Source organism: Vibrio sp. JCM 18905 (genome assembly GCF_055393305.1).
Genome location: NZ_AP043880.1, coordinates 922743 through 1151722 on the forward strand (window position 1 = coordinate 922743; position 228980 = coordinate 1151722).

Here is a 228980-nt window from a genome sequence, read left to right on the forward strand (position 1 = left end):
TCAAAATGAGATCCGCTTGATTTCCGGAGGAAATATCTTGATTACTGAATACGATTGCGGGTGTGTCATCCAACTGAAGTGATTGTTGGTTCTCTGAACTTCTTCCCCACAATGAAACATTGTGCCCGGCAAGCTGAAATTTTGTTGCCCAGAGTGAGCCCACCGCACCTGGACCGAGGATAAGGATATTCACCAAACGCTCTCATTAAAAAGGTTTGCTGCAAGGATAATGAGGGAAAAAAGGAAAGCAAATAAAAATGGCGCCGAAAGGCGCCATTTTTGATGAAACTTAGTGGTTCAATTAGAACTTGTAAGTTACAGCTACATAGTGACCTACACCAGAAGACTCTGGCTTATGACCCCATGGTAGAGCTTCGCCATCTTTAAAGCCGTATACGTCTTTGTATAGCTTCAGACCGTAGCCAACAGCAAAGCGGTCAGAGTGCCAGTAGATGCCGTTGAACATAGCACCGCCGTTAGATGCTGTAGTGTTGAACTTATTGCCTTTGTCGTCATCCATACCGAATTGGTAATCAATGTAACCTTGGTAAGAAATGAATGAGCCGTTCTCGAAGAAGTAGAATGGTTTGAACCAGTTAGTAGAAACTTGGAAACCGTTCCAGTCTTTTTTGTTGCCATCGTATGTACCGTAAAGGTTTAGGCCAACTTTGCCGAACCAAGGTACCATTACGTCAGAACCTAGACCGATTTTTTGAGAGTTAACATCAGAGTTACCACCCCACTCGATTAGAGTTGCAACGTATAGCTCTTGAACTGGACCGAAAGATAGGTCTTTACCAGTTACCGCATCTAGAGACATACGTGGAGCAAATTTCATGAAGATTTTCTCGCCACCAGCTTTGTCGCTGCCTGGATCAGAAGCTAGGTTGAATACGTCAACGTAGCCGTATAGATCGAAAATACCAGAGCGACCGCCAAATTCCATCTCTAGGTAATCATGAGAAGATTCAGCATAACCTTTCTCATTGAATGCACCCATTAGGTTAAATTGCATCCACTTGTAATCGTTTTTGTGGATATCGCCGTCAGAGTAATCTGCAGCCAATACTGGAGCTGAAGTAGCCGCTAGAAGGCTAAGAGCTAAAAGTGATTTACGCATAAGGGGACTCTCTATGTTTGTAATGATTCAGAACACGCAATCTGTGCTGCGCTTTCCAATTGGCGGGAATAATAGCGATAAAAATCCCAAATGAAAGTGATAAAGGGTGCAAAATTGAACGTTTTTGGTGAGTTGTGTCACGAAATTATCTTTATTTACGGAACTTTTTGTTTGTTGCATTTGATTGCAATAAATGTGTGATTTGGATCGTTTGCGTAAGCGATTTTATTACTTTTTAAGCCAGTCGATTAACCAACATAAATCGTTAGTGATCGGAGTGATAAGGGATTCGTATGTATCGGTGAATCAAAGAGGACGTTTGAATGAAAGAAGTCATGTTATTCCCACTCACTTCAGTTGTACTCCCTGAAGGTAAAATGAACCTGCGCATTTTTGAGCCACGATATAAGCGAATGGTAAAGGAATGCAGCCTACAAAATGTGGGTTTTGGAGTTTGCCTAGTAGGTAGTGAAGGTGACCCTAAAGACGTGGGAAATGTTTCATCTATCGGAACTTTGGTCAGGATCGTTGATTTTGAATCACTCAGTGATGGTCTTCTTGGTATTACAGTCGCTGGTGAGAAACGCTTTGTTGTCAAACGAGTTCGTGCAGATGCGGACGGCTTACGCCATGCAGAGGTCGAATGGTTAGACAATTGGCAACATCCAGACAACTCACCAGATTTCTTCTATTTAAGCCAGCAGTTATCCCATGTTTATGAAGAGTTTCCTCAACTCGGAAACCTCTACCAGCATCGTTTTTACGATGACTCTGCTTGGGTGACCCAGCGCTGGCTTGAATTACTTCCTTTAGACTGCAATCTGTTCGAACAGCTCGTTGGCGCAGAGAACTGCATTCCTGCGTTGCAATTTCTGACAGAAGCCATAGAAGCCCCGACTAACAAAGAGGCAAGGATATGAAAGGATTTAGCAGAGCTGCGCTAACTATGGTGGCGGCATTAGGACTGGCGGCGTGTGGCTCCGACAGCGACACCATCGAGTATTCCAATTTGCAAGCAGTACATGCGTCTTCTGATGCGCCGCTTGCAAATGTGTGGATAAACGATAAATCATCATTGACAGGTGTTGATTATGGTATGGGTTCTGGTTACATGAAGTTACGTGAGGGCATAAACTCAATTCAAGTTGATGTTCAACTTCCAGGCGATGAAACCGCGACCGTAATACCTAAAACAGAACTAGACCTTGATTCAGACCTCAATTACAACGTGTTCGTTGTTGGTGATGCCGATGGTTCGCCAAACCCAGTAGAACCTTTAGTTGTGACTCGCAGCGCCGATTCAATGGCTGATGCCAATAGTTTAGATGTTCAAGTTGTTCATGCAGCGTCTGGCGTTCCTGCCGTTGATCTCTACGTCACTGAGCCCGGGGCTGATCTTGCTAGCGCGACACCGCTTATGAATCTTGCATATAAAGCATCTACAGACGTATTGAACATCCCCGCTGGTGAGTACCAAGTTCGACTTGCTGTTGGGGATAGCGTTGCTTTTGACTCGGGCGCAATATCTCTTGCTGCTAATTCAAACTTGACGATTGCCGCTATTAGTACCGGAGATTCAAATAGCACGTCACCAGTTAAGTTGTTGGTATTGGATGGTTCAGGATCTTCTATAATCGAGGATATGGGCAGCCAAGCTGAAGTAAGAGTTGGACATCTTGTTGATGGAGCGCCAATCGTCGATGTCAACGTTAACGGGGCGGCCTTCGGTCCTCTTGCCGACTTAGCGTTCAAAGAGATTCGTGGTTATTTGGATCTCGATGCTGGCGCTTACGATATTGACGTTTACGTGGATGGCACAACAACCAATCCTATTATCGATGTTGACGGATTAATGGTTGCGGGCGGAATGGATTACAGTGTTTACGCAGTCGGTGTTGTTAGCCCAGCGATTGATATCGAACCTCTAGTTGTTGAAGACATGAGACGTGCAGTGGCAACTAGCGCGACGCTGAATGTGACACACGCGGCGGCGAATCCCGTAGCGGAAATGGTGGATATTTATCTCACTACAAGCGCTGGAATAGATGGAAGTGATCCAACTATTGCTAATTTTGCGTACAAAGATAGCGTTCAGGGATTATATGTCGCTGAAGGTACCTATTATGTAACCGTGACAGTGGCAGGCGATCCAAGTACGGTTGCTGTTGATTCAACACCAGTCAATGTGATGAATGGTGTTGTGTATCAGGTGGTTGCCATTGATGATGGGAACAACGGTGGCTTCAACTTGTTGGTTGATGACGTTACCGATTAGGACGAATGGGAGGAGATGACTCCTCCCTAAAATTAAGGCCGATTATGATGAGTGATAGCCCAAAAAAACTGGGGCGCAGTGATTGGAACGATTACATGGACAAAGTGAAGGCTCGAGATAAAGACGCGTTCGCTTTTGTATTCCGTTTTTACGCACCCAAGCTGAAGCAATTCGCTTACAAACATGTTGGTAATGAGCAAGTTGCTATGGAGATGGTGCAAGAGACCATGGCGACAGTTTGGCAGAAAGCGCACCTCTATGATGGGGAAAAGAGCGCGTTATCGACTTGGATATACACCATAATCCGAAACCTATGCTTTGATCTGTTGAGAAAGCAGAAAGGTAAGGAGTTACACATTCATTCTGATGACATTTGGCCGTCAGAATATTATCCACCAGATCTTGTTGATCACTATTCACCAGAGCAAGACATGTTGAAAGAGCAGGTGGTTAAATTTTTAGATATTTTACCGAAAAATCAGAGAGACGTTTTACAAGCGGTGTATCTTGAGGAGCTACCTCATCAGCAGGTCGCTGAATTATTTGATATACCCCTCGGTACCGTAAAATCCAGGCTGAGGCTTGCAGTAGAAAAGCTAAGGCATTCAATGCATACGGAGCAACTATGAACAAACACCCAGATAACAGCTTGTTAGAAGCATACGCTTCGGTAAGCATTGATGCAGTTTCTGGTCTTGTGGTCGCAACCCATTTAGAAACATGCACCAAGTGCCGAGCTTATGTGAATCAAGTCGAAGCCAGCCAAGCGAATATCGTGAGCGACATCCCCTCTGAATATGTCCCTGAATTCGACGATATGTTCAATGATATTATCAATGCGGAGCCAGCGACAGATAACATCGTTATCCGAGATCCTGCCGCAGTGAATGTTGCAGGAAAGAGCTTTGAGCTTCCCAAAACCTTAGCGCGTTTCTCTGACCTCGTAGGGTCATGGAGAAGTTACGGAGGCAAGGTTTTCAGTGCTCAGATTGATCTAGGGGAAGATGCTCGTGTTAGCTTAATGTACATCGGAGAAGATGTGCAAATCCCTCAACATACGCACAAAGGCTTAGAATCTACATTGATCCTACATGGTGGGTTTAGTGATGAGGATGGCCAATATGAAGAGGGCGATTTGATGATTCGAGACGCGTCAGTGAAGCACAGCCCTTACACTAAAGTCGGAGAAGATTGCTTGTGTTTAACCGTATTGACCGAGCCGATGATCTTTACTCAAGGTGTGGCACGTATATTTAATATGTTTGGCAAAGGGCTATACCCATAGACCTCTTATCTCATATCTCGCAAAACAAAAACCACCGAATTCGGTGGTTTTTTGATGCGCTTCTTAGTGCTTGTGACGTGCTTTTTCCAATAGAGCATCAAAGTAATGTCGTAGCGAGTACAACATAATCAAGCTTGGCACGACCATAACAGCGGTAAGCACAAAGAACGTGCTCCAGTCATTGAGGTAGTCCACCAGTTCTCCACTGAAAGAAGCAAGAGTCGTTCGTCCGAAGTTGCCCAAAGAGGCAAGCAACGCATACTGAGTTGCCGAGAATGCTTGTCCGGTTAGAATCGTCAAAAATGAAACAAAAGCGACAGTTGAGAAAGCAGTCGTAAAGTTATCGACAATAATGGTTGCTAAATACAGGTGCTCATTTGGGCCTACCGATGCAATCCAAGCAAACATCAAGTTGCTGGCAGACATAGCAATACCGCCGATCATTAATCCACGTACAATACCAAACCTGACGTTGAACATGCTTCCGACAAAGGTAAAGAAGATAGTGGCTCCCCATCCGATCAGTTTGGAGTAATAACCAATTTGTTCGTTACTAAAACCAATATCTTTATAGAACGCGATCGACATCCTGCCCAAAAACGCTTCGCCAATTTTGAATAGGAAAACGAACAGTAAAAGAGTAATCGCGACACGGACGCCATTGCGATTAAAGAAGTCAAGGAAAGGTTCTACAACAGTCACAGTAAACCAAGCCACGACTTTTGAACCAACCACTTCTTTGTGGCGTTGTTCAGCGGCAGACTGAAGTTGTTCGCGTTGAGTCTTCGGTTCACCGACTAAAATCGTAAAGACCATTAGAATGCCGACTATCACCGCCATCCCGTAATACACGCCATTCCAACCGACGCTATCAGCATTAACAAACGCTAAATAACCCGGTAGTGAATAACCTGTCCACCAGCCAATGACCGCCATTGCAGAAGCTTGTGGCAGCTTAGATTCTTCTGATTTTGGGAAAGTATCAATACGAAAAGCATCTATCGCGATGTCTTGTGTGGCTGATGCGGTTGCAATACACAAGGCGAGTAGAGACGCAAACACCAAGTTCTCTGCTGGATTCACGCCCGCAATAAATACCGTCGCGACGAGTACAATACTTTGACAGAAGAAAATCCAGCTACGCCTTTGTCCAAGTAGTCGATAGAGCACTGGTAGCTTCACCCGGTCTACGAGTGGCGCCCAGAGAAAGTTAATTGCATAAACCGCAAAGACACTACCAAAGTAGCCTATTGCGGATAGGGTCAAACCAGCGTCTTTTAGCCAGCCAGACATATTTGAACCGATAAGTACCCACGGAAAGCCGCTAGAGCAGCCCAACATGAAAACCCACATGAGTCGTTTATCGAGGTAACTTTTTACCGTTTCCAACCAAGTGATGGAAGGTAATGAAGACATAAATCAATCCAATAAAATGAAGCCGTTGAAAGAGAAAGCCCTTCGATTATTCAAAGGGCTTATCGTTTTGGCTATTTAAGTAGTGTTGCTTTAGTGATGACGATTTGAGTCTCGGGAACATCACGCATACCGCGAGTCGTCGTAGTTGGCTGTTTTGCCATTTTTTGGATAATGTCGAATCCTTCCGTGACCTCGCCAAATACCGCATAACCCGGTGGACGAGCGCCGTAGTTTAGAAAATCATTGTCGACTAAATTGATAAAAAACTGACGAGTAGCAGAGTCAGGCGCGTTGGTGCGTGCCATTGCAATCGTCGCACGGTCGTTATTTAAACCGTTATTACCCTCGTTTTTGATTGGAGCGTAAGTCTTCACCATTTGCATATCTTGGTTAAAGCCACCACCTTGCGCCATAAAGCCTGGAATAACGCGGTGAAAAATAGTGCCTTCATAGCTACCGTCTTCTACATATTTCAGGAAGTTCGCTACCGTAATCGGCGCTTTATCTTCATTCAGTTCGACAGTAAATGAACCTAACGTTGTTTCAAACGCCACTTTTGGTCCAGCCCAAACGCTGCAGCTGAGTAGCGCGAGAGAAAGAATTGCCTTGCGTAACATTAGAAACGCTCCTGCATGTACTGACGAAGCTCAGGATCATTGGCAATTTCTTTAAGTGTTAATGTCACTACATCATTCAGTGTTTGCTCAATGTCGGCATCAGACGCACTCAATGTGCCAGAACGCTTCGCAGTGCCTGTGTAAGTTTTGACCAGCTTGCCTTCTGGTGTTTCTGCGGTGATTTCAAGCACGACTTTCGCATCCATCTCATTTTCCATCACCGAATGTTTTACGTTAACTAATGCTTCTTGAACGTTTAATTCAATTGCATTGTTGCTGTTTAGATCGGCATGGAAGCCCTGAGATGAAAACTGCTTCTCTAATGCTTCTTCTAACGCAATACGTAAATTCTGTTTAGCATGAAGAGGAAGAATGTTCGAACGGCCGTTATCCACCAACGCCACGTACTGCGCTGCACGTACATCTTTGCTGGTCAAGCTGTAAGTCTTGCCTTGAACAATTGGATTGGTGCTCAGTGTGCTGTCTGGCATCAAATTCAGCTGAGGCTGTTGAGGAGCTGAACACGCAGCAAGCAACGCAACCGAAGCCGCAAGTACCAATTTTCTCATTTTATTATTCCTTTTAACTATTTTGCTAAAGCTTATTTTGCGCTTAATTTAGCAGGATTTTTTGTGGCCTGTAAAATCACAAACTTATTGTTGGAAGCGATAAGTTTCACATTCTTATCGCCAAACAGCCGTTTTAGTTTTGCGTCGTAACCAAGATGACGATTTCCAATCACCAGTAACTTACCACCTTCACTCAATACTTGCTTTGCATCACAGAACATTTGCCAAGCAATATGATCGGTGATGGCCTGCTGTTGGTGAAAGGGTGGGTTACACATAATCATAGAGCAGCTGTTGTGTTTAAAACCGTCCAAACAATTGTTTGCAACACACTTTATGTCTCTATCTTCACCAAGGTTATCTAGCAGGTTCTGCTTCGCGGACTCAAGCGCCATAAAGCTTTCATCAACACATGTTAATCGAGCATTCGGATTCAGCTGACCAAACTTCACAGACAGAACACCATTACCGCAACCGAGATCGATAACATTATCTACCAATGGATCTTGAGGTAGGTGCTGAAGCATAAAACGCGCACCTAAATCTAAGCTTTCTCCTGAATAGACATTTGGCATGTTCTTGAGTTCGATATCTTCGCCATCAACGCGCCAAGTCGTGAAAGGGCTTACTTCAATTGTTGGGTCAACCGTTGCTTGAGCAAATACCAATCGGTGCTTTTTCCAGGCCAGAGAGGTTTTTGTCTCACCCAAATATTTTTCAAACAGTTTTAGCGTTGAAGTATGAATGTCTTTCGCTTTATTAACTGCAATGACGGGGCAGGATGCAGGCAGTGCTTTTCTTAACTGACTGAGTATCCAAACGAGGTGACGGTTACTTTTTGGCAGTTGCAGCAATACGAGATCAGTATTGGAAGGTACGGGATCCATCGTGGTTGCAAACACTACCTTATTGCACTGGTTTTGCTCAAGGTTCTGCTGCACACCTTTATGAGAAATGAAAGAATCACTCATTAGCGTCACATGGTGCTTTTCTGAAAACCAGCAGGAGAGGGCACCAAAGCTGTCATTAATCACGAGGATGTTTTGATTGTCTGGCAAAGCAAGTTCTTCAACATGATTAATAAGATACTCATCACCAGCATCCCACGCTTGTAGAGTTTCATTACTGCGTTTTGGGAAACGATGAAGTGTTAAGCTTCGCTCGTGAATATTCAGTTCGGTTTTCATAGCTAAATGTAAGTTGATTTAGAAATTAAGTGTTATTGTCGCAAATGATGACGTGTCGAGATACAAAAAGCTGTCAAATTTTACGTGTTCAGTGGTGGTCGCTCTCTAGGCATGTTCATAGCGTCAAGCGCTTTGAAATCAGTTGAACGTAAAATGCATCAATAATGAGAGTGATGTTTGAGTGATACACGTCTGCTTTACTTAGGTATATACTTATGGAATTCGCATCAATGAGGAACGAATATGATCCAAGAAATCATAGAGAAGAAACTACACAGTGAGCTGCAACCAAGCTATCTCAAAGTGATTAATGAGAGCTACATGCATAATGTGCCACCAGGCTCGGAGAGTCACTTCAAAGTGATTGTTGTGAGTGATTCGTTCGCGGGACAGCGTTTGATTGGACGCCATCGCCAAGTTCATCAAATTTTGGCAGATGAGCTAGATAACCACATTCATGCACTAGCTATTCATACATACACTGATGAAGAGTGGAAGCGTGAACAAGATGGCGCTCCTGATAGCCCTATGTGTATGGGTGGCGGTCACTAAAGACGCAAAATATAAAGGTGCAGAGAAAAGGTGGCCAAGGCCATCTTTTTTCGTTTTACATTCTTTAGGGGCATTGATGTGGCACAAATTCTGGTTAAAAAATGTGTTAACAGTGTTTCAACAAATGAATGGAAATTGCAGGATATTTCAGGCGATGAATATGACTTTTCCATAAGATATGTATGGAATATGGCATTTGTGCGATCGGTCAAAGTTATGACTATTCTTTGACCTTTTAGACCTGATTCTACCGAAATAACCCCTCTATTCTAATGATTGGTCATGGCATCAAGTTCCTAAAAAATGCTAGACTACGGCACCTGATAAATCTCGCGTATTCCTTGTGACGAGATTTTTAATAGGATGTTGCGATTTTGATGTTTAAAACAACATCAAAACCGGACACTGATGTCGTGTCTAAAAGTTACGCAATCAAAAGAATCTTTTTCCCGATAAAAGTAGTGCAAGTGCGTATGATTACAATAAAGAAGGGCTTGGATCTTCCTATCGCAGGAACTCCATCCCAGGTGATTAATGATGGTAAGACCATCAAAAAAGTCGCCTTGCTTGGCGAAGAGTACGTTGGCATGCGTCCTACCATGCATGTCCGCGTTGGTGATGAAGTGAAAAAAGCGCAAGTTCTTTTTGAAGATAAAAAGAACCCTGGCGTGAAATTTACTGCACCAGCAGCCGGTAAAGTGATCGAAGTTAACCGTGGCGCTAAACGTGTCCTTCAATCTGTAGTGATTGAAGTGGCAGGTGAAGAGCAGGTGACATTTGATAAGTTCGAAGCCGCTCAACTTTCAGGTCTAGATCGTGAAGTGATCAAGACTCAGTTGGTTGACTCTGGCCTATGGACCGCTTTACGTACTCGTCCGTTTAGCAAGGTTCCTGCAATCGAGTCTTCTACTAAGGCTATTTTCGTAACTGCAATGGATACTAATCCACTAGCAGCTAAGCCTGAGTTGATCATTAATGAGCAACAAGAAGCATTCATTGCTGGTCTAGACATTCTTTCAGCCCTGACAGAAGGCAAGGTTTACGTATGTAAATCTGGCACTAGTTTGCCACGCTCTTCACAGTCTAACGTAGAAGAACACGTCTTCGATGGCCCTCACCCAGCAGGTCTTGCTGGCACCCACATGCATTTCCTATACCCAGTGAATGCAGAAAATGTGGCATGGAGCATCAACTACCAAGACGTTATCGCGTTCGGTAAGCTGTTCCTAACTGGTGAGCTATACACAGATCGTGTTGTGTCTCTAGCTGGTCCAGTTGTGAATAACCCTCGTCTAGTTCGTACCGTAATCGGTGCAAGCTTGGATGACCTAACAGATAATGAGCTGATGCCTGGCGAAGTTCGTGTGATTTCTGGTTCTGTACTGACAGGTACACATGCAACTGGTCCACACGCATATCTTGGCCGTTACCATCAACAGGTTTCTGTATTACGTGAAGGCCGTGAGAAAGAACTATTTGGCTGGGCAATGCCTGGTAAGAATAAGTTCTCGGTAACTCGCTCTTTCCTTGGTCACGTATTCAAAGGTCAGTTGTTCAATATGACAACGACGACCAATGGTAGTGATCGTTCAATGGTTCCAATTGGCAACTACGAACGCGTAATGCCTCTAGATATGGAGCCTACTCTGCTGCTTCGTGATCTATGTGCAGGTGATACAGACAGTGCTCAAGCACTGGGTGCGCTTGAACTGGATGAAGAAGATCTAGCATTGTGTACCTTTGTATGTCCAGGTAAGTACGAGTACGGTACGTTACTTCGTGAATGCCTAGATACTATCGAGAAGGAAGGGTAATTTTCATGGCTCTTAAAAAGTTTCTTGAAGACATCGAGCATCATTTTGAGCCTGGTGGTAAACACGAAAAATGGTTTGCCCTGTACGAAGCTGTAGCAACAGTTTTTTACACTCCAGGTATCGTAACAAGTAAAAGCTCGCACGTTCGTGATAGCGTTGACCTAAAACGTATCATGATCATGGTTTGGTTTGCGGTATTCCCAGCAATGTTCTGGGGTATGTACAACGCAGGTGGCCAAGCTATTGCAGCGCTTAACCACATGTACGCTGGTGATCAACTAGCGACAGTTATCTCTGGTAACTGGCACTACTGGCTAACTGAAATGCTGGGCGGAACGATTGCCGCTGATGCAGGGGTTGGCAGTAAGATGCTACTAGGTGCGACCTACTTCCTACCTATCTACGCAACAGTATTCCTTGTTGGTGGTTTCTGGGAAGTGCTTTTCTGTATGGTGCGTAAGCACGAAGTAAACGAAGGCTTCTTTGTTACTTCTATCTTGTTCGCACTTATCGTTCCACCAACGCTACCTCTATGGCAAGCGGCACTAGGTATCACATTTGGTGTTGTTGTTGCGAAAGAGATCTTCGGTGGTACAGGTCGTAACTTCCTTAACCCTGCACTTGCAGGTCGTGCATTCCTATTCTTCGCTTACCCAGCGCAAATCTCGGGTGACGTAGTATGGACTGCAGCTGACGGCTTCTCTGGTGCAACTGCTCTTAGCCAATGGGCTCAAGGTGGTAACGGTGCTCTAGTTAACACAGTAACTGGTTCTCCTATCACTTGGATGGACGCTTTCATCGGTAACATCCCTGGCTCTATTGGTGAAGTATCGACTCTAGCTCTAATGATCGGTGCAGCGATGATCGTTTACATGCGAATCGCTTCATGGCGCATCATTGCGGGCGTAATGATCGGTATGATTGCAGTATCGACTCTGTTTAACGTGATCGGTTCTGACACTAACCCAATGTTCAACATGCCATGGCACTGGCACCTAGTTCTAGGTGGTTTTGCATTCGGTATGTTCTTCATGGCAACGGACCCAGTATCAGCGTCATTTACTAACAAAGGTAAATGGTGGTACGGCATCCTGATTGGTGCAATGTGTGTGATGATCCGTGTAGTTAACCCGGCGTACCCAGAAGGTATGATGCTGGCGATTCTATTCGCGAACCTATTCGCACCTCTGTTCGACCATGTAGTGATTGAGAAGAACATCAAGCGGAGACTAGCACGCTATGGCAAGTAATAACGACAGCATTAAAAAGACGCTGGGTGTTGTTATCGGGTTGAGCCTTGTTTGTTCAATCATCGTATCAACAGCAGCAGTAGGTCTGCGTGATAAGCAAAAAGCTAACGCTGTCCTAGATAAGCAATCAAAGATCGTTGAAGTTGCAGGCATTGACGCGAACGGTAAGAAAGTACCAGAGCTATTTGCTGAGTACATCGAACCTCGTCTGGTAGACCTTGAAACAGGTAACTTTACTGAGGGTAATGCATCTACGTACGATCAGCGTGAAGCATCAAAAGATGCAGAACGTTCAATCGCATTGACACCAGAAGAAGACGTCGCTGATATCCGTCGTCGTGCGAATACAGCAGTGGTGTACTTAGTAAAAGACCAAGATGAAGTCCAAAAAGTTATCTTGCCTATGCACGGTAAAGGACTATGGTCGATGATGTATGCCTTTGTAGCCGTTGAAACTGATGGTAACACTGTGTCTGCTATTACTTACTACGAGCAAGGTGAAACTCCTGGACTTGGTGGTGAAGTAGAGAACCCTTCATGGCGCGATCAATTCATTGGCAAGAAATTGTACAATGAAGATCATCAGCCAGCGATTAAGGTCGTGAAAGGCGGCGCACCGCAAGGTTCTGAGCACGGTGTTGATGGCCTATCAGGAGCAACGCTCACTAGTAATGGTGTTCAACACACATTTGACTTCTGGTTAGGTGACAAGGGCTTTGGTCCTTTCCTAGCAAAAGTTCGTGACGGAGAACTTAACTAATGTCTAGTGCACAAAACGTTAAAAAGAGCATTCTAGCGCCAGTATTGGATAACAACCCAATCGCGCTACAAGTTCTTGGTGTATGTTCTGCTCTTGCAGTAACAACTAAACTAGAAACAGCTTTTGTAATGACGCTAGCGGTAACATTTGTAACTGCGTTGTCTAACTTCTCTGTTTCATTGATCCGTAACCACATTCCTAACAGTGTGCGTATCATCGTTCAGATGGCAATTATCGCATCGCTAGTAATCGTGGTAGACCAGGTGCTAAAAGCTTACCTATACGATATCTCTAAACAGCTATCTGTATTCGTTGGTCTGATTATCACTAACTGTATAGTAATGGGTCGTGCTGAAGCATTCGCAATGAAGTCTGCGCCAGTACCATCTCTTATTGACGGTATTGGTAACGGTCTAGGTTACGGTTTCGTTCTTATCACTGTAGGTTTCTTCCGTGAGCTATTTGGCTCAGGCAAACTATTTGGCCTAGAAGTTCTACCTCTAGTGAGCAACGGTGGTTGGTACCAGCCTAACGGCCTAATGCTACTAGCACCATCAGCATTCTTCCTAATCGGCTTCCTTATCTGGGTAATCCGTATTCTGAAACCAGAACAAGTAGAAGCGAAGGAGTAAGGACGTCATGGAACATTACATTAGTCTGTTAGTTAAATCGATTTTCATCGAAAACATGGCTCTGTCTTTCTTCCTGGGTATGTGTACTTTCCTTGCCGTATCTAAGAAGGTTAAGACCTCTTTCGGCCTAGGTGTTGCAGTTGTGGTAGTACTGACTATCGCTGTTCCTGTGAACAACCTAGTATACAACCTAGTTCTGAGAGAGAACGCGTTAGTTGAGGGCGTGGACCTTAGCTTCCTAAACTTCATCACCTTTATCGGTGTAATTGCAGCACTTGTACAGATTCTAGAGATGGTTCTAGACCGTTTCTTCCCACCTTTGTACAACGCGCTAGGCATCTTCCTACCGCTGATCACAGTAAACTGTGCAATCTTCGGTGGTGTATCTTTCATGGTACAACGTGACTACAACTTTGCTGAATCTATCGTTTACGGTTTCGGCTCTGGTGTGGGCTGGATGCTAGCAATCGTTGCTCTTGCAGGTATCCGTGAGAAGATGAAGTACTCTGACGTACCTCCAGGTCTACGTGGTCTTGGTATCACATTTATCACTGTAGGTCTTATGGCGTTAGGCTTTATGTCTTTCTCTGGTGTTCAACTGTAAGTCGGGTAAACCGCAACAATTAAGGAATAGTCAATGGACATTATTCTTGGTGTAGTGATGTTTACTCTGATCGTACTTGCACTAGTACTAGTGATTCTTTTCGCTAAGTCTAAGCTTGTACCAACAGGTGACATTACAATTTCTGTGAACGATGACCCTTCTCTGGCGATCGTTACACAACCAGGTGGTAAGCTACTGAGTGCTCTAGCCGGTGCTGGCGTATTCGTATCTTCTGCTTGTGGTGGCGGTGGCTCATGTGGTCAGTGTCGCGTAAAAGTTAAATCAGGTGGCGGCGACATCCTACCAACCGAGCTTGACCATATTACTAAAGGTGAAGCGCGTGAAGGTGAGCGTCTAGCGTGTCAGGTTGCTATGAAAACTGACATGGACATCGAGCTTCCTGAAGAAATCTTCGGCGTTAAGAAGTGGGAATGTACCGTTATCTCTAACGATAACAAAGCGACATTCATCAAAGAGCTTAAGCTACAAATTCCAGATGGCGAATCAGTACCTTTCCGTGCTGGTGGTTACATCCAGATTGAAGCACCTGCTCACCACGTGAAATACGCAGACTACGATATTCCTGAGGAATACCGTGAAGACTGGGAGAAGTTCAACCTTTTCCGTTACGAGTCTAAAGTTAACGAAGAGACAATCCGTGCATACTCAATGGCTAACTACCCAGAAGAGCACGGTATCATCATGCTTAACGTTCGTATCGCGACTCCGCCGCCGAACAACCCAGACGTACCACCAGGCATCATGTCTTCGTACATCTGGTCTCTAAAAGAAGGCGACAAGTGTACTATTTCTGGTCCATTTGGTGAGTTCTTTGCGAAAGATACAGATGCAGAAATGGTATTCGTTGGTGGTGGTGCTGGTATGGCTCCAATGCGCTCACACATCTTCGACCAACTTAAGCGTCTGCACTCTAAGCGTAAGATGTCTTTCTGGTACGGCGCACGTTCTAAGCGTGAAATGTTCTACGTAGAAGACTTCGATATGCTACAAGCTGAGAATGACAACTTCGTATGGCACTGTGCACTGTCTGATCCACTTCCAGAAGATAACTGGGATGGTTACACTGGCTTTATTCACAACGTTCTTTACGAGAACTACCTACGTGATCACGAAGCGCCAGAAGACTGTGAATACTACATGTGTGGTCCACCTATGATGAACGCTGCTGTTATCGGCATGCTAAAAGATCTAGGTGTAGAGGATGAAAACATCCTACTAGATGACTTCGGTGGTTAATCCCTCCAAGTGATTGAATCTATGGCTAGCTCTCTAAGAGCTAGCCATTATTTTTTGTAGAAGTAAAAATAATATTCAACAGTTGATATAGGTAATTGGATTTAAGTAATCGGTCCCATTCCCCATATCAATTCAACAACATTGGGAGTTAACAAGTGAAAACGTGGCTTGTTGCATTCGCTTCTCTATTGATTTTGGCTGGCTGTGAGCAGCCAGCAGATCAAATTCATCTAAGTGGCCCTACCATGGGGACTTCTTATAACATCAAATATATCGAGCAAGATGGTATTCCAACGCCAAAAGCGATGCAGACGGAAATTGATCGCTTATTGGAAGAGGTTAATGACCAAATGTCGACCTACCGTGATGATTCAGAGTTAAGTCGTTTTAACCAGCATCAAACGAGCGAGCCATTTACTGTATCGACACAAACAGCAACTGTAGTCAAAGAAGCAATTCGCCTTAACGGTCTTACTTTAGGTGCGTTGGATGTGACAGTCGGTCCTTTAGTTAACCTGTGGGGCTTTGGCCCAGAAGCTCGCCCTGATGTCGTTCCTACAGATGAAGAGCTAGCGGCACGCAAAGCCAATACTGGCATTCATCATCTATCTGTTGATGGCAATAAATTGTCCAAAGATATTCCTAACTTGTATGTCGATTTATCAACTATTGCTAAAGGTTGGGGGGTTGACGTGGTTGCTGACTACCTTCAATCTGAAGGGGTTCATAACTTCATGGTAGAAGTGGGCGGCGAAATGCGCCTCAAAGGCGTGAATCGTGAAGGCGTGCCGTGGCGCATTGCGATTGAAAAGCCGACTATTGATGAGCGCTCAATTCAAGAAATTATTGAGCCAGGGGACATGGCAATTGCAACAAGTGGTGACTATCGTAATTACTTTGAGAGTAATGGTGTGAGATACTCTCATATTATTAATCCAAGAACAGGCAAACCTATTCATCATAAAGTGGTGTCTGTAACGGTATTAGATAAATCGTCGATGACTGCTGATGGTCTTGCAACTGGTCTTATGGTGCTAGGTGAAGACAAAGGCATGGCAATTGCGAACGAAAATAATATTCCTGTTTTCATGATTGTGAAGACGGAAAATGGTTTTAAAGAGCTGGCTTCGGAAGCATACAAGCCGTTCATGAAGAAATAACAACAGAAGTGAGCATGTTCTTATGAGTACATTTCTAATTACGTTTGCAGTTTTTGTTGCGGTAATCGCAGCGATGGCTGTTGGCTACATCTTCCAGAAGAAAGTAGTGAAGGGTAGTTGTGGCGGTCTTGGTGCAGTAGGTATTGAGAAAGTATGTAACTGTCCAGAACCATGTGACGCGCGTAAGAAACGTGAAGCACGTGAAGCGGCGCGAGCTGAGAAATTGGCTGCATGGGAAAAAGATCGAATTGCTTAAGTATCGGTCATCCAAAGAGTAATACAAAATAACCCAGCTAAAGCTGGGTTTTTTTATATTTCTCGCTCTACTTCTCTGAGAGTTTATACTTTGCTTGCTACGTTTAATCTAGGATGACCGGAAGCTTAAGTCGGTGCAGACTTCACAGCCAAGTCATTTCCCTTTAATCACCGTACTTAACTGTTATTTGGTTATATACTCAAACTAAAGCGCGTCAACTTAGGAGGAAATATGGAAATGCATCAACACGGTATGGCTGAATTGTTTCAACAACTAGGCCTCGGCAGCTCTCCTCAAGAGATAAAGGACTTTATTAACGAACATCGGCACAAAAGAGCTTCAGCCCCTCTGCATGAAGCCAGCTTTTGGACAAGTTCGCAAGCCACATTTCTCAAACAAGCCATTGAAGAAGACGCAGACTGGGCAGAGTTGGTCGATCAGCTTGATGTGATGTTACGAGATTAAAGCACGTTTACAAACTCTCATTTCTATCAAGGCAGATTTAATTTATACTGTTTTTTTGAACAGTATTTGATGGCTATGTCAGACCGAATTAGAAAAATCATTCACGTCGATATGGATTGTTTTTATGCTGCCGTTGAGATGAGAGATAATCCTAGTTACCGTGGCATTGCACTCGCCGTTGGCGGTCATGAAAAACAGCGTGGCGTGATTAGCACCTGTAATTATGAGGCGCGCAAATATGGCGTTCGTAGTGCAATGTCAACGGCGCGAGCATTGCAACTCTGCCCCCATTTACTAGTCGTTCCCGGTCGAATGCACGTGTACAAACAAGTCTCTCTGCAGATTCGTGCTATTTTTGAGCGTTATACGCCTATCATTGAACCTCTATCATTAGATGAAGCATACCTCGATGTTACGGACTCGACAGCTTGTCGTGGCTCCGCAACGTTGATCGCAGAGTCTATTCGACGCGACATTTGGAATGAGCTTGGGCTGACGGCATCGGCGGGCATTGCACCGATTAAGTTTCTTGCCAAAGTCGCCTCTGATATGAATAAACCCAACGGTCAGTTTGTTATCCCGCCAGATAAGGTCCAGGAAGTTATCGATACACTTCCGCTGGAAAACATTCCTGGTGTTGGGAAGGTGAGTCTTGAGAAGCTACATCAAGCGGGCTTTTATCGATGTGAGGATATTAAAAACAGCGACTATCGTGAATTGCTGAGACAGTTTGGTCGTCAGGGGGCCTCTTTATGGCAGCGTAGCCATGGAATTGATAATCGAGAGGTCGTCGTTGAGCGAGAGAGAAAATCCGTCGGTGTGGAACGAACATTCAGCCAGAATATCTCGAGCTATGATGAATGTTGGCAAGTGATCGAGGATAAACTTTATCCTGAACTCGAGAAACGCTTAGAGCGTGCAAGCCCAGATAAATCGATTATTAAACAAGGTATTAAAGTTAAATTTGCCGACTTTCAACTGACAACAATTGAGCATATCCATCCGCAATTAGAGCTTGAGGACTTCAAGATCTTGCTAAGAGATATTCTTAAGCGCCAAAACGGACGGGAAATACGCCTTTTAGGCTTGAACGTGATGCTCAAGCCCGAGAACCAAGCGCGTCAATTGAGCTTTTTCTAGGCTCTTACTGCTTCTACCTGATCTAATACTTGCTCAAAGCTTGTGTTGGCCATCGCACCATAACCTGACAGTTTTGAAGCTTTTAGCTGGCTAATTAAAGGGGTACTAATGCCACACAAGAAGCGGGCGACAGCATCATTGCTGATAGCTGAAGGGGAGAGCTGAATAAATTCCTGCACCCACATTGCTACTTGAGGTGGCTCAATATCCTCACTTTGTGGTGTTGGGAACGAAGCGACTTGACCACGACACACGGAGCAGTGACCACATTGCTTTGGTGCATTGTGATCAGCAAAGTAGTTCGCCAATTGTGAGCTCAAACAGTGCTCTGACTGGAACAAGCGCAGCATGGTGTGAATTCTTTCGATATCTTTGCTTTCTTTGGATTGGAACAGTTCATACAGTTGTTGGATTAAAACATCAGAACTCTGTGTGGTTGGCAAAACAGAGTACACGTCGGTCAGTTGTTTGCTCTCTAGCTCTATCCAACCATTCTGGTGAAAATAGTCGAGGGCTGCGACAACTCGGTTGCGTTCCGATTGATAGTTCATCCATAACGCTTCTAGGTCAACTTGGCACCACACTTTTGCTTTTTGCGAACAGGAGAAAATAGCCTCCACGAATTGACGTCGCTCGCCTTGAAATTGATTCACAATAAATTGCTGATCGTGCAAAAACTTAAAGCGATATTCCGCAAAGTAACTGTATTTTGCTTCAATGAGTTGATGTAGCTCCAAATAAACCAACAAGGTTTTGAGTGGCAATTGGCGGATATTACTTTCACGCGATAAACGCAGTGGCACTACCTCCCATTGTGGAGCATGTTCTTTCGCTTGCTCGACTACATAGTTAATCGAGGTTAGTTCAGGTGTGTCACCATAGACAAAGTTCTCCAACACCGTTAAGCCGGACGTATTGCCCAGCAGAATGCACTCAGAATGTTGCCCGTCCCTGCCTGCACGTCCAATCTCTTGTGCGTAGTTCTCGATCGATTTGGGTAAGTCGAAGTGAATGACGCGGCGGATATCAGATTTATCGACCCCCATACCAAATGCAATCGTGGCAACAATACAGTCAATTTGGCTATCCATAAACTGCTGTTGGATTTGTTCACGGATGTCGCTTTTCATACCTGCATGGTACGCGTGAGCATTAATGCCAATATGGATTAGTGATTTTGCTACTTGCTCTGCTGTCTGCTGTTGTGTCACGTATACGATAGTTGGAAGCTTAGGAGAAGAGGCGATGAGCTCACTTAGCTTTTCTTGTTTCGTTGCTTCCTCGCACGGGATCACCGAGATATCCAGATTGGGGCGGTAGAAGCCTGTAACGGTAATATGTTCACTGGCAATATCGAACTTTTGTTTCATGTCTTCAATAACTGCGGGCGTTGCTGTTGCAGTGAGAAGCAAAGATTGTGGAATGTTCAGTTCACGTTGATATTGCGGTAGCTTGAGATAATCAGGGCGGAAGTTATGTCCCCATTCGGAAATACAGTGCGCTTCATCAACCACCATCAAAGAGATCGGCACTTGGCGAATGAACTCACGAAAACGCTCGTTCTTTAGGCGCTCAACAGAAATCATCAATATTTTGATCTGTCCATTTTTTACCCCTGCCATGACGCGTTGTGACTCTTCTCTGCTTTGACTGCTATCGATAGAAGCGGCTGGGATCCCTTTACTTTGCAAAAAGTTCAGCTGATCTTTCATTAGCGCCAACAACGGCGAGATCACCAACGTAAGATTGGGCAATACGGTTGCTGGCAATTGGTAACAGAGAGACTTACCCGAACCCGTAGGAAAGATGGCCGCAGCAGAGTAACCATTCATAACCGCTTCAATAACAGGTTGTTGACCTTGGCGTAATGAGTCAAAACCAAATACGGATTGAAGTGTTTGATGCAGCGAGTCACTTTGCATAATAGGGAAACCTTTCTTTGATGGTAAACTTAGGTACATTAACACACCCTGAGTGCCAAACGCGCGTCCTAAAAGTATGAACAAAGCTGACTTAGTCCAAATTATCATCCAACATCTGGAAGAAAAACTTCAAGTGGCCCATGCATCTGCTCAGCGAGCCATTGATGCCGCGACAGATGAAGAAACTGTTCCCGAGCATAAGTACGATACGTTAGCACTTGAAGCTGCGTATCTTGCTCATGGACAAGCTATGCGAATCCAAGAGAGTGAAGACGAGCTGCGTCAATATCGCGCTCTAGTGACTCGCGACTTTAAAGGCGCACCTGTTGGTGTAGGTGCTTACGTCGTTCTCGCAGATGAGAATTTGCTTGAAAAGCACTTCTTTGTAGGCCCTTGCTCTGGTGGTCTGACTGTTAAATATCAGGCTCAAGAAGTCTTTGTCTTAACAGCAAAATCTCCTCTTGGTCGAGCGTTATTCGGGAAAGAAGAAGGCGATGAGATTGATGTGAAAATAGGAGATAAAACAACTTGTTACGAAGTCGTGACGGTTTGCTGACATCTCATGTATCACTCAGTGTTATGTTTAATACGAGTAATGTTAAATAAAAGAGAATGACATGAAAAAGCTTTTTACACTCTCATTGCTGATGGTCAGTGCTACTGGTTATGCAGCGCAGTGTCGTGTGGACATCAATAATGAAGTCCGTATGGATGGGCAAAGCTTGGAAATTCGCCAAACGACAGGTGATAAAGCTGTCGTGGATGAGGATAACAACCTCTTCATCAAAGGTGAGCTAATTGAACTCAATGCCGACCAAAAAGCGGCAGTTGAAGACTATCGCGAAAAAATGAACGCGTATATTCCACAAGCAAAGCAGTTGGCGAGTGATGGTTTAGCGCTTGCAAATGACATCATCGATGATGTCGCGGAAAGCCTAGACGCACCTGGCGCGTTTGATAACGTCAAAGTCGCAGTACAGGACTTTTTCGCTGATGTTGAATCACGTTACTACAAAGATGGTGATTTCATTCTACCAGCGGAAAGCTTTGAGTCCATGACACAAGGGTGGACTGAAGACTTTGCAAAAGCACAAGAGATCTTCAATAAAGAGTTTTTAACGAGTTCGTTGGATGCTTTATCGAAAAAAATGAAGGAAGAGGGGGGAATAAACCTCACTGCATTATCGGAGAGTATGGCTGAACTCAGCGCGAAAGTAGAAGAGCGTTTAGCTGAGCATTCGAAAGAGGTAGAGCAACAAGCAGAAGACTTGTGCGACTCGTTGGATGACATGGCAGGGCAAGAAGACGATTTGTTGAAGAAAATCCCTGAGCTAAAAGATTACCGAGTATTTACGATTTAATTACCCTTCAAAAAGTAGAACTCAATGGTATAAAGAGAGAGCACAATTGTGCTCTCTTTTCGTTTTTACATACTTGAACAAGTAATGAAAGCAAGACGATGTTATTCGTTTGCTCATTAACAACTTACTGCGCGTTCATCTGAGTGAGTTTATCGCCGACAGGTTTTGAGAAGTTAAAACCATCGTGCTGATCCCAGTTGATAGACCACGTCATTACCCCTGCATAATTCGGGTAATTGAACGCTGGCTTAACGGTGCCACATGAAGTGCCTTTGGTTAAACAATCTAGTGCGCTGATAATATTCTGTGTCGGAGCCTGACCTGAATTTGCCGAGCTAGGACCTGAAGGTAAGCCGATTGCGACTTGATCATCACGTAGTGGTGCAAACTGAGTGCCGTCGGCCAATTCAAAGCCTTCGATCAGCATTTTAGATTGCGCTACCATCATATCCACAGAGCCTTCTGGTGCACTGCCTGGCAGATATGGGTTTGGCAAACCACCGTTGTTATATAGCTGGACGTGAAGTAGGTCGAGCGTGCTGCGTGTCTCGTTAATCACAGGAATGTAAGCTCCCCAAATACCGCTGTAAGCCACATAGCCGCCTTGAACATAAGGATGCTCAGGTGCCATGGTTAGGTACATATCGCCACCCATGTTTTGCTCTATTTGAAGCAAAGCACGACCAAGGCGAGCTTGAATTTGCGAGCCATGAACCAAGTTAGATCCACTCTCTAAATCCACATCAAGACCATCAAAGCCCCACTCAGCGATAAGACCTGTTAGGCTAGAGACAAAGTTGGCTTCGTCTTGATCGGTATTCAGCGTAATCGTGCCTTCTGCGCCGCCAAGAGAGAGAACAAACTTCTTACCTTTAGCTTGAAGCGCTGCCATGTCTTGTTTGAACTGTGCTGGGTCGAGCGCTGGACAATCGCTGTAAATATCGCCTGAATATAGATTAAAGTGCACGGTACCATCACTGTTGCGGTCATTTTCGGCAAAGGCAATATCAATCACATCCCACGCATCAGCCATATCTGCTAGACGAATTGGACAGCCAGCCCCATTTACAAAATTGTGCCAGTAACCGATGAGTTTGTGACGTTTCTCTGCTTGCTCAACCACCGTTATTGCTGCTGCGTCAGACAATGCATTGCTTCCTGACAAATCCACAGCTTGGGCGCTAACTGTAAAGTTACCAAGTGCAGTTGGTGTCCAGTTGGCTGTGTAAGGTGCCGTGGTATCGGTTGCAACAATAGAGCCGTTGATCATGAAATCAACGTGCTTAATGCCTGAAGTTAAAGACGTTGCATCTGCACTTAATGCGAGGTTTTTGCCTAAGCCGACGGTTTGACCGCTGCTTGGTGAAGTCAGTGAGACGACCAAATCTTTATCGCTGACTTCCACACCAACCAAGGACTCTGACGTGTTGTTATCATTATCGGTTGCGACGGCTTTAAGCTGGTTAGCGCCAATAAGTGTGGCGTTCCAAGTAACGGAATATGGTGCTTGAGTGGTGACCCCTAAGCTGGTGTTGTTCGCAAAAAACTCAACTTGCGTGACTGTGCCATCAGCATCGCTTGCGTTAGCCGTGATTTCGTTATTGCTGCCAGCGAGCACGACTTGTCCATCCGTTGGTGCCGTAATGGTAACTTGCGGTGGCGTCGAACAAGCACCTAGGCCACTCCAGGCATCTTGCCAGTATAGCCCTTCACCTGGTTCGTAAGCCCATGTCGCATCCGAGGAACACCAACCCGCAACGTCACAACGATATTTTTGGTTGAGGTGAGAAACTAGGTCGCCAACTTGATAACTCGTGCCCGCCGCGTAAGGCACTGCATCTGCACATCCGCCCGTCCCTGTTTCTGAATTACTAACAACAAGCGTTACTTCTTGGCTCATGGTTGCGAGGTTTGTGTCATCAGTCGCTTGTGCTTTAAACGAATGTGTACCAGCACTCGCGGTCCATTGATATTCGTAAGGTACGCTGGTATCAATCGCGACGGATTGATTGTTCACGAAGAACTCAACTTGTGTGACCACACCATCAATATCATCAGCTTGAGCGGCCACCGTGAGGTTCCCACCCACGTTAAGCGCTTCCGTTCCCGATGGGCTTGTCAGTGAAATGCTAGGTGGTGGCAACTCGACTTGTGGTTGAACTTGGATAGAAATCGTCGTGGTGGTAACGGCTCCCTCATTATCGGTCGCAATCGCGGTCAATTGCGAGACACCTTCAATAGCGGTCCAAGATGCTTCGAATGGTGCTTGAGTTACCACAGCAACCGTTTGGTTGCCTGCAACAAACTCAACTTGTGCGATTTGGCCATCTTCGTCGGCTGCGTTGGCTAGCAAGGTGATCGCACTGCCTTCGGGAATTTGTGCGTTGTTTGTTGGAGAGGAGAATGACACTGTTGGCTCTAGGTTGTTGCTTCCACCATCACATTGCCCTAACGCTTTCCATGCCTCCCAAGCCCCTGAATTGGTAACAGGGTCATTGCCTTGCGTCCAATACGCGGCCTCGTAAGCGGCTCCTTGCGTTTTTACTAAAGTGCCCGATGTATAAGTCGCAGTGCTGTCCCAGTCGGGTAGGCTTTGGCAGTTATAGGCTTGAGCTTGATAGCTGATGCTGAGTGCTGCAACCATCGCTCCGTGAAGTAGAGTGACCTTCATTTTCCTCTCCTTGAGTCATGGATATAAATGAGAACAGAGTAATAACTAGCTGATAAATAGACATAAGGGGGAAAAAGCGAAGCACAATATTCTGCTTTTCGACACAGTATCACGAGGAACTATTCGTTCCTTACACCAAAGCTCATTATTTTTCGGCTCACTTCACGATGGGAGAATCACAAATTCTAGGCGTGTGAAAAAGACAAAAGTCGCCAGGTCTTAGAATGATGAATGTGAGATGTACGTTAAAATTTACAAGCTGAATGACTGTGAATTGTTTCAACTGTCGAGTATTTAACCGGAGTGCTCTTGTTGAATAGTGAATATTGCTATAGTGTACTAGTTAGCTAGTTCAATGATATTTTGTGTGAGTAGTATGACACAGCAAACCTCTTCTCAGCCTCGTGAGCATTTTGGCTCTCGTCTCGGATTCATCTTAGCGGCTGCAGGTGCCGCAGTTGGCCTTGGCAATATTTGGGGCTTTCCAACCCAAGCTGCCAGTAATGGCGGCGGTGCTTTCCTGTTGGTTTATTTGGTGATGATTCTTATCGTCGCATTTCCTATGCTGGTGGTTGAAATGGCGATTGGTCGTCATGGTCAAGCCAACCCGGTAGATAGTATGCGTTCGCTTACCAATCATCCGGTAGGTAAAAAGCTCGGCGGTATTGTGGGCTGGATAGGTTTAAGCGTACCAAGCGCTGTTTTAGCGTTTTACTCTATTGTCGGTGGTTGGTTGATCTGCTTTTTACTGGGTGCAATCACAGATCTAATGGGGTTAGAAGCCGCAACTCAATGGCTAAAGGGCTTTAGCGTTGAACGTAACTTGTTCGGAACCATTACTTTTTATGTGCTAACGATTCTCATCGTACAAGGTGGCGTAAAACAAGGTATTGAGAAGTGGTCCACACGTTTGATGCCAGCATTGTTTGTTTTGTTTGCTCTACTGTTTGTTTACATCATGACGCAAAGCGGTGCGATGGAAGGGCTAAAGCATTACTTGGTACCGGATTTCGAAAAGGTATGGGACCGCAAGTTGATTCTTGCTGCAATGGGGCAGGGCTTCTTCTCGCTTACGATCGGTGGCTGTTCAATGCTGATTTATGGCTCTTACTTGAGTAAGAAAGAGAACCTACCAAAGATGGCGATGAACGTGACCATGGTAGATACTGCCGTTGCTTTCATTGCAGGGTTAGTGGTGATGCCAGCGATGTTTGTTGCGATGCAAAAAGGCGTTCAAATCTATGCTGAAGATGGCTCTCTATTAAGCTCTGATACGTTGGTATTTACCGTTTTGCCATTGATGTTTGATAGCTTAGGTTTGCTTGGTCAATTGTTCTCTATTGTGTTCTTCTTATTACTGACGATTGCGGCGCTAACGTCTTCCATTTCAATGTTAGAGTGTCCAGTGGCGTTAGTGAGTGAGCGTTTCAACACCAAGCGTAGCGCAACGAGCTGGGTTTTAGGTGGTCTCATTGCCTTGTTCAGTGTGGTGATTGTTTATAATTTTGGTGCTCTGTTTGGTATGGTCGCGACGGTTGCTACTCAGTATCTACAACCAACCGCTGCGCTCTTATTCTGCTTATTTGGTGGTTGGGTATGGAATCGCAACTCAAAAATCAAAGAGCTTGAGCAAGGTTGCCCGGAGTTTACGCAAGGTTGGTTTGGTAAGTTATGGCCTGCGTATGTGAAGTTTGTATGTCCAATTCTTGTGGCTACGGTCATCTGGGCTTCATTCGGCTAATCGAAACGTCTATTGGACAAAAGAGAAGGGCTTGATGAGTGCTCATCAAGCCCTTTTTCATGTTGGTTATTCCCAGTTTCAGTTACCCGCGGTGATTGCAGCGGGTTAACGGAATTGTCCTGCTTCTGGAAGAAAGTCAAAACCAGCAGAAGCCAGTTTTGCTTCTAGTGCTGTGCGATCGATATCGAAGAAAGCTACCAGTTTATCTAAGTCACCACCGAAGTCGTCGCGTAGCTTCATATTTACAATGCTCATGAGCATGACAGGATCCATGGATTCAAAGTTAGCTAGATTCATTACTTATCCTCAAAATCTGAAATCAGTAGGTTTGCCGCAGCAAATGCCGCTTTTTCACGCACTTCTTTAGGCAGAGACTCATCCGCCGCAACATCGTTCAGCGCTTTAACAGCACATGAAATTGCTTGGGGAATGTAAGCTTGATCGCCACTACCAATTTGAGCATAAAGCTCACGAACCAGTTCACAACAGCCGTATACTTGCATGTTTTCTTTCCACTAAATGATAACTTATCTCAATATACACACAGCAGATTTGAAACTCAAAGTGCAGAGTTGTTTTGGCTCAAGTTGAGGAGTTGCTTGAGCGAGATTTAATCACTGCACTTGTACTTCTAACTGCTGAGTGACTTCTGGTGAAAGCTGAAGCTGTTTTGCCAGTTCTTGCAAATACGCTTTTTCCATGAAGTTTTGCTCATCAGCAACAATCAAAGACGCGAGATAAATTTCTGACGCTTGTTGAGGAGAGGTCGCCTGATTAGCAATTTCAGCAGGATCGAGCGGTTTGTTTAGTTCTTGCTGAACGAGTTGACGTACGTGCTCATCTGCGCCCATATCCGCGAGGGCTTGCTCGATGCGGGCCATTTCCTCTTCATCGACATGGCCATCGGCTTTTGCGGCTCCAATCATTGCTTTTAAAATTAGTACACTGTGTTTGCTGTCATCGGGGTCAAAGGTCTCATGAACACCTTGACCGGACTGTTTGGCTTGCCAGTCGTTATAAACTTTGTAGGCTAATGCTCCAAGCGCAGCAGCGCCACCGACTTTTAATGCGCCCGAGCCTATTTTCTTGGTCATTTTTTTACTTTTCTTCGAGCCCATCAGCATACCGATAAGGCCTCCGCCAACGGCACCTGCTCCTAGCGTTTTCAGGCTACTTGAGTTTGATGAGGATTTGATGTTGTTAGTTTGTTTACCTAACGCATCAGCCCCTTGCTTGAGTAAGTCTGATTTGAGTGCTTGGTTTAGAAGACTTTTTAAATCCATAACTGACCTCCTTTAGATGATGAAATCAGTTTAATAGCAAGAAGCTGAACCAAAGATTAACAAAGTGAATAGATCTAAAGGGGAGTAGTAAGGTTGCCCAGTAATAAAAAAGGGTTGACCGAAGTCAACCCTTTCTAATTATTTGAAATTACTTCAAATGCGAACTCGTCGAGCGCTTACTTTAGTTGAGCTTTTACGTGCTCGATAATATCAGTCATTGCGACTGGCGTTTTCTCACCAGTAGCACGGTTCTTGTATTCGAAGTTGCCTTCTTTCATCGAGCGGTCACCGATAATAATGGTATGCGGTACACCAATAAGCTCCATATCAGAGAACATTACACCTGGGCGTTCTTTACGATCATCAAATAGTACTTCGATGCCCATTGCCGTTAGCTCAGCGTACAACTTCTCAGCGGCTTCTTTTACTTCTTCTGACTTGTGCATGTTCATTGGAACGATCGCAACCTGGAATGGTGCGATTGCATCTGGCCAGATGATGCCGTATTTGTCATGGTTTTGCTCAATAGCAGCCGCTACGACGCGAGTGATACCGATGCCGTAACAGCCCATTTCTAGGATGACGTTCTTACCATCAGGACCAAGTACACCACAGTTCATCGCTGCGGAGTAAGCGTTGCCAAGTTGGAAGATATGGCCAACTTCGATACCACGCTTAAGCTGGATAATGCCTTTACCACATGGGCTTGGATCGCCTTCAACCACGTTGCGTAGGTCTTCAACTTGACCAAGCTCTGCGTCACGACCCCAGTTAATGCCGAAGTAGTGTTTGCCATCGATGTTCGCACCCGCACCGAAATCACTCATTACCGCTACGCTGCGGTCAACGATGAACGGCAGTTTAAGACCAACAGGGCCTAGAGAACCAGGACCAGCACCGATAAGCTCACGAATTTCTTCTTCAGATGCCATTTCCAGTGGAGCTGCTACTTGAGGAAGGTTCTCTGCTTTCACTTCGTTCAGTTCATGATCGCCACGAATGATAAGCGCGATGATTGGTGCATCAACTTCGTCAGACGCTTTCACAAACAAAGTTTTCACTGTTTTTTCAATTGGCAGCTCGAACTGTTCAACCAATTCAGCGATTGTTTTTGCGTTTGGCGTATCTACCAACGTCATTTCTTGCGTTGGTGCCGCTGCTTCAGAGGCTGGAGCTAGTGCTTCTGCTTTTTCGATGTTTGCCGCGTAATCTGACTCGGTAGAGAATGCGATGATGTCTTCGCCACTTTCAGCCAATACGTGGAACTCTTGAGAGCCGCTACCACCGATAGCACCGCTATCTGCTAGTACAGGACGGTAATCCAGACCCATGCGATCGAATGCTTTGCAGTAAGCATCGTGCATTGCGTCGTATGACTTTTGTAGGCCGTCTTTATCAATGTCAAAGCTGTACGCATCCATCATTGAGAATTCACGTGAACGCATTACACCGAAGCGTGGACGACGTTCGTCACGGAATTTGGTTTGGATTTGGTACAGGTTTAGCGGAAGCTGTTTGTAAGAGCTCACTTCATTGCGAACAAGGCTAGTGATCACTTCTTCAGCGGTTGGGCTAAGTACAAACGGACGAACATGACGGTCAGTAAAGCGAAGTAGCTCAGGGCCCATCTTTTCGCTGCGGCCTGTCTCTTCCCATAGTTCAAACGGCTGAACAACGGGCATCAAAGTTTCGACTGCGCCTGCATTGTCGATTTCTTGACGAACGATGTTTTCGACTTTACGCAGTACACGTAGACCAGTAGGTAGCCAGGTGTATAAACCTGAAGCCAGCTTACGGATCATACCTGCACGTAGCATGAGCTGGTGGCTCACTACTTCTGCGTCGTTTGGAGTCTCCTTCAGAGTAGAAAGAAGATAATTACTGGTACGCATTAAATTTATCCGTTTATTTAAGTTAGATACTCAAGCTTGAATAAGCAGGAGTATGGGAGTTCCCTAAAGGGAAATTTGTTAGCCGTCTATAATATCAGCCAATTGCGTTTGTCAAAAGCTTTCAATAGCGGTAACCGTTATTAAGTTGCTTGTTGCTGTGAACTTTACGTTCAAGTCGAACAAATTTACCGCATATTCTTTGTCGTCCGGCTTGTTTTTCTTGTATGCAGGACGAGGATCTTGAGCCAGAACTTGTTCAATGACTGATCTTACATAGTCAGTATCGGATCGATTTTCTATCGTTGCTAATGCTTGAGCAGAAAAGTTGACTTGTGACTTTTCTGGTTCTTGGTCTGCGTATCCGCCTTGTGCTTCTGGAATAGAATCTGAATAGGGTATATAGGGCTTAATGTCCACAATCGGTGTGCCATCTACGAGATCTACACTGCCTAAATCAAGATAGATTTGATCGCCTTGCTTAGTGACTCCTTTTACTTCAACGGCTGACATTCCGATTCCGTTTGGGCGGAAAGTCGAGCGTGAGGCAAAGACACCTATTCGTTCATTGCCGCCTAGTCGTGGCGGACGGACGGTTGGCTTCCAACCTGCTCCCAAATTCTGATCAAACAAAAATAACAGCCAAACGTGAGAGAACTGTTCTAGCCCGCGTACTGCTTCGGGGCTATTCGCTGCACCTAACAGTTTTACGCGTGCTTTCGCAGTTGGAACTAAGCGAGGCTGGCGCGGTACTGCAAACTTTTCTTTGTACGGTGTCTCAATGACACCGATGGGTTCAATGGAATACATGGTGGACGTCTTTAAGAATTCATTGAGATGAAAAGTATCACAAATTTCTCTTGCTTTTCTTGTTGATAATGATTATTAATTATAACGTTATAACATAACATTTCGGTTAAGAGGAAAAGTATTATGAAACCAGGAATCCACCCTGAATATCGTCCAGTGGTGTTCCACGACACCAGCGTAGATGAATACTTCGTTGTTGGTTCTACGTTGAAAACAGAGAGAACCATCGAATGGAAAGATGGCAAAACCTACCCTTACTTTACGTTAGATGTGTCGTCAGCCTCCCATCCGTACTACACCGGTAAACAGCGAGTGGTTCAAACAGAAGGTCGTATTGCGAACTTCAACCGTCGTTTTGGTCAATTTAAGAGCGAAAAGGAATAAATCATGAAGGTAGTGAAATCATTAAAAAGTGCAAAAAGTCGTCATCCGGATTGCCAGATCGTAAAACGAAGAGGGCGTCTATATGTCATTTGTAAGGCGAATCCGAGGTTTAAAGCAGTGCAGAAGTAATCGTTCTGCATATTTCTGGTTTATGGTTTTGTTTAATTGATAATTTTGACTTAACTGTTTTGCATGGATGAAATATCTACGTTTTTGTTTGTTATTGGTTATAAAACTCTCTAATGGTCACAGTTTGTAACATTTAGGGCTTTTCTTTAACCTTCTACTCAAGTACCCTTCGCTCGCTTTTTTGACATTTTTGTCACATTTGCACAGGAATAAAAACAAGGAGGGAACAGATGAGTTCATCTGATTCAATTAAACAAAACTCGCCTAAGAAGCCGCTGTTTACGCGCTTTTTGGATACTGTCGAATATTTGGGGAACTTATTACCTCACCCGATCACACTATTTGCCATTTTCTGTTTAGCCATTCTGGTGATGTCGGGCATTGCAGGATACTTCGAAGTTTCCGTTGTAGACCCTCGTCCTGAGGGCGCAAAAGGTCGTGCCGCAGATGGCATGATTCATGTCGTCAGCTTACTTAACGCTGATGGACTCGAACTTATCGTTACTAACTTAGTGAAAAACTTTGTTGGCTTTGCACCTTTAGGCACGGTTTTGGTTGCGATGTTGGGTGTTGCTATTGCTGAGTACTCTGGTTTGCTATCTGCAGCCATGCGTGGCTTGGTCATGGGCGCATCTCAACGCATGGTAACAGTGACTGTTGTTTTCGCTGGTATCATTTCAAATACGGCATCAGAGCTGGGGTATGTGGTACTTATTCCACTGGCAGCAATGCTGTTCCATTCTCTAGGTCGTCACCCACTTGCAGGCCTCGCTGCGGCATTCGCTGGTGTATCTGGTGGTTATTCAGCAAACCTACTTATCGGCACGGTTGACCCGCTACTGTCAGGTATTACTGAAACAGCAGCGCAAATGATTGACCCAACTTACACTGTTGGTCCAGAAGTTAACTGGTACTTCATGTTTGTTTCGACGTTCTTCATTGCAATCACTGGTGCGTTTGTTACTGAAAAAATTGTTGAGCCAAAGCTTGGCAAATACAGTGAAGAAGAAGCCTCAGAAGATTTGTCGAACGACAAAATGGGCGGCTTAACAGACATTGAGAAGAAAGGTCTAAAACTAGCAGGTGTTGCTGTACTGGTTGTTTCCGCGTTGCTTGCTTGGACGGTTGTTCCAGCTGACGGCATTTTACGTTCTGATGCAGGTACAATTGCAGGTTCTCCATTCCTGAAAAGTATCGTGGCATTCATCTTTGTGTTCTTTGCTATCCCAGGCTTTGTGTTTGGTAAAGTTGTTGGCACGATGAAGACGGATCGTGATGTGATTGATGCAATGGCGAAATCTATGTCTTCTATGGGCATGTACATTGTATTGGTTTTCTTTGCTGCTCAGTTCGTTGCTTTCTTTAAATGGACTAACTTCGGTCAGGTATTCGCAGTTGCTGGCGCTAGCTTCTTGCAAGAAATTGGCTTAACTGGCCCAATGTTGTTCTTTGCCTTTATCCTTATGTGTGGCTTTATCAACCTAATGATTGGTTCGGCATCGGCACAGTGGGCAGTAACGGCTCCGATTTTTGTTCCTATGTTGATGCTTGTTGGTTATGCACCGGAAACGATTCAGGCTGCTTACCGAATTGGTGACTCGACGACAAACATCATTACTCCAATGATGAGCTACTTTGGTTTGATCCTAGCGGTAGCAACTCGTTACATGAAGAACTTGGGTATCGGTACGCTGATCGCGACCATGCTACCTTACTCAATCTGCTTCATTGTCGGTTGGAGTGTGTTGTTCTATCTATGGGTATTCGTATTTGGTTTACCAGTAGGCCCTGGCGCAGCAACATACTATACACCGTAAAAAACGGTTACCTCACACAGCTCCATTACAAAAGCCTGCGAACATCGCAGGCTTTTTTATCGATCCAGATTGTGTGCACGCAGGTTTGCTTGGTTATCGATGTCGTTTTATAGCTGAAAACGCATCAACAAAGGGCGATAAAAGTGCTGAGTGAGCCAGCACAAGCTTTGCCAAATTACGCGTTTGTACCAAGGTAAGTGCGCAATATAAACATAGCTAAATTCAATTTCTGGCTGGGCTTTTCGGTTGCGTTTAAAAGCTGGTGCCCCTGAGCTCATATTAAAGCGACGCTGGCATATCATTGCGTGGCGGATGGTATAAGCAGATATTCTTCTATACAGCGCAAAACTCTGCGGCTTATTGGTATCGTAGCCAAAAATTGGGCAAGTCATGTCGTTATCAATTTCTACTATGCCTAACGTAGCCAGCATCTCGTCTTGATAAAACAGTCCCACTAAATGCACTAAGTTATTCTGGCTAGCCTGCTTTAAATATTGGGTTGAAAACTGGATGTTATTCCGGCTGTATTTATCAAGGTAAAGCATGTCATACAACACTTTGGCGCGCTGAAACTCTTCATCAGTAGCCAGTGGCTTAAACTGCCAATCTTTATCATTAAACAGCTTGAAATCTTTTGTTAAATCTCGGTTGAAGCTGAATGCTTGCCAATCCTCAAGTAAATACACTTGTCGTGTTACCAAGCTTTGCCATTGTTGCTGCTTCAATCGCTGAATTAAGTGTGAATGCTGACGTTGGTTGAGGGAGCGAAGCACCAAGGGAAAGGTGGGGTATTGATCGAGTGCCACGCGGCGCAGCTCATCTAGATTTAAGGATTCCCATTGTTCGCTATACATATTGGTGGACAAGCACTGATTGTTGAGCGTTTGGACTTGATCCAATCCAGCCAATGATAAGATTGGTTTAGTCATATTAATAAGTAGCTTACATACCCATCGAACAGCCACATTTTTGACTTTGTGAAGCTCTTCTTCGGCGTAGCCACTAAGCAGTGTCATAGGGGACACGGCATAACAGTTGTTTGGTATTTTTGGTGTTACGGAGTAGGGAATGGCAACATCATCGATATAGTAGCAACCAAAGCTTGCTGTGTATTCATTAATAGGATTCGATTGCATAAGAGTGATAAAGGTTTTATGCCATTCTTGAGAGGAAAGCGTCATGATCTCAACTCCTCTCCATTCCACTCAATATCAACGGTAGAAGCGGCGCTCCATTTTGCCTTGTTTTGCCTAGCTAACCGGAGTAATTCAAACACACTCCGGATTTGGCTCCCGACCGGCAAGTTATGCTGTTGCATTACATTCACTCCAGACCACCAATCTTGCCAAGTTCGAGCCTTAAACAGGGATAATCCACCTTTAGCGATGAGTGTTATTGGCCCTAAATGATGTAATCGCTGCTTGGAAGGACTGGTAAACTCCATATAAGGAAGCAGTTGATTGCATCGAGACGAGAGTAGGTGCAAACCACTGGTGGCTCTTGGGTTACATTCAATCACGTAGAGTTCATCTTGTGATTGGATGAAGTCAAACGACACTTGCCCATGATAAGTATGACGTTTACCAAAAGCTGCGATAAATGTATCTAGTCGTTCGCATGAGAGCGGCTGAAAAGCACTGGCGGCCGATCCGTTTACACAGTATTTCGGCACATAAGCTTGGTGTGCTTTAAGGTCACCATGTTCAAAAATCGCATAGTTACACACCGGAGTCCCATGGATTTTTTGTTGCTGAACCCAAGGATAAAGTGGCGATATCGTGACGGCAGAAATAGACTGAGTTGTCACATCTCTTATTACTTGCCCGCCAAACCGAGAGTAAACTGGCTTTAGAACGGTTCTCTTATTAATTTCAATCTCACTTTTATCAGCGACCAAACGAGTTTTTGGAAGTGTAATTTCTGGCAAGCCTTGAAGCTGTTCAAAGACGGTCAACTTGTTGTGTAGGGCATTGAGTAGTCCCACATTGGGCAGAAAAAAATCTACTTCTGTGCATTGCTTGGCAACATGAGCCAAGTAATACACTTCTTCACAAGTGGGTATCACCATATCAATACGCATCTGAGTAATGATTTTTAGGATCTGCTGTTGGTAGGTGGGAAACGCAAATCGAGGTGAAGCGGTGGGGATATAAGACTCGATGCCTCGCAAAAATGATCCCAGAGGCTTTTTTAGCGAATCGGTGAGAATTACTTCATGCCCATGATGCATACACATGGTTGCCCACTCTAGTGCAACTGGTGCTCGGGCTCCGGTGATTAAGACCCGCATATGTTCACCACACGTCGTTGTTTATTCATTGGCGTCCAAATAGGCGCAGGGCGGTAACTAAATCTGACAGGGTCAAGCCGTAATTGGTCAAACAACTTTATCAAGGCTTGATGTATAACCCTATGGTGGTGAACATCCGCTTCAATTTGAATGGTTTGTGCCCCTGTTTGGGTGATTCGGTAATCCACGCGACCTTGGGCTGATAGTGTTATAGCGCGGTAGATGAGATCTGGTAACACCGTCACTGGGACGTGGTTTGCGTTTAGTGTGAGGCGATCACCACATCGTCCGGCAATCGCCCCAATAGGTTCAAATACGCCATTATCCTGTTTATTCTCAATAATATCGTCGAGCTGATAACGAATAATTGGCTGAGTTTTACGACGAAAATCGGTGATGATTGGGCTGTAGTGAGTACGTTCGGTATTCAGCCAGTGTTTTTCGATATAAACAACATCTTGATTCCAGCGCATTTGTCCATGCTGATCAGTACATGCAAGAAAACCTTCAGTACATTGATAGACTTCATGGAGTTCGCTGTCGAACCGTTGAGAAATATAGTGACGGTCACTCTCGGTTAGAACCTCTGCCCCAGAAATGATCCGTTGTGGTTGAATTGCGGGTTGACCAAATTGACCGCTGAACTGGGCGCAGAGCTGAAGAGCTTGCGCACTACCAACCAAAAGCGTGGGTTGGAACTCATCCAGCTCTTTTATCCATTCTTGGTAAGGTTTGGTTAAATCGGCATAAAAGAATGTGACAGGCCCTTTCGCGACGGATTTATACAGTGGGCTGTTGGCTCGCAAGGCTAGTGCAATTCGGTGCTTTTGCCATAGGTTGGGCAAAAGGCGAGCCAATATATTGCCGGCCCACAGTTGTGTTTCCTGCTTGTCAGCAAGAAACAGCCCGCGCATGCCTGATGTGCCCGAAGAAAGCCCAACCGTAACATCACCAACTTTCGAAGCGGCAAAGTTGCGTGACTGCTCTGCTTTGAGTGCCTGCTGCATTAACTGTTCAGCATCTAAGCCCTTCGTATTTAACTCTGAAAGGTTCTCCATCATGGTTTGCTTATTCATGATAGGGAAATCACTGAGTGGTGCACCTTGAAAAGAGCGGTAATACGGTGAATGACGGCATACCCAACCCAAGTGTTGCGTTAAGTGTTGTTGCTGCCATGTTTCGACTTGTTCCCTTGAGCCGAAAGGGCGGTAGCGGGTTCGCCAGAATTCTGAGATAAGCGTTCTCACTTAATCCATCCTTCTTTGATTAGCTGCTGGATAGTTTCCTGACAATGTGAAGGTACGAAGCGAACAACGTGGTGGGTTTGTTGGTAGCAACTTCTCAATTCGGAGAGGGTGTTTTTATAGGCCTTTGTGTCATCGCAAAGCATGTTCGCCAGCCAATGCTGATCGATATTTTCACTCAAGCTCTCAATTAACCAACATGCATCGGCGAGTAAGAACAGCCAACCTCGTTCTCTTTTAACTAATAGGCCCACTTGGCCAGCTGCATGGCCTGGCAAGCTAACCATATAAATAAGTCCATCGTCGAACATGTCTTTACAGAGCAAGTTAACCCCTTGGCACTGAGGAAGAATTTGGCTGATTGGCACAGAAAAATCACCATGAATGATGAAGTTAGATTCTAGTTGTGGAGGGAGCAGAGCTTTTAGGTAGCCTTTTCTTACGCCTCCAATTCGACCACTTTTAGTAATCGCATCTACCCCTTTTTGTTGGCAATGCAATTGAGAGTGAGAAAACTCAGACACGGCGGCAATGTGATCAGCGTGAAAATGGGAGAGCACTAAATGCTCAATATTATGAGGTTTGAGATTTTCTTTTGCTAACTGCGCAACAATCCCATGTTCTTGTTGATAGCGGCAAGGTGTTGTCCAAGCATAAAAACGTTCAGGGAAGGGACGAGTCGCGCTAAAAAAGTGCTCGTGATATCCCGTATCAAACAGGATGTTGCCTTGTGTCGGGTGCTGAATTAACGCAACGGCTGCAGGAAATGCTCTAGGCTTGATACCAGAACCTGGTTTGACAACAAAGCCTGGGTGTACGCAGTGTCCAGCCTCAAAGATTTTTATTTTTAGACCAGTTTGCATACTGCTGTATTCCTTCTTGAATTGAAAAAAGCGGTTGGTAATTCAGTGTTTGTTTCGCCTTGCTGATATCCAGAGTTTGATGATAGTTAAACAATCCTGCGCTGTATGAGGTGAGCCTTGGCTCTGGCTGATGTGGTAAGCGCCTTCGTATTTGCTCACTGAGCTTTAATAATGGTGATACCACACCGTATGGTAATGATTGTAACGTTACTTTTAGGTTCAACCCCACACATAAAGCTTGTAGAACAGTCTCAATTGGCATTGGTTCGTTGTTGGAAATATTGAAGACATCACCATGCTGAAGCCGGTCTGCCTGAGTGCAAGCGAGCATCGCCGCATGGGCAACGTTGTCGACATAAGTTAGATCAACCACTGGGTTTCTACCCGATGGCAGAAGCAGAGTGTTGTTTTTTATCGCCTTAAGCACTCTTGGGATAATCGCGCGATCGTTGGGACCAAAAATGCCACGCGGTCTTAAAATGATCGCTTTGCTTTGGCCTTTTATGGCTTCAAGTTCAGATAGGTATTTGGTGTGTGCGTAATCATTACACCAGTGTGAAGCAATGGCGTCGGTTTCTCGAATATTCCAACGGTCTTGATGGTCAAAGTAGACGCTGGTGGAGGAAATATGGATAAAACGCGAGATTTGATGCGTATTAGCCGCATTGACGAGGTTTTTGGTGGCATCTACATTGGCTTGATAAAACGCTTCCCACTTGCCCCATGGGCTTGAGAGAGCGGCACAATGGATGATTGCATCCATGCCGTGGCATACCGCATGAACAGCAGAGTGGTCTCTCAAATCGACTAAATGTGGGATAACATCGAATTGCTCAGCGAGTTGTTTGGCGATGATTGTATTTCGCGCTGTAAAATGCAGTTCATGTTGCTGGTGAAACATTCTTAGAATTGCGCTACCCAACATCCCACTGCCACCCGTGACTAATATCTTCATAGTTTTAGCACTCCCATCCCTAGTGACAACCCTGCGGCGGTGCCAGCTAATAACACATGTTTTCCTGCTGTTTCTGGCTGATTACGCAGCCAGTGTAAGTTAATCGGGAGTGAGGCGGCGACTTGGTTTCCCAAAGTCGAAAAGTGATTAACTGTTTTCTCGGTTGGTAACCCGGTGAGTGATGGCAGTTTTTTTAATCCGTGCGCACTGGCTTGATGCGGAAGAAAATAATCAATATCGCTGAGTGTTACCGGAGAGGCGTCAAAGCCTTTTTTTAGAAACGCCGGTAAGGTTTTACGCACATGTTTAAACAGTGCTTTGCCCTCCATCTCAAACTGGCAGCTTTTTAAATAGGCTTGATGCTCAGAGGTGTGAGGGTTGACATGACTACCTCCGCCCTTAATTTGACAAAATGAATACCCGGTATGATGCGTTTCAAAGTGACTGGTGAGCAATCCATCACCGTTGTGTTCTTCGAGCAAAAATGCGGCGGCACCGTCTGCGAATAGGGTTGCAACTTCTGGTTTGAGCGTAAAATTTCGATTCAGTGTGATGCCAGTAGCGAGTTCGCTGGTGACAATGAGAGTCCGACGGTACCGTTTTGCTAAGAATAGACTCTGAGCAAGGTCAAGCGCAGAAAGAAATGATAAACAGGTGCTGTTCAAATCAAAACTTTCTAGCCATGTTGGAGCGTCTAACGCGGCGAGAACCGCTGAGGCGTCGTAGGGCAGAGACTGGTGGTGAGTGCCGCTGGCGTAGATAAGGAGATCAACGGAGCTCAGGGTATGTATGTTTCCTAAACACTGCTCTATCGCCTGCACCGCCATGTAAATAGCGGTCTCTTTTGTATTGGCTACATGACGATATTCAACGTCGAATTTATTTCGGCAGGTCCCTGGCGCCAATTTTAGGAAGCGATCCATCTCTCGATCTGACCATTGATTCGTTGGCAGGTAGCTTCCACTAGAAACGATGTTAAAGCCCATTATTCTCTATACATTTATTAAAAACGTCGTTCAAAATAAACCACGTTGCATATTGAAGCTATGGCGAGCGAGATGAAAAATAAACAGAACAAAACAAATGGGAGTAAGAGCACGCTTTGGGTGCAATGCTGAAAATGAATTTTCAGGAATGAGCCAGGCTTTGATTTGCTGGCTCAATATGAATAGAGTGAGGATTACTTCCTAAATTTAGCCAAAATACGATCTAAATGGTTCGCAAATTCGCGGCGATCGGTTTGGGAAAGCGCAGCGGGACCACCAGTCTGAATTCCGCTTGAACGCATGGTTTCCATGAAGTCGCGGATATTTAGACGTGCTTTGATGGTGTCTTTCGTATAAAGCTCGCCACGTGAACTGAGGGCTTGAGCACCTTTAGAGATGACCTCATCTGCAAGCGGAATGTCTGATGTGATCACCAAATCGTTGGCCTCCACACGCTTAACGATTTCGTTGTCAGCGATGTCAAATCCAGCTGGAACTTGCAGCGAGTGGATGTTGTCTCTTTTGGGCACCGGGACAACGTGGTTGGCGACAAACGTACATTCAATCCCCGTGCGTTCGGCGGCACGCACAATGGTTTCGCGGATGACTTTCGGACACGCGTCTGCATCTACCCATAACTTCATGATGACTTCTCACTTAGCTTGGCTTCTAGCTCTTCAATGCGAGCGACTAGTTTTTTCACCGTGCTTTCTAGCGCTGCAAGACGATCATTATCGGTATGCGCTTGCGCTGCGACTTCAACCTTGGGAACATGCTGAGCACTTTTCCAACTTTTTATTGCAGTGATTAATGCAGGCATTGGGACGGGCGTTTTCAAGCGTGCTTTCACTAACGCTACGGTTGGTTCTTTTCCTTGTTGTTGCAGTTGTTCCATTACCGCTTCTAATTCTTTAGTAACGTCTTGAGTTAACATTTTTAATCCTTAACAACGATATATCTATCATCATACGTTGAGTCCCCTAATTTGGCGAATAGCAATTTGGAATGTGTGGTGTGAGAGATCTCTCACATGGGTTGTGAGAGAAAACGATTTCGTGAGCGGAAAAATAGAAATTACAAACATCAAGTTATTGATAAATAATGATTTAACAACTATTTAACCAATGTGGCGTATAAATATTTATCTAGTATAGATTGTCAATTTTTAGGAAAGGCGTAAATTGAGAGTTGTCAGCAGGAAGCAGACACGGAACAGGAAAGCACCAAGGATTTGGTTATCGTCAGGAAGATGATTTGGTTGGTCAGGATGATTAATCAAGCATGGAGCGTAGGACATTGTAAGGACACTATCATCAATAGGATGTTGATGACTAAGGATAGACAATGGACCCCTCTAGGATAGAGGTTATGGACAGCGTCAGGAAGATGCAAGGGACACCGCTCAAGGAACAAGTGATGTGTGCTAACGGGGAATGTTAGCTATCAGGATGATAAGGACACCGCTAGGACGGCGACGTAAGGAATAAGCTGACGGAATCAGCCACTATTATGGATGATGCATGGAGCACTTTTAGTAGCCGGACTGCTGCGAGTAAGACCATGACCCCGATACTTATGTGTCGGGGTCTTTCTTATATAAAAAAGATACTTAGTCGTTCTCGTTGAATTAAGCACCTCGAGGTGGCTTGGGTATATCAATATCACAAAATTTATAAATTCCTAATAACACTTAATAAAAAACAATCCAGATCAATATCCTTTCCAATCAGTTGGTTTAACTTTCGGCTTCTCTACAAGGTGTTATGCCCCGCAGCTATTGAGCATATTCAAGCTCATCGAGTTTGTGATCTGCGGATAAATAAAGTTTGTTGTAATCAAGGAACAGATGTGGCCATAGTAACCAGAAGAATGCTTCTTCTACCCTACAATGAGTCGTTGCAACTAGAGTTCGTCATGCTGAATTGCTGTGCGAAAAACCGTGCTGAAATGAACGGTCCGTATACTGTCGCGTCTGCAAAACAGATGTTTGAGAAAATACTGGATGATGAAAATATTTATAGTATGGCGGTGCTAGAAAGCACCAGTCGTGACTATATGGGGCACGTGTTCATTTCCCATCTCGATTCCGAGCCTGAGTTAGGGTTTATTTTTGATAAATCTTATTGGGGTAAAGGGTTAGCGACAGAAGCTCTAAAAGCGTTTTTCCCCAAGGCGTGCCGTGAGCTGGGGCTACATAAGGTTAAAGCTAACGTGAATAGCAACCATCAAGCTTCTGTGGCGGTGCTGAAAAAACTGGGATTTGTTGAAACAAAAGAAAGTAAGGATCTATATGGTCCTTACTTTGAAATGGAATTTACAAGCGATGCGGTGGTAGGTGAAAGTTCTGCGGCCTGAAACCGACCATGGTTAACTCCCCTTGGTAGCAATCGTCACCAAGAGATGAAAACTCAAATTGATACACCGTATGCCAACGCCAGACTCCGTCTGGCGTTTTTAGTTTGTGGGCACCAAAGGCGATGCTGATTAATTGGAGATCCAATTGCTCACATTTACGCGTGATTGCCACTTTTGCGAGTTCGGCTTGACGACGTTGTTGCCAAAACAGATAACAGAAAAAGCATAGCCCTAAAATTGCTAAAAGATCACCAATCATCCCTGAACCTTTATTATCCCTTTGTTGCTTGTTGTAAGCTGACTAGCGCGTTTGCTAGTTCTTCAGATGGATTTGAATGTAGCAAGGGCAATAGCACCATTCTTAACTCTGGTAGCATCACTAAATCGGCAAATAACTGATTAAATAGGGCTTGATTACCGGTTTGAGCTAAACGCAGCAAAAACTGTTCTGCTACCTTTTCATTGGCTAGTAAGTGCCAAGCTCGGCCAGCCACGCCAATCAGTACTTCCTGATGGCTTAAACGAGGGCTTTGTAAAATCGCTTCTAACACTGGAGAGGCAATGGCTGTTGGTGCGCCAGCCAAAGCTCGGATAAGCGCTGAAAGTAGGAAGAGATCAGGCTCGCTACTTGCGATTTCTTGTTGTGCTTTTTCGGCGATACGCTCAGCTAAACGCTCTTGTAACTCTACATGCTCAAGCGCACCCAATAGAGCATAAAGTGGTTCATTCGGTAGGTGGTTCAACGCTTTGCGTATCATTACCCCGTTTTGCTCTTTGTCCAAACGAGCGGCCATGTCGGTGATCCCTTGCAGACCTACGGTTTGCCAATTATCCCAGCCTAAGCCACCTGAAAAGTAATGCTGAGTGTGCTCATAATATTGGCTGGTAGGAAGATCGAGGTTCGCGCGGACCTGGCTATGAAACACGGCCATTTTGTCTTCGGAAGGTTTGAACGTATATGGGTTATTAGACAGCTTTTGCTGTTGCTCTTCAGTGATATCATCATTGAGGCGTGTTCCCATGGCTTCCACTACGTATTTAATGAAATTGCCGATATCCGCTTGCTTTAACAAACCGCGCTCGTCCAATTCAAACTTAAGAAACCAAATCCAAGGTTGCTTTTGTTCATTCCAATAAGCGATGGCAAGGTGTGCTCTACGCTGCATTGGGAATGGGTACGGTGCTTGACCTTTTTCTACATCGGCAAACTCTTTCTTAGCGATGGTTTTTATACGACGACCAAGATCGAAGATTTGATAATCACAGTGGCTGTTGTTCAACAGTTGAGTGAGGGTTTGAATGTTTTCCATTAAATACGACGTCCTAACGTTCTTTTCACAAGAAATGGTATCATTCTCGGCTAATTCAAGGTTCGAGATAGAATTAATGGTAACAAATACTCAATTGGTCGACTTACTTCACCAACTTGAAACGCAGCTTAAAGAACATAAGTTGTGGCAACACACTAGGCCTTCAGAGCAAGCCTTACAAAGCGTGGAGCCATTTGCGATTGATACACTGCATCCTCATGAGTGGTTGCAGTGGATCTTTATAGACAGAATGCACGTGCTAGTGGAAAACAACCAACCATTGCCAAGAGGGTTTTCTCTCGAGCCCTATTTTTCAGAAGCGTGGAAGCAGGAACCGCAGTTCGCAGAGCTGCTTGTTACAATCCGAACCATTGATGAACTATGTAAGTAACCAAATGTTAGAACAAGAAATAGCACGATCTTCAGAACCAGTTGAGCTGGAGATCGTTTATCAGGATGAATATTTTGTAGCGGTCAACAAGCCTGCAGGCATGTTAGTGCATCGCAGTTGGTTAGATAAACACGAAACTCAGTTTGTCATGCAAACTTTGCGCGACCAAATTGGTCAGCATGTGTTCCCATTACATCGTCTGGATCGTCCAACATCTGGTGTGCTCGTGTTTGCGTTGTCGAGTGAAGTCGCGTCACAAGTCATGCCGATGTTTGCTGAACATAAAATGGAAAAGACGTACCACGCGATAGTACGCGGTTGGATTGAGGAAGAGGGCGTCTTGGATTACGCACTTAAAGTCGAGTTAGACAAGATTGCGGATAAGTTTGCTTCACAAGAAAAAGAAGCGCAAGAAGCGGTGACGGCATATAAACCGTTGGCTAAAGTGGAAGTTCCCTATTCGACGGGTAAATTTCCTACAACGCGCTACTGCTTAGTTGAGATGAAACCTAAAACGGGGCGTAAGCACCAACTTCGTCGTCATATGGCGCATCTACGCCATCCTATTGTGGGTGATACAACGCACGGAGATGGCAAGCACAACAAGCTTTATCGCACAGAGTTTGACTCTCATCGTTTGCTACTGCACGCTTCAGAGTTACGGTTTGTCCATCCATTTACCGATCAAGAGATTGTCATGAAGGCCAATATTGATGAGACTTGGCAGCAATTGTTTACTCGATTTGAGTGGGATGAATCAATGATCAACCGATAATGGGATTAGTTAGATCTAGATAATGATTGAGTACAAATAAAAAGGGTTAGCATCAATGCTAACCCTTTTTTAATATTTAAGACTTAACGTTTTACTTTAGTTTTTCGAGATCCGCTTCGATCTCTGCGATCTTGCTCGAAACGACTTTTTCTAAATGACGAAGGTCTGAAAGAATTTTCTCTTTAACATCAACCTCAGGTTGTTTCGTTGGCTTAGTGATTTTATTCAGTTCATCAATGACCAATGTGAGGTTACGGTTGATTTCCGTTACTTCTTTATATTTGTGACTGCCACTGTCCACAAGAACATTTTTGATTTGGCGCGGGTATTTGAATTTAACGCTTTTGGCGAACAGCTCGCCTTTTTGCTTGTGGAAATAGATCTTGAGCACGTCTTTGTGTGCTTCTTGGCGTAGGGAATAACGTTCAATCTGCTTAGGGTCGTGAATACCCAAACCAGTGAGGTGGGGATACATAGGCTACCTCTATTACATCGAATTGATATTGATATAACTGTAGCAGCCTATGTATGAGCTAGATAGCTGATATTTAGCCAAAATGCTTAACTTGTGGGCAAGATCGCTCTCGCCCTGAACCGAAAAGATTGGCAGGTTTGATCTAAGCAGCGACCTCATCAGATAACTTTTCGATCAATCTCTCTCTTAGCTCATCTTGTTGTTCTTCACTTAATCTTCCCCCTGCATCACTGGTTAAAATAAACAAGTCTTCTGCTCGCTCACCAATGGTGGTGATTTTTGCACCATGAAGGTTGATATTTAAATCAGCAAACGTACGGCCTACTTTGGCCAACAGCCCTGGTGTGTCTAGCGCGACAAACTCCATCAACGTGTGTTTTTTACCTTTGGTTGGTAAGAAGTCGACTTTGGTTTTCACATTAAAGTGCTGAAGTTTGTTCGGAGTACGGCGTGTTTTAATCTTGGTTGGTCGGCCCGCCTCTAGTACATGGGTGAGGTGCTTAATCACCGCGGCGTGACGAGACTCATCAATCGCTTCGCCATGTTGATCGAGCACCATAAAGGTATCAATCACGTGCCCATCTTTGCTGGTCATGATTTGCGCGTCGTGTACATTAAAATTACGCCTATCTAACTCCGCCACGACCGTCGCAAATAAAGCAGGCTGGTCTTTCGTGTATACAAACACCTCAGTGCCGCCACGAGTGGCTTTTTTACTGATCAACACCAAAGGCTTAGTCGGATCTTCCATGCGAAGTAAGTGTTCGCAGTGCCACGCGATTTGCGTATGGGTATGACGAAGGAAATAGTCAGCTTTAAAGCGCTGCCACAATACTTCAATTTCGCGCGCGGCAAAGCCCTCTTTGCGTAGCATTGCGGAGGCCATTTGTTGATTGTGGCGAATTCGCTCACGCACATCGACAGGATTCTCTAACCCTCTACGTAAAGCACGTTGTGTGGAGTAATACAGCTCTGCCAGTAAGGTTCGTTTCCAAGCATTCCAAAGTTCTGGGTTGGTTGCACAAATATCTGCAACTGTCAGGCACACAAGATAATCGAGAGATTCTTCGTCTCTGACTTTTTTGGCAAATTCGGTAATCACATCGGGATCATAAATGTCTCGGCGCTGTGCGGTGACGGACATTAATAGATGATGCCTTACCAACCAAGCGACAAGTTTGGCCTCGGGCTTTGATAAGCCATGCTCAATACAGAAGTCGTAAGCCTCACCTTCGCCTATAACAGAGTGATCGCCGCCACGCCCTTTACCGATATCGTGGAAAATAGCGGCAATAATCAGCAGTTCTTTCTTTTGCATCCGTGGGTAGACGTCACAACAAATAGGGTGCTTCGCATGATTGTCTGGGTCACTGAAGGTATTAATGTGTTTCAGTAAGCGAATACTGTGCTCATCAACCGTGTAGGCGTGGAATAAGTCAAACTGCATTTGACCAACTATTTGGCTCCATTGCGGTAAATAGGCCGCCATAACCCCTAATCGGTGCATTAGGCTGAATGCTTTATGCAGAGCATTAGGGTGACGACATAACGCCATGAACTTTTCACGCGCAGCAGGAATGGTGTGCAAAAACTTGTTGAGCCGACGGCGAGCGGTGCGCAGTTGACGTAGCGTTGGTGGGCTCACCCCTTCAATGGTTGAGTCGTTCGCGATATGTAAGAACATATCCAGAATAGTTTCTGGGCGAGCTTGAAACAATGCGGGTTTCCGCGCTTCAATCAAAGAGCCACGACGTTGGAAGTCGGCATCGAGAATCTCGGCACTTTCTGTCGCCCCACCATTAATGATCGCTTGATCAAAAAGTTTGAGTAGCATTTTATTGAGCTCTGCCACACGACGAAGTGTGCGGTAGAACTCTTTCATCATCATTTCTACGCCTCGGTTGCCTTCACCGACGTAGCCTAGATTTTCCGCAACTTGTGCTTGATGGGCAAAGGTCAAGCGGTTGTCATAGCGGCGAAGCTCCATGTGCAGAGCGAAACGCACTCGCCAAAGGAAGTCCTGACATTCAACCAATTCTCGGTATTCTGCGTCAGTTAAAAATCCGTATCGGCTCATTTCCAGCAATGACGTGGCACCAAAGTGACGTCGGGCGACCCAGCTTAATGTATGAATATCGCGCAGTCCGCCAGGGGTCGACTTAATGTCTGGTTCTAAGTTGTAGGTCGTATCGTGGTAACGGGCATGGCGTTCGCGCTGCTCTTTAATTTTCGCGCGGTAAAACGTTTCACTTGGCCAAAAGGAGTCTGATAATACGACTTTCTTCAGTGCCTGAAAGGTATCCTCGCTGCCACACAGTAGACGCGCTTCTTGAAGGTTTGTCGCGACGGTCAGATCGGCTTTACCAATTTCCGCACATTCGTTAACGGTGCGAACTGCGTGTCCGACCTCGAGTTTTAAATCCCACAACAGCGTAATGAATTCGCTGATTTTTGCTTCTAGCGCGGTCGGCAGCTTATTGTTCGACAGAATCAAAATATCGATATCGGAGAGCGGATGCAGCTCGCCACGCCCATAGCCACCTACGGCAACTAGGGAAATGTTGTAAATATCTTTGAAGCCAAAATGTTGCCACAAACGATTCAGAAGCAGATCCATGTATTCTGCCCTGGCTAAAACCAAGCTTGTTACCGGATGATGATTGAGAAACTCTTGGCTTTGATCGGAGCTAAATTTCTCTAACTCTTGTTTTAGTTCTCCGATATTGATTTGTTCATCGGAAAAGGTAAGAGGGGACTGAAGTGTCATATTTGCCATCCGTGCAAGCTAATCTAGTTACAATCTAACAAATTTGTGGCAGATAAAAAATATCCCCGCCGAAGCAGGGATATAGTAAACAACGAGTGGTCGTCAGCTTTACGCGTTTTTCATTAGGCGAGGAATTGTATCGTCGCTACGAAGCGTCAGTACTTCACAACCTTCTTTTGTTACAACAATGGTATGTTCCCATTGCGCAGAGTTCTTGCCGTCGCCTGTGTAAACGGTCCAATCGTCTTGAGCGTCAACAGAGCAACCAAATTTACCTGCGTTAATCATCGGCTCAATAGTAAAGCACATGCCTTCTTTTAGTACGCGGCGGTCTTTGTTCTTGTAATGAACCACTTGTGGTTCTTCATGGAACTCATCGCCGATACCGTGGCCACAGAAGTCTTTCACAATAGAAAACTTGTTGCGAGGGTTGTTTTTGTTGTTCTCTTTGATGTATTTCTCGATAGCTGTACCGATGTCACCAACCGTTGAACCTGGCTTAACGGTACGCATACCAACATACAGTGCTTCTTGAGCTACCATGCACAGACGTTTGTTTGCAGGTGAAACATCACCGACTAGGAACATCTTAGAAGTGTCACCATGGTAACCCTGAGGACGCACGCTCAGATCCGCATTTTCGTCATTTGGAACGATTACGGTAATATCAACGTTTAAGATGTCGCCATCTTTTAGTACCGCTGGCTTCATTTGACCGTTGCTACCGATTTCGTCTTTTTCTGCTGGAATACCGTGGCATACGATATGGTTGATTGAAGTACAAATCGACTTAGGGAAACCATGGTAATCAAGCGGAGCAGAGTATGCGCCTTTTTCTAGAGCGTACTCATGACAGATTTTGTTCAACTCTTCTGTCGTCACACCAACTTTGATGTGTGGTTCGATCATTTCTAGAATCTCTGCGGCCAGTTTGCCCGCAATGCGCATGCGTTCTATTTCTTCAGCAGTTTTAATCTTGATTGACATTGGCTTTCTCTACTTATTCCTAAGCACGTAAACGTGCGAATGGCCGCATTCTATCAGACATCGGGGTGTTAACCCAAGTTAGATAGGAATATGCATCATTCTTAATTCGATCGTATGTTTAAAGTTTTGCTTATAAATAGGAGAAAGTGGCACGGTGAAGAAATAATTTTTACTAGCCACAGTGAGCTAAAATATGGTATAAAGCGCGCCGGAATAGAGGACTGTTCTCTTCGTTTAGCAAAGCTAAGCGGCGAAGCAAGCTTCATCCGAATAACCTTTTATCTTTAAATCACACACATTCCGTCACATATTCCGGGGTGCTGAGCAGAAGCTTGGTCGGAGTTATGGGGAATGTGGAGGCCTAACCCCATAGAGGAATTTAAAATGGCAACTGTATCAATGCGCGATATGCTAAAAGCTGGTGTTCACTTCGGTCACCAGACTCGTTACTGGAACCCAAAAATGAAGCCATTCATCTTTGGCGCTCGTAACAAAGTTCATATCATCAACCTAGAAAAAACTGTACCAATGTTCAACGACGCTCTAGCTGAACTAGCTAAAGTTGGCGAGAAGAAAGGTAAAGTTCTATTCGTAGGTACTAAGCGCGCTGCATCTGAAGCTGTTAAAGAAGCTGCAATCGCAAGCAACCAGTTTTACGTAAACAACCGCTGGTTAGGCGGTATGCTTACAAACTACAAAACAGTTCGTCAGTCTATCAAGCGTCTAAAAGATCTAGAGACTCAATCTCAAGACGGTACTTTTGACAAACTAACTAAGAAAGAAGCTCTAATGCGTACTCGCGAAATGGAGAAGCTAGAGAAATCTCTTGGTGGTATCAAAGACATGGGCGGCCTACCAGACGCTCTATTCGTAATCGACGCTGATCACGAACACATTGCAATTAAAGAAGCTAACAACCTAGGTATTCCAGTATACGCTGTGGTAGATACTAACTCTAACCCAGACGGCGTTGACTACGTAATCCCAGGTAACGACGACGCGATCCGCGCTGTACAGCTATACCTGAACGCTGCTGCTTCAGCAGTATCTGAAGGTCGTAACAAAGACGTAGCTGCAGTTGCTGAAAAAGACGGTTTCGTAGAAGCTGAATAATAGCGGCTCTGTGTCACACTTGGTCTATGTGAAACCTTTGTGTAGCATAAACTAAGTTATAGTTAGCAATGGGGGCCGACAATGTTAGGCCCCTGTTTTTTACCTTATTTCGAATCAAACGAGGAATACAGAATGGCAACTGTAACTGCTGCTCTAGTTAAAGAACTTCGCGAGCGTACTGGCGCTGGCATGATGGAATGTAAGAAAGCGCTTGTAGAAGCAAACGCTGACATCGAACTAGCAATTGAAAACATGCGTAAATCTGGCGCAGCGAAAGCAGCTAAGAAAGCTGGTAACGTTGCAGCTGAAGGCGCAATCATCATCAAAGAAGAAAACGGCGTTGCTGTTCTTCTTGAAGTTAACTGCCAAACTGACTTCGTTGCTAAAGACGGTAACTTCACTGCATTCGCAGAAGAAGTTGCAGCTGCAGCTCTAGCTTCAAAAGCGACTGTTGAAGAGCTACAAGCACAATTCGAAGACGCACGTGTAGCTCTTGTAGCTAAAATCGGTGAAAACATCACTATCCGTCGCGTAGAATACGTTCAAGGCACTGCAATTGCTTCTTACCGTCACGGTGAGAAAATCGGTGTTGTTGTTGCTGGTGAAGGCGACGCAGAAACTCTTAAGCACGTTGCAATGCACGTTGCTGCTTCTAAGCCTGAGTTCGTTAACCCAGAAGACGTACCAGCTGACGTAGTAGAAAAAGAGAAAGCGGTTCAAGTTGAAATCGCAATGAACGAAGGCAAGCCTGCTGAAATCGCTGAGAAGATGGTTGTTGGCCGCATGAAGAAATTCACTGGCGAGATCTCTCTAACAGGTCAAGCTTTCATCATGGAACCTAAGAAAACTGTAGGTGAAATGCTGAAAGAAAAAGGCGCTTCAGTTTCTACATTCGTTCGCCTAGAAGTAGGTGAAGGTATCGAGAAGAAAGAAGAAATGAGCTTCGCTGAAGAAGTTGCTGCAGCTCAAAAAGGTTAATCCTTAGAGACTGTATAAAGATTAGACCGTAGCCTTGGCTGCGGTCTTTTTATGAGCAGTGAACGATTAGCCGTGATGAATAGCCATAACTGAATTTGTGTCTATTCATGACTGTTAATCAACAACTCTCTTTGGAAGGTAAACTCCATGACTACGAACCCTAAACCAGCGTATCAACGTATTCTATTAAAACTGAGTGGTGAAGCTCTTCAAGGTGAAGACGGTTTTGGTATTGATCCTGCGGTCCTTGATCGCATGGCACAAGAAGTGAAAGAACTGGTTGAACTGGGTGTTCAGGTTGGTGTAGTTATCGGTGGCGGTAACTTGTTCCGTGGTGCAGGCCTTGCTGAAGCTGGTATGAACCGCGTAGTTGGTGACCACATGGGTATGCTTGCTACAGTAATGAATGGCCTAGCGATGCGCGATGCTCTTCACCGTGCATACGTGAATGCGCGCGTTATGTCTGCCATTCCTCTAAAAGGCGTATGTGACGACTATAATTGGGCTGATGCGATCCGTGAGCTTCGCCAAGGCCGTGTTGTCATCTTCTCTGCTGGTACGGGTAACCCGTTCTTTACAACGGATTCTGCTGCTTGCCTACGTGGTATTGAAATCGAAGCGGATGTTGTACTAAAAGCGACGAAAGTTGATGGTGTATTTACTGCTGACCCTGTAGCAAACCCAGACGCAGAGCTGTATGATAAGCTATCTTACGCAGAAGTTCTGGATAAAGAGCTGAAAGTGATGGACTTGGCGGCGTTTACGCTAGCTCGTGACCACAAAATGCCAATCCGCGTATTTAACATGAACAAGCCAGGCGCACTACGTCGCGTGGTTATGGGCGAAGCAGAAGGCACGCTAATCAACGAATAAGCTTGTCCCAAGGTGCCACCCAAAGCGTTAGGGTGGCGTTTGCTTTGCTCAACCGTTTTAGGCTTTCTTCAGGAAAGATGACATTTTTAAGGTGAAACTGTGATTAACGAAATCAAAAAAGACGCGCAAGAGCGCATGGATAAAAGCGTTGAAGCGCTTAAGAACAACCTTTCTAAAATTCGTACAGGTCGTGCACACCCAAGCCTACTATCTGGTATTTCTGTAGAATACTACGGTGCAGCAACACCTCTAAACCAAGTAGCAAACGTTATTGCTGAAGATGCACGTACACTTGCAATCACGGTTTTCGATAAAGAGCTGACGCCGAAAGTAGAAAAAGCGATCATGACGTCTGACCTTGGTCTAAACCCTATGTCAGCTGGCACTATCATCCGCGTTCCACTTCCACCGCTAACGGAAGAACGTCGTAAAGACCTAGTTAAGATCGTTCGTGGTGAAGCTGAAGGTGGGCGTGTTGCTGTTCGTAACATCCGTCGTGACGCAAACAACGATCTAAAAGCGCTTCTAAAAGATAAAGAAATCTCTGAAGATGAAGATCGTAAAGCACAAGACGAAATTCAAAAGCTAACTGACGTTGCAGTTAAGAAGATCGATGAAGTTCTTGCTGCAAAAGAAAAAGAGTTGATGGAAGTTTAATACTCCCACACACATCACTGTTGGAAAACGCTGTGCTCACAGCTCAGCGTTTTTTTATGTTAGTCTATCCAACTGATGGAACTCAATTAACTCCCTATGCAAAATTCTCAAGCCTTCTCTGATTCCCTTCCTAAGCATATTGCCATCATTATGGACGGTAATGGCCGTTGGGCTAAGTCCAAAGGAAAACCTCGCGTATTTGGTCACAAAAAAGGCGTTAATGCCGTTCGTAAGACTGTGGCTGCTGCTTCAAAGCTTGGTATTAAAGCCATGACGCTATTTGCTTTTAGTAGTGAAAACTGGCGTCGTCCGGAGGAAGAAGTGGGTCTTTTGATGGAACTGTTTATCACGGTCCTGTCTAGTGAAGTAAAAAAACTACACAAAAATAATTTACGGTTGCGCGTGATCGGTGATACCAGTCGATTTAGTGAGCGTCTACAAAAGAAGATTGTAGAAGCTGAAAATCTAACGGCAGGTAACACGGGGATGGTGATCAACATTGCAGCCAATTATGGCGGTAAATGGGACATCACAGAAGCGGCCAAAACGTTAGCGTTAAAAGCACGTAACGGTGAGATTCGTGTAGAGGATATCAATGAGCAGCTAATCACTGAGCATTTGACCATGGCAGACTTACCTGAAGTGGATCTTTTGATTCGTACCAGTGGAGAGTGTCGCATCAGCAACTTTATGTTGTGGCAAATGGCTTATGCAGAAATGTACTTTACACCCGAGTATTGGCCGGAATTCGACGAAGACAGCTTAGTTGAAGCTGTAACTTGGTTTATCAATCGAGAACGTCGTTTTGGCTGTACAGGTGAACAAATAAAGGCATTGATGGCAGCTCAATAAGGACTAGTTAGTTTGAAACAGAGAATAATAACAGCACTAATTTTAGCTCCCCTGGTTATTTTAGGCATTTTTAAATTACCCCTAATGGGCTTTATTGCCGCTTTAACTGCAATTACGCTATTAGGTTTTTGGGAGTGGACTCAATTTACAGGAAGCAACTCTCGCTTTGCTGCCCTCGTTCCGGCAGTCATTGTTACTGGACTTAGTTTTCTATATATTTCGCCTGACGCACATAGCCTCAACCATTTAGCAACGCCTCATTATGTTGTGCTGGGCCTTGGTTTTGTTTGGTGGATTATTGCTAGCTTAATGGCGATTACTTATCCCAAAACGACGAAATCTTGGCAAAATAATTTTGTTTTACGCCATGTGTTTGGTTTTCTGACATTAATTCCATTCCTTTGGAGTGTAGTTATTCTTAGAGCTCATGACATTACGGTAGATCCATACCACGGAGCAAAGCTCGTGTTATACGTTTGTTTCTTGGTATGGGCTGCAGATAGCGGTGCTTACTTTGCAGGCAAAAGCTTAGGCAAACGCAAGATGGCGCCACATGTCAGTCCGAATAAAACCATTGAAGGGCTTATTGGCGGCATTATCACGGCATTGATCGTGGCGTGGGCATTTGCTGATTGGTTCGATATTCAGTTCACCAGTCCTGTACATATGGTGTTGATTACGTTGGTTACTGTTGTTATATCAGTGCTCGGCGATCTGGTGGAAAGTATGTTCAAGCGTGTCTCAGGCATTAAAGACAGCAGCAACATTATCCCAGGACATGGCGGTGTGCTCGATCGTATTGACAGCCTAACCGCAGCATTCCCAGTTTTTGCTCTTCTTTACTACGTATTCTAATTTATCAGGAGCGGCATTGTCGCTCCTGAGCTTTCTAACGGTCTTACAACATGCAAAAGTTAACGATTCTTGGTGCTACTGGATCCATTGGTGCAAGCACGCTTAAAGTGGTCGAACAAAACCCAGAGCTGTTTTCTGTCGTTGCCTTAGCGGCAAGCACCAACGTTGAAAAGATGATCGGGCTATGTCGTCAGTGGCAACCTAAATACGCGGTCATGGCGGACAAAGCCGCAGCGGTTCAACTCCAATCTGAGTTACATTTGGTTTCTCCAAACACCGAAGTATTAGGTGGTGTGGATGCTCTATGCCATATTGCTTCATTGGACGAAGTTGACAGTGTGATGGCTGCTATTGTCGGAGCGGCTGGTCTACTGCCTACCATGGCTGCTGTGAAAGCTGGTAAGCGAGTATTGTTGGCAAATAAAGAAGCGCTGGTAATGTCAGGCCAGTTATTTATTGATGCCGTAGAAGAGTTTGGTGCGGAGCTACTTCCCGTCGATAGTGAACACAATGCTATTTTCCAATGCTTACCACAGCAAGTACAAACCAATTTAGGTCGTTGTAATTTACAAGAACATGGCATTTCTCATATTTTGCTGACTGGTTCTGGTGGTCCTTTCCGTTACACTGACATCGCAGAACTGGAAAAGGTGACTCCTGAACAGGCAATCGCTCATCCAAACTGGTCGATGGGACCAAAGATTTCCGTTGACTCAGCCACGATGATGAACAAAGGCCTAGAGTATATCGAAGCTAAATGGTTGTTTAATGCGGCTCGCGAGCAGCTAAAGGTTATTATTCATCCGCAGTCTGTTATTCATTCAATGGTTCAATACCGCGATGGTTCGGTTTTGGCACAAATGGGTGAGCCGGATATGGCGACCCCTATTGCACTGACTATGTCATACCCATCAAGAGTTGAAGCTGGGGTTAAGCCACTAGACTTCACGCAAATTGGCGAATTGACGTTTTTGCAACCTGATTTTGCTCGTTACCCATGTTTAAAACTAGCAATTGACGCTTGTTATGAAGGTCAACATGCAACAACGGCACTGAATGCAGCGAATGAAGTCGCTGTTGATGCATTTTTAAATAACAGCCTAGGTTTTACGGATATCGCTCGCATCAATGAGTCTGTGTTGAATAAAATCAATGCAAGCTGCAAAGCTGAGAATGCGAATAGCTTGGAAAGCTTGTTAGAGCTAGATAGAATGGCACGAATTATTGCCCTAGAAACCATACGCGAGCGTATCTGATGACTGGTATATTGTGGAATCTCATTTCTTTTATCGTCGCACTGGGCATTCTTGTCGCTGTGCACGAGTTTGGGCACTTTTGGGTTGCTCGCCGTTGCGGCGTGAAAGTTGAAAAGTTTTCAATCGGTTTCGGTAAGTCTATCTGGAGTAAGGTAGGCAAAGACGGAACGGAGTACAGCATCTCAATGATCCCTCTCGGCGGCTATGTAAAAATGGTTGATAGCCGTGTTGATGAGGTGCCAGAACATGAGAAGCACTTAGCGTTTGATAAGAAGCCGCTATGGAAGCGAACCTCTATTGTTGCGGCAGGCCCTATCTTTAACTTCCTTTTCGCAATCTTCGCCTATTGGCTCGTATTTCTTATTGGTATCCCAGCAGTTAAGCCAGTAATTGGTGAAGTTACGCCCAATTCGATCGTCGCAGAAGCCGGAATTGAATCTGGAATGGAACTTAAATCTATATCTGGTATCAAAACTCCGGATTGGGAATCGGTAAATATGGGATTGATTTCTCATATTGGCGATGATTTGATGACAGTAACACTGACGTCAGCGAATGAAGTTGGTTCAGAAATAACGAAAACGCTCGATCTGCGCGAATGGGAGTTCGACCCTGAAACTCAGTCTGCGATGCAGTCATTAGGTTTTGCGCCGTATACACCGGAGGTGTATCGCGTTATCGAACAGGTTTCGCAAGGTGGAGCGGCGGAAAAAGCAGGTGTGCTTCCAGGTGATGAGATTGTCGCTATTGGTGAACAACGCGTCACGGAGTGGAAGCAAGTTGTTGAAGCGGTTCGCTCTAATCCTGATACACCGATTGAATTAACGGTATTGCGTCAGGGCTATGAGCAAACATTAACGCTGACGCCAGGTAGCCGTGAGCTAGCTAACAAAGAAGTCGTTGGTTTTGCAGGTATTGCACCTAAAGTCGCAGAATGGCCAGAAAGTTATCGCTTCGACCTTCAGTTTGGTGTATTCGAGTCAGTAGGTAAGGCGGTAGACAAAACCGGCCAAGTCATTGGCTTGACAATCAGCATGCTTAAGAAACTGATTGTTGGTGACGTTGGTCTGAATAATCTGAGTGGTCCAATATCAATAGCCAAAGGCGCAGGTGCGACGGCTGATTATGGCTTGGTCTACTTTTTAGGTTTTCTCGCTCTAATTAGTGTTAACCTAGGTATTATTAATCTCGTTCCTTTACCAATGTTGGATGGCGGTCATTTGTTGTTTTTTGCAATTGAAGCAGTCATTCGACGTCCCGTTCCTGAGAGAGTGCAGGAAATGGGTTTTAGAATTGGTGGTGCGATCATCTTCTCGCTCATGGCGTTAGCGCTATTTAATGATTTTACTCGTCTGTGATAGTTCAGAGACAAAAGCAGTAGCAAGGAATAATTAGAACAAGTATGGCGATTAAGCGAATTCTATTTGCAAGTTTACTGGCGACCAGTGTATCTGCAAATGGAGCAGAGAACTTCGTAGTTCAAGATATTGAAATCGATGGATTGCAGCGTGTAGCACTGGGTGCTGCGTTGTTGAAAATGCCTGTACGTGTCGGTGATACCATTGGCCAAGGCGATGTTGCAGAGATTATCCGTGCACTGTATGCATCTGGTAACTTTGAAGATGTGAAAGTGTTACGTGACGGCGGCGTTCTGATGGTTCAAGTCAAAGAACGTCCTACCATTGCCAGCATCTCATTTTCTGGTAACAAAGCAATCAAGGACGAGCAGCTACAAGAAAACCTGAACGCATCTGGCGTTCGTGAAGGCGAAGCGCTTGACCGCACCACGCTAAGCAACATTGAAAAAGGCTTAGAAGACTTTTACTACAGCGTAGGTAAATACAACGCCACAGTAAAAGCTGTGGTGACTCCACTGCCACGTAACCGTTCTGACCTAAAGTTTGTCTTTACTGAAGGCGTGTCGGCAAAAATTCAGCAAATCAATTTTATCGGCAATGAAGTTTTCAGCGATGAGGACCTTCTTTCTCGTTTTAACTTGAATGTTGATGTGCCGTGGTGGAATTTCCTGTCTGACGAAAAGTACCAAAAACAAGTGCTTGCAGGTGATATTGAAGCGCTCAAATCATTCTATCTGGACCGCGGTTACTTAAAATTTAACGTTGATTCGACACAAGTTGCAATCTCTCCTGACAAGAAAGGGGTATACATTACTCTTGGCTTAGAAGAGGGAGAGGTTTATACCGTCAAGGATGTAAAGTTCCGTGGTGATTTGATTGGTGAGGAAGCGACGTTCGAACGACTTGTACCATTTGAAGACAATGAGACGTACAACGGCTCGTTGGTCACTTCAATGGAAGAGGGTATTAAACGTGTGCTTGGTGAGTCCGGCTACGCTTATCCTCAAGTGAATACCATTCCTGAGTTTGACGACGAGAATCAAGAAGTTTCTTTGGTCGTTAACGTAGATCCGGGTAACCGAATTTATGTTCGTGACATTCGCTTCACGGGTAATAACTCAACCAAAGATGAAGTCCTTCGTCGTGAAATGCGTCAGATGGAAGGCAGTTGGTTAAACTCGAAATCGATTGAAACGGGTAAAACTCGTCTAAATCGTTTGGGCTACTTTGAAAATGTTGAAGTACAGACGGTTCGAGTTCCTGGTAGTGATGATCAAGTTGACCTAGTTTACTCTGTCAAAGAAGCAAACTCTGGTAGCGTTAACTTCGGTGTTGGCTACGGCACAGAATCGGGTGTGAGCTTCCAGGTTGGCCTGCAACAAGATAACTTCATTGGTAGTGGTAACCGTGTTGGTATCAACGCGATGATGAATGACTACCAGAAAAACATCAGTCTTGATTACCGTGATCCGTACTGGAACTTAGACGGTGTAAGCTTGGGTGGTAAGGTTTTCTATAACGAATTTGAAGCGAAAGAAGCCAATATCGTTGACTATACCAACGAAAGCTATGGCGCGAGCTTAACGTGGGGCTTCCCATTCGATGAGTTGAACCGTTTTGAATTCGGTGTCGGTTATACGCACAACAAGATCGGTAACTTATCGCCTTACTTGCAGGTAGAGCAGTTCTTACGAGCACAAGCAGACAACATTGATTCTAGTGGAGCGTTGAACACAAACGACTTCGACTTCAATATCTCTTGGACACGTAATAACTTAAACCGTGGCTATTTCCCAACAGCAGGTAACCATCAACGTGCATTCTATAAAATGACCGTACCTGGCTCTGACGTTCAATATTTCAAAATGCAGTACGATGTTCGTCAGTATGTGCCATTGACTAAAAAGCACGAGTTTACCCTCTTGTTCCGTGGCCGCTTAGGTTACGGTAATGGTTACGGTCAAACGGATGGTAACGATAACTTGTTCCCATTCTACGAAAACTACTACGCAGGTGGCTTTACATCGCTTCGTGGCTTTGGCTCAAACTCTGTTGGTCCTAAAGCGGTTTACCGTGATACATCTGGTTCAAACAATGGCGCAGATACAGCAACAGATGACTCTGTTGGTGGTAACGCCGTAGCGCTAGCAAGTGTTGAGTTGATTGTCCCAACACCATTTGCATCAGAAGAAGTACAAAACCAAATTCGTACCAGTATCTTCTTTGATATGGCAAGTGTTTGGGATACGGAGTTTGACTACCGCGATTCAGGTGCGGAATATGGTGACCGTTACTACTACGATTACTCAGATCCAACCAACTACCGCTCTTCTTACGGTGCGGCGTTGCAGTGGATGTCTCCAATGGGGCCACTAGTCTTCTCACTAGCGAAACCAATTAAGAAATTTGATGGCGATGATGAAGAGTTCTTCACATTCACTATCGGTAGAACTTTCTAAAGAGGAAAATATTTTGAATAAAATGATCAAAGCGGCTGGGATTGGCCTTCTTGTACTGAGCTCTTCAATGTTTGCAAATGCGGCAGAAGCTGCACAGAAAATTGCTTACGTAAATACAGCTCAAGTTTTCCAAGCTCTTCCTCAACGTGAAGTTGTACTACAAAAAATGCAGAAAGACTTCAAAAGCAAAGCTGATGAACTGAAGTCAATCCAAGCACAAGCTAAAACAAAGATTGAAAAGCTACAACGTGACGGTGAGCTTTTGGGTCAAGACGAAGTTGAAAAGCTACGTATCGATATCGCGAAGCTAGACAGCGAGTACAAAGTGAAAGCACAAGCACTTGAAAAAGCAAGTGCGCGTCGTGAAGCTGAAGAAAAAGCGAAGCTTTTCAAAACGATTCAAGATGCAGTTAAGAAAGTCGCAGACAAAAATGGTTACGATCTTGTGATTGATATCTCTGCTTTGCAGTACGGCAAGCCAGAATACAATATCTCTGAAGACGTAATTAAAGCTCTAAAATAAGAAGTTATGAAGACATTAACATTAGCCGAATTGGCGACAATTACCGGGGGTGAGCTGTTTGGTGACGAGTCTCTCGTTGTAAGCCGTGTTGCCCCAATGGATAAAGCACAAGAAGGTGATGTAACCTTCTTGTCTAACCCAAAATACGCAAAACACCTTTCTGAGTGCCAAGCTACCGTTGTTATGGTAAAGGCTGAGCATAAAGAGCAATGCGTTGGAAACGCGCTAGTGGTTTCGGACCCTTATGTCGCATTTGCTCGTGTGGTCCAAGCGATGGATACCACACCAAAACCGGCAGACGATATTGCACCAAGTGCAGTGATTGCCGCTGACGTTAAGATGGGTGAGAACGTTACAATCGGCGCTAACGCCGTGATTGAAACGGGCGTGGAACTCGGCGACAACGTAAGCGTTGGCGCTGGTTGTTTTATCGGTAAGAACGCCAAGCTAGGGAATAACACCAAGCTTTGGGCTAATGTCACTATCTATCATGAAGTGTCATTGGGTGATGACTGTCTTGTTCAATCGGGCACCGTCATTGGCTCTGATGGCTTCGGTTATGCGAATGACAAAGGCGAGTGGATTAAAATTCCTCAGCTTGGTTCAGTGCGTATCGGTAACCGCGTTGAGATTGGTGCTTGTACTACGATTGACCGCGGTGCACTCGAAGATACTATCATTGAAGACAATGTCATTCTGGATAACCAACTTCAAATCGCGCACAACGTGCAGATCGGATATGGTACCGTGATGCCTGGTGGTACTATTGTCGCGGGCAGTACAAAAATTGGTAAGTACTGCCAGATTGGCGGCGCGTCTGTTCTGAATGGCCATATCACTATCGCAGATGGTGTGGCGATTACAGGTATGGGCATGGTAATGCGCAGTATCGAAGAAAAAGGCCTTTACTCATCAGGTATTCCACTACAAACGAACAGAGAGTGGCGTAAAACTGCAACTCGAGTTCACCGTATTGATGAGATGAATAAGCGCCTGAAAGCGGTTGAAAAACAGCTGGAACAGAAAGAAGAAATTTAGAACAAGTTATCTTTCGCTCTGTATTTAACGTGAAAGCTAACAGGCTCTAGTTCCATATTCTGTACGAAGACTCGCGAAATGCGGGTCTTTTTCTTCTATAATGACGCGCTCTAAGTAGATTTAACTCCAAGATGGTGCGTATTTTGCTAGTATATTGCAAAGCGATTCGGCTTTACGACCTGTTGCCACGTTTGCCATCTTGGCGGCAAAAAATTGATATAGGAAGACGACTTTGACTACTGAAAAGAAAACGATGAACATCTCTGAAATTCAAGAGCTACTACCTCATCGCTACCCATTCTTATTGATCGACCGAGTGATAGACTTCCAAGAAGAGAAGTACCTTCACGCGATTAAAAACGTGTCGGTTAACGAACCTCAGTTCACAGGTCACTTTCCTCAACTACCAGTATTCCCAGGTGTTTTGATTTTAGAAGCAATGGCTCAGGCAACAGGCTTACTTGCATTTAAATCATTTGGTGCACCAACAGAAAATGAACTGTACTACTTTGCAAGCGTAGACGGCGCGAAATTCCGTAAACCAGTGGTTCCGGGCGACCAATTGGTTATTGAGGTAGAATTTCTGAAAGAACGTCGCGGCATTGCTGCATTTAGCGGTGTAGCAAAAGTTGACGGCGAAGTGGTATGTTCTGCAGAACTGAAGTGTGCTCGTCGAGAGTTTTAATATGATTCATGAAACCGCTAAAATCCACCCGGCAGCGGTGGTAGAAGAGGGCGCCAAAATTGGTGCTAACGTAACAGTAGGTCCTTTTACGTACATCACCTCTACGGTTGAAATTGGTGAAGGCACAGAAGTGATGTCTCACGTTGTGATCAAAGGTCACACGACTATTGGCAAAGATAACCGTATTTTCCCGCATGCTGTCATTGGCGAAGAAAACCAAGACAAAAAATACGGTGGTGAAGACACAACTGTGGTTATCGGTGATCGTAACGTCATTCGTGAAGCGGTCCAAGTTCACCGCGGCACAGTGCAGGACAAAGCAAGCACGATCATTGGTGATGATAACTTATTGTGTGTGAATGCACACGTTGCGCATGATGTTGTTATTGGTAACCACACTCATATCGGTAATAACTCGATTCTTGGTGGTCACGTTACTGTTGAAGATTATGCCGGTGTGATGGCACTGTCTGCGATTCACCCGTTTTGTACAGTGGGCGCTTACGCGTACATTGGCGGCTGCTCAGCAGTGGTGCAAGATGTCCCTGCTTACGTACTCGCGCAAGGCAACCACGCGACTCCTTTCGGCTTGAACCTTGTTGGCTTGAAGCGTAACGGCTTTGAGAAACCAGAGATTCGTGCGCTGCAAAAAGCGTATAAAGAAATCTATCGTTCAGGTAAGACGCTAGAAGAAGTGAAGCCTATTCTGGCTGAAATGGCTCAAGAGTGGCCGGCTGTGAAGCGTTTCTCAGATATTCTGGAAACGACGGAACGTGGCATTATTCGTTAATTGGCGAATGAAGCAATAAATAAAAAGATCGTGACCGAATTTGAGGTTACGATCTTTTTGTGTTTTATGGATAAGGCAAACCGTTATCCATAGCGCACAGGAAAAATAGCGAAGTAGATATGGAAAGACCATTACGTATTGGCATCATTGCCGGAGAATTGTCTGGCGATACGCTAGGTGAAGGCTTTATCAAAGCAGTAAAGCAGCAATATCCAGACGCAGAGTTCGTAGGTATTGGCGGTCCGAAAATGATAGCCCAAGGTTGCGAGTCTCTGTTTGATATGGAAGAGCTTGCGGTGATGGGGTTAGTCGAGGTTTTAGGCCGCTTACCGAGACTTCTTAAAGTGAAAGCTGAGCTCGTTCAGTATTTTACTCAGAATCCGCCTGATGTTTTCATCGGGATCGATGCTCCTGACTTCAACTTACGTCTAGAACTTGACCTCAAGCAAGCGGGCATTAAAACCGTTCATTACGTGAGTCCGTCTGTTTGGGCTTGGCGTCAGAAGCGCATCTTTAAAATAGAAGCGGCAACGAACTTGGTGCTAGCATTTCTTCCGTTTGAGAAAGCGTTCTACGACAAATTTAATGTACCTTGCGAGTTCATTGGTCATACCTTGGCTGATTCCATCCCACTTGAATCAGAACAAGCGCCTGCACGTGAGTTGCTTGGTTTAGAACAAGATAAAAAGTGGCTTGCTGTCCTGCCAGGCAGTCGTGGTAGCGAGTTAAAAATGCTCTCTGAGCCATTTATTGAAACCTGCAAGTTACTTCATAAAAAATTTCCAGACTTGGGGTTTGTTGTCGCACTTGTTAATCAAAAACGCCGTGAGCAGTTTGAACAAGCATGGAAAGAGCTCGCACCAGAGTTGGACTTCAAGTTAGTTGATGACACCGCACGTAACGTCATCACCGCATCCGATGCCGTGATGCTGGCCTCTGGTACCGTAGCGTTGGAGTGTATGCTTCTCAAGCGTCCAATGGTGGTGGGTTATCGTGTGAATGCATTTACCGCTTTCTTGGCTAAATGTTTATTGAAAACGAAGTATGTGTCATTGCCGAATATCTTGGCGGATGATGAGCTCGTCAAAGAATATCTACAAGATGAATGCACACCAGACAATTTGTTTACTGAGGTTTCTCGCTTATTGGAAAGCGACAATAAACCGATGTTAGATAAGTTTACGGAAATGCATCATTGGATCCGTAAAGATGCGGATCAACAAGCCGCAAACGCGGTTCTAAAACTGATTGAAAAATAGAGATTTATCATGGCTGTTAAACCAAAAGCGACCAAAACCAAAGTTGAACTCCCTCCGTTTGAATATCCGCAAGGTTATCAGCTTGTGGCCGGAGTCGACGAGGTAGGACGTGGCCCTTTGGTGGGAGACGTCGTCACCGCTGCGGTTATCCTTGATCCTAACAATCCTATTGAAGGGTTGAACGATTCAAAAAAATTGACCGAAAAGAAACGCATGGCGCTGCTTCCTGAAATTAAAGAAAAAGCATTGGCGTGGGCGGTCGGGCGCTGTTCTCCTGAAGAAATTGATCAACTGAATATTTTGCAGTCGACCATGGTTGCGATGCAGCGTGCAGTGGCGGGGTTACAGGTTCAACCTGATTTGGTGTTGATTGATGGTAACCGTTGTCCAGAGCTGCCAATGGATGCTCAAGCTGTAGTAAAAGGCGATCTACGCGTTGCCGAAATCAGTGCGGCTTCCATTATTGCCAAAGTCGTGCGTGACCAAGAGATGGAAGAGTTGGATAAACTTCATCCACAATTTGGCTTCGCCAAGCACAAAGGTTATCCAACTAAAGCGCACTTTGAAGCGATTGAGCAACACGGAGTGATCAGTGAACACCGAAAGAGTTTCAAGCCAGTAAAAAAAGCGTTAGGCATAGAATAATCAAACGATCTAATTGGTGTTATAAACCCAACCTCTTTAGGTTAGAATCCCCAACAAAATAGAGTTACACGGTACCTGTTAATGTCAGATCCCAAATTCATCCACCTGCGTGTTCATAGTGACTTCTCGATGGTGGATGGCCTCAACAAAGTTCCGCCAATCGTAAAGAAAGTTGCTGAGCTCGGTATGCCCGCAATGGCGTTGACCGACTTTACCAACCTATGTGGTTTGGTGAAGTTTTACGGTACAGCACATGGCAGTGGTGTTAAACCGATCATTGGTGCTGACTTTAAAATGCAGTCGGACGAGTTTGGTGAAGAGCTGACACAAGTGACTTTGCTTGCGGCGGATAATGTAGGTTATAAGAACCTGACGTTATTGATATCAAAAGCGTACTTACGTGGACATGTTCAACACCACCCGGTGATTGATAAAGCCTGGTTGGCTGAAATGTCTGAAGGCCTGATTGTATTATCCGGCGGTAAAAGCGGGGAAATTGGTCGCGGCCTTTTGAAAGGCAACCGTCAAATAGTGCAAGGGTGTGTTGATTTTTATAAACAGCATTTTCCAGATCGCTTTTATCTTGAGTTACTTCGTACCGGTCGTCCAGATGAAGAGACTTATCTTCACTTTGCAGTTGAATTGGCAGAGCAGCAAGACTTGCCAGTAGTGGCGACCAATGAAGTTGTATTCCTGAGTCCAGACCTATTTGATGCTCATGAAATACGCGTAGCGATTCACGATGGTTACACATTAGAAGATCCGCGCAGGCCAAAAAACTACAGTCCGCAGCAATATCTTCGTACAGAAGAAGAAATGTGCGAGCTGTTTGCTGATATTCCTGAAGCGTTAGAAAACAGTGTCGAGATAGCGAAGCGTTGTAACGTGACTGTGCGCTTAGGGGAGTACTTCCTACCAGCCTTCCCAACTGAAGGGATGAAAGAGACTGAGTTCTTAGTCATGAAATCCCGAGAGGGCTTGGAAGAGCGTTTAGAGTTCCTATTTCCAGATGAGGAAGAGAGGAAACGTCGTCGCCCTGAATATGATGAACGTCTTCAGATAGAGCTAGATGTTATCAATCAAATGGGATTCCCTGGTTACTTCTTGATCGTAATGGAGTTCATCCAGTGGTCAAAAGATAATGGAATTCCTGTAGGTCCTGGACGTGGTTCCGGTGCCGGCTCTTTGGTGGCTTACGCATTAAAAATCACCGACCTGGATCCATTAGAATACGACTTGCTGTTCGAACGTTTCTTGAACCCAGAACGTGTCTCGATGCCCGATTTCGACGTCGATTTCTGTATGGATAAACGTGACCAGGTTATTGACCACGTTGCGGAAATGTACGGTCGTGACGCGGTGTCTCAGATCATCACGTTTGGTACCATGGCGGCAAAAGCGGTAATCCGTGACGTTGGCCGCGTATTGGGTCATCCATTTGGTTTTGTTGATCGTATTTCAAAGCTGATCCCGCCCGATCCGGGCATGACGCTAGATAAGGCGTTTAAAGCGGAACCTGCACTACCTGAATTGTATGAGGCCGATGAAGAAGTCAAAGAACTTATCGACATGTGTCATATTTTGGAAGGCTGTACGCGAAACGCCGGTAAACACGCTGGTGGTGTTGTAATTTCACCTACAACAATTACCGATTTTGCGCCAATTTATGCAGACGCTGAAGGTCACTTTCCGGTTACTCAATTTGATAAAAACGATGTTGAGACCGCTGGCCTAGTTAAGTTTGACTTCTTGGGCCTACGTACCTTAACCATTATTGACTGGGCGTTAGGGCTGATTAACCCACGTCTAGAGCGAGAAGGTAAGGAGCCGGTTCAAATTGAATCCATACCGTTAGAAGACCCTGCCTCTTTCCGTTTGTTGCAAAACTCTGAAACGACAGCAGTATTCCAGCTTGAATCTCGAGGCATGAAAGAGCTGATCAAACGACTTCAGCCAGACTGTTTCGAAGATATTATCGCATTGGTAGCACTCTTCCGTCCGGGTCCTTTGCAATCGGGCATGGTAGATAACTTTATCGACCGTAAACATGGCCGAGAGGCGATCTCTTATCCAGATGAAAAGTGGCAACACGAGTCGCTAAAAGAGACGCTTGATCCAACCTACGGCATCATCCTGTACCAAGAGCAGGTAATGCAGATTGCGCAGATCTTAGCGGGTTACACGCTAGGTGGTGCGGACATGCTCCGTCGTGCAATGGGTAAGAAAAAGCCAGAAGAGATGGCAAAACAACGTGCTATCTTTGAAGAAGGTGCGATAAAGAACGGTATCGATGGCGAGTTGGCGATGAAAATCTTCGACTTGGTAGAGAAGTTCGCCGGTTATGGCTTTAACAAATCACACTCTGCTGCTTATGCATTGGTTTCTTATCAGACTCTTTGGCTGAAAACACATTATCCTGCCGAATTTATGGCTGCGGTAATGACAGCCGATATGGATAACACGGAAAAAGTCGTTGGCTTGGTCGATGAGTGTTTCCGTATGAAGCTCACCGTGCTGCCACCAGACATCAACTCTGGCCTATATCGCTTTAATGTTGATGAAAATGGCGCAATTGTTTACGGTATTGGTGCGATAAAAGGGGTAGGTGAAGGTCCTATCGATGCGATTCTTGAGGCGAGAAATAAAGGTGGTCACTTTAAAGACCTATTTGATTTCTGTGCTCGAGTTGATCTAAAACGCGTCAATAAACGAGTGATAGAGAAGCTGATTTACGCGGGCGCGTTAGATCGACTAGGTCCACACCGCGCGGCGATGATGGCATCACTCAATGATGCGGTAAAAGCGGCAAGTCAACATCACCAAGCCGAGGCGTTTGGTCAAACGGATATGTTTGGTGTGCTAACGGATGCGCCTGAAGAAGTAGAGCACAAGTATACGCAAGTTCCGCCTTGGCCAGAAAAAGTGTGGTTAGAGGGCGAGCGTGATACCCTAGGCCTATATTTGACAGGGCACCCAATTAACGCCTACGTAAAGGAACTAAACAAATACACCAGTTGTCGACTAAAAGACGCAACGCCAACGCGTCGCGACCAATCTGTCACGGTGGCAGGTCTGGTTATTGCAGCTCGTGTAATGACGACTAAGCGTGGTACACGAATTGGCATTATGACACTGGATGACCGAAGTGGTCGCATGGAAGTGATGTTGTTCTCAGATGCACTGGATCGATACGCTGAACTTCTCGAAAAAGACAGAATTTTGGTCGTTTCTGGACAGGTCAGCTTTGATGACTTCAACGGTGGCCTTAAAATGTCGGCGCGTGAAGTTATGGATCTCGGCAGTGCGCGCGAGAAATACGCTCGTGGTTTGTCGGTATCGATAGATGCAACTCAGATCAACGATCAGTTTTTTGAGCAGTTCAGCCGTATTTTAGAACCGCACAAAGCCGGAACCGTACCCGTCAATGTATACTACCAGCGTGCCGACGCCAGAGCGCGGTTAACATTGGGCACCGAGTGGCGAGTAACGCCAAGTGATACATTACTCGACGATTTAAAACAGTTACTTGGCAAAAGCCAGGTAGAACTCGAATTTAACTAAAAATTCAGCGCAATATGTTAGACGCTGAGTAAACAAGGATTCATAGATGAGCCTAAACTTTCTTGAATTTGAAAAGCCAATTGCAGAACTAGAAGCGAAAATTGAAGCATTACGTGATGTCTCTCGTCACGGTGGTGATTCTGCAATTGACCTGGATAAAGAAATCGAACAGCTTGAGAAGAAAAGCTTAGAGCTGAAGAAAAAAACCTTCAGCGACCTAGGCGCATGGGAAACAGCTCAACTGGCTCGTCACCCACTACGTCCTTACACGCTGGATTACATCCAACACGCTTTTGAGGAGTTTGATGAATTAGCGGGTGACCGCGCGTTTGCAGACGACAAAGCGATTGTGGGTGGCATGGCTCGCCTTGAAGGCCGTCCAGTGATGATCATCGGTCATCAAAAAGGTCGTGAAACCAAAGAGAAAGTGAAACGTAACTTTGGTATGCCAAAACCAGAAGGTTACCGTAAAGCGCTACGTTTGATGGAAATGGCTGAGCGTTTCAACATGCCGATCATCACATTTATCGATACGGCTGGCGCGTACCCAGGTGTGGGCGCAGAAGAGCGTGGTCAATCTGAAGCTATCGCGAAAAACCTAAAAGTGATGTCTGGTCTTAAAGTGCCAGTAATCTGTAACGTTGTTGGTGAAGGTGGTTCAGGCGGCGCACTAGCAATTGGTGTAGGCGACTACGTGAACATGCTTCAGTACTCTACATACTCAGTAATCTCTCCTGAAGGTTGTGCTTCAATCTTATGGCGTGATTCTGACAAAGCACCGCAAGCTGCAGAAGCGATGGGTCTAACTGCTCCTCGTCTTAAAGAGCTTGAACTGATCGACGAAATCATTGAAGAGCCACTAGGCGGCGCTCATCGCGATCATGTTCAAATGGCAGCGAATATGAAAGCAACACTACTTCGTCAGCTAGAAGATCTAGAACAATTGGATGAAGAGACGCTACGTGAACGTCGTTACCAGCGCCTAATGAGCTACGGTTACTGTTAATTTCGGTGATTGCTATTAAGCGTTAGCTGATATCTCAAGTGATAACAGTTAAAATAGAAAGGGTTGGATGAGAGTCCAGCCCTTTTTTGTACCTATCGGATCGCTTATGGAATCGCTTTACCCGCATTTTGCTCAAGTTCTCGGCCGCTACTATCAATCAGGCACTAAGGTTGTCTTGGCGTTTAGCGGAGGAGTGGATTCACGTCTTTTACTCGAATTACTCAGTCGCTATCAACAAGCGCATTCGATAGAGTGTCACGCTGTGTATGTGCACCATGGTTTGAGCTCGAATGCCGATGATTGGGCCGATAAATGCTTACTTTGGGCAAAACAAGTGGGCATATCATGCTCGATTGAGCGAGTGAGCTTAGACATCAGCAATGGTGAAAGTATTGAACTTCTTGCTCGTGAAGCTCGCTATCAAGCCTTAACTAAGTACATTCAAGAAGGCGATATACTGTTGACCGGCCAACATGCTGATGATCAACTAGAGACTTTTCTCCTTGCTCTTAAGCGAGGCAGCGGGCCAAAAGGGTTATCTTCGATGGCGGAGAGTATGCCGTTTTCTGGCGGATCCCTAGTTCGACCATTGCTTACTATCAAGCGGAAGACCATCGAAGACGCGGCTACTAAGTTAGGCTTGGAGTGGGTGGAAGACGAAAGCAACCAAGATACTCGTTATGATCGTAACTTTCTTCGTCATTGTGTTATCCCTGAATTGTCTGGTCGCTGGCCTAGTATCCATCAAGCGGTTCAGCGCAGTGCAAGCCTATGTGCTCAACAAGAAGCGCTATTGGATGAACTATTGAGCGCGGTGTTTGAACGCGCTTTACAAACGGATCTAAGTTTGAGTATTGAAGAACTGGCTAAGCACAGTGAATTAGCGCGTGCGCGCTTGATTCGTATGTGGCTGGCTAAGCTTAATACTAGTATGCCGACTCAGGTACAACTCAATCTTATCTGGAATGAAGTCGCATTAGCTCAGCAAGATGCCAACCCCAAACTACAACTTAAGCAAGGTGAAGTGCGCCGTTTTCGAAATCGTCTCTATTGGGTAACGGAAATCGCTGACGTCACTGAGTGGCAAAGTACGATTCAAGTCGATACCGTTTTATCGCTTCCAGAGCAGCTAGGGGAGCTGACCTTAACGACGAGTTCTAGCAACGCAACGATTGCGCTTCCGAGTCAGCCAGAATTGCTTCGCGTGACCTTTAATCCGGAAGGCTTATCAGCGCATCCAACCACGCGTAATCACAGTCGAAAACTGAAGAAGTTGTTCCAAGAATACAACGTGCCAAGCTGGCTGCGTCGTCAAATTCCGATTTTGATGTATCAAGACCGAGTCGTTGCTGTGGCAGATCTGTTCGTTGATCAGGCGTTTAATGGTCAAGATTGTGAACTTATTTGGCGCAGGTAATGAAAATTCATGCCACAATGTCGATTATAAAATATAAAAATCCTTAAATAATAATTGATTAGGTGAAGCAATGAAGAAAACAATCATGGGCGCAATGGTGGCGCTAACCATGCTCAGTGGGCAGGCTCTAGCTGCGGGAGATGCCACAGCAGGTCAAGCAAAGGCAGGAGTATGCGCAGCATGTCATGGCGCCGACGGTATTGCTGTCATTCCGGGTTACCCAAACCTGAAAGGGCAAAACGAGCAATATATTATCAGTTCAATTAAAGCCTATAAAAACAAAGAGCGAACAGGTGGTCTTGCTGCTGTTATGCAAGCTCAAGCTTCACTGTTGTCTGATGAAGATATCGCTAATCTAGCGGCTTACTACGCAAGTTTGAAGTAAACGCGAGTCTGAAAAAGCTTGGACGATTGGGCATTGAGCAGTCCTCATTGGGGTTTTATCAACTCACGATATTCGTCATGTTAATTTGCTCAATCTGGATTTTCGCTGGTAGATCAGAGACAAACATTGAATGTTGCGAAACGCTAAACGATAATAAGCACAATCGATTGAAGCTTAAGGGATGAACATGAAAAAAATTGAAGCGATTATCAAGCCATTTAAATTGGATGATGTTCGAGAAGCGCTAGCTGAAGTTGGCATTACAGGGATGACCGTCTCTGAAGTGAAAGGCTTTGGTCGCCAAAAAGGTCACACCGAGCTTTACCGTGGTGCAGAGTACATGGTGGACTTTCTGCCTAAAGTGAAGCTCGAAATCGTTGTAACGGAAGATGTGGCTGATAAATGCGTAGAGACGATCATTGAAACCGCGCAAACCGGCAAAATTGGTGATGGTAAAATCTTTGTGACTGATGTTGAGCGTGTGGTTCGTATTCGTACTGGTGAAGAAGACGAAGACGCGATCTAAGGTTTCTTGTTACCTGTCTCGTATTTATTATGCTAAAAGGGAGCCAAGTGGCTCCTTTTTTGTTTTTTACTTTCAGTGAAATCCAATAACCCGAGGTTGGTTGTTCCAGTTTTAGGGTGTGTATATTCAGGTTTGTCGTATGTTTAAGCGTTTTTTTCTGGCGTTAGCTTTTCTTATTATGGCGGTATTGGTCGGCTTCCAGGTTATTTTCACCGTACCAGATCAGCCGCAAATCATTACTCAAACAGGTTCAGAGCTGACGCAGGATATTAGGTGTATCGAATTTAGCGGCTCAAAAGCTCTGGATCAGGGCGGTGAAATCAATGTACTTGTCTGGAATATCTACAAACAGAACCGGACTAATTGGCAAAGCGCACTCAATGAATTCTCTGCTGATAAGCAGCTTCTGTTATTGCAAGAAGCCAGCATGACACCATCTTTTAAGCAATGGTTGGTGGATGGCAACTGGGTCAGCAACCAAGTGAGTGCCTTTAAGGCGCTGGGCAGCGGTGCGGGTGTGATTAGTATCGCTCAAGGGCAACCAGAAAAAGCTTGTGCTTATACGTCTAAAGAGCCTTGGCTGCGTTTACCCAAGTCTGCACTATACAGCCAATATCAATTAAGCAATGGCGAGAGACTCGCTGTGGTGAATGTACATGCGATTAACTTCACGGTTGGCACGCAAGAGTATGTATCTCAGTTAACGGCGCTTGAAATGCTTTTAAAGCATCATGTGGGGCCAATTCTATTTGCTGGAGACTTCAATAGCTGGAGTGAATCTCGCGTTAATGCGATGCGACAGGCCTTAAAAGCCGCGGACTTGCAAGAAGTGACGTTCTCACCTGATCGTCGAGTCCAATTTATAACGGGATTACCGTTGGATCACGTATTTTACCGAGGACTGACCCTCAAATACGCGAAAGCGCCGCAGAGCGACGCTTCCGATCATAACCCATTGTTACTGTCATTTACGTTAGATGACTAGCTTAGGTCACTACAATATAAAGCGCCCAAATAACGTAGAAGAATACCCATGGCAGGCTTGCAATCACCAAGGCTTGCCCACGTTCAAACTCAGTCCAAGTAAGCACAACACCGTAGCCCAATACAATGTACCAAGGCAGCAGTAGTGGTAGTGAGCTGGCAAAATGCGACCACTCGCTGGTAAGCGGCAGTTTTAATAGACCATTGAGGCTGTTTAAATCTGCTGCGTAAGTCATCACCTGACCATGCTTGAGTAACAGGCTCGCGTAGCTTGCGATATCGCCCAATACTGCTGGGAATAAGATTGCACACGACGCGGCAAACCACTTCCAGTAACCATATTGTTGCTTGCTTGCCTTCGTTGCAAGAAAGAACCAAAGCGCAAGCAACAGTAAGGTGGCAAAGCGGTTGAATACATCATTGATGATCGCACTTGCCATTAGCGTGTTTGGCTCTAATAGCTCAATCTGCTTTGGGTCGATTTGTTGAAACTGCGCGGCTAGTTGGTCACTAAGCCACGTGAAATCGACATTCGAAAAGTAAGCGCCCCAGAATAAAAACGGACTAAGCATCAAGAAGATGAACGGTTGCCATCCCCATCCGCCGCGTTGGTAAAGCGCTAGAAAGCAAGATGTTGGAGAACGAAAAATGTCCAACAGCATCACAAGTGGGTTGCTTGATGGGTTCATACACTTACCTTCGTTACGTCAACGTACAACTTAAGTTTTTGACCTGGTTGTAAGTATTTTTTCTTGTGTAGCGAGTTCCATTTCACGATGTCGTTCGTTTTTACTTTGAACTTGCTTGCAATGCCGCTAATGGTGTCACCGGAGCGAACGTTGTAGAAAACGGTACGAATCACAGCACCTTTGTCTGAGTCCTTCCAAATCACGAGCTTTTGACCAACGCGCAATGGATCTTTAGGGCCCATGCCATTCCATTTTGCTAACGATTTATACGACACTTTATTTTCACGTGCGATTGACCACAAACTTTCTCCAGACTGAACGACATGAGTGAGCTTGAGTTGTCCACGAGCACGTGATTGAGTCTTGCTTAATCGATTTTGTGCCGTTAGTGCGTATTTCGCATCGTCTTTTGTTGACGTCGGAATCAGTAGGTATTGGCCAATACGAATATTGTTATTCGACAGGCCGTTTGCACGTCGAATCACTTTTGTGGTTGTGCCGTATTTATTAGCTAGCACACTTAAAGAGTCACCAGACTTCACCTTGTAGCGAGCGACCTTCATCCCTTTACCACGGTTTTTCTCCACCTTAGTGAGAAAAGTCTCTTTTTTCTCTACCGGAATCAGAAGTTGGTGCGGACCTTCAGGCGCCGTTGACCATTGGTTGTATGCAGGGTTGTAACTTTGTAACTCTTTCACACCAATGCCGGCATAATCTGCAGCAATGGCTAGATCAAGCTGTTCTTTCGGATCGACAAGCGTTAGAACAGGCTTGTTTGGAATCGCAGGAATATTAAGCCCGTACTTGTCTTGGTTTGCGATGACGTCAGCCAAGGCTAGCAGCTTAGGTACGTAACTGCTGGTCTCTTTTGGTAAGTCCAATGAGAAGAAATCGATAGGTTTACCGAGCTTTTTATTTTTACGAATTGCGCTAGAAACACGGCCACCACCACTGTTGTAAGCAGCAATTGCATGCTCCCAGCTACCATCAAAACGCTCGTTTAGTTGTACAAGGTAGTCCAGTGCGGCATCCGTTGCTGCTGCCACATCTCGGCGACCGTCATACCAGTAGTTTTGCTCTAGTCCCATCATCTTTCCGGTGCCAGGGACAAATTGCCACAATCCAGCTGCACTACCATGTGAGTAGGCAAAGGCATCGAATGAGCTTTCCACCACCGGAAGCAAAGCAAGCTCCATTGGAAGTCCACGCTCTTCGATACGTTTTGTGATCATGTATAGAAAAGGAGTCGCACGCTTAGACACCGTGTAAAGGTGATTCGGGTGCTTTAGATACCACGTACGGTAGTAGTCCACTTTCTTATGGTTTGGAATATCCATTTCAAGTTGCATGGCGATACGTTGCCATACATCTTCTTGTTCCTGAGGGGAAAGAACTTTAGGCGCGTCGTTAGCGGATTTTTTTGCTAAAGACGATGTGTTGCCCGGTTGAGCCTTCGCTGCATTTTGTTTTGCAGTCTGCTCAGATTTATTGGTTTCTGGTGTAGAAGACGTTGAGTCTGACTGAGTCAATTGACAGCCAGATAATAACAACGCCAACGCCCAGGTATACTTCAAACGCATGGATTCAGCCTATTTAGGGCCTTTTTATCTTCACCTGCCTGTCGCGCAACACAATGTGCGTGGCAGTCGCAAGATAATAGACATCTTTTAAACACTAACTAATTAATAGAGGCAAAGAGCTTCTAAATTATGCAATGGGGAGAAATTCAAATAGATTTATATCAACCCCAAACGTAAGAGAAGCGCCAGTGGCGCTTCTCGAAAAATCAGCCCCTGATAATACTGGGGTCTTGCAAACTTACAAGCAGAAAATGGTTAAAATTCGTTCTTCCACTCACGCAAAGCAGTAAAAACCGAGCATGGATCGCTATTTTTAATGCGACTAGCAACAGATTGAACCACGTCAGGGTTGGTGGTTCGCAAGAACGGATTAATCCACTTTTCTTTGCGTATTGTTGTTGGAAGTGTCGGAATGTTGAGGGCTCGCAGTCGGTTTACATCATCGCGATATTGACGGAGCTGCTCATTATCAGGCTCAACCGCTAAAGCAAACGCCACGTTACTCGCGGTGTATTCATGCGCGCAGAAGACTTGAGTTTCTTCTGGTAGAGAGGTTAGCTTGTTTAGTGACTCAAACATTTGCTCTGGCGTACCTTCAAAAATACGACCACAGCCTGCGGAAAACAACACGTCACCACAAAACAGTTTTCCGTCTCCAACGTAACCGATATGACCTAAGGTATGGCCTGGTAAACCTAGCACCAAAAAGATTTCGCCAAATAACTCCAGTTTGTCGCCTTCTTCCATGGGGGTGGTTAGGGTTGGAATTGGCTCAGATTTCGGGCCCACAACGGCGACTTCAGGAAAGGCACGCACTAAGTCTGGAACGCCACCAATGTGATCGTTGTGGTGGTGCGTAATTAAAATCGCTTCTAAAGTTAATTCGTTAGCCTGCAAGTATTCTAACACTGGCTTCGCATCGCCCGGATCAACGACTGCGCAACGCTTATCGCTATTTTGTATCAGCCAGATGTAATTATCATTAAATGCGGGTATGCTTTTGATCTCTAACACGATTCGTTCTCCGTCACCCATTTTAGTCAGGTGGTTAATGAAACCAGCACTCAGCAACAAAACTATACCACACCCGTCGACTTGGTCAGCAATGAACAACGGTCCGTGGGTGCTTGAGTCAATCCAGACCCGACTTGATGAATGGTGTCCGAAACTCTTCGGTTACCATATGCTCAAACTGGGCGGGTTGAGCTGTGAGCTAACCAGCTGTAATTGTAACATTCAACACCAAGTCAACGTAGATATCCAGAACCCGTTGCATAATGTGATTGCAGATGGTTACGAATTGCCCTTTTTGGAAAAAAGCTTTGATGTTGTGATTCTCGCTCATCAGCTCGACTATGCAAGCGATCCACACCGTTTGCTACGGGAAGTCGATAGAGTGATGATGGATGATGGTTATTTGATAATCACTGGATTTAACCCACTAAGTTTGACTGGATTAGCGAGTTTGCTTCCATGGCGTAAACATAATTTGCCTTGGAGTGGACGAATGTTTACGTCGAACCGCATCAACGACTGGTTAGGGTTACTTAATTATCAAGTGATTCATTGCGATCGTTACGCGCTGTTTCCGATGAAGCGCTACCGCACGATGTGGACATGGTTGGAAAACAGTCTCGGTGATTGGGCGTCACCTGCAGGGAGTTTGTATTACATTGTGGCACGGAAACGAACATACCCTCTAAAGCCTATCAAACCGCATTGGCGCTTGAAGAAAAAGCTCACACCACTTGGGGTGATGAATCGAGAGGGTAACACTATGAGGAAAGAATCTCGTTAAGAGGGTTGGTAACCAGTATCTTCCTCGGTTGGGTTTTCTGCGGCGGTACGGGCTAGCTCATCACAAATTTCGTTCTCACGATGGCCCGCGTGGCCTTTTACCCAATGCCATTCAACTTGATGGCGTGCGGTTTCTTTGTCTAGAGCTTGCCATAAATCGGCATTCTTAACGGGTTTTTTATCCGCTGTTTTCCAACCACGCTTCTTCCAGTTATGGATCCACTGAGTAATACCTTGGCGCACATATTGACTGTCAGTCGTTAAAGTGACTCTGCAAGGTTGTTTTAACGTCTGCAGCGCGACGACAGCCGCCAACATTTCCATGCGGTTGTTGGTGGTTAACGTGTAGCCTTTGGAAAGCGTCTTTTCTACGTCTTTGTAACGCAATACAATGCCGTAACCACCTGGTCCTGGGTTACCTAAACAAGAACCGTCAGTGAAAATCTCAACGTGTTTGGTCATATTTTTTGGTACTATTAGCCGAAACATTTAATAAAGCATAGTCTGACATACATAACCTTATGAATACCAGCAGCAATTCTGAATATAACCGCATTGTCGTTCTCGATACCGAAACCACAGGTATGAACCGCGAGGGTGGTCCTCACTACATGGGACACCGCATTATTGAAATCGGTGCCGTGGAGATCATCAACCGTAAGCTGACTGGTCGTCACTTCCACGTTTATTTAAAACCCGATCGTGAAATCCAACCAGAAGCGGTTGAAGTTCACGGTATTACGGATGAATTCTTGGTTGATAAACCGGAATACGCGAGCGTGCACCAAGAGTTTCTTGAGTTTATTAAAGGCGCAGAACTTGTTGCCCACAACGCACCCTTCGATACGGGCTTTATGGATTACGAGTTTGGCATGCTCGATCCCAACATCGGCAAAACGGACGACTACTGCAAGGTGACCGATACCCTTGCTATGGCGAAGAAAATCTTCCCTGGTAAGCGAAACAACCTTGATATCTTATGTGAACGTTACGGTATTGATAACTCGCACCGTACACTCCACGGAGCTTTGCTCGATGCGGAGATTCTAGCCGACGTTTACCTCTTTATGACGGGTGGTCAAACGAGTCTAGAGTTTAACGCGAATAAACAAGAGGGTGGGGTAGAAACCATTCGCCGTATTGAAGGAAGAAAAGCGCTAAAGGTTTTGCGCGCAAGTGCCGATGAACTAGAAGCTCACCAAAAAAGATTAGAGTTGGTGAACGACTGTATTTGGCATCAATAGGAGAAGCTATGCTGAGGGCTTTGTTGGTCGCGTTTTTAGCGATATGGAGTAGTCTCTCGAGTGCATCGAGTGAATCTGCTATGTCTTTGTTAGACAATCGCTTTCGAGTGGATCCAACCATCGAGCAGATCACTTTTTTAGTTTATCGTGAGCAAAGTTCTCAGCCAGTTGTTTTAGTCCGTCCTGACGGTAAAAAGTACTATGCTTGGGACGCCTACGACAATGTACGTTGGTACCAAGAAGCCTCACTCGATATTATCTCCGTTGACAACCCTATGCCAGGCCCATGGCAGGCTGTGGGGAAAGTCACTCCTAAAAATAACATCCGCTTAATTTCTCACTTAAAGCTCAGCACGGATGTGTTCCCAAACCGATTATATAATGGGGAAGCGCTTAAGTTTACAGCTCGCCTAACCTCCGACGATAAACCTCTTGTACTGCGCGACTTCCTTGACCGCGTGAATCTACGCGTGACATTTACCAAGTTTGTCGAAAATGAAGATGAGTTGATCAAAGAAGCACGTCCAGTGCCGATGGTTGTGGGTGAGTTTGCTGATGATGGCCGCGGCTTGGATGAAAAAGCAGGGGATGGTGTGTTCACTGTCCAACTACCAATAGACGTTGAGCCCGGTAAGTACCGTGCGCGAATCACCTCTGGTAATGGCGTATTCTTACGAGCGCAAGAGCAAGTCATCTTGGTTTATCCGAACCCAATTTCTCGTACTTTTATTCAGGCGCGCAATCCTGACAAACCACACCAATTGGTGGTGAGTGGTGAGCAAGGTATGATCGCGCCAGGCTCAATCGCAGTCACGGTGGAACAAGATGCACCCGATGGCTTTGTTAGCTACAGCCAAGGGCAGGTGTCTGAAGATGGAATGAGAACCACGCTGAACCTCAATAACGATGCTGAGCTAGGTAAGTACGCATGGCGTGGCGAGATCTTTGCCACTGATTTTGCGACTCAACGTCCACTGGTGTTTCCTATTCCAGAGCAAACCTTCAGTGTTGTTGATGACGTTGATCTAGAAGCCGCTCGAATTGCAAAAGAAGCTGAATTAGCCGAGCAGCGCCGTATTGAAATGGAAAAGCAAATTATCGCTGAGCGGGAGGCTGAGCGTAAGCGCAGCATGATTATTATCGCGGTGGGTAACGTGATAATGCTGCTGATTGTGATCATTGCATGGATAGTCTGGCGCAAAATTAAAGCGAAGCGCGATGCCATGCCAGAGATGCAGTTAGAAGTGCCAAAGAAATAGTAGTAACACATGAAGCGAGAAACGGAGCCAATCGGCTCCGTTTTTTTTCAAGTTACCAAATTGGAAGAAGAAAAATGGATAAATTATGAATATTTAAGTTTACTGTACTCAAATATATGTCTGGGATTTTATATAAATAATATATCATTTTTACTTTCTAAATTGGTTGCATTTTTAATGTGACTAACTTTCAAAATAATCAATTAAAGATAAAGAAATAATGAATAAAATTTTAGCTTTTTTTTGTGCAGTGATAATTGTAGGTTGCTCTTCTATTGATAATGGTATTAATAATCCAGATGCGGGAAGTAATAATTTAAAATCACTTGATACCTTCACTTTTGATCCCTTAAGTAAAATCCAAAAAGTAGAAATACCAACTTATTATGATGGCTTGTTTGATACAGCAAGACCCTATTTAGATGAAAAGTACCCTTACACTTATGTCAGTAAACCTCAAGCATACATAATTGATGACGAGATTATTTCTTTTGCTCCCTGGTTTACTGTCGAAGGAAGGTTTACGGTTTTTCCAACCGCTCACTATATAGTTATAACTCAAGAAACCGAGAGTGGCTTAGTCTCCGCACGATTTAATCATGAACAAGTAATTAAGCTGTTAAGTGAAGAGTATAAAATTACTGAGCATACAAGTCCGTTTTTTAATTATGTTCTAGAGGTTTCTCCAAGTGAACAAGCCAATTTTGTAGAAGATATCCATAAAAAATTGAGTAGACTTCCTTCAGAATAAGGATTCCTGGTTAAATTTTGATCAATAAAGTCAGGGGTTCTGGCTTTATTGATTGCATGGAGTTCTATTTACATTGATTTGGGCTTTGTAATAGGTAGTACGCCATAATAACAAGAGTCGATCTTGTAGGGTTTCTGGATAAATATTCAGCTGTGCGTGATAAATAAGAATAAGTAAACGCGAGGTCTCTGATGAAATACAAAAAGCGTCAGAAGTATAAATACACTCTCCATTCTGAAGAAAAGATTGAGACTCACATTTCAGTGAGTCAGGCGTATGACAGCCCTTTTCTTAGTTTGTCCAAACAAGGCGTGTTAACGATTAAAAAGGGCTATGCATGGGATGGAGCGAGTGGGCCAGCGTTAGACACAAAAAACATTATGAAAGCTTCTTTAGTGCATGATGCTCTTTACCAACTCATGAGGGAAGAGGTGTTGCCTCAAAGTGCTCGAAAGCATGCGGATATGTTGCTGAGAGAAACATGTTTAGAAAAAGGAATGTCTAGCTTCAGAGCAACTTATATCTATTATGGCGTCAGAGTTGTCGGCGGCTTCTTTTCTAGACCCGATACTTTGTGTGCTTAATGGGAACATCTTTCCAACGTTTAACTGTTTATTTATACAGTTTAGTTATGTAAGCTCCAAGGTGATACAAAGGAGTAGTACATAATGACAATAAGATATGAAGAGCATGTGCCAAGCCCGAAAGAATACTGTGATATGCGTATAAAAGCCGGGCTATCACCCAAATCGTTGAAAGCAGCTGAAATTGGTCTACCCAATTCGTTATATGGCGTATCTGTCCGGGATGAAGGAAAGCTCATTGCAATGGGTCGGGTTGTTGGTGACGGGGCGTGTAACTTCGAAATTGTCGACGTTGCCGTTGATTCTGATTATCAAGGTAACGGTTTAGGTAGAAAAGTCATGGAATACATCGACGGTTATCTTTCTTCTGTTGCACTTGAAGGCTCTTACGTTTCTATGATTGCTGATGAGCCGGTCTTTTACGAAAAGCTTGGTTATAGGCTGGTGGCTCCTAAAAGCCAAGGGATGACAAAAAAGTTTAAGCCGAAGGTGTAACACGTATTCAGCTGTGCAAATAAGCAATAGAAAACAGGAGTTTAATTTCCTGTTTTCTATATTAAATTTCTACTTAAGCCACTTCTGGAATTGGTTTGGGTGGCTGCTCTAAATCAGGCTCTTTTTGAACAGTAGGAATTTGTCCCTCACCCACAGCACTGATGTAACAGCCACTAAGTTTAATGGCAAGGTACATATCGGCTCGAAGTAAGATACCTCCTTCACTGGTGCTGATACCAGTAAGCTCACACCATTGACGTAAGCGTCGTTTCCTTCCTGCGAGGATTAAGCGTACGCCTCTCTTTTTTAAAGTATTGTGAATATCTGCCAGTGTTGCCATCACACTGAGATCCAAGTGAGTAAAGCTCGATACGGCGTCGATGACAACGCAACTTGCGTCTTTGTGATGTTCTACTTGCTCTAACACTCGGCGTTTAAAGTAAGGTGCGTTGAAGTAAGTCAGCGGCGAGTTAAAGCGGTAAATCACCATTCCTGGAATAGGTGATGCTTTTCCTGAGTCGTCTATGGTCCGAATTGTGCCTTTTTCATCCAAGCCAAGTAGCTGATCACTCGGTCGCATGACAATACGTAAAAATTGAAACAGCCCTAGCAGTACCGCCAAAGTGATCCCCGGTATTACGCCTACGATCAAAACAGAAATAAAAGTGATGATTGCTAGATAGAACGCATCTTTGTCACGAGATTTTAATTTCCAAATGGCTTTGAGATCGAGCAGAGACAAGGATGCGATGATCAACACGACACCAAGTGATGCGATGGGAATAAACTGTAAAGGCTCATAAATAAATACCGCAATAATGGCAATAGTGATTGCGGCGACAATCGAAACTAATTGAGATTTCCCGCCATTGGCATCATTTACCGCTGTGCGTGAGTCAGCTCCGCTTATCGCGAAACCTTGCGAAAACGCCGAGGCAATGTTGGCAAAGCCCAACGCCTGAAACTCTTTATTTGCATCAATATCATAACCGTTTTTGGCGGCGAAACTGCGCGCGGTGAGCATCATGCTAACAAAGCTGACAATCGCAAGGTTGAGCGCCGGGACCACTAGCTCACGAACTTCACCTAGCTCAAACTCCGGCGTTTGAAACTGAGGGAAACCACCTTGAGTGAGCCCAACTACGGATACGCCCATCTCTTGTAAATGGAAAAACCAAACTGACGCGGTAGTCACGAGTATCGCCAGCATGGCAGCAGGCCAAGTTGGTCGGTAGCGTTTGGTGAGTAAATAAACGACAACCGTCACGATACTCAGAGTTACGGTAGGCCAATGAAGCTCGGTTAATCGTTGTGGAGCCTCCCATAAGCGTTCCAGCAAATAACGTTGTTCGTATTTCAAACCGACCACTTTGGCAAACTGACCAACGATAATCGTGAGAGCGACACCGTTGAGTAGACCCAAAAGAATCGGGCGAGAAAGGAAGTCTGCAAACACCCCTAACTTGAAACGACTTGCCAGTACACACCAAATACCAGTCATCGCTGTCATGGTCATGACTAACTGCCAATGTTTTGTGGGGTCACCTGCGGCAAGTGGTGTTACAACAGCAGCGATCACTGCACAAGTTGCTGCATCGGGTCCGACAATGAGTTGTCGAGATGTGCCCATCATGGCGTACACCAACATTGGCAGTACACACGAGTACAGACCGACAATTGCGGATACCCCGGTTAATTGTGCATAAGCAATGGCAACTGGCAGGGCAACCGCGACAACAGAAAAGGCGGCTCTAAAGTCGTTAACAAACCATTCTTTTTGATAATGCTTAAGCTGAACAAGCCCTGGGAACCACTGTGCGAATAATATTTTAGCCAACGGATTTACCATATATGTGAGTGAGTTACTTAAAAGTATACACCGCTTGCTTGGAACGTCTGTGAGTTAGTTATCACTGGAAATCGGGGGGAAGGGTCGGAGGCGTGGATTTTATTGCGCTTGCGCAGAGGTTCTTCGTGGTGTGAGGTGTTATGAAGGCTATTCTGGTAGCAATAAAAAACGGGAGTTGTCACTCCCGTTTTATGGTTTCAGATTAGAGAGTTAGGCAACGCTATCCATCTGAGGGTATAGCGGCTTTGCTGCGAGCAATTCCGGCTCAAAGTCGTCAACGTTGATTGTATCCAGACGATGCTGTTCAGCTTCTCTTAGTAGGTCGGCTTCTTCTTGCGTGATAAAGCCTTGCTCTAGCCCTTCCTGAGCAATCATATCCAAACGTAGGAATGGACGACGTTTGCCTTGCGCTTTACATACTTTGTCGAACACTGGCTCAGCTTGAAGAATGACTGACAGGGCAAGCTCAATCTTACCTGCTGCGTTGTGTTCTGTTGGCTCTAGGTACTGACCTCGACCAATGCGTGAACGCGTTGCACTTGGCGTTTGTAGAATGCGCGCCACTTTGCTGTCTAGCTTATCACTTGGCGCTTTGCGTACACGACCGAATGGCATGATTAACACGCGCAGTGCACGACCAATCACTTTGTTCGGGAAGTTTGCTAAGAATTCGTCTACCGCCACTTCCGCTTGTTTCAAACTGTCTTGTAGACCCCAGTGTACTAGTGGTAAATCTTCGACTGGGCGGCCATCTTGCTCGAAACGTTTCAACGCCGCAGAGCTTAAATATAGCTGGCTTAGAATGTCACCAAGACGCGCTGATAGACGCTCTTTACGCTTCAAAGAGCCACCTAGCACTGCCATTGAGATATCCGATAGCAGAGCAAGGTTTGCACTGTAACGGTTCAATTGTTGGTAGTAACGTTTTGTCGCATCTTTGGTTGGTGATGAAGAACCCAGACCGTCACTTAAACCAAACCAGATACTGCGCACGAGGTTACTCATGGTAAAGCTCACGTGACCAGCAAGCGCTTTATCAAACTTCTCTACAGAGTCACTGGCATCAGAGTACGCGGCGTTCATTTCTTCAAGAACGTATGGATGACAGCGAATCGCACCTTGACCAAAGATGATCATTGAACGAGTTAGGATGTTTGCACCCTCAACTGTTACCGCGATTGGCGCACCTTGGTAACCACGCGCTAGGAAGTTAGAAGGTCCCATACAGATCCCTTTACCGCCTACGATGTCCATTGCGTCGATGATGCTTTGTTGTCCACGGTGCGTACAGTGGTACTTCACGATAGCTGAGATAACCGAAGGTTTTTCACCTAGGTCGATACCTGCCACGGTTAAGTTACTTGCTGCATCCATTACGTAAGCATTACCACCAAGACGTGCCAATGGCTCTTCTACGCCTTCCATGTGACCGATAGGTTGTTTGAACTGACGACGAATGCGTGAGTAAGCGCCCGTTGCCATTGCCGCAGTTTTGATGCCACCTGTTGAGTTTGAAGGTAGCGTGATACCACGTCCAACCGACAGACACTCAACCAGCATACGCCAACCTTGGCCCGCCATTTTTTCACCACCGATAATGAAATCGATAGGAACAAAGATGTCTTTACCGCGCGTTGGGCCATTTTGGAAAGGCACATTGAGCGGGAAGTGTCGGTTACCAATCTCAACACCTTTGACATCAGTTGGGATAAGCGCACAAGTGATGCCAAGATCTTCTTTGTCGCCTAGCAAACCTTCAGGATCGCGAAGTTTAAATGCTAAGCCTAGTACCGTTGCGACTGGCGCTAGGGTGATGTAGCGCTTGTTCCAAGTCAGGCGCATACCCAGTACTTCTTTTCCTTCCCATTCGCCTTTACAGACCACACCGTAATCTGGAATAGATCCAGCGTCAGAACCCGCTTCTGGACTTGTTAGGGCGAAACAAGGGATTTCCTTACCTTCAGCTAGGCGCGGTAAGTAATGATTTTTCTGATCTTCAGTACCGTAGTGTTGCAGTAGCTCACCAGGGCCCAAAGAGTTAGGAACACCAACGGTAGACGATAGAACGCCAGAAACACCCGTTAGTTTTTGTAGTACTAGTGATTGCGCGTATGCTGAGAACTCAAGACCACCGTACTTTTTCTTAATGATCATGGCGAAGAATTTGTGATCTTTCAGGTATTGCCATACTTCTGGTGGTAAGTCTGCGAGTTCGTGAGTCACTTGGAAATCGCTCACCATGGCACACACTTCATTCACTGGACCGTCTAAAAAGGCTTGTTCTTCTGCACTTAATTTAGGTGCTTGAATTGCGTGAAGCTTTTGCCACTCTGGTTTGCCTTTAAATAGCTCTGCTTCCCACCAGACGGTACCTGCGTCTAACGCTTCTTTTTCGGTTTGAGACATAGCTGGCAGCACTTTCTTGAAAAGCGCTAATGCTTTGCGGCTTACCAAAGACTGACGTACGCCAGGAACCGCGAATACAGCGGCAGCAAGAACGTAAATAGCCCAACCAGTAACGCCAACCGCGCCTATTACTGTGAGCGCTAACAAAGCTGCTGTGAGTAAACTAATAGATTTCACGAGAGACATGCGGTGGTAGAGCGTAATGCATAGCACGACCGTCATCGTGATGATTGAGAGCAAGATGTCCATATGTATTTTCCTTTTCAGACTTTATAAGTGTTGTACGTCTGTATGTTAGGTAAGAGGTCTAACCAGTTGGTTTAAGTGTAATCAAAATATTAAGGAAATGTAAAACATAAGATTGGATAAAAAGTGATCTAAGTAGAGTTAAAGTTCTAAAGTTGCGATTTGAGTGATGGTTTCATGAGCAAGTTGACAAGTTTATTACCATCACCAATCTAAATCTGTTGGTTCACTATCGACACTAATTCTCGTTTGTGGGTAAACTCAGAGTAATCAAACCCGAGTTCAGGTTTATGAAATGTCCGATACCAAATTGGTATCAGAACAATTTGCTCAGTGAATCTAGGACTGACTGAAGCCGAAATAATAAAGAGAACGTCTTATGTACCATGATCTGATTAGAAGTGAATTAAACGAAGCTGCTGAAGTGCTCAACAAATTTTTAAGCGATGACCATAACATTGCGCAAATCGAAGCAGCGGCGAAAATGATTGCTGACTCATTCAAGCAAGATGGTAAAGTACTGTCATGTGGTAACGGTGGTTCTCACTGTGATTCGATGCACTTTGCCGAAGAGTTAACAGGCCGTTACCGAGAAAACCGTCCTGGCTATGCTGGTATTGCTATTTCAGATCCAAGCCACCTTTCTTGCGTGAGTAATGACTTTGGTTATGACTTCGTGTTTTCCCGTTATGTAGAAGCGGTTGGCCGAAAAGGTGACGTCCTGTTTGGTCTGTCGACTTCAGGTAACTCAGGTAATATCCTTAAAGCGATTGAAGCGGCGCAAGCGAAAGGCATGAAGACGATTGCGCTAACAGGCAAAGATGGCGGCAAAATGGCAGGGCTTGCCGATATTGAAATCCGCGTGCCACACTTTGGTTATGCGGACCGCATTCAGGAAATTCATATTAAGATTATTCATATCATCATTCAGTTGATTGAAAAAGAGATGGAATAGTCGTTTCACGGCCACCTTTTCGAGCTGTGTTGTTAGGGAGTTTTTTAAATCATGTGTGAATTGCTCGGTATGAGCGCTAATGTTCCGACGGATATTTGTTTCAGTTTTACCGGGCTCATGCAGCGTGGAGGTCGAACTGGCCCACACCGTGACGGATGGGGAATTACCTTCTACGAAGGGAAAGGTTTTCGAACTTTCAAAGATCCCAAGCCAAGTTGTGAGTCGCAAATTGCAGAGTTAGTGCAAAATTATCCTATCAAGAGTCGTGCTGTCGTTAGTCATATCCGACAGGCGAATCGTGGTGGTGTTAATTTAGAAAATACTCATCCCTTTACACGTGAGTTATGGGGTAGGTATTGGACGTTTGCGCACAACGGTCAGCTCTCAGGCTATCAAGACTTACATACGGGTCGACACCGACCTGTCGGCGAGACAGATAGCGAACTGGCATTTTGCTGGTTGTTGAAGCAAATGGAAGATCGATATCCTGAGCCGCCAAAGGATATGGAATCGGTATTCTTATATGTTGCTAAATGTTGTGATGAGCTAAGAGAGAAGGGTGTATTTAACATGCTTCTGAGTGATGGTGAGTATGTAATGACGTATTGCACCAATCACTTGTATTGGATCACGAGACGCGCACCGTTTGGTAAAGCCGCTTTGCTTGATGAAGATGTGGAAATTAACTTCCAAGAAGAAACAACGCCACACGACATTGTGTCTGTGATCGCGACTCAACCTTTAACGGGTAACGAAGCTTGGCAGCGGATGAAACCTGGCGAGTACGGCTTGTTTCACCTAGGTGAACTAGTGAAAAACAATGCCTCTGAACTGGTGAATGTGCCGTTTGCAGCGGCGAAACCGGGCAATCAGGCGCCAACTGAGCCGTTAGAATAGCGGTTAATTCGGAACAACTCGTAAAGCTCGCTTAATCGCGAGCTTTATTTTTATGCGTTTAAACCGAGGGCGGATACTGGTGAACTCTCATACTTTCTAGCCTCCAAGTCTCGCTAAGGCTTGCTGGAAAGACGTAACTGATAGAAATTTCTCATGAAACACCACGTTATTCTGAACGGTGAGGAACGAACCAGATTCAGAATCTACTTTCCGAGTGTTGTGTTACTCAAGTGGTTATGGGATTTTTTAGAATGTTGGGTTTTAGGTTTCTAGTCGCACTGCGGCTTTCTTGAATCAAGTTTATAAGTTTCAAAACAACAAAAGGCAGCTCTCAGGCTGCTCTTTTGTGTTTGGAGTTTAGTATTCAGGACTACTCATCGGAGGCGTAGCCGTGTGCGCCAAGTTCTGCGCCATCTAAATAGGCTTTACCATCCTTCATGATCAACCGCTCGTCTACCAACCACTTAGCCACCATAGGGTAGATTCGGTGCTCCTGAGCCTGCACACGTGCTGCAAGTACACTAGCATTATCGTCTTCGAACACCGGAACTTTTGCTTGCAGTATGACAGGGCCACCATCAAGCTCTTCCGTTACAAAGTGCACACTCGTACCATGTTCTTTGTCGCCAGCATCTATTGCTCTCTGGTGTGTGTGTAGCCCAGGATATTTTGGTAGAAGAGAAGGGTGGATATTGATCATCTTACCCATGTAATGAGAAACAAACTCGCTGCTCAGAATACGCATGTAGCCCGCCAGAATAATCACGTCTGGTTGGTACTCATCGATTTGACTCATTAGCTCTGCATCAAAGCTTTTACGCGAGTCGAATGCTTTAGGGTCGACAAAGTGACCGTCTACATCAAAGTTTTTTGCACGTTCTAAACCAAAAGCATCGGCTTTGTTAGAGAACACGGCTGCCACTCGTGCGTTTGGCATGCTGTCTTCGCAAGCTTCCAAGATAGCTTGCAGGTTACTTCCGTTACCCGAGATGAGGACCACAATGTTTTTTAGGGTATGGTTTTTCATGATGTCGAGAGTGCCTTGGTATTGTAGGTTGGAGTTATGTAGCTTCTAAACTACCTACTAATAGAATGGTTTTTAGTGTTCTAGATAGCAAAATGAGGACCTAGTCATCTAGTGTCCTCATTCTTTTTTATCTTGTGGGCTCGATTTGCAAATTATTGGATTTCAACTTGCTCTTCGTTCGCTTCAGCTTGTGCGATTTGACCAATCACCCATGCGTTTTCACCTTCTTCTTGAAGAAGAGCAACCGCGGCTTCCGCTTGGTCTTTAGGTAGTGCAACGATTAGACCAACACCACAGTTGAATGTACGGTACATTTCGTGTGTGTCGACGTTGCCTTTCTCTTGTAGCCACTTGAAGATCACTGGCCACTCCCAGCTGTTACCATCGATAACTGCTTTTGTGCCTTCGGGCAGCACGCGTGGGATGTTTTCCCAGAAACCACCACCAGTGATATGAGAAATCGCATGGATGTCGTGTTTCTCAATCATCTTAAGTGCTGATTTGATGTAAATCTTCGTTGGTTCTAGTAGGTGCTCACCGATAGTGCGACCTGCTAGTTCTTCGTTCTTATCTGCGCCAGATACTTCTAGGATTTTACGGATAAGGGAGTAACCGTTTGAGTGTGGGCCGCTTGAGCCAACAGCGATAAGTGCATCACCAGCAGCGACTTTCGTGCCGTCAATCACGTCTTCTTTTTCGACTACGCCAACACAGAAACCAGCTACGTCGTAGTCTTCGCCTTCATACATGCCAGGCATCTCCGCAGTTTCGCCACCAATTAGGGCGCAACCTGCTTGAACACACCCTTCCGCGATGCCTGAAACAACATCCGCTGCGGTATCAACGTCTAGTTTGCCTGTTGCGTAATAATCTAGGAAGAACAGTGGCTCTGCGCCTTGCACGATAAGATCATTTACACACATCGCAACAAGGTCGATGCCGATAGTGTCGTGCTTGTTCATATCCAGTGCTAGGCGAAGCTTAGTACCTACGCCATCAGTACCAGAAACCAGTACAGGTTGTTTGTATTTGGTTGGCAATTCGCATAGCGCGCCAAAACCACCGATACCACCCATAACTTCAGGGCGACGAGTACGTTTTACCGCACCCTTAATACGATCCACAAGCGCGTTGCCTGCATCAATATCTACACCAGCGTCTTTATAGCTAAGAGAAGAGTTGTTACCACTCACAGGGAAGTCCTCGGTATTAAGTTGGATATGAAAACGGCGCTATTCTAACAGTGCTTAAACATAGATAGCAAACGTTTGCGTCTGTTTTTTTCTTTAGTGATTTATCCTGATATCCCTGTAAAAATCATGTATAATCTGAAGGTTTGTTTAAATATTGCCAACTATAGCCGGAGATGGACATGAAAGTTGTTGAAGTAAAGCACCCTCTAGTAAAACATAAAATTGGTCTAATGAGAGAAGGTGACATCAGCACAAAACGTTTTCGTGAGTTAGCGACTGAGGTCGGTAGCCTACTTACTTACGAAGCAACGTCAGACTTTGAAACAGAAAAAGTGACCATTGATGGTTGGAACGGTCCGGTAGAAGTAGACCAAATTAAAGGTAAAAAAGTAACCGTAGTACCAATCCTACGTGCAGGTCTAGGCATGATGGACGGTGTTCTTGAGCACATGCCAAGCGCACGTATCAGTGTTGTTGGTATTTACCGTGATGAAGAAACACTTGAGCCAGTTCCTTACTTCAACAAGCTTGCTTCTAACATCGATGAGCGTATTGCGCTTGTTGTTGACCCAATGCTTGCAACGGGTGGTTCTATGATTGCTACGATTGATCTTCTAAAAGAGAAAGGTTGTAACCAAATCAAAGTGTTGGTACTTGTTGCTGCACCAGAAGGTATTGAAGCGCTAGAAAAAGCACACCCAGATGTGGAGCTATACACTGCGGCCATCGATGAGAAGCTAAATGACAAAGGCTACATCGTACCGGGTCTAGGTGATGCAGGTGATAAGATCTTCGGTACTAAGTAATTCTTTAATGTATTACTACGACTGAACAGAAAAAACAAAGGCTTGGTGAAAACCAAGCCTTTTTTATATCTATAATACGAGAAGAATAAAATGCGCCACTCAGTAAAGCAGCGCAGACGCACTATTTCGCGTTCTCTTCTTCCATTTGTGCGTTATCTACAACGTGGTTTTCACCTAAATCGTTTGGTAGCACAAGGTTAAGAATAATTGCCACGATACCGCATAGGCTCACACCTTGTAGGCTGAACTCGCCAATACCGAAAGCCATACCGCCAATACCAAATACAAGTGTTACGGCAACGATCACTAGGTTGCGAGACTTATGTAAATCAACGTTATTCTTGATCAGTGTGTTGAGGCCTACTGTGGCGATAGAGCCGAACAGCAGAATCATGATACCGCCCATGACAGGTACTGGAATCGTTTGAAGAACCGCGCCTAGCTTACCTACCAATGCAAGTACGATTGCAGTGATCGCAGCCCAAGTCATGATCACAGGGTTAAATGCTTTGGTTAGCATTACCGCTCCTGTAACTTCACTGTAAGTGGTGTTTGGTGGAGCACCCACCATCGAGGCTGCGATAGTTGCCACCCCGTCACCTGCGATTGTGCGATGAAGGCCAGGTTTTTTCAGGTAGTTTTTACCTGTAACGTTTGAGATAGCAAGCATGTCACCTACGTGCTCTACCGCAGGTGCGATAGCGACAGGAATCATGAACAAGATTGCGTTTATGTTGAACTCTGGCGCGGTGAAGTTTGGCATAGCTAGCCAAGCTGCTTGTGTTACTGGAGTGAAATCAACCACACCGTAGAATAGAGAAACAGAGTAACCTGCAAGAATACCACCGACAATTGGAACGAGCTTCAAAAAGCCTTTTGCAAACACGCTTAGTACAATGGTTGTGAGCAGTGAGACCGCCGAGATGATGATCGCAGCATCACCATTAACAAGCTGTGCAGCACCATCACCGGTTTTACCTACCGCCATGTTCACTGCTGTTGGAGCAAGGCCAAGACCAATCACCATGATCACAGGGCCAACGACAACAGGCGGGAGAATTTTATGGATAAATCCAACACCACGCACTTTGATCATCGCCCCTAGAGCCACATAAACCAGGCCTGCTGCCATTAAGCCGCCCATCGTTGCGCCGATACCCCAAGTTTGGATACCGAACATAATAGGAGCAATAAACGCAAAAGAAGAGGCAAGGAAGATGGGAACAGAACGTTTAGTCATTAATTGGAAGAGGAGAGTACCGACACCGGCACCAAAGAGGGCGACATTTGGATCAAGGCCAGTTAGCAGCGGCACAAGCACCAAAGCACCAAAAGCGACAAAGAGCATTTGAGCGCCTTGTAACGCGTTTTTCATAATAATTCCCTATTTTCAAGATACGCAGACAAATCCGGCGAATACTATCATCCTGCAATCGTTTGCAACGTTGCATGGATCAAACTTTCGATTGAATCTTTCCCATAAATAGCGTTTTTGAGAGTTAGTTGCTTGCAAATTGGCCTCTTTTACGAGTCTTGCGTGACGATGAAAAATGAACTGTCTAACTTGTTGAGATAGCTGGATAAGCAATGAGTTTATTATGAAAAACAACGCTAGAGTGCTCGTTGAGACCCGAGTTAACAAAGCTGGTCATAATACAGACAATTTACTCAGTACTTACCTTGCTCAAGATTTGATAGTTGCTTATTATTCGGGTTCTTGTTCAGAGGATTATAAAAACTATGCGCTATTTAGCTCTCTTACTGATAGGTTGGTTGTCCCTACCAGTATATGCATTAACTCAGGTGGATATCTATCGTGCCGAAGTGGTTATCGACAGTGAGCAGAACGACGGTGAGTCTCTGGCTCGTCAACAAGGTATGCAGGATGTGATTGTTCGAGCGACCGGTTCTCAATCCTCTTTAAGCAATCCAGTGATTAAAAAGGCACTTGGTTCAAGTGCGCGTTACATTTCCCAACTGAGCTATGGGCAGGTTGATGGAAAAGCGAGCTTAAAAATGTTGTTTAACAGCGACCAAATCAGCTCGCTTTTAACACAAGCACAATTGCCATCTTGGTCGCCAAATCGCGCCAATATTTTGGTTTGGATGGTGGAAGAGCAGGGCTACGATCGTAATATTGCTTGGGAGCATTCCGACTCTTCAAACGTTGTAGCACTTCGCAGTGCTGCGAAATCGAGAGGCTTGCCGATCACGATCCCGGTTGGTGATTTTGATGATGTAACTGGTGTGAATGTTTCTGATCTTTGGGGCGGCTTTATTGAGCCAATTGGCCAAGCGAGCCAGCGCTACCCAGCGGATGCCGTTTTAGTTGTGCGCGCTCAAGGTGAACAAATTCGCTGGACGTTATACGATCAATCACCAATGAGAATTGTTGAAGCACAGCGCTCTCCGCGTAACGGTTCCGCATCAGGCGCCAATGCCATTGCTGAGATGGTTGATGGCATCGCTGACTACTACGCGAGTAAGAGCGCAGTGGTAGTATCTGGAAAATCTTCAAAAGCGTTGGCGGTGAAAGTCCTTAATGTAACGTCTGCCACGGACTTCTTCCGTTTAGAGAATGCGTTAAAACAACTTAATTCGGTTGCGGGTACGGAAATTAAGCGTGTCCAAGGTGATGAGCTGACGCTCAACATCCATCTTTTGGCATCTCAACAAGCTTTTGAGAAAGAAGCTTCTTCTATTTCTCAATTAATGGTTTTTGAAGATCCTTTGGGTGAAGTTGATGCCCCAGCTTTAACTCAAGAAGCAGAGCCAATTGCTCCGATGAATGAAGCTAAAGATACAGCTATGGTAGAAAAAGTGCAGTCTGAAGTGCCTGCGGATATCGCGGCGGAAGCAAAGGACGAAACGCAACCAACTCAGCCTATGATTGTGGAGCCTGTCCGAGAACAGTATGACTTGATCTACGAGTGGCGCTCGGCATCGTAATCGCATTGATAGCTTTCCAGGCGTAAAGCGCAAGGATCAAACACCAATGTGGTAAGCGTAAAAAAGAGTCGCAATAGAGACTCTTTTTGTTTTCTAAATTCGTATTCGAACCAATGCTCAGTGATTGATTGCGATTGGCGTTATTTATTGAATTTCGCTTTTTCTTCTTTTTCTACTTGAGAGAGGCGCTTCAACTTAAGACCTAGCTCTTTGCCTCTCTCTCTAGCAAACAAAATATTGCCAGCGAAACCGAGTGAAGTCAGGAGCAACTCTACTGCCGCAAGCCAACGTTCTCCACCATCCACATAAAGGATGGTCAGCGCATGCAAGAAATACAGCATAAGAACAAAGTTAGCCCAAGCATGAGTGTAAGGCTTACCAGCCAAAATACCAGGCAACGGAAGTAATAGCGGAATACACCAAGCAATAGCAAGTGTTGTGCTGCTAAGGTGAGGGTGAGGGGACAACGCAAGCTGCCAAATTGCGACCCAGGCTAATAAGGCTAAGTTGCCAAATAAAGCTAGGTAACGATAGGTTTTAGCCTGTGTACCGAGTGGTGTTTGGTCTAAAGAGTCAGACATCGATTAACTATCCTTGATTTTACTAACAGACTTTTAGTTTTAACGCTGCAGTTGCCAGCCTTTTGCCTAATTGTTGTGCCAGACGAATCTCTTCACTGCTGAGGGTTGCCTCATGGCCTACACTGCTGGCGCCATACGGAGTGCCTCCGGACTGCGTAGTGTGTAGCTCTGGTTCGGCATAAGGAATGCCCAAAACCATCATCCCGTGATGCAATAAAGGGGTCATCATGCTTTGTAACGTTGTTTCTTGACCACCATGCATCGAAGAGGAAGAGGTAAAGACACAAGCTGGCTTATCGATTAAGTCACCACTGACCCATAAAGATGTAGTCTGATCCCAGAAGTGCTTTAAAGGCGCAGCCATGTTGCCAAACCAGACGGGACTGCCAAACGCTAGACCGTCGCACGTTTTCAGTTCCTCTAGAGTAACAATTGGATCAGAAGGGGAGTGTGAGTGAGGTGACAATTCTTCAACTGTACGCAAAATTGCTTGGCATTGAGGAGTCGATTCGACTCCTCTTGCTATCTGTCTTGCCAGTTGTTTTGTCGAGCCGTGACGGCTGAAATACAAAATAAGGATCTGGCAATCCATTTATAGAATATCCAACACTTGCTCTGGTGGTCGACCAATTTTCGCTTTGCCGTTGGCAACTACCACCGGACGCTCAAATAATTTTGGATTTTTCGCCATTGCTTCGAACAATTGCTCATCGCTAACAGAGTCTTCGCCTAGGCCAAGTTCTTTGTATTCGCTTTCTTTGGTGCGCATCATTTCACGTACAGATGAAAAGCCAAGCTGTGCGTACAGCGCTTTTAGCTCATCTACGTTAAGTGGTGTGTCTAGGTATTTGACGACTTCCGGTGTAACACCATTTTGCTCAAGCAGTTCAAGTGTTTGACGGCTCTTTGAGCAACGAGGGTTGTGATAAATCACGACTGACATGGTTTTCTCCATTTCGTTATTGTAATGCCATGAATCGATCTCTTTGGATCATGAGTTGGTCAATACGGGCATCGTATCGAGCTTGCTCTAAGCTGCCCAACTTGGCCATTTTACTTGCTTCACTATAATATTGAATCGCTTTATTCCAGTTTGCTCGCAACGCCAAAATTTCCGCTCGCGCAGCCAACTCTTCATCACTACGTCCTAGCGCGTGGTAGCTCTTCGATATTAGGTGCCAGCCATTTGTATCTTCAGGATAATCATGAGTGTATCTTTGAAGAACTCGCGTGGCTTGATCGTTTTTATTGTCCTCAAGTAGCGCATTGGCATAGTTAATGGTCAATACTTTATTTTGAGGGTTCCGAGATAACGCTTTACGGAGCATCTCGGTTGCTTTTTCTGGCTGCTTCTTCTCGATATATAAATCCGTCATAGCATCCAGGTAGAACGGGTTACTTGGGTCCTGCTCCAGCAACTTTTTCAAAATAGGTTCCGCTTGAGACAAGCGTTTGCTGTCTAAATGTACGAGTGCTCGCCCATAGTCAAAAGCAGGTGTAATGTCCGCAGAGGCTTTCTTTTGAGTTCGCTCAAACCAGCCTAAAGCAGCTTGTCCGTCAATGCCGGCGTACCGCGCTACAATGCGCGCACGCGCTAGGTGATAGTCTATTGAAGGCACAACTCGCATTGGTGGATAGGTCCTTGCTCGCGCACGGCTATCGGTAATTCGATCTTCAGGTAGTGGGTGAGTCAGTAGCATTGGCGGCGGTTTACTCGCATAACGATATTCATCTGCAAGACGGCCAAAAAAACGTGGCATTGCTTGAACATCAAAACCAGCTTTTGCCAGTGTTGAAATACCAAAGCGATCCGCTTCTTTTTCATTCGCGCGAGTGTAGTTGATTTGGCTTTGCATGTTACCTGCGGTTGCCGCCGTAATTGCAGCCATCCCCGCTTCTGGTGAGGCAATCGAAAGCAGTAATGCGCCAGCGAGTGCAGCTAATGTGGCCGGAGAGCGACGTGCTTGCTCTTCCATGCTGCGCGCAAGGTGGCGTTGTGTGACGTGCGCAATCTCGTGAGCAACAACAGAGGCTAACTCGCTTTCTGAACGTGCATGAAGAAACAACCCAGAGTGCAACGCTACGTAACCACCAAAAAACGCGAACGCGTTAATATTGCGGTCGCGAATCATAAAGAAGTGAAACGGCGTTTTTACATCGTTCGCATTGGCTACTAATCTGTGCCCGAGAGCGTCAATATACTCATTGATAACAGGATCATTAACGATAGGTTTACTGGCTCTGAGCATACGCATATAGGCGTCGCCGTAAATCAACTCTTGGTCTATTGAGAGCGTGCCACCAGCAGCCGTGCCAATGTCTGGCAAGTCAATGCTATTGGCATAAGTTGTCGGCGAACTGATTGCAGCTGCAAGACATAAGCAAACTAGCGAGCGAGTGCGTTTTAACATACGTTTAAAAGGTTCTCCAAAATACATAAGCATGTGGTTAGAGGCTGAGAACCTCTCAACAGCGCCACATGCGTTTTGGTTATCCGCGAGGATATAAGCTAGCAATAAGACCGGAAATAAATGAATTGGTTTCGTAAATTATTTTATATCCGAGTCATTTCAGCATGTGGTTAAATCATGTCAGAAGTGCTAGCACCAGCTCAAAAAGCCGTTACAATACAACCCTATCATAAGTGCAGAGCAATACAATGGAATCCATGTTACTTGATTTGCGTGAACAACGTTGCCCTATGGCACTGTTACTTGCAAAGCGTCACGCTGCTGAAGTCTTTCAAGGAGAAACGCAGCAGTATCATCAACTTGTTATTCAAGTGGTGGATAACAGCTCTAAACGAGACATTGTGAACTATCTCAGTACCCAAGGGTACTCAGTTGATTGCCAATCTACATCAGAGCACTACACATTGACTGTATTCAATAAGGAATCCGCATAAGATGTTTGAAATGGTTAGTCGTTGGTATAAACGACGTTTCTCAGACCCTCATGCAGTAAGTCTCGTCGCGATCTTGCTGTTTGGTTTTATCACCATTTACTTCTTTGGGCATTTGATTGCGCCATTGCTTGTCGCGATCGTTTTGGCTTATTTACTTGAATGGCCAGTCGTAAAAATGTGTCGCATGGGCGTGCCGCGCACTTTGTCGGTCATCATCGTGATCTTAATGTTCGTCGGATTGATGTTGATCGCTTTGTTTGGTTTGGTTCCGACGATTTGGACTCAGGTCGGTAATCTAATTAACGATATTCCAAACATGTACAACGGGTTACAAAAGTTTATTGTCACGCTACCAGAACGTCATCCTGAGTTAGCAAACTTAGAAATTGTAGAAACCGTGGTGACAAATGCCAAAAACCAAGCGTTGGGACTTGGTGAGAGTGTAGTAAAAGGCTCACTTGCGTCATTAGTCAGTATTGCGACGCTAGCGGTATACTTGATTTTAGTGCCACTACTTATCTTCTTCTTACTGAAAGACAAAGAAGAGATGCTAAGAATCGCGAGTGGTGTTTTGCCGAAAAACCGTAAACTCGCGAATAAAGTTTGGCATGAAATGAACGAGCAGATCTCCAATTACATTCGCGGTAAAGTGCTCGAGATTTTAATCGTGGGTGGCGTGAGTTACGTGACTTTTGCCATTTTAGATCTTCGCTATTCGGCGCTGCTTGCCGTAGCTGTCGGTCTATCGGTGTTAATTCCATATATCGGCGCAGCAGCTGTAACTGTGCCTGTCGCCATCGTTGGTCTGTTCCAATGGGGCCTTGCGCCTCCGTTTTATTGGTTGCTGCTTGCTTACGGTATTATCCAAGCGCTGGATGGCAATGTGTTGGTTCCTGTTCTGTTTTCTGAGGCGGTAAATCTACACCCAGTTGCCATCATTGTGGCAGTGTTAGTCTTCGGTGGCTTGTGGGGTTTTTGGGGCGTGTTCTTCGCCATTCCGTTGGCGACACTAGTTAAAGCCGTATGGCATGCCTTACCAAGTACGGAAGAAAACGAACCAGTCGAACAAGAGTAGGCGTTACCAAAGTACGATGCTCAAAAGAAAGCCCAGCAGTTTGCTGGGCTTTCTTGTTATTTGAAGAACGGATCGCGCTTATGCGTTTTCGTTCAGGTAATTTAATACGACTTCGTGGTGATCTTTAGTTTTGAACTTGTTGAACACGTGTTCGATCACGCCTTCTTCATTGATTAGAAAGCTAATGCGGTGAAGACCATCGTATACTTTACCCATGAATTTCTTTTCGCCCCAAACGCCAAATTGGTCTGCAACGGCATGATCTTCGTCAGAAAGTAGGGTGAAGTTTAAATCATCACGCTCGATGAATTTGCCTAGGCGTTTTACAGGGTCGATGCTTACGCCAAGTACAACCACGTTGTGCGCATCTAATTCAGCTTTGATGTCACGTAGACCTTTTGCTTGTGTAGTACAACCCGGCGTCATCGCCTTAGGGTAAAAGTAGAAAAGTACTTTCTTGCCTTTAAAGTCTTCGAGAGAAACTGTATTTCCGTCTTGGTCGAGCAAAGAGAAGGCTGGCGCTGGCGAGCCTGCTGTCAGCGTATTCATGGTGATTTCCTTTACTTTATAGTGTGTTTTTAATGAAATTCAGAGAACCTTGTACGTTGAGCGACTGACAAAGTTCATCGAAATCTTCTTGTAATTGCATTAAGTTACAATCCGCACTTACTGATGCGGTAATCGCAATGTGGAATTGGTCCGCATCAAGTTGAATTTTCGACTTACTGATAGTTTGGGCGCTAAGAGAGTCCAAACCAATCTGTTGATCCGCGAAGAACTTAGTAAACTTTTCAGTCAGACCTGGGCGGTCTTCAGACTCAATAAACACTTCCATTGTGTAGCTGTTGTCGAGCAATTCGTGCGCCGACGTACGCTTCATAATCGTAATCAGGTCATGCTCTTGGCCAAGTAGGGGCAATTGCGTCTCTACTCGAGTCACACTGCTGGCGTTCCCAGTTAGGAGCATGATCAGGGTAAATTCACTTCCAAAGATAGCGATACGGCTATCGACTATGTTACAACCGGCTTGAGTAACGAGGTGTACGACTTGGTTACAAATGCCTGGACGGTCCGTTCCAACTGCTGTAAGTACCAGATGTTGCTTCATAAATGAGCTTCTTGTCCTTTCTTCAATAGAGAGATGTTAGCACAGATATTGCGGAGAAATATCGAGTCAGTTCTTTTTTTAGTTTACAAAAAAGCAGGTTGGCTCTTGAGGTGAACGATCGGAGGCAAGCAGTCAACGAGGGAGTTGAGGGAACAAAACGTTTGCATGATGTGCTTGCGTGTTGTTTGGTCTTTTTATTCACTCAGGTCTGACTTGGTGAGCACGACCAAAGAGTATATTTTCCTGGCTTGTGCACTTCAGTATTGTCCAAATCACTGATAGATTCTAAAGTCACTCGAAAGCCCAACACGATTATCAATATTGCCGGTAATCAAACCAAATAGAGCAATTAAGTTGCTAGACCTCTAACAACTGATAATTATTCATTCATTTGTACTTTGTAAGCGAGTTTACGCTCTTGTGTTTTTCAATCGCATTACAGTACCATGCAGAAAGAGTTAAATGAGGGAGATAAACATGTTTTCAGGAAGTATCGTAGCGCTGATTACGCCATTCAAAGCAGATGGCGAAGTAGACTTTGACAGTCTGCAAAAGCTAGTAGAGTACCACGTTGAAGCGGGTACAGACGGTATTGTGGCAGTAGGCACAACAGGTGAGTCAGCGACACTGACCATTGAAGAGCATGTAAAGGTCGTTAATAAAACTGTTGAGTTTGCCGACGGTCGCATCCCTGTGATTGCTGGCACGGGTGCAAATGCAACCCACGAGGCAGTAACATTTAGCAAATTACTGGCTGATTCTGGTATTGCTGGCTTCCTGAGTGTGACACCGTATTACAACAAACCAACTCAAGAAGGTTTGTTCTTGCACTACAAAGCAATTGCTGAAGCGAGTGATGTGCCTCTAATTTTATACAACGTACCAGGCCGTACTGCTGTTGATATGCAGCCAGAAACAGTGGCACGCTTGTCAAAGCTTGATAATATCGTGGCTTTAAAAGATGCAACGGGCGATTTGGACCGAATTGCAATTCATCGTGAACTTTGTGGCGAAGATTTTATCTTACTAAGTGGCGATGATGCGACGGGGCTCGATTTTGTGAAACTTGGCGGCAATGGTGTTATCTCGGTAACAAACAATATTGCAGCTAAAGACATGGCAGACATGTTCCATTTGGCAAGTGAAGGTAAGTATGAAGAAGCAGAAGCGATTAACCAACGCTTGATGACTCTACACAAAAACCTTTTCATTGAAGCAAGCCCTATCCCAGTAAAATGGGCAGCGCAAAAGCTTGGTTTGATTGAAGAAGGTGGTTTGCGTCTTCCTTTAACCACACTTTCTGAAAAATCGCAGCCGATCGTCGAACAGGCGTTAACCGATGCCCATATTTATTAAGATTGAGCTATTAAGATTGAGTTACTAGGATTGAAGTTCATACTGGGGGCCAAAGCGCCCTCGGTGTTTTAGGAGTATAGATGAAGCTTTCAAGCCAGTTAGTGTTAAGTTCATTAGCTGTATTCGTATTGACTGCCTGTTCAGGTGGTGCCAATCAACGTCGTCAAGCAAAAGATGACTTCGAGTATTTGAACTCCCCCAATTTGGGTGAGTGGAATGTCCCGCAAGGCGCACAGCCACAGTTTTACCCGAACTATGAGATCCCTCAGGGTAACTACGCTGGTGGTGTAGGTAAAGATGTCGACATTCGTCCACCTCAACAAGTCCTAGAGCTTATTCCTGGTGCACGTCTGGACCGCAGTAGTGATGGTGAAGTGACACTTTGGCTACTTCGTAAAGATGAACTAGACAAGGTTTGGCAAACCGTACAAAACATGGTCGCGGCCAACGAGATTCCAGTTGAAAGCCAAACGGATTCTCGTATCGAGACAGGTTGGGTGACGTGGGATTCGCCAGACGAAGAGCTGGAAATTGGTAGCCGATATGAGATCGTACGTGCTGAAGCAAATGGTCGACACGGCTTTAAAGTGAGTCTTATTGACTGGCGTGAAGGCAATCAAGTGAAAGAAGTAACGGCGACCAACCGTGAGCGCTACAATGTGTTCATGACGAACTTGGTAACCGCTCGCTACGATCAAGAAGTACGTGAAGAAGCACAACGTAAAGCGCAAGAGTTGGTTAAACAGATCCCAATTACAATGGGTAAAGACCGCAGCGGGCTTCCTGTGATTGTCGCGCGTGCGCAATACAACATGCTTTGGCAACGTCTGCCTAATATTCTACCTAAGATGGGCTTTAAGATTGAAGAGCGTAGCCAGTCTCAGGGCACAATCACAGCGAAATATGCGTCTCCGGATGATGAATTCTGGAACGATATCGGCGTTAAACCAGTGGAGTTAGACGCTGGTAAGTACACATTCTTACTTGGTGATTTAGGCAACCGTACGTCTATCAATATTACGGACTCCTCTGGTAAGCCAGTAGAAGAAGAGTTTTTGAAATCACTAGCGCCTGTATTGGCTGCGACGGTGAAGCAGTAACCAAAGCGAACTTAACGCGATACGTTTACACAATAATTAAAAAGGGACCCAGTGGTCCCTTTTTTGATGCTTATATTCGGCGTGTCGAGATAAAGTCGGTGTGTAACTAACGAGGCTCGTCTTTGTTGCTCTCCTCGTCAGCGGAGCGCTGTTTATCCAACGTGTTCAGCTTATCTAAATCGTTCTTACGGCTTTTATCCATCTGACCAAACTTCATTTTTGCGGTGTATTTGAGTGCGGCAATGTTACCAATGACCACGCTCAACACTACAATGATAATGACCCAAGGATTGGTGAGTATTTCTATCATAGAGCCTCCGGCGGCGTGATATTGTGAATAAATTTGGCAACGACGTTATCTAAATTATTCAGTATGACGTCAATCCCTGCAATGTTGTCGGTCTGATTCTGCTGAATCAACTGGCTTCTGAGTACATCAAGCGTCAACTGCTCGAGGCACTGTTGCCCGACAGTGCGGTGGCTAATGTGCCAAGGCTCAATCGAAACGCCACCTAAATCTTGCTGATAAGGGAAGAAGAAGCCGAATCGACCAAGGTTGGCTTTTAACCATTGGTAGAACGCTTGCTGGTGGCCTTCAATGTACTCCCAAGGTTCCAGCTTGAGTTTGGTGTCAGTAGGCAATAAATTGCGCGCATAGACATCAAAATCACAACCCCAATGATGACGACTTCCTCCAGGCAGTGCCGACCAGCGCAAAATGGCCATCAACTTCTCTTCGTCATTTAACTCTGCTTTGTTTAAAGGGCGGGAGTTGACGTCGAGAATTGGCAACTCACCAGAAAACTTCCCGTTCCAGATCGCTTTTTGGCGGTTGAAGTCACGAAAACCACTGGCGATTTCCATTTTAAAACCTGCTTCTGTTGCCGCTTCAGTCATCTTTAGCAGATCGTCAGCTACTTCAGGGTGGAGTAGAAACGCTTTTTGACCCACTAAAGTGGATTGCAGATGAGAATCTGTGGTGCCGGTGAGTTGCTCTGGTGTCATGGTGTTCTCGCTGATTACTTCACTAACAGGTGTTTCAACGTGTTCTCGTACATGTCAGTCAACTTTTCTAGATCGTCCACTTTCACGCATTCGTTCACTTTATGAATCGTAGCGTTAACAGGGCCTAACTCTACGACTTGACCACCCATTCGAGCGATAAAGCGACCATCAGACGTACCGCCAGTTGTAAGTAGGGCTGGCTTCGTATCATTCACTTCGGCAACAGCAGCAACAACTGCATCTAGCAGCGCGCCTGTATCGGTCAGGAATGGGTCGCCGTTGAATGTCCATTTTAGGTCGTAGTCCAGCTCATGCTTGTCTAGTGTTTCGGTAACACGCTGAACAATTGCGTCATTGTTAAGCTCAGTACTAAAACGTAGGTTGAACTGAACATGGAACTCGCCAGGAATGACGTTAGACGCACCAGTGCCAGCCGATACGTTCGGGATCTGGAAGCTGGTTGGTGGGAAATAATCATTTCCTTTGTCCCATTCGGTTGTTGCGAGTTCATGAATCGCGAGTAGAGACTCGTGCACTGGGTTATTGGCTAGGTGAGGATAGGCCACGTGGCCTTGTGTTCCTTTTACCGTTAAATCGCCCGTGATAGAACCGCGACGTCCATTTTTCACCACATCGCCAACTACTTCGGTACTGGATGGTTCACCGACGATACACATGTCGATATTTTCGCCACGTGCCATCAACGTTTCTACAACACGAACTGTACCATTGATAAATGGTCCTTCTTCATCCGACGTAATTAGAAAGCCGATTGAGCCTTTGTGGTCTGGGTTTTCTTCAATGAAGCGTTCGACAGCAACGACCATAGCAGCTAGCGACCCTTTCATGTCCGCTGCACCGCGACCGTGTAGGTAACCATCAATAATAGTTGGTTCAAACGGATGTGTATCCCAGTGCTCCAGTTTGCCAGCAGGTACCACATCGGTGTGGCCAGCGAACGCAAATAGTGGCGCTTCTGAACCACGGCGAGCCCAGAAGTTCGTGGTGTCTTCAAATACCATCACTTCAATTTCAAACCCGAGTGCTTTTAAGCGCTCGATCATCAAATCCTGACAACCTGCGTCTTCCGGCGTTACAGATTGTCTACTGATCAGATCTTTAGCAAGTGCCAATACTGGACTGTCTGTCATCCTTGAGTATTCCTTTATTTAAGAGTTGAAAATGGTAGCGTATTGATCAGCTTTAAAACCGATATGAAGTTGATCATTCACTTTTAAAATTGGGCGCTTGATCATCGCCGGATTTTCTACCAAAAGAGCGATCGCGTTTTCTTCGTTAAGCGTGTCTTTTTGTTCTTGTGTCAGTTGGCGGTAGGTCGTGCCACGTTTGTTGAGCACCTGTTCCCAACCTAAAGCGCGACAAAATTCGCTTACCATAGCTACATCAACGCCTTGCTTACGGTAGTCATGGAAGTCGTAAGCAATATCCTCAGCTTCTAACCATTTTTTGGCTTTTTTGATCGTATCGCAGTTGGGAATACCAAACATGGTAATCGACATAGTGTTTCCTTTTTTCTTTGTTCTATTTTTCACTGGCGCGGTTAAGACGCACTTAAGTGATTTGGGCTGCTATAGCATCCTATCAAGAAGCAATCAAACTGACAAAATGCGGTGGAAAATATTTTCAGATAGATTGAGATAACTGATGTTACGTAACTTATTTACGATGAATGCACTATAAATCGAATAAAAAATCGTCTAAATCAAATGGAAAAGTCGAGTTATTGATCAAACGCAACATCTCGCTGAGCAAAAACGAAATAATGAATCAGCACAATTTTAGGAGGTGTCAATGGAATTGAGTCCTGTTTTTGCAAGGCGGCTATATTTGGCCTTGTTGGTGGAAAACCTAGAAAGGCCGAATGTGCCAAAGTTGATCGAAAAAACGGGGTGGCCTCGTCGTACAATTCAAGATGTACTCAAGGCGTTACCTGGGATCGGCATTGAACTCATATTCGTTCAAGATGGCCGACGTCATAATGACGGCTATTATCAACTTTCAGATTGGGGGCCTTTTGATAGCCAATGGGTTCTAGAGCGGGAGAGAGATATCGCTAGCAGTCTTGGATTTCGTGCATAAGCCAGCAATTGCTGGCTTTTTTCATATTCAGGCGTCACCCATTACAGCGGTAAGCGGAGCCCAGTACGCTAAATGAGGTGATAAAATCTTGTGGGGAGACCATAAAAACGGTATCCGCATCGATAGCCGCTGCATTGTTTTTTAAATCATTCATCGCACCTTGCATCATCGCGTCATTAGTCATAAAAATGTAGTTATACCAATGACCCTCGCTTCCGGTGACTTCGCCTTTGTATTCGCATCGATCAGGGTTGAACTGAGCGTCAATGCGAATATGAACATCTTGGCTTTGAGCATGAGTAAGGTGAGAAGGCATCGTGCAACCAGAGAGAAGTACGACAAAAAGTCCAAGTAACAGGCGTCTCATCAGCTATTTCCCCAATACTATGTAAGCAGCAAAGCCAATCCAGCTCAGAGCGAGCAGTATCCAAGGCAGTTTGCTTGATGCATGGTTTGGCGCATCGTCGGTGATGTTGTCTTGTTCGATAGTCTCTTCATGCTGACGTTGCTTTTCACGTTGCTGTTTTTTCTTTGCTTTATCGGCTTGACGATTGCGCTCTTTCTGCTGCTTCTTATATTGAGCGATGCCTTTTTCGATACCTTGAGCGATAAGCTTGGTTTGCTCTTTGGTTTGCCCCGGTTTCTGCGTGGATTTGGCAATTCTCATCGCTTCGGCTTGAGTTTCTTGAGAAGGCGCTGGGGTAGCTGGAGTTCTTTTTTTCATGTTTCTCATCAACGTCATTGTAAATCTTTGTTTAGTTTACCTGTGTAAGATGATGAAATGAACTTTAGTTCTCATCTTTGCTGGCTTGCAACTCTGAAATGATAGGTTAAAGTGGCGTTTTATCACATTAAGAAGAAGATGTTGTGCGCTACTCGTTTGACCAATATGACGCCCATGGATTTTTAAAAGCGCCGATTATTTTATGGTTTGGATGGATGTTTCTTGTGCGTTCATGGGTTGTATTTGCGATGGCAGGCGTAAGTCGTGATAGTGGCAGTAAGCTACTCGCTATTGTTTACCCAGACTCAAGTACGCTGTATTTGGGGTTGGCTATGGGCATTCCAAGCCTGCTTCTCATGTGGTTGATGGGGCTCCGTCACCCCGATAGAGGATGGGTAAACAGAATTACTCGCTATGGTCGAGAGATCACTTTGATCTTGTGCGGTATCCAACTGGCTCAGACCATGTATCATGTGTATCTGGAACATGGTGTATTCAACTGGGCAAACGCCCTTACCATTACCTTATTAGCTTGGTTTATGATCTATCTTCTAAATGGAAGATGGGTAAAAGACTGTTTTCATGTGCCACAATTGGAGCGCAATGAAGAGCAGCCTTCGAAGAATTAAAAACAATAACTTCCCACACCGGGGCAAAGTATAGAGGAAACCTCAATGTCACAAGCTCAAACGGCGATCGTGCCAGAAGCAGGGCCATTTGCACTGTACACTCAACTTAAAGTGAACCAAAACCGTGAAAACGTATTGGATAAGCTGAAAGCACTACCAAAGTTAGTGGAAGAGTTAAATATTACCCAGCCAGGCGCGGCGCTGACCCTTTCTATCGCATTCACAAAATCGTTTTGGCAACACCTCAATGTAGACGCGCCAGAAGAGCTTATTGATTTTACTCAACTTGGCGAAGGGGACATCGTAGCGCCTGCAACGGATGTTGATGTGCTGATTCACTGTCACTCTACTCGTCACGACTTGCACTTTTATGTTCTGCGTAAGTTCCTAGAAGAGACGGCAGAAGATGTCACCATTGTGGACGAAACGTATGGGTACCGTTACCTTGATGCTCGCGATATGACAGACTTTATTGATGGGACAGAAAACCCGAAAGGGGAGGCTCGCACTGATGTGGCTCTAGTAAAAGAGGGCCCATTTGCTGGAGGTAGTTATGTCATGGCTCAACGCTTCGAACATAACCTTGCCGCTTGGAATCGCTTGAATGTCAAAGCGCAAGAAAAAGTGATTGGTCGTACCAAACCAGACTCTATCGAGCTAGAAGACGTTCCTGCTGCATCACACGTTGGTCGCGTTGATATTAAAGAAGAAGGAAAAGGTCTCAAGATTGTTCGTCATAGCTTGCCATACGGGACGGTGACAGGGCCTCATGGCCTGCTGTTTATTTCTTACTGCAATACACTTCATAACATTAAAGTGATGCTAGAAAGTATGTACGGCGTGACAGATGGTAAAACAGACCAAATGCTTCGTTTCACAACAGCGGTAACTGGTGCGTACTTCTTCGCGCCTTCGCAAGAAATGCTCGCAGAGCTAGCCATCAAGTAAGTTCTCAGACTTCATTTCTTAAGCCCTCTAATTGGAGGGCTTTTATTTTCTTCTTTTCTATTCCACAGACTTTTTCAAAAAAGACTAAACCTTTCGATTATTTGGTCGATAAGTATCCAAAGCCTTAATTTATTTGGAGTCTGTGTCTCTTGGCTATCACCGTTAATACCAATGTTGCAGCACTTGTCGCACAACGTCATTTGACCAGTGCAACGGATATGCTGAATCAATCCATGGAGCGTTTGTCTTCAGGGAAGCGTATTAATAGCGCAAAGGATGACGCTGCGGGTCTGCAAATCTCCAACCGCTTGCAATCACAAATGCGTGGTTTAGATGTTGCGGTTCGCAACGCGAATGACGGCATTTCCATCATGCAAACTGCGGAAGGCGCGATGAATGAGGTGACTAATATCATGCAACGTATGCGTGATTTGTCGCTACAGTCAGCCAATGGTTCAAACAGCAAAGCGGAACGCACTGCACTGCAAGAAGAAGTGACGGCACTTAACGATGAGCTAAACCGCATTGCAGAAACGACCTCCTTTGGTGGACGTAAACTGCTCAATGGCAGCTTTGGTAAGTCGGCATTTCAAATCGGTGCAGCGTCAGGTGAAGCTGTGCAAGTTGAATTAAAGTCGATGCGCAGTGATGGCATTGATATGGGCGGCTTTAGTTACATTGCAAACGGACGTGCAAGCTCTGATTGGAAAGTAAAAGACGGTGCGAATGATCTTAGTATGTCATTTACGAATCGTTTTGGTGAGACGGAAACCATTCAAATTAATGCCAAAGCTGGCGATGATATCGAAGAGCTTGCGACTTATATCAATGGTCAAACTGACAAAGTCAAGGCATCGGTGAATGAAGAAGGTCAGTTACAGCTATTTATGGCTGGAGAAGAAACTTCAGGCACTTTATCGTTTTCAGGTGACTTAGCGAGTGAACTGGGGTTACAGCTAAAAGGTTACGATGCGGTTGATAACATCGACATTACGTCTGTCGGTGGTGCGCAACAAGCCGTGGCCGTCCTAGATACTGCGATGAAGTACGTTGATAGCCATCGTGCTGAGTTAGGCGCGTATCAAAACCGCTTTAATCACGCGATCAATAATCTCGATAACATCCACGAAAACTTAGCCGCTTCCAACAGTCGTATCCAAGACACTGACTACGCGAAAGAAACCACGCAAATGGTGAAGCAGCAGATTTTGCAGCAGGTCAGTACTTCTATTCTTGCACAAGCAAAACAAGCGCCCAACCTAGCATTAACCTTACTTGGCTAATGATCGATCTCGCTCGAATTTAACGTAAAACCTGCCTGTATCGACAACTCGAAAAGAAGCTTTAGCGAAAATTTGACGTTTTTTTGCTTTTTTATCTGCTTCATCACGATTCCTTCTCCAAATGAACTTTTTTCAAAAAAATCCAAAGAATTCCCTAAAGAAATCAGTTTGAGCGCCGTTAATAAAAGTAACTTTGAGAGAACTACTTGGTTTTCCGAGACGTCGGAAACCGCTATACCGGAAAATCAATTGGAGAAATCACCATGGCAGTGAATGTAAACACTAACGTATCAGCGATGACCGCCCAGCGTTACCTAAACAACGCAAACTCAGCTCAACAAACTTCTATGGAGCGTTTGTCTTCGGGTTTCAAAATCAACAGCGCAAAAGATGACGCTGCGGGTCTACAAATCTCGAACCGTTTGAACGTACAAAGCCGTGGTTTGGATGTGGCGGTTCGCAACGCGAACGACGGTATCTCAATTGCACAAACCGCTGAAGGTGCAATGAACGAGACCACTAACATTCTTCAACGTATGCGTGATTTGTCTCTACAATCAGCAAACGGTTCAAACTCGAAATCAGAGCGTGTGGCGATTCAAGAAGAAGTGACCGCGCTAAATGACGAACTAAACCGTATCGCAGAAACCACTTCTTTCGGTGGTAACAAGCTGCTAAACGGCACACACGGTGCGAAATCGTTCCAAATCGGTGCGGATAACGGTGAAGCCGTGATGCTTGAGCTAAAAGACATGCGTTCAGACAACAAAATGATGGGCGGTGTGAGCTACCAAGCTGAAAGTGGTAAAGGTAAAGACTGGAACGTTGCTGAAGGTAAGAACGACCTAAAAATCAACCTAACGGACAGCTACGGTCAAGAGCAAGAAATCAACATCAGCGCAAAAGCAGGTGACGATATCGAAGAGCTTGCGACTTACATTAACGGTCAAACTGACCTAGTGAAAGCCTCAGTAGACCAAGACGGTAAACTGCAAATCTTTGCTGGCAACAACAAAGTCGAAGGCGAAGTCGAGTTTTCAGGCGGCCTATCTGGCGAGCTAGGTTTGGGCGAAGGTAAAAAAGTAACAGTAGATACTATCGACGTAACCTCAGTTGGTGGCGCACAAGAATCTGTGGCTATCATCGATGCGGCACTGAAATACGTAGACAGCCACCGCGCAGAGCTGGGTGCATTCCAGAACCGTTTCAATCATGCAATCAGCAACTTGGATAACATCAACGAGAACGTGAACGCGTCGAAGAGCCGTATCAAAGATACTGACTTCGCGAAAGAAACGACTCAAATGACCAAGTCACAAATTCTATCGCAAGCGTCAAGCTCAATCCTTGCGCAAGCGAAACAAGCGCCAAACTCAGCGCTAAGTCTGCTAGGTTAATTTCAAACCTAAGACGAGAACCTCATTGGCTCGTGGTGAGAGATGAGCGAGTAAACCCAGCTTCGGCTGGGTTTTTTTCTGTTTGTTTGGGACTCAGGATTTCTGCGAATCATGACATTAGAGCTTCATCACATTTCAGTAAGCCAAAGAAAATAATCGCAAAAAATTGAAAATTTCTTCTAAAGGATATTCATCGGTCGCCGTTAAAGGGACTGAGAGAAATGAGATGTACCTAAGTGAGGTGAGAGACACGACGGTACATTCACTAAAGCCTTAAGGAGATCAATTATGGCGATTAACGTTAATACTAACGTTTCTGCGATGACTGCACAGCGTTACCTAAACCAGGCTGCTGACGGTCAACAAAAATCAATGGAGCGTTTGTCTTCGGGTTATAAAATCAATAGCGCGAAAGACGATGCTGCAGGTCTACAGATTTCAAACCGCTTGAATGCACAAAGCCGTGGCCTAGACATGGCGGTGAAAAACGCAAACGACGGTATTTCTATTGCACAGGTTGCTGAAGGTGCAATGAATGAATCTACCAACATCCTACAACGTATGCGTGACCTATCGCTTCAATCTGCGAACGGTTCTAACTCAAAAGCAGAACGTGTTGCGATCCAAGAAGAAGTAACAGCGCTAAATGACGAGCTAAACCGTATTGCTGAAACTACCTCTTTCGGTGGTAACAAGTTGCTGAACGGTACATACGGTACGCAATCTTTCCAAATTGGTGCAGACTCAGGTGAAGCAGTTATGCTTTCTATGGGTAGCTTGCGCTCAGACACTTCTGCAATGGGTGGCAAAAGCTACGCAGCAGAAGAGGGTAAAGATGCATCTTGGACTGTTGGTGAGAAAACTGAGTTCAAAATGAGCTACACCAACAAACAAGGTGAAGAGAAAGAGCTATCGATCAGCGCAAAACAAGGCGACGACATTGAGCAGCTAGCAACGTACATCAACGGTCAAAACGATGATGTAAAAGCGTCTGTTGGTGAAGATGGCAAGCTACAAGTATTTGCTTCTTCTCAAAAAGTTCAAGGTGATGTTGAGTTCTCTGGCAACCTAGCGGACGAGATCGGCTTTGGCGGCCCGAAAGACGTAACAGTGAAAGACATCGACGTAACAACAGTAGCAGGCTCTCAAGAAGCCGTGGCTGTTATCGACGGTGCGCTTAAGTCAGTAGACAGCCAACGTGCGTCACTTGGTGCTTTCCAAAACCGCTTCAACCACGCAATCAGCAACCTAGACAACATTAACGAGAACGTTAATGCGTCTAACAGCCGTATTAAAGATACTGATTACGCGAAAGAAACCACTGCGATGACTAAGTCGCAAATTCTTCAGCAAGCAAGTACTTCAATCCTGGCTCAAGCGAAGCAGTCTCCATCTGCAGCGCTAAGCTTGTTGGGCTAAGTGGTTGACCCAGCCTGAGGTAAACACCTTAGTGCTGGGGCACCAAAGCGATAGGTTCTATCGTTAGCCCATAAGGTGGAAGGGAGATTGTAATGGATATATCCTCCTACGCATCGAACATCCAGCCTTACGGCACGCCAAGTGGCACAAAGTTTGCAAATAAAAATGGCAATGATATAGGCACGTCTAGCCCAGCAAATTCAAATGGTGAGGTTTCGCAGCAAAAAGCGAAAGACACCGAATACGACTTCTCTGTTCAAGCAGCGATCGAGATGGCAGAAAGCCGTCAAGAGCTGAACAAAGAAGAACGTGAAAAATTGGTCGCGCAAATGAATGAGTTTGTGATGTCCATAAACAAAGGAGTCGCGTTTCGAGTGGATGAGGAATCCGGGAGAGATGTGGTGACGATTTACGAAGCCAAAACGGGCGACGTGATTCGTCAAATTCCTGATGAAGAAATGCTAGTGGTATTGCGTCGCCTAGCTGAGCACACAGCCAACAGCGGGTTGTTGACTGAAAAAGTGTAAGTCGTTTTTAGAGGTGATTTGATGAGTTTAGGCCCTTTGGGGATGTCTGGCGGCATGGATATCAATTCCATGGTCAGCAAAATTGTGGATGCCGAACGCGTACCAAAGCAGCAACGCATTGACAACGAGCGCACGACAATTAATGCCAGTATCAGTGCCTACGGGCGACTCAGAGAATCACTGGATACGATGAAAAATCTCATGGCGAACTTTCGTCAAGAGAAAGCGTTTGCCGTTCGTACTGTTGAAACGACAGACGACAATATCGTATCTGCTACTGCAACTACAGATGCTATCGCTGGCAAATATGCTATCGATGTGTTGCAGCTTGCCCAGAGCCACAAAGTCGCTTCTGACGTACTGCCAGAAGACGCAAAGTTTGGCCCTGGTAAGCTGCAGATTTCGCTTGGTGATGACACCTTCAACGTGAACGTTCGTTCGAGCTCCAAGCTCGCAGATGTCGTACGCGGTATCAATGGCTCAAAAGACAACCCCGGTGTTCGAGCATCTCTCATTAACGACGTTGAAGGACCACGCCTTATCCTTGCCTCAAATCTCTCTGGTAAGGATCATCAAATCAGAGTCAGTGTGGAGGCCGACAAAGGCAACCCTCTAAAGTATTTCGAATATCAAACACTTGAAGACCGTGTTAACGCGCTTGAAGAAGCTCGTTCAGCGGCGGAAGAAGTGTTAGGTCCTCTTCAATTCCCAGAGCAACCAGTAGAACTGGATGCAAACGGCAATCCTCTACCTCCAGAAGAGCAAAAAGCGGCAGAAAATGGACAAGATGATGGCTCCCAAGAGCCAATCTCTGCTGCGGGTGCAGAAGCCGCTAAAGCTGGGCAGGAAGCGATTGATGAAGCCAACCGACGCGCAAGTTTGCGCCCTGAAGACCGAATTCCAGGGTGGACAGAAACTGCGTCAGGCACTTTGCTGGATTCTTATGAAGAGCCAGAGCTCGAACTCGACGAGAAAGCAATAGAGAAGGCACCAGATGTTCCGGGTTGGAGCAATGCGGCATCAGGCACATTAACCGACTCTTACGTTACGACGAAAGAGGCCAAGCAGCTTCTTGAGCAAGAAAAAGCTGAAATTGAGCAAAAAATTGCGAGTGAAAAACAAGCGCTAGACGCAAAAGTTGAACGTGGTGAATTGACCGAAGAGCAAGCGAAACAAATTCATCGCGCTAAGCTGGATCCTCAAGAACGCGAACGTTTAGAAAAAATTGATGAAGCAGAAGCGAAAATCGCAAAAGCGCAATCTGCTTTTGAAGAATACCTTGGTATGACAGAGGTACAAGCAGGGCAAGATTCAGAAGTTCTGCTTGATGGAGTAGCAAAGCTTTCTAGTCACAACAATGTGATTGAAGATGCCATAGAAGGTGTTGATTTAACACTTAAAGGCAAATCAGAACCGAACAAGCCACCTGCTGAAATTGGCGTCGAATACGACCGTCAGAGTGTGCGTAACGACATCGAAAACTTTGTTGCGGCGTACAACTCGTTTTATCAAACGTCTCAAGCGTTGGCGAGTGTGGATCCGGTTACTGGTCAAAAAGGCCCGTTGTCGGGTGACAGTACCGTACGCAGCGCAGACTCACGATTAAAATCGGTATTTTCCACTCAAATTGATAAAGCGCCTGAAAACCTAAAGTCATTAACTGAATTTGGCATTACTACCACGCGTCAAGGCACCCTAGAAATCAACTATGACATGTTGGATCGTCAGTTGAACAACAACTTCAACGAGCTAGAAAAGTTCTTCGGTGGCAACACAGGTTTTGCTAAACGAGTCGAAGACGCGATTCATGGTATTACAGGCATTACAGGCAGCATTCGTACTCGAGAAAAAAGTCTCACAGAACAAAATTATCGTTTGAGTGATGATCAAGCGGCATTAGATCGCCGCATGGAAAGCCTAGAAAAGCGCACTCACGCGAAGTTTACCGCCATGCAAGATGCGACTGGCAAAATGCAAGGTCAGTTAGGTGCCTTAATGAGTGCGTTGGGTTAATAAATGCAAAAAGAACTCATAGATATTAGTGATATAGATCAACTAATTACGCAAGAATTGGAAAAAGTCGACTTTAGTACTGAAGAAATTCTTCGCTTGGTCGATATCAGGGAACGGTTATTGCAAAACCTGTTACCAATTATTCATCAAAATCCTTTGGTTAAGCAGGATGCAGAGTGGCAAGCGTTGCTTACTCGTACCAAAAGAATTGTCGAGCTGATGCAATCGGAAACGTCAAAGGTCGGAAAAGAACTTCATAAGTTTCGTTATGGCCAGCGTTCGCTTCAGCAGTACAAAAAATTTATTTAAAAGAGGATTACTATGCGCGGTTCTTTGCAAGCATACAAAAAGGTATCAGTCGACAGCCAGCTAAGCGCGGCTTCTCCGCACAAAGTCATTCAAATGCTTATGGCTGGTGCGATTGAGCGCCTTATTCAAGGTAAAGCGGCCATGCAAGCAGGCAACATTCCAGCAAAAGGTGAGCGTTTAGGTAAAGCGCTAGACATCATTATTGCGCTACGTAGCTGTCTATCGATGGATGACGGTGGTGATATTGCTTCAAACTTAGATTCACTCTATGAGTTTATGATCACGCAAATTTCAGCTGCTAACCATCAAAATGATCCTCAACTGATCGACGACGTTATCGACATTATCCGTGAGATCAAATCCGCTTGGGACCAAATCCCTACAGAGTTTCATAATCTTACAGCAGCTGAAGTCGGTATTTAATAACCAAAACAACGCGTTAAGATATTAGAGGAATATATTTGTCAATTGCGCAACGAGTTGTGTAGCAAAGTTTCTATCAAGCTCACACCTCTTTATTGCTTGGTTGCCTTATTTTTATATTCAAATAAAATAGAAGCCATTAGTAGCCCTAATGGCTTTTTTTGTTGCTGATTTTCCTATTTTGTCTATCGTAAATTGAGTGTGGTGGTTCTGCCTTCTTTTAGCACCCAATTGCGCAAATCAAGGTTTGGCCGCAACGCACCTAAAATAAAGGCAATCATTCTTACTTATGCAAGGTTTGGCAAAGCTGCTTGTAATTGATGATGACGCATCAAGTCGTTTAAATTTAAGCAATATATTGGAATTTGTTGGAGAAAATTGCGAAGCGGTCAGTTCTGATCAGCTCAGCGATGTTGATTGGTCTAGCGTATGGTCGTGCTGTATTGTTGGTAACATTCCAGCAGGTCAAGCGGCGAATACGGTTATCTCTCATTTAAACAGCGCCTACCACATCCCACTTTTAGTCATGGGCCGATTTCCGTTGCCCGTGGATGATCTTCCAAATTTTGTAGGTGAGCTAGAACTACCTCTTAATTACCCACAGCTTAGTGAGGCGTTACGCCACTGCAAAGACTTTCTGGGTCGAAAAGGGGTCAATGTCGTTGCCAGTGCACGAAAAAACACGCTTTTTCGCAGCTTAGTTGGTCAAAGCAGAGGTATTCAAGAAGTTCGTCACCTGATCGAGCAAGTCTCAGACACTGAGGCAAACGTGTTGATCTTGGGTGAATCAGGTACCGGTAAAGAAGTCGTTGCGCGTAACATTCACTATCATTCGTCGTACAGCAGTGGTGCCTTTGTGCCCATTAACTGTGGTGCCATTCCACCGGAGCTTCTAGAAAGTGAATTGTTTGGCCACGAAAAAGGCGCGTTTACTGGTGCGTTAACGGCACGTAAAGGTCGATTTGAGCTCGCAGACGGTGGCACGATCTTTCTTGATGAGATTGGCGATATGCCGATGTCGATGCAAGTGAAGCTACTTCGCGTATTACAAGAGCGCTGTTTCGAACGTGTGGGTGGCAATAGCACCATCAAGGTCAATGTTCGAGTTGTCGCGGCAACACACCGTAATCTAGAAAGTATGATTGAAGAAGGCACGTTCCGAGAAGACTTGTTCTATCGTTTGAACGTGTTTCCAATCGAGATGCCTGCGCTGAAAGAGCGCAAACAAGATATTCCATTGCTGCTGCAAGAGTTGATGACGCGTCTGGAGGCGGAGGGTGGCCAGCCTATCTGTTTTACCCCTCGTGCGATCAATTCACTGATGGAGCACAACTGGCCGGGTAACGTGCGTGAGTTAGCCAACCTTGTTGAGCGAATGATCATTCTGTACCCAAATAGCTTGGTCGATGTAAACCACTTACCAACCAAATATCGCTACAGTGATATCCCGGAGTTCCAACCAGAAAGTAATCCGTTTATTTCGGTTGAAGAACAAGAGCGTGATGTGTTCCAAGACATCTTCTCAGAAGACTTTAGTTTTGATGATCAAGACGATCTTGACCACAGCATGAACGCTCCGCAAGCGCTGCCGCCTGAAGGTGTAAATCTGAAAGAGCTGTTGGCTGATTTAGAAGTTAATATGATCAGCCAAGCGTTAGAAGCACAAGGTGGGGTCGTGGCACGAGCCGCTGATATGCTGGGTATGCGACGCACAACGTTGGTGGAAAAAATGCGTAAGTACAACTTACAACGCTAGGTAACGTTGAGATTTAAGACGATATCTAAATCATTTGGGCTATTTAGCATCGTTTTTCTGACACCAAAAACCGTTATCTGAGGGTGTCAACTTATTGTCGATGACTTAACGTCATGATAAATATAAAAAATAGCTTGGTACGCTAATTGCTTACCAAGCTATTTTAGTTTTAGCGGCGATATTTCGACAGGCAGTAATGGATAACAACACCAACCAATCCCATTTAGATTCCGTAGAAAATCAGGTTGAGCGCTATAAGCAGGTGCTTGATGTGATGCCTGCCGGAGTGATTCTGCTCGACACGTACGGCATAGTGCGTGAAGCAAACCCAGAGGCGCACCGAATTCTTGAGATTCCACTGGTTAATGAAAAATGGTTCAACATTATTCAGGCGGTGTTTGATCCTCGTGAGGATGATGGTCACGAAGTTTCCCTGCGGAATGGTCGTAAAGTTCGATTAGCCATTTCGGCTTCTACGACAGGTCAATTGATCCTGATTACCGATTTAACCGAAACTCGCTTACTTCAAGCTCGTGTGAGTGATTTACAACGCTTGTCGTCGTTAGGGCGTATGGTAGCGTCGCTTGCTCATCAGGTAAGAACGCCGCTATCGAGCGCCATGCTATATGCATCCAATTTGGGAGCGCCAAACCTTCCACCAGCGACAAGGGATCGCTTTCAAACCAAATTAATGGATCGACTGCACGATTTGGAAAAGCAGGTTAATGATATGCTGCTTTTTGCTAAAGGTGGTGATAATAAAGTCATTAAGCCATTTACGATTGCTCAGTTGGTGGCGGAATATCAGCCGATGGTCGAAACCGCGCTAAAAAATAATGGTATTGATTACTGCCTAGAAGTGGAAGAAGAACAAACTGAGTTGCTAGGCAATGCGAATGCGATTGCATCCGCGTTGAGTAACCTTGTCATGAATGCGATTCAGATGTCTGGTAAAGAGTCGCAAGTCGATATTTTTTTCCGCCCGGTAAATGGCGAGTTGCGCATTTCAGTGCAAGACAGCGGACCGGGTGTACCTGAAGAACTACAAGCCAAAATTATGGAGCCATTTTTTACCACGCGTTCTCAAGGAACCGGGTTAGGGCTGGCTGTTGTTCAAATGGTTTGCCGTGCCCATGACGGTCGATTGGAACTTATTTCAGAGCAGGGTGATGGAGCCTGCTTTACCATGTGCATTCCGCTAGAGCGAGTGCAACCAGAAGCGCAGTAAGCAGCTTCTGGTAATAACAATTACTGGAGAATCAGAATGGCGCAAAGCAAAGTGCTGATCGTAGAAGACGATGAAGGTCTTCGTGAAGCCCTAGTGGATACTCTGGCTCTGGCAGGGTATGAGTGGTTAGAAGCTGACTGTGCGGAAGACGCACTACTAAAACTCAAATCGAATACTGTCGATATCGTCGTTTCTGACGTGCAAATGGCAGGTATGGGCGGGTTGGCTCTGCTCAAAAACATCAAGCAGAATTGGCCTAACTTACCAGTACTGTTAATGACGGCGTACGCCAACATTGAAGATGCCGTGTCGGCAATGAAAGACGGCGCGATTGACTACATGGCGAAACCATTTGCACCAGAAGTATTGCTGAACATGGTCAGTCGATATGCACCGATCAAAAGCGATGACAATGGTGACGCGGTCGTGGCAGATGAAAAAAGTCTGCGTCTACTTGCTTTGGCCGACAAAGTGGCACGTACAGATGCGAATGTTATGGTGCTAGGTCCGAGTGGCTCAGGTAAAGAAGTGATGTCGCGTTATATTCACAACGCATCAAACCGTAAAGATGGTCCATTCGTTGCGATCAACTGTGCGGCGATTCCAGACAACATGCTGGAAGCGACACTATTTGGTTATGAGAAAGGCGCGTTCACTGGCGCTGTTCAAGCGTGTCCGGGTAAGTTTGAACAAGCGCAAGGCGGCACAATCTTGCTGGATGAAATCAGCGAAATGGACTTAAACCTGCAAGCGAAACTATTACGTGTTTTGCAAGAGCGTGAAGTTGAGCGCCTTGGCAGTCGTAAGAGTATCAAGCTGGATGTACGCGTGCTCGCGACCAGTAACCGTGATCTCAAGCAGTACGTCTCAGAAGGCAACTTCCGTGAAGATTTATACTACCGCCTGAATGTGTTCCCAATTGCGTGGCCAGCACTGAACGAACGCAAAGGCGATATTGCGCCACTTGCCAAGCATCTTGCTGAGCGTCATTGCAGCAAGATGGGGATGCCAGTGCCTCAATTTTCAGCCGTTGCGGTAGAAAAACTGCTGCAATACCCTTGGCCAGGTAACGTTCGTGAGCTGGATAACGTGGTGCAACGAGCTCTTATTTTAAGTGAGAATGGTGATATCGACGCTGAGCACATCTTGCTAGAAGGGGTGGATTGGCAAGATGCCAACAGCTTGCAGCATGTGGTGCAAAATGCAGAGATGGTGGTACCTAGTGTTAAGCCAGTCGCTCAACCTGAGAGTGTGAATCGTCCGGTATCTGGCGGGGAAGGCTTGGGCAGCGAGCTGCGTGACCAAGAATACGCCATTATTTTGGAAACCTTGGTGGAGTGTAACGGCCGACGCAAAGAAATGGCGGAGAAACTGGGCATAAGCCCACGAACCTTGCGCTACAAACTTGCCAAAATGCGTGATGCTGGTATAGATATCCCAAATTAACATGTGCAATCGCCATAAGACAAAAAGTGTAAGCAAACCGCTAACTAATGTCTTATGGCACGTTAATTGCTGTGTTAATAATCAGTTTTGTTAATAGTCAATCTTTTGGCTTAGAGGTGCTAATGAAAGTTGATGGTATTCAGGCAGAAATGCGCGCCATGATGGTAGAAGCAACCAATACTGCTCCTACTGCAAGTGGGGCGAAAGTTGGAGCAGATTTTAATGATCTCCTAACTAAAGCCATCAATAACGTGAACACACTTCAAAAAGCATCCGGTGATTTACAAACCCGTTTTGATCGTGGTGATGCCGATGTTTCCCTTTCTGACGTTATGATTGCTCGTAACAAGTCTAGTGTCGCTTTTGATGCGACGGTTCAAATTCGCAATAAACTCGTTGAGGCGTATAAAGACCTCATGAACATGCCAGTGTAATTTAGGTAATAAGTGTGGCAGACAAGTCTACAGATTTAACCGTCACTGAAGGCGGCTCAGATGGTGCACTGGTAGCAAGTTCCGACGTAGATGTGGAGAGTCAAAATCCAGATCTAGAGGAGCGCAGTGCGTCAAAATTTGATATGGCAGTGGGTGACCTTGATTTACTTCGTCAAGTTGTACTTGTGCTGTCAATCTCCATCTGTGTTGCATTGATCGTGATGCTGTTCTTTTGGGTCAAAGAGCCGGAGATGCGCCCGCTTGGAGCGTATGAGACCGAAGAGTTGATCCCCGTTTTGGATTATCTGGACCAGCAAAAAATCAATTACAAGCTTGATGGTAATACCATTTCTGTTGAATCGAGCGAATACAACTCGATCAAACTTGGCATGGTTCGCTCGGGCGTAAACCAAGCCACAGAGGCGGGCGATGATATTTTGCTGCAAGATATGGGCTTTGGCGTATCACAACGTTTAGAGCAAGAGCGCCTTAAACTCAGTCGAGAACGTCAATTGGCTCAAGCGATTGAGGAAATGAAGCAAGTTCGTAAAGCGCGAGTCTTATTGGCGCTACCAAAGCACAGTGTTTTTGTGCGTCATAACCAAGAAGCATCAGCGTCTGTATTTTTGACACTGTCGACTGGTACGAACCTCAAACAGCAAGAAGTTGATTCTATCGTAGACATGGTGGCGAGTGCCGTTCCGGGAATGAAAACTTCCCGCATTACCGTCACAGATCAGCATGGTCGTTTGCTCAGTTCAGGCTCTCAAGACCCTGCTTCTGCTGCGCGACGCAAAGAGCAAGAATTAGAGCGTAGCCAGGAACAAGCGCTGCGTGAAAAAATTGATTCAGTGCTATTACCTATTTTAGGTTATGGCAACTACACGGCGCAGGTCGATATCCAAATGGATTTCAGCGCGGTTGAACAAACTCGCAAACGCTTTGATCCCAATACCCCTGCAACCCGCAGTGAGTACGCATTAGAAGATTACAATAACGGCAATATGGTAGCGGGTATTCCGGGGGCGTTAAGTAATCAGCCTCCAGCGGATGCCTCTATTCCGCAAGATGTGGCTCAGATGAAAGACGGTTCTGTCATGGGGCAGGGTTCGGTGCGTAAAGAATCCACGCGTAACTTTGAGCTTGATACCACCATCAGCCATGAGCGTAAGCAGACGGGGACGGTTGCTCGTCAGACAGTTTCTGTTGCGATTAAGGACCGTCGTCAGGTCAACCCAGATACGGGAGAAGTGACCTATACCCCGATGTCCGAATCTGAAATCAATGCTATTCGCCAAGTCTTAATTGGTACGGTCGGTTTTGACCAAGGCCGTGGTGATTTGTTGAATGTACTGAGTGTGAAGTTTGCAGAGCCTGAGGCTGAACAGCTAGAAGAACCACCAATTTGGGAGCACCCTAACTTCAGTGACTGGGTTCGTTGGTTCGCAAGTGCATTAGTGATCATCGTTGTTGTGTTGGTTCTGGTTCGCCCAGCAATGAAGAAATTGCTTAACCCTACCAGTGATGACGAAGACGAAATGTACGGACCAGACGGCTTGCCGATTGGCGCGGATGGTGAAACTAGCCTGATTGGCAGCGACATTGAAAGCAGCGAACTGTTTGAGTTTGGTTCAAGTATTGATTTGCCAAACCTTCATAAAGATGAAGATGTATTGAAAGCGGTGCGCGCTCTGGTTGCGAATGAACCTGAACTTGCTGCTCAAGTAGTGAAAAACTGGATGAATGACAATGGCTAACGATATCGTACCTCAAGATGACAACGCCGCGGGAATGCCAGTTGAGCTGGATGTCTCAACCATTACTGGCGAAGAAAAAGCAGCAATTTTGCTACTGAGTCTCAATGAACAAGATGCCGCTGGCATTATTCGTCACCTAGAGCCAAAACAGGTCCAGCGTGTGGGTAGTGCGATGGCTAAGGCGAAAGATCTCAGCCAAGACAAGGTGTCAGCCGTTCACCGTGCGTTTTTGGAGGACATCCAGAAATACACCAACATCGGCATGGGCAGCGAAGACTTCATGCGTAATGCGCTGGTGGCGGCTCTTGGTGAAGACAAAGCCAACAACTTGGTTGACCAGATCCTACTTGGTACGGGTTCAAAAGGCTTGGATTCGCTGAAATGGATGGACCCACGACAAGTGGCGAGCATCATTGTCAACGAACACCCGCAGATCCAAACCATCGTATTGTCTTATTTAGAAGCAGACCAATCCGCGGAGATTTTGTCTCAGTTCCCTGAGCGCGTGCGTTTGGACCTGATGATGCGTATTGCCAACCTTGAAGAAGTTCAGCCATCGGCACTGGCAGAGCTGAACGAAATCATGGAGAAACAGTTCGCGGGTCAAGCTGGCGCTCAAGCAGCCAAGATTGGCGGCCTGAAAGCGGCAGCGGAGATCATGAACTATCTAGACAACAACGTCGAAGGTTTGTTGATGGAGCAGATTCGCGATCAAGACGAAGACATGGCGACGCAAATTCAAGACTTGATGTTTGTCTTCGAAAACTTAGTCGAAGTGGACGATCAAGGTATTCAGAAATTGCTGCGTGATGTACCACAAGACGTGTTGCAAAAAGCACTTAAAGGTGCCGACGATTCTCTGCGTGAAAAAGTATTTAAGAACATGTCGAAACGAGCGGCTGAGATGATGCGTGATGACATCGAAGCGATGCCGCCAGTTCGCGTGGCGGATGTCGAAGCGGCACAGAAAGAAATCCTAGCGATCGCTCGTCGCATGGCCGATGCAGGCGAACTCATGTTGTCTGGTGGTGCGGACGAGTTCTTATAATCTCTATTGCTCCGCGATTATCCTATTGCGGAGCGCCCTCACTTCTTAATCGAATACATAATAGGTAACCCATGGCTGGCGAAAGAAAACGTGGATTTATCCGTCCTGATGAAGATGATTCGATGATCGAACCACAACGTTGGGGGTTGCCTGATTACGGCGAGCCCAAAGCCAAGCAAGCAAAACAAACCGCGTTTAACTATGACCCGGGTTGGGTACCGAATCTTGAAGAGCCAGAAGAAGAGCAAGCACTTGAGCTAACCGAAGAGCAGATAGAGCTGATCAAGCAAGGCGCTTATCAGGAAGGTTTGTATCAAGGTCAAGAAGCCGGCTTTAAGCAAGGTTACGACAAAGGCAAAGAAGAAGGCCTGCAAGCGGGCCATGCTGAAGGGCTGGAGCTTGGAAAAGCCGAAGGCGTGACCGCAGGTCAAGAATATATTCAGCAGCAAGTTGAAACCTTTATGAACTTAGCGAACCAGTTTGCTCAGCCGTTAGAGCTAATGAATGCTCAGGTTGAAAAGCAGCTGGTAGACATGGTGCTCTGTTTAGTAAAAGAAGTCGTGCATGTCGAAGTACAAACCAACCCTCAAATTATTTTGGACACGGTTAAGCAGTCGGTTGAAGCGCTGCCAATATCAGGTCATCCCATTACCTTGCACCTGAATCCAGAAGACGTTGCGATTATTCGCTCAGCTTACGGCGAAGCAGACCTTGATTGCCGCAACTGGACGTTGGTTGCTGAGCCATCACTCAATCGAGGCGACGTCCAGATTGAGGCAGGTGAATCAAGCATTAACTACCGTATGGAAGAGCGCGTCAAAAGCGTGTTGCACAGTTTTTGTGGTGCAAACCGTCATCAAGAGGGTGAGTAGTCCATGCAAGCATTGGCTGACCGTTTAAGAAACTACAAAGTTGAAGGCTTAACGACGCGCCCAGTTGCCTCTGGCAAACTGGTTCGAGTGGTTGGGTTAACGTTGGAAGCGACAGGCTGTCGCGCGCCAATTGGCAGTTTATGCTTAGTGGAAACCATGTCCGGTCAGATGGAAGCCGAGGTCGTCGGTTTTTCAGGTGATAACCTATTTTTGATGCCAAGCGAGCAAATTACGGGCATTTTGCCTGGCGCTAGAGTGACGCCATTAACCAGTGACGCTGGCTTGCCTGTTGGCATGGAGTTGCTTGGTCGAGTGATTGACGGGGTTGGTAATCCGCTTGATGGACTTGGCCCGTTGTATACCGATCATCGCGCCTCTTTTAATGCTGAGCCAATCAACCCGCTGGCTCGAAAGCCAATTTCAGAGCCACTTGATGTGGGCTTGAAAGCGATTAACGGATTATTGACGGTAGGTAAAGGTCAGCGTATCGGTCTGTTTGCCGGCTCTGGTGTGGGTAAATCGGTCACGCTTGGCATGATGACGCGAGGTACAACCGCACAAGTTGTTGTAGTCGGTCTGATAGGTGAGCGTGGACGCGAAGTTAAAGAGTTTATCGAAGAGATTTTAGGTGAGGGTGGACGACGTCGCTCTGTCGTGGTGGCTGCGCCTGCCGATGCTTCACCATTGATGCGTTTGAAAGGCTGTCAAACCGCCTTAACCATTGCAGAGTACTTTCGCGATCAAGGTTTGGACGTTCTGTTATTGATGGATTCCTTGACTCGTTTTGCGCAAGCACAGCGTGAAATCGCCCTTTCTGTTGGTGAGCCGCCAGCGACAAAAGGCTATCCGCCATCTGTGTTCGCCAAGCTACCTGCTTTGGTTGAGCGTGCGGGTAACGGAAGCGCCGAACAAGGCTCAATTACGGCGTTCTTTACCGTGTTGACCGAGGGCGATGATTTACAAGACCCGATTGCGGATGCATCGCGGGCAATTCTTGATGGTCACATTGTGCTGTCCCGTGAAATGGCGGATGCAGGCCATTATCCTGCGATTGACGTCGAAAAGTCGGTTAGCCGTGTTATGCCGCAAATCACCACTGAAGAACATGTTCTGATGTCGAAAGCGGTACGTCAGGTCTTGTCGATTTGCCGCAAGAACCAAGATTTGGTCTCGATTGGGGCGTACAAACCGGGCACCGATCCTGCTATCGATGGCGCGTTTACATTGAAGCCAAAGTTAGACGAATACTTACAGCAGAGCATGAAAGAATCGGTGCCATACGATATGTGCGTCAACATGCTTAGAAACATTTTGGGCGGGTGATAGCGCATGAACAATGCGATGGAGTTCCTACTTGAGCAGACTAAAGAGCGTGAAGATCAAGCCGTACTTGCGCTGAACAAAGCGCGTTCTGAACTTGAAGATTATTACCGTCAGGTTGAGCAAATCGAAAAGTATCGCCTTGATTATTGCCAACAGCTTATCGACCGTGGCCAGGCTGGCTTAACAGCAAGCGAATATGGGCATTTAAATCGCTTTCTCACTCAGCTAGACGAAACGTTATCTAAGCAGAAACAAGCAGAAAGTCATTTCAAAGAACAGGTAGAAAACTGTCAAGAATACTGGTTAACAGTACGCAAAGAACGCAAATCCTATGAGTGGATGATCGAAAAGCGAGAGAAAGAGAAACAGCTTGCTGAAGCCAAACGGGAACAAAAGCAAATGGATGAGTTTTCAACGTTGCTTTACAACCGTCGAGCGAAGCCTTTTTAATGTTTAAAAGTTGATATTGCTTCCACTTATAACGCTCGTTTTGTCACTGCAGCAATGAGCTTGTTATTGGCGTAATTTTTGCAAATATCTTTGTAGATGATCATCCCAATAACCTAAATTTGCCACTGTGTGCAATTTAGCAGCGGCCTAGCGCTCGAAGCTGCTGATAATGAGAATTTCTATATGAATGTGAATTTGTCCAATGTTTCTGCGACGAGCAAGACGTCAGTGTCTGACTCTGCCGCACAAGCACCTACAGAAAACGCGGAGAACAAGGGATTTTTGGAAACCTTGACGGATGCATTTTCAGGTTCACAAAAGTCAGAAAAAGTAGCAACGAAATCACTAAACGGTGAAGACCAAAACAGTGCCGAGATTAACAAGCTTTCGTCTGGCAAAGCTGATAGTCAAGAAGCGGTCACAGATGTGGCTCAAGCGAGCAGTAACGACGCCAAAGAGTTGCTGGCGCAAGAAAGCCAAGATACTGCTATTCAAGAGCAAAGCCGCTCTGGCGACATGCTGACAGAGCATGCGAACACCATTCAAAGTGATGAAGCAAGCCTACTGGAAGCCAAACAAGGCGCGCACTCGCAAAATGATGCTGATGTCTCTGAGAAAGTCGGTTCACTCTCTAACACCCCTTCAGTTGCTAATGGCGCAAAAAGCGCGATGGGTGAAGGACAACAGCTGCTTGTTCGTATTGAACAAGCGAATCAAACCTTGAAAGCGAATAATGCATCCATCGATAGTGGCAAAGTTTTGCCTCAACGAGCGGGTTTAGAACACTCGTTCAACGGGCAAACAACAGACATTGATGAACTTGCTTTGAATGACATGCCATCAGCTCAATCGCTTGAACAAGTGCAGGCAATGGCCGGTCAAGGCTTAGAGCCAATTTTAGATAAGCATGGTCAACCTATCGATGTCGATAAGCTCTCGTCTGAGTTTGCTACTTGGCAAGGTCTGGCTAAACAAGTCAGTCACCCAACCGAGAAGGGCATGGTCAGTGGTGACGTTGCCAATGAACTATCGCCACTGGAGATGGGTTTGGATGGCTCTAAAATTGATGGGCTTCAGCGTGTTTATTTGGATGAACTCGAACTCATAGATACCAAACTGGCGCAGGGAAAACCACTGACTCAGCAAGAAACAGAGATCATAGAAGGGTTGAAAAAAGGGACGGTCATTGCCGATATTCCTGAGCAAGATCTTGCCCAGTTTGTTGCGCTTCCTACTGACGTTAAACAGGTTCTCGCCGAGCAGCAAGTACAACATCATTTGGCTCGCCAGGCTACACCTATGGGGATGTCTCAGCAAGCCCTTAGTTTTGCGCCTCAATCAGCTCAGCCACAAGCTGTTCAGAGTACAGATAAAGTCGCATTATCTCCGATGCCAGATGCGTTGGCCGCCGCTCATTTGCCGACGGCGCTTCAAGGCGTAAAGGACGGAGAGGTTAACCAGAAAGTTGTGAATGCCGCATTGACTGCTGGTGCACTTAAAGCGACAGCGGATAAGCAAGATAAACCAGAACTTCAACATGGTTTAGCAGGGCAGCTTCAGGCGATGGCGGGTCAACAAGGAACAAACGTGCAGCAACAAGCGCGTATTGATGCTGTGCAGCAAGCTCAGCTTCCGTTGCAACTGACCAAAGAGTTGGCCAATGAGCAAGTGGCGGAAAAAGTGCAAATGATGATGTCGAAGAACCTAAAAAACCTCGATATTCGTCTTGATCCACCAGAATTAGGTCGTATGCAAATTCGTATGACGATGAACAACGATGTAGCTAATGTGCATTTTACGGTGAACAACCCGCAAGCGCGTGACATCATTGAACAGACGCTTCCTCGCTTGAGAGAGATGTTGGCGCAGCAGGGCATGCAACTGGCTGATTCTTCTGTTCAGCAACAAAACAGTGGGCAGCAGCAAGGTAGGTATACTGCTGAGCAACATGGTCAAAGTGCTCAAGGCAGCGGTTTTTCTGGACAATCAGAAGAGAGCTTTGATGCTGACGTCAATCTGGATTTGAATGTGGCTTCAAAGCGTGATGGAATTAGTTTTTACGCATAACAGGCCGTTTAAAGGCAATAATACAAGGTTACCAAACGACTTCCTTAAGCATCTCGGTAACCTAAAAGAACAATAAGAGACAACAATGGCAGAAGAACAGTCACAAGGGGCCGATGCGCCTAAAGGAAAAGGTAAGTTACTTATCATCATAATCGCTGTTGTGGTATTGCTACTTGGCGGTGGTGCAGCAGCATTCTTTCTCATGGGCTCTGATGAACCAGCTCAGGCTGAAGCGTCTCAACAGGTTCAAGCGAAGGCATCAGATGCCTCGCCCATTGCTTACGTGAATCTTCCTCAGGCATTTGTATTTAACGTTACTGGGGACCGTCGCGACAGACTGGTACAAATTAAAGCGCAGTTAATGGTTCGCGGCACAGAGAATGAAGAGTTGGCGCGGTACCATTCGCCACTGATTGAGAGCTCTTTGTTATCAACGTTTGCTTCGGCGACGGTTGATCAGTTGCGTTCTCCAACGGGACGAGTGGAATTGCGCGATCGTGCTTCCGAAGATATCAAAGCAGCGCTAAACGCTGCGGTCGGTAAGCCAGTGATTGAAAAAGTACTGTTTACAGATTTTGTTATTCAATAGGTAAAACGTGACCGATCTATTAAGCCAAGACGAAATTGATGCGCTATTGCACGGGGTTGACGATGTTGATGACGTCGATGAACCGATAGAAAACGACAACGAAGGTGCCGTCAATTTTGATTTCTCGTCGCAAGACAGGATTGTACGTGGTCGAATGCCGACGCTCGAACTTATCAACGAGCGCTTTGCACGACACATGCGTATTAGTCTGTTTAATATGCTGCGTAAAACGGCAGAAGTGTCGATCAATGGCGTGCAGATGATGAAGTTTGGCGAATACCAAAACACATTGTACGTGCCAACCAGTTTGAACATGGTGCGTTTTCGTCCGTTAAAAGGTACAGCGTTGATCACCATGGAGGCTCGCTTAGTCTTTATTCTGGTAGAAAACTTCTTTGGTGGGGATGGTCGATTCCATGCCAAAATCGAAGGGCGCGAATTTACCCCAACGGAACGCCGCATCATTCAGCTGCTGCTGAAGATTGTATTTGAAGACTACAAAGAAGCGTGGTCGCCAGTGATGGGGGTGGAGTTCGAATATCTCGACTCTGAAGTAAACCCAAGTATGGCTAACATTGTCAGCCCGACAGAAGTGATTGTCGTGAGTTCTTTCCACATTGAGGTCGATGGTGGCGGCGGCGATTTTCATGTCGTTATGCCTTACTCCATGGTTGAGCCGATCCGTGAACTGTTGGATGCAGGTGTTCAGTCCGACAAGATGGAGACAGACGTCCGTTGGAGCTCAGCATTACGTGAAGAGATTATGGATTGTCCGGTTAACTTTCGCGTTAACTTGCTTGAAAAAGACATCTCTTTGCGTGACCTCATGGAATTGCAACCGGGTGACATCATCCCGATTGAAATGCCAGAACATGCGACAATGTTTGTGGAAGACCTGCCGACCTATCGCGTAAAAATGGGTCGTTCGGAAGACAAATTAGCGGTGCAAATTTCTGAGGAAATTGAGCGCCCACATGTAGTCAAAACAGATTTAGCTTTCTTAGGTAAAGACATCATGTCTGAGCTTGAGAATGAAGACGATATAGACGATTAAGATACCTTATTGAACAGACATGCTTTGGCATTAAATAAGGCTTAACACAGGATAGAAAAATGGAACCAAGTGACGATCAAAAGCTAGCAGATGAATGGGCAGCCGCTCTTGGCGAAGACCCGTCTGCACCTTCTGTTGACGTAGATGAAGTATTGGCCGCGCCACTGGAAGAGCTAAAAGACACTTCAAGCCCAATTACCGAAGATGAGCGCCGTAAACTCGACACCATCATGGATATTCCGGTGACGATTTCGATGGAAGTCGGTCGTTCACAAATCAGCATTCGGAACTTACTGCAATTGAACCAAGGTTCGGTTGTTGAGTTGGATCGTCTAGCGGGCGAGTCATTGGACGTATTAGTCAACGGTACACTGATTGCGCATGGCGAAGTCGTGGTCGTGAACGATAAGTTTGGTATCCGTTTGACGGATGTGATCAGCCAAACTGAACGAATTAAGAAGCTACGTTAAGATGAGCCGCTCAATCAAAACGCGATTGACGCAAATCACTGGAGCACTGAGCTTAATGCTGAGTGCTCCTTATGCATTTGCTGCCGCACCAAATAATCTGGATCTTGCGACGACACTGGGCTCGCTTGTGCTTGTGATCGGCGTGATTCTTTTGTTGGCTTGGCTACTTAAACGTATGCAAGTGCCGGCGATGGGGCAACAAAAAGGCTTGCGTATTGTGAGTCAGTTGCCAGTGGGCACCAAAGAAAGAATCGCCGTAGTTCAAGTGGGTGAAGAGCAGTTTTTGGTTGGAATTACCAGCCAATCAATCCAAACGTTAGCCAAGTTAGATAAGCCACTGAAAGAGGAAGAGTTGGCGACCAATGCTTTTGCGACTCAATTTAGCCAACTGATCAAAAAACATGACAAAGGGTAACCCGATTCGTTTGCTCCTGAGCACGTTGTTGCTTTTCGTCGGCGTGCTGTTTTCTTCATTTTCGTTTGCTGAGGCAGAGGAGTCAGCCCTGCCAGGTAACTTAGCCGATGGAAGTAGCGTCACTGTTCAGGCGATGCAAAGTGATACTGGCGCCAGTCGTGCTATGTCCGTTTCTAGTGGTGGTGGCATCCCTGCGTTTACCATGACCACGAACCCAGATGGCAGTGAAGATTACTCGGTTACACTGCAAATTTTAGCGTTAATGACCATGCTTGGCTTCTTGCCAGCCATGGTGATTTTAATGACGTCGTTTACTCGAATTGTTGTGGTGATGTCGATATTGCGTCAGGCAATGGGTTTGCAACAAACGCCGTCTAATCAAGTCATCATTGGTATAGCGCTGTTTTTGACCTTCTTTGTTATGTCTCCCGTCCTGAACGAAATCAACGATAAAGCCGTTCAGCCTTATTTGAACGAGCAAGTCACTGCGAGAGAAGCGTTTGATGCTGCACAAGCGCCAATGAAAGCATTTATGCTTAAGCAGACTCGAATCAAAGATTTGGAGACGTTCGTAACCATGTCAGGAGAGCAAGTTGAGAACCCAGAAGATGTGTCGATGGCGGTGTTGATTCCGGCTTTCATCACCTCGGAGTTAAAAACTGCATTCCAAATTGGTTTTATGCTCTTCTTGCCGTTTTTGATTATTGACCTCGTGGTAGCGTCGGTACTGATGGCAATGGGTATGATGATGTTGTCACCAATGATTGTTTCGTTGCCGTTCAAGTTGATGCTGTTCGTATTGGTCGATGGTTGGAACTTGATACTTTCGACACTCGCGGGCAGTTTCGCCCTTTAGATAAGCGCAGATAGAGGATAAGACATGACACCAGAAATGTTTGTCGAGCTTTTCCGTGAAGCACTTTGGATGGTGCTTATCATGGTCTGCGCCATTATCATCCCAAGTTTGCTTATCGGCCTTATTGTTGCGATTTTCCAAGCTGCGACTTCCATCAACGAACAAACATTGAGCTTCTTGCCGCGTTTGATTGTCACGCTTTTGGCTCTAATGCTATTTGGTCACTGGATGACGCAAATGTTGATGGAATATTTCTATGGCTTGATTGAGCGCTTACCTCAGGTGCTTTATTAGAGGCGCCTATGGAATACCCCACTAGCGTTGTATTAGATTGGATCGCAAACTATTTCTGGCCCTACGTTCGTATCTCTTCCATGCTGATGGTGATGACGGTAACTGGGGCTCGATTTGTCTCACCACGAATCCGCCTTTACCTCGGGTTAGCTATTACTTTTGCCGTCATGCCAGCGATCCCTGCAGTGCCCCAAGACATTGAGTTGCTCTCGTTTCGGGGTTTTATGACCATTGCCGAGCAAATGATCATCGGTATTGCGATGGGTATGGTCACTCAATTTATGATTCAAACCTTTGTCTTGTTGGGACAAATATTGGGTATGCAGTCAAGTTTGGGTTTCGCTTCTATGGTTGATCCCGCAAATGGTCAGAACACGCCATTGCTTGGTCAGCTATTCATGTTTTTGACGACAATGTTTTTCCTTGCCACCGATGGGCACTTGAAAATGCTGCAACTGGTCGTGTTCAGCTTTAAAACCTTGCCGATTGGTTCCGGCTCGCTCAACGCGGTTGATTTCCGTGAAATGGCGAGCTGGCTTGGCATCATGTTCCAAACGGCACTGAGTATGTCGCTATCTGGCATTATTGCACTACTTACCATTAACTTGTCGTTTGGTGTAATGACCCGTGCCGCACCACAGCTGAATATCTTCTCGCTTGGTTTTGCTTTTGCTTTGATGGTGGGCCTATTACTTTGTTGGTACATACTGGCTGGCCTTTATAGTCATTATGAAATGTTCTGGACAGTGGGTGAGGCGCAGATTTGTCGACTCATTCGCTTGGAGTGCTAAGAATTGGCAGAATCAGACGGTCAGGAACGCACCGAAGAAGCCACGCCCCGACGGTTACAACAAGCCAGAGAAAAGGGGCAGATTGCTCGGTCTAAAGAACTTGCATCAGCATCTGTACTGATCGTTGGCGCCATTTCACTGATGTGGTTTGGCGAGGCGTTAGCACGTTCATTGTTTTCCATCATGAGCCGTTTATTTGATCTTCAACGAGAAGAGATTTTTGATACGGCAAAGCTATTTGACATTGCTTTAGGGGCGATGACCGATTTGTTGTTCCCTCTATTTTTGGTGCTAGCGACATTGTTTACTGCCGCCATGATTGGTGCTGCGGGTGTGGGAGGAATCAGTTTTTCTGCTCAAGCCGCTATGCCAAAGCTGTCGAAAATGAATCCGCTTAGCGGTTTAAAGCGGATGGTCGGAATGCAAAGCTGGGTAGAGTTGATCAAATCAATTCTTAAAGTGGTTTTGGTTACTGGTGTCGCGATCTATTTGATCCAAGCATCGCAGGCGGATCTGATTCAATTAAGTATGGATGTGTATCCGCAAAACATCTTCCATGCTTTAGATATTCTGCTGAACTTTATCTTGTTGATCAGCTGTTCGCTGTTGATCGTGGTTGCCATCGATATTCCATTTCAAATCTGGCAGCACGCTGATCAATTAAAAATGACCAAGCAAGAAGTCAAAGACGAATATAAAGAAACCGAGGGTAAGCCAGAGGTCAAAGGACGCATTCGTATGCTGCAAAGAGAAGCGGCTCAACGTCGTATGATGGCAGACGTTCCTCAGGCTGATGTTATTGTTACCAACCCAGAGCACTTTTCGGTTGCGCTTCGTTATAAACAGAAGACAGACCGTGCGCCGGTAGTGATCGCTAAAGGTACTGATCACATGGCAATGAAGATTCGAGAAGTCGCCCGAGAGCATGACATCACAATTGTACCTGCTCCGCCACTTGCTCGTGCGCTGTACCATACTACCGAGCTAGAACAAGAGATCCCCGATGGATTATTTACTGCGGTGGCTCAGGTTTTGGCATTTGTATTCCAGTTGAAACAATACCGAAAACGAGGTGGACAGCGCCCCAAAATTCAGGATTACGATTTGCCAATCCCGCCAGAACACCGGCACTAATACTAAAAGAAGCCTAATTCTAAAAAGGCTAATTTAATCAGATATTAAGCTCTACTTGAGTGTTTAGTCATTATTTTGGCGTTAATTATGGTACATAGCTTGCTTAAAACGCCTTAATTATCAACCATACCTAAACTTTTAGGCCAAAGCGGTCGCGTATTAATAGTAAGAGCTAACGTGACGCTTCAATCGATTGAGATCTCTCGTAGTATGAAGTTAAGCCTGCCATTTGCAGATAAATTGCCACGAATCCCTCAGCGTGAAATGCCAGCTATTGGCGCGCCGGTGATGGTTTTGGCCACCTTAGCGATGGTGGTGCTGCCTATTCCAGCCTTTTTGCTGGATATGTTCTTCACCTTTAACATCGCGTTGTCGATGGTGGTGTTGTTAGTGACCGTTTACACACGTCGTCCGTTGGACTTTGCCGCTTTTCCGACAGTACTGCTGATCGCGACCTTGTTGCGCTTAGCGCTGAACGTTGCTTCGACACGTGTCGTCTTACTGCATGGTCACGAAGGCGGCAACGCGGCAGGTAACGTAATTGAAGCGTTTGGTAATGTCGTTATTGGTGGTAACTACGCGGTCGGCTTAGTGGTTTTCCTTATCTTAATGATCATCAACTTTATGGTGGTGACCAAAGGTGCAGGTCGTATCTCTGAGGTAAGTGCTCGCTTCACCCTTGATGCGTTGCCAGGTAAGCAGATGGCGATTGATGCGGACTTAAATGCCGGATTGATAGACCAAGAACAAGCAAGAGTTCGTCGTTTTGAAGTGACCAAAGAGGCGGATTTCTATGGTTCAATGGATGGTGCCTCGAAGTTCGTAAAAGGTGACGCGATTGCCGGTATTTTGATTCTGTTTATCAACATCATCGGCGGTCTGTCGATCGGTATGGCGCAGTATGGATTGGGTTTCGGTGAGGCAATTGAAATCTATACTTTGCTGACGATTGGTGACGGCCTAGTTGCACAGATTCCATCGCTATTGCTGTCGATTGCAGCGGCGATGATGGTGACGCGTCAAAACACCGATGAAGACATGGGTGAACAGCTGGTCTTCCAGATGTTCGACAACCCAAAAGCACTGATGATTACCGCAGCTATTCTCGGTGTGATGGGCATCGTACCGGGCATGCCACACTTTGCGTTTTTGAGTCTGGCGGTCGCGGCTGGCGCGGCGGCGTATTTCATCGATAAACGCCAAAAGCAGAAAGCGAAAGAACCGGCTTTACCAGCGAAAGCCGACGAAGGTGCAGAGCCTTCATCACAACGCGAACTATCTTGGGACGACGTCCAGCCAGTCGATATTATTGGCCTAGAAGTGGGTTACCGCTTGATTCCGCTAGTGGACCGAGACCAAGGTGGAGAACTGTTAGAGCGCGTAAAAGGTGTGCGTAAAAAGCTATCGCAAGATTTTGGGTTCTTAATCCCTGCGGTTCACATACGTGACAACCTTGAACTGACGCCAAACAGCTATCGAATCACATTAATGGGGGTTGCGGTGGGCGAAGCTGAGATTCGTCCGGATCAAGAGCTAGCGATTAACCCAGGTCAGGTGTATGGCATGATTGATGGCGAGCCAACCATTGACCCTGCATTTGGACTGGAAGCCGTATGGATTCGCGAAGATCAGCGTGAGCATGCTCAGGCGTTAGGTTATACGGTTGTTGACTCATCGACAGTATTAGCGACGCACCTGAGCCAGTTATTGACTAATAACGCATCGCAGTTGATTGGTCATGAAGAAGTAGAGAATTTATTAGAAATGTTAGGACGCAGCGCGCCTAAGTTGGTTGAGAACTTTGTTCCTGACCAATTACCATTAGGTGTGGTGGTGAAAGTCCTACAAAACTTGTTAAACGAGGCCATCCCAATCCGCGATATTCGCACGATTGTTCAAACTTTGGCTGAGTACTCAAGTAAGAGTCAAGAAGCTGACATATTGACGGCAGCAGTTCGAATTAGTCTAAAACGTCTAATTGTTCAAGAAATCAATGGTATAGAGCCTGAGCTGCCAGTGATTACTTTGATACCTGAACTGGAACAAATATTGCATCAAACTATGCAAGCATCAGGAGGCGAATCCGCGGGGATTGAACCGGGGCTCGCTGAACGATTGCAGTCTTCACTAAGCCAAGCGACACAGGAACAAGAATTGAAAGGCGAACCTGCCGTTCTGCTTACTTCCGGTGTATTACGCTCGACGTTGGCGAAATTTGTGAAGAACACAATACCTAATCTCCGGGTACTGTCTTACCAAGAAATCCCGGATGAAAAACAGATCAGAATTGTGCAAGCCGTGGGTAACTGATCTCACGCATCATTAATGGATTCATAGTTTGAAAATAAAGCGATTTTTTGCCAAAGACATGAGAACGGCGCTGCTCCAAGTGAAAGAGGAGTTAGGCGCGGAAGCGGTGATCATGTCAAACAAGAAAGTGGCTGGTGGGGTGGCGATTGTTGCGGCGATAGATAGTGAATCTAACCCGTCTCAAGCAAGCGCAGCGTCACAACAAAATCGCGGTGCTTCTCAATCGAATCGCTATAACGAACATCGTCAAATGTCATCGTCTTCTGCTGATCGTTATCAAGATCGTCATTTAGATGAAGATAAAATTAGCCTGAACAGTAATAACAGTAACAACGAAAAAACAGGCTCGATGACGCAGCGATTCGCTAACATGCTTAAGCAATATAGTGGTGGTGCAGCAGATGCTGACGATCATGTAGCGGAAAATGAAGATTCGCTCTCTGCTTTATTGCAACGCCAGAATAAGCATCGCGACGGCTACAACCAAGAAAAGCCAGCGCCATATCAACCAGATTCACCTTTGGCGAAGTTAATCGCACAAGATAATCGATTTGAGCGTCCAACGCCGAAGTTGGATCCGACACGCTATGATCGCCGCCGTCCAAGTGATGAGCGAGAAGAGTCTGCTGATGAGCTGGAGAGTATGCGCGAAGAGATGACGTCAATTCGTCGTCTTCTAGAGCATCAAGTCTCTGGCCTAATGTGGCAGGAAGTGGAACGTCGTGAGCCGCTCAGAGCAATGCTGATTAAGCGCTTAGAGCGTATGGGCGTTTCTCCGGAGTTAGCAGACCAAATGGCTTGCTATATCCCGGAAGATACAAAACCAGCGCGAGCGTGGAAAGCGCTGTTGTCGCTGGTGGCGGATCAAATCAATATTCCTAAACAGGACATTTTAAAACGTGGTGGTGTGGTCGCACTGTTAGGTCCGACGGGGGTGGGAAAAACAACCACCGTTGCGAAGCTCGCAGCACGTGCCGCCATGGAATACGGTGCCGACAATGTGGCCCTTGTGACAACAGATACATATCGCATAGGTGCACATGAGCAGCTCTCAATTTACGGAAGAATCATGGGTTGTCCCGTAAGAGTTGCTAAAGATTCTAACGAGTTAGCCGATGTTATATATCAGCTAAGAAACAGAAGACTGATTTTGGTCGATACGGCAGGGATGGGGCAACGAGATGTCAGGCTTTCTGAGCAGCTCGATACTCTAATGCAAGAGAGCGGAGAAGTGATTCACAGCTACCTTGTTTTGCCAGCTACCGCACAACGTCGCGTTCTACAAGAAACGCTGGATCACTTCCGACGCATACCACTTTCGGGTTGTATTATGACGAAGCTTGATGAGTCATTAAGTCTAGGCGAATTCATCAGTGTAGTGATTCAAAACGCAATGCCAGTGGCTTACATCGCTAATGGTCAGCGCGTGCCAGAAGACATTGTGATAGCGCAACCAAAATATATGCTTGCGAAAGCAAATGAACTGTTAGAGAAGTCGACAGAGAACGAACCTCACTTTTGGAACAGTGACAGTGAAGGACTCTAAGGCGGCGGACTACTATGACTGAGAATATGATACACGATCAAGCAAGCGGCCTCCGTCGCTTAACACAACCATCGTTGACCAAAGTGATTGCTGTTACTGGCGGCAAAGGTGGTGTGGGGAAATCAAACGTAACACTGGGTCTGGCGATTTGTATGGCTCGCCAAGGCAAGAAGGTGATGGTTCTCGACGCTGATTTAGGTCTGGCCAATGTGGACGTGATGCTCGGAATTCGTGCAAAACGTAATCTAGGACATGTCTTAGCGGGTGAATGTGAGCTAAAAGATGCGATTGTCGAAGGGCCTTATGGTATAAAGATAATCCCTGCAACTTCTGGCACACAAAGCATGACTGAGCTTTCTCACGCTCAACATGCTGGACTCATTCGAGCATTTGGTAGTCTTGAAGACGAAATGGACGTCCTGCTGATAGATACCGCCGCAGGCATTTCTGACATGGTAATCAGTTTTTCGCGAGCAGCTCAAGATGTCGTTGTGGTTGTGTGTGATGAACCAACTTCTATCACAGATGCATATGCGTTAATTAAGCTGTTAAGTAAAGAACACCAGGTCCAACGCTTTAAAGTTGTAGCAAATATGGTCAGAAGCTACCGTGAAGGGCGAGAATTGTTTGCAAAGTTGACGCTAGTCACAGAGCGATTCTTGAATGTCAGCCTTGAACTCGTAGCATGTATTCCATTAGATGATAAAGTACGACAGGCTGTAAAAAGACAAAAAATTGTCGTTGATGCGTTCCCTCGCTCACCTGCCGCTTTAGCTATCAGCTCACTAGCAAACAAAGCGTTAACGTGGCCACTACCGAAAACACCAAGTGGACACTTGGAATTTTTTGTGGAAAGGTTGCTAAATCGTACCGAATTCGCAGAGGACCCTTTTGGTGAATAAAGCGATAACCTATGACCAACATGGCAAGTTTAATAGCCAGCAAGCGTTTATAGAGCGCTACTCAGTGTTGGTTAAGCGCATTGCTCACCACCTATTAGGCCGTTTACCGCCGAGTGTTCAGGTAGAGGATTTAATTCAGGCCGGCATGATCGGTCTTATCGAAGCTCAGCAGAATTATGATGGTTCTAAAGGTGCGAGCTTTGAAACTTATGCAGGTATCCGTATTCGCGGTGCAATGTTAGATGACATGCGCAAAGGCGATTGGGTACCGCGTTCTGTTCATAAAAATAATCGAGAGATTAACCAAGCGATTGCGGAGCTGGAAGGCGAATTAAATCGAGATCCTACTGATTCTGAAGTAGCCACGCATCTCGGTATGACACTGGATCAATATCATAGTGCTCTGACCGATATCAACTGCTCAAAATTAGTCGGTATTGAAGATTTAGGCGTTTCTGATGATGTGATTTCACCTGCAGATGAAACTGATGACAGTAACCCATTCAAAGGGGTTGCCGATGAATCATTTCGAAAAGCACTGGTTGAATCAATAAAACAGCTTCCAGAGCGTGAAGCTTTGGTACTTTCGCTTTATTATGATGAAGAACTCAATTTGAAAGAAATTGGCGATGTGTTAGGCGTAAGCGAATCTCGCGTAAGTCAAATACTGAGTCAAGCGATGCAACGTTTGCGCACCAAGCTCAGTGCGTGGACACAAAATGACTAAAAACACTGATTTTACGATTCAGTGGAGGCAATTTTGAATAAAAACATGAAGATCCTTATTGTTGATGATTTCTCAACAATGCGCCGTATTGTTAAAAACCTGCTTCGTGACTTGGGTTTCAATAACACTCAAGAAGCGGACGATGGTTTAACCGCATTACCAATGCTGAAAAAAGGTGACTTCGATTTTGTTGTAACTGACTGGAACATGCCAGGTATGCAAGGCATCGATTTGCTTAAACACATCCGCGCGGATGCAGAACTTAAGCATTTGCCAGTTCTAATGATCACGGCTGAAGCGAAGCGTGAGCAGATCATTGAAGCTGCTCAAGCAGGCGTAAACGGCTACATTGTTAAGCCATTTACTGCTGCAACATTAAAAGAAAAATTAGATAAAATTTTCGAGCGTTTATAACTCTCTCTTTTTCTCTTTGTTATTCGAGTCATTCATACCAATTATTAAATACCTATTAAATGACTCGTTTAGCGTTTTTAAAGTGATAAGAAGAACTAAACGTAAAAGGGTCTATTCAGAATGATCTCACTAGAGCAGGCGAAGTCACTCGTTCAAATGCTAGAAAACGGGGAACAAGACCAAGCCAATATGCTTGTTGCCTCGATCTACGAAGGTGCCGAGAATCCAATGCTGCAAGAAATTGGAGCCTTAACTCGAGACCTTCACGAATCACTCAAGCAGTTCAGTCTCGATCAGCGCATGACCGAAATTGCGAAAGACGAAATCCCTAACGCAAGGGATCGTCTTAATTATGTGATCGAGAAGACAGAGCTAGCAGCCAACAAAACGATGGATGCAGTCGACTGCTGCCTTCCTATCGCTGACAACCTGCATGATTGCCTTCAGAAAGTTCGTCCTCAATGGAATGAACTCATGCACGGGCGCATCGAATTAAGCGAATTCAAAGCACTTTGTCACCGAATCGACGAGCTATTAGTTCAAGTCGAAGGTGACAGCACTGAGTTGCGTGGTCAATTGACCGAAATTCTCATGGCGCAAGACTTCCAAGACCTAACTGGCCAAATTATTCGCCGCGTAATTACGTTGGTAAATGAAGTAGAAGGCCGCTTAGTGGAAATCCTAACCGTATTCTCTGGAAATAAACCTGAAGAACACATTCAAGTTTTGTCAGAACCGGCAGATAAAAAGAATACACAAACAAGCGAAGCCGAAGGCCCGATTCTTCATCCAGAACTGAGAGAAGATGCGGTTTCATCGCAGGACGAAGTCGATGACTTGTTGTCCAGTCTTGGATTTTAAAGGTAACGTATGAGCTACGATTTAGACGAAGATATTCTTCAGGACTTTCTCATTGAGGCTGGGGAAATTCTCGAACTGCTTTCTGAGCAGTTGGTTGAATTGGAAAATAACCCAGAAGACAAAGACTTACTTAATGCAATTTTCCGCGGGTTTCACACCGTAAAAGGCGGTGCTGGCTTCCTGTCTTTGGCAGAGCTAGTCGATACTTGTCATGGTGCGGAGAACGTGTTCGACGTTTTACGAAACGGCCAACGCACGGTCACGCAAAACTTAATGGATACGATGCTAAAAGCGTTGGATACGGTCAATACCCAGTTCCAAGCCGTTCAAGATCGTGAGCCATTGGAAGCTGCGGATCCTGCCCTTCTTGAAGAACTTCATCGTCTATGTAAACCTGAATCAGAAGATGAAGTCGCTGCAACCGTGGTTGAAGAACCAGTGGTTACTCCTGAACCTGTCATTCCTGAGCCTGTTATTGAAGAACCTGCCGCGCCAGCGTCAAGTGTCGGCTCTGTTGATGAAATTACCCAAGACGAATTCGAAAAGCTGCTGGATGAACTTCATGGTAAAGGCTCAGCTCCAGGCGCTTCAGAACCTGCGACACCAACAACGCTATCAGAGCCCCCTCAATCAAGTGCGCCATCAGTTGAAAGTGGCGATATCACTGACGATGAATTTGAACGTCTACTTGACGAACTTCACGGCGTTGGCAAAAGTCCATCAGCGGCAGAGGCTGCAGCATCTGCACCAGTAGAACCTCCTAAAGCGGCAGAACCAGCTGCGCCAGTTGCATCGTCAGCAAATCAAGATAGTGACTTAATGACGGACGAAGAGTTCGAAAAGTTACTCGATGAGCTACATGGTGCGGGCAAAGGTCCTACGCTAGAAGAACTGGATATGGCAACGAAGCCGGCATCAGCAAACGTAGAGGAAAGCCCTGCGAAACCTGAGCCTGCGGTTAAGCCAGCACCAGCAGCTCCAACTCCGGCTCCAGCACCAAAACCAGAATCTAAACCTGTCGCGGTGAAAGAAGAGGCGAAAGCGCCAGCGGTTAAAAAGCCTCAGGCCGAGGCAACCGTTCGTGTCGATACCTCGACGCTTGATACCATCATGAACATGGTAGGTGAGCTTGTATTGGTCCGAAACCGTCTATTAAGTCTTGGTTTGAACAGCGACAATGAAGAAATGTCCAAAGCGGTCGCCAACCTTGATGTCGTAACGGCGGATCTGCAAGGCGCGGTAATGAAAACGCGTATGCAGCCAATCAAGAAAGTATTTGGCCGTTTCCCACGCGTTGTCCGTGACTTGGCGCGTAACCTAAATAAAGACATCGTGCTGGAAATGCGCGGTGAAGAAACCGATCTCGATAAAAACCTTGTAGAAGCATTGGCCGATCCATTGATTCACTTGGTTCGTAACTCGGTTGACCACGGTATTGAAATGCCAGACGACCGCGCGAAAGCAGGTAAATCACGCACAGGTAAAGTGATTTTGTCTGCATCACAAGAAGGGGATCACATTGAGCTATCCATCGTAGATGATGGCGGCGGTATGGACCCGAACAAACTGCGTGGTATCGCGGTTAAGCGCGGTATGATGGACGAAGATGCGGCGGCCCGTTTAACAGACAAAGAGTGCTTCAACCTTATCTTTGCGCCAGGTTTCTCAAGTAAAGATAAAATTTCTGACATCTCTGGCCGTGGCGTTGGCATGGATGTGGTTAAGACGGCGATCAACACCTTAAATGGTTCAATCGATATCGATTCTGAGCTAGGTAAAGGCACTAAGATCACCATCAAAGTACCACTGACGCTTGCGATCCTACCAACACTGATGGTTGGTGTTGGCGGTCATCCGTTTGCGCTGCCACTGGCATCGGTGAGCGAAATTTTCCACTTGGATCTGAGTCGCACAAACGTGGTAGATGGTCAGTTGACGATCATTGTGCGTGAAAAATCTATCCCGCTATTTTACTTACAGAACTGGCTAGCATCCAAATCACAAAACGTCGAAGAGCGTACTGGTCACGGTCATGTGGTTATTGTACAGATCGGTAACCAGCGCGTTGGTTTTGTTGTGGATACGCTTATTGGTCAAGAAGAAGTGGTTATTAAGCCACTCGATAATCTATTGCAAGGCACTCCGGGCATGGCTGGTGCAACAATCACTAGCGATGGCCATATTGCATTAATTCTAGATGTGCCTGATTTACTTAAGCGATATGCTGCGGCTTCACGCCTTTAAGCAAAGCTGACGTTATTAAAAGGAATAAGATGGCGATTAAAGTACTAGTCGTTGATGATTCGAGTTTTTTTCGACGTCGCGTGAGCGAAATCATCAACTCAGAATCGCGCCTAGAAGTGATTGACGTTGCGGTAAATGGCAGAGAGGCGGTTGAGAAAGCCAAATCTCTTAAACCGGACGTCATCACGATGGATATTGAAATGCCAGTGATGGATGGCATTACCGCTGTGCGTGAAATCATGGCAGCGGCTCCAACGCCAATCCTAATGTTTTCGTCCCTGACTCATGACGGGGCGAAAGCCACGCTTGATGCGCTAGATGCGGGCGCATTGGATTTCTTACCGAAAAAGTTTGAAGACATCGCACGTAACCGCGAAGAAGCGGTGTCACTGCTTCAGCAACGAGTTATTCAGATTGCTTCGAAGCGCGCTTTTATGCGTCGACCAATCACTCGCGCTGCTGCGAGTACCAGTGCGGCAGCTCGTCCACTAGGCTCAAGAACGGCTTCGCCAGCGACTCCAGCTCCTGCTCGACCAGCTGCGGCAAAGTTCCGAGCCTCCGGTAAGAAGTATCAACTGACCGCAATTGGCACGTCGACTGGTGGTCCGGTTGCTTTGCAAAAAATTCTGACGCGTTTACCGATGAACTACCCGCATCCAATCGTATTGATCCAACATATGCCGGCAACCTTTACTGCTGCATTTGCCAGCCGTTTGAATACCTTGTGTAAGATTCAAGTGAAAGAAGCCCAAGACGGCGATGTCTTACAGCCTGGTGTGGCATACCTTGCTCCAGGTGGTAAGCAAATGATGGTGGATGGTCGAGCGGGGGCTGCTCGTCTTCGTATCATTGATGGCGGCGACCGCATGAACTACAAACCATGTGTGGATGTGACTTTTGGTTCTGCAGCCAAAGTATACGGTGACAAAGTACTCTCTCTAGTGCTGACTGGCATGGGTGCAGACGGTCGTGAAGGCGCTCGCATGTTGAAGTCTGCAGGCTCAACTATTTGGGCTCAAGATGAAGAAAGTTGTGTTGTTTATGGTATGCCCCAAGCTGTTGCTAAAGCAGGCATTTCTTCAGAAGATTTACCGCTTGACCGCATTGCAGAACGCATGTTGGTGGAAGTTGGCCTAGCGTAGGATTCATCATGATTGTTTGGAGTGTAGCTAACCAGAAAGGTGGCGTGGGTAAAACCACCTCAACAGTGACATTAGCGGGTTTGCTGAGTCAAAAAGGTCATCGCGTACTGATGGTCGATACTGACCCTCACGCATCACTGACTACCTATCTTGGTTATGATCCTGACGCAGTAACTTCGAGCCTGTTTGATTTATTCCAGTTGAAGACATTCTCTCGTGAAACGGTGAGGCCGTTAATCCTAGAGACAAAACTGGAAGGGATGGATATCATTCCCGCGCATATGTCTCTTGCGACGCTTGATCGTGTCATGGGGAATCGCAGTGGGATGGGGCTGATCTTAAAACGAGCTCTACAAGCGGTCTCACAAGACTATGATTATGTGTTGATTGACTGCCCGCCAATTCTTGGTGTGATGATGGTCAACGCACTGGCCGCCAGTGACCGAATTTTGATTCCCGTTCAAACCGAGTTTTTGGCGATGAAAGGCTTAGAACGCATGATGCGCACGTTAACCATTATGCAAAAGTCTCGTCCGGGTGGTTTCAAAGTGACTATCGTTCCAACAATGTATGACAAGCGCACCAAAGCGTCTTTGCAAACATTGATGCAACTGAAGAAAGATTACCCAAATCAAGTATGGACCTCTGCGGTGCCGATTGATACCAAGTTCCGTGATGCTAGTTTAAAGCATTTGCCAGCATCGCATTTTGCATCTGGTAGTCGTGGTGTGTTTGCGTATAAACAGTTACTGATTTACCTGGAGAGGTTAGCGTTCGATGAGCAGTAACGACGTGCTTTCCAGTGAACAAGCGCTTGATGACTACTTTAATGCGCTACTGGGTGATGAGGCTGAAGCAACGACTCTTGAGGAAGAGCTTGACTTGCTGGCTCAAGAAATATCATCTGCAGAGCCAGAGCCAGAGCCAGAGCCAGAGCCAGAGCCAGAGCCAGAGCCAGAGCCAGAGCCAGAGCCAGAGCCAGAGCCAGAGCCAGAGCCAGAGCCAGAGCCAGAGCCAGAGCCAGAGCCAGAATTGCAGTTTCAATACTCGGAGCCGGAAACTTACCAGTTTCAAGAAGCGTACCCGCCAGAATTGGAAGCCCCAAATCTGGAAGATGTGCAAAGGTTATTAAGTCAGCTTGAAGCAAGCAACCCTGTAGCCGAGTTAGATATTGATAGTATTCTTGAACAAAATACGATTGATATTGCAGCAGAAATAAAAGCGGCTGAGCCAGACGTACAAACCGTTAGTGAGGCGCCCGAGTTACAAACAGTTGAAGAGATACAAGACTGGGCGATTGATGCGCCAGTTTTTGAGGAAACTCAGCCAGAACTGGTTGAACCTCAATCGGTGATTGAGCATGATGTCAATATAGAATCGAACGTTGATACCGAGCTCGAGACACAAACAGGTTCCGAAATACCAACTGACTGGGAAAGCACGAAGCGAAGTGAAGATTTTCAAGTGCTTTACTTTGATGTGAATGATGTCACGTTTGCCGTACCGCTTGATGAGTTAGGTGGTATTCATCGCATCAGCGAGCTTAACCATTTGATAGGAAAGCCCGCCTGGTATTTGGGGCTACAAACAAATCGTGAGCAACAGTTTGATGTCGTCGATACCGCGAAATGGGTGATGGCAGATAAGCTTCGCGATGACAGTTACAAAGATAATTACCAATACGTTGTCATGCTTGGAGAGAGCATGTGGGGGCTGGCCAGTAACCAACTAATGGGTACGGAAACGCTCAATATCGACAAGGTTCGCTGGCGTGAACAGGCGGGTAAGCGCCCTTGGCTAGCGGGCATGGTAAAAGAAAAAATGTGCGCCTTAATTCATGTCCAGGCGCTCATTGACATGCTAAACGCCGGTTTAGATGTCAAATCACTGAATTAGATTTAAGTCGGGAACGACATTAACGAGGATTAACTATGTCTCAAGCTTTTGAAGTAGAAGTGAAGAAAGATGCATCGAATGACGAAGTTCTTCAGTGGGTGACGTTCCAGCTAGAAGAAGAAACGTACGGCATCAACGTAATGCAAGTTCGTGAAGTACTTCGTTATACTGAAATTGCACCCGTTCCAGGTGCGCCAGATTATGTTCTGGGTATCATCAACCTGCGTGGTAACGTGGTTACTGTTATCGACACGCGTTCGCGTTTCGGCCTGATGGAAGGCGAAGTTACAGATAATACTCGTATTATTGTGATCGAGTCAGAGCGTCAAGTGATTGGTATTTTGGTAGATAGTGTGGCAGAAGTGGTTTACCTACGTTCTTCTGAAATTGACACGACGCCTTCTGTTGGTACTGATGAAAGCGCGAAGTTCATCCAAGGTGTGAGCAACCGTGACGGCAAACTTCTTATCCTTGTGGATTTGAACAAGCTCCTAACGGATGACGAATGGGACGAGATGGCTCACCTATAATGGGCTGAATAATGATGGCTGAAGAGACTCTTTTATCTGTTCCATTCCTTGCGGGTGGCGTCGCTTTTATCGTGTTGGTGTTGGTTGTTTTGCAACTGCGCATTCGCTCGGGGTTGCAAAAGCAAGTAGACCAGCAACGAGCACAGTCTCGACATGTAGATAAAGAAGTACAAAAGTTGAGTAAGCAGTTACTCGAAGTGCGTTCGGTTGTCGTTGGTCTTGGACAAAAAGTAACGGAACAACAAGACATTATTCAGCACCTAAACGAGAGAATTCGTGAACTCGAGCACGCTGATACTGATGGTCGCTTGTACAGTCGAGCTTCTAAAATGGTACAGCTTGGTGCAGATATCAATGAGCTCATTGAAGAGTGTGAACTGCCAAAAGCTGAAGCGGAATTGATGCTTTCACTACAGAAAAAACTGGCGGGAAAAGAGAAAATTCCACCACTAAGCGGTCAGCCATCAGATGATGCAGAATACCCGACGCGTGGACGTCGTCGACGCTAAAGGTTTTAAAGCGATAAAAAGAGGCGATAAGCCTCTTTTTTTGTGTTCGGTTACTAATTATCTTTTTGCAATACAGCCCTAGGTTACCTTGAGCTCTCTTCATTCTTAGCACTCGCTCCCCAAGTTAAAATGAGAGCTTATAACTACTTATAGTTAATTTTATTAAAGTGTGACGATTAATTAACAAAAATACATGAACTTACATACATCCCAGCCCTCTTATCCTGTTTTGTCATAACTAAGCTGTGCTAATATAGCGCTTCGTTCATTTTTTAGTTGAAGCTCTATGTTAGAAGTATCTAACCTGACAGCGATCCGTGATGAGAGGGTCCTGTTTGAAAACCTGCAGTTTGAAATTAAGCCTGGTGAATTGGTCCAGATAGAAGGGCGCAATGGTACTGGCAAAACTACGTTACTACGTATTGTGACAGGTTTAGGTGATAGAGAAGAAGGCATCATTAAGTGGAAAGGAGAAGAGGTTGAAAAATCTCGTGATGTTTTCCATCAAGATCTGCTGTTCTTAGGGCATCAAACTGGAGTGAAACGAGAGCTTACCGCACTAGAAAACTTACGTTTTTACCAATCTATTCAAAATAACCGCTCTTCTGACGAAGAAATCTTCACTGCTTTAACTCAAGTTGGTTTAGCTGGTCGAGAAGATGTGCCTGTAGCACAGCTTTCCGCAGGTCAGCAACGACGAGTGGCACTAGCAAGGTTATGGCTCAGTAAGCAAATTTTATGGATTTTAGATGAACCGTTGACCGCCATCGATAAGCAAGGCGTCAAAGTGCTTGAATCTTTGTTCGCAAGTCACGCTGATAATGGCGGTATTGTCGTGTTGACTACGCATCAAGATATGTTTTCGGACAGCCCGAAACTTAGAAAAATAAAGTTGGGTGATTGATATGATTCCATCTATGACCACCATCATTCGCCGCGAGCTATTGATAGCATTTCGCCGTCAGGCAGACATTCTGAACCCGCTTTGGTTCTTTATTATTGTTATTACTCTGTTTCCTCTTAGTATCGGGCCTGAACCAAATTTGTTAGCACGTATTGCAGCGGGCATTGTTTGGGTTGCCGCATTGCTATCCGCCTTATTATCATTAGAGCGTCTATTTCGTGATGATTTTCAAGACGGTGCATTGGAACAAATGATGCTAATGCCGATTCCATTGCAACTTGTAGTGGTTTCAAAGGTCATAGCACATTGGTTGTTAACAGGGTTACCTCTGATCCTAATTAGCCCATTATTGGCGGTTTTACTTTCGCTTGATTTCAATACTTGGCTATCTGTTGTACTAACCTTGATGATCGGTACACCGACACTAAGTTTTATTGGAGCTATTGGCGTGGCTTTGACGGTTGGGTTGCAAAAGGGTGGCGTTCTTTTGAGTTTGCTTATTCTTCCGCTCTACATCCCAATTTTGATTTTCGCAACATCAGCAATTGATGCCGCCGCGCTTGGTATGGCGTATAACGGTCAACTAGCAATTTTAGGTGCGATGCTAATGGGAGCGATGACGTTAACGCCTTTTGCCATTAGTGCCGCATTGAGAGTTAGTGTTAACTAACTCAATAAAGTGCCAATGAAGCGGCGCTTGATCAAAGAATTATTATTAAAGCACTGCTACGGTCTCAACCCTTTAGACAGTGTCCCTGAAGTAAGAGTGAGAACAAAACATGTGGAAATGGCTACATCCTTATGCCAAGCCAGAAACCGCTTACCGTTTGAGTGGTAAGTTTCTGCCTTGGTTTTCTGTATTGGCCCTCGTATGCTTATCGGTTGGTACGGTTTGGGGGCTTGCATTTGCGCCTTCAGATTACCAACAAGGTGACAGTTTCCGAATCATCTACATTCATGTCCCATCAGCTATTTGGTCTATGGGCGTTTATATGTCGATGGCGATTGCGGCATTTATTGGCTTAGTATGGCAAGTACGTCTATCTGATATGGCGGCGCTTGCGATGGCGCCGATTGGTGCGGTATTTACCTTTATTGCTCTACTTACTGGTGCCGTTTGGGGTAAGCCAATGTGGGGCACTTGGTGGGTATGGGACGCCCGTCTTACTTCAGAATTGATTCTTCTATTTCTCTACCTTGGTGTTATTGCGCTTTATCACGCGTTTGACGATCAGAAAACAGCCGCAAAAGCGGCGGGTATTTTAGCGATCGTAGGCGTCGTGAACCTACCTATCATTCACTTTTCCGTAGAATGGTGGAACACGCTTCACCAAGGCGCGACGATCACGAAATTTGAACAACCTTCTATTTCATCCGACATGCTTTGGCCGTTATTGCTAAACATCTTTGGCTTTGCGTTCTTCTTTGGTGCAGTGACGATGGTCCGTTTCCGTAACGAAATCATCAGTAAAGAAAGTCACCGCCCTTGGGTGCGCAAACTCGCAGCAGAACAAACTCAGTGAGGTAATTTATTATGCATTTTGAATCTCTGAGCGACTTTTTTGCCATGGGTGGCTACGCATCATACGTATGGAGTGCGTTTGGTATTACTTTCTTATCCATGCTGATTCTTCTGATCACTAGCCTTCGCCGCGGTGATGCATTATTGAAAGAAGTGAAAGCAAAAATTGACCGTCAAGCTCGTATCGACGCAGCGAAGAACATGGAGAACACCTTATGAACCCGAGACGTAAAAAGAGGCTAGGTATCGTACTAGCGATCTTTATCGGTATTAGTGCCACCATTGGTTTGATACTTTATGCGCTTAACCAAAATATGGACCTTTTCTACACTCCAACGGAGTTGGTTAATGGTAAGCCAGATGGCACCAAGCCAGAAATAGGCCAGCGTCTGCGTATTGGTGGTATGGTGGTTGTGGGCTCGGTTCGTCGAGATCCTAATTCTTTGAAAGTGAGTTTTGACCTGCACGATGTCGGTCCGAAAGTGACGATTACTTATGATGGTATTCTGCCTGACTTGTTCCGTGAAGGGCAGGGTATTGTGGCTCAAGGTGTACTGAAAGATGCCACGACAGTTGAGGCATTTGAGGTCCTAGCGAAGCACGATGAAGAATACATGCCACCAGAAATTGCGGAAGCGATGAAGAAAACTCATGAACCGCTTCAATACAGCACCGAACAGAAACAAGGAAGCGGCCAATGATTGCTGAAATCGGTCACTTTGCTCTCATTCTTTCGCTTGCAATGGCAGTGCTGCTGAGCGTATTGCCATTGTGGGGAGCATCGAATAATAACACAATGCTCATGAACACAGCGCGACCGCTATCTTGGTCTATGTTCCTGATGCTGTTGTTCTCTTTCGCCATTTTATGTTGGGGATTTTATACCAACGACTTCACGTTACAGTATGTAGCGAGCAACTCGAATAGTCAGCTTCCTTGGTACTACCGTTTAACCGCAGTATGGGGTGCACACGAAGGTTCACTGTTGCTATGGGTTTTAATCCAAGCTGCTTGGACTGTCGCTGTAGCGACGTTTAGTCGTGGTATGCCGCAAGAGTCGGTTGCACGTGTACTTGCCGTAATGGGCATGATCTCAGTGGGTTTCCTACTGTTTATCATCTTAACGTCAAACCCATTCTTACGTACGTTGCCTTTCTTCCCGGTTGACGGGCGTGACTTGAACCCTCTGCTTCAAGACCCCGGTTTGATTGTTCACCCGCCAATGCTTTACATGGGCTACGTTGGTTTCTCGGTTGCCTTCTCTTTTGCGATCGCATCCCTAATGACCGGACGCCTTGATACGGCTTGGGCTCGTTGGTCTCGTCCTTGGACAACCGCTGCATGGGTATTTTTAACACTCGGTATCGCACTAGGCTCTTGGTGGGCTTACTACGAACTTGGCTGGGGTGGCTGGTGGTTCTGGGATCCAGTAGAAAACGCATCATTCATGCCTTGGTTAGCGGGTACCGCATTAATGCACTCTCTTGCCGTGACAGAAAAACGCGGCACATTTAAAGCGTGGACGGTACTATTGGCAATCTCTGCATTTTCGTTGAGTTTGCTGGGCACATTCTTAGTCCGTTCCGGTATTTTAGTATCGGTGCACGCGTTCGCGTCTGACCCGTCGCGCGGTATGTTTATTCTAGGCTTCCTCGTTTTCGTTATCGGCGGCTCTTTATTGCTGTTTGCCGTGAAAGGGGCGGCAGTGCGTGTGCGAGGTAACTTCGACTTAGTCTCTCGTGAAAATGCGCTCTTAGCCAACAACGTATTACTTATCGCAGCACTTGTTGTGGTGTTAGTGGGGACGCTGTTGCCGCTCGTACACAAGCAGCTTGGTTTGGGGTCGGTTTCTATCGGTGCGCCATTCTTCGACATGCTGTTTGCGTGGTTGATGATGCCATTTGCTTTCCTACTTGGTATTGGTCCACTTATCCGTTGGAAGCGAGACAATTTATCTAAACTTGTGAAACCAATGCTCGTTTCAGGTGTGCTTGCTTTTGCTTTGGCCGCGGTATGCGTATACCTGTTTGCCGACTTCTTCTCAACTATGGCTTACATTGGCTGGGTAATGGCGATTTGGATTATTGCGATGCATGGCTTTGAATTGTACGAGCGTGCAACGCACCGTCATAGCTTTAGTGAAGGCGTTCGCAAGATGCAGCGTAGCCATTGGGCGATGATGTTGGGTCATGTTGGTCTGGCGGTATCTGTTATCGGTATTGCGATGGTACAGAACTACAGCATCGAGCGTGATGTACGTTTAGCACCTGGCGAACACTTCCAAATTCAAGGTTATGATTTCTACTTCTCAGGCCTGCGTGATAAAGATGGTCCAAACTACGATGGCTACATCGCGGATTTTGAGATCACACATGATGGTAAATACGTGAATACGCTTCACGCTGAGAAGCGCTTCTACCGTACGGCTAAGTCTATGATGACCGAAGCTGCCATTGACCGTGGAATTAGTCGTGATTTATACATTGCAATGGGTGAACGTTTAGACGACAACCGATCTTGGGCTGTTCGTATTTACTATAAACCGTTCGTTCGTTGGATTTGGGCTGGCTCTTTGATTATGGCGTTAGGCGGTGCATTAGCGATTTCAGATAAGCGCTATCGCTTCCGTAAACCTTCAAAGAAAAACGCGAAGTCAAAAGAGCAGGAGGCATAACATGAATAAGAAAATCTTATTTATTCCGCTCGTCGCTTTCATGATTTTGGCGGGCATTTTTGCAACCCAGTTAATGCGCAACCAAGAGGGCGATGATCCAACAAAATTGGAGTCGGTTTTGGTTGGTAAGCCAGTTCCTGAGTTTCACTTAGAAGACTTAGCTGAACCTGGAAAACAATACGACCAGTCAATTTTTAAAGGTGAGCCGTTGCTCTTGAACGTTTGGGCAACGTGGTGTCCAACATGTTATGCAGAGCATAAATACCTAAACGAATTGGCGGGTAAGGGCGTTAAGATCATCGGTATGAATTACAAAGATGATCGTAACAAAGCGGTAGGCTGGTTGAATGATCTCGGCAACCCGTACTTAATTAGCCTATTTGATGGTAGTGGTATGCTTGGTCTTGACCTTGGCGTTTATGGTGCACCAGAAACATTCATTATTGATGCAAATGGTGTGATTCGTTATCGCCATGTGGGGGATGTAAACCCACGTAATTGGTCGGAAACACTGGAGCCGCTTTACAACAAATTGGTTGAGGAGGCGAAGCAATGAGAAAGCTGATTCTTGCCGTTTTTGCTGCCATGACATTATCTCTTGCTGCTCACGCTGCCATTGAAGTATACGAGTTCGATAACTTGGAACAAGAACAGCAGTTCAAAGAGCTAAGCCATACGCTCCGTTGCCCTAAATGTCAGAACAACACGATCTCGGATTCTAACGCTGAACTTGCTCAAGACTTACGCCATAAGGTGTACGAAATGACCAAAGAAGGTAAGTCCAAAGATGAGATTGTTGATTACATGATCGCCCGTTACGGTAACTTCGTGACTTACAACCCACCATTTACGGTCGCGACTGCAATTTTGTGGCTAGGGCCTCTAGCTGTGGTATTGGGTGGTTTTGGTTTGATTGTACTGCGTAGCCGTAAATCTAAAGTTAAGGCAAAAGCGAGCAGTGACGAGCAATGGGATGAGCAAAAAGAGGCTCGTTTAAAAGCATTGCTTGAAGAAGAGAACAACGGAGATAAGAAGTAATGACACTATTTTGGATTTCCACCGTTGCTCTTACGCTTATTGCTTGTGCGCTGGTGGCTTTGCCGTTGCTTAAACAAAAAGCGAACAATGATGATGTGTTACGCGATGAGCTCAACAAGGCATTTTATAAAGACCGTCTATCTGAGCTTGCAGAAGAAACCGACGAAGGGCTGGTTGAAAGCGAAGACGAACTGATTTCTGATCTAAAGCAGTCTCTCCTTGACGATATTCCTGGTGATAAAGCGCAAAAAGAAACCAAGGTTTCACCAATCGCGGTTTTAGTCCCATCGGTAATTCTGACGGTGGCGTTGAGCTATGGCTTGTATTACAAATTTGGCGCGTCAGACGATATTGTTAAGTGGCAAGAAGTGTCTGCAAATCTACCTGAGTTATCGAAAAAGCTGATGTCGGCTTCTTCTGAGCCGTTGAGTGACGATGAAATGGCGGATTTGACCCTTGCCCTTCGAACTCGCTTACATTACCAGCCGGAAGACTCGACAGGTTGGTTACTGCTAGGTCGTATTGCGTTAGCAAATCGTGATGTCACGACTGCTATCGATGCGATGGAAAAGTCATATCGCCTAGAGCCCCAAGATCCTGATGTGATGTTGGGTTATGCACAAGCTCTGATGCTGTCTCAAGAGGAAATGGATCAAGCGACGGCTCGCTCATTACTCGGCAAGCTGATGCAGCAAGACTATGTCGATCTGCGTGTGTTTTCTTTGTTAGCGTTCGATGCGTTTGAGCGTCAAGACTTCCCGGCAGCCATCAAGTACTGGGGAATCATGCAGCAAATGATTGGTCCAGAAGATAGCCGCTACGAGATGTTGTCACGCAGTATTGAGAGTGCTCGTAAGCAAATGGGCGAAGCGGTTTCACCGGATAAGAGTGTCGCTGTGACAATTAATGTGGCACCAAATGCTCAGTTGGATCCAAACGCAGTTCTGATTGTGTCGGTACATCGTGCAGATGGCTCACCAATGCCTGTTGCGGCAGCTCGCTATCCGCTGGGTACTTTCCCTCGTACAGTCGTATTAGATGATGGTAATGCCATGATGCAGGGGCAAAAACTATCTTCACTCGACAAGCTCATTGTGCGTGTGCGTGTAGACTCTGACGGTAACGTAGCAACGCGTGACCAAGATTGGCACGGAGAGAGTGACGTCGTTGAATTTGGCACGCCGGTTGAAGTGACCATTGACCAGCAATATTAATCGTTAGCGTCTGTCTCTGAAATATGACAACGGGGTAGAGTCTGTTGCCTTTAGTGGTATGACTTTAAACGATCGAGTAGAATACCGAAGGCCAGCGACTGCTGGCCTTTATTTATTCCCATATCTGAGTCATCTTTACTACGTATACTGCTCAACATACGTACAACTGTTCATTGGGTGACTTAGGTACATTAATAGTCGTTATGGAAAATAAAATGTATAACAAGGGTAAATCTACCTTCTTGTTACTGCTTGCAGTTGGACTGGTTGGCTGTTCAAGTGCGCCTGATGAAGCAGTAACAGGACAAGAAACAAATCAAACGACTTCTGATGTGTATGACCCGTTGGAAGGCTTTAACCGAACCATGTGGGAAATCAACTACGAATATTTAGATCCGTATTTGGTTCGTCCTGTATCACTTGCGTATGTGGAATACACGCCAGTTCCTATTCGTTCCGGTATCGCTAACTTCTTGTCGAACTTAGATGAGCCAGCCAGCATGGTTAATAACTTAGTCATGGGTAACGGCACGAAAGCCGTGGACCACTTTAACCGTTTTTGGATTAACTCGACGTTTGGTATTTTCGGTTTATTCGATATTGCAAGTGCCGCGGGTATTACGAAATACGACGAGAAAGCGTTCAGTGATGCAGTAGGCCACTATGGTGTTGGAAATGGCCCTTACTTCATGATTCCAGGTTATGGCCCGTATACCTTACGTGAAGTGACAGATACCGTAGATAGTACGTATTTACCCCTCTCTTACCTCAACTTCTGGGCGAGTTTGGGTAAGTGGGCGTTTGAAGGCATGGAGAAGCGTGCTTTATTAGTACCGCAAGAAGCACAGCTAGAATCGTCGCCGGATCCATACATTCTTACTCGCGATGTTTATATTCAGCGTCAAAACTTTAAAGCAGAAGTTGAAACGGTGGAAGAAGTTAACATCGAAGAAGAAGAGTATTTAGACGAATACCTAGAAGACTTTTAAGCGCTGTTCTTTACAATATACAAATAAAAAAAGGCTTAGCTGATGCTAAGCCTTTTTTGTATTTTTGCTGTTTGGTTAGAAACGGTAGTTTGCTTGAACACCGATTAGCCAAACATTACCCGTAGTTTCGCCTACGAATTGGCCGCCGACTTGTTCTGCAGCGTCGTCTGACTTGTAACCACGAGACTCAACGATTGGTGCGTCTTTCGCGAAAATATAGGTGAAGCCAGCGTCTAGGCTGAAGTCTTTTGTCCAATCGTACGTTGCACCAATACTTAGCCAAGTACGGTCAGTTTCTGGAATAGTGATCGTACGGTTTTTGTCGCTTACCGCTGAAGTATCGTACGCAATACCAGTACGTAGCGCTAGCTTAGGATCAAGCTGGTAAGTGGCACCAACAGCAAAGCGGTAGTTATCTTCCCAGTTTTCTACTTTAACCATATGCGTGCCAGCGGTATCTAGACGTGCTTCCAATTTCTCGAAAGAGCTCCAATCCGTCCAGTTAAAGCTTGCGTGTAACGCAAGTTGGTCTGTTACTTGGTGGAAACTTGCCAGCTCAGCTGTTGCAGGCAGGTTTAGGTACATATAGCCGTTGTCACGCAGCTGTGGAAGCTCAGAAGTACCGAAGCCAAAACCTAGACCTTCAGCATGGCCTTCAAGCTTCAGTTCAACTTCAGATTTGTACGCGAAGCCGATACGGTTATTTTCATTGATCTGCCATGCAGTACCAACTTGCCAGCCCCAAGCGGTATCGTCACCTTCCATGTATTTTAGAGCGGTACCTTGAGGAACACTGATAGGATCGCCAGTTAAAGGGTGCTTTCCTACAACGTTATTCTTAGGAGCTGCTGCGCCAAAGCTGCCTTCGCCGATGATGTAACGGATACCACCACCAACGCTGATTGATTCATTGACTTTGTAAGCTGCGTTTAAGTTCGCTTCCATTGTCGTTACGCTTGCTTCGTTACCGAAGTGCGATGCACCAAAGCCTTTCCCTAAATCGGTTTCCATGCCGTAGTTGGTGCCAAATGCCAAACCAATCGCGAATTTCTCATTGTATTGGTGTGATAGGTAGAAGTTTGGAATGATTGCATCATGGGCGAAATCATCTGAAGATGCAGAAGAAGTACTACCGTGGAAGTTTACATCACCTTCAATATCAATATTTGGGTTCACATAGATTGCACCAACGGACACTTGAGTGCCTTCCAAATAAGTTAGCATTGCTGGGTTACGCCATTGTGCACTTGCGTTGTCAGCCATTGCTGCTTCACCAGCATATGCTCGACCTAGGCCTGTTGCAGAATATTCAGCAAGTTGGAAACCTGCTGCGTTAGCCATGCCCGTTGTGCCAAGTAGGCTTAATGCCACTGCTGTTGATAGAAGAGTCTTGTTGGTTTTCATTCGAATGTTCGCTGATTTGTTTATAACGTGGGACGAAAGTTTAAAGGTAGAGTTTTTACTTTAGAAATGAAAATCCAGCACAAGCAGTTATTTGGAATATTATGCTTTAAAGTGTTGTTTGGGTGGTTTAATAATCTAACTGTGAAGGGCTTGTAAATGGAACTCAGCGAACAGCTGTGCGTCCTAATTGTGAGATTTAGATACACGTGTTCACTCAAATTGAGTGGGCAATAAACCGCAGATATGAAAAAAGGCTGGAAATCCAGCCTTTTATATAAAGTATTTTTCTACTAACTAACAGCGAAGCGCTTAGAAGCTACGGCTGTATTGTAAGCCGAATAGAATTGCGTCAGCATGAGTTGTTGCTGTTACACCGGTAGAAAGACCAGGAGCTAATTGAGTATTCTCATTAACTTTTACATCTTCACCTAACAAGTATGTGAAGCCAAAATCGATGTTTGAGCTATTATCAATATGGTAAGAGAAACCTGTTGAGAACCACTGGCGATCTGAATCTGGTACCGAGATAGACGTTACTTTATCTTGAGCGCTTGTGTCGTACATGTAACCAGCACGAAGTGTCCAGTTGTTGTTTAGGTAGTAAGTACCACCAATTGCGTAGTGCCAGCCATCTTGCCATTGATAGTCTTTCGAGTAACCACCTTTAAGTAAACCCTGATTTAGGTTCTCAAAATCAATTTGGTCGAAATCTTTCCAACCGATGTATTGGATGCTGTAGTGTACAGCAAACTTAGTGTCTTGGATTTTGTGGAAACCAGAAAACTCGGCCATATCTGGTAGAGGTAGCGTGATTTCCTGACCTTTGTCGTCTTTTGCTGTAAATTCAGGGCTGTAACGATACGCTAGACCAAAACGGTTGTTTTCATCTAGTTCGTACACAGTACCAACGTTGAAACCAACAGCCCAACCATCAGCTTTATCTACGTCCAGAATTTTTTGACCGCCAACCCCTGGGACTGAAGAGCTAGTTGTACGCTTCATTGTGCCTTGGCCGTAGATTAAATCTAAACCAGCACCAAAGCTCCATTGTTCGTTTAAACGGTAAGAACCCGCAAAGCCAAAGTTGAAGCTTTTTACATCCGTAAGACCACCGTACTCGGTTGCGGTGTAGTTATCTGAAAATTCAGTTTTAGTGCCGAAATTAGAGTATGCGTTTACGCCCCATGCAAACTTGTCATTTACTGGAACGATTAGGTGAATGTTTGGAGCTATTGACGTATCACCCACATCATCAGTGTCAGCAACATTTACAGTACTGGAACCCAAAGGAGTATTAACGTTATATTTCGCATCTTTCACTTCAATCATTGAAGTAATGCTTTCGAAACCTAGCGAAAGTTCCATTTTATCAAATAGAGCCATTGCTGCTGGGTTACGAGCCATTACCGCGGCGTTATCTGCGATTACTGCATCACCAGCAAATGCACGGCCGATGCCAGTTGCTGATTGAGCGTTGATTTGGAAACCCGCTGCCATCGATTGACCTGAGGCAAAAGCTACCGTTACTGCTAGGAGAGTCTTTTTAAACAGACGCGTGTTCTGAGTCATTTGTTTTTCCTTATTAGATTCGTCTCTTTGGACGATAAATTGAGCTTTTGCTCAGTGGCGCAGATAGTAGTATCAATAGTTGCTTGGACAAATCCGACCATTGGATAAAATTGAATAAAAATTGCAGAAATGATGTCTAAAAGACGGGAAATTGCACTTAAAATGCATAATTTAGAGTTTAAGCTCTAAATGCTATAGCGATGGTGAATGTTTTGTGTTCTATTTATACAAAAATGCCGCTAAATAAGATCATTTAGCGGCATTTAACCTTTTGAAGGCTGGAAATCGTCGAAGTTATTACATCGGTTTAATCATTGATGCAAGAGTCGTAGCGATAGCATCAATATTTTCACCTTCTTCTCCGACTAAAATCAGGCTTGAACTCCCGACGGGCTGAACGATTCCGGTCATGCCATCCTTATTAAAGTCGGTACTTTGTTCGCTAGGAATACCAGTAATAAATAACGTTACTTTACCTTTTGGACCTTGGAATACCATATGCACCGCATTGGATTCGCCAAAACCGCAGTGGTTTAGGTAGTAAACGTGATATGGAAAGTTTTCACTAAACTGGTAATGAAATGGCGACATTTTCGCATTAATTTGCGAGCTCGGTACATCCTCATCAAGATGACGAACAAAAGGTTCTTCATGAATAACGTGTTTCATCGCGGTATCCGCTAAACTGGCTTGTGCTGGAGACACCAAAACATTTCCCCAGTTTACTTGACCAACTAATAATCCTGCGGTGAACGCAATAGAAGCGGCAAGTGCCATTGCTTTGCGCACAAAGTTTGGTCTGACGACCTTCTCTTCATCAAGTGCACTCGACGTCTGACTAAATAAAATCTTATCAGCGAGATCTTCAGGTACATCCACATTCATGGCTTGTTTAATTTTTACGTCGAGATCCAAAACGTCATCAACAAACTTATTGTTGGCGTCGCTACCAGCTAAAGCTTGCAGAATCTCTTCATCCTTTTGTTTTGGATCCGACAAAATACGACGACGAAATTCTAAATCATCCATTCTTTTGTCCTCTCTTAGTATCTTGAGAATCCAACATCTCTTTGAGTTGATTACGAGCGCGAAATAATCGAGTCATCACTGTATTTTTATTTAAATCAAGAATGTCGCCAATCTCTTCTCCGCTGAAACCACCGACAACTTGGAGAAATAAAGGCTCGCGGTATTCAACATCGAGTTTCATGATCTGTGCTTGCAGCCATTCTTGCTGATGATGTGGGTCATCGCTGACTTTAGCATCATTGCCGTAATCATCGATATCAACTAAATCAAATTGTTTACGTTCGAAGCGGCGCGCATTTTCTCGTCTCAATATGGTGATGAGCCAAGACTTGGCAGCTTTTTCGTCCTGAAGGCTATCGAGTGACTTCCAAGCTCTAAGACAGGTTTCCTGAACTAGATCTTCCGCTATCGCTTTATCTTTGCACAACCAGTATGCGTAGCGATATAAGTCACGATGGTACCCTCGGACGAGCGCTTCGTATTTTCTTTGCTTGTCCATATCAGAGTTGACCGGACTGTTGGAATTTTTCTTTCCAAACATTTTTAATATGGCCACAGGAGCCTCCATCCTCGCTCTGTGAGTTTCTTATTTGTTCTGAGCATGACTTTACTTTTCAATAGCCTCTCGGTTTCGGTTGAGCGTGTGTCTTAGATAACCTTTGACACGTGGTTACTTAAAAGTGTATACGCAAATGCCAAATATCATCGAACATGAATTGGTAAAGATTGTTAACAATATCATCATTAGTAATCAATGGTTTGGATAAGTTCATTCGATGGGACATAAAAAGAGACTGCTAGCAGTGAATTTTTGAATCGGTTTGCATCGCTGAGCCTTTTAGATGTGCTTAAAGCTCGTAAAATCACTATAAAATTGATCTATTTCAAAATATCAAGCAGTGAAGGGGTTATAGTACATCTTGTCATCTCGTTAGTCATTGCGACTAACATGTTGAGCAAGATGACACTTCCTTTTGAAGGCTGACTTTACTTTCTCCTAATCAGGAAACTGATTAATTTTCAATTGGCGTAAGTTAATTGTTTTATAGATATTCCGACCACACAGTTATGTGTGGTTTTTTTTTTGCTTCGATTTTACCTTCCATATACCTCTTACCGTTTTAACTCTCTATAGTTAATCATTATTAATCGCATAAGAATCAAAGAAGTAGAGTAATTGATCTACTTGCTTCACGTTTATTTAAACGCATGTTTGATAAATTTAACAAATTCATTACAATGCATCAGGTCAGACCTCTTGTATTTAAGGAGAAACAATGGGCAAGCAGGAAGTAAAAACACGCAATGGTGAGCGTGTCGCTATTGTCGCGGGGCTTCGAACTCCCTTTGCTCGTCAAAGCACGGAATTTAGCCAAGTGCCAGCGGTCGATTTAGGGAAAATGGTAGTAAGCGAAATGCTTGCTCGAACAGATATTGATCCGAAGTTAATCGAACAAGTGGTATTTGGACAAGTAGTACAAATGCCTGAAGCGCCAAACATCGCACGAGAAATTGTGTTAAGCACCGGTATGAACATTCATACTGATGCTTACAGTGTGACTCGTGCGTGTGCAACGAGTTTTCAAGCGGCGGTCAATGTCGCAGAAAGCATCATGGCGGGAACCATCGATATCGGTATTGCTGGTGGTGCAGACTCTTCTTCCGTCCTGCCTATTGGCGTATCTAAGAAACTGGCCGCTAATCTGCTTGCTCTAAGTAAGACAAAAACAATGGGTCAGAAGCTTAGCATCCTCAAAAACTTGAGCTTTAAAGACCTTATGCCAGTGCCTCCTGCAGTAGCCGAGTACTCGACGGGCTTGTCGATGGGACAAACTGCGGAGCAAATGGCAAAGACGCATGGTATTTCTCGTGCAGAGCAGGATGCGCTTGCACATCGCTCTCATACGCTGGCTTCCCAAGCTTGGAAAGAAGGTAAGATCCAAGGTGAAGTGATGACGGCTTTTCCCGAACCATACAAAAAATGGATTTCGGAAGACAACAATGTCCGTCACGACTCAACCGTAGAAGGGTACGCGAAACTTCGACCTGCCTTTGATCGCCAGTATGGCAGTGTTACGGCAGCTAACAGTACGCCACTGACTGATGGTGGTGCGGCAGTGATGTTGATGCGCGAAGGTAAAGCGAAAGAGCTTGGCATGGAGATTCTTGGCTACATCCGCGGCTACGCATTTTCAGCGATTGGTGTGGAAAAGGACATGCTGATGGGACCGACTTATGCCACTGCGAAAGTGCTAGAAAATACAGGCTTGGAACTGTCTGATCTGACGTTGATCGACATGCACGAAGCGTTTGCTGCGCAAGCATTGGCGAATGTGAAGATGTTTGCTTCAGATAAGTTTGCTCAAGAAAATCTAGGTCGTTCGAAAGCGATCGGTGAAATCGACATGGATAAGTTTAACGTGCTTGGTGGTTCAATCGCTTACGGTCACCCATTCGCGGCGACAGGTGCACGAATGATGACGCAAACCCTACGTGAACTGAAACGCCGTGGTGGCGGTATTGCATTGAATACCGCATGTGCAGCTGGCGGTCTTGGCGCAGCAATGATTCTGGAGGTTGAGTAATGAGCGAGCAAAAAGCATTTAGTCTAAAAGTTGATGAGCAGAACATTGCTTGGTTAGCGATTGACGTACCTAATGAAAAAATGAATACGCTACAGGCGGCTTTTGCTGATGAAATGAAAGAAATCTTTGCTCAGCTAAAAGACGCCAGTGGCATCAAAGGGATGATCATTCATTCCCTAAAACCGGACAACTTTGTCGCGGGGGCCGATGTTCGCATGCTAGAAGCGTGCACGACCGCAAGTGAAGCAGAAGCATTAGCGAGGCAAGGTCAAGAGCTATTCCAGCAGCTATCGGACTTACCATATCCTGTGGTTGCCGCTATTCACGGTCCATGTTTGGGCGGTGGCTTAGAGCTTGCTCTTGCATGTGATTATCGTGTTTGTACGGATTCAGATAAAACGCGTTTAGGCCTGCCAGAAGTACAACTTGGTTTATTGCCAGGTTCTGGTGGTACTCAGCGTCTGCCACATTTGATTGGCCTGTTACCGTCGTTGGACTTGATCCTGACGGGGAAACAGCTTCGCGCAAAGAAAGCTAAAAAGCTGGGTGTGGTTGACGCCTGTGTCCCTGACACCATTTTGCTCGACGTAGCAAAACAGTTTATCGACAAAGGTAAAAACAAGGGTACGAAAAAGCTATCGACGAAAGAAAAAGTGATGTCGGGTAGCGGGTTAGGGCGCAAGTTTGTGTTTGAACAGGCAGCGAAGAAAACTAATCAGAAAACCCGTGGTAACTATCCTGCAACGGTCGCGATTTTAGACGTTATTCAGCATGGTTTAGAGAAAGGTTTCGCCCAAGGACAAGAGCTTGAAGCGAAACGCTTCGGTGAGCTTGTGATGAGCTCTGAATCAAAAGCGCTCCGTTCTATCTTCTTTGCGACAACGGAAATGAAGAAAGAAAATGGTACGGATGCGAAACCCGCGCAAGTTCATAAAGTTGGCGTGCTTGGCGGTGGCTTGATGGGCGCAGGAATCAGCCATGTGTCTGTTGCAAAAGCGAAGGTGCCTGTCCGCATCAAAGACGTCAGCAACGATGGCGTTCTAAACGCACTCAACTACAACTACAAGTTATTCGAGAAACAGCGTAAACGTCGCATTCTATCAAAAGCCGATCTGCAAGCGAAAATGTTGCAATTGTCTGGCGGTGTCGACTTTACCAGCTTTAATCATATTGATGTCGTAATTGAAGCCGTTTTTGAAGACTTAGATCTTAAACAAAAAATGGTGGCGGATATTGAAGCGAATGCCAAGCCGGAAACCATCTTTGCGACCAATACTTCTTCGTTACCAATCCACAAAATTGCAGAAAAAGCGGAGCGTCCAGAAAACGTAGTGGGTTTGCATTACTTCAGCCCGGTAGAAAAAATGCCGTTGGTGGAAGTGATTCCGCATGAAACGACATCAGATGAAACCATTTCAACAGTCGTTGCACTTGCTAAAAAGCAAGGTAAAACCGCGATCGTAGTGAAAGACAAAGCGGGCTTTTACGTGAACCGCATTCTTGCGCCATACATGAATGAAGCGGCGCATATTCTGCTGGCTAACGAACCGATCGAAAAGATTGATACGGCGTTGCTTGATTTTGGTTTCCCTGTCGGCCCGATTACCTTACTGGATGAAGTCGGTGTCGACATTGGCGCGAAGATCATGCCGATTCTAGTCAACGAGTTAGGTGAGCGATTCAAAGGCCCTGACGTGTTCGATATCTTATTGAATGACGGTCGCAAAGGACGTAAGAGCGGGAAAGGTTTCTACACTTACAAAGGTAAGAAGAAAGAAGTCGATAAATCTATCTACAAGCTGCTTAAGCTCGATCCTGAATCTAAGCTGAGCGATAACGATATTGCGTTGCGCTGTGTACTACCAATGCTGAATGAAGCGGTACGTTGTTTGGATGACGGCATCATTCGCTCGCCACGTGATGGTGATATTGGTGCAATATTTGGCATTGGTTTCCCTCCATTCTTGGGCGGTCCATTCCGTTATATGGATCAGTTTGGCATTAAAGAACTGGTTGAGAAAATGAATGAGTTTGCATCGAAGTACGGCGATCGTTACGCACCGTGTGATGGTTTGCTTACTCGAGCTGGAGAAGGAACCACATTCTATTAAGCGTTGCTTCGGTAAAGAAAAAAGGCTTGCCAGTGGCAAGCCTTTTTCATAAATAAGAAATAGTTACTTCTTCTTGTCCTTTTTATCTTTATTGTGGCCTTTACCTGGGTTGTCGTCCCCGTGAACGCTGCTGTTGCCTTTGTTGTCTTTATCTTTCCACTGTTTTGAAGAGCAATCATCTGATTTGATCGAAACATTGTCTCCGCTTAGGCGGACACAGTCGTTACTTAGCTCAAAGCCATCACCTTTCACCGAGATTTCAGCGTGTGCAGATGCCAGTGGCAGTATAATAGCCGCAAGTAGTAGTGCTTTTTTCATGATTACCTCATTAATTTATTTTTAGTGTGGTAATTAGAGCATAAGCCGCAATGGCGTAATTTCAATTTTCTGCCAATTATGGTGTCGATTCTATTTATGAGACCCACAACCTCATTGGTTTGTAGGTATATACTTACTAATCGATAATTTTATTACTGCGCAATTAGATCATCCTAAGCCGCAATCTTTTGGCCTAAGTTGGAACTCTTCAATCGATCCAATTTCTTGCCCTAAGTGGATGCGCGGAGCGTCCGAATGCGATTGCCCTTGAGAGTGCATGACCAATCGGTTTGCCGTGCGAGGTTTCAACTCATTAACGACAAAGCGAATCATGTCTGCTCGGGTCAATTTCTTCAGTTCAGCAAGTACCTTGTCACGTTGGTTAAACTCGGTGTCTTTGTTTCCTATTGCAACCCAAAGACGCTGAGCACGACCTCGCAGTGTGGTGTCCGGCGTCGCTATTTGATTCCACAAGCCGCGCTTACTGCTATGCCACTGGTAATCGTTCAGTTCTAACAGCACCATATAAAAGGCATTTAAGAACTCATCGATTGAGGTAACCAGCTCGGCAGGTGCTGCATTGGGTGATTGCACATAAAGCACAATACCCGGATGACGATTAAGTGGCATATTGCCAGTGCCCACCATGTAACCTAATTGCTGTTTTGTGCGGATCTCGTGGAAAAAAGTTGCCGACATGAGATGGTTCGCCAATGAGTATAGAGCAATGCTACGAGGCTCAATATCCTCACACTGGTGATAAATAACGACCGCCGAATCTTGCTGGTTACAATGTACTTCACGTTGAAAACTGCCGTTTTTTCCCAGCATGATGAGTGGGCGGAGCGCCTCTTCATAACGCTGCTCTTTTACTCTTAGGGCATCCTTTAAGGTCGTCGCCATGTCATGCGCTTGTTGACGCTGCCAATCTCCGTAAACAAACATTTCAACGTGCAGCTCTGCAAGAATTGATTCTACGAATACCGAGAGTTCATCGACTTCGATTTCTTCTAGCGCTTCGACTAAGGTTGCGAAAGGCGGGTTATTGGGTTGAAGTAGCCCTGTAAGTGCATTAAACAGCTGCGAAATAGGACGATCTTGTGAAGCATTTCTCCAGTTACGTAACAGTTGCTGCTTGATGGTTTCAAAGCGTGCAGGGCTGAAATCTCGAGAAGCAAAACGGTGCAGGATCATTTCCAACAATTGAGGCAGTTTTTGGCTGAACCCTGAGAGGGTTAAGGTAACCCCGCCTTGGTGAGCGTACATGTTGTAACCCATCCCTGCGATTTCAGCTTGATAGGTTTCTTTTGCTAGCGAGTCGAGGAACATCTCGACACATAGGCGAGTTTTGACAATGTTCTTCGGTGATGCAACAGCATGAGAGCTGTCGATAGCGACATATACAACGCCTTTTGGCACGCGAAATTCATCGTCTTGTAAATGCCAAAGTCGGAAGCCTTCGAGATCTTCAATTAACTCTGGTAGTGAACCACCATTTTCGAACGGCATGGGATCGAGATCGTAGCAAATATAAGGGTTCTTTTCTGGTAAGACGAACTGCCAGCTTGGATCGATTTGTTGATAGAAGCGGCGTTGCTCATCACTAAAAGGCGTGACGGAATATGGAGTAAAGTACCATTCGGCAGTACGGTTGTATTCCAGTCCTTTTGCAATCAGGGTTACGCGGACATTATCGATGGTTAAGTATTGCAGCAACGAACGCTGCAGTTGTTCATCATAGCCCGCCATTTTGTAGTCGCCATAAATGGTATCGTCTGGCTGATAATGCTGCATATTGATAACAAGATGGCTAACCAAATCCATTGGTCGAGATGGTTCCTGGAAACGAAACGCCGACTCAAGCACCGCTTGTTTTTCGAGATAACGCCATTCATCTAGCCCGTCTTGTTTGATCATCGAGAGGTATTGAAAAACCGCTTGGATGATGTCGTCAACGTGGTTGAGACCCTGCGGGGTGAGTGTGCAGCTAACCGTAAAATCTCGATAGTTGCTACCACTAGCGCCGCCTCCCGCAGAAAGCGACGTAATCCAGCCTTCATTTTTTAGCTGGAGCATTAAGCTGCCTTCGCCTTCATAGCCGAGTAAATGCGCGAAGTAAGAGAGTGGTTTCAAGCCGTAGTGCTTATCCATCCCTGGCATTGGGAAGGTGAGAATGAGTTTTCGAAATTCTTTGATGGGTTCAACTTGAACTAAAATCCCGGTACTTTCTTTGGTGCTAATGGGGACATCAATCGATTTTCCACGAAGGTGGTGATTTGGGATATTGGCAAACATGGCTTCTACCCACGCTTGCTGTTCATCGAGCGACTGCGGCCCAAAGAGCGTCAACGTCATGAGATCGGCAGAGTATTGAGAGTGGTGAAACTCGACAATTTCGTCGCGGATGGATTTACCCTCTCGGTCACCTAATGTATCTAGGTTGCCGACTGAGAACTTAGAGAAAGGGTGATCTGGATTGATGACTTCTTTGTTGACTTGATACAGGCGGCGAGAATCGTCATTAAGTTTGAGTTTGTATTCGGAGTCGACAGCCTGGCGTTCTTTGTCTAAAGCTTCTTCGTTAAACAATGGTGCGGTAAAGAATTGGCTAAATCGATCTAAGGCATTTTCAAAGGCATTCGGAGTAACATCAAAAAAGAAACAAGTGTGCTCAGTACCCGTCCAAGCGTTATTTGTTCCTCCATGCTGGCTAATATAGCTTTGAAACTCGCCCACTTTAGGGTATTTTTCCGTACCCAAAAAAAGCATATGTTCTAAATAGTGTGCCAGACCTTGGCGATCGTTTGGGTCGTCGAAGTGTCCAACGTTCACTGCTAGAGCAGCTGCTGACTGTTGAGCTGTCTCGGAATGAATCAGCAGTACACGCAGATCATTGCTCAAGGTAATGTAGCGGTATTGATTTGAATCGTTAGGACTTAGATGCACGATGCGTCTCCAGATTTCGCATTACAGTAATTATGAACCCCTAGCTAGGGGGCGCAAAGTTTGCGTTTCGACAAATACTGCTTGCCGTATTTTTGTTATTCGTAGACTTCTGCACAGGCCCATCGCGTTTGCGTATGGGGAAGAACTGTTTGAATGAATGCTCTGAACTCATAGCACAGTTAAATACTGTGATGAACTGAGTACATTCTTTTTAATAGATTGTTAAGAAAGTCGCTATCTTTAGCAAGCGAATTGGTATAATGAACAGATAATTATATCAGTATTTTTGTTTCGTCATTATTAAAGTTAGCCCCGTCTATCTAATAAAGATAGCAGTCAACCTTTTGGTAGCGTTAGCTATCCCTAGGAAATAACATGAAAATATTCATCATGCGTCACGGCGAAGCCGAGCATTTTGCAGATTCAGACGCAGCACGACAATTGACCCCAAGAGGCAGAGTCGAATCAGAAGCGGTTGCGAGAGCCTGTAAAGAACAAGGTTTTGCGCAATTCGATAAAGTGTTGGTGAGTCCGTACATTAGAGCTCAACAAACTTGGCAAGAGATCAGCGAGTATTTTGCTGCAAAAAGCATCGAAACTTGTGAAGATATTACACCTTACGGTCAATCTGAGCATGTATTTGATTTTGCAAGTGCATTGATTGAAGTGGAAAAACTAGACTCGCTTCTGCTTGTCTCTCACTTGCCTTTGGTTGGTTATCTCACTTCAGAGTTTGTAAAAGACATGGCACCACCGATGTTTCCTACATCAGGTCTAGTGTGTATTGAATACGATCTACAAACGCAAAACGGTGAAGTGCTGTGGCATATTACGCCATAAGCGTCGAAACCAAATAAGCATTTAAACATTAGATATAGAATGAAGAAAGGCAGGAAATTTCCTGCCTTTTTGTTTAATTGCTTCTACAGTGAGCTAGTTACTTTTCTGGAATCGAGAGCAAAACTAGCAACGCACCATCACCGCCGAATTCTAGTGGCGCTTGGTGGAAAGCCATTACGTCTGGGTGTTGTGCTAACCAAAGTGGCGCTTTCTGTTTCAGGATGTGTTTACCAATGCCATGTTGCACACACGCACAGTGAATCTCGTTTTTGACGCAGTAGGCGATCATCGCACCAAGTTCACGCTTAGCTTCTTGTTGTGTCATGCCGTGCATATCGAGGAATACGTCCGGTACATACACGCCGCGACGTAGACGTTTAACTTCATAAGTGGAGACGTCGTCACGTGCATAACGAGTTGGGCCTTCTTCATTTAAGAGAGGGACAAACTCGTCGGAGAAGTAAAACTCAGAATCACTCGCTTCACGGTTGGAGCGCTTGATTTCTTTTTGCTTAGTATTTTTTTTTGGTTGCTGGATTATGGTATCCTGTCGCAACTTTTTTACGCCCTGTACTGCTTCCTGAAACAAGGCGAAATCGTCATCGTGTTCGGTGTCTTTTTTGCTCATTAGGTAAACAATTTCATTAATAAACTTTTATTGGCAGTATTGTAGCGCTTTTCGGAGGCAATTTTGGATAAGATTTTTGTAGAAGAAGCGGTATCGGAGCTGCATACCCTTCAAGATATGATTCGTTGGACGGTAAGCCGCTTTAACGCAGCGAACCTGTTTTACGGTCATGGTACTGATAATGCGTGGGATGAAGCGGTTCAGCTTATCCTGCCAACCTTATACTTGCCGATTGATGTGCCTCCGCACGTATTAAACTCTCGCCTAACGACCAGCGAGCGTCTGCGTATTGTTGAGCGTGTAGTAAAACGTATCAATGAACGTACACCAACTGCATACCTAACCAACAAAGCTTGGTTCTGCGGTCTTGAGTTCTTCGTTGACGAGCGTGTACTCGTGCCACGTTCTCCAATTGGTGAGTTGATTCAAGCTGAATTCCAACCTTGGTTGGTGGAAGAGCCAGCGCGCATCATGGACTTATGCACAGGCAGCGGCTGTATCGCAATTGCATGTGCTCACGCGTTCCCTGAAGCTGAAGTGGATGCGATTGATATCTCAACGGACGCACTACAAGTCGCGGAGCAAAACGTACAAGATCACGGCATGGAGCAGCAAGTATTCCCAATTCGCTCTGACTTGTTCCGCGACCTACCAAAAGAGAAGTACAACCTGATCGTGTCTAACCCACCATATGTGGATGAAGAAGACATGAACAGCCTGCCAGACGAGTTCACACACGAACCTGAGCTTGGTTTAGCAGCCGGTACGGATGGCCTAAAACTTGTGCGTCGTATTCTTGCAAACGCACCAGACTACCTAACAGATAACGGCATTCTTATCTGTGAAGTTGGCAACTCAATGATTCACATGATGGAACAGTACCCAGAGATTCCTTTCACTTGGATTGAGTTCGAGAACGGCGGTCACGGCGTATTCATGCTAACGCGTGACCAGCTGGTTGAGTGTGCAGAAGAGTTTAAACTGTACAAAGACTAATAGGGTCTTGCACTAAATGTCAAAACACCGAGCTTTATGCTCGGTGTTTTTTTATGCATAACTCGCCGATATTAACTCTTTACATCAAAACGTAATAAAGCCACTATGAATCCACGAAGAATTGGAAAGCAGTTGCGCTCTGGTTTGAGAGGGCGTAGCGATAAAAACTTGAGGAAGTAATGGCAGGAAACAGTATCGGACAACATTTCCGAGTGACGACATTCGGGGAAAGTCACGGTATCGCACTGGGATGTATCGTAGACGGATGTCCTCCGGGGTTAGAAATTACAGAAGCAGATCTGCAAATCGATCTCGACCGCCGTCGTCCAGGCACATCACGTTACACCACACAACGTCGTGAACCGGATGAAGTTAAAATTCTTTCTGGTGTTTTTGAAGGCAAAACCACAGGCACATCGATCGGTTTGCTAATTGAAAACACCGATCAGCGCTCAAAAGATTACTCGGACATCAAAGATAAATTCCGTCCGGGTCATGCTGATTATACTTACCACCAAAAGTATGGCATCCGTGACTATCGAGGTGGCGGCCGTTCGTCTGCTCGTGAAACCGCAATGCGTGTGGCGGCGGGTGCAATCGCGAAGAAATACTTGAAAGATGAGTTTGGTGTTGAGATTCGCGCGTACTTGTCACAAATGGGTGATGTTTCTATCGACAAGGTAGATTGGAACGAAATCGAAAACAACGCGTTCTTTTGCCCAGATGTGGACAAAGTAGAAGCGTTTGACCAACTTATCCGTGACCTGAAAAAAGAAGGCGACTCAATTGGCGCGAAAATTCAGGTTGTGGCAACTAACATGCCTGTTGGTCTTGGTGAACCTGTATTTGACCGTCTGGATGCCGACATTGCGCACGCGCTAATGAGCATTAATGCGGTGAAAGGCGTTGAGATTGGTGATGGCTTTGATGTGGTAAACCAAAAAGGCAGTCAACACCGTGATACGCTTGCTCCTGAAGGTTTTGGCAGCAATCACGCGGGCGGTATTCTTGGCGGTATCTCAACTGGTCAAGACATTGTGGCTAACATTGCGCTTAAGCCAACATCAAGCATCACAGTTCCGGGTGAGACCATCACAAAAGAAGGTGAGCCAACTCAATTGATCACCAAAGGCCGTCATGATCCTTGTGTGGGTATTCGTGCCGTACCAATTGCTGAAGCGATGCTAGCGATTGTGGTGATGGATCATTTGCTGCGTCATCGTGGTCAAAACCATGGCGTAACAACTGAAACACCGAAGATTTAAGAGCTTTGTGTCATTCCAGCGAGCTATAGCGAGACTAGGAATCTAATTTCAGCGCGATGAAAAGAGAAAGAAGCATCTCTGACAACAGAGTGCTCGGATAATAGATCCTGAATCATGCTCCTTCGTCGCTGTTCAGGATGACTGAATATAAAATTATGCCACTCACTTAATCGCGGGTGGCACAATTTTATCAGGCAACCTTTTTTGTTTAAGTAGTTTTTGCTTAATGGAGTGAGCCTTCCGTTTCCAAATTGAAAGAAGGGAGACGCCACTTAAAACGTACCGCGGCCATACGCAGCATATAACCGGTGATCAGTGTAATGATAGTGGCTGTTACATCGGGAACATTAAATTCTAATAGCGCTAAGTACATTCCTGATGCGATAAGAGCGACAGAAGCGTAAAGTTCTTCATGCAGCACCAACGGTGTTTGGCGACAGATTAAGTCGCGGAGTAGCCCACCGAATACACCCGTTACTAGCGCTGAAACCATACAGATCCCAGGGTGTAAGCCCATGCCCATCGCAATCTTAGTTCCGATGATGCTGAACACGATTAGACCTAATGCATCAAGGCGGATGAATAGACCTTTTAGCTTAATCACCCATTTCGCTAAGCCTGTGGTAAGTACACCCGCAATACACGTGATTGCTAGGAACTCTGGGTTTTTTACCCAACCAAGAGGGTAGTGTCCCAGTAAAATGTCACGTACGGTGCCACCACCAATGGCCGTTGCACTGGCCACCAACATAACACCAAACCAGTCCATTTTTCTTCTACCAGCACTCAACGCACCTGTCATGGCTTCAGCCGTGATACCAATGATATACAACACACTTAGCAACATAGGGAGACACTCAACGTAAAAAGTCACTACGTTCTACATGAATCATCGTAGGCGCAGCAACAACACTTACAAAAGGTTTTATCATTCTTAAAAAGTGATTAAAACCAGCAACATGCCTGTAATCAAACCGCTTAAAAAACAGCAGTTTGAGCAGCATCAAAATAAGGCGAGAGTGTAGTAGCAAATGAGTACGCTGACGAATGAGAAATTATATGGAGAAAGCGATGTTCAGATAAATTCAACTAATAACCAAAACTGTGGGAGCATCTTTACCTAATAGATAAAAACAGCGACAATACCCAGCGCATGTCAAACTGAAGTACAAACTCGACGATGACCCACGAATACCAAGACCTTATTACCATTTTTAATGACACCTTTTTAGACCAATTTAATACGAAATTGGAGTTAGGTGGTGATGAGCCTATTTATCTTCCTGCTGATGATGAACATCCTCATCATCGGATTATTTTTGCTCGGGGTTTTTATGCCTCCGCATTACACGAAATCTCGCATTGGTGTGTGGCAGGGCCAGAGCGTCGTTTGCTGGAAGATTTTGGCTATTGGTATGAACCCGATGGGCGCACGGCAGAAGTTCAAGCGGAGTTTGAGAAAGTTGAAGTGCGTCCGCAAGCTTATGAATGGATTCTGGCACAAAGTGCTGGCTTCCCTTTTACGGTGAGTTGTGACAATCTACACGGCGATTTTGAACCAGATAGGCTCGGCTTTATGCAGAAAGTGCATAAAGAAGTGTTGGGTATTTTGGAAGCTGGCTTGCCTTTGCGAGTGAGAATGCTTTCGGATGCTCTGCGTGCGTTTTACCAAACCAAGCCGCTGGAAGCGTCAGACTTTTGCGTTAAATAACCTCAAATAACCTCAGAGATACACCATGATTATTGAATTTGAAGAAAAACTACTGGAACTGATTGATGCTCGAATTGAAACAGCATCTGACGATGAATTGTTTGCTGGTGGTTATCTACGTGGTCACATCTCTTTGTCTGCGGCATCTTGTGAAGAAGAAGGCATTAGCGATATTACTGAACTGAAGTCACGCATTGAGAGCAGTTTGGAAGACGCTCGTACCGAATTAAGCCCAGCTGATCGCGCGATCGTCAGTGACTTGTGGCAAGAACTGCAGGCTCAGGCTTAATCTCCGAACGTCGTTCTCCGTTTATTAGTCCAAGTCATTTACTACTTCGAAAAATTCGAACCTCTCCATAAAATTTTTGTGGTTGTAGCGAAACTGTTCAACTTTTATTCTGGTTAGCATAAAACGTGAACAAAGGATTACAACCATGAAAATTGTCGCATTTGGTGCTTCTACCAGCTCTACCTCAATCAATAAACTACTTGCTACTTACGCAGCAAACCAAGTCGAAGACGCTCAAGTGAACGTTTTAGACTTAAACAATTATCAAGTACCGATGTTTAGCGAAGACAAAGAGAAAGAAATTGGTCAAGCTGAAGGTGCTGTCGCATTTTTACGTGATTTGGCTGAGGCTGACGCTATTGTTGTTTCCTTCGCAGAGCATAACGGCTCATACCCAGCAGCGTATAAAAACCTGTTTGATTGGGCGACGCGCATTGAGCGCAACGTATTTCAAAACAAGCCGGTCGTTTACTTAGCAACTTCTCCTGGCCCGGGTGGCGCACAGAGCGTTCTTGCGGCGGCAACAGGTTCCGCGCAATTTTTCGGAGCAGATGTGAAAGCATCGCTATCTGTGCCGAGCTTCTACGAGAACTTTGATGTGGAGTCTGGTGAGGCGGTAAATCCGGAAGTAGCAGAGCAAGTGAAACAGGCAATTGCACAGCTGAAGTAATTTCAACACGAGTGACTTAATGAGTTAGCGATTCCCGACACATACCTGCGTCGGGAATGTAAACGAGAGAATACTCTTACAGCTCAGTAATGGCTTTGCCTTTTCTTAGTTTACGAACCCACATTCGACTTGGATGAAGTTCGGTCAATACATCAACAGGTAATGGCAGCGGGTCTCCACAGATTTGCGAGGCCAACACTTCAGCTAACAATGGTGCAGAGCTCAGCCCACGAGATCCTAAACCTAAGAAGCAGAATAGGTTAGTGAACTGATGAACGGTTTCTACCTCTTCTGCTTTTTGATTTTGTAAGTTGGCGTATTGCGTTTTTATCGTCTCAAAGTCACCCACATTTCCGACAAATGGTAAGTGATCTCGGCTCACGCAGCGAATACCTTGGCGAGATCGATTGCCACTGATATCTACCTCTTTTGGCCATTCTTGATTCGGTACGCACTTAACTAGTTTTTCTGCGTTATCCTTCTGAGCGTTTTCATCAAATTCGTAGTCTAGGTGACTGCGATCGTAGCTCGCGCCTATACACAGGTGCTGATTGTTTGGGTTAACAGGCGTCATGTAGCCGTCGTAACACAATACCGTTTTCAATTGACTCAGAGTTTCGGTTGCCGGAGCATGACTGACTTGCCCTTTCACCTGTCCCATCGGCAGGGAAGCGGTTTGGCTCAATGTTTGGAACTCATGGCCATTCGCAACCACAACGGTTGAGTGCTCAAATGTTTGACCATTGACCGTTAGTGTCCAAAGCTGATGGTCTTCATCCCAATTTAATGCTTCAACGTGATGTTCAAACTTCGTTGAGAGTAACGATGTCTGTTCTAATTGTTTGATTAACCCACGCGTTAGCTCGGCAGGGCACAACCACCCTCCCATAGGATAGTGCACAGACGACATATCGATAGGTAATCCGATAGTATTCGCAGTTTCCTCGGCGGACAGTTTTTGAATCAATTCAGAAGGAAAATTACCCGCAAGCATCTTTTCCAGCTTATCAGCAGATTTTTCATCCCACATTAGCTGAGTTACACCACACCAATCGTGATCGAATGTAACCGACTTCGCAGCTTGTTCAATAAATTGTCTTGCAAACAAAAATGCAGGCGCAAACACACGCGAAACACCAGTATGAGGACCGTTCAACAAGGGATACACGGCCCCTTGACGATTACCCGACGCTCCTTCGGCTGGTTGAGTGTCTTTACAGTAAAGCGTGACGTTTTGGCCACGACGAACCAACGTTTTCGCTAACGCCGCGCTGGCTATACCACCACCAATGATAGCAATCGAATCAAGATTGCTAGATGCTGTGCGATTGAACCAAGGGAGATGGTTCGACTGCTTTTCACGTTGTTCCATCGAACCTGCGATCATTTCTCGCTTGGTGCCAAAGCCTTTGACTTTTTTCATTGCAAAGCCTGCTTCGTTCAATCCTCGACGCACAAAGCCCGCTGCGGTAAAAGTGGCAACTGTACAGTCTTGCTTGGCTAACTTAGCCATGTTGTTGAACAGATTTTGGTTCCACATTTCTGGGTTTTTACTTGGCGCGAATCCATCTAAAAACCAAGCGTCAATCAAACCTTGCTCGTTGTATGGGACTTGCGGCATGCAGTCTTTGATGTCGCCAAACCAAAGGTCGAGTGTAATTGCGCCATCTTCAAGCACAATGCGGTGACACTCAGGTACGGCGACAGGGTAGTGCTTTTGTAACTTTTCCGCGTACTCAGCTAGCTCAGGCCAAGCTTCATGCGCCTTCTTTAAATCCGCTTGGCTTAGCGGGTATTTTTCAAAGCTAATAAAATGCAGCTCTTTCAATGCTGCGTCTGGATGCTGACGACGAAACTCACTAAACCACTGGCATACTGCTAAGAAGTTTAATCCCGTGCCAAATCCTGTTTCACCAATGACAAAACGTCTTTGGTCAAATTCCTGCCATCTTTCTGGGAGATGATTTTGTTTTAAGAAAACGTAGCGTGTCTCTTCAAGACCGTTTACGTTAGAGAAGTAAACATCATCAAATTGGTCTGAAACCGGAGTACCAGCTTCGTTCCAACCAAGTTCTGCGTTTTTTATTGAAGTCATAATGGTGCAAATTTGTGATTTGGCGCGGTAAGAATGGGGCGATTGTACGAATTTATGGGAAAGCTGACCACTTTTGTTGACTATCTTAGTTATCATCTAGCGGATTTTTGAATTATAGGAATGTCATAATGAAACGAGTCGTAATCACCGGTATGGGTATTGTTTCAAGTATCGGTAACAACGTCGAAGAAGTTCTAGCGTCTCTTAAAGCGGGCAAATCTGGCATCACTGCATCTGAGCAGTTCAAAGAACACGGTCTTCGTTCGCAAGTATGGGGTGACCTAAAAATCAACCCGGCGGAACACATCGACCGTAAGCAGATGCGCTTTATGGGTGATGCGGCTGCTTATGCATACCTATCAATGGAGCAGGCAATCGCAGACGCTGGTCTTACAGAGGATCAGGTTTCAAACGATCGTACCGGTATCGTTGCGGGTTCTGGCGGTGCTTCTGCATATAACCAAACGGTAGCGACAGACACGATGCGCGCAAAAGGCGTAAAACGAGTTGGCCCTTACATGGTTCCTCGTACTATGTCTTCTACGGTTTCCGCTTGTCTTGCTACGCCATTTAAGATTCGTGGTGTGAACTACTCAATGAGCTCTGCATGTGCTACCTCTGCACACTGTATCGGTCACGCGATGGAGCTTATTCAACTTGGTAAACAAGACATTGTTTTTGCGGGTGGCGGTGAAGAGCTTGATTGGTCTCAAACCATGATGTTTGACGCCATGGGTGCGCTGTCAACGAAATACAACGACACTCCAGACAAAGCATCTCGTACGTATGATGCGGACCGTGATGGTTTCGTTATCTCTGGCGGTGGCGGCATGCTGGTTATCGAAGAACTTGAGCACGCTCTAGCACGTGGCGCGAAAATCTACGGTGAGATCGTAGGTTACGGTGCGACTTCAGATGGCTACGACATGGTAGCACCATCAGGAGAAGGCGCGATCCGTTGTATGAAGATGGCGATGCAAGACGTTGACGGTGTGGATTACATCAACACGCACGGCACGTCGACACCAGTTGGTGACGTGAAAGAGCTTGGTGCGATCCAACAATTGTTTGGTGAGAACAGCCCAGCAATCTCTGCAACAAAAGCAATGACTGGTCACGCACTAGGCGCCGCTGGTGTGCACGAAGCGATTTACTCAACACTTATGCTAGACAAAAACTTCATTGCTCCAAGCATCAATATTGAAAACTTGGACGAAGCAGCTCAAGGTCTGGACATCGTGACAGAAGCACGTGATGCAGAGTTAACAACCGTAATGTCAAACAGCTTTGGCTTTGGCGGCACAAACGCAACTTTGGTTATTAAAAAGTACCAAGGTTAACTGAATTTGTTGGCGCGCCACGTGAGTGAGAACAGCGTCAACAATCCAGTTTCCAGAGCTTGATCAGTCACACTGATCGAACAGACGCAGACTCTATCCCATGGAGAGCGGGATAGGATCCTTTTGTTCTGGAACTTTGCCCGGCTATTTAGCCGGGCTTTTTCTTTTCTCAATTTCTGCTTTTTACGTTGCTTCCCGTTAAACGATTTCTTTGGAGCCAATCTCCTTGAGGTTTATTAGGGTTATTTCTTGAGATTTTTCGGGAAAAGGGCACAATCGTTTTAGTTTCGCATCTTGCGAATAAACGAACTCATACAAATGGATGTTAAAACGCTGGCGCTATGAAAATTATTGTTGATGAAAATATGCCGTACGCTGAAGAGCTATTCAGCCAACTCGGTGAAGTGATTCTAAAACCAGGTCGTACACTGACGGCTGATGATTTAGTGGATGTTGATGCCCTAATGATTCGCTCGGTAACCAAAGTGAATGCCGATCTAATCAGCAAAGCAAACAAGCTAAAGTTTGTTGGTACCGCAACAGCAGGTATGGATCATGTCGACCAAGCGCTTTTAAAAGAGAAAGGTATATTCTTCACCGCTGCGCCGGGTTGTAACAAAGTGGGTGTGGCGGAATACGCGTTCAGCGTGATGATGGTGCTCGCTCAGCAACAAGGCTTCTCGGTATTTGACAAGACGGTAGGTATTATTGGTGCAGGCCAAGTAGGTAGCTACCTAGAGAAATGTTTGAAAGGCATGGGGATTAAAGTTCTCATCAATGACCCATTCAAACAAGAGGCTGGTGATCCTCGTAGCTTTACTCCGTTGACAGAACTGATTGAAGGCTCAGACATCATTACGCTGCACACGCCAATCACCAGAGATGGTCCATATCCAACTCATCACTTAATTGATGAAACGGTTTTAAACTCGCTTCGTGGTGATCAGATTTTGATTAACGCCGCGCGAGGTCCAATCGTTGATAACGAGGCATTGAAGCAACGTCTTTTGAAAAACGACGGTTTTACCGCAGCGCTTGACGTATTTGAATTTGAACCAGAGGTTGATATGGAGCTTCTGCCTCTGCTAGCATTCGCAACCCCTCACGTTGCAGGCTACGGCTTGGAAGGGAAAGCTCGCGGTACGACGATGATTTTCAACAGCTACTGTGAGTTCTTAAATAACGAATTACGTGCGCATGCCAGCGATTTACTGCCAACCGCGCCTGTTCCTACTATGGTATTGGACAGAGCTTGGGATGAAGCAACACTGCATAACATCACGCAGTTAATCTATGATGTGCGTAGAGATGACGCTCTTTTCCGTCGTGAGATCAGTAAGCCAGGTGCTTTTGACCTGATGCGTAAAAACTACTGGGATCGCCGTGAATACAGCGCTGTCACGCTAGTGGGTAACAAAACATGTAACCTTGCTCCATTAGCAGAACTAGGTTTTCAGATTGAGGTAAGTCAATGAGCCAGCAATATAATGTTGCCATTTTAGGTGCGACCGGTGCGGTCGGTGAAACAATTTTAGAAGTGCTTCAAGAACGTAAATTCCCAGTGGGTGACATTCACTTATTGGCAAGTGAGCGTAGCGAAGGCAAGACTTATCGCTTTAATGGCAAAACGGTTCGTGTACAGAACGTTGAAGAGTTTGATTGGTCTCAAGCTCATATTGCGTTGTTCTCTGCTGGTGGTGAGCTATCTGAAAAATGGGCGCCAATCGCGGCAGATGAAGGTGTTATCGTTATCGACAACACTTCACACTTCCGTTACGAGTACGACATTCCTCTCGTTGTGCCAGAAGTAAACCCAGAAGCGATTGCAGAGTTTCGTAACCGTAACATTATTGCGAACCCAAACTGTTCGACCATTCAAATGCTGGTGGCACTAAAACCAATTCACGATGCAGTGGGTATTGAGCGTATTAACGTATCTACATACCAATCCGTATCTGGTGCGGGTAAAGCGGGCATTGACGAACTAGCAGGTCAAACGGCTAAGCTTCTAAACGGTCTGCCAGCGGATAAGAAGCAATTCTCTCAACAGATTGCGTTTAACTGTATTCCGCAAATCGATCAGATGATGGAAAATGGCTACACCAAAGAAGAAATGAAAATGGTGTGGGAAACACAGAAGATCTTTAACGATCCATCAATCACAGTAAACCCAACGTGTGTGCGTGTGCCGGTATTCTATGGTCATGCTGAAGCGCTTCACATTGAGACTCGCTCTCCAATCGATGCACAAGAAGTCGTTAACTTGCTTGAGCAAACTGACGGTATCGAAGTCTTCCACGGTGATGACTTCCCGACACAAGTGCGTGATGCGGGTGGTAAAGATCATGTTATGGTTGGTCGTATCCGCAACGATATCAGCCACCACAGTGGTGTAAACTTGTGGGTTGTGGCGGATAACGTGCGTAAAGGCGCAGCAACTAACGCGGTACAAATCGCTGAAGTCCTGATCCGCGATTACTACTAAGTCACTTACAGTTCATTTCAAAGCCTCGCACTGTGCGAGGCTTTTTTGTACGAACGGAACAAAATAGTGTGAGATTAGTACGAATATGGCGAGAGCCACACATTTTTTATTCTCAACGCTATAGTTTTGCATGTGATATCCGATATATTTAACCGATCACCATTTCAAATTGTATTTAGCACAAAACTGAGCCTTCTATGCGTCAAAATTATAAGCGTTTGTTAGCAGCCCTTGTGTTGATGAGCGCGACTCAGACATCATCAGTGGTTCAAGCCGAAGGAATTCGTCTTGTTGGACCGTCTGGTGAAGTGCAATCATCTCCGAGCTATGCTGAAGATATTGAGCGAGCATTACCTGCTCCTCCTGCAAATACTCAGCCGTCACGTTTCTTTGGTCCGACTGGTGAAAATCAAACACTATGGTCGATCGCTTCAGAATTAAGACCTTCACGCGGTGTTACCGTTCAACAAACGCTTCTTGCCATTTATCGAATTAACCCTCAAGCGTTTGAGAACCAAAACATTCATGAGTTGATTCCAGGGAGTCGACTACGAGTACCGTCTCTAGAGCAAGTGCAAAGCGCGACTACAGAGCAAGCTGTTGCGATCATGAAGGCGCACGAGGCTAAGTTAAAACAGCCGAAGCCGACAAATAGAGCCACGCCAGCGCAACGCGTCACCGAGCAACCAAAGCCACAAATAAAAGTAGAACCCAATCCTGTTGCTTCTAAACCAGAAACCACTGTAGCTGCGGAACCAAAACCGGTTCAAAAAACAATACCAGTTATTCCTGCGCCACCTGTGAACACCTCTCCGCAGGGTGAAAAGCAGGTCAGTGCGTTAAAAGATAAACTTCAAGGCTCACAAAGTGAATTAGAGTCATTGGAAGAGAAGAACCATCGTCTTCGCTTAATGTTGTCAGAAGTGCAAAGCGAAGTTGAAACCTTGAAAAATGAGCTGAATGACGAAGAACGCATTCGCTCGGAAGTCGAGAAACTGCTTGCTGAAGAGCGCCAGCGCCTTGCTGAGCAACAACGCATGCAGCCAAGTACAATTGACAAGATTTTGTCTAATGGTTGGCTTGTTGGCTTAGCGGCGCTTATTCCAGGTGCATTGCTGGCACTGTTGGTTGTGATGTTGCTTGGTCGCCGTTCTAAAAACAAAGAGGAAGAGCCTGCTGCGCAATCGCCGCAGGAAACCGATCCATTAGCTGCGCCAATTGGTTTAGCGGCGACGGACGAGCTGGATGAAGAACTCACACTTGATGATGAGTTGTTCGCAGATGAAGATATAAATACTCAGGCTACACAAGAAGAGAAGCCAGATTTAGAAGAAGACGTCTTTGCCAACCTTGACGATGAAGAACTTGATTTCAATCTAGAAGGGGACGATGACCCATTTGCGGGTATCGGTGATGATGGCGATCTGGATGTTGGTCTGGATGAGTTTGAGTCATCAAACAATGGTATCCAAGTTAACGGCGAAGAAAAAGCGCTTGGTTTAGAAGAGATGGAGCGAGCCTTAGATGAGGTTGCTCCAGAATTAGAAGTGCTCGATGACGATGAGGCTGGCTTCGATCTTTCAGATGATACGAACGAGAAAGCAGACTCGCTTTCAGACGACGCGTTTGCGGAACTACTTGCAGCAGATGAGCCGTCAGAAGAGTTACCAAGTGACACTGTCGATCAGGATATGCTTGATGACTTGTTTGCGGAACTTGGCAATGACGACTTCGACCTAGATACCGATGAACCTGAACTAAAACAGCCCGTATCGGATGATGATTTCAGCGCAGGAGAGGCATCTGATGACGATATCGATAAGCTATTAGCTCAATACGAGCAGCCTGTTACTGAGCCGACAGAAGTTGAAGGTGACGCCAGCGAAGACGCCGTTCTAGATGAAAACAGTACGGACTTACTCGATGAACTGATCGATTTTGACGAAGATGAAACAGACGACGAGTTTGACCCACTGAATGAGCTAGAAGCACTCTCTGGTTTTGAAGGTGATGACTCGATTGAAGAGTTAGATGCAGATAGCACAGATTTACTGGATGAACTCATTGATGACGTCACACCAGAACTTGATGAAGAGACAGGAACTGAGACTGAGTTAGACCCGTTTGATGATCTGATTCGAGAGGACGAAAGCCCTGCACAGACTAAATCGGAAGAGGAAGAGTTACTCGCTTCTCTTGGTTTTGGCGAACCAGACGACGAAAAACCATCTTCAATAGCCGAGTCAGAGCCCGCTCATGAAGAGCCGGAAATTGAGTCTGGTTTGGACATCGACGCTTTATTAAGTGACAGTCAACCAGACCCACAACAAACAGCGCCAGAGCAACCATTAACCGAGCCAGAAACTGATTCAGAGCCATTTAGCAGCGATGAGTTTCTTGGTGATTTAGAGGATCTCTCACCAGAGAACGATCCTTTAATGAGCGAGCTAGACGACTTGTTTGAGTCAGACAGTGAAGAGCTTCAGCCTACAGAGCAAGAAAACGCGGACTTTTCTGCTGAACTGGATGCGCTATTTGATACTGAAGATGATTTAGCGCAACAACAAGTTGAAGAGCCGCAAGCTGAGATAGAGGAATCTTCGCCACAACAAGAAGAGGATGCCAATTCTAAGTCAACGCAAGATGCATCAGTAGAGCCTGATGCTAAAGTGCCGCCTCAAGTTGAGACAGTAGAAGACGCTCCAGCGTTCACTCCGACACCAAATACAGTAGAAAATGAATTTGGTGTTCCACAAGAAGAAGATTGGCTACTGGATGAGCCTGAACTAGAAAGTGAAACTCAACCAGAACAAGAACAAAACTCGGGTAACAAAAGTGAGCCAGAAAGTTCAGAACTAGCATCAGAAACTGAGTCGGCCACCAATGCAGAAGAAGAGTTCAATTTTGATGAACTCGAACTACCAGAGTTCAGTGAAGAAGATGCACTGGCATCCATGGCCGACGAACCTGCGTTTGATGAACCAGAGCCTGTCGAGCCTGAGCGCTCTGAAACTGATTCGGCCACCAATGCAGAAGAAGAGTTCAATTTTGATGAACTCGATCTACCAGAGTTCAGCGAAGAGGACGCATTGGCGTCTATGGCCGACGAACCTGCGTTAGATGAATCAGAGTCTATCGAGCCTGAGCGCTCTGAAGCTGAGTCGGCTACTGAAGCAGAAGAAGAGTTCGATTTCGATGAACTCGAACTGCCAGAGTTCAGTGAAGAGGATGCATTGGCTTCCATGGCCGGCGAACCTACGTTAGATGACCCAGAATCTATCGAGCCTGAGCGCTCTGAAGCTGAGTCGGCGACTGAAGCAGAAGAAGAGTTCGATTTCGATGAACTCGAACTGCCAGAGTTTAGTGAAGAGGATGCATTGGCGTCCATGGCGGACGAATCTGCGTTAGATGAACCAGAATCTATCGAGCCTGAGCGCTCTGAAGCTGAGTCGGCTACTGAAGCAGAAGAAGAGTTCGATTTTGATGAACTCGAACTGCCAGAATTCAGTGAAGAAGATGCATTGGCGTCTATGGAAGAAGAGCCAGAATTACCGAGTTCTGAAACCGCAGATATAGAACCAATCTCCGGTGAGGATGAAGAGCTAAGTTTTGACGACCAAGATCTTCCTGAGTTCAATGAGGAAGATGTTCTCGCATCAATGAATGAGAGTGCGCCAGAGACTCCTAATGTTGAAGCTGAGACATCGAGACCAACTCTTCAAGCCGATAACGATCATGATGCTTTGTTTGAAGTCTTTGCGCAGCAAAACGGTTTTGATACTGAACCAGAAGTGCAGCCAACGGCGACAGAGGGTGAGCCGCTAAGTGACTTAGATGATGAATCTTCAATGGCTAACCTTCTTGCTGAAGACGCAAGTTCAGAGGTGTTTGAAGGTCAGTTAGACAGTGATACCATCGCAAGCGCAGGTATGGATTTTGAAACCATGCTTGATGTTGGAGATGATTGGGATGGCTTTAAACCCGCTGCCGATAGCGTAAGTTCTACGGAAGATGTGCCTGAGGACCAGCGTGATGTTTGGAATTCGAGTGACGCACTAAGTCAGCCAGAGATCGCGCAAGAAAACTGGGCAGAGCAAAGTGACTTGGATGACTTTGACCCGAAGAAAAATCAATTTATGACGATTGATGAATTGATGGCTCAGGTCGATAAAGAAGGTGGTGAGTTCGAAGAGGAAGATCTGAAGCTTGATGTCGGATTGAACGAGTTTCCAGATGTTATCGGTGAGATTGGCGATGTTGACGTAGATAGCAACGCTGAAGCTGCTGGAAAACTGGACCTTGCTAAAATCTATCTCGAGATGAACGATTCTCAAGGGGCGATAAAGCTACTAGAAGAGGCGATTGTTTACGGTGAAGATGATATTCGCCGCGAAGCAAAGAGCCTGATTGATGCCATTAATGGCCGATAAATCGAAAAGGGTAGCGTTGGCTACCCTTTTTGTGTCTCGCTAGTATGATGCTACCTCTACGTCATCCTTGTTGAAACTGGCAACTTGAGGTGACTTGAGTATATACTTCCCGCCCCATTTTAGAGTTCGAAGGTTAAGATGAGAATCGCATTAGGTATCGAGTACAACGGTACAAACTACTTTGGTTGGCAGCGCCAAAGAGAAGTGAAAAGTGTCCAAGAAGAGCTAGAGAAAGCATTGTCCGTTATTGCTAATCACCCAGTTGAAGTGCAGTGTGCTGGTCGGACAGACGCTGGCGTGCATGGCACAGGACAAGTTGTGCACTTTGATACCAACGTTACTCGAAAAATGGTAGCTTGGACCATGGGCGCAAACGCGAACATGCCGAGTGATATAGCGGTTCGTTGGGCTAAGGAAGTCCCAGATGATTTCCATGCACGATTCTCAGCGACAGCGCGCCGTTATCGTTACATTATTTTCAATCATGCTTTACGACCTGGCATCTTAAACTCTGGTGTGAGCCACTATCATGGTGAGCTCGACGAGAAAAAAATGCATGAGGCAGGGCAGTATCTGCTTGGTGAAAATGATTTTACGTCGTTTCGTGCGGCGCATTGTCAGTCTCGTAGCCCATTTCGAAACTTGATGCATCTGAACGTTACGCGCCATGGGAACTATGTGGTTATTGATATTAAAGCCAATGCGTTCGTGCATCATATGGTTCGTAACATCACGGGTAGCTTGATAAAGGTTGGACGTGGTGAAGAGAGTCCTGAATGGATCAAATGGTTGCTAGAGGCTAAAGATCGCAAACTAGCGGGTGCGACAGCGAAAGCGGAAGGTCTGTACCTGGTAGATGTAGACTATCCAGAAGAATTTGGGTTACCTGAAGTGCCGATCGGCCCACTGTTTTTGCCAGATAATTTGAACTAATTTTACAAACTTATTTCAAAATATCGGTAGTGTTTACATTGAATGTGAGCGGAAAACATACGCTATTTATGATATCAAAAATAGGTACAACCAGTTTTTTATCTACAGTAGCTGCAAGATATGGTTTAATCCGTCGGTATTATGTCGAATTTATATCTTTCGCAATGAAGCGGAAGAGTTGAGAGAAAAGGTCTTCCATGAGTTGGCTTGAAAAGATTTTAGAGAAAAGCAACCTAGTAAGTTCACGCAAAGCTTCTATCCCAGAAGGTGTGTGGACTAAATGTACCTCTTGTGAACAGGTTTTATACCATGCTGAACTAGAGCGTAACCTAGAAGTTTGTCCAAAGTGTAACCATCACATGCGCATGAAAGCGCGTCGTCGTTTGGAAACGTTTTTAGATGAAGGCAATCGAGTTGAATTAGGTACCGAACTTGAGCCACAGGATAAACTGAAATTTAAAGATTCTAAGCGATACAAAGAGCGTATCTCTGCAGCACAAAAAAACAGCGGAGAGAAAGATGCGCTAGTTGTGATGCAAGGTGAACTGCTTGGTCTACCCCTTGTGGCGTGTGCGTTTGAATTCTCCTTTATGGGCGGTTCAATGGGTTCAGTTGTTGGTGCTCGCTTCGTAAAAGCGGTGGATGCAGCAATTGAAAACAATTGTGCACTTGTTTGTTTCTCAGCAAGTGGTGGCGCTCGTATGCAAGAGGCATTGATGTCTCTTATGCAAATGGCAAAAACCAGTGCTGCGCTTGAGCGTCTATCAGAAAAAGGTCTGCCGTTTATTTCGGTTCTAACTGACCCTACAATGGGTGGTGTATCAGCAAGTTTGGCTATGTTGGGTGATATCAACATCGGTGAACCTAAGGCGCTGATTGGCTTTGCTGGTCGTCGTGTTATCGAGCAAACAGTGCGTGAAGATCTTCCTGAAGGTTTCCAGCGTAGTGAGTTCCTGCTTGATCACGGTGCGATTGATATGATCGTTGACCGTCGTGAAATGCGTCAGCGTGTGGGTGGTCTAATCGCTAAGATGACTAACCACAAGTCTCCTTTGGTGGTTTCGGTTAACGAATCTCCAAATGAAGAGCCATATTCTGTACCAGAAGCGGACGAAAAAGGGTAAAGTATCAACTAACATAAAAACCAAAGAATTTAATGGTTAAAGTTAGATGACCCAAAACCCAATTCCTCAAGCCACATCTTCATTAGAGATGTGGCTTGATTATTTAGCAAATATTCATTCCTCAGCAATTGATCTAGGCTTAGACCGTGTCCAAGCGGTAGCAAACAAAGCCAATCTTACCAAACCAGCTCCAACCGTAATCACCGTTGCCGGAACCAATGGCAAAGGCTCAACGTGTGCGTTAATGGAAGCCATTTTACTTGATGCTGGCTATTCAGTCGGTGTTTACAGTTCTCCGCACCTGATTCGTTACAACGAGCGTGTACGCATTAATGGCGTTGACGTTGTAGATGCAAAGCACTGTGAAGCATTCGATTATGTAGAAAAGCAGCGTGGTGATGTTAGCCTTAGCCTCTTTGAATTCGGTACGCTTGCTGCGCTACGTATTTTCCAAGTAGAGAAAGTTGACGTTGTCTTACTTGAAGTAGGACTTGGCGGCCGTCTAGACGCCACCAACGTTGTTGACCATGATGTTTCTGTTATTACGAGCTTAGCGATCGATCATGTGGATTGGCTTGGTGATGACATCAATGTTATTGGTTTTGAAAAAGCGGGCATTTACCGTTCAGGGAAGCCAGCAATTTGTGGTCAACCGACGCCACCAGCGACCGTGGCGGCTCATGCTGACGATATTGGCTCTGAGTTCTTCCAAGTTGGTATTCAGTATGATTACCAACTAACTAATAATGGTTGGAAGTGGAGCAGTGGTGCATTTGCGTTAGAGGATTTACCTGTTCCATCGTTACCGCTACAAAATGCGGCAACAGCATTGATGGCGTTAGGAGCATCGGAATTGCAAATCACTGACATAAACATTGTCAATGGCTTGAATAATGCTCGCCTGGCAGGGCGCATGCAGATATTGCATCTCGAGCCAGAGATAATCCTTGATGTCGCGCACAACCCGCACTCTGCTGAGTATTTGGTAGAGAAAGTGAAGCACCAATATTTGGGTAAGAATATCCATATTGTGGTCGCGATGCTGCATGACAAAGACATTAAAGCAACCATTGAAGCGCTAACTCCAATTGCAACACAATGGTATCCAGCGTCGCTAACCGGACCGAGAGCGGCGACTGCTAGAGAGTTGTGCCAATACTTACCTGATGGGCAAGTTCATTTTGAAAACCCTGTTGACGCCTTTGAGAATGCAAGAAGCCACGCAAAGCAAGAAGACGTCATTCTGGTGGTTGGTTCATTCCATACTGTCGGAGAGGTATTGGAACATTGGCAATCAAAGAATAAATAAGCAAAGGTATTTTGATGGCAAGTAAATTCCAAAGTCGTTTAGTCGGCACCATCATTCTAGTCGCAGTCGGAGTGATTGTTCTTCCCGATGTGCTAGATGGTAAGAAACTGCACTACAAAGAAGAATTTGCCAGTATTCCTATCAAACCTGAACTTGATAGTGATGTGGAAAACTTCGAAATATTAGAGCCAGTGGAAGACGATATAGCGTTACCGGACTCTCCAGTTGAAGCGGTGGTGCAGGAGCAAGAGGGTGCCCAGGTGGCTGCTTCTGAGCCTGACCCAACGCCGACGCCTAAACCAGAGGTCATCAAACAGCCAGAGCAAGTTGAGGTGGCCACTCGTCCTGTGCAAGAAAAAAATCAATATGAAGATTCTGCTTGGATCATTCAGTTGATGGCGCTTAAGAATCACGAAAATGCGGTCGCGCTTGTCGCTGATTTGCAAAAGCGTGGCTATCAAGCTCATACAAAGAAAGAAAACGAGTTTACGAGAGTGATTGTTGGTCCTGATGTGTCAAAAAGTAAACTTGAACGACAAGTCGAGGAATTACAAAAAATTACAGGCTCAAAAGGTCAATTGCTTAAATTTAAGCCATTAAATCCATAAGAAAACGTTTGCGTCAGCATTTTTTCTGTTAAAATGCGCGCCAACTTAAGATGAAGAAAACATGAATTGGATAGATTTTATCATTTTAGGTGTGATCGGATTTTCAGCTCTGATCAGTTTAGTTCGCGGTTTTGCTAAAGAAGCTTTGTCTTTGGTGATTTGGTTTGGAGCGTTTTTTATCTCCAGCAACTACTACGCCAAATTGGCGGTGTACTTCACCAACATCGAAGATGACATGTTTCGTAACGGAGCGGCGATTGCGGCTTTATTTGTCGCGACCTTGGTAGTTGGTGCAGTGGTGAATTATGTCATTGGTCAACTGGTACAAAAAACAGGGCTATCAGGTACGGACCGAATTCTTGGGATTGTATTTGGTGGTCTACGCGGAGTCTTAATTGTTTCTGCGGTGCTGTTTTTTATGGATGCGTTTACTGCATTCCCAAGCTCGGATTGGTGGAAAGATTCACAGTTGATCCCTGAGTTCAGCCGTATCATCGCCCCATTCTTCGAGCATTTACAAGCAACATCAAGTTTTCTGTCTGGCACTATCTAGTAGTGCCAGCTACTGTCGCAAATCGAGGATTAGGACATGTGTGGTATTGTTGGAATCGTGGGCACAACGCCTGTAAACCAGTCTATTTATGACGCGTTAACGGTGTTACAGCATCGTGGCCAAGATGCCGCTGGTATTTGTACCATAGAAAGCAATCGTTTTCGTCTGCGCAAGGCGAACGGTTTAGTCAAGGATGTATTTGAAGCAAGACATATGCAGCGCCTGCAAGGCGAGGTCGGAATTGGTCATGTTCGTTACCCAACAGCAGGCAGTTCAAGCGCTTCAGAAGCTCAACCTTTCTACGTAAACTCTCCTTTCGGTATTACACTTGCCCACAATGGCAACTTGACCAACGCTAACGAAGTTCGTCAAAAGCTGTTTGAAAAAGATCGCCGTCATATCAATACCACTTCAGACTCCGAAGTATTACTAAATGTACTGGCGCACGAAATTGACTCAGTAAAAGGAAATGTCACGACAGAAGACGTATTCCGCGCAGTCACCAATGTGCATCGCACAATTCGTGGTGCTTACGCTGTGACTGCCATGATTATCGGTCATGGTATGATTGCGTTTCGTGACCCACACGGTATTCGCCCTCTATGTTTAGGTAAGCGTGAAGTTAATGGCAGAGCGGAGTACATGGTTGCGTCTGAGTCGGTAGCATTGGATGCCGTCGGTTTTGATTTTGTTCGTGATGTTGCACCTGGTGAGGCGATCTACGCAACGTTTGACGGTGAACTGTACACGAAGCAGTGTGCAGACAATCCTAAGCTGAACCCTTGTATTTTCGAGTTCGTGTATTTTGCTCGTCCAGACTCGTTCATCGATAAAATTTCGGTATACAGTGCTCGCGTTGAAATGGGTAAAAAGTTAGGCGAACGTATTCGTGAAGACTACGCAAATCTTGATATTGATGTCGTTATTCCTATCCCTGAAACTTCATGTGATATCGCACTTCAAATCGCTCAAGCGATCGATATCCCTTACCGCCAAGGCTTCGTGAAAAACCGTTACGTGGGACGTACGTTTATCATGCCTGGTCAGCAACAACGTAAGAAATCTGTACGTCGCAAGTTGAACGCAATTCGTTCGGAGTTCAAAGATAAGAATGTGTTGCTGGTGGATGACTCTATCGTTCGTGGTACTACGTCAGAACAAATCATCGAAATGGCACGTGATTCTGGTGCGAAGAAAGTGTACATGGTATCAGCAGCACCAGAAGTTCGATTCCCGAACGTGTACGGCATTGATATGCCAAGTGCTACCGAGCTTATTGCTCATGGCCGTGACAACGATACAATTTGTAAGCAGATTGGTGCTGATGCATTGATTTATCAACGTCTAGAAGACTTGGTTGAGGCAGTCGGTCTTGGAAACCAAGATATTACTCAGTTCGATACATCCGTGTTTAACGGCGAATACGTAACGGGTGATATTGACCAACAATACCTAGACTTCTTAGATGGTCTTCGTAACGATGATGCGAAAACACAACTTGAAATCCAACAGGATTTAGCAAACCTAGAGCTGCATAACGAAGGCGCATAATAGGCGTTTTCTTGAGGCGTAAAAAAAACCAGAGCTCCGGCTCTGGTTTTTTGTATTCGCTATCGAATTAGTGAATGTTGTAAGCGATCACAAAGTCGATAAAGAGACGAACTTTCTCTGGCAGGTGATCTTTGTGGTTGTAAAGCATATAAATGTCGCGCGGGTTTGCACTCCAATCTGGCAGTATGCGTACCAAATCGCCGCTTTCGATGTATTCTTTGATCATGACATCTGGCATTAGCGTGATGCCTAAACCTTCGGAACAAGCACTGCGTACTACATTTAGTGCATTCGCCTGAAAGCGACCACGATCAACGTTTACGACAGACTCGCCTTTGCTATTAATTAAGGTCCACTTAATAAGAGGGTAGCCTTTTAGCAATGAATGGTTAGAGAGCTCTTCTGCGTGGTTTGGTGCCGGATTCGAGGCAAGGTAGTCAGGACTTGCGACAAGAATGTCCTTCACTTCGCCAATCTTACGTGCGATCAGGCTAGAATCACGTTGGGGCCCCACTCGAAAAATGACATCCCATTCAGTAGGGTCAAGCTTGTCTGCATTATTTTCTGTCGTTAGTTCGATATTGATGTCCGGATACTGCTTCATAAAGCTGTTGAACATCGGCATCATCATGCGCTTAGTTAAGTTATAAGGCGCCGATATCTTAATCTTGCCTGATGCTCCTCGGCAGTCGTCAGTGATTTCCTCTGCTGCCGTGGTTAGCCTTTGTAGCAAAGGAGAGCACTCATGGTAAAAACGTTCCCCGGCTTCTGTAAGCGAGAGTTTGCGAGCGTGACGGTTCAACAGTCGAAGATTGACAGAGTCTTCTAGCGCTTGAATGCGTCGGGTGATGGTCGCAACCGGGATCATGGTTTTTCGCGAAGTTGCGGTGTAGCTCCCATTTTCGACAACCAGTCGAAACAGGTTTAAGTCATCTAATTTCATATTTCCAGACACATTAAATTACCGATTACGGCTAATTTATAATTAACTTTGTGATCAAAGCTTGCTTTAAGTCAACATGTTGCATCATTTGAACACAGCAACCCTGTTTGAGTAAATACTGTTATACCCCGTAATATTTGTATAAACGCCGTTTTCAAGCTACGTTTTATAACAAGGCGGAACGGCCTCAAGTCTTGCTGCGCAACGTTTCGCCGGATGTAAACACAACAAAAATAATGACTTAATAATAAATCTGTTTTTTGACTTAGCTTTGTGAGGTGTAAAGGTATGTTTAAGACTCACAGTCAAACGGCAATGGTCTCGGCACAGGAAGTGGTTAATCAAAAACTAATTATGTTGGTGGATGATGATCCAATATTTCGTAAAGTAACCAATGCTTATTTAGAAAGTCAGGGTTTTAAAGTAGTAGAAGCTGAAAACGGCCTAGAGGCGCTTCAACAACTCAGGGAATGCCAACCCGATCTTATCTTGTGTGATTTATCGATGCCGGTATTAGATGGCATTGAATTCGTCGAAGAAGTCAGTCTTGAATATCCATACTTGCCGCTTATCGTGGTATCCGGCACGGATGAAATGTCCGATGTCGCGAAAGCGTTGCGATTTGGTATTAAAGATTTTCTTCCTAAACCGATAGGTAATTATGAGCACCTATCTCAGGCGATAGACAATACGCTCGAAGATACCGATAGCCATTTCTCAGAACAGCGAGACTTTTCAAGTCAGTGGTTCCGAGTCGATGACGGTGGCGAAATCCCAGATGAGCAAGAGCTTCACTGGCATCTAGAGTATTTGCAGCAGAACCCGAGTGCTGCAAGAGATTTACTGCATGCTCTATTGCCAGAGAAAGATGCTTCTCAAGGTGATTGGCGCTGCTCATACCGTTTATTGCAATCGACGGACGTTATGCCACTGGTGTTCGATTATCGTTGGTTAATGAATGGGCAATTTGCGTTCTATCTCGTTGACTCTGCTTCCCAGAGTAATGATGGTGTCGCGACGACATTGCTTGTTAGGGCTTTGTTTGACGATTACCTGCGTAATTTGAAGAGTTTCAGTGCTGATCTGAAGGATATGGTAGGGATCATTGAAAAAGGAATCGAGTGTTCAGAGTGTGCTGGTGCGGTTAATGCTGTATTTGGTGTCGCTGATCTGGCTTCGTCCTCCGTTTCTATCCTGCCTGCGGGTTTAGATAGCCATTGGTCTGACGGAAATACTAATCAACATATCGCGGCAGGTAACTGTTTAGGGGCAGGAAGTATGAAAAACTTCATAACCCGAGATTTACCGCTAGGTGTTGCTGGTCAGTTATCCATCGGTTGTTTAGGCTCTTCAAGTTTTAGCTTAAATATTGCCCGGAAATCAAGACTGGTATAATTCTGACTTCATAACACAATAAGCAGCGTCTCGGCGCTGCTTATTGTCTTTTTAGAACCACAAAAAACAACAAATGCCCGAACAATAACCTTACTTTTTGCTGGTGTTTAGATTTGGCTGTTTAAGGTATAGTCAACGCCTAAAACAATAATGACCCATTTGTGCAACGATAATTTAACGCTGTGCCTTGGGAGAAGCAAAGTCAACTAGTGAGAAGATACATCATGGCAGACAAAGATTTTAAAGAGCCTTATAATATTTTTTACTTTTTAGGTTTCATTGCAGTACTTTTAATTCCAACACTACCTGCAACGCTAACCTGGCTTCGTGTAATGAATGGTTACGCAGGCTTTTAATCTAGCTATTTTGTACCGGAGTTCACCATTCGTATTAAGCGTTACTTTTTCAATACCGTTGGTGGACTCTGTATTGTGCTCGGCATTGCCGGCATAGCCCTTCCGCTTTTACCCACCACTCCTTTCATTCTAATTGCTAGTGCATGTTTTATGCGTGGTAGCCCCGCATTTCATCATTGGCTACATAACCACAAAACGTTTGGACCGATTCTCGATAATTGGCATAAGCACCGGGCTGTTACTTCAAAAGTAAAACAGCGTGGCGCCATTTTTATTGCACTTAGTTTCATGGTTTCAATCGTTGTTGTTCCCCTTGTTTGGGTGAAAATTGGTCTTTTAGTGATGCTAATCGTTTTACTCGGCTGGTTTATGCGTCTGCCTGTGATTGAGTTGGTTGCTGACAGAGAAGAAAATCACTAAGATTGTAGAGAATAGTGTGCCCGCTCTTCGAGTGGGCGTTTGTATTTTCAGCGCCTGTGACTGTTACGAAAATAAGCACATAGTGGTGAAAACCTATTGTTCGTTGCCCTCGTGATACTGCGATTAGAGAGGGCGATGAGCCAATCTAAGTAAATCGGTATTATGACTACAGAAACAATTTCACTGATCAAATCTAGCATCAAAAGCATCCAAGACTACCCAAAGCCAGGCATTCTATTTCGTGATGTGACGAGCCTTCTTGAAGACGCAAAAGCATACCAAGCGACGATCAACCTTCTTGTTGAACGTTACAAAGATATGGGCTTTACCAAGGTTGTGGGTACGGAAGCTCGTGGCTTTTTATTTGGTGCGCCTTTAGCGCTTGAGCTAGGTGTTGGTTTTGTACCAGTGCGTAAACCAGGCAAGCTACCACGTCCTACTGTTGCTCAATCTTATGAGCTTGAATACGGCGTTGATACACTGGAAATCCATACAGATGCCATCGTTGAAGGCGACAAAGTACTGGTTGTCGACGATTTATTGGCAACGGGCGGTACTATTGAAGCGACGACTAAGCTGATTCGCCAACTGGGCGGTGAAGTTGAGCACGCTGCGTTCGTTATCAACCTACCAGAAATCGGTGGTGATAAACGTTTAGAAGCACTAGGTCTAAACGTATACAGCATTTGCGATTTTGAAGGACATTAATACATTCAATGAGTTATTTAGCTTTAGCGCGAAAATGGCGTCCTAATCAGTTTGACCAAGTTGTCGGACAAAAACATGTCCTGACGGCGTTGGAAAACGCACTGGCGCAAAACCGTTTACACCATGCTTATCTGCTCAGCGGGACTCGTGGTGTGGGTAAAACGAGTATCGGTAGGTTGTTTGCCAAAGGCTTGAACTGCGAAACCGGTATTACCGCGACACCTTGTGGTAAGTGCGATACTTGTCGTGAAATTGATGAAGGTCGCTTTGTCGATCTTCTTGAAATCGATGCGGCATCACGTACTAAAGTTGAAGACACTCGCGAACTGTTAGACAACGTTCAATACAAACCTGCTCGTGGACGTTTTAAAGTGTACCTCATCGATGAGGTACACATGCTATCGCGTCACTCTTTCAATGCGTTGTTGAAAACCCTGGAAGAGCCGCCAGAGTATGTGAAGTTCTTACTCGCGACAACCGATCCACAAAAGCTGCCAGTTACTATATTGTCGCGTTGTCTACAGTTCCATCTCAAACCGATCAGCGTTGATGATATTCATCAGCAACTTGACTACATTTTGGGTCAAGAGCAAGTATCGGCAGAACCAAAAGCACTGGGTATGATTTCACATGCTGCAGATGGCAGTATGCGTGATGCTCTCAGCTTGACCGATCAAGCAATTGCTTTAGGTAACGGTGCGGTGCAAACTGATATTGTCAGCCACATGTTGGGGACGATTGATACCGACCAAGCGATTCACTTACTAGAGTCAATCAGCAGCAAGCAACCTCAACAAGCCATGGATAAAATCCAGCAATTAGCAGCAAATGGTGTTGAGTGGGATGGTTTGTTGCAGCAAGTCGCAACACAGCTTCATCGAATTGCGATGTATCAAGCGCTGCCAGCGTCGCTAGACCGAGCGCAGCCAGATGCAGAAAAAATCGAGTTGTTGAGTAAAGCACTAAGTCCGCAAGACGTTCAGCTTTACTACCAAATTGCATTGAAAGGTCGTGAAGATTTGACTCTCTCGCCAAATGGGCGAGTCGGTCTGGAAATGATTGTGCTGCGTATGATGGCGTTCCGCCCATCAAATAACAGTGGGGCAAATGTTGTTTCTAGTAACTGCGAACCAGCTTCAGCCCCAGCTCAAAGTGCCAGTCAGTCAAAGACTGCACCAGCTCAGACAGTAGCTGCTCCTCGAACTCAGCAGCCGAGTCCAGCGCAAAGCACACCACAAGTGGCGCCTCAACCTTCATCCAATTCACAACCTGAGTATCACGCGAGTGGATATGAGACGGTTCCGCCACAGTATGATATGGCGCCGCCGATGAGCGAAAACCCAGCGCCGCAGCATGAAACGCCACCTCAACAAGTGCAAGAGAGCGTTTCAACACCGGCGCGCGGTGGTCTAAGCGGTTTACGTCACCAATTACGTTCTCAGCGTCAAGGCCTACAACAGAACACTCCTCAAAATGGTGGCTCAAAAAAGCCTAAAGCGGCATCTGCACAACCAGAATCGGTTATCGACCGAGTAGCGCAATTGCATGGCAATTCCGCGCAGGTGTCGCCAAACTCAGCTCCGAAGTCGACGGAGCCGCAAGTTGAGGAAGCGTATCGCTGGCGTCCAAGTAAGCCTGTTGAGACAAAAGTGAATACAAAACTGACACCTACGCAGCTCAAGCAGGCACTTGAGCATGAGAAAACGCCTGAAATGGCACAAAAGCTCATCGATGAATCGTTAGAACATGATGAATGGGCGAAGCTAATCAGCTTAATGGAGATCCCTAAGCTGGTAGAGCAACTTGCGCTAAACTCTCATTATAGTAAGGAAGGAACAACCGTTTCGTTATTATTGAGAAGCAGCCAAGCTCATTTGAATACTGATAGAGCTCAAGCCGAATTGCTTAAAGCACTTAATACCGTGTTAGGTGAAGAGTGCCACATGAGCATCGAAATAGGGGAGAGTGGAGAAACACCACTTGAACTTAGAGATAGGCTCTATCAAGAGAAATTACAGCAAGCGCTGAACAGTTTAGAAAACGATCCAAATGTTCAATTTATTGAACGTCGTTTTGCTGCAGAGCTTGATAAAGATAGTGTGCGCCCTATCTAATAATCGAATGGAATGGGGTTGAAAACCCAAAAGTATAACCCCATTAATTGATGCAACACCTCATTAAACCAGAGAGATAAACATGTTTGGTAAAGGCGGTATGGGCAACCTAATGAAGCAAGCCCAGCAAATGCAAGATCGCATGCAAAAGCTTCAAGAAGAAATCGCGAATATGGAAGTAACTGGCGAGTCTGGTGCTGGCCTAGTTAAAGTTACTATCACTGGTAGTCACAGCGTACGTCGTGTTGACATCGATGAAAGTTTGATGGAAGACGACAAAGAAATGCTTGAAGATTTGATCGCTGCGGCGTTCAACGATGCGGCCCGTCGTGTTGAAGAAACTCAAAAAGAGAAAATGGCTTCTGTAACTGGCGGTATGCAACTACCACCAGGTATGAAAATGCCATTCTAATCTGCTGATATTTAATTAAGCGGACTTTTAATGCGTACCAGTCATATGCTGGAGCAATTGATGGAGGCCTTACGTTGTCTACCTGGGGTTGGCCCCAAGTCGGCGCAGCGTATGGCCTTTCATTTGTTACAGCGCGATAGAAAAGGCGGTTTGCAACTTGCAGATGCGCTTAGCCAGGCAATGACAGAAATCGGTCATTGTACTGAGTGTCGAACCTTCACCGAAGAAGAAGTCTGTCATATTTGTACTAACCCAAAACGCCAAGAAAATGGTCAAATTTGTGTGGTAGAAAGCCCGGCAGACATTGCTGCAGTCGAAGCAACGGGCCAGTATTCTGGTCGATACTTTGTTCTTATGGGACATTTGTCACCACTAGACGGTATTGGTCCAAGTGATATTGGACTGGATGTGCTTGATTACCGCTTACGTCGCGGTGATATAGCCGAAGTGATTTTGGCAACAAACCCGACGGTTGAAGGCGAAGCCACTGCACATTACATCGCAGAGCTATGTAAAGAACACCAAGTTGATGCCAGCCGCATCGCGCATGGTGTGCCTGTCGGCGGAGAACTTGAGCTTGTCGATGGCACGACGTTGTCACACTCGCTGTTAGGTCGACACAGAATTTAATAAAAAGCCGCTGAATTCAGCGGCTTTTTTGATTTTGGGAGTTGAGAACGATTAATCGTTCGATTCTTTACCAAGAAGGTTTTTGTAGATAACTGCACCAAGTACACCACCCAAAATAGGCGCAACCCAGAACAGCCATAATTGAGAAACTGCCCAGTCACCAACGTACATTGCGACTGCTGTACTACGAGCCGGGTTTACTGAGGTATTTGTGACAGGAATGCTGATCAGGTGAATAAGAGTCAGACACAAACCAATCGCAATAGGTGCAAAACCTTGAGGTGCACGTTTGTCTGTCGCCCCCATGATTACGATAAGGAACATCATCGTCATTACAACTTCAGAAACTAGCGCAGCAAGCATGGAGTACTGACCCGGCGAGTGTTCACCATAACCATTGGCGGCAAAGCCAGAACCCACAACATCGAATCCAGCTTGTCCTGTCGCGATGACATAAAGAATGCCACCAGCGATCAGCCCGCCGAGCACTTGTGCGATGATGTAAGGCGCAACGTCTTTTGTCTCAAAACGACCGCCAGCCCAAAGACCGACCGTCACTGCCGGGTTCAAGTGACAACCTGAAATATGACCGATTGCAAATGCCATGGTTAAAACGGTTAAACCAAAGGCCAGAGCAACGCCCAGCAGACCAATACCCACGTCTGGGAAACCTGCAGCCAACACAGCGCTACCGCAACCGCCTAATACTAGCCAGAACGTACCAAAAGCCTCTGCTAAATACTTGTTCATGTTATTTCCTAATTTCTACTTAAATGACCCGCTGAACATAGTCGAGAATTGTCAATTAAGTGTGAGGGAGGTCTCGTAAAGACTGCAAATAGGACGGTATGTGGCAAGAGTTCTCAAGGATGAGAGAAAAGCAAGGAGAGGAGAGGTTGAATTTTAAGTTTGCCTTGGCCATCACTACCTGAGTAACAGCCAAGGCAAAGTAGGTTTTAGCTAAATGCGACGAAAGGTGATACGCACAACAAAATACCAGTCGCAATAATCAAGTAAAGCGACGCGCCTTTGTATTTGTGTAAAGAAGGCACTTGGTAGACAAGGTAAGCTGGAATCAAACAGCCAATCAAACCAAAGATAGGGCTACATACTGATGTGAAGCTCAGAACTGGTAGATTCAATACAATTGCACCCCACGCCATGAGAATCGCAAAGAGAATGATTCCCTTGGTGACTAAGTCTTTATTGATCTTATCTTCAGGCATGACCTTTTTTAGAGCCAGCATCGCTAGACCTTGGCAAGAATCGCGGAAACCTAAGTACACGCCAAAAAACGCAGTCATTACTGAGAAAATATTCAGCATCAAACTCATTAGTTTTAGCGTCGTGCCGTCCATGCCTTGCGCAACCATCGCAAGAGCAGAGATGTTCTCTTCTGCTGCTTTAACCGCTTGTTCATGTGACATCGCAAGCGTAAAGGAAATCGCGTAGAAGAAGACGGTCACAAACAAGATACCGAAAGCAATTTTCATTGCGCGCATGGCTTTAAAGCGAGCAACCTCAATCGATTTTTCTTTTGATCGGTACGAGATCACCATTGGGCTCAAGCTTTGAATGAAGAGAATAGACGTTAGAGTAAACGGCAGTAGCTCAATTGCATCTTTCAAACCAGCGCCTGTTTCTGGAATTGCACCGACATTCGCTACATCCCATTTTTCGATCATCATGACGCCAAGTAATGCAACGGTACAAAGTTTAATCAGTACAAGACCAGTACTGACCTTAAACAAAATCTTTTCACCACGAGATGCAATAGCGACCAGCGCGCACACTAAAGCCAGACCATATAGCGGGTTTTCAGACAATAAACCTTCCGTGATGCCAAAACTATGTAGGAAAGATGCCGAGTCATTGTTGATAGCTGTTGAGTAAACAAAGACCCAAATCACCAACATGATGAAGTAGAGCACACCTAATAACGCCCCCCATTTGTTACCAAGGTAGCCGGAAATGACGCCAGCGTAATCTTGGCACTTTGGTGAACTTGAGAGAGTGTTGATGAAAAGGCGTTGGAACAAGTACATCGCTGGGTAGCCGATCACGGCAGAGGCCAAGAATACCCAAAGGCCCAGTACGCCTACTTTTACTGGTAAAAAGACAATACCGGCACCGATTGCCATGCCGATACTCATGATCACCCATCCCCAGTCTGTGCTATCAAACTTGATGGCGGCTTTCCACTCGTCTAGGGCCATGCCTGCTTTTACGTGCGGTGGCTCTTTACCGATAGGTAAGGTTTGTGTAGGTGCTGTCACGCTCATTTTATTGTTTCTCTTGTTAGTATGAATTTTTCTCAAATTTAATTGAGAAAATGTATATCAACAATTTTTTTGTGGAAAATTCAGATAAATTTGAGATCTTGGCGAATAAATTCAAATAAATTGGAGTTTTTAACGAATTTTGTGATCTGATCTAGTTGTTTGATTCATATTTAATTGAAAAAATAACGCTAATACGGAAGTTAAATTAGAAACTTCTTAATAAAAAATAAAATTTATGTGAGGATTTAAAAATGAAAAAATTGATTTCATCTGAACACGCGCCTGCTGCTATCGGACCTTATTCACATGGCACTAGCTATGGCGATTTGATTTTTACTTCTGGCCAATTACCCGTTGATAAGGCAACAGGAAAAGTAGTTGAAGGCGGCATCAGTGCACAAAGTCATCAATCTCTTACTAACTTGAAGTACGTTTTAGAGGCTGGTGGTGGCAGTATCGATACTGTTTTAAAAACAACGTGTTACCTATCGAATATTAATGACTTTGCCGAGTTTAACAAGGTCTACGCAGAGTTTTTCCAACAAGATTGTCCGGCACGCAGTTGCTTCGCAGTGAAAGATTTGCCTCTTGGCGTGTTAATTGAAGTCGAAGCGATTGCTCATAAAAAGTAATACGGAGAGCAGAGCATGAACCAGCAATGGACACAATATATCCAAATCATTAAGCAAGTCGTGAAACCTGCATTAGGATGTACAGAACCCATTGCTGCTGCGTACGCGGCAGCAGTTGCTAGAAAAGAGTTGGGCGCATCCGATATTGATGCGATAGAGGTGCGTGTTTCAGACAACCTATTTAAAAACTCGATGGGTGTTTTCGTACCCGGAACGGGCAAGATAGGCCTCAAAATTGCCGCCTCAGTTGGTGCATTAGCCGGTGACCCAACAGCAGAACTGGAAGTGTTGGCTCGGATTAATGAGCAGGATGTCGCTGCTGCGCAAAAATTGATAGATGAAGAGCGAGTAACCGTAGCGCGCATGGATACGCAAGAATTCATTTATTGCAACGTAACGCTCTCCTCTGGTGACGATGTTGTTTCGGTCACGATCAGTGGCGGTCACACCAACATTATCCAGATCATGCGCAATGGCGACGTGATTTTTGATGCTCCACCGCAGCAACGCGTTGCGACCGCTTCCGTTTGTGAAGGTGTGGATATTTCGATCAAACAAATCTATGAGTTTGCCACTCAAGCGCCTTTTGAAGAGATCAAATTCATTCTCCAAGCTGCAGAGCTTAATACCTTGCTTGCTCAAGAGGGTATCGACCGAGGTTACGGCCTAGAAATTGGACGCACGCTAAAAGGCAACATCGAGCAAGGCTTATTGGGCAATGACTTAATGAGTCGTATACAGATGATGACATCCGCGGCGTCTGATGCTCGCATGGGAGGGGCGACGTTGCCAGCCATGAGCAATTTCGGCAGTGGGAACCAAGGTATTGCCGCTACAATGCCAGTCGTAGTTGCGGCTGAAGCATTCCAAAACGACGAAGAACAGTTGGCACGCGCGTTGATCATGAGTCATTTAGGGGCTATTTACATCAAATCTTATTACCCACCGTTATCCGCTTTTTGTGGCAACACTGTTACCAGTGCGGCAGCTTCTATGGCGCTGGTGTATTTAGCTGGTGGTACATTTGAACAATCATGCTACGCCATTCAAAACGTCATCAGCGACAGTTCAGGTATGGTGTGCGATGGTGCGAAGTCCTCTTGTGCGATGAAAGTGTGTACTTCATCGACAACGGCGGTGCGCTCATATTTGATGGCGATGGGTAACCACAGTGTTAAGAATCAAGGTATAGTAGGCGAAGAAGTTGAGCAAACGATAAGAAATGTAGGCTCAATGGTTCGTTTCGGTATGCCGTATACTGACAAATCTATTATCGATATTATGTCGGCCTAACCTCCAGTTTTTGCTAAGGGAAGTAACATTGCTACTAAAGAAACTCACCAAGAGTGATCTCGATATTTTGAACTCTATGAAAAACGTCGTGGATGGCATTGCACGCATGTATGGTGAACACACTGAAGTGGTTCTCCACAGCTTAGATGCCGAAGCGCCGGAAATCATCAAAATCGCAAACGGGCACGTGACGGAACGCAGTGAAGGTGCCCCAATTACCAACTTAGCGAGAATGAAGTTAAGAGAGGGCAAGGACGTTTCTGATTCGTACCTGACGAAAACGTCGAACGGAAAGACCTTGCACTCCATTACGACCATTGTCAGAAATCCAAAAAACAAACCGATTGGTTTGCTGTGTATCAACGTGGATATGGATGCACCGATGCAGGCGTTTTTAAAGGCAATGCTGCCTCAGCAACACTCCGAGTGTTGTGTTGGTGGTGCTCGCTCACCAGAAACGTTTGCGCGTAATATCGATGAAACCATCATCAGCACGATAGAAACCGTACAAACAGAAGTGTGGGAAAATGAAGCCATTGCGCCTTCTAAACGTAACCGTGAACTGGTGACGCGACTGCACGGCTTGGGCATTTTTAAATACAAAGATGCTGTTTTAATGGTTGCAAACCATCTTGGCATTTCGCGCGATACCATCTACTTGTATTTGCGAGAGCTTGGTAACGACTAAACGGGGGCTCTGAATAGATTAAGTAAGTTGCTCTAGCTCAGTGATGTTGTCGAGCGCTTCTTGGTTGGTTTTGCCACACACAACCGGACACGGTTTAAAATCGTGACAAACGTTAGGGCGCTCAGGCTTACCAAACAGCTTACACAAATTTTCATCGTTGAGTTGTACGCAACGAACACCTGCTGGTTTGCCCTTGGGCATTCCAGGTATCGGTGAAGAGATACTTGGCGCAATACAGCAAGCTCCGCATCCTAGTCGACAATCCATAATGTAAACCTCTTAAAAATTGAGGGGCAATTATGGTCATTTTGACGTGGATTGGAAGAGTCGCTTAAGAAAAAATAAAAAGGAGCACTCAATAGAGTGCTCCTTTTGGCTTCTAAACCGTTGTGATCATCTCAAGAAGCGGTTGTAAACAAACAGCAGAATAAATGCGCCTAGCGTTGCGGTGATGATGCTACCGATATTTACGCCAGTTGCCCCGCCGAAACCCAGAATACCGCCAAGAAAGCCGCCGACAAACGCCCCAGCAATACCGAGTAGCATTGTCGCAATCCAGCCACCCCCATCTTTTCCTGGCATGAGCCATTTTGCGAGTGCACCGGCGATTAAGCCCAAAATAATCCAAGAAATAATACCCATGAAAACTCCTTAATGCCTTCTTGATCAATTGAGTAATGGAAACTCGTTTAAGGATAGAACAGTAAAGCGAAAGTAGTTGAATATCTCTACTGTTATGTGTGAATGATTCGAGATCTTCTCAAAACTTGAACTTTTGCGTCGAGAGGGGTATAAATCGCCCCCTAAATTCCCTTGGTGAGACCTGAAGTATGAGCACTCCATTTTGGCAAAGTAAATCGTTAGAACAGATGACAGAAGAGGAATGGGAATCTCTCTGTGATGGTTGTGGTAAATGTTGCCTGCATAAGCTAATGGACGAAGATACCGACGAAATCTATTACACCAATGTGGCCTGTAGCTGGCTAAATAGCAAAACGTGCTCTTGTAAGGATTACCCAAATCGTTTTACTTCGGGTGAAGAGTGCACCAAGCTGACGCGCGAAGACATTGACGATTTTACTTGGCTGCCGCATACGTGCGCTTACCGCCTGCTGGCTGAAAAACAGCCTTTACCAGAATGGCATCCGTTGATTACGGGCTCGAAATCTGCGATGCACGCGGCGGGCGAAAGTGTCCGCAATAAAGTGGTATACGAGATTGATGTAGTGGATTGGGAAGACCACATTCTGAATCACCCCAATCGCCCGTAGTTAAATGTACACAAGCCTTTCATCTAATAATGAAAGGCTTGTTTGTTATTGGGTTTCTCAACTTTGACGCCCAACTAACGAAATGCTGCTCAGTTTATTATTTAGTGTTGTAAACTTAGGTATATAATTTCAAGGCTTTACACTTCTATTCTTGGTCGTTTTGATCAGAACTGTTCCCTAAGAGGTAAACATGACGTTTCATTTCCCCCAGAAAATACGCCTGACATCTTGGGTGGCATTATTCGCGCTCATCCTCGGTATGATGGCCCCGATGGTCATCAATGCGAAAGATATTCAGGATACGCCAGAGCCCTCTGCTGCCGAAACTTCTATTGATAACTTGAATCGAGAAATTGTGGATTTATCCCAAGGTCTCTCGCAAGCGAGTGGTGATGAGCGCGACGCGCTTCAACTGCAGCTGTTCCAAAAAAATGAAGAGTTAAGAAGTCAGTTAGCATCAGCGATTGAACGTGAAACTATCCCTCGTGACAAATTGATCTCCTTGGTTAAAAAGCAGGAAAAATACTCCGAGGACGCCACGAACTATCTGTCGGAAAAAATAAAGAAAGTCGTTGAAGATTTAAATAAAGCCAAGGATGAAGAGAAACTTGCTCTTGTTAATGATTACCGAGAGTTACAGCATTACCTCGATGTCAGCTTCGATTCAAGTTGGCAAAACCTTGCTTGGCTGAAAGAGTTAGGGGCTCAAAATGAGCGCGCAGAAGCGGAACTAAAGGATAAAGTTGATAAACGTATGCGTTTGCTGTCTGCCTCAATTGAGTACTTGAGCCAGCAAAGTGAAATCATCGGCTCTCAACTTTCGTCAAGCCCTGAATCGGAAAAAGCGTCACTGCAGCTTAGTCAGCTTATTACTAAACAAAGACTGAATATTGCGACGGAAAGCCTACGCAATTTAATTTCGATTGGCGATAAAGTCGGTTTAGAAACGTCCGAATACAAACGCCAAATTTTCGAAGTGACAGGGAATATCACCCATGACTTGCTGAATACCAAAGTAGTGTGGTCAATACTGAGCCATTGGTCCAACTCTGCGCTAGACTGGTTTGCCGAAAATGCGCCGCAGCACATTTTCCAGTTGTTTGTATTTGCGCTGATTTTATTGATCGCTCGTGGGCTCGCGAAGTTAACGCGCAAAGTGGTCAGCAAGGCGGTTTCATCGAAAAACTTAAAGCTCTCACACTTGATGCAGGATTTCTTTATATCAATGTCCGGCAAATTCGTGTGGGTGATTGGTATCATGGTGGGCCTATCTCAGCTTGGATTGAACCTAGCACCGATCCTAACTGGTTTTGGTATTGCTGGTGTGATTATCGGCTTCGCTTTGCAAGACACCTTGTCCAACTTCGCGGCGGGTATGATGTTGCTTATTTACCGCCCATTTGATGTTGGTGACTTTGTGTATGCTGGTGGCGTGGATGGTAAGGTAAGCCATATGAGTTTGGTGAACACCACAATCCGTACGTTTGATAACCAAATTATTATTGTACCTAACAGTAAAATTTGGGGAGATGTCATTAAGAACGTCACACACGAGCGCATTCGCCGTGTGGATATGGTGTTTGGCATTGGCTATGCGGATGACTTGCTGAAAGCCGAGTCAGTGCTGTCTGATATCATTACTTCTCACCCTGCAGTACTTCGTACACCAGAGCCGATGATCAAAGTGCATACGTTAAACACATCATCTGTAGACTTTATTGTTCGTCCTTGGGTAAAAACTGATGATTATTGGGACGTGTATTGGGATGTGACAAAAGAAGTGAAACTGCGCTTTGACCGAGAAGGCATTTCGATTCCTTTCCCACAACAAGATGTGCATTTGCACATGGTAGAGAAGCAAGACGCGTAATCACAGCCACAACAGTACGAAAAGGCACTCTAGTAAAGAGTGCCTTTTTATTTGCATTAAGCGGTGTTTTTACAGTTCGTTAAAGAACGCCAATTTCGGTTCGCATTCTAACAAGTTGTCGATTTGGCTAATCAAAAGAGCAAAGTGTTCTGTTTTACCATGAAGATCGAACGCTTGTTGGTCTTTAAATTGCTCTTGAAAAACGAAGTGGCACGCATTGTCTTTATCTTGGAATAACTGATAACGAACACAACCTTCCTCATTGCGAGTGGGTTCAAGTACTCGGGTGAGCACTGCTTTCAGTTCTTGTTCTTTTCCCGGTTGTGCGTGAAAGGTAGCAGTCAAGTGAATCATGATGTTTACTCTTTTTGTTATAGGTAACGCCCTTGGCGTTGTAAGAACTCAATTTTGTAACCATCAGGATCAGTCACAAAAAAGAACGTTGCCAAATGCTTTTGTTGGTGATCAAAAGCTTTGATGTCACCCGCTTCAATACCGAGAGATTTAATGCGTTTGTGAGTTTGTTCGATGTCCTCTACGCTGACAGCAAGGTGACCGTAGCCTGAGCCGTGAGTGTAAGGCTCAGTTTGATCGTGATTGTGTGTTAGCTCTAATTCAAAGCCAGTTTCTTCGTTGGCTAGATAGGTCAGAGAAAAACCATCAAAGATGTATTGGTCTTTGATTTCTAGCTCAAGTACGTCGCGGTAAAATTGTAGAGAACGGTCCAGATCGCAGACTCGGATCATGGTGTGAATCATTTTTGTCATGGGTACTCCTTGATAGTCCGCATAGGTTAGCGAGTTCAAAAGGAGTCTGGGTAGTACTCTAGTACGACAAATTAGAACATGCTCAATGGCTTACAACTCTGTTGCATAGCTTATGAAGGTTATTGGTAGGTTGGTCAGCGGTTGGTTGTTATTAAGTGTTTAGTTGTGTCAGTGCTTGACGAATCGTCTCTTTAGGTTGGCGAGCGTAAGTGAGACAGGCGCAGCGGAGTAGGGAGGCAAAGTTGTTTACTTCACCATTGTATTCGAGCGCTTCTTGATAGACCGTACTAATAAACTTAGGAACAGTCATGTTTTGAGCGTTAGCAATTTCCTCAAGAATCGTCCAAAAGCTTGCTTCAAGTTTTACACTTGTGGCGTGACCATCAATACGGATAGAGCGGGTGATGAACTGATAGTTGTCTTGGGGCTGCTTAGCAAATATTTCGCACATTTTCTTCATTCATATAATCAAAGACCTATAATTATTGAGGTTTATTGTTTAAAACGTCAACTATTTTCATGCATAAAAAAACGCTCCCTTACGAGAGCGTTTGAACATCACGAGTCGTGAAGTAAGTGCAAGCCGATTATTTGATTTGTTGCTTTAAATACTCACCTAACTGAGAGTGGTGCATGATTTTTGATACCGGAAGGATAGTTTCTGCCGGCCCCCAAGCAAATACGTTGACTGGGGTATGCGTATGAGTACCCGTTCCCCATACTGTGTTTTGCTTTGTTGCATGCTCACGAGCTAGCAAGTTGCCACGGTCGTTGTAAGGAAAGAACGCATCAAAGTCATTGATTGTAGGAACGTTCTCTTCGCTTAAGTATTTGTGTCCAGCGAGTCGGTATGGATTTGGTTTACTTGCTAATACGCGTTCTGCTTGCTCAGGCGTAATCGAAAAAGCGCTATTTGCATTCACAATTTCTGCAAACTTCTCTGGTGTTTGAGCTTTCTTATCAAGCGCTTGGAATTCGCTGATCATACCGTAGTAGCTTTTCTTCTGGTTGTATAAACCATCGAGGATTTCGAACTGACCAAAGTTGAAGTTTGGCGCGTAATCTTGATTTTTGAATGCTTCGCCATCGCGTTTTTGCGGTTTAGGCAAGTTTGCTGATGAGTAACTAAAGCCGAAAGAACCGGTCTCGTGGTCAGCGGTAACAATGATCAGTGTGTCATCACGGCCTTTTGCCCACTCATAAACCGAGTCTACCGCTTCGTCGAACTTGATCATTTCATGCAGCATCGTACCCGCATCGTTACTGTGGCCAGCCCAGTCAATTTGACCGCCTTCAACCATCAAGAAAAAGCCGTCTTTGTCTTTTGAAAGGATGTCGATTGCTTTGGTGGTCATTTCTTCCAGTGATGGCTGCGTACGTTTTGGATCGTTTTTGTTTTGGCTGTAGGCAATACCATCGTTCATGCCCGAGTAAGCAAAAAGTCCAAGTAATTTGTCACCTTTAGCTTGTGTGAGCATATCGCGGCTGAAAGCCAGGTTGTAACCTTGGTCTTGCGCCTCAGTCAGCAAGTTGCGCTCATCTTTACGTTTCGACTTTAGGTAGACATTACCTTCAGTGAGCTTTTCAAGTTGCTCGTATGTCTCTCCCTTGTCGTTTGTCGACTTTGGAATCCAATGACGAAGTCCGCCAGACATCATCACGTCTACGCCAGTTTCTAGCATGTCCGCCGCAATACTGTTTTCTAGAGAACGGTGTGGTTGATGAGCGGCAAATGCGGCTGGCGTTGCATGAGTCATACGTGTATCAGAGACGAGACCCGTAGCCTTACCTTTGCTTTTGGCTTTTTCCAAAATGGTTTCAACGTGGTTGCCTTGGCTATCAATGCCAATGACTTCAGAAGCGGTAGGTATTCCTGTTGCTAGCATCGTTGCGGAGCACGCAGAGTCGACGACAATCGCGTCTTCTGGATTGGTCAGTGATGATCCAATCACACCTTCTTGAGCGAGTTTATACAAAGCGGTAGTTTCGCCTTTGTAAATCGAGTTAGGTGCGTGTTTGGCGTAAGTCTCTAGTAGACCAACTTGTTGAGGCCCCATGCCATCGCCGATCATCAAAATAACGTTTTTGATTTCGGCCGAGAGTGCATTAAAAGAGAGGATTGATGCTGCCACTGCGGTAACGATTGGAGATACTAAGCGCTTCATTATATTTTCCTTGTTTATTGAAAGCGCTGGCATTAAAACAATGATTTATGACGATTTTGTGTCGGTAATAAAAGTTTAACTAAATTGTCGTCTTTGCTTGGGTTTGTAGAAAAAGTGAATCAGCCTCTAACGTTTGTGAATTTAGAAAGAAGAAAGCCCACAAACGTGGGCTTGGATTACGCTTAGGAGTTGAAAGCATGGACTAAAGTTATCCATTCAGTGCCTTCACAAGAAACCTAGTTTAGGGAGCAATAAACGAGTATGCGTTCTAAGGTCATAAGAGCGGTCGAATTGAGGAGTATATAACCTACGTTTACGACATATCGTTCTTTGACGTATCAAATTATGGGCTGCAGTTAGTGATTTATTCAAATAGGATTTATTGTCGTAACGATTATTAGACCAACGCTAATATGATGCCACCGACAGTGAGGGCCGCAGAAAGGTATTGACCCGCAGAGTATGAGCCGTCTTCTTCTTCCTCGATTTTGTCAGGGTGATCCATGCCAAGTGCGCCATGTGTAAAGGACTCCACTTTTTCACCAACAGATTTATCTTCTGCTTCTACTCTCTTACTGTCGTGTTCGATTTGCTGCAGAGCGGCGAGGAGCGCTTTGCCCTCCGTAGACAGTGTCACCTTATTGTGTTCGACTTTTAGCGGCGAAGCGTTGCCTTCCTCTTGTGCAATACTTGTTTGCTTAGAGGCGACAGATTGTTTGGCATAGCTATTAACAGAAGTGCTTCCTACTGGATTCATCGAATACTCCTTGGAACATCGACACTCGTTCACTGAGTGCGGGTAAAAAGCAGTTATATTACTATCGGCGGCAAATTCTATTTCTGAAGCTATTTGGATAAAAACAGGTCTGCTTTTGCCGCTTCTGGTTTCTATTCGTGATCATTAGCAAAAAATAGACCAGCAGGAAGCAGACCGTTGTCACTCTATGAACTCGGAGCAGTGTGATGATGCAACGCAACGACAAGGTAGTAACTTAAATTGGAGACCAGCTACTTACATTGAAGATCGCTATTGCGCTTAGTGAGGTGTTGATATGCCGCCATGCGGTGAGCATCTTGTACATACCGTACTGGTGGTGCAAGAACCTCTAACTGATAATCAGTATGATCAGCAAGCACATTATCTGTTGGGCTAATTACAACTACTTTTAAGCTCGGATTGCGGCTTAAGATGGATGCAGCCGTACCTAACCCTTGCTCGGTATGAAACTTGCCCGCGACATGAACAACCTGAGCTCCTGGTGTGGCGGTTAGGTAGTTAACAATAGACTCTGCCATGGTTTCATCCCAAGTTATTTGAGCTGCAAACTGTTTCTCGGTTTGTTCTGGTTTCCCATGATGCATGGATGCCATAAACTTCTCTTTGTATGGACTACTGGCCGTGTTGATGGATTCTGCAATAAACGCTCGCTGCTCATCATCGAGCTTGTTAACGTAGTCTATCCCCTGACGACCAATACATCGGACAATGCCCTTTGGTGCATTCGCAGCAATCACCGGGAGATTTTTCTGCTTAGCAAACTCAACGAGAGGGCGATAGTCGCTCTCATAATTGGGCCAAGCATTGGCTTGTTTCATCAAGTACTGTTCACCGATTTCCCCACGCAGGTAAGCGTCAACAACAGGTTGTTTGTCGCGGGTAAATTGTTCCATTGATAACGCGAGTGGGCGGTCATAAGATGAAAGTTGTTTGAGCATATCGGTTTGAAAGCGATGAACGCCGGCATGTGTGTGCCATTCACCAATAAGAATGACATCTGCTTGTTGCAGCTCTTTTGGTAGTTCGCTTAGAGCGATGTGCTCGCCAGAAGGAGTGTAAAGTTGGTAGTCGTAAAAAGTAGTGACTTCCGCAGAGGTAGGGTGAGAGTTGGTTGATGGAACAGAAGAACAACCAGTAAGTAAGCCAGCAAAGAGCAAGCTTAAAATAGAAAAGCGCATTGAAAAGCCTCCAAAAATGTCCGGATGATATTAATGGAGGCTGAACAATGAATCAATATAAATGATAACTATTTGCGTTTATTGTCTGCCACTATTATTACTGAGTGGACTTTTTGCGATATACGCGTAGCATAAAATCAGCCTCACATTGATAGAGTGTAGTGGACTTCAATTCTTCACGAAGTGCATCGGTTGCTTTCCATGCGAATGGCGTCATTTGCAATAAATCGAATGCGGCCCCGTCCTTCAAATTCATAACATAGTTAAGATGTTGTTGATGCTCTAATTCATATCCTTCAATATGTTCTGGCTCTTCACTGTGAAGACGAACATCTTGATAAATGCGTTCACGTAGTTGGTATAAGTGACGGCTTGCAGGTGTCACCGTGATGACCACACCGTTCTCTTTTACAACGCGCTGAAGCTCTTCTGCCTTGCAAGGGGCATAAATGCGCAAAATAGCATCTAAGGATTCATTCGCGAAAGGAAGCCGATGGCTAGAAGCGACGCTAAAGTGACACTGTGTGTAGCGCTTCGCCGCATAACGAATCGCAACTTTTGAAATGTCCAGTCCATATATCGTCGCATCGTCCGTTTGCGTTTGTATCGTTTTCTGCACTTGATCCGTGTAGTAACCCTCGCCGCAACCAATATCTAATAATTGATGATCGGTTCCCTCTGTGTATTTCGCACACAGCTGCGCAACCTCTTGGCGCATTGGGTTGTAGTAATTCCCCTCAAGGAATCGACGACGAGCTTGCATCATCTCTTTATTGTCACCAGGATCTTTAGAACGTTTGTGGTGCGCTGGCATCAAGTTAACGTAGCCTTCTTTTGCTAAGTCAAACTGATGATTGTTTTCGCACTTAAACGTTTTTTCATTTAACGCTAGAGCTTGGTGGCATAAAGGGCATTGATAGTTCATGACGATCTCGAACAGAAAGTAGGGCGGCAAATTCTATCAAAAAGCGTGGTCTCAAGTGAAACAAAAAGAGCCGATGGAATCGGCTCTTATTAAGTATTAGTGGAAGAAGTCGACTTGCTCTTTCAAGTTCCGAGCTTGTTGTTGCAGTTCAATGGCACTTTGCGAGGTTTTCGCGCTGGTGTCGCGGCTTTCTCGGTTTAGCTCACTGATAGAATGGGCATTTGCAGCAATTTCTTGGGATACTTGCGCTTGCTCTTCTGAGGTCGCAGCAATGGCGTCGGCTTGAGACGCTATCGACTGGACTTGTACTGCGATGGCTTCTAATGCTGTACCCGCGTCTTGTGCTTTGTCTAAGACCTGGTTGGCACTGCGTTGGCTGTCAGTCATCATATTAACTGCATTATGAGTAGAGCCTTTTAGCTTCTCAATAATTTCAACTACATCCTGAACTGAGCTTTGTGTACGGTGCGCAAGTGTGCGCACTTCATCTGCTACAACTGCGAAGCCACGACCTTGCTCACCTGCTCGTGCGGCTTCAATGGCTGCATTCAACGCAAGTAGGTTGGTTTGCTCTGCAATCTCATCAATCATCTTCGTGACGGTTTGAATACTCTCACTATCGCGATTGACTTGCTCGATAGCCGCTGCTGATTGATCCAACTGATCGTTAAGTTGAGCAACATCGATACATACGCCTTCTACAATCGCGAGACCAGATTGACTATCGGTATTCGCTGAGCGTACGTTTTCCGCAATGCTTTCTACTTGCTGCGCCACCGATTGAGCAGAAGAGGCCATCTCTTCGATTGCTGTTACCACTTGTTCTACTTCTTCTTGTTGGCGGTCAGCTTGGGTTAAATTGCTATGGGCATCATTGGCAACGCTGTTGGAGTTGCTCTCTACTAAGTCGCTTGTGGAACGGATCTTACCAACAAGTTCATTGAGTTGACTTGCCATACTGGCGACACCCGTATTCAGGTTCGTAATTTCATTTTTTGATGCCTTACGAGACGATGGGACGTTCAAGCTGACCTCGCCGCCCGCCAAGCGAGTCATATAGGAGTTTAGAACGGTCAGAGGTTTTAAGCTGCGATTCAAGAAAAGTGTCAGTACAACAAAAGTAATGATTGCCGCTACCGAAGAAATGATGGCGATAAGTTTGAGTAGTGTATCACTGCCTTTGGTCACTTCTTTGATGAACGTACCACCCAGTAGTTTCCAGTTCCAGCCTGGTACTTCGGTAAACACTAAGTACTTTTCGCCGACTGTTGAGCCGAATTGGTAAGGGTAGAGAATTAATCCGCTCTTTTGTTCAAAAATTTTATGGAAAGGCTTATTACCCTCGTAGTCACGAACTTCTGTGATTGAAGGGTCGGTTGCACTTTTGGTCGGATGGAGTAGGTACTTACCAAGATTGTTGTAGTCGTTGTCGACAATGATGGTATAGCCAGTATCGCCCCATTTAATCTCCTCTAGCGCATCGAATAGCGTTTGTGTTGCTTGATCTACGGGCAAACCAATAAACGATAACCCTGCAACTTTTCCTGTAGCATCTTTAATTGGAGAGTAATAGGTAATGTAGCGTTCGCCGTACAACTTTATTTGAGCGTAATATGGCTGACCAGCTTTTAGTTGCTGATAACCTGGGTGGTCGAGACCTAGTGTGGTTCCCACTGCTCGTTGACCTTGTGGATCTTTTAGTGAGGTAGATACACGGATAAAGTCATCTCCCAAAGGCGCGAATAAAGTCGCGATAGCACCGGTATCACGTGTGAAGCTATCGACCAGCTTTGTGTCGTTAATTAAGCTTTCACTGTATTGAGTGATGTTTGGTATTTCATGCCCCATGAAATCAACCGTATAGTTTTCGACATAAACACCGGCAAGGTAGCCATTACGAAAAGTGGACTCGAGCACTTTAGCGGTATGCAGATAAGCATCGAATTGGCCAGCAATGGTTTTAGCCATCGACTCTACTTTAGATTGGTGCTCTTTAAGGGTGCTTTCCAATAGAACATCGGAAGCGTTACGGTAAACAAGCGCAGCAATACTGCTGAAAGCAATGAATAGACACAAAGTGATAACCAGCTTTAACTGGAATCCGACACTTTGATTTCGGTATCTCTCTAACATAGATCAGTTCCTGATATTTTTATTATTTATGAGTTTTGTATCGGCATGCTATCGGTTTATATGATCGAATTTTTTGATATTTATTAATGAAATAGTCAAAAGTGACTGATAACCAATAAGTTAGTTGAGAGAGGACCATCTAGGTGGGGCTTTTATTACAAAAAAGGTCGGGTATTCCCGACCTTTGATCTGGTTATAACTACTGCACTGAAATTACAGTGACAAGTTCATGAGTCTCACCTGGCTGGAGCGTTTTACCTTGCTCGATACTTGGAGCGTGAACAGTAGATTCAACACACAGCATGGTTTGGTAACCATCGTCAGCCATATCAGCCATACCTTGTGCACCTTCTGCCCAAGGGTTCCAAAGTACCGCGGAGTTATGACCATGGTTTTCCACGCTTAATGTACGATTCAGTTCCGGATCTTTTACCAAAATTTTCGCTTCTGGTTGCGTGTAAACGCGATCAATGGTGTCTGTGAGTTGCAGAACATCACCACCTTGGCATACCGCATCAGCTTTCAAGCTATCAATGTACTCGGCACCCATGCCTGTCGTTTGTGCTTGCTTAATGTCTCCAACGTTTAGGTAAGTATGTAACGCGCCAGAGAAGGTCCAAGCTTCGTCATCGATGTTCATGACTTTGAGTGTCACTTTTAGCTCATCGCCAACTTCAACCACCAAACGAGCGTCAAACATATGTGGCCAAATATCGTGGATTTCTTCTGTCGGGAACAGAGCAAGTTCAACAATCACGCCGTTATCGTTCTCGCGATGTTCAACCAGCTCCCATTCAGCAGTACGTGCGAAACCATGAGCCGGTGCTGCAATACGCCCAAACCATGGCCAGCAAACGGGAATGCCGCCTCGCAGAGCTTTTTTCCCGTCGAAAATTGCCTTCTCGCTCATCCAAATCAAATCTTCATGACCAGCAGGAGTGAACGAAACAACGTGACCACCATGTAAGGAGATGCCTGCTGTCGCTTTCTCATGAATAACACGTACTACTTTGACCTGATCAATTTCAACGACAGTAACGTTATCAGATAACACGGTTAGAGCTGGGAGAGTTTTTAAATCCATGTGCTGTTTCCTATCATTGGGGAAAGTAGGGTTTCGACATCCGTCGCAAATACAATGCAACAGCGCCGAGGTATTCTCTCAAATTCCAGATACAAAAAAGGCGACTCTAGAGCCGCCTTTTCTTTAACGAAGTTATTCGCTAATTGCTAACTATCTAATTACTTAGAGATGTGAGCGATTAGGTCTAGAACTTTGTTTGAGTAACCGATTTCGTTGTCGTACCAAGATACAACTTTAACGAAGTTATCAGTTAGAGCGATACCAGCTTTAGCATCGAATACAGAAGTTTGAACTTCACCGATGAAGTCTTGAGATACTACTGCATCTTCAGTGTAACCTAGAACACCTTTTAGCTCGCCTTCAGAAGCTTCTTTCATTGCTGCACAGATAGCTTCGTAAGATGCGCCTTCTTTTAGGTTAACTGTTAGGTCAACTACAGAAACGTTAGCTGTTGGTACGCGGAAAGCCATACCAGTTAGTTTGCCGTTTAGTTCTGGAAGAACAACGCCTACAGCTTTAGCAGCACCAGTTGAAGATGGGATGATGTTTTGAGAAGCACCACGACCACCGCGCCAGTCTTTAGCAGAAGGACCGTCTACAGTTTTTTGAGTTGCTGTAGTAGCGTGAACTGTAGTCATAAGACCAGATTCGATACCGAACTTGTCGTTAAGAACTTTAGCGATAGGCGCTAGACAGTTAGTAGTACAAGAAGCGTTAGAAACGATGTCTTGACCAGCGTAAGTAGCGTGGTTAACGCCCATTACGAACATTGGAGTAGCGTCTTTTGAAGGACCAGTTAGAACAACTTTCTTCGCGCCAGCTTCGATGTGCTTACGTGCAGTCTCGTCAGTTAGGAAAAGACCAGTTGCTTCTGCAACAACGTCAACACCGATTTCGTCCCACTTAAGGTCCGCTGGGTTGCGCTCTGCAGTAACACGTACAGTTTTACCGTTAACGATTAGGTTACCGCCTTCAACTTCAACAGTACCGTTGAAACGGCCGTGAGTTGAGTCGTACTTAAGCATGTATGCCATGTAATCTACGTCGATAAGGTCGTTGATACCTACAACTTCGATGTCAGCACGCTCTTGCGCTGCACGGAATACGAAACGACCGATACGGCCAAAACCGTTAATACCTACTTTGATAGTCATTATAGTTGCTCCACAACTTAATTTCTGATTAAAGATAACTGGTAGTAAAATTACAGAATCCAGTAAACATCTGCAAGTGATAATCGGACTTAACTTGTTTAAAGTCAAAAAAAAGCGACGCTTTTTTTAACAATTCTTCGCAAATGTTCGTTTTTTAAACTTTTAACTGATTCTTCTGTAGTCCAGTTGGCGTAATATAACTGGTGAGATAAGTGCTCTTATCAAATTAATTACGCATGGTGTCCTGGTGAGAAAGTATGTGCTACAACTGTTAAGAGAAGCAAGTTTTTTGCTAAAAAAGTCAATACCAAAAACAGTAAAGAAGGAGCAGAAAGTCGTGGAACAAAACGGGAAAAAAGTGGCGAAGTCAGATGAGCAGTGGCGTGAGCAACTTTCTGAAGAAGAGTTTCGTGTCTGCCGAGAGCAAGGTACAGAACCGCCTTTCAGCGGTAAACTACTGCATAATAAAGAGACGGGTGTTTATGCTTGTACCTGTTGCAATGCCCCTCTCTTTGTCTCTGATAACAAGTATGACTCTGGCTGTGGTTGGCCAAGTTTTGATGCGCCCATCAATGATCAAGCGGTGCGCTATTTAGAAGATCTGAGTCACGGAATGGTACGTACAGAGATTCGTTGTGCCACATGTGATAGCCATCTAGGGCACGTTTTTGAAGATGGCCCACAGACCACGGGTGAGCGTTTTTGTGTTAATTCAGTGTCGTTAATTTTCAACAAATCAGAACAATAACGACAAAATTGTGCTCGATAGTGTTTTATCCTTTCAATACGATTTGTTGTAAGTAGAAAACAGAGTGTAGTTTGACCCAAAGAAAAACTCCCGCCAATTGCGGGAGTTTTTTCGTTTATATCTCTTTGGGTATCATTGCTGGAGAGTAGTTCCCTCTCTCTATGGCTTTTGCCACCGATTCAGCTAATTCATCTAGCTGCTGATATTGCTCTGCATGACTAAAATTAAACATACGCTTGAGCTGCTTTTCATCAGCAAGCGGGACGTCGAATCTTTTTGCAACCATTGCCCACAGATACGCGCGCTCTTTTTCTCCAAGCCCTTGATGAATGCTTGCCATTGATTTGAGAATGATTGGATTAAGGTTGTCTTCATCTGATAAAGACAACGCTTTATTCAGCAGTATTAACGTTTTCTTGGCATCTCGATTAGTATAGAAAGTAGCTAATGCATATTGCATCTCAGCAGTATTTAACTTGGGTGAGCCTTCCATTTGTAAAAATGCGCGACGAGCTTGGATGTCACCCGTTTGAGACCACAAAAAATACAAAGTTGCGGGGTCTTCTGAGCCTTTTAACTCGTTTACGATGCGTTCTAGCTCATCAATACTGTGTACCAAAGCGTTAAAACGCTGTCTCTTGAGAGCACTTTGATCAATAGGTGTGATCTGAGAGGCGAGTTCTAAGCATTTCCTATATTCAGCGACCAGACCGTATTCGATAATTTGACTGGCTTCTGATGGATGTTTCAGTTGCTCAAACCGATGCCATACTAAGTTTGTTCTGGGAACTCGACATTGCCCGTCATCCATATTGAGCTGTTCGCAGCGCAGCTCTGGTGTTTTTTGGCACAACTCTTCGGTTGTCACGTTACCTTCGAAACAGCCCGTTAGTGCGAGACTTGTGAGGCCGAGAAGTAACCAGTGTGTTCTTTTCATGGCTTTGCTTGTGATCCGTTACACCAATTCATTTTCGTATTCTTGACTCAGTTTCTTAACCCGTTATGTTCTGTAAATAGAATGTAATAAGAAGGTACATTATGGACGCAGAACAACTATTACAAGCGATGACTCCAGAAGTTTATGATCGCTTAGTCTATGCAGTAGAAACGGGAAGATGGCCTGAGGGTACAACACTTTCTAAAGAGCAGCGAGATTCGTGTATGCAAGCTGTGATGTTGTATCAATCAAAACATAATACTGATGCGCAGCACATGACGGTTGCGGCAGGTGGTGAAATCAGCTTTAAATCGAAGCAAGAACTTAAAAAACAATTTAGCGGAGAAGAGAGCGACATTGTTCGTGTCAATCCGAACATTGATTAAGCGAACCTTTGATTTTTACAGGGTGTCGTTTACCGCTACTACTTTGACTTTAAAAGAAAAAAGCCCAATCTCTATTGGGCTTTTTAGATCGTAGTAAGCTTGAATTTACAGGCTCATCTCACCACGCAGTACTTGCTGCATTCTCTCTTTCACTTCTTCGTAAGAAAGGTTTTGGCTTAGAAGGTAATGCAGTTTTGCTAGTGCCGCTTCTGGCGTCATGTCAAAGCCGCTGATAACTCCAGAGTCTGCCAGTGCACAACCCGTGGCGTAGCCGCCCATATTCACCTTACCTGCCAAACATTGAGTTAGGTTCACGACAATAACGCCGCGCTCAGAGGCTTCTTTTAGGTGGCCCAGTAGCTCAGGGTTTTGAGGCGCGTTGCCCACACCAAAAGTCAGAAGAATCATCGCATTCACGGGCTGACGAAGCGTGTTTCGGATAACTTCGTGTGAAATGCCTGGGTACATGGTGATCACACCGATTGGTTGTGGTGTGATGTTGTGAACCTTAAATTCACCTTCTGGTTGTGCACCAACGGTTACGCTGTTGCTTACTTGAATATTGATCCCGGCTTCCAGTAGTGGAGGAAGGTTTGGTGAAGTAAAGGCATTAAAACCGTCCGCATGAGATTTTGTGCTGCGGTTACCACGCATCAACTGATTATTGAAGAACAAAGTAACTTCGTTGATCGGGTAGTTTGCGGCAATATGCAGAGCATTCAATAGGTTTGCTTGACCGTCAGAACGCAGCTCTGCAAGAGGGATCTGTGAACCCGTAACAATCACTGGCTTGCCAAGGTTTTCAAGCATGAAAGACAATGCAGATGCTGTGTATGCCATGGTGTCAGTACCATGTAGGATGACGAAACCATCGTATTTGTCATAGTTGTCACGAATATCATCCGCAATCTGCTGCCAGTCGGCAGGCGTCATATCTGATGAGTCAATCAGAGGATCGTATTCGTGGATAGTGTAATCCGGCATTTCAGGACGGTGAAACTCTGGCATGCTTGCTAGTTGCTTTTCCATAAAGCCAGCAACAGGCACATAGCCGTGATCCGATTTTTGCATTCCGATGGTGCCACCGGTGTAAGCGATGTAGATGTGTTTTCTAGTCATCGTTTTTTCTTTCATGTAGGGGAACAGAGGCGGGGATTATATACCTAAATAACCTTGAGATGCGAGGCTATGCGCACAGCATCAGAAAGTCATCTGAGGAGATGTTGAGCGTAATAAAAAGGGCACCTCAAGTAGAGGTACCCTTTGTAATATTAATGAAAAAGCTACTGCACTTGGCAGTTCAAACAAAATGCGTATTGACCTTTAGGATCGTTAAAGCTTTGTAGCAAGCTTGCGTCTTGTTCAAACTGTTGAGCTACGGGGTGAAGACTTTTTGGTAGCAAGCTGGTTGCATCAATACCTAGAGAGACTTTCACCTGTTTCATGAACTCTTGTAAAAATAGTTCAGTAGGAGAAAGCGGTTCTTCTACCCAGTAAATGCCGTAATCAGTCACATTCGCCAGTTTCGCCGCTAGTTCTACGGCATCATCAAAGTCACCCATTTGGTCAACAAGACCAAAGGATAGGGCGTCTTGTCCAGTCCAAACTCGACCTTGAGCGACGTTGTCGACTTCCTCTAGAGACATATCGCGATTCTCGCCAACCAAAGAAATAAAGCGCTTATAACCGTGCTCGATACCTAATTGGAATACTTGAGACGCGCCGTCAGAAAGGCCAGTGGTAATACCGTCACCAGAGAACGGCGATGTGCCAACGCCATCAGTATTAATGCCTAACTTACTAAAGCCTTTTTCAAACGTGGTGATGACGCTAAAGATACCAATGGAGCCCGTCAGGGTTGTTGGCTGAGCAACGATCTTGTCTGCGCTCATTGAAATCCAATAACCACCAGAGGCAGCCAAACTCGACATGGATACAACAACTGGCTTGCCTGCTTGTTTTAGTGCTTCTACTTCGTTGCGAATCACCTCAGAGGCAAAGGCACTACCCCCAGGGCTATCTACTCGCAACACGACCGCTTTCACCTTTTCATCATTGCGTGCTTGACGCAACAAGCTTGCGACGGTGTCACCTCCGACAGTACCACGAGGTTGTTGACCATCCATAATCGCGCCACTTGCTAGAACAACGGCGATATCGTGCTGAGGTAGTGTGTAATCAGGGCGAATCGTGGCGAGGTAGTCGTAGTAACCAATCGCGTTGTAGCTGTCTTTGCCGTCACTACCAAACTGTTTGGCAAATAGAGTGCGAATGTCTTGGCGTGTCGCGAGTTCATCAACCAAGCCCAGTTTAACCGCGAGCTGAGCAAGATCACCATCCACTGACTTCATTTCTTCAATCAGCTCATCCATGGTTGGGTTAAGCACTTTCGCATCAATATTTCGGTTTGTGGTTACATCATCAACAAAAGCACTCCACAATTGAGTAACCCAGCGTGTTGCTGACTCTTTCGCAGCATCGGACATGTCATCACGAATAAACGGTTCGATAGCGGATTTATAAGTACCTACGCGAAAAACATGAGTAGAAACATCAAGCTTTTCCAATAACGTTTTGTAGTACATTGAATAGGCACTGTAACCTTTAATCAATACGCCGCCATCAGGTGCCAGGTAAACTTTATCAGCGTAACTTGCCAAGTAATATTGGCTTTGGTTGTAGAAATCACCTACGGCGTAAACTGGTTTGCCTGACGCTTTAAATTCGTTCAACGCTTTCGCGATGTAACGTAATTTCGTGAGATTTGTTTCTGGCATGTCTCGCAGTGCTAGCACTAATCCAGACACTTTAGGATCGTCTTTCGCGTAGCGAATAGTATCAACGATATCGAAAAGGACGTTTTCTTTCGGTAACTCATTGCCCAAAAGGGAACCAGCAAAAGAGTCCATTGGATTTACATAGCGTCTTTGTTCGACAATCGGACCTGAAAGATTCATCACCAATGCCGACTCTTTTTCGACGACGGGTTGACCGTCTCCGGTATAAGTAAAAGCAAAGTAGAAAACGGCAATCATCAGCAAGAAGATCAGGTTTGCCAGTGCGAGTCTGATAAAGGTGATGCTCTTCCATATCCCTTTAAATATCAAACCAATAAATTTGAAGAGTTTTTTCATCTTGTCTCCATAACGAGATAGTTACGCCGAGTCTAACAAAGTATGGGTTCTTATCTCTAAGATCTCAAAAGATAACATTTTTTTAGCTTATCACGACCACTCAACAATTGGCATATTTTCACGCGAGATTGATCGGTGTTACAAAAATGTAAACGCTTGTTTGATTTTTTGGTTGAGCGGGCTTAATCTGGTCAGACCATGATAATAACAATGGATGTTAAGTGATGTCTGCCATGTACCCAAACCTATTAAAGCCACTGGATCTCGGTTTTACACAATTACGAAACCGAGTCCTGATGGGATCAATGCACACGGGCTTAGAAGAGCACAAAGAAGGATTACAGAAGCTCGCGGCTTTCTATGAAGAACGCGTGAAAGGCGGTGTTGGACTGATTGTAACCGGAGGTTTTTCTCCGAACTTACGCGGTCGTTTGCACCCATTGAGTGCTGAGTTCAGCAAGCCAAAGCATGCCAAGGCCCACAAAGTTGTGACAGAAGCGGTGCACAAGCACGGTGGCAAAATTGCCCTACAAATTCTTCATGCTGGGCGTTATGCCATGCATCCATTCTCGCAAAGTGCGTCTGGCATTAAAGCGCCAATTGCAAAGTTTGCTCCGAGTGAAATGAGCGACCGCCAGATTAAGAAAACCATTGATGCCTTTGCGAACAGCGCTGAGTTAGCCCAGCTTGCTGGTTATGATGGCGTCGAGTTAATGGGCTCGGAAGGTTACCTGATAAACCAATTCTTATGTAAGCGCACGAACATGCGTTACGACGAATGGGGTGGCAGTTACAAAAAACGTATGCGTTTTCCGCTAGAAATTGTCAAAGCGGTTCGTAAGGCGGTGGGCGACAAGTTCATCATCATTTTCCGTCTCTCTATGCTGGATCTTGTCGAGCAGGGCAGCACATTTGAAGACGTTATCGAATTGGCGAAAGCGCTTGAAGAGGCTGGCGTCACGATTATTAACACTGGCATTGGTTGGCATGAGGCTCGAATTCCGACCATTGCGACTCAAGTACCACGCGGTGCGTTTACGTGGGTTACGGAAAAAGTTAAACCTCACGTTTCGGTTCCTATCATCACTTGTAACCGAATAAATACGCCAGACGAAGCAGAACGTATTCTATCTTCTGGGCATGCCGATATGGTTTCGATGGCGCGCCCATTCTTGGCTGATCCTTACTTTGTTGCTAAAGCCGAACAGGAAAAAGCGCAGCTTATCAATACGTGTATTGGTTGTAATCAGGCGTGTCTAGATAACGTGTTTAAAGGTAAGCGCGCCAGTTGCTTAGTGAATCCACTTGCGTGCTATGAAACCGAAATTGTTGTTGAACCAGCCTTTAAGAAGAAAAACATTGCCGTTGTCGGAGCAGGTCCGGCGGGCTTGGCTTGTGCGACTACACTGGCTGAACGTGGCCATAAGGTTGATTTGTTCGAAAAGAACGACCGCATCGGCGGTCAGTTCCGTCTTGCGATGCAGATCCCTGGTAAGGAGGAGTTTCGAGAGACGATACGATATTTCGCTAACCGTATTGATGAAACAGGCGTGAATCTGCACTTATCGACGGAAGCGAACTATGACTTACTCACAGAATACGATGAGATAGTGATGGCATCGGGTGTCGAGCCACGTAAAGTCAATATTGATGGAATTGAGAACCCAGAAAAAGTCGTCGACTATCAAACACTCATTCGAGACAAAACGCCAGTCGGTGAGAAAGTGGCTATCGTTGGTGCTGGTGGTATTGGCGTAGATGTCGCGACCATGCTCACAGAGCCAGTTGGACAAACGTTGGATGACTGGTTGCATGAATGGGGAATCGACAAAGAGATGTCTCAACCGGGTGGTTTATACCCTTACCCTGATGCGGTCAGCGATAAAGAAGTCTGGGTGCTTCAGCGTCGTAAAGGTCGCGTAGGTAAAGGTCCGGGTAAAACGACAGGTTGGATCCATAAACGTACCCTTGAAAAAAGGGGCGTACATTTAGTCGGTGGCGTGTCTTACGATAAAATTGATGATCAAGGTTTGCACATTCATGTAGATGGAAAAGAACAATTATTGAACGCGGACAAAGTCGTCATTTGTGCGGGGCAAGAGTCTGTTCGTCCATTTGAAGATAAATGGTCTGAACTCGGAGAGAAGATTCATATCATTGGCGGAGCTGACCATGCGGGTGAACTTGATGCTGTGCGTGCGATTCGTCAAGGTGTTAAATTGGCGGTAAAACTCTAGCTTTTTAATGTGTGTTTACCATGAAAGCTGCGCTTTGAGCGCAGCTTTTTTTTGTATAGAACTAGTCACTGATATCTGGCAGTTGTTTGGCCATTACTACGCCAGAAAGAGTAATAAAAGAGAACACTAACACCACAGCTGAAAGGCTCAAAAAGTTCGACATAACACCAAGAGAGCTCATTAGAAGCAGCATTATCCCAACCACTGTGTTACTCACGGCTACATAGCTCGTCCGTTTGTCACCTTCTGCGATATCAACTAAGTAGGTTTTTCGTCCGACTCGTATTCCGTCGTGGGCAATGCACACACAAAAGTAGAGCAGAGGAATCACGAATAAAAAGCTTGTGCTGGCGATTATCCAAGTATCGTAAACAAATAAAACAACGCCAAGTAGCGCGCTCATCGTTGCGCCGATGACCATCACACTGCGGCTAGAGCGATCGGACATTCTTCCCCAGAAAGGACCTGACACAAAGGAGGCCAAGCCACTCGCAAACATAAAGAGAGCTAGAACCCAGAGCTGTCCACCCAGAGATTGCTGTGCCAGCACAACGTAGTACGGTGCACTCAGCGCAGAACATAAAAATAGTGTTCGCGTGATAACGAATCGACGAAAGGTCACGTCTGTTTTAAGTAACGCGAGTTGTTTAAATGCCTCAAGGACGCCATTTCGACCACCGTCTACCTCACCGGCATACTCATTAATTCGTGCATAAACTAATGCCGCAATAAGCCATATGGCGCCCGCTAACCCTAAACTCAGACTGTAAAAGCGCTCCGTCGGCTCTACGTCCCATAACCAGGCTAGTGCCAGAAGGCTAGCGAAAAGTAGTGTAACAAGGCCAGCAGCGCTTGAAGACCAGCCGTTGACTTGACCTCGTTGGTTTTTAGGGATGGTTTTGCCCAATACATCTTTTGATGCGACGGAATTTAAACCGCGTGAGAGGCTGAAGATCACAAGACATGCAATTACACCATAACCCGCAGCAGCTCCTGTCAGAGTTAATGCGACCACTCCGATTGCAAATATGGAAAGAGCCTGCAAGATGCTGCCAATTACCCAGACCCATTTTCTTACTGGGAGGCGACGAATATAGTGCGCAATACTAAGTTGTGGGATAAGGGAACCTGACTCACGAATAGGAACGAGCCAACCAATTAAGTAAACTGGTGCCCCGAGGCTTTGTAGTATCCACGGCAACGTGACTTTGGGATTGATTAACGCATCGCCGACCTTCGTTAAAAACTGAGCAAGAATGATTTTAAGAAAGTTGCCGGGAACTTGATGACAAGCTGATTCAGGAATCGCCTTACAGGCACGGGCATCTTCGTCATTAACGATCTTTTCGTAAATGCTGTTTTGTTTATCCTTGTTCATCAACCAGCCTATGTTCAACTTATTCATTTCGCGAATAAATTAACATTAAATCCAGCTTGATGTTAAGTGAAGCACGTTATCAAGCCCATAGAAAACCGGTTGTTATTCGCAGGAGCAGATTGTGCTAAAGTAGCGTAAACAAAATAACAACGATATTCGATAAGGACTCTTTCATGGACGCTCTCGATCTTTTGCTCAATCGCCGATCTATCGCGAAGTTATCTGCGCCTGCACCAGAAGGTAAAGCGCTTGAGAACATCATTCGTGCAGGCCTTCGTGCGCCTGACCATGCGGGATTAACCCCTTGGCGTTTCGTTATCGCACAGGGCGATGGTTTGAAAAAACTGTCAGATATCTTGGTAAAAGCGGCAGAAGCTGAAAATAGTGATGAATCGGTGGTCGAAAAGGTGAAAAATGCGCCATTTCGTGCACCAATGGTGATCACGGTGATTGCTAAAGTAACGGAACATGAGAAAGTGCCTGCACTAGAGCAACACTTATCTGCTGGATGTGCAGTACAGTCCATGCAGATGGCAGCGGTAGCGCAAGGCTTTCAAGGATTTTGGCGCTCAGGTAAGTGGATGTTCCATCCAGAAGTTCATCAAGCGTTTGGTTTAGAAGGCGACGATGAGATTGTTGGTTTCTTGTACCTAGGTACGCCTGGTTGCACACCGATGAAAGTTCCTGAGCGTGACCTTTCTCAGTTTGTTGAGTTTCTATAACTGAGCATCTAGGCAAGTTGACTGTTTATTTATACAGTTTTTCTTGATTTATTAGGGCTACATTCGTTAATGTGGCCCTAATTATATTTATTTCCAAAACGTTATGTCTCGTCTGTTTATTGCTGAAAAACCAAGCTTAGGCCGTGCGATTGCCGCTGCACTGCCAAACCCTCAAAAGAAAGATCAAGGATTCATCCGCTGTGGGAACGGGGATATCGTTACTTGGTGTATCGGCCATTTGCTCGAACAAGTCGAACCTGACGCTTATGATGAGCGTTATAAAAAGTGGAATATGGCAGATTTACCAATTGTTCCGCAGCAATGGCAGCTCAGACCGAGGAAAAGCGCAAGTAAGCAATTAACAGTGATTCGTAAATTGCTCAAAGAAGCTAACGAAGTCATTCATGCAGGAGACCCAGACCGAGAGGGTCAGCTGTTAGTTGATGAAGTTCTCGACTATTGCAAGTTATCTAAAACCAAGAAGGAATCCACACAGCGTTTGCTGATTTCCGACTTGAACTTACCTGCGGTGAAACGCGCACTCAGTTCTATGCGCAGTAATCGCGAGTTTATCCCACTTTCAGTTTCTGCATTGGCTCGCTCTCGGGCTGATTGGTTGTATGGCATGAACATGTCTCGTGCTTATACCTTGCTTGGTCAAAAAGCAGGGTATCAAGGTGTTCTCTCGGTAGGGCGAGTGCAAACGCCAGTTCTTGGCTTAGTGGTGCGTCGTGATGAGGAAATCGAAAACTTTGTCCCGAAGGACTATTTTACCCTACATGCTCTGATCCCATATCAAGATGCCAATGGTACTTTTGATATTCGTGCTCGTTGGAAGCCAAGTGAGGCATGCAAGCCTTGGCAGGATGAAGAAGGGCGAGTGTTAAACCGTAAGTTAGTGGAAAACGTTGCAAACCGTATTGCAAATCAACCCGCGAAAGTGACGGAGTCGGAACAAAAGCAAACCAAGCAATCAGCACCATTACCTTATTCATTATCTGCTTTACAGATCGATGCAGCGAAGCGCTATGGTATGAGTGCGCAACAAGTACTAGATACTTGTCAGGCATTGTATGAAAAGCACAAGCTGATCACTTATCCACGTTCAGATTGTCGCTATTTACCGATGGAACACTACTCACAAGCAGAGATGGTGACAACAGCTATTGCGAATAACGCAAAAGAGCTGCAAGGTGCCGTTCAGGGAGCAGACTTAACATTAAAGTCCAAAGCCTGGAACGATAAAAAAGTGGATGCGCACCATGCGATTATCCCTACACCAAAACAAGCTAATGTGAATGCGCTTTCGGGCAATGAGATGAAAGTGTATCAATTGATTGCGCGCCAGTATCTCATGCAGTTTTATCCGGCGGCGGTTTACGCAGAAGCGAAATTAGTTTTCGATATCGCTGGTGGTACGTTTATCGCGAAAGGTCGTCAGTTAGTTTCGCCGGGTTGGAAAGCGCTAATGGGCAAAACTGACAAGGAAGATGAAGGTATTGATGCCGTACCACCGTTACCAGAAGGCACCGTGTTAACTTGTCGTGAAGGGGAAATAAAAGACCGAAAAACCGAGCCACCAAAGCACTTTACCGAAGCATCGCTGTTGCAAGCGATGACCGGGATCGCCCGTTACGTTGCGGATAAAGAACTGAAAAAAATCCTTCGTGATACTGATGGGCTAGGTACGGAAGCGACTCGCGCTGGTATTTTGGACACGCTGTTCAAACGCCAACTGCTCACGCGTCAAGGTAAATCAATTCTCAGCTCTCCTGCGGGAAGAGGTCTCATTCACGCCTTGCCACAGGATTCAACGTACCCAGATATGACGGCTCATTGGGAGCACCAGTTACAAGGTATGGCAGAGAGAAATCAGGCATATCAGCCGTTTATGCAAGCACTAGAGCAACGCATTGATGGCTTGATGGCACAAGTAAAAGCAGGGCCGATCCCTGATTCATTGCGTCATCTACCCCAAGTGGAACGTCCTGCGTTTAAACGTAAAAAGCGCAGTTATTCAAAGAGTGGTGGCGCAACTAAATCTGGTGCAGCCAAAGGTAAGCGGGCATAGGACAAGCGCGGCGTAATTAAACACCGCGCATGCTTGAAAATAGATTACTCGAACAGGTCACCGTGGTTTTGGATCGCGCCTCTTACTTCACCTTGAGTTAACACGCGTTTGTCCAGTACCTCTTTCACCTGGTTGCCCAAGTCAACTAATGTATCTCGATTCGCTTGAGTTTGGCGTTTACCAGCACTTCTCAAGCAGTAGTTTAGCTCGTGCTCTTCGCTAAAATTAACCAAATTCCTATCTGCTGCCATCGTGCCTTCTCCTTAATTGTTCTACTTTTTCCTAAGTCTGGATTGGATATAGATAAATTCAAGTTAGATTGCGCGAATTATGCTGGTGGATCACCGGTGAACATTATGTTTGCCAACCAAGTCACGATTATGAAGCCTAGCTTAGTTGTTATTTGGTTTATTGATGGTTGTTTCTTAATGCCGCTACCAAGGTAGCTCAGTACCATCGTAGTTAATAAATCGACCTGAAAGTTGCGGTGTACTCAGCTCTATCACGTTCGCTAGGCCCTGCGCGGAGGTTTGCGTATCTATCAATGCATTTGGTCCGCCCATTGCCGTTTTTACCCAACCAGGATGAAGCGCTAAAACGGTAAATCCTTCAGGTGTTAAATCATTACTCAAGCTTTTAACAACCGAGTTTAGCGCCGCTTTCGATGAACGATAAATATAACCGCCACCGGACGTATTTTCGGTCATGCTCCCCACTTTTGATGAGATACAAGCAATCTTTTTTATCTTGCCTTGTTGTAAGCGAGGGTAACAGTGCTCAACCAGTTTTAACGGTGCAATGGTGTTTACTTCGAAGACTTTACGCCATTCTTCTACGTCAGTGTTTCCAAAGCCATATCCCTTGGGGCCGTAATATCCCGCATTGTTAATGAGTAAGTCGATGGCGGGGAGCTTATCTGCAAGCAGAGCGACTTGTTCGTAGTGAGTGACATCCAGTTCGTGCAAAACTAGATTGCTGTAATGTGAGGCTAGAGTTTGTAGTTCAGAACTGTTCTCTAAGGAACGGCTAGTAGCGTGTACTTGATGGCCTTGCTTCAGGTACAGCTCAGTTAAGCTAAGGCCAATGCCGCGATTTGCTCCGGTAATAAAGACGGTTTGACTCATACAAACACCTATATTTTTTTTGATTTCAGTTGGAAGTCATTGTGTTAGCTAAGAGCAATAAAATCAACCAGCCACCACGTACCAACAACGAGAGATGAAAATAGGGACAGAGCACAAAGAGAGCCAAACAGTGCGCCGAGAATAGCAAAGAAAGTAGAATTCATATGTATATTAAATTTAATTGATATTGAAAATCATTATCAATTAAATTGCGTTTTATTCAACCCTTGAAGTTGATACTATTTCGTTACCATTGTTATTAAGAATTTCTCATGCTGCCATTTATCTACCACCCGGTTTATTCTCAACTTGAGTTGCCAGAGGGGCATCGTTACCCAATTATGAAATACCAGTACCTCTATGAATCGATATTGGTACATATGGAGAAAGATGACTGGAAAGAGCATGTGCAGTTTTTCCAGCCAGAAGCACTGACTGTTGAGGAAGTAAAACGTGTTCATGACCAGGAATACGTCGACTTGCTAGTGAATGGAAACATGCCAGCTGCGAAGATGCGCCGAATAGGTTTTCCTTGGAGTGAGTCTCTCATTACCAGAACGCTAACTTCAGCAGCGGGCACGGCTTTGACCGCAAATAAAGCACTTGAGTATGGTGTTGCCATTCATTTGAGTGGCGGGTATCACCACGCACACAAAGAGTTTGGCAGTGGTTTTTGTTTATTTAATGACTTAGTGATCGCGGCCAGGCAAGCGCTCGAAGTAGAGCATGTCGATAAAGTATTGATCATTGATAGTGATGTTCATCATGGGGATGGAACAGCAACTTTATGTGACGATGAGCCAGATATAATCACGCTTTCTTTCCACTGTGACAAAAACTTCCCGGCTAGAAAGCCTCAGTCTGATCTAGATGTGCCTTTGGTACGAGGGACCGGTGATGAGGATTTTTTAATGGCGTTTAAGGAAGTGGTCGATATGGCGCTTAATCTTCATCGTCCTGATTTGGTTATCTACGATGCTGGTGTTGATATACATCAAGACGATGAGTTGGGATATTTTGATGTTTCGACGCAAGGGATTTTAGAACGTGATAGATTTTTAATGCAAACAATGAAATCGCGAGGTATCCCTGTCGCAGCTGTCGTCGGAGGTGGATATCGAACGAATCATGCAGACCTTGTCCCAATTCATTTGCAGCTCATTAATGCCGCTAAAGAAGTCTTTGTTGGTAAGTAAATACAACTAGACGTAAGTATCAACCTGATTCAAAACGGGACACTGAAACGAAAAGGTCGTTAATTTCTAAGTGTGCTCTTTTTGAATGTGGCGATTGCTGGGCTTGTATTCAAGGAGGGATTTGTACAAATCTTTTCAAATCTGGATATACGAAAAAGCCCGCTAATTTCTTAGCGGGCTTTTTCTAAATGTGGCGGAGAGATAGGGATTTGAACCCTAGATACGCTATTAACGTATGCCGGTTTTCAAGACCGGTGCTTTCAACCACTCAGCCATCTCTCCGTTGTTGAGGCGCATAATATAAGGCTTTGAAAATGTTGTAAACCCCTAGTTGAACTGATTGGATGTTTACTGCGCAAATTTGTGGTTTGTGTTGTTTAAATAAACAAAAACTCCCCAAAAAGGGGAGTTTGAATAGTATATGGATTGCTAGGTATTAATCGTTTTTAGAATAAAAACGCTGTAACTCAGTTAAACCTTGCATCAAAACTGGCAACTTCGGTGCATCATCTCGAAGTCGTTTGTAATTTTTGTCATACAACTTGTAGTTGCCAAACTTATCGATCACTGTGGTTTGTGAGCTAGTAATTAAGGCAAGCTCACGAGTGTCACCCGCTAGGATCCAACGGCGACGACTTTCGTCAAATAGGTTACGACCACTACTGTAATCATATGGGTTGGAAGATACACCGAGCATATCCTGCAACAACGTGACCGAAAGGTCCAAGTGGCTTGTGCTGTGATTAAATTCACCAGCCAACATTCCTGGCCATTGGATTACCATAGGAACTTGTAACTGATAACGGCTGTAGTTGCTGTTTGCGCCCCAGCTGTTCGTGTTTGTTTCATTAAACTCACTACCGTGATTAGAAGTGATAATCACGATGGTGTTTGTCAATAGTCCATTTTTTTCAAGCTCACCAATAATGCTAGCGATGGTTTTATCCGCTGATTTTACCGCATATTCATAAGCTTTTTTGAAGCGATCACTTGCGGACATTTCTTCGTCATTATTGGAAGGGATCGATTCAAAATTATCAACGGTGGTGACTTCGATGTAACTAAACCATGGTTGACTCGCTTTCTCTGTTAACCATGTATTCCAGTTCGCGATAGATTGCTTATCGGTATGAGCTTGTGTGCCATCGAGGTCTTCCGCTAGTTTTAAGTCGCGGAAAATAATCTCTGAGTAGAGATCATCTTCAAACCCGCTGCCACTGAATAAGCCGAAGTTGTAACCCTGATCTTTCAGTACATCGAGTAACACCGGCGAAGCACCTTGCGCCTTGATGCTTGAGGCGTAACTGGTTGGTAAGCCGTAGAACAAACCGAAAGCCCCGTAAGTATCATTACTTGAACTGTAATGATTACGGAAGTTCTGATTGTTTTCGGCAAACTCATAGAGGTTAGGCATCTCTTCTGGATTCAGCGCGTCTGCACGCAGGTTATTTACGCTGATCATCAACACGTTGAGCTTATTGACTCGACGGTTAAACTCTAGCTTTTCTAGAGGGTAATTGACTAACTCTACGTTGCCTTCATTTTCCGCTAAGCGTTTTAGGTATTCCTCACGGTCAAGTAGACCATGTTTTTCCATAAAGCTCTTCGCCGTCATCGGATAAGACAATGGGAAGTTTGAACGCTGACTGGTAATTGGATTGTAGAAGTATGCATCTGCCCAAATATAAACCAAATGGCTGGTCATAAAGCTGAGGAAAAATACAGCTGCTAGAGGACGTCCTACGTGCTTATGAGATAGTTTGCGCTGTTTTCGCCATACCCATTCGGATAGGGCGAGCTGAATAAGGAAGATCAGCGGCATTACAACAAACAGATGTTGTAGATCAGTGCTGAGTGCACTTTTATCTTCGCTGAATAGTAACTCCCAAACGACAGGAGTTAAGTGCAAATTGATCGACTGATACGCTTGGGTATCAATCAATAATATGGTTTGCCCAACGGTCGCGAAAATCACTGCCACCAAACGGAACAATTTCCGCGATGGCAGGATAAACGTTAACGGGAATAGAACGAGCAAGTAAAGCGCGAAAACTAGAAAGCCAAAGTGACCAACCCAAGAAACCGCCAGATAAAACTGACCAAGTAACGTCTCGGGCCAAGGAGACTGAACAATGTAGCGTGTGCCTATCAACATCGATGCGACGATATTGAAGAATGCAAACCAGTGACCCCAACCAACCAGTCGAGATACACGTTCGCCGTATGAGTTTCCGCTGTCTACCATGTATGTGTTCTATTGTCCGTTATTAGTGTGTTTTTGGTGTTTCTAAAGAAGACATCAGCGCCTGAGCAAATTTTTCAGCAATCGCTTTGCGTTGTGAAGCAGCAACACGTTGATTTAAGACATTGGTTGCGATATTTCCGGCAATCATTAGCGTCAACTCAGGAGAAGCAGCGTGTTTTTCAAGAACTGTTGCTACTTCAGCAAGAATTTTCTCTACTTGCTCGTCAGTATATTTAGATGTAATCGGCATAAAGACTCTAATAATGATAGTAAAAGCGGCTTATGATAACCTACAATGCCCATCAACTAAAACCTTGTAGCAAGATAAAATCACTATGAGCCTTCATCTTTCAAACGTTATTCTGCATCAACTGTGCAAAAACGATCAGGACGAGCTAGTTGTAAACTTTCGTCCAGCATCATTAGAGAACGATGCATCTACTGAAAACTTAGTCGCTGAGCTTCACCGAGTATTCCATTCTAAAGCTGGTAAAGGTTTTGGCTCTTTCCAGTCAGACAGCGAATTTCAATTTTGGCTTCAAGAAATGCGCAAAGGAGAGCGAGATTTTTACGACTTCTCACAAATTAGTGCAAATCGCTTGAAAGAAGAGTTGATTAAGTACCCATTTGCGGATGAAGGTATTTTGGTTTTCGCTGAGTATCAGAGTTTAGCAACGGACTACTTGTTCATCGGTATCTTACCAATGAACCAAAGTTTAAAAGTGACCGAAGGTTTGGACATCAGTGCGACGGATTACCTAGATATCACCAAAATGGATATTGCGGCACGCATTGA

General features: G+C 45.3%; 225 protein-coding genes and 1 tRNA gene (2 of these 226 cut by a window edge). 146 read left to right on the forward strand and 80 right to left on the reverse strand.

Annotation, left to right across the window (positions count from 1 at the left end; genetic code table 11):
• Positions 1 to 193, reverse strand: partial view of a 2-dehydropantoate 2-reductase gene (panE, locus tag ACZ5ZC_RS20935; protein ID WP_054867207.1) — the 5' portion only. It extends 698 nt beyond the left edge of the window; 193 of the gene's 891 nt are visible here — the first part of the coding sequence; the start codon lies at positions 191 to 193; its stop codon lies beyond the left edge, outside the window.
• 108 nt (positions 194 to 301) lie between these two features.
• Positions 302 to 1120, reverse strand: a complete 819-nt coding sequence (locus tag ACZ5ZC_RS20940; RefSeq protein ID WP_046874988.1) for a nucleoside-specific channel-forming Tsx family protein — start codon at positions 1118 to 1120, stop codon at positions 302 to 304.
• Between the two features lie 323 nt (positions 1121 to 1443).
• Between ACZ5ZC_RS20940 and ACZ5ZC_RS20945 the strand changes: the two genes are divergently transcribed.
• Genes ACZ5ZC_RS20945 through ACZ5ZC_RS20960 form a run of 4 tightly spaced genes read left to right on the forward strand, consistent with a single transcriptional unit; the run spans position 1444 to position 4680 of the window.
• On the forward strand, positions 1444 to 2040 hold the full coding sequence (locus ACZ5ZC_RS20945) for an LON peptidase substrate-binding domain-containing protein (protein ID WP_054867169.1): 597 nt from the start codon (positions 1444 to 1446) through the stop codon (positions 2038 to 2040).
• Entirely contained in the window at positions 2037 to 3395 is a 1359-nt protein-coding gene (locus ACZ5ZC_RS20950) for a DUF4397 domain-containing protein (protein WP_464932253.1), read from the forward strand. Before ACZ5ZC_RS20945 ends, ACZ5ZC_RS20950 begins: the two co-directional genes overlap by 4 nt.
• 44 nt (positions 3396 to 3439) lie before the next feature.
• Positions 3440 to 4024 carry an RNA polymerase sigma factor gene (locus tag ACZ5ZC_RS20955; RefSeq protein WP_005380255.1) on the forward strand — a complete coding sequence of 195 codons (585 nt, stop codon included), beginning with the start codon at positions 3440 to 3442 and terminating at the stop codon, positions 4022 to 4024.
• Entirely contained in the window at positions 4021 to 4680 is a 660-nt protein-coding gene (locus tag ACZ5ZC_RS20960) for a ChrR family anti-sigma-E factor (protein WP_464932254.1), read from the forward strand. The genes ACZ5ZC_RS20955 and ACZ5ZC_RS20960 overlap by 4 nt, the downstream gene beginning before the upstream one ends.
• Before the next feature lie 63 nt (positions 4681 to 4743).
• Here the strand turns inward: ACZ5ZC_RS20960 and ACZ5ZC_RS20965 are convergent, their stop codons facing one another.
• The 4 genes from ACZ5ZC_RS20965 to ACZ5ZC_RS20980 form a co-directional block, all read right to left on the reverse strand.
• Positions 4744 to 6096, reverse strand: coding sequence for an AmpG family muropeptide MFS transporter (locus ACZ5ZC_RS20965; protein WP_006742554.1), 1353 nt, complete (start codon positions 6094 to 6096; stop codon positions 4744 to 4746).
• 71 nt (positions 6097 to 6167) lie between these two features.
• Positions 6168 to 6713, reverse strand: coding sequence for a peptidylprolyl isomerase (locus ACZ5ZC_RS20970; RefSeq protein WP_053809811.1), 546 nt, complete (start codon positions 6711 to 6713; stop codon positions 6168 to 6170).
• Positions 6713 to 7282, reverse strand: a complete 570-nt coding sequence (locus ACZ5ZC_RS20975; RefSeq protein ID WP_054867171.1) for a YajG family lipoprotein — start codon at positions 7280 to 7282, stop codon at positions 6713 to 6715. Before ACZ5ZC_RS20975 ends, ACZ5ZC_RS20970 begins: the two co-directional genes overlap by 1 nt.
• A gap of 32 nt (positions 7283 to 7314) precedes the next feature.
• Entirely contained in the window at positions 7315 to 8469 is a 1155-nt protein-coding gene (locus tag ACZ5ZC_RS20980; RefSeq protein WP_464932255.1) for a methyltransferase, read from the reverse strand.
• Positions 8470 to 8712: 243 nt separating this feature from the next.
• Here ACZ5ZC_RS20980 and bolA point away from each other — a divergent pair, with 243 nt between their 5' ends.
• The 11 genes from bolA (at position 8713) to dinB (ending at position 18359) form a co-directional block, all read left to right on the forward strand.
• Positions 8713 to 9021, forward strand: a complete 309-nt coding sequence (bolA, locus tag ACZ5ZC_RS20985; protein WP_005380262.1) for a transcriptional regulator BolA — start codon at positions 8713 to 8715, stop codon at positions 9019 to 9021.
• Positions 9022 to 9494: 473 nt separating this feature from the next.
• Entirely contained in the window at positions 9495 to 10835 is a 1341-nt protein-coding gene (locus ACZ5ZC_RS20990) for a Na(+)-translocating NADH-quinone reductase subunit A (RefSeq protein ID WP_041853022.1), read from the forward strand.
• Between the two features lie 5 nt (positions 10836 to 10840).
• Positions 10841 to 12085, forward strand: coding sequence for an NADH:ubiquinone reductase (Na(+)-transporting) subunit B (locus ACZ5ZC_RS20995; protein ID WP_464932256.1), 1245 nt, complete (start codon positions 10841 to 10843; stop codon positions 12083 to 12085).
• Positions 12075 to 12845: a Na(+)-translocating NADH-quinone reductase subunit C gene (locus tag ACZ5ZC_RS21000; RefSeq protein ID WP_006742550.1), complete on the forward strand. Its 771-nt coding sequence runs from the start codon at positions 12075 to 12077 to the stop codon at positions 12843 to 12845. Before ACZ5ZC_RS20995 ends, ACZ5ZC_RS21000 begins: the two co-directional genes overlap by 11 nt.
• Positions 12845 to 13477, forward strand: a complete 633-nt coding sequence (locus ACZ5ZC_RS21005; RefSeq protein WP_005380269.1) for an NADH:ubiquinone reductase (Na(+)-transporting) subunit D — start codon at positions 12845 to 12847, stop codon at positions 13475 to 13477. Before ACZ5ZC_RS21000 ends, ACZ5ZC_RS21005 begins: the two co-directional genes overlap by 1 nt.
• Positions 13478 to 13484: 7 nt before the next feature.
• Positions 13485 to 14081 (forward strand): NADH:ubiquinone reductase (Na(+)-transporting) subunit E, encoded by a 597-nt coding sequence (gene nqrE, locus ACZ5ZC_RS21010; RefSeq protein ID WP_005380270.1) that lies wholly within the window; start codon positions 13485 to 13487, stop codon positions 14079 to 14081.
• A 33-nt stretch (positions 14082 to 14114) separates the two neighbouring features.
• Positions 14115 to 15338, forward strand: a complete 1224-nt coding sequence (nqrF, locus tag ACZ5ZC_RS21015) for an NADH:ubiquinone reductase (Na(+)-transporting) subunit F (RefSeq protein WP_005380271.1) — start codon at positions 14115 to 14117, stop codon at positions 15336 to 15338.
• Positions 15339 to 15493: 155 nt separating this feature from the next.
• Entirely contained in the window at positions 15494 to 16498 is a 1005-nt protein-coding gene (locus ACZ5ZC_RS21020) for an FAD:protein FMN transferase (RefSeq protein ID WP_047008896.1), read from the forward strand.
• A gap of 22 nt (positions 16499 to 16520) precedes the next feature.
• Positions 16521 to 16754, forward strand: coding sequence for a (Na+)-NQR maturation NqrM (gene nqrM, locus ACZ5ZC_RS21025; protein WP_005436655.1), 234 nt, complete (start codon positions 16521 to 16523; stop codon positions 16752 to 16754).
• Positions 16755 to 16985: 231 nt separating this feature from the next.
• Positions 16986 to 17219, forward strand: coding sequence for a DUF2789 domain-containing protein (locus tag ACZ5ZC_RS21030; RefSeq protein WP_012841486.1), 234 nt, complete (start codon positions 16986 to 16988; stop codon positions 17217 to 17219).
• A gap of 75 nt (positions 17220 to 17294) precedes the next feature.
• On the forward strand, positions 17295 to 18359 hold the full coding sequence (gene dinB, locus ACZ5ZC_RS21035) for a DNA polymerase IV (RefSeq protein WP_193446970.1): 1065 nt from the start codon (positions 17295 to 17297) through the stop codon (positions 18357 to 18359).
• Here the strand turns inward: dinB and ACZ5ZC_RS21040 are convergent.
• Positions 18356 to 20281, reverse strand: a complete 1926-nt coding sequence (locus tag ACZ5ZC_RS21040; RefSeq protein ID WP_464932387.1) for a RecQ family ATP-dependent DNA helicase — start codon at positions 20279 to 20281, stop codon at positions 18356 to 18358. The genes dinB and ACZ5ZC_RS21040 overlap by 4 nt on opposite strands.
• A gap of 76 nt (positions 20282 to 20357) precedes the next feature.
• Here ACZ5ZC_RS21040 and ACZ5ZC_RS21045 point away from each other — a divergent pair, with 76 nt between their 5' ends.
• Together ACZ5ZC_RS21045 and ACZ5ZC_RS21050 are read left to right on the forward strand one after the other, a co-directional pair.
• Positions 20358 to 20837 carry a GreA/GreB family elongation factor gene (locus tag ACZ5ZC_RS21045; RefSeq protein ID WP_054867209.1) on the forward strand — a complete coding sequence of 160 codons (480 nt, stop codon included), beginning with the start codon at positions 20358 to 20360 and terminating at the stop codon, positions 20835 to 20837.
• A gap of 61 nt (positions 20838 to 20898) precedes the next feature.
• Positions 20899 to 21642 (forward strand): YggN family protein, encoded by a 744-nt coding sequence (locus ACZ5ZC_RS21050; RefSeq protein ID WP_268845236.1) that lies wholly within the window; start codon positions 20899 to 20901, stop codon positions 21640 to 21642.
• A 124-nt stretch (positions 21643 to 21766) separates the two neighbouring features.
• Here ACZ5ZC_RS21050 and ACZ5ZC_RS21055 read toward each other — a convergent pair whose 3' ends face one another.
• The gene (locus ACZ5ZC_RS21055) at positions 21767 to 24313 is read right to left on the reverse strand and encodes an Ig-like domain-containing protein (protein WP_464932257.1); all 2547 of its coding nucleotides are present in this window, start codon (positions 24311 to 24313) and stop codon (positions 21767 to 21769) included.
• A 376-nt stretch (positions 24314 to 24689) separates the two neighbouring features.
• On the opposite strand from ACZ5ZC_RS21055, the gene ACZ5ZC_RS21060 reads away from it, so the two are divergent.
• On the forward strand, positions 24690 to 26054 hold the full coding sequence (locus ACZ5ZC_RS21060; protein ID WP_464932258.1) for a sodium-dependent transporter: 1365 nt from the start codon (positions 24690 to 24692) through the stop codon (positions 26052 to 26054).
• A gap of 105 nt (positions 26055 to 26159) precedes the next feature.
• On the opposite strand, the gene ACZ5ZC_RS21065 is transcribed toward ACZ5ZC_RS21060, so the two are convergent.
• From ACZ5ZC_RS21065 to tsaA, 5 genes are all read right to left on the reverse strand, one after another.
• Positions 26160 to 26351: a DUF4250 domain-containing protein gene (locus ACZ5ZC_RS21065; protein WP_012841490.1), complete on the reverse strand. Its 192-nt coding sequence runs from the start codon at positions 26349 to 26351 to the stop codon at positions 26160 to 26162.
• Positions 26351 to 26557, reverse strand: a complete 207-nt coding sequence (locus ACZ5ZC_RS21070; RefSeq protein WP_005391765.1) for a YaeP family protein — start codon at positions 26555 to 26557, stop codon at positions 26351 to 26353. The genes ACZ5ZC_RS21065 and ACZ5ZC_RS21070 overlap by 1 nt, the downstream gene beginning before the upstream one ends.
• A 111-nt stretch (positions 26558 to 26668) precedes the next feature.
• Positions 26669 to 27337, reverse strand: coding sequence for a tellurite resistance TerB family protein (locus ACZ5ZC_RS21075; RefSeq protein ID WP_164666282.1), 669 nt, complete (start codon positions 27335 to 27337; stop codon positions 26669 to 26671).
• Positions 27338 to 27513: 176 nt separating this feature from the next.
• Positions 27514 to 29229 carry a proline--tRNA ligase gene (locus tag ACZ5ZC_RS21080; protein ID WP_006742543.1) on the reverse strand — a complete coding sequence of 572 codons (1716 nt, stop codon included), beginning with the start codon at positions 29227 to 29229 and terminating at the stop codon, positions 27514 to 27516.
• Between the two features lie 111 nt (positions 29230 to 29340).
• On the reverse strand, positions 29341 to 30036 hold the full coding sequence (gene tsaA, locus ACZ5ZC_RS21085) for a tRNA (N6-threonylcarbamoyladenosine(37)-N6)-methyltransferase TrmO (RefSeq protein WP_053809825.1): 696 nt from the start codon (positions 30034 to 30036) through the stop codon (positions 29341 to 29343).
• Between the two features lie 123 nt (positions 30037 to 30159).
• Here tsaA and ACZ5ZC_RS21090 point away from each other — a divergent pair, with 123 nt between their 5' ends.
• From ACZ5ZC_RS21090 to ACZ5ZC_RS21100, 3 genes are all read left to right on the forward strand, one after another.
• Positions 30160 to 30420, forward strand: a complete 261-nt coding sequence (locus tag ACZ5ZC_RS21090; RefSeq protein WP_012841491.1) for a type B 50S ribosomal protein L31 — start codon at positions 30160 to 30162, stop codon at positions 30418 to 30420.
• A gap of 3 nt (positions 30421 to 30423) precedes the next feature.
• Entirely contained in the window at positions 30424 to 30549 is a 126-nt protein-coding gene (ykgO, locus tag ACZ5ZC_RS21095) for a type B 50S ribosomal protein L36 (RefSeq protein WP_009844388.1), read from the forward strand.
• Between the two features lie 230 nt (positions 30550 to 30779).
• Complete coding sequence (locus ACZ5ZC_RS21100; protein WP_006742541.1) at positions 30780 to 32366, forward strand: AbgT family transporter; 1587 nt, start codon at positions 30780 to 30782, stop codon at positions 32364 to 32366.
• A gap of 107 nt (positions 32367 to 32473) precedes the next feature.
• On the opposite strand, the gene ACZ5ZC_RS21105 is transcribed toward ACZ5ZC_RS21100, so the two are convergent.
• The 8 genes from ACZ5ZC_RS21105 to ACZ5ZC_RS21140 all read right to left on the reverse strand — a co-directional run bounded on the left by ACZ5ZC_RS21105 (position 32474) and on the right by ACZ5ZC_RS21140 (position 39638).
• Positions 32474 to 33547, reverse strand: coding sequence for a hypothetical protein (locus ACZ5ZC_RS21105; RefSeq protein WP_464932259.1), 1074 nt, complete (start codon positions 33545 to 33547; stop codon positions 32474 to 32476).
• Positions 33544 to 34656 (reverse strand): ATP-grasp domain-containing protein, encoded by a 1113-nt coding sequence (locus ACZ5ZC_RS21110; RefSeq protein WP_464932260.1) that lies wholly within the window; start codon positions 34654 to 34656, stop codon positions 33544 to 33546. Before ACZ5ZC_RS21110 ends, ACZ5ZC_RS21105 begins: the two co-directional genes overlap by 4 nt.
• Positions 34644 to 35903 (reverse strand): F390 synthetase-related protein, encoded by a 1260-nt coding sequence (locus ACZ5ZC_RS21115; RefSeq protein ID WP_464932261.1) that lies wholly within the window; start codon positions 35901 to 35903, stop codon positions 34644 to 34646. The genes ACZ5ZC_RS21110 and ACZ5ZC_RS21115 overlap by 13 nt, the downstream gene beginning before the upstream one ends.
• Positions 35900 to 36763: an MBL fold metallo-hydrolase gene (locus ACZ5ZC_RS21120; RefSeq protein WP_464932262.1), complete on the reverse strand. Its 864-nt coding sequence runs from the start codon at positions 36761 to 36763 to the stop codon at positions 35900 to 35902. The genes ACZ5ZC_RS21115 and ACZ5ZC_RS21120 overlap by 4 nt, the downstream gene beginning before the upstream one ends.
• Positions 36732 to 37718, reverse strand: a complete 987-nt coding sequence (locus ACZ5ZC_RS21125; protein WP_464932263.1) for an NAD-dependent epimerase/dehydratase family protein — start codon at positions 37716 to 37718, stop codon at positions 36732 to 36734. Before ACZ5ZC_RS21125 ends, ACZ5ZC_RS21120 begins: the two co-directional genes overlap by 32 nt.
• Positions 37715 to 38704, reverse strand: coding sequence for a ketoacyl-ACP synthase III (locus ACZ5ZC_RS21130; RefSeq protein WP_464932264.1), 990 nt, complete (start codon positions 38702 to 38704; stop codon positions 37715 to 37717). The genes ACZ5ZC_RS21125 and ACZ5ZC_RS21130 overlap by 4 nt, the downstream gene beginning before the upstream one ends.
• A gap of 194 nt (positions 38705 to 38898) precedes the next feature.
• Complete coding sequence (locus tag ACZ5ZC_RS21135; RefSeq protein WP_012841495.1) at positions 38899 to 39348, reverse strand: YaiI/YqxD family protein; 450 nt, start codon at positions 39346 to 39348, stop codon at positions 38899 to 38901.
• Entirely contained in the window at positions 39345 to 39638 is a 294-nt protein-coding gene (locus ACZ5ZC_RS21140; protein ID WP_054867180.1) for a hypothetical protein, read from the reverse strand. Before ACZ5ZC_RS21140 ends, ACZ5ZC_RS21135 begins: the two co-directional genes overlap by 4 nt.
• A gap of 935 nt (positions 39639 to 40573) precedes the next feature.
• On the opposite strand from ACZ5ZC_RS21140, the gene ACZ5ZC_RS21145 reads away from it, so the two are divergent.
• Positions 40574 to 41059, forward strand: coding sequence for a GNAT family N-acetyltransferase (locus ACZ5ZC_RS21145; protein ID WP_167713355.1), 486 nt, complete (start codon positions 40574 to 40576; stop codon positions 41057 to 41059).
• Here ACZ5ZC_RS21145 and ACZ5ZC_RS21150 read toward each other — a convergent pair.
• Together ACZ5ZC_RS21150 and ACZ5ZC_RS21155 are read right to left on the reverse strand one after the other, a co-directional pair.
• Positions 41019 to 41318, reverse strand: coding sequence for a DUF3301 domain-containing protein (locus ACZ5ZC_RS21150; protein WP_012841498.1), 300 nt, complete (start codon positions 41316 to 41318; stop codon positions 41019 to 41021). The two genes, ACZ5ZC_RS21145 and ACZ5ZC_RS21150, sit on opposite strands and share 41 nt — an antisense overlap.
• Positions 41319 to 41331: 13 nt before the next feature.
• Positions 41332 to 42369 carry a DUF3549 family protein gene (locus tag ACZ5ZC_RS21155; protein ID WP_182032694.1) on the reverse strand — a complete coding sequence of 346 codons (1038 nt, stop codon included), beginning with the start codon at positions 42367 to 42369 and terminating at the stop codon, positions 41332 to 41334.
• Positions 42370 to 42445: 76 nt separating this feature from the next.
• Between ACZ5ZC_RS21155 and ACZ5ZC_RS21160 the strand changes: the two genes are divergently transcribed.
• On the forward strand, positions 42446 to 42760 hold the full coding sequence (locus tag ACZ5ZC_RS21160) for a YqcC family protein (RefSeq protein ID WP_005391784.1): 315 nt from the start codon (positions 42446 to 42448) through the stop codon (positions 42758 to 42760).
• 4 nt (positions 42761 to 42764) lie between these two features.
• Positions 42765 to 43535, forward strand: coding sequence for a tRNA pseudouridine(65) synthase TruC (gene truC / locus ACZ5ZC_RS21165; protein WP_182032693.1), 771 nt, complete (start codon positions 42765 to 42767; stop codon positions 43533 to 43535).
• 91 nt (positions 43536 to 43626) lie between these two features.
• On the opposite strand, the gene ACZ5ZC_RS21170 is transcribed toward truC, so the two are convergent.
• The 3 genes from ACZ5ZC_RS21170 to map all read right to left on the reverse strand — a co-directional run bounded on the left by ACZ5ZC_RS21170 (position 43627) and on the right by map (position 47764).
• Complete coding sequence (locus tag ACZ5ZC_RS21170; RefSeq protein ID WP_005380322.1) at positions 43627 to 44010, reverse strand: DUF3461 family protein; 384 nt, start codon at positions 44008 to 44010, stop codon at positions 43627 to 43629.
• Positions 44011 to 44152: 142 nt separating this feature from the next.
• Positions 44153 to 46777: a bifunctional uridylyltransferase/uridylyl-removing protein GlnD gene (gene glnD / locus ACZ5ZC_RS21175; RefSeq protein WP_464932265.1), complete on the reverse strand. Its 2625-nt coding sequence runs from the start codon at positions 46775 to 46777 to the stop codon at positions 44153 to 44155.
• A gap of 108 nt (positions 46778 to 46885) precedes the next feature.
• The gene (map, locus tag ACZ5ZC_RS21180; RefSeq protein ID WP_005380326.1) at positions 46886 to 47764 is read right to left on the reverse strand and encodes a type I methionyl aminopeptidase; all 879 of its coding nucleotides are present in this window, start codon (positions 47762 to 47764) and stop codon (positions 46886 to 46888) included.
• 384 nt (positions 47765 to 48148) lie between these two features.
• Between map and rpsB the strand changes: the two genes are divergently transcribed.
• The 21 genes from rpsB to ACZ5ZC_RS21285 all read left to right on the forward strand — a co-directional run bounded on the left by rpsB (position 48149) and on the right by ACZ5ZC_RS21285 (position 70985).
• The gene (rpsB, locus tag ACZ5ZC_RS21185; RefSeq protein ID WP_012841501.1) at positions 48149 to 48877 is read left to right on the forward strand and encodes a 30S ribosomal protein S2; all 729 of its coding nucleotides are present in this window, start codon (positions 48149 to 48151) and stop codon (positions 48875 to 48877) included.
• Positions 48878 to 49009: 132 nt separating this feature from the next.
• A complete protein-coding gene (gene tsf, locus ACZ5ZC_RS21190) occupies positions 49010 to 49855 on the forward strand; it encodes a translation elongation factor Ts (protein WP_012841502.1) in 846 nt (281 codons plus the stop codon).
• A 147-nt stretch (positions 49856 to 50002) separates the two neighbouring features.
• The gene (pyrH, locus tag ACZ5ZC_RS21195; protein WP_005380329.1) at positions 50003 to 50728 is read left to right on the forward strand and encodes a UMP kinase; all 726 of its coding nucleotides are present in this window, start codon (positions 50003 to 50005) and stop codon (positions 50726 to 50728) included.
• Between the two features lie 99 nt (positions 50729 to 50827).
• Complete coding sequence (frr, locus tag ACZ5ZC_RS21200; RefSeq protein WP_005380330.1) at positions 50828 to 51385, forward strand: ribosome recycling factor; 558 nt, start codon at positions 50828 to 50830, stop codon at positions 51383 to 51385.
• A gap of 96 nt (positions 51386 to 51481) precedes the next feature.
• Positions 51482 to 52237 (forward strand): isoprenyl transferase, encoded by a 756-nt coding sequence (locus ACZ5ZC_RS21205; RefSeq protein ID WP_006741661.1) that lies wholly within the window; start codon positions 51482 to 51484, stop codon positions 52235 to 52237.
• 12 nt (positions 52238 to 52249) lie between these two features.
• Complete coding sequence (locus ACZ5ZC_RS21210) at positions 52250 to 53092, forward strand: phosphatidate cytidylyltransferase (protein WP_046875500.1); 843 nt, start codon at positions 52250 to 52252, stop codon at positions 53090 to 53092.
• A 50-nt stretch (positions 53093 to 53142) separates the two neighbouring features.
• Entirely contained in the window at positions 53143 to 54348 is a 1206-nt protein-coding gene (gene ispC / locus ACZ5ZC_RS21215; RefSeq protein WP_054867186.1) for a 1-deoxy-D-xylulose-5-phosphate reductoisomerase, read from the forward strand.
• Complete coding sequence (gene rseP, locus ACZ5ZC_RS21220) at positions 54348 to 55706, forward strand: sigma E protease regulator RseP (RefSeq protein ID WP_054867187.1); 1359 nt, start codon at positions 54348 to 54350, stop codon at positions 55704 to 55706. The genes ispC and rseP overlap by 1 nt, the downstream gene beginning before the upstream one ends.
• A gap of 44 nt (positions 55707 to 55750) precedes the next feature.
• Positions 55751 to 58165, forward strand: coding sequence for an outer membrane protein assembly factor BamA (gene bamA, locus ACZ5ZC_RS21225; RefSeq protein WP_006741664.1), 2415 nt, complete (start codon positions 55751 to 55753; stop codon positions 58163 to 58165).
• Between the two features lie 13 nt (positions 58166 to 58178).
• On the forward strand, positions 58179 to 58688 hold the full coding sequence (locus ACZ5ZC_RS21230; protein ID WP_005391804.1) for an OmpH family outer membrane protein: 510 nt from the start codon (positions 58179 to 58181) through the stop codon (positions 58686 to 58688).
• A 6-nt stretch (positions 58689 to 58694) separates the two neighbouring features.
• The gene (gene lpxD / locus ACZ5ZC_RS21235) at positions 58695 to 59726 is read left to right on the forward strand and encodes a UDP-3-O-(3-hydroxymyristoyl)glucosamine N-acyltransferase (protein WP_065645509.1); all 1032 of its coding nucleotides are present in this window, start codon (positions 58695 to 58697) and stop codon (positions 59724 to 59726) included.
• A 232-nt stretch (positions 59727 to 59958) separates the two neighbouring features.
• Positions 59959 to 60411 (forward strand): 3-hydroxyacyl-ACP dehydratase FabZ, encoded by a 453-nt coding sequence (gene fabZ / locus ACZ5ZC_RS21240; RefSeq protein WP_005380349.1) that lies wholly within the window; start codon positions 59959 to 59961, stop codon positions 60409 to 60411.
• A 1-nt stretch (position 60412) separates the two neighbouring features.
• Positions 60413 to 61201 (forward strand): acyl-ACP--UDP-N-acetylglucosamine O-acyltransferase, encoded by a 789-nt coding sequence (lpxA, locus tag ACZ5ZC_RS21245; RefSeq protein WP_054867189.1) that lies wholly within the window; start codon positions 60413 to 60415, stop codon positions 61199 to 61201.
• A 119-nt stretch (positions 61202 to 61320) separates the two neighbouring features.
• Positions 61321 to 62460 (forward strand): lipid-A-disaccharide synthase, encoded by a 1140-nt coding sequence (gene lpxB, locus ACZ5ZC_RS21250; RefSeq protein WP_054867190.1) that lies wholly within the window; start codon positions 61321 to 61323, stop codon positions 62458 to 62460.
• Between the two features lie 9 nt (positions 62461 to 62469).
• Positions 62470 to 63105: a ribonuclease HII gene (rnhB, locus tag ACZ5ZC_RS21255; protein ID WP_054867191.1), complete on the forward strand. Its 636-nt coding sequence runs from the start codon at positions 62470 to 62472 to the stop codon at positions 63103 to 63105.
• Between the two features lie 81 nt (positions 63106 to 63186).
• A complete protein-coding gene (gene dnaE / locus ACZ5ZC_RS21260) occupies positions 63187 to 66666 on the forward strand; it encodes a DNA polymerase III subunit alpha (protein WP_006741668.1) in 3480 nt (1159 codons plus the stop codon).
• 46 nt (positions 66667 to 66712) lie between these two features.
• Positions 66713 to 67672, forward strand: a complete 960-nt coding sequence (gene accA / locus ACZ5ZC_RS21265) for an acetyl-CoA carboxylase carboxyl transferase subunit alpha (RefSeq protein WP_005380365.1) — start codon at positions 66713 to 66715, stop codon at positions 67670 to 67672.
• A gap of 106 nt (positions 67673 to 67778) precedes the next feature.
• Positions 67779 to 69089, forward strand: a complete 1311-nt coding sequence (gene tilS, locus ACZ5ZC_RS21270) for a tRNA lysidine(34) synthetase TilS (protein WP_464932266.1) — start codon at positions 67779 to 67781, stop codon at positions 69087 to 69089.
• Positions 69090 to 69159: 70 nt separating this feature from the next.
• Positions 69160 to 69474: a c-type cytochrome gene (locus tag ACZ5ZC_RS21275; RefSeq protein ID WP_012841507.1), complete on the forward strand. Its 315-nt coding sequence runs from the start codon at positions 69160 to 69162 to the stop codon at positions 69472 to 69474.
• Between the two features lie 187 nt (positions 69475 to 69661).
• Positions 69662 to 70000 carry a nitrogen regulatory protein P-II gene (glnB, locus tag ACZ5ZC_RS21280; RefSeq protein ID WP_005436810.1) on the forward strand — a complete coding sequence of 113 codons (339 nt, stop codon included), beginning with the start codon at positions 69662 to 69664 and terminating at the stop codon, positions 69998 to 70000.
• 139 nt (positions 70001 to 70139) lie between these two features.
• Positions 70140 to 70985 carry an endonuclease/exonuclease/phosphatase family protein gene (locus tag ACZ5ZC_RS21285; RefSeq protein WP_054867192.1) on the forward strand — a complete coding sequence of 282 codons (846 nt, stop codon included), beginning with the start codon at positions 70140 to 70142 and terminating at the stop codon, positions 70983 to 70985.
• Position 70986: 1 nt separating this feature from the next.
• Here ACZ5ZC_RS21285 and ACZ5ZC_RS21290 read toward each other — a convergent pair whose 3' ends face one another.
• The 3 genes from ACZ5ZC_RS21290 to gloB form a co-directional block, all read right to left on the reverse strand.
• A complete protein-coding gene (locus tag ACZ5ZC_RS21290) occupies positions 70987 to 71673 on the reverse strand; it encodes a YIP1 family protein (protein ID WP_046875508.1) in 687 nt (228 codons plus the stop codon).
• Positions 71670 to 73253 carry a lytic transglycosylase gene (locus tag ACZ5ZC_RS21295; RefSeq protein ID WP_104969700.1) on the reverse strand — a complete coding sequence of 528 codons (1584 nt, stop codon included), beginning with the start codon at positions 73251 to 73253 and terminating at the stop codon, positions 71670 to 71672. Before ACZ5ZC_RS21295 ends, ACZ5ZC_RS21290 begins: the two co-directional genes overlap by 4 nt.
• 255 nt (positions 73254 to 73508) lie before the next feature.
• Entirely contained in the window at positions 73509 to 74267 is a 759-nt protein-coding gene (gene gloB, locus ACZ5ZC_RS21300) for a hydroxyacylglutathione hydrolase (protein WP_006741673.1), read from the reverse strand.
• Between the two features lie 37 nt (positions 74268 to 74304).
• On the opposite strand from gloB, the gene ACZ5ZC_RS21305 reads away from it, so the two are divergent.
• The gene (locus tag ACZ5ZC_RS21305) at positions 74305 to 75051 is read left to right on the forward strand and encodes a class I SAM-dependent methyltransferase (protein WP_012841508.1); all 747 of its coding nucleotides are present in this window, start codon (positions 74305 to 74307) and stop codon (positions 75049 to 75051) included.
• Here the strand turns inward: ACZ5ZC_RS21305 and rnhA are convergent.
• Positions 75048 to 75512 carry a ribonuclease HI gene (gene rnhA, locus ACZ5ZC_RS21310; protein ID WP_464932267.1) on the reverse strand — a complete coding sequence of 155 codons (465 nt, stop codon included), beginning with the start codon at positions 75510 to 75512 and terminating at the stop codon, positions 75048 to 75050. The two genes, ACZ5ZC_RS21305 and rnhA, sit on opposite strands and share 4 nt — an antisense overlap.
• Positions 75513 to 75571: 59 nt before the next feature.
• Between rnhA and dnaQ the strand changes: the two genes are divergently transcribed.
• From dnaQ to ACZ5ZC_RS21335, 5 genes are all read left to right on the forward strand, one after another.
• Complete coding sequence (dnaQ, locus tag ACZ5ZC_RS21315) at positions 75572 to 76294, forward strand: DNA polymerase III subunit epsilon (RefSeq protein ID WP_005380385.1); 723 nt, start codon at positions 75572 to 75574, stop codon at positions 76292 to 76294.
• Between the two features lie 8 nt (positions 76295 to 76302).
• Complete coding sequence (locus ACZ5ZC_RS21320) at positions 76303 to 77553, forward strand: TIGR03503 family protein (RefSeq protein ID WP_134647192.1); 1251 nt, start codon at positions 76303 to 76305, stop codon at positions 77551 to 77553.
• Between the two features lie 220 nt (positions 77554 to 77773).
• A complete protein-coding gene (locus ACZ5ZC_RS21325) occupies positions 77774 to 78304 on the forward strand; it encodes a hypothetical protein (protein ID WP_054867195.1) in 531 nt (176 codons plus the stop codon).
• Positions 78305 to 78495: 191 nt separating this feature from the next.
• The gene (locus ACZ5ZC_RS21330; RefSeq protein WP_054867196.1) at positions 78496 to 78888 is read left to right on the forward strand and encodes a DUF1353 domain-containing protein; all 393 of its coding nucleotides are present in this window, start codon (positions 78496 to 78498) and stop codon (positions 78886 to 78888) included.
• 84 nt (positions 78889 to 78972) lie between these two features.
• A complete protein-coding gene (locus ACZ5ZC_RS21335; protein ID WP_134647196.1) occupies positions 78973 to 79383 on the forward strand; it encodes a GNAT family N-acetyltransferase in 411 nt (136 codons plus the stop codon).
• Positions 79384 to 79456: 73 nt separating this feature from the next.
• Here the strand turns inward: ACZ5ZC_RS21335 and ACZ5ZC_RS21340 are convergent, their stop codons facing one another.
• Together ACZ5ZC_RS21340 and fadE are read right to left on the reverse strand one after the other, a co-directional pair.
• A complete protein-coding gene (locus ACZ5ZC_RS21340) occupies positions 79457 to 81232 on the reverse strand; it encodes a SulP family inorganic anion transporter (protein WP_046875514.1) in 1776 nt (591 codons plus the stop codon).
• A 210-nt stretch (positions 81233 to 81442) separates the two neighbouring features.
• Positions 81443 to 83887 carry an acyl-CoA dehydrogenase FadE gene (fadE, locus tag ACZ5ZC_RS21345; protein WP_464932268.1) on the reverse strand — a complete coding sequence of 815 codons (2445 nt, stop codon included), beginning with the start codon at positions 83885 to 83887 and terminating at the stop codon, positions 81443 to 81445.
• Positions 83888 to 84263: 376 nt separating this feature from the next.
• On the opposite strand from fadE, the gene lpcA reads away from it, so the two are divergent.
• A complete protein-coding gene (lpcA, locus tag ACZ5ZC_RS21350) occupies positions 84264 to 84839 on the forward strand; it encodes a D-sedoheptulose 7-phosphate isomerase (protein WP_005380392.1) in 576 nt (191 codons plus the stop codon).
• A 51-nt stretch (positions 84840 to 84890) separates the two neighbouring features.
• Entirely contained in the window at positions 84891 to 85736 is an 846-nt protein-coding gene (locus ACZ5ZC_RS21355) for a class II glutamine amidotransferase (RefSeq protein ID WP_006741678.1), read from the forward strand.
• Positions 85737 to 86106: 370 nt separating this feature from the next.
• Here the strand turns inward: ACZ5ZC_RS21355 and purN are convergent, their stop codons facing one another.
• Complete coding sequence (gene purN, locus ACZ5ZC_RS21360; RefSeq protein WP_253643894.1) at positions 86107 to 86763, reverse strand: phosphoribosylglycinamide formyltransferase; 657 nt, start codon at positions 86761 to 86763, stop codon at positions 86107 to 86109.
• 152 nt (positions 86764 to 86915) lie between these two features.
• Positions 86916 to 87956, reverse strand: coding sequence for a phosphoribosylformylglycinamidine cyclo-ligase (gene purM, locus ACZ5ZC_RS21365; protein WP_054867197.1), 1041 nt, complete (start codon positions 87954 to 87956; stop codon positions 86916 to 86918).
• A 179-nt stretch (positions 87957 to 88135) separates the two neighbouring features.
• On the opposite strand from purM, the gene upp reads away from it, so the two are divergent.
• Positions 88136 to 88762, forward strand: coding sequence for a uracil phosphoribosyltransferase (gene upp / locus ACZ5ZC_RS21370; protein WP_041852906.1), 627 nt, complete (start codon positions 88136 to 88138; stop codon positions 88760 to 88762).
• A 121-nt stretch (positions 88763 to 88883) separates the two neighbouring features.
• Here upp and ACZ5ZC_RS21375 read toward each other — a convergent pair whose 3' ends face one another.
• On the reverse strand, positions 88884 to 90137 hold the full coding sequence (locus ACZ5ZC_RS21375; protein WP_047008859.1) for a uracil-xanthine permease family protein: 1254 nt from the start codon (positions 90135 to 90137) through the stop codon (positions 88884 to 88886).
• 365 nt (positions 90138 to 90502) lie between these two features.
• Here ACZ5ZC_RS21375 and ACZ5ZC_RS21380 point away from each other — a divergent pair, with 365 nt between their 5' ends.
• Positions 90503 to 91711, forward strand: coding sequence for a DUF2066 domain-containing protein (locus tag ACZ5ZC_RS21380; protein WP_203347025.1), 1209 nt, complete (start codon positions 90503 to 90505; stop codon positions 91709 to 91711).
• Positions 91712 to 91851: 140 nt separating this feature from the next.
• Here the strand turns inward: ACZ5ZC_RS21380 and ACZ5ZC_RS21385 are convergent, their stop codons facing one another.
• From ACZ5ZC_RS21385 to bepA, 4 genes are read right to left on the reverse strand one after another with little or no spacing between them, the layout of a single operon-like run.
• On the reverse strand, positions 91852 to 92292 hold the full coding sequence (locus ACZ5ZC_RS21385) for a DUF2069 domain-containing protein (protein WP_054867200.1): 441 nt from the start codon (positions 92290 to 92292) through the stop codon (positions 91852 to 91854).
• 22 nt (positions 92293 to 92314) lie between these two features.
• Positions 92315 to 92884, reverse strand: coding sequence for an NAD(P)H:quinone oxidoreductase (gene wrbA, locus ACZ5ZC_RS21390; RefSeq protein WP_012841512.1), 570 nt, complete (start codon positions 92882 to 92884; stop codon positions 92315 to 92317).
• Positions 92885 to 93235 (reverse strand): arsenate reductase (glutaredoxin), encoded by a 351-nt coding sequence (arsC, locus tag ACZ5ZC_RS21395; protein ID WP_005380410.1) that lies wholly within the window; start codon positions 93233 to 93235, stop codon positions 92885 to 92887.
• 16 nt (positions 93236 to 93251) lie between these two features.
• Positions 93252 to 94703: a beta-barrel assembly-enhancing protease gene (gene bepA / locus ACZ5ZC_RS21400; protein ID WP_012841513.1), complete on the reverse strand. Its 1452-nt coding sequence runs from the start codon at positions 94701 to 94703 to the stop codon at positions 93252 to 93254.
• A 257-nt stretch (positions 94704 to 94960) separates the two neighbouring features.
• Between bepA and ACZ5ZC_RS21405 the strand changes: the two genes are divergently transcribed.
• Positions 94961 to 95197: a sulfurtransferase TusA family protein gene (locus ACZ5ZC_RS21405; RefSeq protein ID WP_054867201.1), complete on the forward strand. Its 237-nt coding sequence runs from the start codon at positions 94961 to 94963 to the stop codon at positions 95195 to 95197.
• A gap of 1 nt (position 95198) precedes the next feature.
• A complete protein-coding gene (locus ACZ5ZC_RS21410; protein ID WP_006741685.1) occupies positions 95199 to 96272 on the forward strand; it encodes an AI-2E family transporter in 1074 nt (357 codons plus the stop codon).
• Positions 96273 to 96350: 78 nt separating this feature from the next.
• Here ACZ5ZC_RS21410 and bcp read toward each other — a convergent pair whose 3' ends face one another.
• The gene (gene bcp / locus ACZ5ZC_RS21415) at positions 96351 to 96821 is read right to left on the reverse strand and encodes a thioredoxin-dependent thiol peroxidase (RefSeq protein ID WP_005380418.1); all 471 of its coding nucleotides are present in this window, start codon (positions 96819 to 96821) and stop codon (positions 96351 to 96353) included.
• Positions 96822 to 96837: 16 nt separating this feature from the next.
• Complete coding sequence (locus tag ACZ5ZC_RS21420; protein ID WP_012841515.1) at positions 96838 to 97380, reverse strand: glycine cleavage system transcriptional repressor; 543 nt, start codon at positions 97378 to 97380, stop codon at positions 96838 to 96840.
• Positions 97381 to 97857: 477 nt separating this feature from the next.
• On the opposite strand from ACZ5ZC_RS21420, the gene dapA reads away from it, so the two are divergent.
• Together dapA and bamC are read left to right on the forward strand one after the other, a co-directional pair.
• A complete protein-coding gene (gene dapA / locus ACZ5ZC_RS21425) occupies positions 97858 to 98736 on the forward strand; it encodes a 4-hydroxy-tetrahydrodipicolinate synthase (RefSeq protein WP_054867202.1) in 879 nt (292 codons plus the stop codon).
• Positions 98737 to 98816: 80 nt separating this feature from the next.
• Complete coding sequence (bamC, locus tag ACZ5ZC_RS21430) at positions 98817 to 99836, forward strand: outer membrane protein assembly factor BamC (RefSeq protein WP_006741687.1); 1020 nt, start codon at positions 98817 to 98819, stop codon at positions 99834 to 99836.
• Between the two features lie 106 nt (positions 99837 to 99942).
• Here the strand turns inward: bamC and ACZ5ZC_RS21435 are convergent, their stop codons facing one another.
• Genes ACZ5ZC_RS21435 through ACZ5ZC_RS21450 form a run of 4 tightly spaced genes read right to left on the reverse strand, consistent with a single transcriptional unit; the run spans position 99943 to position 102361 of the window.
• Positions 99943 to 100146, reverse strand: a complete 204-nt coding sequence (locus ACZ5ZC_RS21435; RefSeq protein ID WP_012841517.1) for a DUF2897 family protein — start codon at positions 100144 to 100146, stop codon at positions 99943 to 99945.
• Positions 100143 to 100841, reverse strand: a complete 699-nt coding sequence (locus tag ACZ5ZC_RS21440) for a M15 family metallopeptidase (RefSeq protein ID WP_047008855.1) — start codon at positions 100839 to 100841, stop codon at positions 100143 to 100145. The genes ACZ5ZC_RS21435 and ACZ5ZC_RS21440 overlap by 4 nt, the downstream gene beginning before the upstream one ends.
• 14 nt (positions 100842 to 100855) lie before the next feature.
• Positions 100856 to 101992: a succinyl-diaminopimelate desuccinylase gene (gene dapE, locus ACZ5ZC_RS21445; RefSeq protein WP_464932270.1), complete on the reverse strand. Its 1137-nt coding sequence runs from the start codon at positions 101990 to 101992 to the stop codon at positions 100856 to 100858.
• A gap of 18 nt (positions 101993 to 102010) precedes the next feature.
• A complete protein-coding gene (locus ACZ5ZC_RS21450; protein ID WP_047008853.1) occupies positions 102011 to 102361 on the reverse strand; it encodes an ArsC family reductase in 351 nt (116 codons plus the stop codon).
• A 292-nt stretch (positions 102362 to 102653) separates the two neighbouring features.
• On the opposite strand from ACZ5ZC_RS21450, the gene ACZ5ZC_RS21455 reads away from it, so the two are divergent.
• Positions 102654 to 102941: a winged helix-turn-helix domain-containing protein gene (locus tag ACZ5ZC_RS21455; protein WP_005380433.1), complete on the forward strand. Its 288-nt coding sequence runs from the start codon at positions 102654 to 102656 to the stop codon at positions 102939 to 102941.
• Positions 102942 to 102975: 34 nt separating this feature from the next.
• Here the strand turns inward: ACZ5ZC_RS21455 and ACZ5ZC_RS21460 are convergent, their stop codons facing one another.
• Together ACZ5ZC_RS21460 and ACZ5ZC_RS21465 are read right to left on the reverse strand one after the other, a co-directional pair.
• Positions 102976 to 103308 carry a DUF4156 domain-containing protein gene (locus ACZ5ZC_RS21460; RefSeq protein ID WP_081441201.1) on the reverse strand — a complete coding sequence of 111 codons (333 nt, stop codon included), beginning with the start codon at positions 103306 to 103308 and terminating at the stop codon, positions 102976 to 102978.
• 3 nt (positions 103309 to 103311) lie between these two features.
• Positions 103312 to 103665, reverse strand: a complete 354-nt coding sequence (locus ACZ5ZC_RS21465; RefSeq protein ID WP_041853025.1) for a DUF2956 domain-containing protein — start codon at positions 103663 to 103665, stop codon at positions 103312 to 103314.
• Between the two features lie 143 nt (positions 103666 to 103808).
• Between ACZ5ZC_RS21465 and ACZ5ZC_RS21470 the strand changes: the two genes are divergently transcribed.
• From ACZ5ZC_RS21470 to ACZ5ZC_RS21710, 49 genes are all read left to right on the forward strand, one after another.
• On the forward strand, positions 103809 to 104294 hold the full coding sequence (locus tag ACZ5ZC_RS21470) for a DUF2919 domain-containing protein (RefSeq protein ID WP_012841521.1): 486 nt from the start codon (positions 103809 to 103811) through the stop codon (positions 104292 to 104294).
• Between the two features lie 45 nt (positions 104295 to 104339).
• The gene (locus tag ACZ5ZC_RS21475; RefSeq protein ID WP_464932271.1) at positions 104340 to 105242 is read left to right on the forward strand and encodes a Dyp-type peroxidase; all 903 of its coding nucleotides are present in this window, start codon (positions 104340 to 104342) and stop codon (positions 105240 to 105242) included.
• A gap of 149 nt (positions 105243 to 105391) precedes the next feature.
• Positions 105392 to 106525 (forward strand): flagellin, encoded by a 1134-nt coding sequence (locus ACZ5ZC_RS21480; protein WP_464932272.1) that lies wholly within the window; start codon positions 105392 to 105394, stop codon positions 106523 to 106525.
• Between the two features lie 263 nt (positions 106526 to 106788).
• Complete coding sequence (locus tag ACZ5ZC_RS21485; protein ID WP_005393103.1) at positions 106789 to 107922, forward strand: flagellin; 1134 nt, start codon at positions 106789 to 106791, stop codon at positions 107920 to 107922.
• Between the two features lie 288 nt (positions 107923 to 108210).
• A complete protein-coding gene (locus tag ACZ5ZC_RS21490; RefSeq protein ID WP_006741693.1) occupies positions 108211 to 109341 on the forward strand; it encodes a flagellin in 1131 nt (376 codons plus the stop codon).
• Positions 109342 to 109433: 92 nt separating this feature from the next.
• Positions 109434 to 109868, forward strand: a complete 435-nt coding sequence (gene flaG, locus ACZ5ZC_RS21495) for a flagellar protein FlaG (protein WP_054868346.1) — start codon at positions 109434 to 109436, stop codon at positions 109866 to 109868.
• A 21-nt stretch (positions 109869 to 109889) separates the two neighbouring features.
• Complete coding sequence (fliD, locus tag ACZ5ZC_RS21500; protein WP_006741694.1) at positions 109890 to 111881, forward strand: flagellar filament capping protein FliD; 1992 nt, start codon at positions 109890 to 109892, stop codon at positions 111879 to 111881.
• A gap of 3 nt (positions 111882 to 111884) precedes the next feature.
• Complete coding sequence (locus tag ACZ5ZC_RS21505; RefSeq protein ID WP_012841523.1) at positions 111885 to 112190, forward strand: flagellar protein FliT; 306 nt, start codon at positions 111885 to 111887, stop codon at positions 112188 to 112190.
• A 12-nt stretch (positions 112191 to 112202) separates the two neighbouring features.
• Positions 112203 to 112613 (forward strand): flagellar export chaperone FliS, encoded by a 411-nt coding sequence (fliS, locus tag ACZ5ZC_RS21510; RefSeq protein WP_012841524.1) that lies wholly within the window; start codon positions 112203 to 112205, stop codon positions 112611 to 112613.
• Positions 112614 to 112902: 289 nt separating this feature from the next.
• Positions 112903 to 114369 carry a sigma-54 dependent transcriptional regulator gene (locus ACZ5ZC_RS21515; RefSeq protein ID WP_006741695.1) on the forward strand — a complete coding sequence of 489 codons (1467 nt, stop codon included), beginning with the start codon at positions 112903 to 112905 and terminating at the stop codon, positions 114367 to 114369.
• 196 nt (positions 114370 to 114565) lie between these two features.
• Entirely contained in the window at positions 114566 to 115597 is a 1032-nt protein-coding gene (locus ACZ5ZC_RS21520; RefSeq protein WP_046875535.1) for a sensor histidine kinase, read from the forward strand.
• Positions 115598 to 115633: 36 nt separating this feature from the next.
• Positions 115634 to 117043, forward strand: coding sequence for a sigma-54-dependent transcriptional regulator (locus ACZ5ZC_RS21525; RefSeq protein ID WP_104974909.1), 1410 nt, complete (start codon positions 115634 to 115636; stop codon positions 117041 to 117043).
• Between the two features lie 122 nt (positions 117044 to 117165).
• Complete coding sequence (fliE, locus tag ACZ5ZC_RS21530) at positions 117166 to 117477, forward strand: flagellar hook-basal body complex protein FliE (RefSeq protein ID WP_012841525.1); 312 nt, start codon at positions 117166 to 117168, stop codon at positions 117475 to 117477.
• A gap of 14 nt (positions 117478 to 117491) precedes the next feature.
• Complete coding sequence (fliF, locus tag ACZ5ZC_RS21535) at positions 117492 to 119234, forward strand: flagellar basal-body MS-ring/collar protein FliF (RefSeq protein WP_006741698.1); 1743 nt, start codon at positions 117492 to 117494, stop codon at positions 119232 to 119234.
• Positions 119227 to 120282 carry a flagellar motor switch protein FliG gene (gene fliG / locus ACZ5ZC_RS21540; RefSeq protein ID WP_012841526.1) on the forward strand — a complete coding sequence of 352 codons (1056 nt, stop codon included), beginning with the start codon at positions 119227 to 119229 and terminating at the stop codon, positions 120280 to 120282. The genes fliF and fliG overlap by 8 nt, the downstream gene beginning before the upstream one ends.
• A gap of 71 nt (positions 120283 to 120353) precedes the next feature.
• A complete protein-coding gene (fliH, locus tag ACZ5ZC_RS21545) occupies positions 120354 to 121154 on the forward strand; it encodes a flagellar assembly protein FliH (RefSeq protein ID WP_065645190.1) in 801 nt (266 codons plus the stop codon).
• A 3-nt stretch (positions 121155 to 121157) separates the two neighbouring features.
• Positions 121158 to 122477 (forward strand): flagellar protein export ATPase FliI, encoded by a 1320-nt coding sequence (fliI, locus tag ACZ5ZC_RS21550; protein WP_464932273.1) that lies wholly within the window; start codon positions 121158 to 121160, stop codon positions 122475 to 122477.
• Between the two features lie 6 nt (positions 122478 to 122483).
• On the forward strand, positions 122484 to 122927 hold the full coding sequence (gene fliJ / locus ACZ5ZC_RS21555; RefSeq protein ID WP_053808763.1) for a flagellar export protein FliJ: 444 nt from the start codon (positions 122484 to 122486) through the stop codon (positions 122925 to 122927).
• 183 nt (positions 122928 to 123110) lie between these two features.
• Positions 123111 to 124994 carry a flagellar hook-length control protein FliK gene (locus ACZ5ZC_RS21560; RefSeq protein WP_464932274.1) on the forward strand — a complete coding sequence of 628 codons (1884 nt, stop codon included), beginning with the start codon at positions 123111 to 123113 and terminating at the stop codon, positions 124992 to 124994.
• An 85-nt stretch (positions 124995 to 125079) separates the two neighbouring features.
• The gene (gene fliL / locus ACZ5ZC_RS21565) at positions 125080 to 125583 is read left to right on the forward strand and encodes a flagellar basal body-associated protein FliL (protein WP_464932275.1); all 504 of its coding nucleotides are present in this window, start codon (positions 125080 to 125082) and stop codon (positions 125581 to 125583) included.
• A 7-nt stretch (positions 125584 to 125590) separates the two neighbouring features.
• Entirely contained in the window at positions 125591 to 126637 is a 1047-nt protein-coding gene (fliM, locus tag ACZ5ZC_RS21570) for a flagellar motor switch protein FliM (RefSeq protein ID WP_006741703.1), read from the forward strand.
• Between the two features lie 59 nt (positions 126638 to 126696).
• Positions 126697 to 127107: a flagellar motor switch protein FliN gene (gene fliN / locus ACZ5ZC_RS21575; RefSeq protein WP_012841530.1), complete on the forward strand. Its 411-nt coding sequence runs from the start codon at positions 126697 to 126699 to the stop codon at positions 127105 to 127107.
• Position 127108: 1 nt separating this feature from the next.
• Positions 127109 to 127522, forward strand: coding sequence for a flagellar biosynthetic protein FliO (gene fliO, locus ACZ5ZC_RS21580; protein WP_046875540.1), 414 nt, complete (start codon positions 127109 to 127111; stop codon positions 127520 to 127522).
• Complete coding sequence (gene fliP / locus ACZ5ZC_RS21585; protein WP_054868353.1) at positions 127509 to 128378, forward strand: flagellar type III secretion system pore protein FliP; 870 nt, start codon at positions 127509 to 127511, stop codon at positions 128376 to 128378. Before fliO ends, fliP begins: the two co-directional genes overlap by 14 nt.
• Before the next feature lie 24 nt (positions 128379 to 128402).
• Positions 128403 to 128672 carry a flagellar biosynthesis protein FliQ gene (gene fliQ, locus ACZ5ZC_RS21590; RefSeq protein ID WP_012841532.1) on the forward strand — a complete coding sequence of 90 codons (270 nt, stop codon included), beginning with the start codon at positions 128403 to 128405 and terminating at the stop codon, positions 128670 to 128672.
• An 8-nt stretch (positions 128673 to 128680) separates the two neighbouring features.
• Positions 128681 to 129463 carry a flagellar biosynthetic protein FliR gene (fliR, locus tag ACZ5ZC_RS21595; RefSeq protein ID WP_139060718.1) on the forward strand — a complete coding sequence of 261 codons (783 nt, stop codon included), beginning with the start codon at positions 128681 to 128683 and terminating at the stop codon, positions 129461 to 129463.
• A gap of 3 nt (positions 129464 to 129466) precedes the next feature.
• Entirely contained in the window at positions 129467 to 130597 is a 1131-nt protein-coding gene (gene flhB / locus ACZ5ZC_RS21600) for a flagellar biosynthesis protein FlhB (protein ID WP_464932276.1), read from the forward strand.
• A 210-nt stretch (positions 130598 to 130807) separates the two neighbouring features.
• On the forward strand, positions 130808 to 132907 hold the full coding sequence (gene flhA / locus ACZ5ZC_RS21605) for a flagellar biosynthesis protein FlhA (protein ID WP_041853026.1): 2100 nt from the start codon (positions 130808 to 130810) through the stop codon (positions 132905 to 132907).
• A gap of 28 nt (positions 132908 to 132935) precedes the next feature.
• The gene (flhF, locus tag ACZ5ZC_RS21610; protein WP_012841533.1) at positions 132936 to 134453 is read left to right on the forward strand and encodes a flagellar biosynthesis protein FlhF; all 1518 of its coding nucleotides are present in this window, start codon (positions 132936 to 132938) and stop codon (positions 134451 to 134453) included.
• 14 nt (positions 134454 to 134467) lie between these two features.
• A complete protein-coding gene (locus tag ACZ5ZC_RS21615) occupies positions 134468 to 135355 on the forward strand; it encodes a MinD/ParA family protein (RefSeq protein ID WP_005380498.1) in 888 nt (295 codons plus the stop codon).
• Positions 135348 to 136082 carry an RNA polymerase sigma factor FliA gene (locus ACZ5ZC_RS21620; RefSeq protein ID WP_048625854.1) on the forward strand — a complete coding sequence of 245 codons (735 nt, stop codon included), beginning with the start codon at positions 135348 to 135350 and terminating at the stop codon, positions 136080 to 136082. Before ACZ5ZC_RS21615 ends, ACZ5ZC_RS21620 begins: the two co-directional genes overlap by 8 nt.
• A gap of 45 nt (positions 136083 to 136127) precedes the next feature.
• Entirely contained in the window at positions 136128 to 136496 is a 369-nt protein-coding gene (gene cheY, locus ACZ5ZC_RS21625) for a chemotaxis response regulator CheY (protein WP_017635949.1), read from the forward strand.
• Between the two features lie 120 nt (positions 136497 to 136616).
• Positions 136617 to 137357: a protein phosphatase CheZ gene (locus tag ACZ5ZC_RS21630; RefSeq protein WP_006741709.1), complete on the forward strand. Its 741-nt coding sequence runs from the start codon at positions 136617 to 136619 to the stop codon at positions 137355 to 137357.
• A 9-nt stretch (positions 137358 to 137366) separates the two neighbouring features.
• Positions 137367 to 139601, forward strand: coding sequence for a chemotaxis protein CheA (locus ACZ5ZC_RS21635; protein ID WP_330944428.1), 2235 nt, complete (start codon positions 137367 to 137369; stop codon positions 139599 to 139601).
• A 29-nt stretch (positions 139602 to 139630) separates the two neighbouring features.
• The gene (locus tag ACZ5ZC_RS21640; RefSeq protein ID WP_047008842.1) at positions 139631 to 140743 is read left to right on the forward strand and encodes a protein-glutamate methylesterase/protein-glutamine glutaminase; all 1113 of its coding nucleotides are present in this window, start codon (positions 139631 to 139633) and stop codon (positions 140741 to 140743) included.
• A gap of 8 nt (positions 140744 to 140751) precedes the next feature.
• Entirely contained in the window at positions 140752 to 141531 is a 780-nt protein-coding gene (locus tag ACZ5ZC_RS21645; protein WP_006741712.1) for a ParA family protein, read from the forward strand.
• Positions 141521 to 142639, forward strand: a complete 1119-nt coding sequence (locus ACZ5ZC_RS21650; protein ID WP_464932277.1) for a chemotaxis protein CheW — start codon at positions 141521 to 141523, stop codon at positions 142637 to 142639. The genes ACZ5ZC_RS21645 and ACZ5ZC_RS21650 overlap by 11 nt, the downstream gene beginning before the upstream one ends.
• Positions 142640 to 142674: 35 nt before the next feature.
• Entirely contained in the window at positions 142675 to 143169 is a 495-nt protein-coding gene (locus ACZ5ZC_RS21655) for a chemotaxis protein CheW (RefSeq protein ID WP_005380507.1), read from the forward strand.
• Positions 143170 to 143183: 14 nt separating this feature from the next.
• On the forward strand, positions 143184 to 143678 hold the full coding sequence (locus ACZ5ZC_RS21660) for a DUF2802 domain-containing protein (RefSeq protein ID WP_046875563.1): 495 nt from the start codon (positions 143184 to 143186) through the stop codon (positions 143676 to 143678).
• Between the two features lie 286 nt (positions 143679 to 143964).
• A complete protein-coding gene (gene ccmA, locus ACZ5ZC_RS21665; protein ID WP_012841536.1) occupies positions 143965 to 144582 on the forward strand; it encodes a cytochrome c biogenesis heme-transporting ATPase CcmA in 618 nt (205 codons plus the stop codon).
• A 1-nt stretch (position 144583) separates the two neighbouring features.
• Positions 144584 to 145252: a heme exporter protein CcmB gene (gene ccmB / locus ACZ5ZC_RS21670; protein ID WP_006741714.1), complete on the forward strand. Its 669-nt coding sequence runs from the start codon at positions 144584 to 144586 to the stop codon at positions 145250 to 145252.
• Between the two features lie 109 nt (positions 145253 to 145361).
• Positions 145362 to 146105 (forward strand): heme ABC transporter permease, encoded by a 744-nt coding sequence (locus ACZ5ZC_RS21675; protein ID WP_237284095.1) that lies wholly within the window; start codon positions 145362 to 145364, stop codon positions 146103 to 146105.
• A gap of 11 nt (positions 146106 to 146116) precedes the next feature.
• Positions 146117 to 146323, forward strand: a complete 207-nt coding sequence (ccmD, locus tag ACZ5ZC_RS21680) for a heme exporter protein CcmD (RefSeq protein ID WP_005380515.1) — start codon at positions 146117 to 146119, stop codon at positions 146321 to 146323.
• A complete protein-coding gene (gene ccmE, locus ACZ5ZC_RS21685) occupies positions 146320 to 146805 on the forward strand; it encodes a cytochrome c maturation protein CcmE (protein ID WP_054868024.1) in 486 nt (161 codons plus the stop codon). Before ccmD ends, ccmE begins: the two co-directional genes overlap by 4 nt.
• Positions 146802 to 148778 (forward strand): heme lyase CcmF/NrfE family subunit, encoded by a 1977-nt coding sequence (locus tag ACZ5ZC_RS21690; RefSeq protein WP_464932278.1) that lies wholly within the window; start codon positions 146802 to 146804, stop codon positions 148776 to 148778. Before ccmE ends, ACZ5ZC_RS21690 begins: the two co-directional genes overlap by 4 nt.
• 1 nt (position 148779) lies before the next feature.
• Positions 148780 to 149334: a DsbE family thiol:disulfide interchange protein gene (locus tag ACZ5ZC_RS21695; RefSeq protein ID WP_012841537.1), complete on the forward strand. Its 555-nt coding sequence runs from the start codon at positions 148780 to 148782 to the stop codon at positions 149332 to 149334.
• A complete protein-coding gene (locus ACZ5ZC_RS21700) occupies positions 149331 to 149816 on the forward strand; it encodes a cytochrome c-type biogenesis protein (RefSeq protein WP_005380519.1) in 486 nt (161 codons plus the stop codon). The genes ACZ5ZC_RS21695 and ACZ5ZC_RS21700 overlap by 4 nt, the downstream gene beginning before the upstream one ends.
• Entirely contained in the window at positions 149816 to 151030 is a 1215-nt protein-coding gene (gene ccmI, locus ACZ5ZC_RS21705) for a c-type cytochrome biogenesis protein CcmI (RefSeq protein ID WP_464932279.1), read from the forward strand. Before ACZ5ZC_RS21700 ends, ccmI begins: the two co-directional genes overlap by 1 nt.
• A gap of 215 nt (positions 151031 to 151245) precedes the next feature.
• Entirely contained in the window at positions 151246 to 152019 is a 774-nt protein-coding gene (locus tag ACZ5ZC_RS21710; protein WP_104972031.1) for an MlaA family lipoprotein, read from the forward strand.
• A gap of 75 nt (positions 152020 to 152094) precedes the next feature.
• Here ACZ5ZC_RS21710 and ACZ5ZC_RS21715 read toward each other — a convergent pair whose 3' ends face one another.
• From ACZ5ZC_RS21715 to ACZ5ZC_RS21730, 4 genes are all read right to left on the reverse strand, one after another.
• Positions 152095 to 153423 (reverse strand): outer membrane protein transport protein, encoded by a 1329-nt coding sequence (locus tag ACZ5ZC_RS21715; protein WP_046875549.1) that lies wholly within the window; start codon positions 153421 to 153423, stop codon positions 152095 to 152097.
• A gap of 309 nt (positions 153424 to 153732) precedes the next feature.
• Entirely contained in the window at positions 153733 to 154992 is a 1260-nt protein-coding gene (locus ACZ5ZC_RS21720; protein WP_047010320.1) for an outer membrane protein transport protein, read from the reverse strand.
• Between the two features lie 297 nt (positions 154993 to 155289).
• The gene (locus ACZ5ZC_RS21725; protein ID WP_005380527.1) at positions 155290 to 156021 is read right to left on the reverse strand and encodes a DUF3379 domain-containing protein; all 732 of its coding nucleotides are present in this window, start codon (positions 156019 to 156021) and stop codon (positions 155290 to 155292) included.
• Complete coding sequence (locus tag ACZ5ZC_RS21730) at positions 156014 to 156589, reverse strand: sigma-70 family RNA polymerase sigma factor (RefSeq protein ID WP_029836529.1); 576 nt, start codon at positions 156587 to 156589, stop codon at positions 156014 to 156016. Before ACZ5ZC_RS21730 ends, ACZ5ZC_RS21725 begins: the two co-directional genes overlap by 8 nt.
• Before the next feature lie 709 nt (positions 156590 to 157298).
• On the opposite strand from ACZ5ZC_RS21730, the gene fadI reads away from it, so the two are divergent.
• Positions 157299 to 158606 carry an acetyl-CoA C-acyltransferase FadI gene (gene fadI, locus ACZ5ZC_RS21735; RefSeq protein ID WP_464932280.1) on the forward strand — a complete coding sequence of 436 codons (1308 nt, stop codon included), beginning with the start codon at positions 157299 to 157301 and terminating at the stop codon, positions 158604 to 158606.
• Positions 158606 to 160717, forward strand: coding sequence for a fatty acid oxidation complex subunit alpha FadJ (gene fadJ / locus ACZ5ZC_RS21740; protein WP_054868020.1), 2112 nt, complete (start codon positions 158606 to 158608; stop codon positions 160715 to 160717). Before fadI ends, fadJ begins: the two co-directional genes overlap by 1 nt.
• Before the next feature lie 63 nt (positions 160718 to 160780).
• On the opposite strand, the gene ACZ5ZC_RS21745 is transcribed toward fadJ, so the two are convergent.
• Entirely contained in the window at positions 160781 to 161035 is a 255-nt protein-coding gene (locus ACZ5ZC_RS21745; protein WP_046875551.1) for a hypothetical protein, read from the reverse strand.
• 168 nt (positions 161036 to 161203) lie between these two features.
• Complete coding sequence (locus ACZ5ZC_RS21750) at positions 161204 to 163981, reverse strand: insulinase family protein (protein ID WP_054868018.1); 2778 nt, start codon at positions 163979 to 163981, stop codon at positions 161204 to 161206.
• 375 nt (positions 163982 to 164356) lie between these two features.
• Between ACZ5ZC_RS21750 and sixA the strand changes: the two genes are divergently transcribed.
• Positions 164357 to 164821, forward strand: coding sequence for a phosphohistidine phosphatase SixA (gene sixA / locus ACZ5ZC_RS21755; RefSeq protein WP_005397904.1), 465 nt, complete (start codon positions 164357 to 164359; stop codon positions 164819 to 164821).
• A gap of 97 nt (positions 164822 to 164918) precedes the next feature.
• On the opposite strand, the gene smrB is transcribed toward sixA, so the two are convergent.
• On the reverse strand, positions 164919 to 165449 hold the full coding sequence (gene smrB / locus ACZ5ZC_RS21760) for an endonuclease SmrB (protein WP_012841540.1): 531 nt from the start codon (positions 165447 to 165449) through the stop codon (positions 164919 to 164921).
• 63 nt (positions 165450 to 165512) lie between these two features.
• On the opposite strand from smrB, the gene prmB reads away from it, so the two are divergent.
• Together prmB and aroC are read left to right on the forward strand one after the other, a co-directional pair.
• Entirely contained in the window at positions 165513 to 166445 is a 933-nt protein-coding gene (gene prmB / locus ACZ5ZC_RS21765) for a 50S ribosomal protein L3 N(5)-glutamine methyltransferase (RefSeq protein ID WP_054868017.1), read from the forward strand.
• A 179-nt stretch (positions 166446 to 166624) separates the two neighbouring features.
• Entirely contained in the window at positions 166625 to 167710 is a 1086-nt protein-coding gene (gene aroC / locus ACZ5ZC_RS21770; protein ID WP_395214788.1) for a chorismate synthase, read from the forward strand.
• A gap of 223 nt (positions 167711 to 167933) precedes the next feature.
• Here the strand turns inward: aroC and ACZ5ZC_RS21775 are convergent, their stop codons facing one another.
• Entirely contained in the window at positions 167934 to 168557 is a 624-nt protein-coding gene (locus ACZ5ZC_RS21775; protein WP_012841541.1) for a trimeric intracellular cation channel family protein, read from the reverse strand.
• Positions 168558 to 168890: 333 nt separating this feature from the next.
• On the opposite strand from ACZ5ZC_RS21775, the gene ACZ5ZC_RS21780 reads away from it, so the two are divergent.
• The 3 genes from ACZ5ZC_RS21780 (at position 168891) to ACZ5ZC_RS21790 (ending at position 170380) form a co-directional block, all read left to right on the forward strand.
• A complete protein-coding gene (locus ACZ5ZC_RS21780) occupies positions 168891 to 169421 on the forward strand; it encodes an elongation factor P hydroxylase (protein WP_005397924.1) in 531 nt (176 codons plus the stop codon).
• A gap of 25 nt (positions 169422 to 169446) precedes the next feature.
• The gene (locus ACZ5ZC_RS21785) at positions 169447 to 169710 is read left to right on the forward strand and encodes a YfcL family protein (protein ID WP_005397926.1); all 264 of its coding nucleotides are present in this window, start codon (positions 169447 to 169449) and stop codon (positions 169708 to 169710) included.
• Between the two features lie 145 nt (positions 169711 to 169855).
• Positions 169856 to 170380 carry an NADPH-dependent FMN reductase gene (locus tag ACZ5ZC_RS21790; RefSeq protein WP_053808780.1) on the forward strand — a complete coding sequence of 175 codons (525 nt, stop codon included), beginning with the start codon at positions 169856 to 169858 and terminating at the stop codon, positions 170378 to 170380.
• A 76-nt stretch (positions 170381 to 170456) separates the two neighbouring features.
• Here the strand turns inward: ACZ5ZC_RS21790 and mnmC are convergent, their stop codons facing one another.
• The gene (gene mnmC, locus ACZ5ZC_RS21795) at positions 170457 to 172475 is read right to left on the reverse strand and encodes a bifunctional tRNA (5-methylaminomethyl-2-thiouridine)(34)-methyltransferase MnmC2/FAD-dependent 5-carboxymethylaminomethyl-2-thiouridine(34) oxidoreductase MnmC1 (RefSeq protein WP_464932281.1); all 2019 of its coding nucleotides are present in this window, start codon (positions 172473 to 172475) and stop codon (positions 170457 to 170459) included.
• A 128-nt stretch (positions 172476 to 172603) separates the two neighbouring features.
• Between mnmC and fabB the strand changes: the two genes are divergently transcribed.
• The 10 genes from fabB (at position 172604) to purF (ending at position 186808) form a co-directional block, all read left to right on the forward strand.
• Positions 172604 to 173815 (forward strand): beta-ketoacyl-ACP synthase I, encoded by a 1212-nt coding sequence (gene fabB / locus ACZ5ZC_RS21800; RefSeq protein WP_006741726.1) that lies wholly within the window; start codon positions 172604 to 172606, stop codon positions 173813 to 173815.
• A 341-nt stretch (positions 173816 to 174156) separates the two neighbouring features.
• Positions 174157 to 175290: a 4-phosphoerythronate dehydrogenase gene (locus ACZ5ZC_RS21805; RefSeq protein WP_237284102.1), complete on the forward strand. Its 1134-nt coding sequence runs from the start codon at positions 174157 to 174159 to the stop codon at positions 175288 to 175290.
• Positions 175287 to 176300 (forward strand): aspartate-semialdehyde dehydrogenase, encoded by a 1014-nt coding sequence (locus ACZ5ZC_RS21810; protein ID WP_005397941.1) that lies wholly within the window; start codon positions 175287 to 175289, stop codon positions 176298 to 176300. Before ACZ5ZC_RS21805 ends, ACZ5ZC_RS21810 begins: the two co-directional genes overlap by 4 nt.
• Before the next feature lie 197 nt (positions 176301 to 176497).
• On the forward strand, positions 176498 to 180730 hold the full coding sequence (locus tag ACZ5ZC_RS21815) for a FimV/HubP family polar landmark protein (RefSeq protein WP_464932283.1): 4233 nt from the start codon (positions 176498 to 176500) through the stop codon (positions 180728 to 180730).
• Between the two features lie 138 nt (positions 180731 to 180868).
• Entirely contained in the window at positions 180869 to 181663 is a 795-nt protein-coding gene (gene truA / locus ACZ5ZC_RS21820) for a tRNA pseudouridine(38-40) synthase TruA (RefSeq protein ID WP_005397196.1), read from the forward strand.
• Between the two features lie 197 nt (positions 181664 to 181860).
• Positions 181861 to 182787 (forward strand): acetyl-CoA carboxylase, carboxyltransferase subunit beta, encoded by a 927-nt coding sequence (gene accD / locus ACZ5ZC_RS21825; RefSeq protein ID WP_005397203.1) that lies wholly within the window; start codon positions 181861 to 181863, stop codon positions 182785 to 182787.
• A 46-nt stretch (positions 182788 to 182833) separates the two neighbouring features.
• Positions 182834 to 184096 carry a bifunctional tetrahydrofolate synthase/dihydrofolate synthase gene (gene folC, locus ACZ5ZC_RS21830; RefSeq protein ID WP_464932284.1) on the forward strand — a complete coding sequence of 421 codons (1263 nt, stop codon included), beginning with the start codon at positions 182834 to 182836 and terminating at the stop codon, positions 184094 to 184096.
• A 14-nt stretch (positions 184097 to 184110) separates the two neighbouring features.
• Positions 184111 to 184704: an SPOR domain-containing protein gene (locus ACZ5ZC_RS21835; protein WP_054868013.1), complete on the forward strand. Its 594-nt coding sequence runs from the start codon at positions 184111 to 184113 to the stop codon at positions 184702 to 184704.
• Between the two features lie 61 nt (positions 184705 to 184765).
• Positions 184766 to 185257 (forward strand): CvpA family protein, encoded by a 492-nt coding sequence (locus ACZ5ZC_RS21840; RefSeq protein ID WP_005380590.1) that lies wholly within the window; start codon positions 184766 to 184768, stop codon positions 185255 to 185257.
• A gap of 36 nt (positions 185258 to 185293) precedes the next feature.
• On the forward strand, positions 185294 to 186808 hold the full coding sequence (gene purF / locus ACZ5ZC_RS21845; RefSeq protein ID WP_005397209.1) for an amidophosphoribosyltransferase: 1515 nt from the start codon (positions 185294 to 185296) through the stop codon (positions 186806 to 186808).
• A 67-nt stretch (positions 186809 to 186875) separates the two neighbouring features.
• On the opposite strand, the gene ACZ5ZC_RS21850 is transcribed toward purF, so the two are convergent.
• Entirely contained in the window at positions 186876 to 187751 is an 876-nt protein-coding gene (locus ACZ5ZC_RS21850) for a LysR family transcriptional regulator (protein WP_005397211.1), read from the reverse strand.
• Between the two features lie 288 nt (positions 187752 to 188039).
• On the opposite strand from ACZ5ZC_RS21850, the gene ACZ5ZC_RS21855 reads away from it, so the two are divergent.
• The 7 genes from ACZ5ZC_RS21855 to recR all read left to right on the forward strand — a co-directional run bounded on the left by ACZ5ZC_RS21855 (position 188040) and on the right by recR (position 193786).
• A complete protein-coding gene (locus tag ACZ5ZC_RS21855; protein WP_005397213.1) occupies positions 188040 to 189146 on the forward strand; it encodes a response regulator in 1107 nt (368 codons plus the stop codon).
• Positions 189147 to 189370: 224 nt separating this feature from the next.
• Positions 189371 to 189502: a hypothetical protein gene (locus ACZ5ZC_RS21860; protein WP_005380608.1), complete on the forward strand. Its 132-nt coding sequence runs from the start codon at positions 189371 to 189373 to the stop codon at positions 189500 to 189502.
• Positions 189503 to 189535: 33 nt separating this feature from the next.
• Entirely contained in the window at positions 189536 to 189922 is a 387-nt protein-coding gene (locus ACZ5ZC_RS21865) for a YbaN family protein (protein ID WP_464932388.1), read from the forward strand.
• A 162-nt stretch (positions 189923 to 190084) separates the two neighbouring features.
• Complete coding sequence (gene apt, locus ACZ5ZC_RS21870; protein WP_005380615.1) at positions 190085 to 190630, forward strand: adenine phosphoribosyltransferase; 546 nt, start codon at positions 190085 to 190087, stop codon at positions 190628 to 190630.
• Between the two features lie 8 nt (positions 190631 to 190638).
• Positions 190639 to 192744, forward strand: coding sequence for a DNA polymerase III subunit gamma/tau (gene dnaX / locus ACZ5ZC_RS21875; RefSeq protein WP_464932285.1), 2106 nt, complete (start codon positions 190639 to 190641; stop codon positions 192742 to 192744).
• 82 nt (positions 192745 to 192826) lie between these two features.
• Complete coding sequence (locus tag ACZ5ZC_RS21880; protein WP_005380618.1) at positions 192827 to 193156, forward strand: YbaB/EbfC family nucleoid-associated protein; 330 nt, start codon at positions 192827 to 192829, stop codon at positions 193154 to 193156.
• Between the two features lie 30 nt (positions 193157 to 193186).
• Complete coding sequence (gene recR, locus ACZ5ZC_RS21885; RefSeq protein ID WP_031780610.1) at positions 193187 to 193786, forward strand: recombination mediator RecR; 600 nt, start codon at positions 193187 to 193189, stop codon at positions 193784 to 193786.
• Positions 193787 to 193837: 51 nt separating this feature from the next.
• Here recR and aqpZ read toward each other — a convergent pair whose 3' ends face one another.
• The gene (gene aqpZ, locus ACZ5ZC_RS21890; RefSeq protein WP_053808790.1) at positions 193838 to 194536 is read right to left on the reverse strand and encodes an aquaporin Z; all 699 of its coding nucleotides are present in this window, start codon (positions 194534 to 194536) and stop codon (positions 193838 to 193840) included.
• A gap of 206 nt (positions 194537 to 194742) precedes the next feature.
• A complete protein-coding gene (locus ACZ5ZC_RS21895; RefSeq protein WP_031780611.1) occupies positions 194743 to 196002 on the reverse strand; it encodes an SLC5/6 family protein in 1260 nt (419 codons plus the stop codon).
• Positions 196003 to 196319: 317 nt separating this feature from the next.
• Between ACZ5ZC_RS21895 and ACZ5ZC_RS21900 the strand changes: the two genes are divergently transcribed.
• The 3 genes from ACZ5ZC_RS21900 to ACZ5ZC_RS21910 are packed head-to-tail and all read left to right on the forward strand — an operon-like array spanning position 196320 to position 198681.
• Complete coding sequence (locus tag ACZ5ZC_RS21900; RefSeq protein WP_054868011.1) at positions 196320 to 196700, forward strand: RidA family protein; 381 nt, start codon at positions 196320 to 196322, stop codon at positions 196698 to 196700.
• Between the two features lie 15 nt (positions 196701 to 196715).
• Positions 196716 to 197993: an L-cysteine desulfidase family protein gene (locus ACZ5ZC_RS21905; protein WP_440873164.1), complete on the forward strand. Its 1278-nt coding sequence runs from the start codon at positions 196716 to 196718 to the stop codon at positions 197991 to 197993.
• A 28-nt stretch (positions 197994 to 198021) separates the two neighbouring features.
• Positions 198022 to 198681, forward strand: a complete 660-nt coding sequence (locus tag ACZ5ZC_RS21910) for a helix-turn-helix transcriptional regulator (protein ID WP_176319622.1) — start codon at positions 198022 to 198024, stop codon at positions 198679 to 198681.
• 18 nt (positions 198682 to 198699) lie between these two features.
• On the opposite strand, the gene ACZ5ZC_RS21915 is transcribed toward ACZ5ZC_RS21910, so the two are convergent.
• The gene (locus ACZ5ZC_RS21915; protein WP_054868008.1) at positions 198700 to 198948 is read right to left on the reverse strand and encodes a YkgJ family cysteine cluster protein; all 249 of its coding nucleotides are present in this window, start codon (positions 198946 to 198948) and stop codon (positions 198700 to 198702) included.
• Between the two features lie 126 nt (positions 198949 to 199074).
• Positions 199075 to 199323, reverse strand: a complete 249-nt coding sequence (locus tag ACZ5ZC_RS21920; RefSeq protein WP_005397239.1) for a GlsB/YeaQ/YmgE family stress response membrane protein — start codon at positions 199321 to 199323, stop codon at positions 199075 to 199077.
• 188 nt (positions 199324 to 199511) lie between these two features.
• On the opposite strand from ACZ5ZC_RS21920, the gene ACZ5ZC_RS21925 reads away from it, so the two are divergent.
• Together ACZ5ZC_RS21925 and ACZ5ZC_RS21930 are read left to right on the forward strand one after the other, a co-directional pair.
• The gene (locus tag ACZ5ZC_RS21925; protein ID WP_005384948.1) at positions 199512 to 199952 is read left to right on the forward strand and encodes a YcgN family cysteine cluster protein; all 441 of its coding nucleotides are present in this window, start codon (positions 199512 to 199514) and stop codon (positions 199950 to 199952) included.
• A 271-nt stretch (positions 199953 to 200223) separates the two neighbouring features.
• Positions 200224 to 201822, forward strand: a complete 1599-nt coding sequence (locus ACZ5ZC_RS21930) for a mechanosensitive ion channel family protein (protein ID WP_005397241.1) — start codon at positions 200224 to 200226, stop codon at positions 201820 to 201822.
• A 69-nt stretch (positions 201823 to 201891) separates the two neighbouring features.
• On the opposite strand, the gene ACZ5ZC_RS21935 is transcribed toward ACZ5ZC_RS21930, so the two are convergent.
• The 10 genes from ACZ5ZC_RS21935 to gap all read right to left on the reverse strand — a co-directional run bounded on the left by ACZ5ZC_RS21935 (position 201892) and on the right by gap (position 212006).
• On the reverse strand, positions 201892 to 202176 hold the full coding sequence (locus ACZ5ZC_RS21935) for a putative quinol monooxygenase (protein ID WP_054868007.1): 285 nt from the start codon (positions 202174 to 202176) through the stop codon (positions 201892 to 201894).
• A gap of 17 nt (positions 202177 to 202193) precedes the next feature.
• Complete coding sequence (locus ACZ5ZC_RS21940; protein WP_054868006.1) at positions 202194 to 202589, reverse strand: VOC family protein; 396 nt, start codon at positions 202587 to 202589, stop codon at positions 202194 to 202196.
• A 151-nt stretch (positions 202590 to 202740) separates the two neighbouring features.
• Complete coding sequence (locus ACZ5ZC_RS21945) at positions 202741 to 203040, reverse strand: ribbon-helix-helix domain-containing protein (protein WP_031780613.1); 300 nt, start codon at positions 203038 to 203040, stop codon at positions 202741 to 202743.
• 136 nt (positions 203041 to 203176) lie between these two features.
• Positions 203177 to 204754 carry an alkaline phosphatase gene (locus ACZ5ZC_RS21950; RefSeq protein ID WP_464932286.1) on the reverse strand — a complete coding sequence of 526 codons (1578 nt, stop codon included), beginning with the start codon at positions 204752 to 204754 and terminating at the stop codon, positions 203177 to 203179.
• A 397-nt stretch (positions 204755 to 205151) separates the two neighbouring features.
• Positions 205152 to 205511 (reverse strand): hypothetical protein, encoded by a 360-nt coding sequence (locus ACZ5ZC_RS21955; protein WP_047010122.1) that lies wholly within the window; start codon positions 205509 to 205511, stop codon positions 205152 to 205154.
• Between the two features lie 251 nt (positions 205512 to 205762).
• Positions 205763 to 206710: a ChaN family lipoprotein gene (locus tag ACZ5ZC_RS21960; RefSeq protein ID WP_464932287.1), complete on the reverse strand. Its 948-nt coding sequence runs from the start codon at positions 206708 to 206710 to the stop codon at positions 205763 to 205765.
• A gap of 97 nt (positions 206711 to 206807) precedes the next feature.
• The gene (gene rlmA / locus ACZ5ZC_RS21965) at positions 206808 to 207635 is read right to left on the reverse strand and encodes a 23S rRNA (guanine(745)-N(1))-methyltransferase (protein WP_047010124.1); all 828 of its coding nucleotides are present in this window, start codon (positions 207633 to 207635) and stop codon (positions 206808 to 206810) included.
• A 96-nt stretch (positions 207636 to 207731) separates the two neighbouring features.
• Complete coding sequence (locus ACZ5ZC_RS21970) at positions 207732 to 209768, reverse strand: methyl-accepting chemotaxis protein (RefSeq protein ID WP_054868004.1); 2037 nt, start codon at positions 209766 to 209768, stop codon at positions 207732 to 207734.
• Positions 209769 to 209967: 199 nt separating this feature from the next.
• Complete coding sequence (locus tag ACZ5ZC_RS21975; protein ID WP_012841555.1) at positions 209968 to 210852, reverse strand: D-hexose-6-phosphate mutarotase; 885 nt, start codon at positions 210850 to 210852, stop codon at positions 209968 to 209970.
• A 158-nt stretch (positions 210853 to 211010) separates the two neighbouring features.
• Complete coding sequence (gene gap, locus ACZ5ZC_RS21980) at positions 211011 to 212006, reverse strand: type I glyceraldehyde-3-phosphate dehydrogenase (RefSeq protein ID WP_012841556.1); 996 nt, start codon at positions 212004 to 212006, stop codon at positions 211011 to 211013.
• A gap of 337 nt (positions 212007 to 212343) precedes the next feature.
• Here gap and msrB point away from each other — a divergent pair, with 337 nt between their 5' ends.
• Positions 212344 to 212754, forward strand: a complete 411-nt coding sequence (gene msrB, locus ACZ5ZC_RS21985) for a peptide-methionine (R)-S-oxide reductase MsrB (RefSeq protein ID WP_005396508.1) — start codon at positions 212344 to 212346, stop codon at positions 212752 to 212754.
• Between the two features lie 115 nt (positions 212755 to 212869).
• Here msrB and ACZ5ZC_RS21990 read toward each other — a convergent pair whose 3' ends face one another.
• Positions 212870 to 213691 carry a DUF2989 domain-containing protein gene (locus ACZ5ZC_RS21990; RefSeq protein ID WP_048625826.1) on the reverse strand — a complete coding sequence of 274 codons (822 nt, stop codon included), beginning with the start codon at positions 213689 to 213691 and terminating at the stop codon, positions 212870 to 212872.
• A 101-nt stretch (positions 213692 to 213792) separates the two neighbouring features.
• On the opposite strand from ACZ5ZC_RS21990, the gene ACZ5ZC_RS21995 reads away from it, so the two are divergent.
• Positions 213793 to 214077 carry a YeaC family protein gene (locus tag ACZ5ZC_RS21995; RefSeq protein WP_005380700.1) on the forward strand — a complete coding sequence of 95 codons (285 nt, stop codon included), beginning with the start codon at positions 213793 to 213795 and terminating at the stop codon, positions 214075 to 214077.
• A gap of 105 nt (positions 214078 to 214182) precedes the next feature.
• Here the strand turns inward: ACZ5ZC_RS21995 and ansA are convergent, their stop codons facing one another.
• Positions 214183 to 215196 (reverse strand): asparaginase, encoded by a 1014-nt coding sequence (ansA, locus tag ACZ5ZC_RS22000; protein WP_046874512.1) that lies wholly within the window; start codon positions 215194 to 215196, stop codon positions 214183 to 214185.
• A 164-nt stretch (positions 215197 to 215360) separates the two neighbouring features.
• Positions 215361 to 217211 (reverse strand): signal peptide peptidase SppA, encoded by a 1851-nt coding sequence (gene sppA / locus ACZ5ZC_RS22005; protein WP_464932288.1) that lies wholly within the window; start codon positions 217209 to 217211, stop codon positions 215361 to 215363.
• 224 nt (positions 217212 to 217435) lie between these two features.
• On the opposite strand from sppA, the gene ACZ5ZC_RS22010 reads away from it, so the two are divergent.
• Positions 217436 to 219448, forward strand: a complete 2013-nt coding sequence (locus ACZ5ZC_RS22010; protein WP_168187874.1) for an NADPH-dependent 2,4-dienoyl-CoA reductase — start codon at positions 217436 to 217438, stop codon at positions 219446 to 219448.
• A 61-nt stretch (positions 219449 to 219509) separates the two neighbouring features.
• Here ACZ5ZC_RS22010 and ACZ5ZC_RS22015 read toward each other — a convergent pair whose 3' ends face one another.
• A complete protein-coding gene (locus tag ACZ5ZC_RS22015; protein ID WP_464932289.1) occupies positions 219510 to 220826 on the reverse strand; it encodes an MFS transporter in 1317 nt (438 codons plus the stop codon).
• Between the two features lie 173 nt (positions 220827 to 220999).
• On the opposite strand from ACZ5ZC_RS22015, the gene ACZ5ZC_RS22020 reads away from it, so the two are divergent.
• Positions 221000 to 221548, forward strand: coding sequence for an NAD(P)H nitroreductase (locus tag ACZ5ZC_RS22020; protein WP_258486070.1), 549 nt, complete (start codon positions 221000 to 221002; stop codon positions 221546 to 221548).
• Between the two features lie 103 nt (positions 221549 to 221651).
• Complete coding sequence (locus ACZ5ZC_RS22025; RefSeq protein ID WP_464932290.1) at positions 221652 to 223619, forward strand: DNA topoisomerase III; 1968 nt, start codon at positions 221652 to 221654, stop codon at positions 223617 to 223619.
• 44 nt (positions 223620 to 223663) lie between these two features.
• Here ACZ5ZC_RS22025 and ACZ5ZC_RS22030 read toward each other — a convergent pair whose 3' ends face one another.
• Both ACZ5ZC_RS22030 and ACZ5ZC_RS22035 read right to left on the reverse strand, forming a co-directional pair.
• Positions 223664 to 223870, reverse strand: a complete 207-nt coding sequence (locus ACZ5ZC_RS22030; RefSeq protein ID WP_054868001.1) for a hypothetical protein — start codon at positions 223868 to 223870, stop codon at positions 223664 to 223666.
• Positions 223871 to 224053: 183 nt separating this feature from the next.
• Positions 224054 to 224743, reverse strand: a complete 690-nt coding sequence (locus ACZ5ZC_RS22035; RefSeq protein ID WP_258640822.1) for an SDR family oxidoreductase — start codon at positions 224741 to 224743, stop codon at positions 224054 to 224056.
• 272 nt (positions 224744 to 225015) lie between these two features.
• Here ACZ5ZC_RS22035 and ACZ5ZC_RS22040 point away from each other — a divergent pair, with 272 nt between their 5' ends.
• Positions 225016 to 225939: a histone deacetylase family protein gene (locus ACZ5ZC_RS22040; RefSeq protein WP_203347063.1), complete on the forward strand. Its 924-nt coding sequence runs from the start codon at positions 225016 to 225018 to the stop codon at positions 225937 to 225939.
• 191 nt (positions 225940 to 226130) lie between these two features.
• Here ACZ5ZC_RS22040 and ACZ5ZC_RS22045 read toward each other — a convergent pair.
• The 3 genes from ACZ5ZC_RS22045 to ACZ5ZC_RS22055 all read right to left on the reverse strand — a co-directional run bounded on the left by ACZ5ZC_RS22045 (position 226131) and on the right by ACZ5ZC_RS22055 (position 228434).
• A tRNA-Ser gene (locus ACZ5ZC_RS22045) sits at positions 226131 to 226221 on the reverse strand.
• 154 nt (positions 226222 to 226375) lie between these two features.
• Complete coding sequence (locus ACZ5ZC_RS22050) at positions 226376 to 228184, reverse strand: DUF3413 domain-containing protein (protein WP_124008368.1); 1809 nt, start codon at positions 228182 to 228184, stop codon at positions 226376 to 226378.
• Between the two features lie 22 nt (positions 228185 to 228206).
• Positions 228207 to 228434, reverse strand: a complete 228-nt coding sequence (locus ACZ5ZC_RS22055) for a YejL family protein (RefSeq protein ID WP_005380722.1) — start codon at positions 228432 to 228434, stop codon at positions 228207 to 228209.
• Between the two features lie 85 nt (positions 228435 to 228519).
• On the opposite strand from ACZ5ZC_RS22055, the gene yejK reads away from it, so the two are divergent.
• Positions 228520 to 228980, forward strand: partial view of a nucleoid-associated protein YejK gene (gene yejK / locus ACZ5ZC_RS22060; protein ID WP_005396521.1) — the start only. It continues 538 nt past the right edge of the window; the window shows 461 of its 999 coding nt (coding positions 1-461); it begins with the start codon at positions 228520 to 228522; its stop codon lies off the right edge, out of view.

Excerpts from the sequence above, each read along its gene's own strand:
- ACZ5ZC_RS20940 (WP_046874988.1), bottom strand. The coding sequence starts at position 1,120 with ATGCGTAAATCACTTTTAGCTCTTAGCCTTCTAGCGGCTACTTCAGCT.
- ACZ5ZC_RS20945 (WP_054867169.1), top strand. The coding sequence starts at position 1,444 with ATGAAAGAAGTCATGTTATTCCCACTCACTTCAGTTGTACTCCCTGAA.
- ACZ5ZC_RS20950 (WP_464932253.1), top strand. The coding sequence starts at position 2,037 with ATGAAAGGATTTAGCAGAGCTGCGCTAACTATGGTGGCGGCATTAGGA.
- ACZ5ZC_RS20955 (WP_005380255.1), top strand. The coding sequence starts at position 3,440 with ATGATGAGTGATAGCCCAAAAAAACTGGGGCGCAGTGATTGGAACGAT.
- ACZ5ZC_RS20960 (WP_464932254.1), top strand. The coding sequence starts at position 4,021 with ATGAACAAACACCCAGATAACAGCTTGTTAGAAGCATACGCTTCGGTA.
- ACZ5ZC_RS20965 (WP_006742554.1), bottom strand. The coding sequence starts at position 6,096 with ATGTCTTCATTACCTTCCATCACTTGGTTGGAAACGGTAAAAAGTTAC.
- ACZ5ZC_RS20970 (WP_053809811.1), bottom strand. The coding sequence starts at position 6,713 with ATGTTACGCAAGGCAATTCTTTCTCTCGCGCTACTCAGCTGCAGCGTT.
- ACZ5ZC_RS20975 (WP_054867171.1), bottom strand. The coding sequence starts at position 7,282 with ATGAGAAAATTGGTACTTGCGGCTTCGGTTGCGTTGCTTGCTGCGTGT.
- ACZ5ZC_RS20980 (WP_464932255.1), bottom strand. The coding sequence starts at position 8,469 with ATGAAAACCGAACTGAATATTCACGAGCGAAGCTTAACACTTCATCGT.
- bolA (WP_005380262.1), top strand. The coding sequence starts at position 8,713 with ATGATCCAAGAAATCATAGAGAAGAAACTACACAGTGAGCTGCAACCA.
- ACZ5ZC_RS20990 (WP_041853022.1), top strand. The coding sequence starts at position 9,495 with ATGATTACAATAAAGAAGGGCTTGGATCTTCCTATCGCAGGAACTCCA.
- ACZ5ZC_RS20995 (WP_464932256.1), top strand. The coding sequence starts at position 10,841 with ATGGCTCTTAAAAAGTTTCTTGAAGACATCGAGCATCATTTTGAGCCT.
- ACZ5ZC_RS21000 (WP_006742550.1), top strand. The coding sequence starts at position 12,075 with ATGGCAAGTAATAACGACAGCATTAAAAAGACGCTGGGTGTTGTTATC.
- ACZ5ZC_RS21005 (WP_005380269.1), top strand. The coding sequence starts at position 12,845 with ATGTCTAGTGCACAAAACGTTAAAAAGAGCATTCTAGCGCCAGTATTG.
- nqrE (WP_005380270.1), top strand. The coding sequence starts at position 13,485 with ATGGAACATTACATTAGTCTGTTAGTTAAATCGATTTTCATCGAAAAC.
- nqrF (WP_005380271.1), top strand. The coding sequence starts at position 14,115 with ATGGACATTATTCTTGGTGTAGTGATGTTTACTCTGATCGTACTTGCA.
- nqrM (WP_005436655.1), top strand. The coding sequence starts at position 16,521 with ATGAGTACATTTCTAATTACGTTTGCAGTTTTTGTTGCGGTAATCGCA.
- ACZ5ZC_RS21030 (WP_012841486.1), top strand. The coding sequence starts at position 16,986 with ATGGAAATGCATCAACACGGTATGGCTGAATTGTTTCAACAACTAGGC.
- dinB (WP_193446970.1), top strand. The coding sequence starts at position 17,295 with ATGTCAGACCGAATTAGAAAAATCATTCACGTCGATATGGATTGTTTT.
- ACZ5ZC_RS21040 (WP_464932387.1), bottom strand. The coding sequence starts at position 20,281 with ATGCAAAGTGACTCGCTGCATCAAACACTTCAATCCGTATTTGGTTTT.
- ACZ5ZC_RS21045 (WP_054867209.1), top strand. The coding sequence starts at position 20,358 with ATGAACAAAGCTGACTTAGTCCAAATTATCATCCAACATCTGGAAGAA.
- ACZ5ZC_RS21050 (WP_268845236.1), top strand. The coding sequence starts at position 20,899 with ATGAAAAAGCTTTTTACACTCTCATTGCTGATGGTCAGTGCTACTGGT.
- ACZ5ZC_RS21055 (WP_464932257.1), bottom strand. The coding sequence starts at position 24,313 with ATGAAGGTCACTCTACTTCACGGAGCGATGGTTGCAGCACTCAGCATC.
- ACZ5ZC_RS21060 (WP_464932258.1), top strand. The coding sequence starts at position 24,690 with ATGACACAGCAAACCTCTTCTCAGCCTCGTGAGCATTTTGGCTCTCGT.
- ACZ5ZC_RS21065 (WP_012841490.1), bottom strand. The coding sequence starts at position 26,351 with ATGAATCTAGCTAACTTTGAATCCATGGATCCTGTCATGCTCATGAGC.
- ACZ5ZC_RS21070 (WP_005391765.1), bottom strand. The coding sequence starts at position 26,557 with ATGCAAGTATACGGCTGTTGTGAACTGGTTCGTGAGCTTTATGCTCAA.
- ACZ5ZC_RS21075 (WP_164666282.1), bottom strand. The coding sequence starts at position 27,337 with ATGGATTTAAAAAGTCTTCTAAACCAAGCACTCAAATCAGACTTACTC.
- ACZ5ZC_RS21080 (WP_006742543.1), bottom strand. The coding sequence starts at position 29,229 with ATGCGTACCAGTAATTATCTTCTTTCTACTCTGAAGGAGACTCCAAAC.
- tsaA (WP_053809825.1), bottom strand. The coding sequence starts at position 30,036 with ATGTATTCCATTGAACCCATCGGTGTCATTGAGACACCGTACAAAGAA.
- ACZ5ZC_RS21090 (WP_012841491.1), top strand. The coding sequence starts at position 30,160 with ATGAAACCAGGAATCCACCCTGAATATCGTCCAGTGGTGTTCCACGAC.
- ykgO (WP_009844388.1), top strand. The coding sequence starts at position 30,424 with ATGAAGGTAGTGAAATCATTAAAAAGTGCAAAAAGTCGTCATCCGGAT.
- ACZ5ZC_RS21100 (WP_006742541.1), top strand. The coding sequence starts at position 30,780 with ATGAGTTCATCTGATTCAATTAAACAAAACTCGCCTAAGAAGCCGCTG.
- ACZ5ZC_RS21105 (WP_464932259.1), bottom strand. The coding sequence starts at position 33,547 with ATGACGCTTTCCTCTCAAGAATGGCATAAAACCTTTATCACTCTTATG.
- ACZ5ZC_RS21110 (WP_464932260.1), bottom strand. The coding sequence starts at position 34,656 with ATGCGGGTCTTAATCACCGGAGCCCGAGCACCAGTTGCACTAGAGTGG.
- ACZ5ZC_RS21120 (WP_464932262.1), bottom strand. The coding sequence starts at position 36,763 with ATGCAAACTGGTCTAAAAATAAAAATCTTTGAGGCTGGACACTGCGTA.
- ACZ5ZC_RS21125 (WP_464932263.1), bottom strand. The coding sequence starts at position 37,718 with ATGAAGATATTAGTCACGGGTGGCAGTGGGATGTTGGGTAGCGCAATT.
- ACZ5ZC_RS21130 (WP_464932264.1), bottom strand. The coding sequence starts at position 38,704 with ATGGGCTTTAACATCGTTTCTAGTGGAAGCTACCTGCCAACGAATCAA.
- ACZ5ZC_RS21135 (WP_012841495.1), bottom strand. The coding sequence starts at position 39,348 with ATGAAGTTATGGGTAGATGCAGACGCGTGTCCGAAAGTCATCCGCGAA.
- ACZ5ZC_RS21140 (WP_054867180.1), bottom strand. The coding sequence starts at position 39,638 with ATGTTAACTCAAGACGTTACTAAAGAATTAGAAGCGGTAATGGAACAA.
- ACZ5ZC_RS21145 (WP_167713355.1), top strand. The coding sequence starts at position 40,574 with ATGCTTCTTCTACCCTACAATGAGTCGTTGCAACTAGAGTTCGTCATG.
- ACZ5ZC_RS21150 (WP_012841498.1), bottom strand. The coding sequence starts at position 41,318 with ATGATTGGTGATCTTTTAGCAATTTTAGGGCTATGCTTTTTCTGTTAT.
- ACZ5ZC_RS21155 (WP_182032694.1), bottom strand. The coding sequence starts at position 42,369 with ATGGAAAACATTCAAACCCTCACTCAACTGTTGAACAACAGCCACTGT.
- ACZ5ZC_RS21160 (WP_005391784.1), top strand. The coding sequence starts at position 42,446 with ATGGTAACAAATACTCAATTGGTCGACTTACTTCACCAACTTGAAACG.
- truC (WP_182032693.1), top strand. The coding sequence starts at position 42,765 with ATGTTAGAACAAGAAATAGCACGATCTTCAGAACCAGTTGAGCTGGAG.
- ACZ5ZC_RS21170 (WP_005380322.1), bottom strand. The coding sequence starts at position 44,010 with ATGTATCCCCACCTCACTGGTTTGGGTATTCACGACCCTAAGCAGATT.
- glnD (WP_464932265.1), bottom strand. The coding sequence starts at position 46,777 with ATGACACTTCAGTCCCCTCTTACCTTTTCCGATGAACAAATCAATATC.
- map (WP_005380326.1), bottom strand. The coding sequence starts at position 47,764 with ATGTCAATCAAGATTAAAACTGCTGAAGAAATAGAACGCATGCGCATT.
- rpsB (WP_012841501.1), top strand. The coding sequence starts at position 48,149 with ATGGCAACTGTATCAATGCGCGATATGCTAAAAGCTGGTGTTCACTTC.
- tsf (WP_012841502.1), top strand. The coding sequence starts at position 49,010 with ATGGCAACTGTAACTGCTGCTCTAGTTAAAGAACTTCGCGAGCGTACT.
- pyrH (WP_005380329.1), top strand. The coding sequence starts at position 50,003 with ATGACTACGAACCCTAAACCAGCGTATCAACGTATTCTATTAAAACTG.
- ACZ5ZC_RS21205 (WP_006741661.1), top strand. The coding sequence starts at position 51,482 with ATGCAAAATTCTCAAGCCTTCTCTGATTCCCTTCCTAAGCATATTGCC.
- ispC (WP_054867186.1), top strand. The coding sequence starts at position 53,143 with ATGCAAAAGTTAACGATTCTTGGTGCTACTGGATCCATTGGTGCAAGC.
- rseP (WP_054867187.1), top strand. The coding sequence starts at position 54,348 with ATGACTGGTATATTGTGGAATCTCATTTCTTTTATCGTCGCACTGGGC.
- bamA (WP_006741664.1), top strand. The coding sequence starts at position 55,751 with ATGGCGATTAAGCGAATTCTATTTGCAAGTTTACTGGCGACCAGTGTA.
- lpxD (WP_065645509.1), top strand. The coding sequence starts at position 58,695 with ATGAAGACATTAACATTAGCCGAATTGGCGACAATTACCGGGGGTGAG.
- lpxA (WP_054867189.1), top strand. The coding sequence starts at position 60,413 with ATGATTCATGAAACCGCTAAAATCCACCCGGCAGCGGTGGTAGAAGAG.
- lpxB (WP_054867190.1), top strand. The coding sequence starts at position 61,321 with ATGGAAAGACCATTACGTATTGGCATCATTGCCGGAGAATTGTCTGGC.
- rnhB (WP_054867191.1), top strand. The coding sequence starts at position 62,470 with ATGGCTGTTAAACCAAAAGCGACCAAAACCAAAGTTGAACTCCCTCCG.
- dnaE (WP_006741668.1), top strand. The coding sequence starts at position 63,187 with ATGTCAGATCCCAAATTCATCCACCTGCGTGTTCATAGTGACTTCTCG.
- accA (WP_005380365.1), top strand. The coding sequence starts at position 66,713 with ATGAGCCTAAACTTTCTTGAATTTGAAAAGCCAATTGCAGAACTAGAA.
- tilS (WP_464932266.1), top strand. The coding sequence starts at position 67,779 with ATGGAATCGCTTTACCCGCATTTTGCTCAAGTTCTCGGCCGCTACTAT.
- ACZ5ZC_RS21275 (WP_012841507.1), top strand. The coding sequence starts at position 69,160 with ATGAAGAAAACAATCATGGGCGCAATGGTGGCGCTAACCATGCTCAGT.
- glnB (WP_005436810.1), top strand. The coding sequence starts at position 69,662 with ATGAAAAAAATTGAAGCGATTATCAAGCCATTTAAATTGGATGATGTT.
- ACZ5ZC_RS21285 (WP_054867192.1), top strand. The coding sequence starts at position 70,140 with ATGTTTAAGCGTTTTTTTCTGGCGTTAGCTTTTCTTATTATGGCGGTA.
- ACZ5ZC_RS21290 (WP_046875508.1), bottom strand. The coding sequence starts at position 71,673 with ATGAACCCATCAAGCAACCCACTTGTGATGCTGTTGGACATTTTTCGT.
- ACZ5ZC_RS21295 (WP_104969700.1), bottom strand. The coding sequence starts at position 73,253 with ATGCGTTTGAAGTATACCTGGGCGTTGGCGTTGTTATTATCTGGCTGT.
- ACZ5ZC_RS21305 (WP_012841508.1), top strand. The coding sequence starts at position 74,305 with ATGAAACCAGCACTCAGCAACAAAACTATACCACACCCGTCGACTTGG.
- rnhA (WP_464932267.1), bottom strand. The coding sequence starts at position 75,512 with ATGACCAAACACGTTGAGATTTTCACTGACGGTTCTTGTTTAGGTAAC.
- dnaQ (WP_005380385.1), top strand. The coding sequence starts at position 75,572 with ATGAATACCAGCAGCAATTCTGAATATAACCGCATTGTCGTTCTCGAT.
- ACZ5ZC_RS21320 (WP_134647192.1), top strand. The coding sequence starts at position 76,303 with ATGCTGAGGGCTTTGTTGGTCGCGTTTTTAGCGATATGGAGTAGTCTC.
- ACZ5ZC_RS21325 (WP_054867195.1), top strand. The coding sequence starts at position 77,774 with ATGAATAAAATTTTAGCTTTTTTTTGTGCAGTGATAATTGTAGGTTGC.
- ACZ5ZC_RS21330 (WP_054867196.1), top strand. The coding sequence starts at position 78,496 with ATGAAATACAAAAAGCGTCAGAAGTATAAATACACTCTCCATTCTGAA.
- ACZ5ZC_RS21335 (WP_134647196.1), top strand. The coding sequence starts at position 78,973 with ATGACAATAAGATATGAAGAGCATGTGCCAAGCCCGAAAGAATACTGT.
- ACZ5ZC_RS21340 (WP_046875514.1), bottom strand. The coding sequence starts at position 81,232 with ATGGTAAATCCGTTGGCTAAAATATTATTCGCACAGTGGTTCCCAGGG.
- fadE (WP_464932268.1), bottom strand. The coding sequence starts at position 83,887 with ATGGACATCTTGCTCTCAATCATCACGATGACGGTCGTGCTATGCATT.
- lpcA (WP_005380392.1), top strand. The coding sequence starts at position 84,264 with ATGTACCATGATCTGATTAGAAGTGAATTAAACGAAGCTGCTGAAGTG.
- ACZ5ZC_RS21355 (WP_006741678.1), top strand. The coding sequence starts at position 84,891 with ATGTGTGAATTGCTCGGTATGAGCGCTAATGTTCCGACGGATATTTGT.
- purN (WP_253643894.1), bottom strand. The coding sequence starts at position 86,763 with ATGAAAAACCATACCCTAAAAAACATTGTGGTCCTCATCTCGGGTAAC.
- upp (WP_041852906.1), top strand. The coding sequence starts at position 88,136 with ATGAAAGTTGTTGAAGTAAAGCACCCTCTAGTAAAACATAAAATTGGT.
- ACZ5ZC_RS21375 (WP_047008859.1), bottom strand. The coding sequence starts at position 90,137 with ATGAAAAACGCGTTACAAGGCGCTCAAATGCTCTTTGTCGCTTTTGGT.
- ACZ5ZC_RS21380 (WP_203347025.1), top strand. The coding sequence starts at position 90,503 with ATGCGCTATTTAGCTCTCTTACTGATAGGTTGGTTGTCCCTACCAGTA.
- ACZ5ZC_RS21385 (WP_054867200.1), bottom strand. The coding sequence starts at position 92,292 with ATGTCTGACTCTTTAGACCAAACACCACTCGGTACACAGGCTAAAACC.
- wrbA (WP_012841512.1), bottom strand. The coding sequence starts at position 92,884 with ATGGATTGCCAGATCCTTATTTTGTATTTCAGCCGTCACGGCTCGACA.
- arsC (WP_005380410.1), bottom strand. The coding sequence starts at position 93,235 with ATGTCAGTCGTGATTTATCACAACCCTCGTTGCTCAAAGAGCCGTCAA.
- bepA (WP_012841513.1), bottom strand. The coding sequence starts at position 94,703 with ATGTTAAAACGCACTCGCTCGCTAGTTTGCTTATGTCTTGCAGCTGCA.
- ACZ5ZC_RS21405 (WP_054867201.1), top strand. The coding sequence starts at position 94,961 with ATGTTACTTGATTTGCGTGAACAACGTTGCCCTATGGCACTGTTACTT.
- ACZ5ZC_RS21410 (WP_006741685.1), top strand. The coding sequence starts at position 95,199 with ATGTTTGAAATGGTTAGTCGTTGGTATAAACGACGTTTCTCAGACCCT.
- bcp (WP_005380418.1), bottom strand. The coding sequence starts at position 96,821 with ATGAATACGCTGACAGCAGGCTCGCCAGCGCCAGCCTTCTCTTTGCTC.
- ACZ5ZC_RS21420 (WP_012841515.1), bottom strand. The coding sequence starts at position 97,380 with ATGAAGCAACATCTGGTACTTACAGCAGTTGGAACGGACCGTCCAGGC.
- dapA (WP_054867202.1), top strand. The coding sequence starts at position 97,858 with ATGTTTTCAGGAAGTATCGTAGCGCTGATTACGCCATTCAAAGCAGAT.
- bamC (WP_006741687.1), top strand. The coding sequence starts at position 98,817 with ATGAAGCTTTCAAGCCAGTTAGTGTTAAGTTCATTAGCTGTATTCGTA.
- ACZ5ZC_RS21435 (WP_012841517.1), bottom strand. The coding sequence starts at position 100,146 with ATGATAGAAATACTCACCAATCCTTGGGTCATTATCATTGTAGTGTTG.
- ACZ5ZC_RS21440 (WP_047008855.1), bottom strand. The coding sequence starts at position 100,841 with ATGACACCAGAGCAACTCACCGGCACCACAGATTCTCATCTGCAATCC.
- dapE (WP_464932270.1), bottom strand. The coding sequence starts at position 101,992 with ATGACAGACAGTCCAGTATTGGCACTTGCTAAAGATCTGATCAGTAGA.
- ACZ5ZC_RS21450 (WP_047008853.1), bottom strand. The coding sequence starts at position 102,361 with ATGTCGATTACCATGTTTGGTATTCCCAACTGCGATACGATCAAAAAA.
- ACZ5ZC_RS21455 (WP_005380433.1), top strand. The coding sequence starts at position 102,654 with ATGGAATTGAGTCCTGTTTTTGCAAGGCGGCTATATTTGGCCTTGTTG.
- ACZ5ZC_RS21460 (WP_081441201.1), bottom strand. The coding sequence starts at position 103,308 with ATGAGACGCCTGTTACTTGGACTTTTTGTCGTACTTCTCTCTGGTTGC.
- ACZ5ZC_RS21465 (WP_041853025.1), bottom strand. The coding sequence starts at position 103,665 with ATGAAAAAAAGAACTCCAGCTACCCCAGCGCCTTCTCAAGAAACTCAA.
- ACZ5ZC_RS21475 (WP_464932271.1), top strand. The coding sequence starts at position 104,340 with ATGTCACAAGCTCAAACGGCGATCGTGCCAGAAGCAGGGCCATTTGCA.
- ACZ5ZC_RS21485 (WP_005393103.1), top strand. The coding sequence starts at position 106,789 with ATGGCAGTGAATGTAAACACTAACGTATCAGCGATGACCGCCCAGCGT.
- ACZ5ZC_RS21490 (WP_006741693.1), top strand. The coding sequence starts at position 108,211 with ATGGCGATTAACGTTAATACTAACGTTTCTGCGATGACTGCACAGCGT.
- flaG (WP_054868346.1), top strand. The coding sequence starts at position 109,434 with ATGGATATATCCTCCTACGCATCGAACATCCAGCCTTACGGCACGCCA.
- fliD (WP_006741694.1), top strand. The coding sequence starts at position 109,890 with ATGAGTTTAGGCCCTTTGGGGATGTCTGGCGGCATGGATATCAATTCC.
- ACZ5ZC_RS21505 (WP_012841523.1), top strand. The coding sequence starts at position 111,885 with ATGCAAAAAGAACTCATAGATATTAGTGATATAGATCAACTAATTACG.
- fliS (WP_012841524.1), top strand. The coding sequence starts at position 112,203 with ATGCGCGGTTCTTTGCAAGCATACAAAAAGGTATCAGTCGACAGCCAG.
- ACZ5ZC_RS21515 (WP_006741695.1), top strand. The coding sequence starts at position 112,903 with ATGCAAGGTTTGGCAAAGCTGCTTGTAATTGATGATGACGCATCAAGT.
- ACZ5ZC_RS21520 (WP_046875535.1), top strand. The coding sequence starts at position 114,566 with ATGGATAACAACACCAACCAATCCCATTTAGATTCCGTAGAAAATCAG.
- ACZ5ZC_RS21525 (WP_104974909.1), top strand. The coding sequence starts at position 115,634 with ATGGCGCAAAGCAAAGTGCTGATCGTAGAAGACGATGAAGGTCTTCGT.
- fliE (WP_012841525.1), top strand. The coding sequence starts at position 117,166 with ATGAAAGTTGATGGTATTCAGGCAGAAATGCGCGCCATGATGGTAGAA.
- fliG (WP_012841526.1), top strand. The coding sequence starts at position 119,227 with ATGGCTAACGATATCGTACCTCAAGATGACAACGCCGCGGGAATGCCA.
- fliH (WP_065645190.1), top strand. The coding sequence starts at position 120,354 with ATGGCTGGCGAAAGAAAACGTGGATTTATCCGTCCTGATGAAGATGAT.
- fliI (WP_464932273.1), top strand. The coding sequence starts at position 121,158 with ATGCAAGCATTGGCTGACCGTTTAAGAAACTACAAAGTTGAAGGCTTA.
- fliJ (WP_053808763.1), top strand. The coding sequence starts at position 122,484 with ATGAACAATGCGATGGAGTTCCTACTTGAGCAGACTAAAGAGCGTGAA.
- ACZ5ZC_RS21560 (WP_464932274.1), top strand. The coding sequence starts at position 123,111 with ATGAATGTGAATTTGTCCAATGTTTCTGCGACGAGCAAGACGTCAGTG.
- fliL (WP_464932275.1), top strand. The coding sequence starts at position 125,080 with ATGGCAGAAGAACAGTCACAAGGGGCCGATGCGCCTAAAGGAAAAGGT.
- fliN (WP_012841530.1), top strand. The coding sequence starts at position 126,697 with ATGGAACCAAGTGACGATCAAAAGCTAGCAGATGAATGGGCAGCCGCT.
- fliO (WP_046875540.1), top strand. The coding sequence starts at position 127,109 with ATGAGCCGCTCAATCAAAACGCGATTGACGCAAATCACTGGAGCACTG.
- fliP (WP_054868353.1), top strand. The coding sequence starts at position 127,509 with ATGACAAAGGGTAACCCGATTCGTTTGCTCCTGAGCACGTTGTTGCTT.
- fliQ (WP_012841532.1), top strand. The coding sequence starts at position 128,403 with ATGACACCAGAAATGTTTGTCGAGCTTTTCCGTGAAGCACTTTGGATG.
- fliR (WP_139060718.1), top strand. The coding sequence starts at position 128,681 with ATGGAATACCCCACTAGCGTTGTATTAGATTGGATCGCAAACTATTTC.
- flhA (WP_041853026.1), top strand. The coding sequence starts at position 130,808 with ATGAAGTTAAGCCTGCCATTTGCAGATAAATTGCCACGAATCCCTCAG.
- ACZ5ZC_RS21615 (WP_005380498.1), top strand. The coding sequence starts at position 134,468 with ATGACTGAGAATATGATACACGATCAAGCAAGCGGCCTCCGTCGCTTA.
- cheY (WP_017635949.1), top strand. The coding sequence starts at position 136,128 with ATGAAGATCCTTATTGTTGATGATTTCTCAACAATGCGCCGTATTGTT.
- ACZ5ZC_RS21630 (WP_006741709.1), top strand. The coding sequence starts at position 136,617 with ATGATCTCACTAGAGCAGGCGAAGTCACTCGTTCAAATGCTAGAAAAC.
- ACZ5ZC_RS21635 (WP_330944428.1), top strand. The coding sequence starts at position 137,367 with ATGAGCTACGATTTAGACGAAGATATTCTTCAGGACTTTCTCATTGAG.
- ACZ5ZC_RS21640 (WP_047008842.1), top strand. The coding sequence starts at position 139,631 with ATGGCGATTAAAGTACTAGTCGTTGATGATTCGAGTTTTTTTCGACGT.
- ACZ5ZC_RS21645 (WP_006741712.1), top strand. The coding sequence starts at position 140,752 with ATGATTGTTTGGAGTGTAGCTAACCAGAAAGGTGGCGTGGGTAAAACC.
- ACZ5ZC_RS21650 (WP_464932277.1), top strand. The coding sequence starts at position 141,521 with ATGAGCAGTAACGACGTGCTTTCCAGTGAACAAGCGCTTGATGACTAC.
- ACZ5ZC_RS21655 (WP_005380507.1), top strand. The coding sequence starts at position 142,675 with ATGTCTCAAGCTTTTGAAGTAGAAGTGAAGAAAGATGCATCGAATGAC.
- ACZ5ZC_RS21660 (WP_046875563.1), top strand. The coding sequence starts at position 143,184 with ATGGCTGAAGAGACTCTTTTATCTGTTCCATTCCTTGCGGGTGGCGTC.
- ccmA (WP_012841536.1), top strand. The coding sequence starts at position 143,965 with ATGTTAGAAGTATCTAACCTGACAGCGATCCGTGATGAGAGGGTCCTG.
- ccmB (WP_006741714.1), top strand. The coding sequence starts at position 144,584 with ATGATTCCATCTATGACCACCATCATTCGCCGCGAGCTATTGATAGCA.
- ACZ5ZC_RS21675 (WP_237284095.1), top strand. The coding sequence starts at position 145,362 with ATGTGGAAATGGCTACATCCTTATGCCAAGCCAGAAACCGCTTACCGT.
- ccmD (WP_005380515.1), top strand. The coding sequence starts at position 146,117 with ATGCATTTTGAATCTCTGAGCGACTTTTTTGCCATGGGTGGCTACGCA.
- ccmE (WP_054868024.1), top strand. The coding sequence starts at position 146,320 with ATGAACCCGAGACGTAAAAAGAGGCTAGGTATCGTACTAGCGATCTTT.
- ACZ5ZC_RS21690 (WP_464932278.1), top strand. The coding sequence starts at position 146,802 with ATGATTGCTGAAATCGGTCACTTTGCTCTCATTCTTTCGCTTGCAATG.
- ACZ5ZC_RS21695 (WP_012841537.1), top strand. The coding sequence starts at position 148,780 with ATGAATAAGAAAATCTTATTTATTCCGCTCGTCGCTTTCATGATTTTG.
- ACZ5ZC_RS21700 (WP_005380519.1), top strand. The coding sequence starts at position 149,331 with ATGAGAAAGCTGATTCTTGCCGTTTTTGCTGCCATGACATTATCTCTT.
- ccmI (WP_464932279.1), top strand. The coding sequence starts at position 149,816 with ATGACACTATTTTGGATTTCCACCGTTGCTCTTACGCTTATTGCTTGT.
- ACZ5ZC_RS21710 (WP_104972031.1), top strand. The coding sequence starts at position 151,246 with ATGTATAACAAGGGTAAATCTACCTTCTTGTTACTGCTTGCAGTTGGA.
- ACZ5ZC_RS21715 (WP_046875549.1), bottom strand. The coding sequence starts at position 153,423 with ATGAAAACCAACAAGACTCTTCTATCAACAGCAGTGGCATTAAGCCTA.
- ACZ5ZC_RS21720 (WP_047010320.1), bottom strand. The coding sequence starts at position 154,992 with ATGACTCAGAACACGCGTCTGTTTAAAAAGACTCTCCTAGCAGTAACG.
- ACZ5ZC_RS21725 (WP_005380527.1), bottom strand. The coding sequence starts at position 156,021 with ATGGATGATTTAGAATTTCGTCGTCGTATTTTGTCGGATCCAAAACAA.
- ACZ5ZC_RS21730 (WP_029836529.1), bottom strand. The coding sequence starts at position 156,589 with ATGGAGGCTCCTGTGGCCATATTAAAAATGTTTGGAAAGAAAAATTCC.
- fadI (WP_464932280.1), top strand. The coding sequence starts at position 157,299 with ATGGGCAAGCAGGAAGTAAAAACACGCAATGGTGAGCGTGTCGCTATT.
- fadJ (WP_054868020.1), top strand. The coding sequence starts at position 158,606 with ATGAGCGAGCAAAAAGCATTTAGTCTAAAAGTTGATGAGCAGAACATT.
- ACZ5ZC_RS21745 (WP_046875551.1), bottom strand. The coding sequence starts at position 161,035 with ATGAAAAAAGCACTACTACTTGCGGCTATTATACTGCCACTGGCATCT.
- sixA (WP_005397904.1), top strand. The coding sequence starts at position 164,357 with ATGAAAATATTCATCATGCGTCACGGCGAAGCCGAGCATTTTGCAGAT.
- smrB (WP_012841540.1), bottom strand. The coding sequence starts at position 165,449 with ATGAGCAAAAAAGACACCGAACACGATGACGATTTCGCCTTGTTTCAG.
- aroC (WP_395214788.1), top strand. The coding sequence starts at position 166,625 with ATGGCAGGAAACAGTATCGGACAACATTTCCGAGTGACGACATTCGGG.
- ACZ5ZC_RS21775 (WP_012841541.1), bottom strand. The coding sequence starts at position 168,557 with ATGTTGCTAAGTGTGTTGTATATCATTGGTATCACGGCTGAAGCCATG.
- ACZ5ZC_RS21780 (WP_005397924.1), top strand. The coding sequence starts at position 168,891 with ATGACCCACGAATACCAAGACCTTATTACCATTTTTAATGACACCTTT.
- ACZ5ZC_RS21785 (WP_005397926.1), top strand. The coding sequence starts at position 169,447 with ATGATTATTGAATTTGAAGAAAAACTACTGGAACTGATTGATGCTCGA.
- ACZ5ZC_RS21790 (WP_053808780.1), top strand. The coding sequence starts at position 169,856 with ATGAAAATTGTCGCATTTGGTGCTTCTACCAGCTCTACCTCAATCAAT.
- mnmC (WP_464932281.1), bottom strand. The coding sequence starts at position 172,475 with ATGACTTCAATAAAAAACGCAGAACTTGGTTGGAACGAAGCTGGTACT.
- fabB (WP_006741726.1), top strand. The coding sequence starts at position 172,604 with ATGAAACGAGTCGTAATCACCGGTATGGGTATTGTTTCAAGTATCGGT.
- ACZ5ZC_RS21805 (WP_237284102.1), top strand. The coding sequence starts at position 174,157 with ATGAAAATTATTGTTGATGAAAATATGCCGTACGCTGAAGAGCTATTC.
- ACZ5ZC_RS21810 (WP_005397941.1), top strand. The coding sequence starts at position 175,287 with ATGAGCCAGCAATATAATGTTGCCATTTTAGGTGCGACCGGTGCGGTC.
- ACZ5ZC_RS21815 (WP_464932283.1), top strand. The coding sequence starts at position 176,498 with ATGCGTCAAAATTATAAGCGTTTGTTAGCAGCCCTTGTGTTGATGAGC.
- truA (WP_005397196.1), top strand. The coding sequence starts at position 180,869 with ATGAGAATCGCATTAGGTATCGAGTACAACGGTACAAACTACTTTGGT.
- accD (WP_005397203.1), top strand. The coding sequence starts at position 181,861 with ATGAGTTGGCTTGAAAAGATTTTAGAGAAAAGCAACCTAGTAAGTTCA.
- folC (WP_464932284.1), top strand. The coding sequence starts at position 182,834 with ATGACCCAAAACCCAATTCCTCAAGCCACATCTTCATTAGAGATGTGG.
- ACZ5ZC_RS21835 (WP_054868013.1), top strand. The coding sequence starts at position 184,111 with ATGGCAAGTAAATTCCAAAGTCGTTTAGTCGGCACCATCATTCTAGTC.
- ACZ5ZC_RS21840 (WP_005380590.1), top strand. The coding sequence starts at position 184,766 with ATGAATTGGATAGATTTTATCATTTTAGGTGTGATCGGATTTTCAGCT.
- purF (WP_005397209.1), top strand. The coding sequence starts at position 185,294 with ATGTGTGGTATTGTTGGAATCGTGGGCACAACGCCTGTAAACCAGTCT.
- ACZ5ZC_RS21850 (WP_005397211.1), bottom strand. The coding sequence starts at position 187,751 with ATGAAATTAGATGACTTAAACCTGTTTCGACTGGTTGTCGAAAATGGG.
- ACZ5ZC_RS21855 (WP_005397213.1), top strand. The coding sequence starts at position 188,040 with ATGTTTAAGACTCACAGTCAAACGGCAATGGTCTCGGCACAGGAAGTG.
- ACZ5ZC_RS21860 (WP_005380608.1), top strand. The coding sequence starts at position 189,371 with ATGGCAGACAAAGATTTTAAAGAGCCTTATAATATTTTTTACTTTTTA.
- apt (WP_005380615.1), top strand. The coding sequence starts at position 190,085 with ATGACTACAGAAACAATTTCACTGATCAAATCTAGCATCAAAAGCATC.
- dnaX (WP_464932285.1), top strand. The coding sequence starts at position 190,639 with ATGAGTTATTTAGCTTTAGCGCGAAAATGGCGTCCTAATCAGTTTGAC.
- ACZ5ZC_RS21880 (WP_005380618.1), top strand. The coding sequence starts at position 192,827 with ATGTTTGGTAAAGGCGGTATGGGCAACCTAATGAAGCAAGCCCAGCAA.
- recR (WP_031780610.1), top strand. The coding sequence starts at position 193,187 with ATGCGTACCAGTCATATGCTGGAGCAATTGATGGAGGCCTTACGTTGT.
- aqpZ (WP_053808790.1), bottom strand. The coding sequence starts at position 194,536 with ATGAACAAGTATTTAGCAGAGGCTTTTGGTACGTTCTGGCTAGTATTA.
- ACZ5ZC_RS21895 (WP_031780611.1), bottom strand. The coding sequence starts at position 196,002 with ATGGCCCTAGACGAGTGGAAAGCCGCCATCAAGTTTGATAGCACAGAC.
- ACZ5ZC_RS21900 (WP_054868011.1), top strand. The coding sequence starts at position 196,320 with ATGAAAAAATTGATTTCATCTGAACACGCGCCTGCTGCTATCGGACCT.
- ACZ5ZC_RS21905 (WP_440873164.1), top strand. The coding sequence starts at position 196,716 with ATGAACCAGCAATGGACACAATATATCCAAATCATTAAGCAAGTCGTG.
- ACZ5ZC_RS21915 (WP_054868008.1), bottom strand. The coding sequence starts at position 198,948 with ATGGATTGTCGACTAGGATGCGGAGCTTGCTGTATTGCGCCAAGTATC.
- ACZ5ZC_RS21920 (WP_005397239.1), bottom strand. The coding sequence starts at position 199,323 with ATGGGTATTATTTCTTGGATTATTTTGGGCTTAATCGCCGGTGCACTC.
- ACZ5ZC_RS21925 (WP_005384948.1), top strand. The coding sequence starts at position 199,512 with ATGAGCACTCCATTTTGGCAAAGTAAATCGTTAGAACAGATGACAGAA.
- ACZ5ZC_RS21930 (WP_005397241.1), top strand. The coding sequence starts at position 200,224 with ATGGTCATCAATGCGAAAGATATTCAGGATACGCCAGAGCCCTCTGCT.
- ACZ5ZC_RS21935 (WP_054868007.1), bottom strand. The coding sequence starts at position 202,176 with ATGATTCACTTGACTGCTACCTTTCACGCACAACCGGGAAAAGAACAA.
- ACZ5ZC_RS21940 (WP_054868006.1), bottom strand. The coding sequence starts at position 202,589 with ATGACAAAAATGATTCACACCATGATCCGAGTCTGCGATCTGGACCGT.
- ACZ5ZC_RS21945 (WP_031780613.1), bottom strand. The coding sequence starts at position 203,040 with ATGTGCGAAATATTTGCTAAGCAGCCCCAAGACAACTATCAGTTCATC.
- ACZ5ZC_RS21950 (WP_464932286.1), bottom strand. The coding sequence starts at position 204,754 with ATGAAGCGCTTAGTATCTCCAATCGTTACCGCAGTGGCAGCATCAATC.
- ACZ5ZC_RS21955 (WP_047010122.1), bottom strand. The coding sequence starts at position 205,511 with ATGAATCCAGTAGGAAGCACTTCTGTTAATAGCTATGCCAAACAATCT.
- ACZ5ZC_RS21960 (WP_464932287.1), bottom strand. The coding sequence starts at position 206,710 with ATGCGCTTTTCTATTTTAAGCTTGCTCTTTGCTGGCTTACTTACTGGT.
- rlmA (WP_047010124.1), bottom strand. The coding sequence starts at position 207,635 with ATGAACTATCAATGCCCTTTATGCCACCAAGCTCTAGCGTTAAATGAA.
- ACZ5ZC_RS21970 (WP_054868004.1), bottom strand. The coding sequence starts at position 209,768 with ATGTTAGAGAGATACCGAAATCAAAGTGTCGGATTCCAGTTAAAGCTG.
- ACZ5ZC_RS21975 (WP_012841555.1), bottom strand. The coding sequence starts at position 210,852 with ATGGATTTAAAAACTCTCCCAGCTCTAACCGTGTTATCTGATAACGTT.
- gap (WP_012841556.1), bottom strand. The coding sequence starts at position 212,006 with ATGACTATCAAAGTAGGTATTAACGGTTTTGGCCGTATCGGTCGTTTC.
- ACZ5ZC_RS21990 (WP_048625826.1), bottom strand. The coding sequence starts at position 213,691 with ATGAAAAGAACACACTGGTTACTTCTCGGCCTCACAAGTCTCGCACTA.
- ACZ5ZC_RS21995 (WP_005380700.1), top strand. The coding sequence starts at position 213,793 with ATGGACGCAGAACAACTATTACAAGCGATGACTCCAGAAGTTTATGAT.
- ansA (WP_046874512.1), bottom strand. The coding sequence starts at position 215,196 with ATGACTAGAAAACACATCTACATCGCTTACACCGGTGGCACCATCGGA.
- sppA (WP_464932288.1), bottom strand. The coding sequence starts at position 217,211 with ATGAAAAAACTCTTCAAATTTATTGGTTTGATATTTAAAGGGATATGG.
- ACZ5ZC_RS22010 (WP_168187874.1), top strand. The coding sequence starts at position 217,436 with ATGTCTGCCATGTACCCAAACCTATTAAAGCCACTGGATCTCGGTTTT.
- ACZ5ZC_RS22015 (WP_464932289.1), bottom strand. The coding sequence starts at position 220,826 with ATGAACAAGGATAAACAAAACAGCATTTACGAAAAGATCGTTAATGAC.
- ACZ5ZC_RS22020 (WP_258486070.1), top strand. The coding sequence starts at position 221,000 with ATGGACGCTCTCGATCTTTTGCTCAATCGCCGATCTATCGCGAAGTTA.
- ACZ5ZC_RS22025 (WP_464932290.1), top strand. The coding sequence starts at position 221,652 with ATGTCTCGTCTGTTTATTGCTGAAAAACCAAGCTTAGGCCGTGCGATT.
- ACZ5ZC_RS22030 (WP_054868001.1), bottom strand. The coding sequence starts at position 223,870 with ATGGCAGCAGATAGGAATTTGGTTAATTTTAGCGAAGAGCACGAGCTA.
- ACZ5ZC_RS22035 (WP_258640822.1), bottom strand. The coding sequence starts at position 224,743 with ATGAGTCAAACCGTCTTTATTACCGGAGCAAATCGCGGCATTGGCCTT.
- ACZ5ZC_RS22040 (WP_203347063.1), top strand. The coding sequence starts at position 225,016 with ATGCTGCCATTTATCTACCACCCGGTTTATTCTCAACTTGAGTTGCCA.
- ACZ5ZC_RS22050 (WP_124008368.1), bottom strand. The coding sequence starts at position 228,184 with ATGGTAGACAGCGGAAACTCATACGGCGAACGTGTATCTCGACTGGTT.
- ACZ5ZC_RS22055 (WP_005380722.1), bottom strand. The coding sequence starts at position 228,434 with ATGCCGATTACATCTAAATATACTGACGAGCAAGTAGAGAAAATTCTT.